The organism is Tropicibacter naphthalenivorans, from assembly GCF_900176475.1.
GTDB classification, from domain to species: Bacteria; Pseudomonadota; Alphaproteobacteria; order Rhodobacterales; family Rhodobacteraceae; genus Tropicibacter; species Tropicibacter naphthalenivorans.
On record NZ_FWXX01000001.1, the window covers coordinates 502551 to 727599 of the forward strand.

211 protein-coding genes, 2 tRNA genes, 1 other RNA gene and 2 pseudogenes (1 of these 216 running past the window's edge) are annotated in these 225049 nt (G+C 64.4%); 109 read left to right on the forward strand and 107 right to left on the reverse strand.

Annotated features, from left to right (window positions below; genetic code table 11):
• Positions 1-21 precede the first annotated feature (21 nt).
• From ureC to B9A11_RS02470, 6 genes are all read right to left on the reverse strand, one after another.
• Positions 22-1734 (reverse strand): urease subunit alpha, encoded by a 1713-nt coding sequence (ureC, locus tag B9A11_RS02445; protein ID WP_058245942.1) that lies wholly within the window; start codon positions 1732-1734, stop codon positions 22-24.
• 82 nt (positions 1735-1816) lie between these two features.
• Positions 1817-2140, reverse strand: coding sequence for a hypothetical protein (locus B9A11_RS02450; protein ID WP_058245941.1), 324 nt, complete (start codon positions 2138-2140; stop codon positions 1817-1819).
• The gene (locus B9A11_RS02455; protein ID WP_058245940.1) at positions 2140-2445 is read right to left on the reverse strand and encodes an urease subunit beta; all 306 of its coding nucleotides are present in this window, start codon (positions 2443-2445) and stop codon (positions 2140-2142) included. Before B9A11_RS02455 ends, B9A11_RS02450 begins: the two co-directional genes overlap by 1 nt.
• Positions 2442-2606, reverse strand: coding sequence for a hypothetical protein (locus B9A11_RS21555; protein WP_186009172.1), 165 nt, complete (start codon positions 2604-2606; stop codon positions 2442-2444). The genes B9A11_RS02455 and B9A11_RS21555 overlap by 4 nt, the downstream gene beginning before the upstream one ends.
• A gap of 60 nt (positions 2607-2666) precedes the next feature.
• Positions 2667-2969: an urease subunit gamma gene (locus B9A11_RS02465; protein ID WP_058245939.1), complete on the reverse strand. Its 303-nt coding sequence runs from the start codon at positions 2967-2969 to the stop codon at positions 2667-2669.
• A 4-nt stretch (positions 2970-2973) separates the two neighbouring features.
• On the reverse strand, positions 2974-3768 hold the full coding sequence (locus tag B9A11_RS02470; RefSeq protein WP_234988711.1) for an urease accessory protein UreD: 795 nt from the start codon (positions 3766-3768) through the stop codon (positions 2974-2976).
• Positions 3769-4190: 422 nt separating this feature from the next.
• Here B9A11_RS02470 and urtA point away from each other — a divergent pair, with 422 nt between their 5' ends.
• The 6 genes from urtA (at position 4191) to urtE (ending at position 10570) form a co-directional block, all read left to right on the forward strand.
• Entirely contained in the window at positions 4191-5474 is a 1284-nt protein-coding gene (urtA, locus tag B9A11_RS02475; protein ID WP_058245937.1) for an urea ABC transporter substrate-binding protein, read from the forward strand.
• 79 nt (positions 5475-5553) lie between these two features.
• Positions 5554-7497 carry an urea ABC transporter permease subunit UrtB gene (gene urtB, locus B9A11_RS02480; RefSeq protein ID WP_058245936.1) on the forward strand — a complete coding sequence of 648 codons (1944 nt, stop codon included), beginning with the start codon at positions 5554-5556 and terminating at the stop codon, positions 7495-7497.
• Positions 7498-7500: 3 nt separating this feature from the next.
• Positions 7501-7968 carry a GNAT family N-acetyltransferase gene (locus tag B9A11_RS02485; protein ID WP_058245935.1) on the forward strand — a complete coding sequence of 156 codons (468 nt, stop codon included), beginning with the start codon at positions 7501-7503 and terminating at the stop codon, positions 7966-7968.
• The gene (urtC, locus tag B9A11_RS02490) at positions 7965-9131 is read left to right on the forward strand and encodes an urea ABC transporter permease subunit UrtC (RefSeq protein WP_058245934.1); all 1167 of its coding nucleotides are present in this window, start codon (positions 7965-7967) and stop codon (positions 9129-9131) included. The genes B9A11_RS02485 and urtC overlap by 4 nt, the downstream gene beginning before the upstream one ends.
• The gene (gene urtD / locus B9A11_RS02495; protein ID WP_058245933.1) at positions 9128-9868 is read left to right on the forward strand and encodes an urea ABC transporter ATP-binding protein UrtD; all 741 of its coding nucleotides are present in this window, start codon (positions 9128-9130) and stop codon (positions 9866-9868) included. The genes urtC and urtD overlap by 4 nt, the downstream gene beginning before the upstream one ends.
• Positions 9869-9871: 3 nt before the next feature.
• Positions 9872-10570 carry an urea ABC transporter ATP-binding subunit UrtE gene (gene urtE, locus B9A11_RS02500; RefSeq protein WP_058245932.1) on the forward strand — a complete coding sequence of 233 codons (699 nt, stop codon included), beginning with the start codon at positions 9872-9874 and terminating at the stop codon, positions 10568-10570.
• Positions 10571-10582: 12 nt separating this feature from the next.
• Here urtE and B9A11_RS02505 read toward each other — a convergent pair whose 3' ends face one another.
• The 3 genes from B9A11_RS02505 to B9A11_RS02515 are packed head-to-tail and all read right to left on the reverse strand — an operon-like array spanning position 10583 to position 14864.
• Entirely contained in the window at positions 10583-11785 is a 1203-nt protein-coding gene (locus B9A11_RS02505) for an efflux RND transporter periplasmic adaptor subunit (protein WP_058246407.1), read from the reverse strand.
• A gap of 2 nt (positions 11786-11787) precedes the next feature.
• Entirely contained in the window at positions 11788-14145 is a 2358-nt protein-coding gene (locus B9A11_RS02510; RefSeq protein WP_058245931.1) for an ABC transporter permease, read from the reverse strand.
• A 2-nt stretch (positions 14146-14147) separates the two neighbouring features.
• Positions 14148-14864: an ABC transporter ATP-binding protein gene (locus B9A11_RS02515; RefSeq protein WP_058245930.1), complete on the reverse strand. Its 717-nt coding sequence runs from the start codon at positions 14862-14864 to the stop codon at positions 14148-14150.
• Between the two features lie 120 nt (positions 14865-14984).
• Between B9A11_RS02515 and B9A11_RS02520 the strand changes: the two genes are divergently transcribed.
• The 6 genes and pseudogenes from B9A11_RS02520 (at position 14985) to B9A11_RS02545 (ending at position 22406) form a co-directional block, all read left to right on the forward strand.
• Positions 14985-16601 (forward strand): ABC transporter ATP-binding protein/permease, encoded by a 1617-nt coding sequence (locus B9A11_RS02520; RefSeq protein WP_058246406.1) that lies wholly within the window; start codon positions 14985-14987, stop codon positions 16599-16601.
• 746 nt (positions 16602-17347) lie between these two features.
• A pseudogene (locus B9A11_RS22595) lies at positions 17348-18112 on the forward strand (ATP-binding cassette domain-containing protein); the annotation flags it as partial.
• Positions 18113-18395: 283 nt separating this feature from the next.
• Positions 18396-20006, forward strand: a complete 1611-nt coding sequence (locus tag B9A11_RS02530) for a cytochrome ubiquinol oxidase subunit I (RefSeq protein ID WP_058245928.1) — start codon at positions 18396-18398, stop codon at positions 20004-20006.
• A gap of 5 nt (positions 20007-20011) precedes the next feature.
• A complete protein-coding gene (gene cydB / locus B9A11_RS02535; RefSeq protein ID WP_058245927.1) occupies positions 20012-21175 on the forward strand; it encodes a cytochrome d ubiquinol oxidase subunit II in 1164 nt (387 codons plus the stop codon).
• Between the two features lie 12 nt (positions 21176-21187).
• Entirely contained in the window at positions 21188-21313 is a 126-nt protein-coding gene (gene cydX / locus B9A11_RS02540) for a cytochrome bd-I oxidase subunit CydX (protein ID WP_083499732.1), read from the forward strand.
• Between the two features lie 133 nt (positions 21314-21446).
• Positions 21447-22406, forward strand: coding sequence for a sugar phosphate isomerase/epimerase family protein (locus B9A11_RS02545; RefSeq protein ID WP_058245926.1), 960 nt, complete (start codon positions 21447-21449; stop codon positions 22404-22406).
• A gap of 106 nt (positions 22407-22512) precedes the next feature.
• Here the strand turns inward: B9A11_RS02545 and B9A11_RS02550 are convergent, their stop codons facing one another.
• From B9A11_RS02550 to B9A11_RS02570, 5 genes are all read right to left on the reverse strand, one after another.
• Positions 22513-24027 (reverse strand): aldehyde dehydrogenase (NADP(+)), encoded by a 1515-nt coding sequence (locus B9A11_RS02550; RefSeq protein ID WP_058245925.1) that lies wholly within the window; start codon positions 24025-24027, stop codon positions 22513-22515.
• An 11-nt stretch (positions 24028-24038) separates the two neighbouring features.
• Positions 24039-24953 (reverse strand): dihydrodipicolinate synthase family protein, encoded by a 915-nt coding sequence (locus B9A11_RS02555; protein ID WP_058245924.1) that lies wholly within the window; start codon positions 24951-24953, stop codon positions 24039-24041.
• A gap of 11 nt (positions 24954-24964) precedes the next feature.
• Positions 24965-25876: a Gfo/Idh/MocA family protein gene (locus B9A11_RS02560; RefSeq protein ID WP_058245923.1), complete on the reverse strand. Its 912-nt coding sequence runs from the start codon at positions 25874-25876 to the stop codon at positions 24965-24967.
• Positions 25876-27618, reverse strand: coding sequence for an L-arabinonate dehydratase (gene araD / locus B9A11_RS02565; RefSeq protein ID WP_058245922.1), 1743 nt, complete (start codon positions 27616-27618; stop codon positions 25876-25878). The genes B9A11_RS02560 and araD overlap by 1 nt, the downstream gene beginning before the upstream one ends.
• Before the next feature lie 120 nt (positions 27619-27738).
• Entirely contained in the window at positions 27739-28986 is a 1248-nt protein-coding gene (locus tag B9A11_RS02570; RefSeq protein WP_058245921.1) for an NAD(P)/FAD-dependent oxidoreductase, read from the reverse strand.
• 75 nt (positions 28987-29061) lie between these two features.
• On the opposite strand from B9A11_RS02570, the gene B9A11_RS02575 reads away from it, so the two are divergent.
• The 4 genes from B9A11_RS02575 (at position 29062) to B9A11_RS02590 (ending at position 34929) form a co-directional block, all read left to right on the forward strand.
• Positions 29062-29454, forward strand: a complete 393-nt coding sequence (locus B9A11_RS02575; RefSeq protein ID WP_058245920.1) for a rhodanese-like domain-containing protein — start codon at positions 29062-29064, stop codon at positions 29452-29454.
• 132 nt (positions 29455-29586) lie between these two features.
• Positions 29587-31776, forward strand: a complete 2190-nt coding sequence (locus B9A11_RS02580) for an SH3 domain-containing protein (RefSeq protein WP_058245919.1) — start codon at positions 29587-29589, stop codon at positions 31774-31776.
• 28 nt (positions 31777-31804) lie between these two features.
• On the forward strand, positions 31805-34189 hold the full coding sequence (locus tag B9A11_RS02585; protein ID WP_058245918.1) for a DUF4384 domain-containing protein: 2385 nt from the start codon (positions 31805-31807) through the stop codon (positions 34187-34189).
• A gap of 11 nt (positions 34190-34200) precedes the next feature.
• Positions 34201-34929, forward strand: coding sequence for an OmpA family protein (locus tag B9A11_RS02590; protein WP_058245917.1), 729 nt, complete (start codon positions 34201-34203; stop codon positions 34927-34929).
• A 183-nt stretch (positions 34930-35112) separates the two neighbouring features.
• Here B9A11_RS02590 and B9A11_RS02595 read toward each other — a convergent pair whose 3' ends face one another.
• The 4 genes from B9A11_RS02595 to nudC form a co-directional block, all read right to left on the reverse strand.
• Positions 35113-36510 (reverse strand): FAD-binding oxidoreductase, encoded by a 1398-nt coding sequence (locus B9A11_RS02595; RefSeq protein ID WP_058245916.1) that lies wholly within the window; start codon positions 36508-36510, stop codon positions 35113-35115.
• The gene (locus tag B9A11_RS02600) at positions 36507-37298 is read right to left on the reverse strand and encodes a DUF4198 domain-containing protein (protein WP_058245915.1); all 792 of its coding nucleotides are present in this window, start codon (positions 37296-37298) and stop codon (positions 36507-36509) included. The genes B9A11_RS02595 and B9A11_RS02600 overlap by 4 nt, the downstream gene beginning before the upstream one ends.
• A gap of 61 nt (positions 37299-37359) precedes the next feature.
• The gene (locus B9A11_RS02605) at positions 37360-37827 is read right to left on the reverse strand and encodes an SRPBCC family protein (protein WP_058245914.1); all 468 of its coding nucleotides are present in this window, start codon (positions 37825-37827) and stop codon (positions 37360-37362) included.
• Between the two features lie 74 nt (positions 37828-37901).
• Entirely contained in the window at positions 37902-38873 is a 972-nt protein-coding gene (gene nudC, locus B9A11_RS02610; RefSeq protein ID WP_058245913.1) for an NAD(+) diphosphatase, read from the reverse strand.
• A 215-nt stretch (positions 38874-39088) separates the two neighbouring features.
• Here nudC and B9A11_RS02615 point away from each other — a divergent pair, with 215 nt between their 5' ends.
• Genes B9A11_RS02615 through B9A11_RS02625 form a run of 3 tightly spaced genes read left to right on the forward strand, consistent with a single transcriptional unit; the run spans position 39089 to position 42260 of the window.
• A complete protein-coding gene (locus tag B9A11_RS02615) occupies positions 39089-41062 on the forward strand; it encodes a bifunctional 2',3'-cyclic-nucleotide 2'-phosphodiesterase/3'-nucleotidase (RefSeq protein ID WP_058245912.1) in 1974 nt (657 codons plus the stop codon).
• A 42-nt stretch (positions 41063-41104) separates the two neighbouring features.
• Positions 41105-41644, forward strand: a complete 540-nt coding sequence (locus B9A11_RS02620) for a VOC family protein (RefSeq protein ID WP_200807273.1) — start codon at positions 41105-41107, stop codon at positions 41642-41644.
• Positions 41619-42260: an HAD family hydrolase gene (locus tag B9A11_RS02625; protein WP_058245911.1), complete on the forward strand. Its 642-nt coding sequence runs from the start codon at positions 41619-41621 to the stop codon at positions 42258-42260. The genes B9A11_RS02620 and B9A11_RS02625 overlap by 26 nt, the downstream gene beginning before the upstream one ends.
• Positions 42261-42263: 3 nt before the next feature.
• Here B9A11_RS02625 and B9A11_RS02630 read toward each other — a convergent pair whose 3' ends face one another.
• The gene (locus B9A11_RS02630; protein WP_058245910.1) at positions 42264-43352 is read right to left on the reverse strand and encodes a THUMP domain-containing class I SAM-dependent RNA methyltransferase; all 1089 of its coding nucleotides are present in this window, start codon (positions 43350-43352) and stop codon (positions 42264-42266) included.
• A gap of 90 nt (positions 43353-43442) precedes the next feature.
• On the opposite strand from B9A11_RS02630, the gene ffs reads away from it, so the two are divergent.
• Positions 43443-43538, forward strand: an RNA gene (gene ffs, locus B9A11_RS02635) — signal recognition particle sRNA small type.
• 102 nt (positions 43539-43640) lie between these two features.
• On the opposite strand, the gene B9A11_RS02640 is transcribed toward ffs, so the two are convergent.
• Positions 43641-44186: a protein-tyrosine phosphatase family protein gene (locus B9A11_RS02640; RefSeq protein WP_058245909.1), complete on the reverse strand. Its 546-nt coding sequence runs from the start codon at positions 44184-44186 to the stop codon at positions 43641-43643.
• Entirely contained in the window at positions 44152-44976 is an 825-nt protein-coding gene (gene ypfJ / locus B9A11_RS02645; RefSeq protein WP_058245908.1) for a KPN_02809 family neutral zinc metallopeptidase, read from the reverse strand. Before ypfJ ends, B9A11_RS02640 begins: the two co-directional genes overlap by 35 nt.
• A gap of 158 nt (positions 44977-45134) precedes the next feature.
• Here ypfJ and B9A11_RS02650 point away from each other — a divergent pair.
• The 6 genes and pseudogenes from B9A11_RS02650 to B9A11_RS02675 all read left to right on the forward strand — a co-directional run.
• A pseudogene (locus B9A11_RS02650) lies at positions 45135-46904 on the forward strand (DNA polymerase III subunit gamma/tau); the annotation flags it as partial.
• Positions 46905-46981: 77 nt separating this feature from the next.
• Complete coding sequence (locus B9A11_RS02655) at positions 46982-47431, forward strand: hypothetical protein (protein ID WP_058245906.1); 450 nt, start codon at positions 46982-46984, stop codon at positions 47429-47431.
• Positions 47432-47556: 125 nt separating this feature from the next.
• On the forward strand, positions 47557-47901 hold the full coding sequence (locus B9A11_RS02660; protein WP_058245905.1) for a YbaB/EbfC family nucleoid-associated protein: 345 nt from the start codon (positions 47557-47559) through the stop codon (positions 47899-47901).
• A 54-nt stretch (positions 47902-47955) separates the two neighbouring features.
• The gene (gene recR, locus B9A11_RS02665; protein WP_058245904.1) at positions 47956-48549 is read left to right on the forward strand and encodes a recombination mediator RecR; all 594 of its coding nucleotides are present in this window, start codon (positions 47956-47958) and stop codon (positions 48547-48549) included.
• Between the two features lie 105 nt (positions 48550-48654).
• Positions 48655-49107 carry a hypothetical protein gene (locus B9A11_RS02670; protein ID WP_058245903.1) on the forward strand — a complete coding sequence of 151 codons (453 nt, stop codon included), beginning with the start codon at positions 48655-48657 and terminating at the stop codon, positions 49105-49107.
• A gap of 90 nt (positions 49108-49197) precedes the next feature.
• A complete protein-coding gene (locus B9A11_RS02675) occupies positions 49198-49824 on the forward strand; it encodes a DUF2306 domain-containing protein (protein WP_058245902.1) in 627 nt (208 codons plus the stop codon).
• 1 nt (position 49825) lies between these two features.
• Here B9A11_RS02675 and B9A11_RS02680 read toward each other — a convergent pair whose 3' ends face one another.
• Positions 49826-50179 carry a hypothetical protein gene (locus B9A11_RS02680; protein WP_084662765.1) on the reverse strand — a complete coding sequence of 118 codons (354 nt, stop codon included), beginning with the start codon at positions 50177-50179 and terminating at the stop codon, positions 49826-49828.
• A gap of 83 nt (positions 50180-50262) precedes the next feature.
• Complete coding sequence (locus tag B9A11_RS02685) at positions 50263-51006, reverse strand: DUF1013 domain-containing protein (protein ID WP_058245900.1); 744 nt, start codon at positions 51004-51006, stop codon at positions 50263-50265.
• Between the two features lie 275 nt (positions 51007-51281).
• Between B9A11_RS02685 and B9A11_RS02690 the strand changes: the two genes are divergently transcribed.
• The 3 genes from B9A11_RS02690 (at position 51282) to B9A11_RS02700 (ending at position 53165) form a co-directional block, all read left to right on the forward strand.
• Positions 51282-51908: a ribonuclease T2 family protein gene (locus B9A11_RS02690; protein WP_058245899.1), complete on the forward strand. Its 627-nt coding sequence runs from the start codon at positions 51282-51284 to the stop codon at positions 51906-51908.
• A gap of 90 nt (positions 51909-51998) precedes the next feature.
• A complete protein-coding gene (locus B9A11_RS02695; RefSeq protein ID WP_058245898.1) occupies positions 51999-52745 on the forward strand; it encodes a lysozyme family protein in 747 nt (248 codons plus the stop codon).
• Between the two features lie 78 nt (positions 52746-52823).
• On the forward strand, positions 52824-53165 hold the full coding sequence (locus tag B9A11_RS02700) for an SH3 domain-containing protein (protein ID WP_058245897.1): 342 nt from the start codon (positions 52824-52826) through the stop codon (positions 53163-53165).
• Between the two features lie 4 nt (positions 53166-53169).
• Here B9A11_RS02700 and B9A11_RS02705 read toward each other — a convergent pair whose 3' ends face one another.
• Positions 53170-53802, reverse strand: a complete 633-nt coding sequence (locus tag B9A11_RS02705) for a sulfotransferase family 2 domain-containing protein (RefSeq protein WP_058245896.1) — start codon at positions 53800-53802, stop codon at positions 53170-53172.
• 84 nt (positions 53803-53886) lie between these two features.
• On the opposite strand from B9A11_RS02705, the gene B9A11_RS02710 reads away from it, so the two are divergent.
• The gene (locus tag B9A11_RS02710) at positions 53887-55512 is read left to right on the forward strand and encodes an AMP-binding protein (protein ID WP_058245895.1); all 1626 of its coding nucleotides are present in this window, start codon (positions 53887-53889) and stop codon (positions 55510-55512) included.
• 105 nt (positions 55513-55617) lie between these two features.
• A complete protein-coding gene (locus B9A11_RS02715; RefSeq protein ID WP_058245894.1) occupies positions 55618-56637 on the forward strand; it encodes a hypothetical protein in 1020 nt (339 codons plus the stop codon).
• A 62-nt stretch (positions 56638-56699) separates the two neighbouring features.
• On the opposite strand, the gene B9A11_RS02720 is transcribed toward B9A11_RS02715, so the two are convergent.
• The 6 genes from B9A11_RS02720 to B9A11_RS02745 form a co-directional block, all read right to left on the reverse strand.
• On the reverse strand, positions 56700-57836 hold the full coding sequence (locus tag B9A11_RS02720; protein WP_234988712.1) for an SPOR domain-containing protein: 1137 nt from the start codon (positions 57834-57836) through the stop codon (positions 56700-56702).
• Positions 57837-58054: 218 nt separating this feature from the next.
• Complete coding sequence (upp, locus tag B9A11_RS02725) at positions 58055-58687, reverse strand: uracil phosphoribosyltransferase (RefSeq protein ID WP_058245892.1); 633 nt, start codon at positions 58685-58687, stop codon at positions 58055-58057.
• Complete coding sequence (locus B9A11_RS02730) at positions 58684-59691, reverse strand: adenosine deaminase (protein WP_058246405.1); 1008 nt, start codon at positions 59689-59691, stop codon at positions 58684-58686. The genes upp and B9A11_RS02730 overlap by 4 nt, the downstream gene beginning before the upstream one ends.
• A gap of 42 nt (positions 59692-59733) precedes the next feature.
• A complete protein-coding gene (locus B9A11_RS02735; protein ID WP_058245891.1) occupies positions 59734-60936 on the reverse strand; it encodes a phosphopentomutase in 1203 nt (400 codons plus the stop codon).
• Positions 60933-62225, reverse strand: a complete 1293-nt coding sequence (locus tag B9A11_RS02740; protein WP_083499726.1) for a thymidine phosphorylase — start codon at positions 62223-62225, stop codon at positions 60933-60935. Before B9A11_RS02740 ends, B9A11_RS02735 begins: the two co-directional genes overlap by 4 nt.
• The gene (locus B9A11_RS02745) at positions 62225-62617 is read right to left on the reverse strand and encodes a cytidine deaminase (protein ID WP_058245889.1); all 393 of its coding nucleotides are present in this window, start codon (positions 62615-62617) and stop codon (positions 62225-62227) included. The genes B9A11_RS02740 and B9A11_RS02745 overlap by 1 nt, the downstream gene beginning before the upstream one ends.
• A 103-nt stretch (positions 62618-62720) precedes the next feature.
• Here B9A11_RS02745 and B9A11_RS02750 point away from each other — a divergent pair, with 103 nt between their 5' ends.
• Both B9A11_RS02750 and B9A11_RS02755 read left to right on the forward strand, forming a co-directional pair.
• Entirely contained in the window at positions 62721-62903 is a 183-nt protein-coding gene (locus B9A11_RS02750) for a DUF3072 domain-containing protein (protein ID WP_058245888.1), read from the forward strand.
• 161 nt (positions 62904-63064) lie between these two features.
• Complete coding sequence (locus B9A11_RS02755) at positions 63065-65344, forward strand: NADP-dependent malic enzyme (protein ID WP_058245887.1); 2280 nt, start codon at positions 63065-63067, stop codon at positions 65342-65344.
• Between the two features lie 3 nt (positions 65345-65347).
• On the opposite strand, the gene B9A11_RS02760 is transcribed toward B9A11_RS02755, so the two are convergent.
• The gene (locus B9A11_RS02760; RefSeq protein WP_058245886.1) at positions 65348-66241 is read right to left on the reverse strand and encodes a hypothetical protein; all 894 of its coding nucleotides are present in this window, start codon (positions 66239-66241) and stop codon (positions 65348-65350) included.
• 299 nt (positions 66242-66540) lie between these two features.
• Between B9A11_RS02760 and prpE the strand changes: the two genes are divergently transcribed.
• Together prpE and B9A11_RS02770 are read left to right on the forward strand one after the other, a co-directional pair.
• Positions 66541-68433 carry a propionate-CoA ligase PrpE gene (prpE, locus tag B9A11_RS02765; protein ID WP_058245885.1) on the forward strand — a complete coding sequence of 631 codons (1893 nt, stop codon included), beginning with the start codon at positions 66541-66543 and terminating at the stop codon, positions 68431-68433.
• A gap of 472 nt (positions 68434-68905) precedes the next feature.
• Positions 68906-69607 carry a Crp/Fnr family transcriptional regulator gene (locus tag B9A11_RS02770; RefSeq protein ID WP_058245884.1) on the forward strand — a complete coding sequence of 234 codons (702 nt, stop codon included), beginning with the start codon at positions 68906-68908 and terminating at the stop codon, positions 69605-69607.
• A gap of 58 nt (positions 69608-69665) precedes the next feature.
• Here the strand turns inward: B9A11_RS02770 and B9A11_RS02775 are convergent, their stop codons facing one another.
• Positions 69666-70427, reverse strand: coding sequence for an NAD kinase (locus B9A11_RS02775; RefSeq protein ID WP_058245883.1), 762 nt, complete (start codon positions 70425-70427; stop codon positions 69666-69668).
• A 170-nt stretch (positions 70428-70597) separates the two neighbouring features.
• On the opposite strand from B9A11_RS02775, the gene glyA reads away from it, so the two are divergent.
• Together glyA and B9A11_RS02785 are read left to right on the forward strand one after the other, a co-directional pair.
• Positions 70598-71893, forward strand: a complete 1296-nt coding sequence (gene glyA, locus B9A11_RS02780) for a serine hydroxymethyltransferase (RefSeq protein ID WP_058245882.1) — start codon at positions 70598-70600, stop codon at positions 71891-71893.
• 121 nt (positions 71894-72014) lie between these two features.
• A complete protein-coding gene (locus B9A11_RS02785) occupies positions 72015-72923 on the forward strand; it encodes a DUF817 domain-containing protein (RefSeq protein ID WP_058245881.1) in 909 nt (302 codons plus the stop codon).
• On the opposite strand, the gene B9A11_RS02790 is transcribed toward B9A11_RS02785, so the two are convergent.
• The 3 genes from B9A11_RS02790 to B9A11_RS02800 form a co-directional block, all read right to left on the reverse strand.
• The gene (locus B9A11_RS02790) at positions 72841-73743 is read right to left on the reverse strand and encodes a DMT family transporter (RefSeq protein WP_058246404.1); all 903 of its coding nucleotides are present in this window, start codon (positions 73741-73743) and stop codon (positions 72841-72843) included. The two genes, B9A11_RS02785 and B9A11_RS02790, sit on opposite strands and share 83 nt — an antisense overlap.
• Before the next feature lie 99 nt (positions 73744-73842).
• Complete coding sequence (locus B9A11_RS02795; RefSeq protein ID WP_058245880.1) at positions 73843-74889, reverse strand: aldo/keto reductase; 1047 nt, start codon at positions 74887-74889, stop codon at positions 73843-73845.
• An 84-nt stretch (positions 74890-74973) separates the two neighbouring features.
• Positions 74974-75396: a DsrE family protein gene (locus B9A11_RS02800; RefSeq protein WP_058245879.1), complete on the reverse strand. Its 423-nt coding sequence runs from the start codon at positions 75394-75396 to the stop codon at positions 74974-74976.
• A 116-nt stretch (positions 75397-75512) separates the two neighbouring features.
• Between B9A11_RS02800 and B9A11_RS02805 the strand changes: the two genes are divergently transcribed.
• From B9A11_RS02805 to truB, 7 genes are all read left to right on the forward strand, one after another.
• Positions 75513-76109 carry an ImuA family protein gene (locus B9A11_RS02805; RefSeq protein ID WP_058245878.1) on the forward strand — a complete coding sequence of 199 codons (597 nt, stop codon included), beginning with the start codon at positions 75513-75515 and terminating at the stop codon, positions 76107-76109.
• A gap of 34 nt (positions 76110-76143) precedes the next feature.
• Positions 76144-77370, forward strand: a complete 1227-nt coding sequence (locus B9A11_RS02810) for an MFS transporter (protein WP_058245877.1) — start codon at positions 76144-76146, stop codon at positions 77368-77370.
• Between the two features lie 114 nt (positions 77371-77484).
• A complete protein-coding gene (locus B9A11_RS02815) occupies positions 77485-78234 on the forward strand; it encodes an SDR family NAD(P)-dependent oxidoreductase (RefSeq protein WP_268811221.1) in 750 nt (249 codons plus the stop codon).
• Positions 78235-78327: 93 nt separating this feature from the next.
• Entirely contained in the window at positions 78328-80040 is a 1713-nt protein-coding gene (gene metG / locus B9A11_RS02820; RefSeq protein WP_058245875.1) for a methionine--tRNA ligase, read from the forward strand.
• A 112-nt stretch (positions 80041-80152) separates the two neighbouring features.
• Entirely contained in the window at positions 80153-80476 is a 324-nt protein-coding gene (locus tag B9A11_RS02825; RefSeq protein ID WP_370736516.1) for a YnfA family protein, read from the forward strand.
• A 49-nt stretch (positions 80477-80525) separates the two neighbouring features.
• Complete coding sequence (locus tag B9A11_RS02830) at positions 80526-81896, forward strand: MATE family efflux transporter (protein ID WP_058245873.1); 1371 nt, start codon at positions 80526-80528, stop codon at positions 81894-81896.
• A 59-nt stretch (positions 81897-81955) separates the two neighbouring features.
• Positions 81956-82867 carry a tRNA pseudouridine(55) synthase TruB gene (truB, locus tag B9A11_RS02835; RefSeq protein ID WP_058245872.1) on the forward strand — a complete coding sequence of 304 codons (912 nt, stop codon included), beginning with the start codon at positions 81956-81958 and terminating at the stop codon, positions 82865-82867.
• 3 nt (positions 82868-82870) lie between these two features.
• Here the strand turns inward: truB and B9A11_RS02840 are convergent, their stop codons facing one another.
• Complete coding sequence (locus tag B9A11_RS02840) at positions 82871-83692, reverse strand: alpha/beta fold hydrolase (RefSeq protein ID WP_058245871.1); 822 nt, start codon at positions 83690-83692, stop codon at positions 82871-82873.
• On the reverse strand, positions 83692-84372 hold the full coding sequence (locus tag B9A11_RS02845) for a haloacid dehalogenase type II (RefSeq protein ID WP_058245870.1): 681 nt from the start codon (positions 84370-84372) through the stop codon (positions 83692-83694). Before B9A11_RS02845 ends, B9A11_RS02840 begins: the two co-directional genes overlap by 1 nt.
• 175 nt (positions 84373-84547) lie before the next feature.
• On the opposite strand from B9A11_RS02845, the gene B9A11_RS02850 reads away from it, so the two are divergent.
• The 9 genes from B9A11_RS02850 to B9A11_RS02890 all read left to right on the forward strand — a co-directional run bounded on the left by B9A11_RS02850 (position 84548) and on the right by B9A11_RS02890 (position 93337).
• Positions 84548-84976 (forward strand): FKBP-type peptidyl-prolyl cis-trans isomerase, encoded by a 429-nt coding sequence (locus B9A11_RS02850; protein ID WP_058245869.1) that lies wholly within the window; start codon positions 84548-84550, stop codon positions 84974-84976.
• A 120-nt stretch (positions 84977-85096) separates the two neighbouring features.
• Positions 85097-85888 (forward strand): 3-oxoadipate enol-lactonase, encoded by a 792-nt coding sequence (gene pcaD, locus B9A11_RS02855; RefSeq protein WP_058245868.1) that lies wholly within the window; start codon positions 85097-85099, stop codon positions 85886-85888.
• Positions 85889-85893: 5 nt separating this feature from the next.
• Complete coding sequence (locus B9A11_RS02860) at positions 85894-86598, forward strand: alpha/beta fold hydrolase (protein WP_058245867.1); 705 nt, start codon at positions 85894-85896, stop codon at positions 86596-86598.
• Positions 86598-87923 (forward strand): lyase family protein, encoded by a 1326-nt coding sequence (locus tag B9A11_RS02865; protein WP_058245866.1) that lies wholly within the window; start codon positions 86598-86600, stop codon positions 87921-87923. The genes B9A11_RS02860 and B9A11_RS02865 overlap by 1 nt, the downstream gene beginning before the upstream one ends.
• A gap of 1 nt (position 87924) precedes the next feature.
• Positions 87925-89127, forward strand: a complete 1203-nt coding sequence (locus tag B9A11_RS02870) for an MFS transporter (RefSeq protein ID WP_058245865.1) — start codon at positions 87925-87927, stop codon at positions 89125-89127.
• A gap of 63 nt (positions 89128-89190) precedes the next feature.
• The gene (locus B9A11_RS02875) at positions 89191-90276 is read left to right on the forward strand and encodes a zinc-binding dehydrogenase (protein WP_058245864.1); all 1086 of its coding nucleotides are present in this window, start codon (positions 89191-89193) and stop codon (positions 90274-90276) included.
• Between the two features lie 12 nt (positions 90277-90288).
• Positions 90289-91521, forward strand: coding sequence for a mandelate racemase/muconate lactonizing enzyme family protein (locus B9A11_RS02880; RefSeq protein ID WP_058245863.1), 1233 nt, complete (start codon positions 90289-90291; stop codon positions 91519-91521).
• A gap of 69 nt (positions 91522-91590) precedes the next feature.
• Positions 91591-91929 (forward strand): ArsR/SmtB family transcription factor, encoded by a 339-nt coding sequence (locus tag B9A11_RS02885; RefSeq protein ID WP_370736515.1) that lies wholly within the window; start codon positions 91591-91593, stop codon positions 91927-91929.
• A 28-nt stretch (positions 91930-91957) separates the two neighbouring features.
• The gene (locus tag B9A11_RS02890) at positions 91958-93337 is read left to right on the forward strand and encodes an amidase (RefSeq protein WP_234988713.1); all 1380 of its coding nucleotides are present in this window, start codon (positions 91958-91960) and stop codon (positions 93335-93337) included.
• A gap of 64 nt (positions 93338-93401) precedes the next feature.
• Here B9A11_RS02890 and B9A11_RS02895 read toward each other — a convergent pair whose 3' ends face one another.
• Positions 93402-95279 (reverse strand): acyl-CoA synthetase, encoded by a 1878-nt coding sequence (locus B9A11_RS02895; RefSeq protein WP_058245861.1) that lies wholly within the window; start codon positions 95277-95279, stop codon positions 93402-93404.
• Between the two features lie 148 nt (positions 95280-95427).
• Between B9A11_RS02895 and B9A11_RS02900 the strand changes: the two genes are divergently transcribed.
• The 3 genes from B9A11_RS02900 to B9A11_RS02910 are packed head-to-tail and all read left to right on the forward strand — an operon-like array spanning position 95428 to position 97645.
• Positions 95428-95727 (forward strand): DnaJ family domain-containing protein, encoded by a 300-nt coding sequence (locus tag B9A11_RS02900; protein ID WP_058245860.1) that lies wholly within the window; start codon positions 95428-95430, stop codon positions 95725-95727.
• A 58-nt stretch (positions 95728-95785) separates the two neighbouring features.
• Positions 95786-96979, forward strand: coding sequence for a class I SAM-dependent methyltransferase (locus B9A11_RS02905; RefSeq protein ID WP_058246402.1), 1194 nt, complete (start codon positions 95786-95788; stop codon positions 96977-96979).
• A 3-nt stretch (positions 96980-96982) separates the two neighbouring features.
• Complete coding sequence (locus tag B9A11_RS02910) at positions 96983-97645, forward strand: SOS response-associated peptidase (protein WP_058245859.1); 663 nt, start codon at positions 96983-96985, stop codon at positions 97643-97645.
• Between the two features lie 11 nt (positions 97646-97656).
• Here the strand turns inward: B9A11_RS02910 and B9A11_RS02915 are convergent, their stop codons facing one another.
• Positions 97657-98043, reverse strand: coding sequence for a cupredoxin domain-containing protein (locus B9A11_RS02915; protein WP_058245858.1), 387 nt, complete (start codon positions 98041-98043; stop codon positions 97657-97659).
• A 240-nt stretch (positions 98044-98283) separates the two neighbouring features.
• Here B9A11_RS02915 and B9A11_RS02920 point away from each other — a divergent pair.
• The 3 genes from B9A11_RS02920 (at position 98284) to B9A11_RS02930 (ending at position 100864) form a co-directional block, all read left to right on the forward strand.
• Positions 98284-98357 (forward strand) — tRNA-Gly (locus B9A11_RS02920).
• A gap of 107 nt (positions 98358-98464) precedes the next feature.
• Positions 98465-100261, forward strand: coding sequence for an ABC transporter transmembrane domain-containing protein (locus tag B9A11_RS02925; protein WP_058245857.1), 1797 nt, complete (start codon positions 98465-98467; stop codon positions 100259-100261).
• A 108-nt stretch (positions 100262-100369) separates the two neighbouring features.
• Entirely contained in the window at positions 100370-100864 is a 495-nt protein-coding gene (locus tag B9A11_RS02930) for a DUF4405 domain-containing protein (protein ID WP_058245856.1), read from the forward strand.
• Between the two features lie 66 nt (positions 100865-100930).
• On the opposite strand, the gene B9A11_RS02935 is transcribed toward B9A11_RS02930, so the two are convergent.
• Positions 100931-102490, reverse strand: a complete 1560-nt coding sequence (locus B9A11_RS02935; protein ID WP_058245855.1) for a bifunctional metallophosphatase/5'-nucleotidase — start codon at positions 102488-102490, stop codon at positions 100931-100933.
• Positions 102491-102656: 166 nt separating this feature from the next.
• Here B9A11_RS02935 and B9A11_RS02940 point away from each other — a divergent pair, with 166 nt between their 5' ends.
• From B9A11_RS02940 to arsC, 3 genes are read left to right on the forward strand one after another with little or no spacing between them, the layout of a single operon-like run.
• Entirely contained in the window at positions 102657-102995 is a 339-nt protein-coding gene (locus B9A11_RS02940) for a DUF952 domain-containing protein (RefSeq protein ID WP_058245854.1), read from the forward strand.
• Entirely contained in the window at positions 102992-104050 is a 1059-nt protein-coding gene (locus B9A11_RS02945; protein WP_058245853.1) for a quinone-dependent dihydroorotate dehydrogenase, read from the forward strand. The genes B9A11_RS02940 and B9A11_RS02945 overlap by 4 nt, the downstream gene beginning before the upstream one ends.
• Entirely contained in the window at positions 104047-104385 is a 339-nt protein-coding gene (gene arsC, locus B9A11_RS02950) for an arsenate reductase (glutaredoxin) (RefSeq protein ID WP_058245852.1), read from the forward strand. Before B9A11_RS02945 ends, arsC begins: the two co-directional genes overlap by 4 nt.
• 3 nt (positions 104386-104388) lie before the next feature.
• On the opposite strand, the gene B9A11_RS02955 is transcribed toward arsC, so the two are convergent.
• The 5 genes from B9A11_RS02955 to rpsA form a co-directional block, all read right to left on the reverse strand.
• Positions 104389-105051 carry a phosphoribosylanthranilate isomerase gene (locus B9A11_RS02955; RefSeq protein WP_058245851.1) on the reverse strand — a complete coding sequence of 221 codons (663 nt, stop codon included), beginning with the start codon at positions 105049-105051 and terminating at the stop codon, positions 104389-104391.
• A 128-nt stretch (positions 105052-105179) separates the two neighbouring features.
• Entirely contained in the window at positions 105180-105539 is a 360-nt protein-coding gene (locus B9A11_RS02960; RefSeq protein WP_058246401.1) for a lipopolysaccharide assembly protein LapA domain-containing protein, read from the reverse strand.
• Positions 105540-105544: 5 nt separating this feature from the next.
• Positions 105545-105826, reverse strand: coding sequence for an integration host factor subunit beta (gene ihfB, locus B9A11_RS02965; RefSeq protein WP_058245850.1), 282 nt, complete (start codon positions 105824-105826; stop codon positions 105545-105547).
• Positions 105827-106058: 232 nt separating this feature from the next.
• On the reverse strand, positions 106059-106373 hold the full coding sequence (locus tag B9A11_RS02970; RefSeq protein ID WP_143595779.1) for a hypothetical protein: 315 nt from the start codon (positions 106371-106373) through the stop codon (positions 106059-106061).
• Between the two features lie 116 nt (positions 106374-106489).
• On the reverse strand, positions 106490-108166 hold the full coding sequence (gene rpsA / locus B9A11_RS02975) for a 30S ribosomal protein S1 (protein WP_058245848.1): 1677 nt from the start codon (positions 108164-108166) through the stop codon (positions 106490-106492).
• Between the two features lie 342 nt (positions 108167-108508).
• Here rpsA and B9A11_RS02980 point away from each other — a divergent pair, with 342 nt between their 5' ends.
• Positions 108509-109201, forward strand: coding sequence for a DUF1045 domain-containing protein (locus tag B9A11_RS02980; RefSeq protein ID WP_058245847.1), 693 nt, complete (start codon positions 108509-108511; stop codon positions 109199-109201).
• 312 nt (positions 109202-109513) lie between these two features.
• Positions 109514-109729 carry a DUF1127 domain-containing protein gene (locus B9A11_RS02985; RefSeq protein ID WP_058245846.1) on the forward strand — a complete coding sequence of 72 codons (216 nt, stop codon included), beginning with the start codon at positions 109514-109516 and terminating at the stop codon, positions 109727-109729.
• Positions 109730-109873: 144 nt separating this feature from the next.
• Here the strand turns inward: B9A11_RS02985 and rpsD are convergent, their stop codons facing one another.
• Positions 109874-110494, reverse strand: a complete 621-nt coding sequence (gene rpsD, locus B9A11_RS02990) for a 30S ribosomal protein S4 (protein WP_058245845.1) — start codon at positions 110492-110494, stop codon at positions 109874-109876.
• 351 nt (positions 110495-110845) lie between these two features.
• Between rpsD and B9A11_RS02995 the strand changes: the two genes are divergently transcribed.
• The 4 genes from B9A11_RS02995 to B9A11_RS03010 all read left to right on the forward strand — a co-directional run bounded on the left by B9A11_RS02995 (position 110846) and on the right by B9A11_RS03010 (position 114957).
• Complete coding sequence (locus tag B9A11_RS02995) at positions 110846-111679, forward strand: EAL domain-containing protein (RefSeq protein ID WP_058245844.1); 834 nt, start codon at positions 110846-110848, stop codon at positions 111677-111679.
• A gap of 141 nt (positions 111680-111820) precedes the next feature.
• On the forward strand, positions 111821-112996 hold the full coding sequence (locus B9A11_RS03000; RefSeq protein WP_058245843.1) for an acetyl-CoA C-acetyltransferase: 1176 nt from the start codon (positions 111821-111823) through the stop codon (positions 112994-112996).
• 165 nt (positions 112997-113161) lie between these two features.
• Entirely contained in the window at positions 113162-113884 is a 723-nt protein-coding gene (gene phbB, locus B9A11_RS03005) for an acetoacetyl-CoA reductase (protein ID WP_058245842.1), read from the forward strand.
• A gap of 143 nt (positions 113885-114027) precedes the next feature.
• Positions 114028-114957: a VOC family protein gene (locus B9A11_RS03010; protein ID WP_058245841.1), complete on the forward strand. Its 930-nt coding sequence runs from the start codon at positions 114028-114030 to the stop codon at positions 114955-114957.
• A gap of 156 nt (positions 114958-115113) precedes the next feature.
• On the opposite strand, the gene B9A11_RS03015 is transcribed toward B9A11_RS03010, so the two are convergent.
• The 3 genes from B9A11_RS03015 to B9A11_RS03025 form a co-directional block, all read right to left on the reverse strand.
• On the reverse strand, positions 115114-115290 hold the full coding sequence (locus tag B9A11_RS03015) for a YdcH family protein (protein ID WP_083499725.1): 177 nt from the start codon (positions 115288-115290) through the stop codon (positions 115114-115116).
• Positions 115291-115406: 116 nt separating this feature from the next.
• Entirely contained in the window at positions 115407-116180 is a 774-nt protein-coding gene (locus B9A11_RS03020; RefSeq protein WP_234988715.1) for a tRNA1(Val) (adenine(37)-N6)-methyltransferase, read from the reverse strand.
• A complete protein-coding gene (locus B9A11_RS03025) occupies positions 116170-116385 on the reverse strand; it encodes a putative signal transducing protein (protein WP_058245840.1) in 216 nt (71 codons plus the stop codon). Before B9A11_RS03025 ends, B9A11_RS03020 begins: the two co-directional genes overlap by 11 nt.
• Before the next feature lie 51 nt (positions 116386-116436).
• Between B9A11_RS03025 and B9A11_RS03030 the strand changes: the two genes are divergently transcribed.
• Complete coding sequence (locus B9A11_RS03030) at positions 116437-117435, forward strand: polyprenyl synthetase family protein (RefSeq protein ID WP_058245839.1); 999 nt, start codon at positions 116437-116439, stop codon at positions 117433-117435.
• On the opposite strand, the gene B9A11_RS03035 is transcribed toward B9A11_RS03030, so the two are convergent.
• From B9A11_RS03035 to B9A11_RS03050, 4 genes are all read right to left on the reverse strand, one after another.
• Positions 117428-118336, reverse strand: a complete 909-nt coding sequence (locus B9A11_RS03035) for a 4-(cytidine 5'-diphospho)-2-C-methyl-D-erythritol kinase (RefSeq protein WP_058245838.1) — start codon at positions 118334-118336, stop codon at positions 117428-117430. The two genes, B9A11_RS03030 and B9A11_RS03035, sit on opposite strands and share 8 nt — an antisense overlap.
• Positions 118323-120041: a tetratricopeptide repeat protein gene (locus B9A11_RS03040; RefSeq protein WP_306345499.1), complete on the reverse strand. Its 1719-nt coding sequence runs from the start codon at positions 120039-120041 to the stop codon at positions 118323-118325. The genes B9A11_RS03035 and B9A11_RS03040 overlap by 14 nt, the downstream gene beginning before the upstream one ends.
• Before the next feature lie 111 nt (positions 120042-120152).
• Positions 120153-120443, reverse strand: coding sequence for a hypothetical protein (locus tag B9A11_RS03045; protein WP_143595780.1), 291 nt, complete (start codon positions 120441-120443; stop codon positions 120153-120155).
• Positions 120444-120552: 109 nt separating this feature from the next.
• On the reverse strand, positions 120553-122202 hold the full coding sequence (locus B9A11_RS03050; RefSeq protein ID WP_058245836.1) for an electron transfer flavoprotein-ubiquinone oxidoreductase: 1650 nt from the start codon (positions 122200-122202) through the stop codon (positions 120553-120555).
• 372 nt (positions 122203-122574) lie between these two features.
• Between B9A11_RS03050 and greA the strand changes: the two genes are divergently transcribed.
• Positions 122575-123045, forward strand: coding sequence for a transcription elongation factor GreA (gene greA / locus B9A11_RS03055; RefSeq protein WP_058245835.1), 471 nt, complete (start codon positions 122575-122577; stop codon positions 123043-123045).
• Positions 123046-123051: 6 nt separating this feature from the next.
• A complete protein-coding gene (locus B9A11_RS03060; RefSeq protein ID WP_058245834.1) occupies positions 123052-124044 on the forward strand; it encodes a hypothetical protein in 993 nt (330 codons plus the stop codon).
• 58 nt (positions 124045-124102) lie between these two features.
• On the opposite strand, the gene B9A11_RS03065 is transcribed toward B9A11_RS03060, so the two are convergent.
• From B9A11_RS03065 to B9A11_RS03085, 5 genes are read right to left on the reverse strand one after another with little or no spacing between them, the layout of a single operon-like run.
• Complete coding sequence (locus B9A11_RS03065) at positions 124103-125356, reverse strand: molybdopterin-binding protein (protein ID WP_058245833.1); 1254 nt, start codon at positions 125354-125356, stop codon at positions 124103-124105.
• Entirely contained in the window at positions 125347-126171 is an 825-nt protein-coding gene (locus B9A11_RS03070) for a hypothetical protein (RefSeq protein ID WP_058245832.1), read from the reverse strand. The genes B9A11_RS03065 and B9A11_RS03070 overlap by 10 nt, the downstream gene beginning before the upstream one ends.
• Entirely contained in the window at positions 126168-126665 is a 498-nt protein-coding gene (mobB, locus tag B9A11_RS03075; protein WP_058245831.1) for a molybdopterin-guanine dinucleotide biosynthesis protein B, read from the reverse strand. The genes B9A11_RS03070 and mobB overlap by 4 nt, the downstream gene beginning before the upstream one ends.
• Entirely contained in the window at positions 126662-127282 is a 621-nt protein-coding gene (mobA, locus tag B9A11_RS03080; protein WP_058245830.1) for a molybdenum cofactor guanylyltransferase MobA, read from the reverse strand. The genes mobB and mobA overlap by 4 nt, the downstream gene beginning before the upstream one ends.
• Positions 127279-128154 carry a formate dehydrogenase accessory sulfurtransferase FdhD gene (locus B9A11_RS03085; protein ID WP_058245829.1) on the reverse strand — a complete coding sequence of 292 codons (876 nt, stop codon included), beginning with the start codon at positions 128152-128154 and terminating at the stop codon, positions 127279-127281. The genes mobA and B9A11_RS03085 overlap by 4 nt, the downstream gene beginning before the upstream one ends.
• Positions 128155-128203: 49 nt before the next feature.
• Between B9A11_RS03085 and B9A11_RS03090 the strand changes: the two genes are divergently transcribed.
• Together B9A11_RS03090 and B9A11_RS03095 are read left to right on the forward strand one after the other, a co-directional pair.
• Entirely contained in the window at positions 128204-128905 is a 702-nt protein-coding gene (locus tag B9A11_RS03090; RefSeq protein ID WP_058246398.1) for an AzlC family ABC transporter permease, read from the forward strand.
• Positions 128902-129228: an AzlD domain-containing protein gene (locus tag B9A11_RS03095; protein WP_058245828.1), complete on the forward strand. Its 327-nt coding sequence runs from the start codon at positions 128902-128904 to the stop codon at positions 129226-129228. Before B9A11_RS03090 ends, B9A11_RS03095 begins: the two co-directional genes overlap by 4 nt.
• On the opposite strand, the gene B9A11_RS03100 is transcribed toward B9A11_RS03095, so the two are convergent.
• The 5 genes from B9A11_RS03100 to B9A11_RS03120 form a co-directional block, all read right to left on the reverse strand.
• A complete protein-coding gene (locus B9A11_RS03100; protein ID WP_186009171.1) occupies positions 129213-129851 on the reverse strand; it encodes a hypothetical protein in 639 nt (212 codons plus the stop codon). The genes B9A11_RS03095 and B9A11_RS03100 overlap by 16 nt on opposite strands.
• A gap of 37 nt (positions 129852-129888) precedes the next feature.
• Entirely contained in the window at positions 129889-130023 is a 135-nt protein-coding gene (locus tag B9A11_RS03105) for an aa3-type cytochrome c oxidase subunit IV (RefSeq protein WP_058245827.1), read from the reverse strand.
• Positions 130024-130128: 105 nt separating this feature from the next.
• A complete protein-coding gene (locus tag B9A11_RS03110) occupies positions 130129-130590 on the reverse strand; it encodes a DUF6173 family protein (RefSeq protein WP_058245826.1) in 462 nt (153 codons plus the stop codon).
• A 216-nt stretch (positions 130591-130806) separates the two neighbouring features.
• A complete protein-coding gene (locus B9A11_RS03115; protein WP_058245825.1) occupies positions 130807-131844 on the reverse strand; it encodes an MBL fold metallo-hydrolase in 1038 nt (345 codons plus the stop codon).
• The gene (locus tag B9A11_RS03120) at positions 131845-133542 is read right to left on the reverse strand and encodes an acyl-CoA dehydrogenase (protein WP_058245824.1); all 1698 of its coding nucleotides are present in this window, start codon (positions 133540-133542) and stop codon (positions 131845-131847) included. It abuts the gene before it with no gap.
• A 114-nt stretch (positions 133543-133656) separates the two neighbouring features.
• Here B9A11_RS03120 and B9A11_RS03125 point away from each other — a divergent pair, with 114 nt between their 5' ends.
• Positions 133657-134604: an L-threonylcarbamoyladenylate synthase gene (locus tag B9A11_RS03125; protein ID WP_058245823.1), complete on the forward strand. Its 948-nt coding sequence runs from the start codon at positions 133657-133659 to the stop codon at positions 134602-134604.
• 61 nt (positions 134605-134665) lie between these two features.
• Here the strand turns inward: B9A11_RS03125 and B9A11_RS03130 are convergent, their stop codons facing one another.
• Positions 134666-135241, reverse strand: a complete 576-nt coding sequence (locus tag B9A11_RS03130) for a YqgE/AlgH family protein (protein WP_058245822.1) — start codon at positions 135239-135241, stop codon at positions 134666-134668.
• 135 nt (positions 135242-135376) lie between these two features.
• On the opposite strand from B9A11_RS03130, the gene B9A11_RS03135 reads away from it, so the two are divergent.
• Positions 135377-136174 (forward strand): protein-disulfide reductase DsbD domain-containing protein, encoded by a 798-nt coding sequence (locus tag B9A11_RS03135; RefSeq protein ID WP_058245821.1) that lies wholly within the window; start codon positions 135377-135379, stop codon positions 136172-136174.
• 11 nt (positions 136175-136185) lie between these two features.
• Here B9A11_RS03135 and B9A11_RS03140 read toward each other — a convergent pair whose 3' ends face one another.
• From B9A11_RS03140 to B9A11_RS03160, 5 genes are all read right to left on the reverse strand, one after another.
• Complete coding sequence (locus B9A11_RS03140; protein WP_058245820.1) at positions 136186-139578, reverse strand: efflux RND transporter permease subunit; 3393 nt, start codon at positions 139576-139578, stop codon at positions 136186-136188.
• 95 nt (positions 139579-139673) lie between these two features.
• Positions 139674-141131: an efflux RND transporter periplasmic adaptor subunit gene (locus B9A11_RS03145; RefSeq protein WP_058245819.1), complete on the reverse strand. Its 1458-nt coding sequence runs from the start codon at positions 141129-141131 to the stop codon at positions 139674-139676.
• 85 nt (positions 141132-141216) lie between these two features.
• Positions 141217-141759, reverse strand: coding sequence for a molybdenum cofactor biosynthesis protein B (gene moaB, locus B9A11_RS03150; RefSeq protein ID WP_058245818.1), 543 nt, complete (start codon positions 141757-141759; stop codon positions 141217-141219).
• 21 nt (positions 141760-141780) lie between these two features.
• The gene (locus B9A11_RS03155; protein ID WP_058245817.1) at positions 141781-142389 is read right to left on the reverse strand and encodes a LysE family translocator; all 609 of its coding nucleotides are present in this window, start codon (positions 142387-142389) and stop codon (positions 141781-141783) included.
• A 2-nt stretch (positions 142390-142391) separates the two neighbouring features.
• Positions 142392-143171 carry a uracil-DNA glycosylase gene (locus B9A11_RS03160; RefSeq protein ID WP_058245816.1) on the reverse strand — a complete coding sequence of 260 codons (780 nt, stop codon included), beginning with the start codon at positions 143169-143171 and terminating at the stop codon, positions 142392-142394.
• A 164-nt stretch (positions 143172-143335) separates the two neighbouring features.
• Between B9A11_RS03160 and B9A11_RS03165 the strand changes: the two genes are divergently transcribed.
• From B9A11_RS03165 to plsY, 6 genes are all read left to right on the forward strand, one after another.
• Positions 143336-144286, forward strand: coding sequence for an aspartate carbamoyltransferase catalytic subunit (locus B9A11_RS03165; protein ID WP_058245815.1), 951 nt, complete (start codon positions 143336-143338; stop codon positions 144284-144286).
• Between the two features lie 97 nt (positions 144287-144383).
• Positions 144384-144923 carry a hypothetical protein gene (locus B9A11_RS03170; RefSeq protein ID WP_058245814.1) on the forward strand — a complete coding sequence of 180 codons (540 nt, stop codon included), beginning with the start codon at positions 144384-144386 and terminating at the stop codon, positions 144921-144923.
• Positions 144920-145495: a hypothetical protein gene (locus tag B9A11_RS03175; protein WP_058245813.1), complete on the forward strand. Its 576-nt coding sequence runs from the start codon at positions 144920-144922 to the stop codon at positions 145493-145495. Before B9A11_RS03170 ends, B9A11_RS03175 begins: the two co-directional genes overlap by 4 nt.
• Positions 145492-145884, forward strand: coding sequence for a hypothetical protein (locus tag B9A11_RS03180; protein WP_058245812.1), 393 nt, complete (start codon positions 145492-145494; stop codon positions 145882-145884). The genes B9A11_RS03175 and B9A11_RS03180 overlap by 4 nt, the downstream gene beginning before the upstream one ends.
• A complete protein-coding gene (gene pyrC, locus B9A11_RS03185; protein ID WP_058245811.1) occupies positions 145881-147161 on the forward strand; it encodes a dihydroorotase in 1281 nt (426 codons plus the stop codon). Before B9A11_RS03180 ends, pyrC begins: the two co-directional genes overlap by 4 nt.
• Before the next feature lie 9 nt (positions 147162-147170).
• Complete coding sequence (gene plsY, locus B9A11_RS03190) at positions 147171-147776, forward strand: glycerol-3-phosphate 1-O-acyltransferase PlsY (protein ID WP_058245810.1); 606 nt, start codon at positions 147171-147173, stop codon at positions 147774-147776.
• Positions 147777-147812: 36 nt separating this feature from the next.
• On the opposite strand, the gene B9A11_RS03195 is transcribed toward plsY, so the two are convergent.
• Positions 147813-148604, reverse strand: a complete 792-nt coding sequence (locus B9A11_RS03195) for an alpha/beta fold hydrolase (protein WP_058245809.1) — start codon at positions 148602-148604, stop codon at positions 147813-147815.
• A 17-nt stretch (positions 148605-148621) separates the two neighbouring features.
• Complete coding sequence (locus B9A11_RS03200; protein WP_058245808.1) at positions 148622-149221, reverse strand: 2-hydroxychromene-2-carboxylate isomerase; 600 nt, start codon at positions 149219-149221, stop codon at positions 148622-148624.
• A 148-nt stretch (positions 149222-149369) separates the two neighbouring features.
• Between B9A11_RS03200 and B9A11_RS03205 the strand changes: the two genes are divergently transcribed.
• A complete protein-coding gene (locus tag B9A11_RS03205; protein ID WP_058245807.1) occupies positions 149370-150377 on the forward strand; it encodes a ribose-phosphate pyrophosphokinase in 1008 nt (335 codons plus the stop codon).
• 108 nt (positions 150378-150485) lie between these two features.
• Here the strand turns inward: B9A11_RS03205 and B9A11_RS03210 are convergent, their stop codons facing one another.
• The 8 genes from B9A11_RS03210 to B9A11_RS03245 all read right to left on the reverse strand — a co-directional run bounded on the left by B9A11_RS03210 (position 150486) and on the right by B9A11_RS03245 (position 157761).
• Positions 150486-150836 (reverse strand): H-type lectin domain-containing protein, encoded by a 351-nt coding sequence (locus B9A11_RS03210; protein WP_058245806.1) that lies wholly within the window; start codon positions 150834-150836, stop codon positions 150486-150488.
• 94 nt (positions 150837-150930) lie between these two features.
• Entirely contained in the window at positions 150931-151578 is a 648-nt protein-coding gene (locus tag B9A11_RS03215; RefSeq protein WP_058245805.1) for a MarC family protein, read from the reverse strand.
• A gap of 117 nt (positions 151579-151695) precedes the next feature.
• Positions 151696-152130 carry a F0F1 ATP synthase subunit epsilon gene (locus tag B9A11_RS03220; protein ID WP_058245804.1) on the reverse strand — a complete coding sequence of 145 codons (435 nt, stop codon included), beginning with the start codon at positions 152128-152130 and terminating at the stop codon, positions 151696-151698.
• Positions 152131-152183: 53 nt separating this feature from the next.
• Positions 152184-153608 (reverse strand): F0F1 ATP synthase subunit beta, encoded by a 1425-nt coding sequence (gene atpD, locus B9A11_RS03225; protein WP_058245803.1) that lies wholly within the window; start codon positions 153606-153608, stop codon positions 152184-152186.
• Between the two features lie 18 nt (positions 153609-153626).
• Positions 153627-154505, reverse strand: a complete 879-nt coding sequence (locus B9A11_RS03230) for a F0F1 ATP synthase subunit gamma (RefSeq protein ID WP_058245802.1) — start codon at positions 154503-154505, stop codon at positions 153627-153629.
• 12 nt (positions 154506-154517) lie between these two features.
• Complete coding sequence (atpA, locus tag B9A11_RS03235; protein WP_058245801.1) at positions 154518-156056, reverse strand: F0F1 ATP synthase subunit alpha; 1539 nt, start codon at positions 156054-156056, stop codon at positions 154518-154520.
• A complete protein-coding gene (locus B9A11_RS03240) occupies positions 156057-156623 on the reverse strand; it encodes a F0F1 ATP synthase subunit delta (protein ID WP_058245800.1) in 567 nt (188 codons plus the stop codon). It lies immediately after the preceding gene.
• 373 nt (positions 156624-156996) lie between these two features.
• Positions 156997-157761 (reverse strand): methyltransferase domain-containing protein, encoded by a 765-nt coding sequence (locus B9A11_RS03245; protein ID WP_058245799.1) that lies wholly within the window; start codon positions 157759-157761, stop codon positions 156997-156999.
• A gap of 62 nt (positions 157762-157823) precedes the next feature.
• Between B9A11_RS03245 and gloB the strand changes: the two genes are divergently transcribed.
• The 3 genes from gloB to B9A11_RS03260 all read left to right on the forward strand — a co-directional run bounded on the left by gloB (position 157824) and on the right by B9A11_RS03260 (position 162018).
• A complete protein-coding gene (gloB, locus tag B9A11_RS03250) occupies positions 157824-158585 on the forward strand; it encodes a hydroxyacylglutathione hydrolase (RefSeq protein ID WP_058245798.1) in 762 nt (253 codons plus the stop codon).
• A gap of 146 nt (positions 158586-158731) precedes the next feature.
• The gene (clpA, locus tag B9A11_RS03255) at positions 158732-161065 is read left to right on the forward strand and encodes an ATP-dependent Clp protease ATP-binding subunit ClpA (protein ID WP_058245797.1); all 2334 of its coding nucleotides are present in this window, start codon (positions 158732-158734) and stop codon (positions 161063-161065) included.
• Positions 161065-162018: a M23 family metallopeptidase gene (locus B9A11_RS03260; RefSeq protein ID WP_058245796.1), complete on the forward strand. Its 954-nt coding sequence runs from the start codon at positions 161065-161067 to the stop codon at positions 162016-162018. Before clpA ends, B9A11_RS03260 begins: the two co-directional genes overlap by 1 nt.
• 56 nt (positions 162019-162074) lie before the next feature.
• Here the strand turns inward: B9A11_RS03260 and B9A11_RS03265 are convergent, their stop codons facing one another.
• The 3 genes from B9A11_RS03265 to B9A11_RS03275 form a co-directional block, all read right to left on the reverse strand.
• Positions 162075-164501, reverse strand: coding sequence for a peptidoglycan -binding protein (locus B9A11_RS03265; RefSeq protein WP_058245795.1), 2427 nt, complete (start codon positions 164499-164501; stop codon positions 162075-162077).
• The gene (locus tag B9A11_RS03270; protein ID WP_058245794.1) at positions 164502-165659 is read right to left on the reverse strand and encodes a hypothetical protein; all 1158 of its coding nucleotides are present in this window, start codon (positions 165657-165659) and stop codon (positions 164502-164504) included.
• Between the two features lie 90 nt (positions 165660-165749).
• Positions 165750-166283 (reverse strand): gamma-glutamylcyclotransferase, encoded by a 534-nt coding sequence (locus B9A11_RS03275; RefSeq protein ID WP_058245793.1) that lies wholly within the window; start codon positions 166281-166283, stop codon positions 165750-165752.
• A 66-nt stretch (positions 166284-166349) separates the two neighbouring features.
• Between B9A11_RS03275 and B9A11_RS03280 the strand changes: the two genes are divergently transcribed.
• Together B9A11_RS03280 and B9A11_RS03285 are read left to right on the forward strand one after the other, a co-directional pair.
• Positions 166350-167306 carry a DUF2125 domain-containing protein gene (locus tag B9A11_RS03280; RefSeq protein WP_058245792.1) on the forward strand — a complete coding sequence of 319 codons (957 nt, stop codon included), beginning with the start codon at positions 166350-166352 and terminating at the stop codon, positions 167304-167306.
• 42 nt (positions 167307-167348) lie between these two features.
• Positions 167349-168623: an acetylornithine deacetylase/succinyl-diaminopimelate desuccinylase family protein gene (locus tag B9A11_RS03285; RefSeq protein ID WP_058245791.1), complete on the forward strand. Its 1275-nt coding sequence runs from the start codon at positions 167349-167351 to the stop codon at positions 168621-168623.
• Positions 168624-168713: 90 nt separating this feature from the next.
• Here B9A11_RS03285 and B9A11_RS03290 read toward each other — a convergent pair whose 3' ends face one another.
• The 4 genes from B9A11_RS03290 to B9A11_RS03305 form a co-directional block, all read right to left on the reverse strand.
• Positions 168714-169130, reverse strand: a complete 417-nt coding sequence (locus B9A11_RS03290) for a hypothetical protein (protein ID WP_058245790.1) — start codon at positions 169128-169130, stop codon at positions 168714-168716.
• A gap of 91 nt (positions 169131-169221) precedes the next feature.
• Positions 169222-170064: a pantoate--beta-alanine ligase gene (panC, locus tag B9A11_RS03295; protein ID WP_058245789.1), complete on the reverse strand. Its 843-nt coding sequence runs from the start codon at positions 170062-170064 to the stop codon at positions 169222-169224.
• On the reverse strand, positions 170061-170885 hold the full coding sequence (gene panB, locus B9A11_RS03300) for a 3-methyl-2-oxobutanoate hydroxymethyltransferase (protein WP_058245788.1): 825 nt from the start codon (positions 170883-170885) through the stop codon (positions 170061-170063). The genes panC and panB overlap by 4 nt, the downstream gene beginning before the upstream one ends.
• 90 nt (positions 170886-170975) lie before the next feature.
• Positions 170976-172304: a DMP19 family protein gene (locus tag B9A11_RS03305; protein WP_058245787.1), complete on the reverse strand. Its 1329-nt coding sequence runs from the start codon at positions 172302-172304 to the stop codon at positions 170976-170978.
• A gap of 174 nt (positions 172305-172478) precedes the next feature.
• Between B9A11_RS03305 and B9A11_RS03310 the strand changes: the two genes are divergently transcribed.
• The 3 genes from B9A11_RS03310 to B9A11_RS03320 all read left to right on the forward strand — a co-directional run bounded on the left by B9A11_RS03310 (position 172479) and on the right by B9A11_RS03320 (position 176056).
• Positions 172479-173954, forward strand: a complete 1476-nt coding sequence (locus B9A11_RS03310) for an ABC transporter substrate-binding protein (RefSeq protein WP_058245786.1) — start codon at positions 172479-172481, stop codon at positions 173952-173954.
• A 58-nt stretch (positions 173955-174012) separates the two neighbouring features.
• Positions 174013-175419 (forward strand): SH3 domain-containing protein, encoded by a 1407-nt coding sequence (locus B9A11_RS03315; RefSeq protein ID WP_058245785.1) that lies wholly within the window; start codon positions 174013-174015, stop codon positions 175417-175419.
• A gap of 64 nt (positions 175420-175483) precedes the next feature.
• Positions 175484-176056 (forward strand): hypothetical protein, encoded by a 573-nt coding sequence (locus B9A11_RS03320; RefSeq protein WP_058245784.1) that lies wholly within the window; start codon positions 175484-175486, stop codon positions 176054-176056.
• A gap of 6 nt (positions 176057-176062) precedes the next feature.
• Here the strand turns inward: B9A11_RS03320 and B9A11_RS03325 are convergent, their stop codons facing one another.
• Positions 176063-177079, reverse strand: a complete 1017-nt coding sequence (locus tag B9A11_RS03325; protein ID WP_058245783.1) for a methyltransferase — start codon at positions 177077-177079, stop codon at positions 176063-176065.
• Positions 177080-177254: 175 nt separating this feature from the next.
• Between B9A11_RS03325 and B9A11_RS03330 the strand changes: the two genes are divergently transcribed.
• From B9A11_RS03330 to B9A11_RS03370, 9 genes are all read left to right on the forward strand, one after another.
• Positions 177255-178571: a hypothetical protein gene (locus tag B9A11_RS03330; protein ID WP_058245782.1), complete on the forward strand. Its 1317-nt coding sequence runs from the start codon at positions 177255-177257 to the stop codon at positions 178569-178571.
• A 92-nt stretch (positions 178572-178663) separates the two neighbouring features.
• A complete protein-coding gene (locus tag B9A11_RS03335; RefSeq protein WP_058245781.1) occupies positions 178664-179602 on the forward strand; it encodes an ABC transporter permease in 939 nt (312 codons plus the stop codon).
• On the forward strand, positions 179599-180411 hold the full coding sequence (locus B9A11_RS03340) for an ABC transporter permease (protein WP_058245780.1): 813 nt from the start codon (positions 179599-179601) through the stop codon (positions 180409-180411). The genes B9A11_RS03335 and B9A11_RS03340 overlap by 4 nt, the downstream gene beginning before the upstream one ends.
• A complete protein-coding gene (locus B9A11_RS03345; protein WP_058245779.1) occupies positions 180408-181964 on the forward strand; it encodes an ABC transporter ATP-binding protein in 1557 nt (518 codons plus the stop codon). Before B9A11_RS03340 ends, B9A11_RS03345 begins: the two co-directional genes overlap by 4 nt.
• A complete protein-coding gene (locus B9A11_RS03350) occupies positions 181954-183390 on the forward strand; it encodes an aldehyde dehydrogenase family protein (protein ID WP_058245778.1) in 1437 nt (478 codons plus the stop codon). Before B9A11_RS03345 ends, B9A11_RS03350 begins: the two co-directional genes overlap by 11 nt.
• Positions 183391-183528: 138 nt before the next feature.
• Positions 183529-184257: an SDR family NAD(P)-dependent oxidoreductase gene (locus B9A11_RS03355; RefSeq protein ID WP_058245777.1), complete on the forward strand. Its 729-nt coding sequence runs from the start codon at positions 183529-183531 to the stop codon at positions 184255-184257.
• Between the two features lie 13 nt (positions 184258-184270).
• Entirely contained in the window at positions 184271-185014 is a 744-nt protein-coding gene (locus B9A11_RS03360; protein WP_058245776.1) for an SDR family oxidoreductase, read from the forward strand.
• A gap of 24 nt (positions 185015-185038) precedes the next feature.
• Entirely contained in the window at positions 185039-186040 is a 1002-nt protein-coding gene (locus B9A11_RS03365) for a P1 family peptidase (protein WP_058245775.1), read from the forward strand.
• Between the two features lie 64 nt (positions 186041-186104).
• Entirely contained in the window at positions 186105-186692 is a 588-nt protein-coding gene (locus B9A11_RS03370; RefSeq protein WP_058245774.1) for a hypothetical protein, read from the forward strand.
• Between the two features lies 1 nt (position 186693).
• Here the strand turns inward: B9A11_RS03370 and B9A11_RS03375 are convergent, their stop codons facing one another.
• Positions 186694-187479: an SseB family protein gene (locus B9A11_RS03375; protein ID WP_058245773.1), complete on the reverse strand. Its 786-nt coding sequence runs from the start codon at positions 187477-187479 to the stop codon at positions 186694-186696.
• Positions 187476-188054, reverse strand: a complete 579-nt coding sequence (locus tag B9A11_RS03380) for a uracil-DNA glycosylase family protein (protein ID WP_058245772.1) — start codon at positions 188052-188054, stop codon at positions 187476-187478. The genes B9A11_RS03375 and B9A11_RS03380 overlap by 4 nt, the downstream gene beginning before the upstream one ends.
• A gap of 189 nt (positions 188055-188243) precedes the next feature.
• On the opposite strand from B9A11_RS03380, the gene B9A11_RS03385 reads away from it, so the two are divergent.
• The 3 genes from B9A11_RS03385 (at position 188244) to B9A11_RS03395 (ending at position 190906) form a co-directional block, all read left to right on the forward strand.
• Complete coding sequence (locus B9A11_RS03385; protein WP_058245771.1) at positions 188244-188903, forward strand: ABC transporter ATP-binding protein; 660 nt, start codon at positions 188244-188246, stop codon at positions 188901-188903.
• On the forward strand, positions 188881-190659 hold the full coding sequence (locus B9A11_RS03390; protein ID WP_058245770.1) for a KpsE/RkpR family capsule polysaccharide export protein: 1779 nt from the start codon (positions 188881-188883) through the stop codon (positions 190657-190659). The genes B9A11_RS03385 and B9A11_RS03390 overlap by 23 nt, the downstream gene beginning before the upstream one ends.
• A gap of 157 nt (positions 190660-190816) precedes the next feature.
• Positions 190817-190906, forward strand: a tRNA-Ser gene (locus tag B9A11_RS03395).
• 188 nt (positions 190907-191094) lie between these two features.
• On the opposite strand, the gene B9A11_RS21335 is transcribed toward B9A11_RS03395, so the two are convergent.
• From B9A11_RS21335 to B9A11_RS03450, 12 genes are all read right to left on the reverse strand, one after another.
• Positions 191095-191247, reverse strand: a complete 153-nt coding sequence (locus tag B9A11_RS21335) for a hypothetical protein (protein WP_159452467.1) — start codon at positions 191245-191247, stop codon at positions 191095-191097.
• A 753-nt stretch (positions 191248-192000) separates the two neighbouring features.
• Positions 192001-192498 carry a hypothetical protein gene (locus B9A11_RS03405; protein WP_058245768.1) on the reverse strand — a complete coding sequence of 166 codons (498 nt, stop codon included), beginning with the start codon at positions 192496-192498 and terminating at the stop codon, positions 192001-192003.
• Entirely contained in the window at positions 192491-192649 is a 159-nt protein-coding gene (locus B9A11_RS21340; RefSeq protein WP_159452468.1) for a hypothetical protein, read from the reverse strand. Before B9A11_RS21340 ends, B9A11_RS03405 begins: the two co-directional genes overlap by 8 nt.
• Positions 192650-192742: 93 nt before the next feature.
• A complete protein-coding gene (locus tag B9A11_RS03410) occupies positions 192743-193027 on the reverse strand; it encodes a hypothetical protein (protein ID WP_058246396.1) in 285 nt (94 codons plus the stop codon).
• 95 nt (positions 193028-193122) lie between these two features.
• Positions 193123-193302: a helix-turn-helix transcriptional regulator gene (locus B9A11_RS03415; protein ID WP_058246395.1), complete on the reverse strand. Its 180-nt coding sequence runs from the start codon at positions 193300-193302 to the stop codon at positions 193123-193125.
• Between the two features lie 105 nt (positions 193303-193407).
• Complete coding sequence (locus tag B9A11_RS03420) at positions 193408-194289, reverse strand: hypothetical protein (protein WP_143595781.1); 882 nt, start codon at positions 194287-194289, stop codon at positions 193408-193410.
• Complete coding sequence (locus tag B9A11_RS03425; protein WP_234988717.1) at positions 194282-195451, reverse strand: tyrosine-type recombinase/integrase; 1170 nt, start codon at positions 195449-195451, stop codon at positions 194282-194284. Before B9A11_RS03425 ends, B9A11_RS03420 begins: the two co-directional genes overlap by 8 nt.
• A gap of 348 nt (positions 195452-195799) precedes the next feature.
• Positions 195800-197764, reverse strand: coding sequence for a hypothetical protein (locus tag B9A11_RS03430; RefSeq protein WP_058245765.1), 1965 nt, complete (start codon positions 197762-197764; stop codon positions 195800-195802).
• The gene (locus B9A11_RS03435; RefSeq protein ID WP_058245764.1) at positions 197656-199401 is read right to left on the reverse strand and encodes an Ig-like domain-containing protein; all 1746 of its coding nucleotides are present in this window, start codon (positions 199399-199401) and stop codon (positions 197656-197658) included. The genes B9A11_RS03430 and B9A11_RS03435 overlap by 109 nt, the downstream gene beginning before the upstream one ends.
• Positions 199311-204467 (reverse strand): Ig-like domain-containing protein, encoded by a 5157-nt coding sequence (locus tag B9A11_RS03440; protein ID WP_058245763.1) that lies wholly within the window; start codon positions 204465-204467, stop codon positions 199311-199313. Before B9A11_RS03440 ends, B9A11_RS03435 begins: the two co-directional genes overlap by 91 nt.
• Positions 204413-206488: an Ig-like domain-containing protein gene (locus B9A11_RS03445; protein WP_058245762.1), complete on the reverse strand. Its 2076-nt coding sequence runs from the start codon at positions 206486-206488 to the stop codon at positions 204413-204415. The genes B9A11_RS03440 and B9A11_RS03445 overlap by 55 nt, the downstream gene beginning before the upstream one ends.
• A 648-nt stretch (positions 206489-207136) precedes the next feature.
• Complete coding sequence (locus tag B9A11_RS03450) at positions 207137-207871, reverse strand: hypothetical protein (protein WP_058245761.1); 735 nt, start codon at positions 207869-207871, stop codon at positions 207137-207139.
• 331 nt (positions 207872-208202) lie between these two features.
• Between B9A11_RS03450 and B9A11_RS03455 the strand changes: the two genes are divergently transcribed.
• Both B9A11_RS03455 and B9A11_RS03460 read left to right on the forward strand, forming a co-directional pair.
• Positions 208203-209993 (forward strand): autotransporter assembly complex protein TamA, encoded by a 1791-nt coding sequence (locus B9A11_RS03455; protein ID WP_058245760.1) that lies wholly within the window; start codon positions 208203-208205, stop codon positions 209991-209993.
• A gap of 23 nt (positions 209994-210016) precedes the next feature.
• Complete coding sequence (locus B9A11_RS03460) at positions 210017-214057, forward strand: translocation/assembly module TamB domain-containing protein (RefSeq protein ID WP_159452470.1); 4041 nt, start codon at positions 210017-210019, stop codon at positions 214055-214057.
• A gap of 51 nt (positions 214058-214108) precedes the next feature.
• Here B9A11_RS03460 and acuI read toward each other — a convergent pair whose 3' ends face one another.
• The gene (acuI, locus tag B9A11_RS03465; RefSeq protein ID WP_058245758.1) at positions 214109-215098 is read right to left on the reverse strand and encodes an acryloyl-CoA reductase; all 990 of its coding nucleotides are present in this window, start codon (positions 215096-215098) and stop codon (positions 214109-214111) included.
• Positions 215099-215183: 85 nt separating this feature from the next.
• Between acuI and B9A11_RS03470 the strand changes: the two genes are divergently transcribed.
• Positions 215184-215906 (forward strand): FadR/GntR family transcriptional regulator, encoded by a 723-nt coding sequence (locus tag B9A11_RS03470; protein ID WP_058245757.1) that lies wholly within the window; start codon positions 215184-215186, stop codon positions 215904-215906.
• Positions 215907-215938: 32 nt separating this feature from the next.
• Here B9A11_RS03470 and B9A11_RS03475 read toward each other — a convergent pair whose 3' ends face one another.
• Positions 215939-217123 carry a trypsin-like serine peptidase gene (locus B9A11_RS03475; protein ID WP_058245756.1) on the reverse strand — a complete coding sequence of 395 codons (1185 nt, stop codon included), beginning with the start codon at positions 217121-217123 and terminating at the stop codon, positions 215939-215941.
• Between the two features lie 117 nt (positions 217124-217240).
• On the opposite strand from B9A11_RS03475, the gene B9A11_RS21345 reads away from it, so the two are divergent.
• The 4 genes from B9A11_RS21345 (at position 217241) to B9A11_RS03495 (ending at position 221258) form a co-directional block, all read left to right on the forward strand.
• A complete protein-coding gene (locus B9A11_RS21345; protein ID WP_058245755.1) occupies positions 217241-217864 on the forward strand; it encodes an OmpA family protein in 624 nt (207 codons plus the stop codon).
• Positions 217865-218003: 139 nt separating this feature from the next.
• The gene (locus B9A11_RS03485; RefSeq protein ID WP_083499755.1) at positions 218004-219188 is read left to right on the forward strand and encodes a glycosyltransferase; all 1185 of its coding nucleotides are present in this window, start codon (positions 218004-218006) and stop codon (positions 219186-219188) included.
• On the forward strand, positions 219185-220330 hold the full coding sequence (locus tag B9A11_RS03490) for a glycosyltransferase family 2 protein (protein WP_058245753.1): 1146 nt from the start codon (positions 219185-219187) through the stop codon (positions 220328-220330). The genes B9A11_RS03485 and B9A11_RS03490 overlap by 4 nt, the downstream gene beginning before the upstream one ends.
• A gap of 7 nt (positions 220331-220337) precedes the next feature.
• The gene (locus B9A11_RS03495) at positions 220338-221258 is read left to right on the forward strand and encodes a sulfotransferase family protein (protein ID WP_186009170.1); all 921 of its coding nucleotides are present in this window, start codon (positions 220338-220340) and stop codon (positions 221256-221258) included.
• Here B9A11_RS03495 and B9A11_RS03500 read toward each other — a convergent pair.
• The 4 genes from B9A11_RS03500 to B9A11_RS03515 form a co-directional block, all read right to left on the reverse strand.
• Positions 221255-222349 (reverse strand): glycosyltransferase, encoded by a 1095-nt coding sequence (locus B9A11_RS03500; RefSeq protein WP_058245751.1) that lies wholly within the window; start codon positions 222347-222349, stop codon positions 221255-221257. The two genes, B9A11_RS03495 and B9A11_RS03500, sit on opposite strands and share 4 nt — an antisense overlap.
• Positions 222350-222367: 18 nt before the next feature.
• Positions 222368-223441 carry a sugar transferase gene (locus B9A11_RS03505; protein ID WP_083499721.1) on the reverse strand — a complete coding sequence of 358 codons (1074 nt, stop codon included), beginning with the start codon at positions 223439-223441 and terminating at the stop codon, positions 222368-222370.
• A gap of 184 nt (positions 223442-223625) precedes the next feature.
• Positions 223626-225038, reverse strand: coding sequence for an O-antigen ligase family protein (locus tag B9A11_RS03510; protein WP_058245749.1), 1413 nt, complete (start codon positions 225036-225038; stop codon positions 223626-223628).
• On the reverse strand, positions 225038-225049 hold the end of the coding sequence (locus B9A11_RS03515) for a polysaccharide deacetylase family protein (protein WP_186009169.1). 1125 nt of this gene lie beyond the right edge of the window; 12 of the gene's 1137 nt are visible here — the last part of the coding sequence; the start codon falls outside the window, past its right edge; it ends in the stop codon at positions 225038-225040. Before B9A11_RS03515 ends, B9A11_RS03510 begins: the two co-directional genes overlap by 1 nt.

A 225049-nucleotide genomic window follows, 5' to 3' on the forward strand; every position in this document is an offset into this window, starting at 1 on the left:
TCTGCGCGCGGGCCAAGCCCCTTAGAACAGGAAATAGCGCTGCGCCATGGGCAGCTCGGTGGCGGGCTGACAGGTAAGCAACTCGCCATCTGCGCGCACTTCGTAGGTTTCGGGGTTCACTTCGACATGCGGCAGGGCATCGTTCAGCTTGAGGTCTTTCTTGCCGATGCCGCGGGTGTTTTTCACCGCCAGCGTCTTTTTCGCGATCCCCAGCTTGTCGGCCAAGCCGTCCTGCTGCGCCGCCTCCGACACGAACACCACCGCCGAATTTTCCACCGAGCGCCCATAAGCGCCGAACATGGCGCGCGAATAGACCGGCTGCGGCGTCGGGATCGAAGCGTTCGGGTCGCCCATCTGCGCGCAGGCAATGGTGCCGCCGATCAAGACCATCTCGGGCTTGACGCCAAAGAACGCCGGGTTCCACAGCACCAGGTCGGCGCGCTTGCCCTCTTCGATACTGCCGATCTCGTGGCCGATGCCGTGGGCAATTGCCGGGTTGATCGTGTATTTCGCAATGTAGCGGCGCACGCGGAAGTTATCGTTGTCGCCCGTTTCCTCGGCCAGACGCCCGCGCTGCTTCTTCATCTTGTCGGCGGTCTGCCACGTGCGGATCAGCACCTCGCCCACACGGCCCATGGCCTGACTGTCCGACGCGATGATGCTGAAAGCGCCCATGTCGTGCAGGATATCCTCTGCGGCGATGGTCTCGCGGCGGATACGGCTCTCGGCAAAGGCCACATCCTCGGGGATCGACTTGTCCAGATGGTGGCAGACCATGAGCATATCGAGATGTTCCTCGATGGTGTTCACGGTGAAGGGCCGCGTCGGGTTGGTCGAGGACGGCAAGACATTGGCGTCACCGCAAATCTTGATGATGTCCGGCGCGTGACCTCCGCCTGCCCCTTCGGTGTGGAAGGCGTGGATCGTCCGGCCCTTCATCGCCGCGACGGTGTTTTCCACGAAACCGGACTCGTTCAGCGTGTCGGTGTGGATCATCACCTGCACGTCCCAGTCGTCCGCCACCCCAAGGCAACAGTCGATGGCGCCGGGGGTTGTCCCCCAGTCCTCGTGCAGTTTCAGCGCGCAGGCGCCACCCTTGATCTGCTCTTCCAAAGCGGCAGGCAAGGACGCGTTCCCCTTGCCCGCGAACGCAAGGTTCATGGGAAAGGCGTCCGCTGCCTGGATCATCCGCCCAATGTGCCACGGCCCCGGCGTACAGGTGGTCGCCAGCGTTCCATGCGCCGGGCCAGTGCCGCCGCCGAGCATGGTGGTCAGGCCGGAATGCAAAGCGTCATCAATCTGTTGCGGGCAGATAAAGTGAATGTGGCTGTCCATCCCGCCCGCGGTCAGAATGCGCCCCTCGCCGGCAATCGCCTCGGTCCCCGGACCGACAATGATGTTCACGCCGGGCTGCGTATCGGGGTTGCCCGCCTTGCCGATCTTGTGGATACGCCCGTTTTTCAGACCCACGTCGGCCTTATAGATCCCGGTCCAGTCGACAATCAAAGCGTTGGTGATCACGGTGTCCACCGCCCCATCGGCGCGCGTCACCTGAGACTGGCCCATGCCGTCGCGGATCACCTTGCCGCCGCCGAACTTGACCTCTTCGCCATACGGGCCGGTCAGGTCACGCTCGACCTCGATGATCAGATCGGTATCGGCCAGACGCAAACGGTCGCCGGTGGTGGGACCAAACATGGCGGCATAATCGGCGCGCTTGATGGTTGCGGGCATCTTGAGTGTCTCCTTCGGGCGGCCGCGCCTGCGACCGAAAATTCAAATCCGCCGGGCCAACGCCATGGGCCCGGTCCATACGTCACAGCTTGCGCGGACCCAGCTTGGTCAGACGCTTATGATTGGCCGAGGTTTTGCGGCGCAAAGGCCGCGCCGCCTCCATCAGAATCACATCCGCAGGCTTGCCCTTCATGGCCGCGACCATCGCCTTGTGCCCAGAGGCATAAAACGCGGTCTGCTTTTCCGACACCATCCGGGCGTTCTCGGTGCGCGGCACCATCCACATGCCGCCCATGCCCAGCATCCGCATCCAGATCACCGCCCCGGCCTCCATGGCCATCGCGCCGATATAGGCCTGCGCCTTGAACATGCGGAAAGGATCCGACCAATCATAAGAAGGGCCCATCACAGCGCTCCCATCACCTTTTGGTTAAAGCCGTAGACGACGCGCGCGCCGCCCACCGGGATCAACTGCACTTCGCGCCGCTGCCCCGGCTCGAACCGCACCGCTGTCCCGGCGGCGATGTCCAAGCGCATCCCGCGCGCCGCCTCACGGTCAAACTCCAGCGCCGGGTTCGCCTCAGCGAAATGGTAATGAGAGCCAACCTGCACCGGCCGATCCCCCGTATTCGCCACCATCAACGCAATCGCCGCTGCCCCCTCATTCAGGACAAGCTCGCCCTCTGCGGGAAACAGCTCACCGGGGATCATTTGCGCCCCCAAGCGACCAAAGCCGCCACGGACACCAACCCCAAGGCCACCACGACCGACACCCAGGACCCGGACCCATGCGGATGCAGATGCGCGCCCTCATGCGCCAACGCCGGCCCCGCCGCCACAACACCCGCAAGGATCAAACCAACCGTTTTCATGACCACAACCTCCTGCTTCTTCTCTTTAAAAATATCCAAATTCCGCACTCTCCACCCGCCTCAGCGGATCGGATCATGCACCGTCACCAGCTTGGTCCCATCGGGGAAGGTCGCCTCGACCTGCACCTCGTGGATCATCTCGGCGATGCCATCCATGCACTGCTCGCGGGTGATGACCTCGGCCCCGGCCTGCATCAAATCCGCAACCGAACGCCCGTCGCGCGCCCCTTCGACCACCGCATCGGTGATCAATGCAATCGCCTCTGGGTAGTTCAGCTTTACGCCGCGGGCCAATCGCTTGCGCGCCACCTCGGCGGCCATGGCCACCAGCAGCTTGTCTTTTTCGCGCGGGGTCAATTGCATCGGTTTATAGTCTCCATGAAGTCGGCAAAGTATCTTGGCTCAGCGCATCCAGCATCGGCACCAGATGGCGTCGCATCTCATATGAATCGGCGGCGACCAGACGCGCCAGCAGAATGTCAGGCCCCATCAGCGACGCGCCTCCGGTCTCGGGCATCAACGCGCGCAGCTTGGGCATGAACGCCTCGGCATCGGGCGCCACGTAAACCAAGCTTGCCATGGCCCCGGCCCCGCCCGCAATCGCCGCGCGCTGCAACCCAGCCATGACATCGCCGGTCAGACGCACCGCGTCGTGGTAAAGCGGCACGCCTTCGCGGCGCACAGCGATGTGGTCGTCGAACTGCACGTCCCGCAAGGTCTCGCCCATGGCGGCGCGGCCAAAGACCACCGGCTCGACCAGCAGCAAGCGCGCGTCCGCCGCCAGATCACAGGTCAACCGCCGCCGCAGCGCCGCGCCTTCGAACAGGATCAGCTCTTGCGGCAGCCAGAACAGCGACGCCCCCGCCTCGACGGTCAGGGTGCTTTCCATCCGGGCAAAGCCACTGGCCGACCGATAAGCGCGCTCGGCGGCCTGCGTGGTCAGGGACAAGCCCGCCCCCGCACCGGCGCGCGCATCCACCGTCAGGTGATCGCCCCCGGTCAAACCGCCGGACGTATTAATCATAATGGCCTGCACCATGTCGCGGCTGCGCGGGAACAGCGTCTTCATCGCGCCCTGGCTGCGCAGCCGGTCAATGGCACTGCGCGCGCCCCGTTGTTTGACCGCCAGATCCAGCGCCCCCTGGGCACGCGGCTGGGTCACTTTCGGAGTCGTTGGATGATCTCGCAGGTGCAGCACCACAAAGCGGCCTTTTGTTCTTGTTTCGCCTGTTCATTCATCATGTGCCCCGGCAGAGACAATGAGTCGGCCAAAAACGACATCCACGCCCCGCAATTTTGATTAAAAATTCACCATTGTGAACAATTTTAGATTAAAAATTAATCATCACCAATCAACCCCCAGCCTTTGCCCGACCCAAAGTTGACCATTTCGCTGCGGCACAGAATGACTCGTCTTGCCCGATCCAAGAGCCAAAAGGCCACCAAGGTTGAGGGTGTGTGACGACCCAGCGAATTGGACCTCACAAGGGCCGCCACACGGGATGCAACACGGAGTCGCGGGAGGAGTGCTACGCGCCTTAACTATAGCGCGCAAGGGCACCGACCACCCGCCAGGAGACAACAATGACCAAACTGACACAAATGCTGACCGGTGCAGCCACCATGGCGATGATCGCAGGCGCAGCCGCCGCCGCGGATTGCCCCGTCAAAGTGGGCGTACTGCACTCGCTGTCCGGCACCATGGCGATTTCCGAAACCACGCTGAAAGACACCATGGAAATGCTTGTCGCCAAGCAGAACGAAGCCGGTGGCATCCTCGGCTGCGAAGTCGAAGCGGTCGTCGTCGACCCCGCCTCTGACTGGCCGCTGTTCGCCGAAAAAGCGCGCGAGCTGCTGACCGTACACGACGTGGACGTGATCTTTGGCAACTGGACCTCGGTGTCCCGTAAATCCGTCCTGCCGGTCATCGAAGAGCTGAACGGCCTGCTGTTCTACCCCGTCCAGTACGAAGGCGAAGAATCCTCGAAGAACGTCTTCTACACCGGTGCGGCCCCCAACCAGCAGGCAATCCCCGCCACCGATTACTTCCTCGAAGAGCTGGGCGTCGAGAAATTCGCGCTGCTGGGCACCGACTATGTCTACCCGCGCACCACGAACAACATCCTCGAATCCTACCTGAAATCCAAAGGGATCGCCGAGGAAGACATCTTTGTGAACTACACCCCCTTTGGTCATTCCGACTGGGCGACCATCGTCGCGGACGTCGTGGCCCTGGGTGAAGACGGCAAGCAGGTCGGCGTGATCTCGACCATCAACGGCGACGCCAACATCGGTTTCTACAAGGAACTGGCAGCGGCTGGCATTTCCGCCGATGACATCCCCGTCGTGGCCTTCTCGGTTGGCGAAGAAGAGCTGTCCGGCCTCGACACCTCGAACCTCGTCGGTCACCTCGCCGCGTGGAACTACTTCATGTCCGCCGACACGCCGGAAAACGCCGAGTTCATCTCTGACTGGCACGCCTTTATCGGTGACGACGCGCGCGTGACCAACGACCCGATGGAAGCGCACTACATCGGCTTCAACATGTGGGTGAACGCGGTCGAAGCGGCTGAAACCACCGACGTCGACGCGGTCCGCACCGCGATGTACGGCCAGACCTTCCCGAACCTGACCGGCGGCACCGCAGAGATGCTGGTGAACCATCACCTCGCCAAGCCGGTTCTGATCGGTGAAATCCAGGCCGACGGCCAGTTCGACATCATTTCGCAGACCGACCCGGTGCCGGGCGACGCATGGACCGACTTCCTGCCGGAATCCGCTGTGCTCAAGTCCGACTGGAAAGACCTCGGCTGCGGCATGTACAACACCGAGACCGAAACCTGCGTCCAGATCAAATCCAACTACTGATCTTGACCTTGGGGCGCCCTGTTGCGGGGCGCCCCTTTCCCCCCTTTTTAAATTCCCTCCTTAAAAGACAGGCGACCTTATGATCCGTGCCCTTTTCACGGCCATGGCCTTGCTATTACTGCCCGTGCTTGCCGCCGCCCAGGACCTGCAATCCATCCTGCAAGAGCATCAGCCGCAGATCGCCAAACCCTCGCGCAGCAGCGTTGGGCCTGCGCTGGACGCGCTGACCGCCTCTGGCCTGCCTGAGGTGCCCGCGTTCCTGAACCACTGGCAGGACAAAGACGTCTACGTCCGCGAGGACGACGGCCTGTTTTTCCGCATCCAGGACACCGGCGACACCGTGACCCTGCTGGACATTGCCAGCGGTGATCCCGTAGCCGAAGGCGTCGACCCCGGCACGTTGAAACAGGTCAAGCCGAACGGCGGTGTGCGCCGGGCCATTGGCGAAGCGCTGGTCCAGTTCCAACTGTCCGACCCTGATTACAACCGCCGCGTCGAGGCGCTGGACGCGATTTCGCGCAACCTCGACCCGGCGCAGCTTGGCCCGCTGACGGCCTCTATTGCCGCCGAGCCGGACGCCGCGCTGAAACTGCGCAAGACCCGGCTGGCCAACTACCTGACCGCCCGCTTTGGCGAGACCGAACCGCAGCGCATCGCGGCGATTGCCGCGCTGGGGGACGATCTGTCGGTGGATGGCCGCGCGGTGCTGTCGCAGATCCTTGAGACCCGTCAGGAGATCGCGCAAGAGATCCCCGCCGGCGCAAATGTCGCCCGCCGCCTGACGCCGGGCACCGATCTGCCCCGGACAGAAGCCTATGCCCTGATCGCCGATCAAGCCGACCTGCCCCGCCTGATCGACCCGGATACCCTGCGCAGCACGCTGGAGCCGCATGTGCAAAACGGCAAGGTCGGCGGAATGGCCGTGGGCCAGCTGACCACCCAGTCCGCGCGCCTGCTGGCCTATGATTCACTCGCCAAGGCGGGCACCCTCCCGCCCCGCGCCACGCCCAAGACCATCGACGAAACGCTGGCCGCCTGGACGATCTATGACGCCTACGTGGAACCTAGCGCAGCCATCACCGACGCCGCAGAGGCTGCGCAAAAGTCGGTGCAGACCCGCGTCGCGCTAAGCCAAGGGGCGGACCTGACGCTGGATGCCATCTCGCTGGCTTCGATCTATTTCCTTGCGGCGATTGGCCTTGCCATCACCTTTGGCGTCATGGGCGTCATCAACATGGCGCATGGCGAGTTCATCATGATGGGCGCCTACACCGGCTACGTGGTGCAGCAGTTCATCACCAACTACACCTTGTCGCTGATCGTGGCGCTGCCGCTGGCGTTCATCATCACCTTTGCCGCTGGCGTCGCCATGGAGCGTCTGGTGATCCGCTGGCTGTATAACCGCCCGCTGGAAACCCTGCTGGCGACCTTTGGCGTGTCCATCGCGCTGCAACAGCTGGCCAAGAACATCTTTGGCACGCAGGCGCGGCCGCTGACCTCTCCGGGGTGGCTGGATGGCGCCTGGGTCATCAATGACGTGATCTCGATCAGCTATATCCGCATCGCGATTTTCGTGCTGGCGGCGCTGTTCCTCGGGCTGCTGCTGTTCATTCTGAAAAAGACCCGTCTGGGGCTGGAAGTGCGCGCCGTGACTCAGAACCCGCGCATGGCGGCCTCGATGGGGATCAACCCCGACAAGATCAAGATGATGACCTTTGGCCTCGGGTCGGGCATCGCCGGGATCGCGGGTGTGGCCATCGGCCTCTATGCGAAAGTGACCTCTGAGATGGGGGCCGACTACATCGTCCAAAGCTTTATGACCGTGGTGGTCGGCGGCGTTGGCAACGTCTGGGGCACGCTGGCGGGGGCTGCGATGATTGGCGGCCTGCAAAAGGGGATCGAATTCCTCAACCCGTCCAACACGCTGGCGGCGCAGACCTATATGATCCTCTTTATCATCCTGTTCATCCAGTTCCGTCCCAAGGGCATCGTCGCCCTCAAGGGCCGCGCGGCGGGGGATTGATCCATGCAAATCAACATCCTGCCCGCCCCGACCCCGGCGTTCGAAGCGCTCGTGGACACGCACACCACCTTTTGCGATGGCACCGCGCCCGCTGAAAGCTGTCACCGCCTGCCGGTCTCGCGCCTGTTTACCCCGGACATCACCGTCTGGGTGGTGCAGGAGGGCGAGACGGCCATCGGCATGGGCGCGTTGAAACAGCTGTCCGAGGACGATGGAGAGATCAAATCCATGCACACCCGCGCCAGCGCCCGCGGCCAGGGCATCGCCAAGGCCATGCTGGGCACGATCATCGCCGCCGCAAAGGCCAAGGGGCTCAAAACCCTGTGGCTGGAAACCGGCGTACACCCCGATTTCGCCGCTGCGCGTGCGCTATACAAGGCGCACGGCTTTACCGAATGCGCGCCGTTCGGGGACTATGTCCTTGATCCGCATTCCGTTTTCATGACCAAAGCGTTGGAGGCCGCGCAATGAACCGCTCTTTCCTCGCCCGGAACCCGTCGGTGATGTGGTTCATCGCCATTCTCGGCCTGTTCACTCTGCTTGTGACCGTCTTTTCCGAGGCGACCGGCACCGGGTTGATTTCCACCTCTTTCGTCAAGACTTTGGGCAAAACGCTGTGCCTGTGCCTGATCGCCATCGCCATGGACGTGGTCTGGGGCTATTGCGGGATCCTGTCGCTGGGCCATTTCGCGTTCTTCGGCATCGGCGGCTACGCCATCGGCATGTGGCTGATGTACGCGCGCACCGAAACCATCGTGGCGAACAGCCTTGCCGCCCAGGCGATCCCCCCCACCCCGGCAGAGCTGTCCGACGCGGTCGCCAGCCAGATCTTTGGCGTGGTGGGCGCATCCGAGTTCCCGGCGATCTGGATGTTTGCGCATTCGCTGCCGCTGCAACTGCTGATGGTGGTGCTGGTGCCGGGTCTCTTGGCGCTGGTCTTTGGCTGGCTCGCCTTCCGTTCGCGCGTCACCGGCGTGTACCTGTCGATCCTGACCCAAGCCATGACGCTGGCGCTGTCGCTGTACCTGTTCCAGAACGACAGCGGTCTGCGCGGCAACAACGGCCTGTCCGGCCTGCAAAACATCCCCGGCTTTGAAGAAACCCCGCAGGCGATGATCTCTATGGCGTTCTTCTGGGCCTCGGCGCTGGCGCTGGCACTGGGCTACGTGCTGTTCGCCTGGGTCGTGTCGGGCAAGATGGGCAGCGTGATCCGCGCCATCCGCGACGACGAGGCGCGCGTGCGCTTCCTTGGCTACCACGTCGAAAGCTACAAGCTGTTCGTCTTTACCCTGACCGCCATTGTCGCGGGCATCGCCGGCGCGCTGTACTACCCCCAAGCGGGCATCATCAACCCCGCCGAAATCGCCCCCATCGCGTCAATCTACCTCGCGGTTTGGGTGGCCATCGGCGGGCGCGGACGCCTGTATGGCGCGGTCCTTGGCACCGTCTTTGTCACCCTCGCGTCCAGCTGGTTCACCGGCGGCAGCGCGCCTGACATCAACCTTGGCGTCTACACCATCAAGTGGACCGACTGGTGGCTGGTGCTGCTGGGCCTGTCCTTTGTCGCGGTGACCTTGCTCGCCCCCCAAGGCCTTGGCGGTCTGGTCGACAAACTCAAAGGAAAGAAAGCATGAGCACGCTTCTTGAAATGTCCGGCGTCTCGGTGACCTTTGACGGGTTCAAGGCGATCAACAACCTGTCCTTCCAGATCGGCGAGCCGGAAATGCGCGCCATCATCGGGCCAAACGGCGCGGGCAAGACGACCTTTATGGACATCGTCACCGGCAAGACCAAACCCGACGAGGGGCGCGTCACCTGGGGCGACAACAACATCTCGCTGCTGGGCCTGTCCGAAAGCCAGATCGCCCGCGAAGGCGTGGGCCGCAAGTTCCAGAAACCCACGGTGTTCGAGGCGCAAACCGTGCGCGAGAACCTCGCCATGGCGCTGAAGAACCCGCGTGGGCCGTTTGACGTCTTGTTCTACAAGAAAACCAAGCGCGGGGCCGAGCGGATCGAAGCGCTCGCCGAACAGATCGGCCTATCTGATAGCCTGACTCGCCCGGCGGGAGAGCTGTCGCACGGCCAGAAACAGTGGCTGGAAATCGGGATGCTGCTGGCGCAGGAGCCGCGTCTGCTGTTGGTCGATGAACCCGCCGCTGGCATGACGCCCGCCGAGCGTGAAAAGACCACAGAGATGCTTGTTGAGGCCGCTAAAACCCGCGCCGTGGTGGTCGTGGAACACGATATGGAGTTCGTGCGCCGCCTGAACTGCAAGGTGACCGTGCTGAACGAAGGCTCGGTTCTGGCCGAAGGGTCCATCGACCACGTCACCAAAGACCCGCAAGTCATCGACGTCTATCTGGGGCGCTAAACCATGCTGAACATTGAAAATTTGACGCTGCACTACGGCCATAGCCAGATCCTGTACGACATCTCGATGCAGGCCAAACCCGGCGCGATCACCTGCCTGATGGGCACCAACGGCGTCGGCAAGACGTCCTTGCTCAAGGCGATTTCCGGCACCCACCCGCGCTCTGGCGGGGATATGACGCTGAACGGCCACGACATGCCCAAGGGGATGCCCGCCTACAATCGCGCGCAGCTGGGCGTCGGCTATGTGCCGCAGGGCCGCGATGTCTTTCCGCTGATGACGGTGCGCGAGAATTTGGAAACGGGCTTTGCCTGCCTGCCCAAGTCCGAGCATTTTGTCCCCGACGAGATCTTTGAGCTGTTCCCGATCCTCAAGGACTTCCTGCATCGCCGCGGCGGAGACCTGTCCGGCGGGCAGCAGCAACAGCTGGCGATTGCCCGCGCGCTGGTGGCGAAACCGACGCTTTTGCTGTTGGACGAGCCGACCGAAGGCATCCAGCCCAACATCATCAAGCAGATCGGCGAGGTCATCAAATACCTGCGCGACAAGGGCGATATGGCCATCGTTCTGGTGGAGCAGTTCTTTGATTTCGCCTTTGATCTGGGCGATCACTTCGTGGCGCTGGAACGCGGCGCGGTGATCCACGACGCGACCAAGGCCGACACCCCGCGCGACGTTCTGCTGAAAAAGGTCTCGGTTTGATCGCGGGCTAGGTTACTGCCGCAGGCGGGGCGCAACGGCGACCCCGTCCGCCACCGTGTCAGGCGGGTGCAGAACGATCTGCGCGCCTTCGCCGAGCCCTTGCAGCAGTTGCGCCATTTGCCCGTCGCGCCGCCCGATCTGGATCGACACCTCTTGGGCCACGCCATCCTCGACCGCATAGGTGAACCACGCTCCGTCTCGCCGGAAAATCGCCGAAAGCGGGATCAGCAGCGTGTCGTCGCTGCGCCATTCCTCTATCCTGACAAAGGCCGCGAACCCCTGCCCCAAGCCCTTCCACGCCTCGGGCGACGAGGTGAGATCAAGGATCGCATCCACCCGCTGTTCCTCGATCCCAAGGGCCGAGACGACGGTGCGCGCGGCGGGTTCGATCAAGGTTAACTCCGCCTCCAGCGGATCGCCGCCCCAGCGTTCGACACTGGCCCGCGCGCCGGGTTTCAGCCGGGTTGCTTCGGACGACAGCAGGTCGACCACGATCTCTAGATCAGACGGATCGCCGATGGACAAAAGCTGCGCCCCCGCCACCACGGGCCGCGCGTTTTCATCCGTGATATCAACGACAACGCCGTCCACAGGCGCGGTTAAGGCCATGCAGCACGCCGTCGCCCCGCTGACCTGTTCAGGCGTAACCAAGACCGCCCGCGCGCTTTCGACGGCCGCCAAAGACATCTCGAGCTGCGCCACCGCCGACTGCGCCCCGGCCTGCGCCAAGGTTAACCGCTGGCTGGCATCCTCCAGCGCGGTCAGCGACGCCGCGCCGCGATCCACCAAGGCCTGCGTGCGGGTGAATTGCGTCTGAGCATAGGCCTGCGCCGCTTCGGTCCGCGTCACTTCTGCCCGCGCATATTGGACCGAGGCCTCGGCCTCGTGCAAAGCCGCTTCGGCCTGCGCGCGCGACCGGGCATCCAGCAGCGTCGGCGTGGCCGGCTCCACCTGCGCCACCACGTCCCCCGCATTGACCCTGTCGCCCACATGCACCGGCAGGCGCAGGACGGTCCCGGCGATCGGGGCAGAGACTTCGTACAGGTCGCGGATGCGCGTTTTGCCATCGGCGTTCACCGTCACCGACAGCGCGCCGCGCGTCACCTGCCCCAGATCGACCGGCACAGGGTCGGTCCGCATCGCGGTAAATGCCAGCCCCCCAACGATGGCGAGGGCGGCGGCGCTAAGGCCAAGGGTACGCAAGGTCAGGGTCATGGTCATTCCCTCGTTTTCATGACGGCTATCAGGTCAAGATTGTTCAAGCGGCGCGCCACCAGCGCAACCGAAACGGTCGCAGCCCCCAGCACGATCAGGCTGGCGCGGGCAAAGGTTCCCGGCTCCAGCACCAGCGGAATGGCATAAAGGTCGGACGAAAACCCCGAAGTCATGAGGCTCGCGACCCCCGCCCCCAAAGCCCAACCGACGGGCTGCGCAATGAGCGCGAGCAACAGGACTTCGCCCGCCAAGATGTAGGCCACCTCGCCCTTGGAAAAGCCAAGGATACGCAGCGACGCCAGCTCTCGGGCGCGTTCGGACAGCTGCACGCGCGTGGCATTATAGGCCACGCCGACGGTGATGATCGTGCCCAAAATGCCGTAAATCGTGGTCACCACAAGGATGTTCTGCGACAGGGTATCCAGAAAGCTCTGGCGGTTTTCTGTCATGTTTATGGTGGCGACAAGGCGGGGGAAGTCCTTGATCTGGCTTTCAAATTCCTCTGCAGCACCTGGGTCTGCCAGCGTCAGGTTGACGTTGGTCAAACGCGGGCTTTGCCGGAACATCCGGTTCAACGCGGTCTCGTCCATATAGGCCCCAAGACCAAAGAACTGGGTGACCACGCCGGTGACCGGCACCTGATGCGTCTCACGCAGACCGCTTTCGAAACTTACGGTGATGCTGTCGCCCACCGTAACGTGCAGGGCGCTCGCCAGCCGGTCCGACAGCAACACGCCGCTGGGATCAGGGGCGATGGCTTGGCCCGTCCCGTCGACAACCCGCGCCAGATCAGCCGAGGCGCTGACCGAACTTATGGGGACCAGCTTTTCATACGGCCCGTTGATCAACCTGGCCGAGTAATACTGTTGCGGCTCGACCTGCATCACGCCGGGCAAGCGGCGCACGTCCTCGACCGCCGACACCGGCGCGCTGGGGTCAAACAGCAGCAACATGTCCTGCCGATTGGATTGGTAAAAAGCGCTGTCGATGATCTCTTCCATGGCGTCGGGGAAGAAGTTCGACGCGACCAAAACCGCCACCGCCAAGGCCATCCCCAGCAGGGTCATCCCCGCCCGCAGCGGCCAGCGCAGCAGCGCCCGCAGGATCATCCGGCTGGGTTGCGACAGGTGCAGCGCGGCCATGGCCCGGTCCCCAAGATTGGTCTGGAAACGGGGCGGCGCGGGCGGGGCCATCGCCACCGCAGGCGCAAGACGCGCCGCCGCAAAGGCTGCTCGCAAAGCGCCCAGTGAGGTCGTCGCCACGCCGATCCCCGCCGACCACGCGTAGACCGACAGCGGCACGCCAAACACGAGGAACGGAAAGTCGAAATACTGCGCATAAAGCCGCGCCATCGCCAGCGCCAGCCAAGACCCGGCGAGCCAGCCGATGCCCACCCCAAGCGCCGCGATAAGCCCCGCAAGCATCAGATAATGCAGCGCAATTTCAAGGTTGGTGTAGCCGATCGCCTTCATCAGACCAATCTCAGAGCGCTCCAGCTGAACAATCCGGCTCATCACCATGCTGACCAGAAACACCGTGATCAGCAGGAACACCGGCGGCAGGACGTAGGCGAGCACCCGCAATTGCGTGATCTCAGCGTCCAGAAAGGCGTTGGATTGTTGCCCCGACCGGTCCTGCGGCGTGGTCGCGCCGTAAGGGTCGAGCACCGCTTTGACCTGCGCCTTGACCGGCGCGACCGAAGTGCGCGGCAGCAGCGCCAGCCCGAGCGTATTGAACGCCCCGGACATGCCATAACTCGCGTCCATCACCTCGGCTGTTAACCACAAAATCCCAAAGGTTTCGTTCTGCGGCATCAGCGCGCCGGGGCCGATGGTATAGACAAACTCGGGCGACAACGCGGTGCCAGAGATGGTCAGGCTGCGTTTGCGCCCGTTCAGATTGACCGACAGCTCATCCCCAAGGGCAAAGCCATTGGCGTCGAAAAACGGCCTATTCACAACGACTTCGCTGTTGGTTTCCGGCCAGTGACCCGAGCGCAGCAGCGGGATGTTCAACACCGCCTCGCCCTCGGGCCGCGATATCAGCAAACCCGTCGCAGGCTTGGCCCGCCCCGGAATGTCGAGCACCGCATAGGCGCGGACCTGCGCCTCGATCTGGGCAACGCCTTCGATGGCGCGCAGGTCCGGCAGGATCGACAGGGGCGCGCGCCGCGCCGAGGCAAAAACATGCGCAAAGCGGTTGGTGTCATAGTAGGCGGCGCGGGTGTCATCCAGCGCGCGGGACATGCCGACGCTCATGAGGATCACCGCGATCCCGGCAGCAAGGACCAAGGCAATGGCCAGCCCCTGCACCCACAGCCGTTTGAAATCCCTCAAGAGTTTCCGGTCGAGCGCGTGCATGGCTACCACACGATGTCCGCAGGCGCGAGGCGCGTGTCGTTCACCCGAACGCTTTCGATCTGGCCATCGGCCAGCCGGATGACGCGGTGCGCCATGCCTTGGATCGCGGCGTTATGGGTGATGACGACGGTCGAAGTGCCAAAGGCTTCGTTCACGTGGCGCAGGGTGTCCAGAACCTGCGTGCCGGTTTTGCTGTCGAGCGCGCCGGTGGGCTCGTCGCACAGCAGCACCTCTGGCCGTTTCGCGATGGCGCGGGCGATGGCGACGCGCTGCTGCTCACCCCCGGACATCTGCGCCGGAAAGTGATCCATCCGGTGCGACAGCCCCACCAAGTCCAGCGCCTCGGCGGGGGTCATGGGGGCGCGCGCCACATCGGTCACCAGTTGCACATTCTCGCGCGCGGTCAGGCTGGGCACGAGGTTGTAGAATTGAAAAACAAAGCCCACGTGGTCACGCCGATAGCGCGTGAGCGCCCGGTCGCTGGCCTCTGTCAGCTCGCGGTCCTTGAACCAAAAGCGCCCCTTGCTGGGGTGATCCAGCCCCCCGAGGATATTGAGCAAGGTCGACTTACCCGACCCCGATTGCCCCAAAAGCACCGTCAATTCAGCGGCATAGAGCGTCAGATCCACCCCGGCCAGCGCGTGCACCTGCACGTCGCCCGTCTGGTAGGTCTTGGTCAGCCCTTCGGTGCGAAAGACGATTTCGGGGTCTTGGGACATCGGATTCTCCGGCTCGCAGGGGGCAGTTTGCCTTGGCCGAAGCGCCTTGACGTTGACCCCGATCAAACGCGGCAGTTTGGCCCACTGCACAGCGCGCGCCCAAACCTTTATCTCAGAGCCATGAAAACGACCGCTCCCTTGCCCTTAGACCCCGCCAGCGCCCGCCAGTTGCGGCGCGCGTCCCTGACTGCCGCGCTGGCCTCGGCCTTGTGGCCGGTGCAGGCGGGCTGTCTGGCGATGATGATTCACGCTTGGGTCACGGGGGGCAATGCGTCTGCGGCGCTGCTCGCGGCGGTTTTCGCGCTGACGGGACTGGCGCGCGCCGGCCTTGAGCGTTGGGCCAGCGGGCAGGCCTTTGCTGCCGCCGATCAGACCGTGCACGCCCTTCGCCAAACCTTGCTGGACCGAGAGCCACGGCTGCTGCGCGCCGATGTATCGTCGGCCGAGATCGCCGCGCTCTATGGGCAGAAACTGCCGCTGCTGGTGCCCTATCTGACGCGGTACAAACCGGCGATGATGCGCGTGCGCGTGGTGCCCCTGCTGCTGATCGCCTTGGTCGCGTGGCACAATTGGGCCGCCGCGCTGGCGCTGCTGATCGCGGTGCCGACGATCCCGCTGTTCATGGCGCTGGTGGGCATGGCGGCCAAGGATGCCTCGGCCAAGCAACTGGTCGAAATCGGCGACATGAACCGCCTGCTGGTGGACCATCTGGCGGTGATGCCTGACGCGCGGCTCTTGGGCGGGCTGGACCGTTCGCGCGCGGTGTTTGCGGCCAGCGCCGAAGCCCTCCGCGATCGCACCATGGCCGTTCTGCGCGTCGCCTTTTTGTCGTCGACGGTGCTAGAGCTGTTCTCGGCCATCGGGGTGGCTTTGGTCGCAATTCTGGTCGGCTTCACCCTGCTGGGCGAAGTCACCATCGGCACCTGGGGCGGGTCGCTAAGTGTCTATCAAGGCGTGTTTATCCTGCTTTTGGCCCCGGATGTCTTCTTACCGCTGCGCGATCTGGCCAGCGCGTGGCACGACAAAGCCTCTGCCGAGGCGGTTTTGGACGAGCTCGCCGATTTGGAGGCGCGCGACACCGCTGCGATCCTTGGCACCGGCGCGCGGGTGGCCGCTTTGCCCGGCGCGGGGTCGGTCACGATCCAAGACGCCGCGACCGAGCGCGGCCCCCTGCCCGATCTGGTGGTCCCTGCGGGCGGCAGTCTGGCTTTGGTCGGCCCGTCAGGCGCGGGCAAATCCACCACGATCGAAGCCATCGCCGGCCTGATCCCCCATTCGGGTCATCTGCGCGTTGCAGGCGCTCCCCTGACCGATGCCACCGCCGACGCATGGCGCGCGCGCCTCGCCCTTGTGCCGCAAAGGGTGCACCTGCCGGACATGCCTCTGGACCGCTACCTCGACCCGCACGGGCGCGGCGGCGTGGCCGAGGCGTTGCGGCTTGCCCATGCCGCGCACATCGTCGCCGCCCTGCCCGACGGCTTGGGCACAGTGCTGGGCGAAACCGGCGCGGGCGTCTCTGGCGGAGAGATGCGCCGCCTGCTGCTGGCGCGAGCGTTCCTGTCGGGTGCAGACGTGATCCTTGCCGATGAGCCGACCGCCGATCTGGACGCCCGGACCGCCGCGCAGATCACGCAGGCATTGATCGCGGCCAAGGCGCGCGGGGCAACGGTCATCGTGGCCACACATGATGCGACCCTGGCGGAAGCCATGGACCAAACCCTTGAGGTGAAAGCATGATCCTACTGCGTGCCATCCGATTGCTCTGGTCTGCTGCGCCAAGCGCAATGGTCCGTGGCGCCTTTGCCGGGGTGCTCGTCATGGCCATGGGCGCGGCGCTCTTGGGCCTGTCGGGCTGGTTCATCACGGCCACCGGCGCGGCGGGGCTGATGGGCGTCGGCATCGCCTTTGACGTCTTTCGCCCCTCGGCGGGCATCCGGTTTCTGGCGCTGGGGCGCGCAGCGGGGCGCTATGCCGAACGGCTGTGGACCCACGACGCCACGCTGCGCGCGCTCGCCCGCCTGCGCGTGGTCTTGATGGCCGATTTCGCGCGCAAACCCATGGCAGAGCTGCGACGCCTGCGCGGGTCGGCGCTGCTGGTGCGGATCACTGCGGATGTGGACGCGCTGGACGGCGTTCTGCTGCGCCTCGTGCTGCCGCTGCTGGCGGGGCTGGCGAGCCATGCGCTGGCCTTTGCCCTGCTGTGGTGGCTGGTCGCGCCGCAGATCGCGGGGGCGGTGGCCTTGGGCTATCTGCTTGGCGGCGCTGTGGTTTTCGCCCGGCTGATCCGGCGCAGCACGGCGCTGGCGGCGCAGGCCGAGACACAAGCGCAAACCCTGCGGCGGCAGATGCTGGGCCTGATCCGAGGGCAGCGCGGCGCGATTCTACAGGGCACCCTGCCCCAGCGTGCCGCCGAGATCACCCAGACCGAAACCACCCTGCGGGCCGCGCATGACACCCTTGATAGGGCCGAGCGCAACGCCGCCATGGGCCTGAGCGCCGTGGTCGCCGTTCTTGTCGCGCTGGTGCTGTGGCTGGCCGATGGGTTGGTGCAAAACGGCGCGCTGAGCCCCGCGCCCGCCGCGCTGGGGCTGTTCGCGGCGCTCGCTCTGGCCGAGACGCTGCTGCCCCTGCGCCGGGGCGTGGCCGAGATTGGCCGGATACAGGTGGCCGCCCGCCGCATCCTCGGCACCCCCATCCAAACTGTCGCAACTCCGCCCGCGCCCCACCCTACGGCCCGCGGCCTTGTGGTCCGCGACCTGACCGTGCCGCATCCCGCCCGCGACACCGCGTTGATTCACGGGCTTTCGCTGGATGTTGCGCCCGGAAAAACCGTCGCCCTGCGCAGTCCCAGCGGCAGCGGCAAGAGCACGCTGCTGGACGCACTGGCAGGTCTGCATCCAGCGACGGGCGACATCTGTCTGAACGGTTTGCAGCTAAACGCTTGGCCTGAAAGAGAAATGCGCGCCATTTTGACGCTGGTTCCCCAGCGTACCGCGCTGATCGGCGGTACAATTCGCGACAATTTGGCGCTCGCCACGGACGATTCGGACGACGATCAGGCGGCGTGGAACGCGCTAGAGGCGGTCGCTCTTGATGATGTGATCCGCACGCGGGGCGGTCTGGATGCACGGCTGGGCGAAGGCGGCGCGGGCCTGTCCGGCGGGGAAAGCCGCCGTCTTGCGCTGGCCCGCGCCATTCTGCGTAAGCCTATGATTTTGCTACTGGATGAGCCGACCGAGGGGCTGGACGCACCGCTGGCTCGCCGGGTGCTACACGGCATCCGCACCGCCCTGCCAGAGGCCGCGATCCTCACCGCCTCGCACCGCGAGGCAGAAACGCAGATGGCCGATCAGACCATCGACCTGCAAAGCTATATCTAAGTTTCAGCATATTTTGACCTGCGTCAATGTCGGCGAAACCCGCGTCAATTATGACCACTAACAAAGCCACATCGCCGAGATACGTTAAGCTTCGAGGCAAAACATTAATCTGAAAGCAACCTTTCAGAACCACCATATAAGGAGACGCGTCGTGGAACTTGATATCGTCGAGTTATCTCGCTTTCAGTTTGCGATGACCGCGCTGTACCACTTTCTCTTTGTGCCGCTGACCTTGGGCCTGTCGATCCTCGTCGCGATCATGGAGACGGTCTATGTGATGACCAACCGCCCGATCTGGCGGCAAATGACCAAGTTTTGGGGCTCGCTGTTCGGCATCAACTTTGTGCTGGGCGTGGCCACGGGCATCACCATGGAATTCCAGTTCGGCATGAACTGGTCCTACTACTCGCACTACGTGGGCGACGTATTTGGCGCGCCCTTGGCGATGGAAGGCATGATGGCCTTCTTCCTTGAGGCGACATTCGTGGGCCTGTTCTTTTTCGGCTGGGACAAGCTGTCCAAGCTGCAACACATGGTCGTCGCCTGGCTGGTCGCCATCGGGTCGAACTTTTCCGCGCTGTGGATCCTGATCGCCAATGGCTGGATGGTGAACCCCGTCGGGGCCGAGTTCAACCCGCAGACCATGCGGATGGAGATGACATCGTTCTTTGACGTGGTATTCAACGAGGTCGCGCAGGCGAAATTCGTGCACACCGTGTCGGCGGGCTATGTCACGGCGGCGATTTTCGTGCTGGGCGTGTCGTCGTGGTACATGCTCAAGGGCCGCCACCTGGAGCTGGCCCGGCGGTCCATCGCGGTTGCGGCTTCGTTCGGTTTGGCGGCGTCGCTGTCGGTGGTCGTGCTGGGCGACGAATCCGGCTATTCCGCCAGCCACACCCAGAAAATGAAGCTCGCCGCGATCGAAGCGATGTGGGAAACCCACCACGCGCCTGCGCCCTTTACGTTGGTGGGTATTCCCGACCAAGAGGCGCGCGAGACGCATTATGCCATTGAAATCCCGTGGGCGATGGGGCTGATCGGGACGCGCAGCCTGACCAAGGAAATCCCCGGCATCAACGATCTGGTGGCCGAAGCCGAGCAGCGCGTGCGCCGTGGCATCACCGCCTATGACGCCCTGATGGAGATCCGCGAAGACCCGGCCAACGCCTCTGCCGAGGCCCGTTTCGTGTTCGAGCAGAACTCTGACGATCTGGGCTATGCGCTGCTGCTGAAACGCTACGTGGATGACCCGCGCGAGGCGACCGAGGCGCAGATCGAGATGGCCGCGAACGACACCGTGCCGGGCGTTTTCCCGCTGTTCTGGTCGTTCCGCGCGATGGTGGGCTTGGGCTTTAGCTTTATCCTGCTGACCGGATATTTCTTTTGGATGTCGTCCTTTAAGGGCGCGCAATACCCACGTTGGGCGCTGCGTCTGGCGGTTCTGTGGATCCCCGCGCCGTGGATCGCCGCCGAGCTGGGCTGGTTCGTGGCCGAGTATGGCCGCCAGCCGTGGACCGTGGATGGGATGCTGCCCACCGCGCTGTCGGTGTCGCATCTGGGGGTGACCGATCTGCTGATCACCATCGCCGGTTTCGTCATGTTCTACACGGTGCTGTTCATCGTCGAGATGAGCCTGATGGTGAAATACATCCGCAAAGGCCCGGTGCAGGACGTTGCCGAGACCGACGAATGGATGGACCGCCACCAAGCGCGCCTGAGCGGTATGACCCGCGCGCCTTTTAGCCCCAACCCTGCGGAGTAAAGCACATGATCCTTAACGAACTGGTATCATACGAAGTCCTGCGCCTGCTGTGGTGGGCTTTGCTTGGGGTCTTGCTGATCGGTTTTGCTCTGACCGACGGGTTCGACATGGGCGTGGGCGCTTTGCTGCCTTTCGTCGCGAAAACCGACACCGAGCGGCGCCAGACGATCAACACCATCGGCCCCGTGTGGGAGGGCAACCAAGTCTGGTTCATCCTCGGTGGGGGCGCGATCTTTGCCGCTTGGCCGCCGCTCTATGCGGTGAGTTTCTCGGGGTTTTATCTGGCGATGTTCCTGATCCTCGCGGCGCTGATCCTGCGGCCCGTGGCTTTCAAATACCGCTCCAAGCGGCCTGACCCGCGCTGGCGCAGCACCTGGGACTGGGCGCTGTTCATCGGCGGTTTTGTCCCGGCGCTGCTGTTCGGCGTGGCGGTGGGCAACGTGCTGCTGGGCGTGCCGTTTCACCTGACGCCGGACCTGATGCCGATGTATGACGGCAGCGCCTTGGGCAAGCTGTTTGGCCTGCTGCGGCCCTTCGCCCTGCTGGCGGGGCTGGTGTCGGTGGCGATGCTGCTGATGCACGGCGCGGCGTGGCTATCGCTCAAGGCCGATGGCGCGGTACGCGATCGCGCGCGCCGGATCGGGACCATCGCCGGGATGGTCGCCGCCGTTGGCTATGCTCTGGCGGGCCTGTGGCTGGCGGTCGGGATCGATGGCTATGCGTTCACCCATGCGGTGGCGCATGACGGCCCGTCCAACCCGCTGATGAACAGCGTGGCGCGCGAAGGCTCTTGGCTGTCCGCCTACGTTGATCGCCCGTGGATCGTGGCAGCACCGCTGTTCGGCTTTGTCGGGATAGCCATGGCTGTGCGCGGCCTGCGTGCCGGGCGAGACGTCAGCACCCTGCTGTGGTCGAAACTCGGCATCTTTGGGATCGTGTCCAGCGTTGGCCTGACCATGTTCCCGTTTATCTTGCCCTCAACTGTGGACCCGAACAGCTCGCTGACCGTGTGGGATTCCTCGTCCTCGCACATGACACTGTTCGTCATGCTGGTGGGCGCGGCGTTCTTTATGCCGCTGATCCTCGCCTACACGGCGTGGGTTTACAAAGTCCTCTGGGGCAAAGTGACCCAAGACGACGTCACCGCCAATGGCGACACGCTTTACTAAAGGAGATACGCAATGTGGTATTTTGCTTGGATGCTCGGCCTCCCCCTTGCGGCGGCGTTCGCGGTGCTGAACGCCATGTGGTTGGAACTGCGACAGGACGCTAAGATCGCAGAAGACGCCGACAACCTTGATAAATGATGAATCGGGGGCCACATCGGCCCCCTTTTCGCTATCGATTTTAATCGAAACGCGGGCAAATCTTGCCCCGCAAGGAAACCAAGCCTTTACACATCGCCCCCTAAGGTCGTTGCGAACCTAGGGAAAGACAGCGATGAAACTCGGTTTCGTATCCGACAGCCTTGGCGGGATGTCACTTACTCAAATGCTCGATCATGCGGTGCGCATGGGCGTTAGCGGCGTCGAAATCAACACCGGCGGCTGGTCCAAGGCCCCGCATTTCGACCTGCCTGCCTTGCGCGACAGCGCAGAGGCCAGACGCGCCTTTGTCGCCGAATTCGACGCGCGTGGGCTCGAAATCATTGCTCTGAACGCCAACGGCAACCCGTTACACCCAACGGACCGCGCCCAGGGGGATTGCCTGATCGACACGATCCGCCTTGCCGGAGAGATGGGGGTCAAAAAGGTGTGTACCATGTCCGGCTTGCCCGCCGGCAGCCCGAACGACACCATCCCCAACTGGGTCATCACCTCTTGGCCGCCGGAAACCCAAGACATCCTTCAATATCAATGGAATGAGTGCCTCATCCCGTTTTGGACCGGCGTGACCCAAGTGGCCCGCGATAGTGGCGTGGATCAAATCGCGCTCGAACTGCATGGCAATCAATGCGTCTACAACGTGCCCACGCTCATGATGCTGCGTGACGAAATCGGCCCGGTGATCGGCGCGAACCTCGACCCGTCTCACCTGTTCTGGATGGGTGCGGATCCTCTCGTCGCAGCCGAAGCGCTAGGCGAGGCGATCTTTCACGTCCATGCAAAGGACACGATGCTCAACAGCCCCGTTCAGGCAACCACCTCGCTGCTCGACAACAGTTCTATGATGGATGTCCCCGCGCGGTCCTGGTCTTATGTCACCTTGGGCATCGGCCACGGCGAAGACTGGTGGAGCCAATTCTGTTACCGGCTCCGCATGGCCGGCTACGATGGTTGGCTCAGCATCGAACACGAAGATGTCCTGCTGAACTCGTTGGAAGGGCTCGAAAAATCAGTGCGGCTGCTGCAATCCGTCTTGCCGCTTCAAGGCTCGGATTATCGCCCGCAGGACATCTAAACCCAAACGCAAAAAAGCCGGGGCACACCCGGCTTTTCAACGCATCACCCAAGGGACGGTGGGCGGGGCGTGGTTCCGCAGGAACGAGCGTCCGCCCACCGGGCCCTTAGCTCCAGTCCCCTGGCAGCAAGGCGTCAGGGAAATTCTGATAGCACACGGGCCGCAGAAACCGGCGGATCGCCAATGTCCCGACACTGGTTGCACCAAAGTTCGTCGACGCCGGGTACGGGCCACCATGCACCATCGCATCAGCCACTTCGACGCCCGTCGGGAACCCGTTGACCAACAAACGGCCCGCTTTGCGCTCCAGCGCAGGCATCAGGCTTTGCGCGACGGGTAAATCGCCCTCGTCCATATGCAGCGTGGCCGTCAACTGACCTTCAAAACCACGCGCCAGCGCGTCCATCTCCTCCGGGCCAGACACCCGGACAACCAGCCCGAGAGGGCCAAAGACCTCCTCGCCAAGCGCATGATCTTGCAAGTAATTTTCAGCGTCAGTCTCATACAGGTTCGGCGCTGCAAAGCGGCCCTCGCTATCAGACACCAGCACCGGCTTCACCGCGTTGCGCCCGTCAAAGCGCGCCTTGCCATCCCGGTACGCATCAGCGATCCCATCGGTCAACATGCACTGTGTCTGAACACCCTTGAGCGCCTCAGCCGCCGCTTGCACCAGAGCATCGCCCGCAGCGCCTTTTTCAACGACGGCAATACCAGGGTTGGTGCAGAACTGGCCCGCGCCCATGGTCAACGACGCTGCCCAACCAGTGCCAATATCGGCTCCCCGGGCCTCTGCGGCCTTGGGCAGAACAAACATCGGGTTGACCGAGCCCAACTCGCCAAAGAACGGGATCGGCTCCGGACGTTGTGCACAAAGATCATACAAGGCGCGACCGCCGCCCAAAGATCCGGTAAAGCCCACCGCCTTGATCAACTCATGCTGCACCAAAGACGTCCCCACGTCGCGCTTGCCGCCTTGGATAAGGCTGAAAACGCCGGGATGTATACCACAAGTATTCACAGCAGCATGAATGGCTTCGGCAACGATTTCTCCGGTGCCGGGATGCGCAGAGTGTCCCTTGACGACAACTGGGCACCCCGCTGCCAGCGCGCTCGCGGTATCACCGCCTGCCGTCGAAAATGCCAAAGGAAAGTTCGACGCGCCAAAGACGGCAACCGGACCAATCGGGCGCTGAACCATCTTGAGATCGGGACGCGGCAAGGGCTGACGATCCGGCAGCGCCTCATCATGACGGCGATCCAAATAGGCGCCCTTCAGAATATGTTCCGCAAAAAGACGCAGTTGGCCGGTGGTGCGCCCCCGTTCCCCTTGCAGGCGCGCTTCGGGAAGGCCCGTTTCCTGCACGCCAATTTCGGTGATCGCCTCGGCGCGTGCTTCGATCTCATCGGCAATGGCGTTCAGAAATTTGGCGCGCTCCTCGCGGCTGGAATAGCCATAGGACCAAAAGGCATCCTCTGCGGCCCGCGCCGCTTGATCCACAAGCTCAGGCGTACCCACACTGTATGCAAAAGATGTACCAGTTGAGGGCTCGGACATGAACGTGGTCTCAGATGCAACCCATTCCCCGGCGATCAGATGTTTTCCATGCGGTTTGAATACCATGTGTATACTCCTCACTTGCCCCATTTCAGGGCGATCAGGTCCAGCTCTTGCGAAAGGCTGATAAGGCGCTCTTTCGTCCGTGCGGACAGAGGTTTCAAGGGATGACGCACAAAGTCAGAGCCGATCACCCCGCCTTCCATCATCACGGTTTTTGCGGCGCGCAAGCCGCATTGGCGGTTTTCGTGATTGATCAGCGGCAAACACAGCTTCCACTGGTCGAGCGCCGCATCGTGATTTCCCGCCAGATACTCGGTCACGATCGGGCGAATTTTCTCGGGCTGCAAGGCCGAGGTCATCGTTCCGGTGCAGCCCGCGTCCAGATCGGCCAGCAGAGTTACCGCCTCTTCACCGTCGAACGGACCCACAATGTGATCTCCGCCGGCTTCGATCAAAGCGGCCAATTTATCGGCGGCGAACGGCGTCTCGATCTTGAAATAAGACACATTTTCAATATCTTGCGCCATCTTGACCAGCACGAGCACTGGCAAGGACACCCCCGACAAAGGCGCGTCCTGCACCATGATCGGGATGTTGACCGCATCGCTGACCGCTTGGAAATGCTCGAAAATGCCGTCGGGCGCGGGCACCAGACCGACACCATGATAGGGCGGCATCATCATGAGCATCGACGCGCCCATCGCCTCTGCGGCCTTGGCGCGCGCGACAACCACGTCGGTCGAGAAATGCGACACGGTCACGATGACCGGCACGCGGCCCGCGACCTGCTCCAGCGAATGACGCATGACCAGTGCGCGCTCTTCGTCGGACAGCAGGAACTGTTCCGAGTAGTTTGCAAGTATACAAATTGCATCCACGCCTTGATCGATCATGCAATCCATCACGCGGCGGGTGCCTTCTTCGTCGACACGCCCGTCCGCATGGAACGGCGTCGGCGCGACCGGCAGGATGCCCGTCAGTTTTTCCATGTCTCTCTCCCTTACCAGTCGAAGGGCGGCACGGTCACGCGCTCGCCCAGCATAAATGCGTCTGCCACATGGCGCAGCGGCGACAGGTCCATGTCGATCCCGCCCGTCGCCACCAACTCGGCCATCTCGTTGTAAAGCCTTGGGTATTCCCCTTGCAGGCCTGCGGCTGCGCCCTGCTCTGCGCCGTTAATCACCATGCGCGCGCCGCCCTCGTGCAGGGTCAGCGTGCCGGCATCTGTCTGCACCTCGATGTCCCAGAACTCGGGGCCTTGGTGATCCCAATTGAAATAGGCCGAAACGCCGTCCGTGAACGTCAACTCCGCCGCGATCGGGGTTTGGCGATTTTCTGGGAAGGACAGCTTTGCACACACTAAGTGTACCGGCGCGGGCAGGATTTTTGTCATGATCGACAGAGCGTTAATGCCAGGATCAAAGACCCCCATGCCGCCGGGTTCAAAGCACCAATCCTGCCCCGGATGCCACTTGCGGACATCTTCGCGCCAATTGATATGCAATTTGTGTACAGTCTTGTCGGCGAGCCAGGCGCGCGCTGCATCGACCATGGCCGCCTCGCGCGAGTGCCACGTGGCGAACAGCGAAACGCCCGCCGCGCGAGCCAGATCGGCCAGAGCGTGGCATTCCGACAGGGTCGCGCCGGGCGGTTTTTCCAACATGACGTGCCGCCCCGCCGCAATCGCCGCACGGGCATAGGCAAACCGAGGCACCGGCGGCAGGCACAGGGACACAACCCTAATGTCGGGCCGCGCCGTTAACATTTCGGTCATGTCCGTAAACGCTTCGACACCCGAAACGCGGCCTTGGCGCGACACCGTCGCCGCCAACTCCCAGTCCGGGCTGGCCGCGAGGGAGGGAACGTGCTGGTCCAGCGCGATCTTTCCGACCCCAACTAACGCAATCTTCATCAATGTGAATCCTTCCCGACCGGCGCGCCGCGACAGCCCTTGAGAAAGTCCAGATCCGCCCCGGTGTCGGCGCCTTCGACGTGGTTCTGGTGCAGCCAGGCATAGCCACCCACGGGTTGCTCATGCGACGGCGCCCACGCGGCCAGACGCTGGGCCAGTTCACAGGCGGAGATGTCCAGATGCAGGCGACGGTTCGGCACGTCCACTTCGATCATGTCGCCGTTCTGCACAACGGCCAAAGGCCCACCGGCAGCCGCTTCGGGGGAGGTGTGCAGGATCACCGTGCCATAGGCGGTGCCAGACATACGCGCGTCGGAAATGCGGATCATATCCTTGATTCCCTTACGCAAAACCTTGGGCGGCAGGCCCATGTTGCCAACCTCGGACATGCCAGGATAGCCCTTGGGTCCGCAGTTTTTCAGCACCATGATGCAGGTCTCGTCGATGTCGAGATCCTCGTCCCCGATGCGCGCCTTGTAGTCGTCGATGTTCTCGAACACCACGGCGCGGCCGCGATGTGTCATCAGCTCGGGCGTCGCGGCAGACGGCTTCAGCACCGCGCCTTTGGGGGCAAGATTGCCACGCAGAACCGCGATCCCGCCCTGCTGGGTCAGCGCCTTTTCCACCGGCAGAATGACGTCTTCGTTCCAGTTCTTGGCGTCCTTGACCTCGGACCAGATTGTCTCTCCGGACACGGTCAGGGCGTCCTTGTGCAGCTTGTCGCCCTCGCCAAGGCGTTTCAGCACCACCGGCAGACCGCCTGCGTAAAAGAATTCTTCCATCAGGTATGTGCCCGACGGCTGGAGGTTAACGATTGTCGCCACGTCGCGCCCGCAGCGGTCCCAATCGTCCAGTGTAATGTCCACACCGACCCGCCCGGCAATCGCCAGCAGGTGCACCACGGTGTTGGTCGACCCGCCCACCGCGCCATTGGTGCGGATCGCGTTTTCGAACGCTTCGCGGGTCAGGATGTCAGAGGGTTTCAGGTCGTCCTTGACCATCTGCACGATCCGCCGCCCCGACAGTTGCGCCATCACGCGGCGGCGCGCATCCACCGCCGGGATCGCCGCGTTTCCGGACAGCGCCATGCCCAGGGCTTCGGCCATGGACGCCATCGAGGACGCCGTCCCCATGGTGTTGCACGTCCCCGAAGAGCGGGTCACCGCCGCTTCGGCGTCGAGGAACTCGTCCTGCGTCATCTCGCCTGCCTTGACCGCTTCGGAGAACTTCCACAGGTGGGTGCCCGCGCCGACGCGCTCGCCCTGGAACCAGCCGTTCAGCATCGGCCCGCCGGTCACCACGATGGACGGCAAATCGCAAGACGCCGCAGCCATCAACAGCGACGGCGTGGTCTTGTCGCAGCCGACCATCAGCACGCAGCCGTCGATGGGCTGGCCGCGGATTTGCTCTTCGATCGACATGGCGGCGAGGTTGCGGAACATCATCGCCGTGGGACGGAAGGTGTTTTCCGAAGCGCTGAACACAGGCACTTCGACCGGGAAGCCGCCAGCCTCCCAGATGCCGGCTTTGACCTTTTCGCACAGCTCGCGCAGGTGGCCGTTGCAGGGCGTCAGGTCGGACCACGTGTTGAGGATGCCGATCACCGGGCGCCCGTCGAACAGATCGTCCGGGTAGCCTTGGTTTTTCAGCCAGCCACGGTGGTAGATCACGTCGCGGCTGGTGCCGCCGTACCATTCCTGACTGCGCAGTTTGCGCGGCCACTCAGCCGGTTTGAAAGTCATCGCCGATCCTCCCATCGCGTGTGGGGGCACGCTAGAGAAGCTAGGTATACCGTTCAAATGCCATTATTGGCGGGGGGTATTTCAAAAATGGTATACCAATAGGCGCGCGGTCAGGCGGGGTTAAAACGGCATCACCTGCTTGGCGGCAAAGGCCAGATCATAGGCGCGCTGCTGCACGGCTTTGAAAGGCACCTTTTGCGGTTGGGTCAGGGGCAAGGGCAGCGCGGAGGAGTCACCTCCGGCCAAGTGCTGGGCCAGCGCGCGACCGAACAGCGTGCCGGTGGTGATGCCGCGCCCGTTGTAACCGATGGGCGCGTAAAGACCGCTGTCCAGATGCAGAAGGCGCGGCAGGTGATCCGGCGTCATGGCGATGCGCCCGTGCCAGCCGTGTTCCAGCGTCAGCGGCCCGAGTTCGGGGAACCACTGGCGCAAGGTCCGCTGCGCCCACGCCCGGCTAAGCCCGCCCAGATTGCGCCCCATGGTCCCCAGCACCAGCCGCCCCTCGGCATCGCGCCGCAGGGATCGCATCACAAGGCCGGTGTCCCACAGCCCCTGCCCTTGCGGCAGGATATGCGCCGCCTCTGCCCCCAAGGGCGTTGTGGAAATCTGGAAAAAGTGGATATCGCTCCAGCAGTTAGACAGCCCCGGCCACAGCGCATCGCTATAGGCATTGGCGGCCAGAACCACGTTTTGGGCGCGCAGATCGCCGCCTGCCGTGGTCACGATCCAAGCAGTCCCGTCACGGCGCAGCCCGGTGACGCGCACCCCGGTGCTGACCTTGGCCCCCTGCGCCTTCGCCGCCCGCGCCAGCCCGCGCGCATAGCCCATGGGGTTCACCGTCCCGGCCCGCGCGTCCAGCAAACCGCCGTGAAAGGCGCGCGTGCCGGTGCGCTCAAAGGCCTGATCCGCGGTCAGCAGCTGCACCGGCGCGCCCAACCGCTGCCAATCGTCATAGCGCGCCCGCAGATCGCGCATCCCGCTGGGGGCGTGGGCGGCGTGGATGGTGCCCGCACGCGTGGCTTCGCAGCGGATCTGGTGCCGTTCGATCAGGTCAAAGACCTGACGCGGCGCGTCCCCGAACTGTTCCAGAAAGGCGGGGCCATGTGCCCCCATCGCGGCCAACAGCTTGGACGGCGGCAGCCACAGCCCTGCGTTCACCAGGCCGACATTGCGCCCCGATCCGCCGTGGCCGACTTGCTCGGCCTCCAGCACATGCGCGCGCAGGCCCGCCTCGGCGCAGTGTAGCGCGCAGGACAAACCGGTGTAGCCGCCGCCAACGATGGCCACGTCACAATCGCCCGCGTCAAAGCCCGCCTCGACAGGCGCTTCAACTGCCGTATCCCACCAGAATGTTTCGGAAACTGTCATGCGTCACCTCTTGGCGCACAGCCTTGCACCCGTCGCCAAGGGCGGTCAATCTGCCCCGCAACCAAAGGGGACAAAATGCGCAAACTCACCACCACCTCTGCCGAACTGGTCGCCAAAGCCCGCGCCCGCATCGAGGAAATCGAAACGCCCGACCTGATCGCCTTAGTCGATGACCCGGACGTGGTGATCGTCGACATTCGAGACCCGCGCGAACGCCAGCGCATGGGGTTCATCCCCGGCGCGGTCCACGCCCCGCGCGGAATGCTGGAATTCTGGGTCGATCCCGAAAGCCCCTATTTCAAGCCGGTTTTCGGCGAGGATAAACGCTTTGTCCTGCACTGCGCCTCGGGGTGGCGGTCTGCCCTGTCGGCGGCGGCGCTGAACGACATGGGCTTTGCCTGCGCCCACCTGCGCGAAGGCTTTTCCACGTGGAAAGACCACGGCGGCCCGGTGGAATTTCCCGCTTAGCGCGAGCGATCCCAAGCACTTACAGCCACCAGTGACCACGGGTCAGGTTTTCCGTCGTTGACTCAAGGGCAATGGGTAACGGACAGTAAACACGTAATTTTGATCGTCCATTGCCCCTGTAGGAGCCTTCCGTTGCGGTTTTCAGCCCTGTTCCCCGTCTTTTGCGCCGCGATGATCCAGCCCGCGGGCCCCGCGCAGGCCCAAGACGCGCTGGTCGGTTTCGACAGCAGCAGCTTTGGCCGCGCGGTGCTGAGCCGCAACCAATCGGCAGGCGCGGGCGACATCGAGCTGGAGCTGTCGGTTGGGGATTACAACAACGAGGCGATCACCAATTATTCGCCCGACAGCGTCTTTGCCAAGATGGGGCTGTCCGTGGGGCGGCTGGACATTCTGACCGATGCGGGGGTCTTTCCCTGCACCGCCTTTATCGTCGACAATAAGCACATCCTGACCAATTATCACTGTGTTCCCGGTATCTTGGACAATGAGCGCGCGCAGGCGACGCGGATTGAATCGGTGATGTTCGTGGCGGGCTACACCCAGCAGGGCATCGAAGAAGGCACCACCAAGTTCCCGGTGAAATCGCACCCCGTCGAGGCGCATCAAGACCTTGATTACGCGCTGCTCGAAGTGATGGGCAACCCGTCCGCGCAATACGGCACGCTCAAGCTGGCGGCGAACACGCCCCATGACGGCGACCCCTATTGGGTGATCGGCCATCCCATGGGCGAGGCCCAGCGCATCAGCCGTGAAAAGTGCCGCGCCAACCGCCCCGCCCTGTCCGGGTCCAAGCTGCTGCACACCTGCGATACGCTGCCGGGGAACTCTGGTTCGCCGGTGATCGACGCGTCGTTGCAGGCGGTGGTGGGGCTGCACCACGCGGGCTCGCGCAAGGATGCGGTGAACTTTGCCATTCCGATGGCGGCGATTATCGAACGGTCGAACGTGCTGGTGGCGTCGCTGGGGACGGACACGCCGGTGCCCGCGCCGCAGCCCGACACGCAGCCGGATCCGCAACCCCAGCCACAACCCGAAGCGCCCAAGCAGCCCGAGACTCAGCCCGATCCGGTGGCCGTGGCGGACCCGATTTGCGATGCGCTTTATGCCGAGGCAAAGAGCTATAACCAGTGTTTCGCCTACGAGGTTTATTTGGAACAATGCGACAGCCACCCGCTGTCGATCCTCGCCAAAGGCTTTGTGGCCGCCGAATGCTCGGACCTGGCCGAACAGCCCGCAGACCCGATCACGCCGCAGCCGCAGCCGCCGGTGCAGGCCAACCTGCGCCCGTGGTGCGGCAATGGCGGGCTGAACGCCGCCGAAAGCGCCATCTGCGCCGATCCCTATCTGGCCGGTCTGGATGAGGAAATCGAGCTGGCCTATGGCCGCCAAAGCCATGTGTCCGCCCGCGAGCAAAGCCAGTGGCGCATGGGCACCCGCGACGCCTGCGGCGGCGACACCGGCTGTCTGGGGCGTGTGATGATCCAGCAAGTCACCTATCTGCAAACGGCCCCCGCGCCCACTACCGGCACCCGCCGGATCGCCGGGAATTACACGCTGGGCAGCAGCCAATGCTACGTGGTCACCGCCTCGCGGCCCACATTGTCCGAGGCGGCGGCCTTTGCCCGCGAGTGGTTCCCCAGCCGGGGCGATGTGCGCATCTTTGAATCCAACAACGGCTATTTCGCCGTGGTCCTCGCCACCATTTCCAAGGGCAACGCCGACGCGATGCTGGCGGACTACAAAGCCCGCCGCAGCATCCCGTCTGACAGCTATTGTTCCACCGGCGGGCGCTTTGTCGCGGAAATCATCCGCAGCGGCGCCACCGCCCCGGCGCAGAAAACCATGTATGTGGGCGACCGGGTGCGCACCGGCCTGAACCTGCGCCAATCCCCCAGCACCAACGGCGCGATCATCACCGAAGTGCCGCGCGGCGATGCTGTCACCGTGCTGAGCAATTCAAACGGCTGGGCGCAGATCCGCACCGGCGCGGGGCTGACGGGCTGGGTTTCGGCCAGCTACCTGTCGAACACGCGTCCCCCCGCAGCGGCGGCGTCTTGCACCGCCCGCGTCATCAACCTGAACCCCTATAGCAACGCGACACGGGCCAACGGCTCTGGGTTCCTGAACCTGCGGTCCAAAGCCTCGACCAAGGGGACAATCCTGTCCGAAGCCTACCTTGGCGACAGCCTGCAAGTCGTCTCGCAGACCAATTCCTGGGCGCAGGTTCGCTGCATTTCCGGCCAGTGCAACAGCCCCTACCGAGGCACAGGCGGCGTGACCGGCTGGGCCAGCAAACGCTATCTTTCCATTCGGTGCCAGTAAGCCCCAACCCATTTCAAGGAGACGCATTATGACACCACGCAATTGGATCAAGGCCGCCGCGGTCGGGGCGCTGGGGCTGACCGCCCTGCCCGCCTTTGCCAACGACGCCATGCCGCTGCCCGCCGGGGCCAGCGATCTCGACAAGGCTGCTTATGACGTGCTGGACAAGCACTGCGCGCGCTGCCACCAGGATGGCGCGCTGAAAGACGGCATGACCCAGCCCAAGTCGGGTTTTGGCCACGTGCTGGACCTCAAGCGCCTTGCGCAGGACACCAAGTTCGTCATCCACGGCAAGCCCATCGGGTCCAAGCTCTATGACGTGATCGGCGAGTATTCCTTTCCGGCGATGCCCGACGATTGCACCGACAGCGCTTGCTTTCCCACCGATGCGGAAATGAAGATCGTCGCCGACTGGATCACCGAACTGGGCAACCAGGCCCCGCCAGAGCGCACCTTTGTCTCGCTCGAAGAGCTGCACAAGCTGGCCCATGACGACCTGCAACAGCAGCCCACCAACCGCCGCGACCGCATCCGCTACCTGTCGATGCGCTCGATCTGGAACAACAAGGACGTCTCCGAGGAAAACTACGAAGGCTACAAGAACGCCACCGTCAAGCTGGTGAACGCCCTGTCGTGGAACCCTACGCCGTATAAGTTCGAAAAGGTCGACCCGCACGGCGTGCTGCTGCGCGTCTACCTGCCCGAGATCAACTGGGACGCGGACAAATGGCACCTGCTGGAAATGCAGTACCCCTACGCCATGCAAAGCGACACCGATCCCTACCTCAGCCCGCTTCAGCATATGTCGGGCACGCAGGTGCCGATCATCCGCGCCGATTGGTTCGCCTCGACCGCGCCTGTCTCGCCGCTGTATTACGACCTGCTCGGCCTGCCCGACACGGTCGCCGGGCTTGAGGCTCTGCTGAACCTCGACATCAACGCCAACATCCAGAACGAACTGGTGGTCCGCGCCGGTTTCCAGAACTCGGGTGTGTCCACCAACAACCGCCTGATCGAACGGCACCCGCTGCAAACCGGGTTCTTCTGGACGTCCTACGACTTTGCGGGTTCCAAAGGGCGGCAGAGCTTTTTCGAATACCCGCTGGGCCCGGTCGAAGCCTATGGGCCTGAGCTGGCCTTTAACCATGACGGCGGCGAGAGCATCTTTACCCTGCCCAACGGGTTCCACGCCTATTATCTGAACACCGCCGAAGGGGCGCGTCTGGACGTTGGCCCCACCTCGATCGTGCGCGACGACGACTATGGCGACGGCACCGGCGAAGTGGTCAACGGCATTTCGTGCATGTCCTGCCACAACAAGGGCATCCGCCTGAACGAGGACAAGGTCCGCGAAGTCGCCATGAACGACTTTTCGCTCTCGCCAGAGGCGCGCCAGACCATCGACGCGACCTTCCCCGGCGCCGAGGTCGTGGCCGAATGGTTCCAGAAAGACACCGACCAATTCTTTGCCGCCCTCGAAAGCGCTGGCATCCCGGCAGAGACCACCGCAGGCGGGCTGGAGCCGATCCGCGGGCTGTTCGTCTACCACGTAGACCGCTTTATCAACTTTGCGCAGGCCGCCAATGAACTGGGCCTGACAGAGGAAGAGCTGCGTGGCCGCGCGGGCTTTGTCGGCGTTGACATGGCGAGCCTGATCAACCGTCTGCAAGTGTCCCCGATTGCGCGCGACGAATGGGCCGTGGCCTATCCCGCCATGCTGGAAAAGGTGACCGAGTATCGCCCGATCAAGGCAGAAAAAGTTGCCGCCGCCGATCTGTCCTATTCGGTGAACAAGGTTGTGCAGGGCACGGATTATGCCCCGCCCGCCGCGAAAACCCCGCCCCCGGCCAAGACCGTCGCCCCCGCGACCAGCTACGCCGATGCGCAAAAGGCACCGGACTATGTGCCCACGCAGCACTCGGTTCAGGCGCAGTCGCACCTGACGGTCTACACCGACAAGCCCACCTACAAGGTCGGCGAAGGGCTGCGCGTGTTTATCGAACCGCGTCAGGATTGCCGCCTGACCCTGATCTCGATCGACGACCGCAAGCGGTCCTGCGTGCTGTACCCCTTCCCCGGTCTCGAAGACATCGTGATCCCCGGCGGCACGCAATACGTCTTTCCGCCGCGCGGGTCGCTGAAGACCACCGAAGCCGGGCTGGAAACGATCCTCGCGATCTGCAACGGCTCGAACGCGGCGATCTCGGCGGAACGTCAGGGCTATGACGCAGTGTCCTGCGCGGCTGCGGACCACGAAAGCACCTATAAGGCCGTGGTCAACGAAGTCCTCGCGCTGGACCTGAACGACACGCCGGACAAGGTGACCAACGCCGGGGCCAGCTACAAGGCTGTGTCCGACCACAACCCGAACGTGACCAAGGCGCAAATCTCGGTCGTGGTGTCGGATTACTGATGGGGAATGCAATGAAACAGGCCTTTGTTGCCGCCATCTTGAGTGTTGGGCTGCCTCTGGCGGCCCACGCCCAAAGCGGCGAAATCTTTATCCCCGGCGCGGATAACGGCGCCGAGGTGCAGGTCAAACCCAAACCGCAAAGCGCGCTGGCCCGCTGTCTGGCCAACCCCAACGCGGCCAATTGCGCCGACGTGGGCGGCGATGACGGCGGCCTCGCGTTCGAGAGCGCCGGGGCGATCGAGTATGAGACGCTGGTGCTGGACCTCGATGAGAAAAAGGTGACGGTGTCCAAGGCGCCGCCCCCCGCGCCGCCCAGCTATGACGCACCGCAAACACCGGCGCATGGCACGGTCGCCTATCCGTCCGTCGCGATCACCATCGAGTTCGACTACGACAGCGACCAAATCCGCGGCGACCAGATCACCAAGATCATGAACCTCGTGAACGCGCTGAACGATCCGGCCCTCCAAGGCACCACCTATGCCGTCATCGGCCACACGGATTCGGTCGGCAGCTTTGGCTACAACTGCGATCTGTCGCTGCGCCGCGCCGCCTCGGTGACGCGCACGCTTGAGGGGGCGAATGTCTACGTGCCGCTCTACCCGGTGGGCTTTGGCGAGCACGTGCTGAAGGACACGCACAACCCGCGCTCGGCGGTGAACCGCCGCGTCACCTTTATGCGCTTGCCGGACAACCCCGGCGCGGTGCTGCAAACCGCCAACGCGGTGTGTCGCTCCTAGGGCGGGATGCCTCCGGCGGGGATATTTGGAAAGAGAAGAAGCACAGGCGTTCCACGATAGATTGGCGTGGGACGCCTGTTTTTTCTGTGAGGGTGCGGCGAGCGCCCGCCTGAGACGGACGGCCGGAGGCCGGTCGGCGAGGTGTCTGTGCGCGCTTTGCGCGCTCCTTTTGGGACCGCCCGCTTAGGACGGAATAACCTTGCCGGGGTTGAGGATGCCCTTGGGGTCCAGCGCCTGCTTGATGGCGCGCATCATGTCCAGCGCGACCGGGTCCTTGCGGCGGCGCATGGACGCCAGCTTGGACGTGCCCACGCCATGTTCCGCCGAGAACGACCCGCCAAGCTCCAGCACCACATCTTCGACCGTTTCGGTGACTTCGTCCAGGTCGATGCCCTCGGACGGCCAGACCGTGTAGTGGATGTTGCCGTCCCCGAGGTGCGAGACGATCATCGTGTCGAAGTCCGGGTCGATCTGCGCCATGCGCGCGCCCGCCTTGTCCAGAAAGGTTTCCACCCGGTCCAGCGCCACCGCCACATCGGCAATCAGCAGCGGCTTGTGCGCCAGCGACAGTTCCGCAGCGGCCTCGCGCCGGGCCCACATCTCGCTGCGCTGCGCCTCGTTGCTGGCGACGACGGCGTCCAGAACCGCCCCCTCTTCCAGCAAGCCGCCCAGCACCTCTTCGAGGTAGGCGGTCAGCGGCACTTGGCCATCCTCGCCGATTTGCACGTCGCGGGGGGCGGTTGCGCCCAGTTCGACCAGCACGTTCACGCCGTAGAGTTCATCAAAGGGCATCCGCGCCTCGGGGAAGGTTTCGGCGTGCGCACGCATGTAGCGTCCCGGCATGAACTCGAACGCTTCGACCGCGCCGCCGGTCACGTCTTGCAGACGGTTCAGCAGGGTCAGCGCCTCGGACACCGTATCCAGCGCCACCATCGCCGTGGCAAAGGCCTTGGGCGCAGGGACCAGCTTGACCACCGCGGCGGTGATGATGCCGAGCGTGCCTTCGGAGCCGATCAGCAGGTGGCGCAGATCGTAGCCGGTGTTGTTCTTGTGCAGCTCGGACAGCAGGTCAACGACGCGGCCATCGGCCAGCACCGCCTCGACGCCCAGCACCAGATCGCGCGTATTGCCGTAGCGCAGCACGTTCGACCCACCCGCGTTGGTCGCCAGCAGACCGCCCATGCGGGCAGAGCCCTTGGCCCCAAAGGTCATGGGAAAGCTCAGCCCCTGCGCGGCCACCGCGTCGTGCAGATCGGACAGGATCACGCCAGCCTCGACCACGGCCAAGCGCGCCTCGGGGCGGATGTCACGCACGGCGTTCATCCGGTCGAGCGACAGCATGACCGCCCCGTCGGCACGGGTGCCTCCCGCCAGCCCGGTGTTGCCTGACACCGGGACGACCGCCACACCCGCCGCATGGGCGAGCTGCATCACCGCGCTGACCTCTTGGGTCGACGCAGGCCGCACCACGCACAAGGGCGTCCAGTCATACTGCCCCGTCCAGTCATGCGACCACGGCGCGCAATCGGCCCCCGTCAACACGGCTTTGTCCCCAAGCGCGGCGCGCAAGTCTTCGATCATTTCGGTACCTCAAAGGTCAACGACGCCCAGAGGCTTTCCCAAGCCGGGCTGTTTTCATCGCCCTCTAGTTCCCGCAACACCACGTGATCCACAAGGTAGAAATGCCCCTTTTCAACGGGCAACACCGCGCGGCCATCCGCATCAGTGCGGTATTGCGTGACCTTAACCGTGCCATCTGGCGCGCGGCCCAGCAGTTCGACCTGCCAATCGGCCTGCGGCTGACCCATGTACAACACCTGCACCGGGAACCCCGCGCTCAGGTCATCGGTGTAGGGGTTCGCTTGCGCCACGATCTCGACCTCAAGGCCAAAGGCGCGGTCCGCCCCCTGCCCGTCCCCCACGGCGATCAGGCTTTTGCCATAGCGGATGTAGCGCTCCATCACGCGATCCTTGGACAGGCCGCGATCCAAATGCCCTTGCTGTGCCCAGGCAAAATCCTTGTGGTTGGTGAAATTCTCGAACTTTTCCCAGTCGGTGTAGGTCAGCTCGTAATCGCGGGTGACGTGAATGACGGTTGCCAGCCCTTCGCCCGATACCGCCATGTTCAAGGCGGGCTTGTCGCCCAGACGCCCCTCAACCGGGGTGATTTGATCGCCCATCGCGATCTCGAACCGGCGAAAGTTGCGCGGGATATAGGCGTAGCGCGCGCCCTCAAGGTCTTCGCCCACGCGGATATCGGCCATCAAGGGCGAATCCGCCGCCACTTGCCCGGCCAAAGGTTCGATCCAGAACTCATGCGCCGCCAGCGGCCCCGCCGCCAGCACCAGCGCTGCGATTATGGCTTTCATCCCGCCTCTCCCCCTTGTGCGTTGGCCCTTAACCTAAGGCCAGGCACGCGGGGTGCAAGGGTCAGGCAGAGCGCTGAAGACGGTCTTCGAGGTCCTTGGCCAGCACCGCCATACGGGTGCGAAAGCGCTTGTCCATGCCGCCCTTGGCCAGCTTGAGCGATTGCACAAGCAGACGCGCCGACAGGGTCTTGGGCTTGAACTCGGTCATCAGGTTGATGCGGGTGCGGGTGCGCGACAGGGCCACCAGATCGACCACCATCTGCACGTCCAAACCCCCGGACACGCTGTCGAAAACCATCTGTTCCGGCGGGCTGAAGGTGTTCAGCGTGATGTCGGCGGTGCGCTTTTTCCCGCGAAAGGTAAAGCCCGCCTGCCATTGCATCCCCGCGCCCTTGCCCGCGACGCCGTCCAAACGCACCACGTCGATGCCCCGGCGCAGCGCCTGACGTTCCACCGTCTCGAAATCCGAAAGTTCTGCGAAAACCCGGTCGAGGGGGGCTTCGATATCTTCTCGTGCCGTCAGCTGCATCCGTCCGCCTGTCTGCTTTTTGTTCTTGAGGTTTTGTTCACTCTCTTAGGGGGCAGTCTAGCCGATTTCCAGCCTCAATCCAATCTATCCGCCAGCCAATTGCGCAACAGAAAATGCGCGATGGCGCCTTTGCGGGCAGGCAGCAGGCCGGGGCGGTTTCCGGCGTAGGCGTCGGCCACCTCTTCGCGGGTGACCCAGATGGCGTCTTCCAGCTCGTTGGGGTCGATCTGGATGGCGTCCGACAGCGCTTCGCCGTGGCATCCGAACATCAAGGACGACGGGAAAACCCAAGGCTGGCTGGCCAGATAGCGCACCGCACCGACCTTGATCCCGGCCTCTTCGAACACCTCGCGGCGCACGGCGGCCTCGATGGTTTCGCCCGGTTCGACAAAGCCCGCGAGGCAAGAGTACATGCCCTCGGGCCAGCCCGGCGACCGCCCGATCAGGCAGCGATTTCCGTGGGTGATCAACATGATGACCACCGGGTCAGTGCGCGGAAAATGATGCGCGCCGCAGTCGGGGCAGATGCGTTCCCACCCCGCTTGATGCACCTCAGACGCCGCGCCGCATTTGGCGCAGAACCCGTGGGTGGCGTGCCAGCCAAAGATGCCCTTGGCCACGGCGGCAAGTTCGGCGTCGCGCGCGGTCAGCCGGGTCATGATCATCCGCAGCTCTGCGAAATGCGCGTCCGGCACGGCGGGGTGGACCTGCTCGGACCCGTCAAGGAACTGGCTCAGCGCCTCGGCATCAAGGTCTTCGGGCGTCCACTGGGAAATGTCGTGGGCAAAGATTGCCGCCTCTTCGCGCCCCAGCAGGATCGGCGCGCCGCGCGCCTCGCGCAAGACCGGGTGATCCAGCGGCAGACGGCGCAACGCAAGGTCTTCGCCAGACGCATCTGCGGACACAAGGCACTTGCCCCGCCAGATCAGGATCGTCCGTGCGCGCGGATCCTGCATCGCCGCCGCAAGCGCAGGCACATCACCGCGCAGCTCTGCCGCCCGGTCCAGCCCCGATCCGCCAAAGGTCACTTGTTCCGCGTGTTTCATGCCGCTGCCTCTTTTGTCATCGGCGGCACCATGACGTTCCGTCCGCATAAGCGCAACAACCCTTGGACGAATCGCGCGCTGTGCTACCGTGTTTGGACCAAAAGGTTCAATTTGCACAATCAAGGGTTGCATCGTGCGCAAATCTGCGGTTCTGTCACGGAACTGTCGAGCGTGCCGCGTATCCCTGATCTCAATCATTAACGACAGGTGAGACCATGACGAAGTCATCCACATTTTTGAACCGCCGCCAGTTTCTGGCGGGCACCACCGCCGGAGCCGCCTTGATCCACCTGCACCCATACTCTGCCTTTGCGGCCGGCAATCAGGCCCACCTGCGGATCATGGAAACCACCGATCTGCACGTGCATGTCTATCCTTACGACTATTACGCCGACCGCCCCGTGGACACCGTCGGCCTTGCCCGCACCGCCTCGATCATCGACGAAATCCGCGCCGAAGCGACCAACGCGCTGCTGGTGGACAACGGCGATTTCCTGCAAGGCAACCCCATGGGCGATTACATCGCCTACGAGCGTGGCATGGCCGAAGGCGACATGCACCCGGTCATCACAGCGATGAACACGCTGGGCTATGACGCGGCCACCATCGGCAACCATGAGTTCAACTACGGGCTTGATTTCCTGATGAAATCCACCGCAGGCGCGCAGTTCCCCGTGGTGCTGGCGAACCTGTCCAAAACGCTGGGCGCGACCCCGCGCGAGGATGAGACGCTCTTCAAGCCCTATGCGATCCTTGACCGCACCGTGGTGGATGGCGCGGGCAACAGCCACCCGATCCGCGTCGGCGTCATCGGCTTTACCCCGCCGCAGGTGATGAACTGGGACCGCAAGCACCTAGAGGGCAACGTGGAGGCGCGCGACATCGTCGACACCGCCCGCGCTTACATTCCGCAGATGCGCGAAGAAGGCGCCGAGATCATCGTCGCCCTGTCGCATTCCGGCATCGGCGCGGCGGACCATTCCGACGGGATGGAGAACGCCTCGGTCCCGCTTGCGGCGCTCGACGGGATCGACGCGCTGGTGACCGGGCACTCGCATCTGGTCTTCCCCTCGCCCACCTATGCCGACAACCCTGGCGTGAACGTGGACGCCGGGACGATCCACGGCAAACCCGCCGTCATGGGTGGTTTCTGGGGCTCTCACCTTGGGTTGATCGACCTTTTGCTGGAACGCGACGGCAACACGTGGCGCGTGGTATCGGCGACCTCCGAGGCGCGACCCATCGCCCAGCGCAACCAAGACCGCTCGGTCACCGCCCTTGTCCCCGACTACGCCCCGGTGCTGGACGCGGTGCAGCAAGACCACGAGGAAACGCTGGCCTATGTGCGCCGCGCGGTGGGCGAAACCTCGGCCCCGCTGCACAGCTACTTTGCCTTGGTGGCCGATGATCCGTCGGTACAGATCGTGTCTCAGGCGCAAAAGTGGTATATCGAACAGATGCTTGCCGGGTCGGACTACGCCGGCCTGCCGGTCCTGTCCGCGGCGGCCCCCTTCAAGGCGGGCGGGCGCGGCGGGCCAGATTATTACACCGACGTCGCCCCCGGCGCGGTGGCGATCAAGAACGTCGCGGACTTGTATCTGTATCCCAACACCGTCCGCGCGGTGAAGGTCACGGGCGCGCAGCTCAAGGACTGGCTCGAACGCTCGGCGGGGATGTTCAACCAGATCGAACCGGGGTCGAGCGACGCGACCCTGCTGAACCCGGCCTTCCCCAGCTACAACTTTGACGTGATCGATGGGGTGAGCTACCAGATCGACTTGTCGCAGCCGTCGAAATATGGCCCCAAGGGCGAGCTGGAGAACGCGCAGGCCAACCGCATCGTCAACCTGACCTATCAGGGCGCGCCGGTGGACGCGGCGGCAGAATTCGTGATCGCCACCAACAACTACCGCGCCTCGGGCGGTGGCAACTTCCCCGGCACCGGCGACACCATCATCTTTGAAGGCCCGGACACCAACCGCGACGTGATCGTGCGCTACATCGTCGAGCAGGGCACCATCAACCCCAGCGCCGATGACAACTGGTCGTTCAAAGCGATGGAGGGCACCTCTGTGCTGTTCGAAACCGGCCCCAAGGCGCGCGATTACGTCGATCAGGTCAAGGGCATGGACATCACCGAAGCGGGCGACGGCGCAGACGGCTTTACCGCCTTCCGCATCAAGCTGTAACCTCAAGAGGGCGGCACGGACCGCCCCCATAAAGGCCCTGACATGATCCCGAAACTGCGCATCGCCCGCCCCTCTGACGATCTGGACGCGCTCTTGCCGTTCTACGTAGACGGGCTGGGGTTCGAGGTGCTGACCCGGTTCGAGGACCACAACGGCTTTGACGGGATCATGCTGGGCCACGCGCAGGCCCCGTGGCATCTGGAATTCACCCGCGCCCACGGCCATCACGCAGGCCGCGCGCCGACCCAAGACAACCTTCTGGTGCTTTACCTGCCGGACGCGGACGACTTTGCCAGAGCCATAAAACGCATGACGGGCGCAGGCTTCGCCCCTGCCCCGCCTTCAACCCCTACTGGGACCGCACTGGCAAAACCTACGAGGATCCAGACGGTTACCGCGTGGTGCTGCAAAACAGCGACTGGACGCTCTAGCCCTACGCCCCCCAATGCCCTATCTCTAGGCGCCACGGCCCAAGGGACGGCGGGTGGGGCGCCTTTGGCGCAGCCAAACAGCGTCCGGGTCGCAGACCCGGCCCACGCGCCACAAAGGACCGCCCATGACCTACGCCGCTGTCGTCTTTGACCTCGATGGCACCTTGCTCGACACCGAACGGCTTGCGATTCAGGCAGGCCGCGCGGCGCTCGCGCGTATGGGTCACACCCTGACCGAGGCCCTCTTCTACCAGCTCATCGGCTGCGACCGCGACACGGGGCGCGCCATCCTGACACAGGCCCTCGGCCCGCTCGACTTTCCCGCGCTGGAAGCCGCGTGGAAAGAGGAAAGCACCCGCCTGCACCGCCAAGGTGTCCCGCTCAAACCCGGCGCGCTCGACCTCATCTCCCGCATCGACGCCCTTGGCCTGCCCAAGGCCATCGCCACCTCGTCGCAACGCGACGGCGCGCTGGCCAAGCTGGACATCAGTGGCCTTGCCCCACATTTCGACGTGGTCGTCACCCGCGATTGCGTGCGCACGCCCAAACCCGCGCCCGAAGCCTTTCTCTTGGCCGCCCAGCGCCTGAACGTCGACCCGGGCCAAGCGCTCGCATTCGAGGACAGCGCCCCCGGAGCCAAATCCGCCTATGCCGCCGGGATGCGCGTGGTGCTGGTGCCCGACATCGTCACGCCAAAGGACGCCCCCGCGCATCACGTCGCCAACTCCTTGATAGAAGGCGCAAAATGGGCGGGCCTGCTGGACTGAGCTTCAGCCGATCCGCGCCTGATACAGCTTGACCGCAAGCCCGCCAAAGGCCACCGGCGGCCCGGCCTGCAATTTCAGACCAGTCGCCTTGGCCAGCCCGCCATCGCTGGTGACCATGCCCAAACGCCAGCCTTGGAACCGCTCTTGCAGCACATGCCCGAGCGAGCCGTACAGCGCGAACAGCAGCTTGCGATTGCCGATCCGCGCGCCATAAGGCGGGTTCACCATGACAAGGCCCGGCGCGCCTTCGGGGCGCTGCAAATCGCTGACCGGGGCGCGGGTGAACTGGCACAGCGCGCCCACCCCGGCCCGCTCGGCATTCGCCGTACTGGACCGGATCGCCCCATCGTCGCGGTCCGAACCGTAGAAGCGCTGCGCGACGGCGCGCGCCTCGGGCATGTCAGGGCGCGGCACCTCCACCGCCAGATCGTCAAAGGCGAACTTTCGCGACCGCCCCGGCAGCAAACCCGCAGCGATTTCAGCGGCTTCGATAACAAACGTGCCCGACCCGCACATCGGGTCCACAACGGTTTCCGACCCGGTATAGCCACACTGGCGCAGGAACATCGCCGCCAAGGTCTCGCGCATCGGCGCTTTGCCCACCGCCTCCTTGTGGCCGCGCCGGTGCAGCGGCTCGCCCGAGGTGTCGACGCTGATCGTCACCAGATCGTCCTCGATCCGAACCATCACGCGCATCTCGGCCTCGGCGGAAACCTCCGCCCCCAGCACCTCGCGCAGCGCGCCTTCGACCCGCTGTTTTGCCGCCCGATCGTGGTAAATCTTGGAGTTCTTGCAAGTCACATCGACCCGCAGCGGCACATCCGGGCGGAACACTTCGGCCCAAGGGAACTTGCGACACCGCTTGTCCAACTGCGCCAGATGGAACGCCCGAAAGCTGCCGATCCGCGCCAAGACCCGCCCCGCCCCGCGCAAGGCCACGTTGGCGCGCGCCACCTCGGGCCAGCCGCCCGAAAAGGTCACGCCCCCCGGCACCGCCACAGCACCGGCGAATCCCTGCTCGGCCACTTCGTCCAGCAACACCTGTTCCAGCCCCGGCGGGGCGCTTGCGAAAATCTCAAAGTCCTGATCCATCCCGCCCCCTTAGCCCAAGCCGCCGGACACGCAAACAAACTTCTGCATCGCCCCATTGCAAAACCGATCCAGACCCACTAAATGACGCCTTGAGAGATTGTGCGGGCAAGCGCCTCGCCAACCTGGTCAGGTCCGGAAGGAAGCAGCCACAACGAGTACCGTTTGGGTCGTTGCAATCTCTCACCTCACCGCTGCGGCGTCTGGGGTTCACCCCAAGGTCGCTGCGAGTTCGGCCCAAACAGAGCTTGGGTTTTTCCGAACATCGACGGTCTGGCAAAAATAATCGGCTTACCGATGGCGGATAAAGGTCGCCGCCTCGCGCGGAGCTTTCATCGCCCATGCGGTCTGCGCCTCGGTCCCAATCGCGGGCAGATGCACGCCGGACAGCCGTTCCAAGGCCTCATCAGCCGCCTCGCCCGCTTCGATCATCAACCGCAGGACAATCATCCCGGCGCGCCCGCCTCCGGCCGGCGAATTCACCACCACGCGCCCCCCGCCCAACAGGGCCTTGCGCGCGCGGGCGCTGACCTCGGGCCAGGCGGTTTCCAAGGCCACATCGGGCACAGCGCCCTGCGGCACCGGCAAATGCACCCAGCGCGCGCCCTTGTCCTGCACGCGCGGGCCCAAGGCTTCGGCCCCCATGGCGGTCAGCTCTGCCGCCTCGACCACTGAAAACACCATCGCCGGGGTCCAGCTGGCGATATGTTCCATGTCGCCTTTAAAATCCCCCGCCGCGCCGGGCAAAGCCGACATCACCACGATCCCGCCGCCCACCGGCAGGACGTGGAAGACAACGGGCTCAGAGCCGCTCGGCCCCGAAGGTATCGCAGTCATTCACGTCTCCTGTTTCAAAGCCGCGCGCGAACCAGCGCGACCGCTGCTCGGACGTGCCGTGGGTAAAGGTGTGCGGCTGCGGCACTCGCCCGGCCCGTGATTGCAGATAGTCGTCGCCGATCCGCCGCGCGGCGTTCAGCGCCTCGTCAATGTCGCCGGGTTCCAGCAGGCCTTCGACGTTGCGCGCGTAGACACCGGACAGGCAATCGGCCTGAAGCTCCAGCCGAACGGTCAGCGCGTTGCTTTCCACCTGCGAGGCGCTCTGGCGTAACCTATTGACCTGCGGCAGAATTCCGATCTCGTTCTGGACGTGATGGGCGACCTCATGGGCGATCACATAGGCGGCGGCAAAGTCGCCCTTGGCCCCCAGTTGCTGCTGCAAGGTCGCGAAAAACGCGGTGTCCAGATAGGCCTTTTCGTCCGCCGGACAGTAGAACGGCCCGGTCGCGCCGCTGGCCCCGCCGCAGGGCGACGCCGTCGCGCCAGAGAACAGCACCAGCTTGGGCGGCACGTAGGCCTCGCCCAGTTGGTCGCGGAAAATCCCGGTCCAGACGGTTTCGGTTGTCCCCAGAACGGCAGCCGAGAAGTCGGCGGATTTTTCCTCGGCCGGGGTCAGCTCGCCCTCATAGGTCGTCCCGCCCCCATCCAACAGCGCCGTCACATCCACCCCGGTGAAATAGCTGATCGCCAAGACTGCCAGCAGGCCAAGCCCGCTGATTTTCAAGCCCCCACCACCAGAGCGGCGGCGGTCCTCGATATTCCGGCTGCGCCGTACACCGCGCAATTTCATAAGCTTACTCCCTGAACCCAAAGGGACTTTGGCACAGGCACCGCGCGCTGAGCAATCTTTTCCCTATCCCGGTCAACCTGCGGCGCGCCCGGGCGGTTCCCGCGCCTTTACGCCCCGCGCCCAAGCGCTTAGGTTAGCGCCAAGCCAAGCCGCAGGATTCCATGACCGACAGCCCGCAATATCAGGTGCTCGCCCGCAAGTACCGCCCCGAAACCTTTGCCGACCTCGTTGGCCAGGACGCCATGGTGCGCACGCTGCGCAATGCCTTCAAGGCCGATCGCATCGCCCAGGCCTTTATCATGACGGGGATTCGCGGGACGGGTAAGACGACCACGGCGCGGATCATCGCAAAGGGCATGAACTGCGTCGGGCCGGACGGCAACGGCACGCCGACCACCGACCCTTGCGGCGTGTGTGAGCATTGCGTCGCCATTATGGAAGGCCGCCATGTCGATGTCATGGAAATGGACGCCGCGTCGCGCACCGGCGTCAATGACATCCGCGAGATCATCGATTCGGTGCATTATCGGGCCGCCTCGGCGCGCTACAAGATCTACATCATCGACGAAGTGCACATGCTGTCGAAGAGCGCCTTTAATGCGCTGCTCAAAACGCTCGAAGAGCCGCCCGCGCACGTCAAATTCATCTTCGCAACGACAGAGATTCGCCAAGTTCCGGTGACGGTTCTGTCGCGCTGCCAGCGCTTTGACCTGCGCCGGATCGAGCCCGAGGTGATGATCGCCCTTCTGCGCAAGATCGCCACGTCTGAGGGGGCCGAGATCACCGACGAGGCGCTCGCGCTTATCACCCGCTCTGCCGAAGGGTCCGCCCGCGACGCCACGTCCCTGTTGGATCAGGCGATTTCCCACGGCGCGGGTGAGACGACCGCCGATCAGGTGCGCGCCATGCTGGGCCTCGCCGATCGGGGCCGCGTCATGGACCTGTTCGAACGGATCATGCGCGGGGATGCGGCGGGCGCGCTAGAGGAGCTGTCTTCGCAGTACGCCGACGGGGCCGACCCCTTGGCCGTGCTGCGCGATCTGGCCGAGCTGACGCACTGGATTTCCGTGGTCAAGATCACACCCGACGCCGCCGAAGACCCCACCATCGGCCCGGATGAGCGCGCCCGCGGGCTGGCCTTTGCCGACGGTCTGGGGATGCGCCCGCTTAGCCGCGCGTGGCAGATGCTGCTGAAAGCCATCGAAGAGGTCTCGAACGCGCCCGCCGCGATGATGGCCGCCGAGATGGCGATCATCCGCCTGACCCACGTGGCCGAGCTGCCCTCGCCCGAAGAGCTGATCCGCAAGCTGCAAGACACACCGCCCCCGACCACGCCCGGCCCCGCTGGCGGTGGTGGCGGCTACCAGCACGGCGGTACGACGAATGCCCAAGGGATGCCCGCGCCCACGCACCCCGGCCCTTCCGGGCCTGTCGCGTACTCCGGCGCGCCGCATGGCGGTGCCCAGCCCGCCGTGGCGCAGGACGCCGCCCTCGCCCGTTACCCGACGTTCGAACATGTGCTTGAACTGATCCGCCAGAACCGCGACGTCAAACTGCTCGTCGAGGTCGAAGGCTGCCTGCGCCTCGCCGCCTACCAGCCCGGCCGGATCGAGTTTACGCCCACCGACAACGCCCCCGCCGACCTCGCGGCCAAGCTTGGCACCGCCCTGCAACGCTGGACCGGCAATCGCTGGGTGGTGACCATCACCTCTGGCAGCACCGCTGAAACCATCGTGGAAAAGCGCGACGCGGCACGGCTGGCAATCGAGGCGCAGGCCGAGGCGCACCCCTTGGTGCAGGCCGCCCTCGCCGCTTTCCCCAAGGCGAAAATCAAGGCGGTCAAAACGCCCGAAGAACAGCAATCCCAAGCGCTTGAGGACGCCCTGCCAGAGGTCGAAGACGAATGGGACCCGTTCGAGGACAGCTAAGGCGGGAATTCCTGACCTTTCGGTCAAAGCCGCGCGCGGGCTAAATCCGACCCATCAACAGGACAGGACCCCTTTCAATGATCCGCACCACCCTCGCTGCGCTCTGCCTCGCCACTCCGGCGCTGGCGGGCGAATACTGCCTGATCGACGGCACGGAACGCTTTAGCTGCACCTTCAACAACGGCGGCAAGGCCGTCGAGGTCTGCGACGCCATCTGGGACGACGACGACATCGCCACCTACGGCTTTTTCATCCCCGGCCAGGACCCCGAGCTGGAATTGCGCAATGAAATGACCGGGATGCTTTACACGAAATGGAACGGCATGGGCGAACCCTTTGGTTCGGTCAGCTTCAACAACGCCGACTGGAGCTATACCTACGAGGTCTGGTACGCGGGCGAAGACGGCGGCATCAACGTGCTGAAACAAGGCGAACAAATCGCCTCGCTGACCTGCGACACAGGCTCGGTGACCCACGACCTCGACACCCTGATCGAGCGCGTGGAAACCGCGCAACTCTCTCCGTAAAACGTGCTGCCGGGGACGGTGGGCGGGGCGATGTGCCTCTGGCACAAGCGCCGTCCCCTCCCCGGCCTTGTTCCCCCGCCCCCAGCCGCTTATCTAGGACCCAAGCACAGATCAGGAGAAATCATATGCTCAAGGGACTAGGCGGCCTCGGCGACATGGCCAAGATGATGAAGCAGGCGCAAGCCATGCAGGAAAAGGTCACCAAGATGCAGGAAGACCTGCACAACATGACCGTCATCGGCGAATCCGGCGCAGGTCTGGTCAAGGCGACCGCCTCGGCCAAGGGTGAACTCAAGGCGCTCGACATCGACCCCACCATTTTCGATCCCAACGAAAAAGAAGTGGTCGAAGACCTCATCCTCGCCGCCATCAAGGACGCGCAGGCCAAGGCACAGGACCGCGCCCAGTCGGAAATGGCCAAAATCACCGAAGAGCTCGGCCTGCCCGCCGACATGAAGCTGCCCTTCTAAGGCACGACGCCGCGCGGCCCGACCGGGGTGGCGCGGCTCCACAAGGACGATGCCATGAGCGGCAACACCGACATCGAAGGCTTGATCGACCTCATGGCCCGCCTGCCCGGCCTTGGGCCTCGGTCTGCGCGCCGTGCGGTGCTGCACCTGATCCGCAAACGCGGGCAGTTGCTCTCGCCCCTCGCGCAGGCCATGCTGACCGTGTCGGAAACCGCCCGCGAATGTCTGAACTGCGGCAACGTCGGCACCACCGACATCTGCGACATCTGCGAAAACAATGGCCGCGCCAATGGCCAGCTTTGCGTGGTCGAGGACGTCTCTGACCTTTGGGCGATGGAGCGCTCGGGCGTGTTTCGCGGGCGCTATCACGTGCTCGGCGGCACGCTTTCGGCGCTCAATGGCGTTGGCCCCGACGATCTGCGCATCCCGCAGCTGCGCGACCGCATCGACGCCGAAGCGGTTACCGAAGTCATCCTCGCGCTCAACGCCACCATCGACGGGCAAACCACGGCGCATTATATCGCCGACCAGCTAGAGGGGCGCGCCCTGCTGACCTCTTTGGCCCAAGGCGTGCCCATCGGCGGCGAGCTGGACTACCTCGACGACGGCACGATCACCGCGGCGCTGAACGCCCGCAAGCCGATCTAAACCGCGCTCTGGCCGGAAAAATTTCCCTTTGCGCCGAAAACGGTAAGGCTTTGGCAACACTGTTGGCCGTAGTCTGAACGGGCCTTCGTCAACCCACGTTCCGCCATGCTCCGTCTCACAGCCTTTGCGCTGCCCATACTGCTGCCGCTATGCGCCCTTGCGCAGGACGCGCCCGATGCCCTGCCCGGCACCGGATTTTTCCTAGCGGGCACCACCGGCCCGGATCACGCGCTTGGCCTGCGGCTCGCCCAGCGGGATCGCGTTGCGGATGTGGCCTTTGATTTGTCGCTGACGCACCTGCCCGACCCACAGCACCCGCGCCCCTTGCGGGTGGAACTTGGCGCGACCTACACCCTGCCCTCCGCCGATCTGCGGCCCTTCATCGCCCTGTCCGACTGGGCGCAGACCCCGCCCGAGGGCCAAACCGCCAGCCGTGCGCTGACCGTGGGGCTGGATTTCTCTCCGGCACAATTCTCGGCCCTGGACGGACAGATCGAGGCGGCAACCAGCACCTCCGGCGAGACGAACCTTGGACTGTCGCTGCGGCTGGCGTTTTAACCCATACGAATTCGCATGGAATGAATGCCGATTCGGGCAATCCCTGCAGAGAACAGCATAAGCTACACCCATGGCGAAAGGAGATTCGCCATGCTCAAGACCCCTGCCCTGCTTGCCCTGTTCGCCGCCGCCCCCGTTGGCGGGGCCGTCTATCGCGCGATCTGGTTCCAGACCCCACCCGAGGCGCTGACCGCCTTCGAAGCGGCAATCCTCAGCCGCCCCACGGCGCTTTGGGTTCACATTGTCGCCGCCTGCGCCCTCAGCCTGCTGGGCGCATTGCAAGTCGCCCCGGCCCTGCGCCGCGCGCACCCAACCCTCCACAAACGCTTGGGCTATGTCGCGTGGACCTCTGGCGTCATCATGGGGGCCAGCGGCATCTGGATCGTGCTGGCCTTTCCCACCACCGAAGGCTCGGAACCCGCGACCCAAGCGGTGCGTCTGATCTTTGGCGCGCTGACCCTGTGGTGGTGCGCCGACGGGCTCTGCGCCGCGATCCAGCGCGACATCCCCCGCCACCGCGCGCAAATGCTGCGATTGTTCGTCTTTAGCGCCTCGGCGACCACAAACGCCCTGCTGATCGGCGCCTATAGCGCCACCGGGGCCGAGCTGACGCCGCGCGCCTTTACCATCCTGCTGACCGCCGGCTGGACCCTGGCCCTGATCGCCGCCGAAGCACTGATCCACCGCCGCCCCACTTTGCGTAACGCGCGAATTTAACTTACTTATCAACTTCTACCGAGCTAGCGATTTCGAGAGCATCTTGCCGCAACTGTTCTTTGGCACGACTGACTATCTCGTTGAACGGTTCATCATCTGAGAAGATTGGAATTCGAACAGCCATCGTGCAATTCAACGGTTCGTCCGTTTGGTCCATAGCATCATGCTTGACGTAAATCGGAAATTTGACGACGTAGTAGTCAGCGAGCGCAACTTTTTTGCTCGTCGGATTTTGCCCGTCCCAACCGTCCATCTCTTCTCTAACCATCCCGGCCACTTTGTGCACTTGCGCAAATCCGAAGCTTGTCCGCATAACTTCAATCTCCTTTAAGGTGATCGAAAGTTGCTTAGCCATCCATAATTGTCAAACACCTTTCCGAAAAAGAAAAACCCCCAGCCGCAAAGGCCGGGGGTTCTATCCTAAACGATTTCAGCGGCTTAGCGCGGCTGATCGTCTTCGTCGTCGCTGCTGCCGGGCAGGTTAAAGAAGCTGTCAGCGTCCGAGTAATCCTCGTCCTTCTTATCGTCCTCGTCGCGCGGATCGGACAGCGAGAAGGTCTCCAGCCCTTCCATGTTGGACGGCAGGCGCGGCTCGGTGTCCATGTCGAGGCTCTGCTCGGTGCTCACCAGCTTGCGGCGCTCGTCGTCGGTCATTGCGTTGGCGGATTTCGCGGCCTTGGCGACAGCGGCGTCCAGCTCGGACTGCTTACACAGACCCAGCGCAACCGGGTCGATCGGCTGCATGTTCTGGATGTTCCAGTGGGTGCGCTCGCGGATCGACTGGATCGTCGGCTTGGTGGTGCCCACCAGCTTCGAGATCTGGCCGTCGGACAGTTCGGGGTGGAACTTGACCAGCCACAGGATCGCGTTCGGACGGTCCTGACGTTTCGACAGCGGGGTGTAGCGCGGGCCACGGCGCTTGTCCTCGTCGCGGGCGGCCGGGTTGTGCTTGAGCTTCATCTTATACAGCGGATCGTTTTCCGCGCGGTCGATTTCGGCCTGCACCAGCTGGTTGTTGGCAATCGGGTCAAAGCCCTTGACGCCCACGGCCACGTCGCCATCCGCGATGCCCTGGATTTCCAGCTCGTGGAAGCCGGTGAAATCACCGATCTGCTTGAAGGTCAGCGTCGTGTTGTCCACCAGCCAAACGGCGGTCGCTTTGGGGTGAAGAAGCTTGCTCATGGGTTATAACTCCTTGGCTCGAATGGCCCCGCTCGGGTTGCCCCCGGCCATATCTTTCGCCGCGCCCGAGGTTCTGACCAAGGGCTGCTTCGGGGGCCGAAGCGGGTGTCCGTTGTAGGGAAACTTGCCGCCCTTATAGTCGCGACACGGGTAAAGGGGAAGTAAATTCCGCGTCTCCCCCGCGCACAATGGGCACAAATCAGCGTAGTTTCTGGCAAACCGGGGCGAATCCTTGTACCCGATCCGTTAACCAAACCTTGCTGCCGAGTGTCCCTATGCGTCTGTCTCTTGCCCTGTCTGCCCTGATCGCCACCTCTGCCACCGCGCAGGATATCTCGGGCGAGTTTGACTATTACGTGATGGCGCTGTCGTGGTCGCCGAACTGGTGCGCTTTGGAGGGCGATGGCCGCCAGTCGCCTCAGTGTGACGAGGATTTCGGCTGGGTTCTGCACGGGCTGTGGCCGCAATACCATCGCGGCTACCCCAAGTTCTGCAACACCGTGGAACGCCAGCCTTCGCGCCAGATGACCCAAGAGATGGCCGACATCATGGGCACCTCGGGCCTTGCGTGGCACCAGTGGAAAAAGCACGGCGTCTGCACCGGCCTGTCCGCCAGCGCCTATTACCAGCTCTCGCGCGACGCCTATGCGACGGTCAACCGCCCCGAGGTGTTCCGCAAGCTCGACAAGACGGTCAAGGTGCCCGCCTCCGTGGTCGAAGAGGCTTTTCTCAAGGCAAATCCGCAGCTTGAGCCGGATATGATCACCATCACCTGCAATCAGGGCTACATTCAGGAGGCCCGCGTTTGCCTGTCCAAGGATCTTGAACCGGTGCCCTGCGGGCGCGACGTGGTGCGCGATTGCCGGATGACCGACGCGCTGTTCGATCCGGTGCGCGACTAAGGTTTTCGGCGCGAATTGCGCGCGGCTCAAACCTTTCTCAACATATTTGCTTCAAAACCACCTCAAAGAAGAAACTGATTTGAGGTGACCATGTCCTTTGTGCTTCGCGCCGCGCTGTTCTGCGCGCTGATGCCGATGACCGCCACCGCCCAACAGGGCAGTTTGTTTGTGCACGCGCCCGCCAGCGCGCCGCTGATCGCCGCCAAACCGGCAGCCTTTATCGCGACAGAGGCCGCGCCGCTGGTCGGTGGCGCAGGCCGTGCCAGCCTGTTTGCCGGGCAATCCGGGACCAGCTTTTTCGCGCCGCTGCCCGACCGTCCGCGCAGCATCCGTTTGCCGGTTGCGCCCGGCCCCTATGCCTCGGACGCGGATCGCATCCGGCACGTGATCGCCAGCGCCGAGGCCAGCAAACACGGGTACGATTCCGTCCAGCACGGCGCGCGCCGCAAACCTGCACGCGCGCCCACACAGATGACCCTGGGCGAGATTTATGACTGGATCGCCGCCACCCCCGGCCAGCCCCACGCCATTGGCCGCTACCAGTTCATCCCCAAGACGCTGAAACGGCTGGCGAAACGCGCCGGGATGGGCCGCAACACGCCGTTTTCGCCGCAAACGCAGGACCAGCTGGCCGATATCTTATTGGAAGAGGCGGGCCTGTCCGCCATCCGCGCAGGCAAGATGAGCCGCCGTGATTTCATGAACAACCTTGCGAAAATCTGGGCCGGGCTGCCGAACTCTTCGGGCCGTTCACATTATCACGGATATGCAGGCAACAAGGCCAGCATCTCTTGGGCCAAGTTCGAAACCGAGATGAAAAAAATCTTTCCATCTTAGTGGCGGACCTCTGACATACGTCAAGGTGCAGATATAATTTTTGGTTTATCCTGAATGAAAGCAGACAGGAGGAAAGCCATGTTCCGCACCATCACATTCGCCCTGATCGCAGCCCTCGGGCTAAGCGCCGCAGCGCAAGCAGGTGATTGCACCGGCAATGTCGTCGGCGTCCGCCCGATCAGCCAGTATAACCACGCGGCAGGCAACGGCTTTTTGGCGATGCGCACGGGACCAGGGTCAAGGTATCAGCAGATCTCCGAACTCTATCTCGGCGATGAGATTTCCGTCTGGGGCCGCAACGGCAATTGGTACCAAGTTTCGTGTATGTCAGGCCGCTGCACCAACCCCCTGTGGGGCCAACCCAGCGCCAACGGCTGGGTCTATGGCAAGTACATCTCAATCGGCGGAGTCTGCCCGTAACCCCTTAGAACGCATAACCAAATCGGGCGATGTCGCGGGCGCAGACCTCGCCCACCCATTCGGCCAGCGCGTCGTCGTAGTACCCGCGATAGTCGCCCCGCTCTGATCGGTTCTCGTGCCCCATTTCGGGTTCGAACCCGAGGCGATCCACCAAAGGCCCCCAATCCTCGTGCAGCCTTTCGAGCCGGAGGAACAGATCGCAGCGTTCCTCCCCCGCTGCGTCAGTGACATACCGGGCGTAATCCCACCGGCGCAGGGTGCCTTCGTTAAAGGGATGGCGCAGGAAATCGGCAAAGCCCAGCCGCTGCGCCAACCCAACCGCCGGGTGGTCAAAGCTCTGCCCTTGCAGCCAGTGATAATAGCTGACCAACCGGTCCCACGGATTGCGCACAAGGCAAAACACGAACATGTCGTCAAAGGGCACGACACCCTGAATATCCGCCAGCGTCGAGTGTTTCCAAAGCCGCCCCGGCGCCTTTAGCAGCTCGACCCGCGCGCGGCGTTTGCGCGCCTTGGGGGTGTCGCCGATCAGGATGTCGTCCTTGTGCGCGCGCGCCTCCAGCGCCGCCGCCATCGAGGTGCCGCCGGTCTTGGGGATGTGCACAAAGATGAACCGCCGCCCAGGAGAGATAATCATGCGCGCATTCTAGCGCTAACCGCCCTTTCCACCAGCAAAATCCTGTCGCATATTCGCGCCAAGGCATATTTGGAGGAGGACCCGATGGGCTGGCTGAGAGACGAAACCGGACTGGACAAGAACAAGGCGAATCACGTCGCGCTGACCCCGCTGAGCTTTCTGCGGCGTGCCGTCGCGATCTGGCCGGATCACCTCGCGGTTGTCTACGGGCCGCACCGCAAGACCTACGCCGAATACACCGACCGCGTGACGCGGCTGGCCTCTGGCCTCAGCGCCATGGGCGTGCAGCCCGGTGACGTGGTGGCGACCATCCTGCCGAACATCCCCGCGCAGGCCGAGGCGCATTTCGCCGTCCCAGCCGCTGGCGCGATCCTGAACGCCATCAACACCCGTCTGGATGTGGACACCGTGGCCTATATCCTCGATCACGGCGAGGCCAAGGTGGTGCTGTGTGATCCGCAGTTCCTGCCCGTTCTGGCCGAGGCCATGGACCGCATGGAAGGCCCCGCCCCCAAGGTGATCGAAGTCCCCGACGACCACGCCGGTGTGCACAAACATTCCGACTATCCGCAGTACGAAGACGTGCTGGCGCAGGCCGATCCGAACTTTGACTGGATCATGCCCGAGGATGAGTGGGAGAGCATCGCGCTCAACTACACCTCTGGCACCACGGGCCGCCCCAAAGGCGTCGTCTACCACCATCGCGGCGCGTATCTGAACGCCATGGGGCAGGTCATCAGCTGGCGCATGACGCTGCACCCCAAGTATCTGACCATCGTGCCGCTGTTCCACTGCAACGGCTGGTGCCACACGTGGATGATGCCTGCGCTTGGCGGCACCGTCGTGTGCTGCCGCGACATCACCGCGCCTGCGATCTTTGACGCCATCGCCGACGAAGGCGTGACCCATTTCGGCGGCGCGCCCATCGTGCTGAACATGCTGGTGCACGCCCCGGCCGAGCAAAAGCGCGACTTTGACCACATCGTCGAGGTCTTTACCGCAGGCGCGCCGCCCGCCCCCGCGACGCTGGCGAAGATCGAGCCCATGGGCTTTAGCGTCACGCAGGTCTACGGCCTGACCGAGGTCTACGGCCCCGCCACCGAATGCACCTGGAAAGCCGAGTGGGAGCCGCTGCAAGGCGACGACCGCGCCGCGATCAAGGCCCGTCAGGGCGTGCCCATGCCCTTTATGGAAGAGGTCATCGTCGTCGACGAACAGATGACGCCAATCGCCCGCGATGCCGAGGCCAAGGGCGAGATCATGTTCCGTGGCAACGGCGTGATGAAGGGCTACCTCAAGAACCCCAAGGCCACCGCCGAGGCGTTCGAGGGCGGCTATTTCCACTCTGGCGACATCGCGATCCAGCACCCGGACAGCTACATCCAGATCGCCGACCGCGCCAAGGACATCATCATCTCGGGCGGCGAGAACATCTCTTCGGTCGAGGTCGAGGGCACCTTGATGGCCCATGACGCGGTGCTGCTGTGCGCCGTGGTCGCCAAGCCGGACGAGAAATGGGGCGAGGTGCCTTGCGCCTTTGTGGAACTCAAGGACGGGCATGACGTGTCCGAGGCCGACCTGATCGCCTTTTCGCGCGAACGTCTGGCGGGCTTCAAATGCCCGAAAAAGGTGGTGTTCCAAGAGCTGCCCAAGACCTCGACCGGCAAGATCCAAAAGTTCGAACTGCGGACCTTGGCCAAGAGCCTCTGACCCCTTGGGGCGCGTGTCCTGCGCGCCCCTTTCACGCGGCGTGGACGTGCCCGCCTTGGCGTGGTAAATAGATCCGCAAAGCAGCGGCAGGGCACCCCTAACCCAATGACAGCACTCAAGGAATTCGAGCGGCTCGAGGCGACGGGCCTGTGGCGCGCCTCGCCAGAGGATCAGCGCCGCGAGGTGATCGTCTCTCTTGGGGATGCCACGCTGACCATGTCGGACATGAACAACACCGCGCTGGCGCATTGGTCGCTGGGCGCGGTGATGCGCGCCAATGGCACGCAAACGCCCGCGATTTACCACCCCGACGGCGACCCCGACGAGACGCTGGAAATCGCCGCGAACGAAACCGAGATGATCGAGGGCATCGACCGCCTGCTGCGCGCGATCGACAAGAAACGCCCCAAGCCGGGCAAGCTGCGGCTGATCCTTGGGTTGGGCGCGGCCTGTGCGATTGCCGCCGGGGCGATCTTTTGGCTGCCCGACGCTTTGGAGCGTTACACCGTGACCGTCGTCCCCGACGTCAAACGGGCCGAGATCGGCGAGGCGCTGTTGGCGAACATCACCCGCGTCACCGGCCAGCCTTGCATGACGCCCGAGGCGGGCGGCCCTCTGGCCGCTTTGCGCACGCGCATCTTACAGGATGGCCAGCGTCTCGTGATCGTCCCCGGCGGCACCCGCATGACGGCCCATCTGCCCGGCGGCATTTACCTGATGAACCGCGCCCTCGTCGAAGACTTCGAAGACCCCGACGTGCCTGCGGGCTACCTCGTGGTGGAACAGTTGCGCGCAGCGCAGGCCGACGCTCTGGCCGAGGTGGTGGATCACGCCGGGCTCATGGCCAGCCTGCGCCTGCTGACCACCGGCAAGCTGCCGGACAGCGCGCTGGACAGCTATGCCGAAACGCTGATGAGTGCTCCGCAGGACATGCCCCCGGCGGACCAGACCCTGACCGCGTTTGCCCAGACCGAGCTGCGCAGCGCGCCCTATGCCTACGCCCAGGACATCACCGGCGAAACCACCCTGCCTTTGATCGAAGGCGACCCTCTGGCAGGCCGCACCAGCCGTCAGGTTCTGAGCGACGGGGACTGGGTCCGCCTGCAAGGCATCTGCGGCGGCTGACGCCCAACGGAAAACCCCGCGCGCCGATTGGCCCACGGGGGTTCGCTTAACTGTTTGAAAACTCAGTTGATATAGGCCTGCACGTAGCCCGTGCCGTGGGTCGCGTTCAGCGCCGCATACAGCGCCTCGGACGACTTGTACGGCCCGACGCGCAGCAACTGGCCGCGGCCTGTCGTGCTGAGCTTGACCGGCAGGCCCGCAGCGGACAGGCGCGACACGGCAGCCTGCGCCTTGGCATCGGTGGTAAACACCCCGATCTGCACGTAGCGGCTGCTGCCCTTGGTCGACACGACGGGCGAGCGGTAGGTGCCGCTCGAGGCGACGACCGGCGCCTCATAATGCAGCGGCGCTTTGTAGTAGCTGCCCGGCTGCGCGGTGCCGACGACGATCGGGTCATGACCATGCACGTCCTTCGCCTTGGCGGACAGAACAGAGGTGCGCGGCACCGTGTGGGTCCAGACCTGCTGGCTTTGGCGATAGCCGTCCACGGTTTGCAGCGCGCGATACGGGTTCAGGCGGTCATCCTCCCACGCGGGGCGATAGCCTTCGGGGATGTAAAGCGCGGCGGTGTCGCGCTGCTCGTACACATGGCGCGGAATGATGCGCGTCTCGCCCGGCAGGTTGAGGCTGCTGTCATTCCACGACTTGTTGTAATAGACGTTTTTACCCGGCGCAGGCGCTTCGCCGCGGCGGATTTCGGTCACATGCGGCGTGGTCTGCGGACCGCAGCGCACTTGCAGCGTCTGACCATTAAAGGTGCGGGTCCGCACGCCGTTGGCGCAGTTGCCGTAGACCGGAACCGCCAGCGGCTTGACCGATTTGGTCGCAACCTTGGGCGCGGCGGGCGCAGGCACCACCGGCACGCGGCGCACGACGCGCGGCGGCTGGGCAGCCACAGGCTTGGACGCGGGCGCGCGCACCACCGGCTTGCTGATCACGGTCGGCGCGGGCGCAGGCGACGGAGCCGCAACACGCGCGGTCGCCGTCGGACGCGGCGCCGGTTTCGGCGTGGGCTTTGGCGCAGGCGCGGTCACGGCGATCTGCGGCGCGCTGGTCGCCGGAGCGGCAGGCGCAGCGGCCACGGTGCCGAACGTCGGCTTTTGTCCGCACACTTGTTCGCGCGAACGACTCACCCGCGGCACCCAAGTGACGTTGCCATCAAACCCGGCGCGCACATAGACGCAGCCGTTATTGTCCACGAATTGAGAACCCGAATAGGACGCGGGCGGAAAATTTACCGGTATCTCGCTAATTTTGGTTTGGGCTGTTGCCGGTTGAGAAACAATTCCGAATCCGGAAACCAAAAGCGCGAAAATCGTCAACGTTTTCATAGTCATGTCTGCCCCCACAGATGCGAGGGACAGCATGGCATGACTCACAAGGCTCTGTAAAGCCTTCAAATTTTCACATTTCGGCCTTATTTCGTCCCAAACATCCGGTCGCCTGCGTCGCCAAGGCCCGGCACGATGTAGCCTTGCTCGTTCAGGCGTTCGTCCAGCGACGCGGTGATGATCGGCACATCAGGGTGCGCCTCTTTCATCCGCGCGACCCCTTCGGGAGAGGCCAAGAGGCACAGGAAGCGGATGTCGGTCGCGCCGCTTTTCTTGACCATATCAATCGCCGCCACCGAGGAATTGCCCGTCGCCAGCATCGGGTCCACAACGATGGTCAGGCGGTCCTCCATGTTCTGGGGCAGCTTGTTGTAATACTCGACCGGTTGCAGGGTTTCCTCGTCGCGGTAGAGCCCGATAAAGCCCACGCGCGCCGCCGGGATCAGCTCGAGTATCCCGTCCATAAGGCCGTTGCCCGCCCGCAGGATCGACACCAGCGCCATCTTTTTCCCGGCGATCACCGGCGCGTCCATCTCGCACAGCGGGGTCTGGATCGTCTTGGTGGTCATCTCCATCTCGCGCGTGACCTCATAGGCCAGCAGCAGCGAAATCTCACGCAAAAGCCTGCGGAAGGAGTTGGTCGAGGTGTCTGCCTCGCGCATCAAGGTCAGCTTATGCTGCACAAGCGGGTGGTCGACGACGGTCAGATGCTGGGTCATGAGGAGGGTTCCAATTTCTTGAGGATGGCGTCGCGGGTGGTCTGGTCACAGAACGCAGCCCCCGCAGCGGTTTTGTTGATGTCAGTCAGGATGGCTTCGTCCCAGCCAAAGGTCTTGGCGAGGTTGACGTATTCGTCGCGCATGGTGGTGTGAAAGAACGGCGGATCGTCCGTGGACACGGTCACCTTGACGCCGCGCCGCCGCAACTGATCAATCGGGTGCTGGTCGAGGCTGGGAAAGACGCCAAGAAAGACGTTCGATCCGGGGCAAACCTCTAGCGTGATTTCGCGTTCGGCCAGCATGTCGACGGTGGCGAGGTCATAGATCGCGCGCACGCCGTGGCCAATGCGTTCGACCCGCAGGTCGTTCACCGCGTCGCGCACCTCTTCGGGGCCGCGCCATTCCCCGGCGTGGGTGGTCAGGCGCAGGCCCGCTTCTCGGGCCATATCAAAGGCATAGGCAAAGTCGCGCTGCTTGCCCTTGTTTTCGTCGCCGCCCATGCCAAGGCCGACGATCCAGTCCCCCGCCGTCTCGGCGGCACACAAAGCTGTGCGTTTCGCCTTATCGGGGCCAAAGTGGCGGATCGGCGTGACGATGCCGCGCAGCACGATGCCATGGGCGCGCTCGGCGACGCTGGCGGCCTCTTGGATCGCGTGCAGGTATTCGCGCCACGCGGCCACATCGCCGCCGCCACAGAAATCCGGCGAGAGGAACGTCTCTTGGTAAATGACGCCATTCTCGGCGCTTTGCTCCAGCACGGCGGTGCAGAGCCGCGCAAAATCCTCGGGCGTTTTGAGGACAGAGGTCGCCGCCTCGTACACCTCTAGGAAGTGCACAAAATCGCGGTAGGCGTAAGAGCCGTCCGCCTTAAAGGCCTTTGAAATGTCGATCTTTTTCTCGGCGGCCAGCCCGCGGATAAAGACCGGCGGCGCGCAGCCCTCAAAGTGGGTGTGCAGCTCGACCTTGGGCAGGTTTGCGATGCGGTGCAGCTGCTCTTCGTCCATGTCGGCGATGCGCTGGCGGGTTTCTTCGTCCATGGTCTGTCCTTAGAGAAAACTGGTGCCCGGCCCCTGCGCCGGAACGCCCAAATGGGCGGCAATGCTGGCGGCGACATCGGCAAAGGCGATATGGCCAATGCTCCCCGCTCCGGCCCCGGCGACGATCACAGGCACACGTTCGCGGGTATGGTCGGTGCCGATCCACGTGGGATCGTTGCCGTGATCGGCGGTGATGATCAGCAGATCGCCCTCGCGCAGGCGCGGCAGCAGCTTGCCCAGCTCGGCGTCGAACCATTCCAGATGCCGCGCATAGCCAGAGACGTCGCGGCGGTGGCCATAGGCGCTGTCGAACTCGACGAAATTGGCGAAGGTCAGGCTGCCGTCTTCGGCGGTGTCGACCAGATCCGAGAGGTGGCCCATCAAGTCAGCGTCCGGCCCGCGCCGCACCTCGTCGATCCCGCTCATCGAGAAGATATCGCCAATCTTCCCAATGGCATAGACGTGCCGCCCGGCGTCCTGCACCCAATTGGTCAGCACCGGCGCAGGCGGCAGGATCGCGTAGTCGTGGCGGTTGGCGGTGCGTTTGAAACTGCCCGGCTGCCCGACAAAAGGCCGCGCGATCACTCGCCCCACCTTCATCTCGTGCAGCATCGGCGCGAGCCGCTCACACAGATCATAGAGCCGGTCCAGCCCAAAGGTTTCCTCATGCGCCGCGATCTGAAAGACGCTGTCGATCGAGGTGTAACAGATCGGCTGGCCGGTGCGCATATGCGCGGCCCCGTGCTCTTCGATGATCGCGGTGCCAGAGGCGTGGCAATTGCCAAGGATGCCGTCCACCCCGGCAATTTCGCAGACGCGCGCGGTGACGTCGGGCGGGAAACTGGGCACGGTTTTCGGGAAGTAATGCCAGTCCCACGGCACCGGCAGGCCCGCCAGCTCCCAATGGCCGGACGGGGTGTCTTTGCCCTTGGAAAGCTCGGTTGCCGCGCCCCAAAGGCCGCTTGGCGCAGGTGCGTTGATCTGCGCGCCTTGCGCCAAGCCCAAAGCGTTGAACAGCCCGAGGCCCGCCATATGGGGCAAAACCAACGGCCCGCTGCGCCCCTCTTCGGCCTCGCCCGCCGCGCAAGCCGCCGCGATGTTGCCCAGCGTGTTCGCGCCCACGTCCGGCACGTCGTTGTTGAAATACTGGTCCGCATCCGGCGCGCCGCCGATGCCAACCGAATCCATCACCACAAGAAACGCGCGCATCAGGCGACCCTTTCCTTGACCAAGGGCTGCGCCTTTGGGGCCTCATTACCCAACGTGATGGCCTTTTGAACCGCTTGGATCGCCTGCTCTGCCGCCCCCTCGCGCGCGGCATGAACGCGGGCGAGCGGCTGGCCCTTGGCGATTTTATCGCCCAGCCGCACGACCTCGGTCAGGCCCACGGCGGGGTCGACCGCATCGGTTTCGACGCGCCGCCCGCCGCCCAGATCCACCACCGCAAGGCCTAGCGCCTCGCCGTCGATGGCGGTCACGACGCCGCTCTCGGGCGCGGGGACTTCGCGGATCACGGTCGCTTCGGGCAGAAACCTCCGCCAGTCCTCGACAAAGTGGCGCGGCCCGCCCAGCTCGTAGATCATCTTGCCAAACCGCTCCGCCGCATAGCCGCGCGCAATCGCCTTGCGCAGCTTGGCCTCGCCGTCGTCAATATTCGCCGTCTTCAGCAGCTCTGCGCCCAAGGCGATGCTCAGTTCCAGCAGCGGACCCTCGGCGCCACCGGTCAAGACCTGCATCACCGCGTCTACCTCTAGTGCGTTGCCCAAGGCGGGACACAAGGGCTGGGACATATCGGTGATCAGCGCCGTCGTCGGGCAACCCGCCGCGTTGGCCGTGCCGACCAAGGCCTGCGCCAGCGCGCGCGCCTCTTCATCCGTTTTCATGAACGCGCCAGAGCCGACCTTGACGTCCAGCACAAGGCTTTGCAGCCCCGCCGCCAGCTTTTTCGACAGGATCGAAGCGGTGATCAGATCAAGGCTCTCGACCGTCGCGGTCACGTCGCGGATCGCGTACAGCCGCTTGTCCGCAGGCGCGATATCCGCCGAAGCGCTGACGATCGCGCAGCCGACGTCCCCGATGATCCGGCGAAAGCGCGCCTCGTCGGGCGATACATTATAGCCGGGGATCGCTTCGAGTTTATCAAGCGTCCCGCCGGTGTGCCCGAGGCCCCGCCCCGAGATCATCGGAACGTAGACGCCGCACGCGGCCAAGGCCGGGGCCAGCACCAGCGACACGCAGTCGCCGACGCCGCCGGTCGAGTGCTTGTCGATCACCGGCGCGTCCATGTCCCAGTCGAGCACCCGCCCCGAGTCGCGCATCGCCAGCGTCAGCGCCACGCGCCCCGCCTCGGACAGCCCGCGCAGGCAGACACCCATGGCAAAAGCCCCGCCCTGCGCGCCGCTGACCACCCCTTCGGCCAGGCCCTGCGCGAACCACGCCAACGCCTTGGGGGACGGCTCTTCGCCCCGCCGCAGGCAGGCAATCACCGACCGTGCGTCCATCAAGTGTTGTCCATATGCTCGGCGTTAAAGGCCCCCGGCAGCAGGTCCGCCACCGTGGTCACGAATTCCGCGCCGCCCACCGTGGCCAGCGTCACCTTGACCCCGCCTTTGGCGAATTCCGCCAGCTTTTGGCGGCAGCCCCCGCAGGGCGGCACCGGGTGCGGGCTGTCGGCGATCACATAGGCTTCGGCGATCTCGGCCTCGCCGCTGGCGACCATCGCCGCGATGGCCCCGGCCTCGGCGCAGGTGCCTTCGGGGTAGGCGACGTTTTCCACGTTGCACCCCACGTGGACGTTGCCATCGGGGGTCAGCAGCGCCGCGCCGACCTTGAATTTCGAATAGGGGGCGTAGGCGTTTTCCCGGACATGGCGGGCGGCGTCACTCAAAGACATGGAACCTCCGATATTTGAGCGCCCATGTTGCGAACCCCTTTGGCTGAATGCAAGCGGAACCCCACGGCGGGCAAGGCGTTATTTGACCAAATGGAGAAAAATTATGACAGATAAAATCGACCCCGCCGCCGACCTGCCGCCCGATCCGCGCGACCCCATGACGCCCGAACAAGCCGAGCGGCTGCGCGCGCTGTCCGAACCGCTGGATGAGCCGGTCCCCGAGGATCTGACCGTGCGCGAAGCCGACCGGCGGATTGAGTGTCTCGAAGATTTCGCAACCTGTTAACGACTGCTTAACAATTGGTCCCCCACATCACAGTAGGTTTGCGCTAAACCAGTGGAAGCCGGATTTACAAAACAGGGTTGAAGCTGTTACGCGGCTACCAGCCGTTCCCAGCCGGAACGAAAATGGTTTAACCTTGAACTACATGTGTCACAGGGGCCGCGATGACCGATACCAGCAACGAAACCCTGCGCCAGGCGGCGCTGTTTTACCACGAGAACCCCAAGCCGGGTAAGCTGGAGGTCCGCGCGACGAAACCGCTGGCCAACGGCCGCGATCTGTCGCGGGCCTACTCGCCCGGCGTGGCCGAAGCTTGCCTTGAAATCAAGGCCGATCCGACAGCGGCAGCGCGCTATACCACGCGCGGAAATCTCGTTGCGGTTGTGTCCAACGGCACTGCCGTTCTGGGCCTTGGGAACATCGGCGCGCTGGCCTCCAAGCCGGTGATGGAGGGCAAGGCGGTCCTCTTCAAGAAGTTCGCCAACATCGACTGCTTCGATCTTGAGGTGGATGAACCCGACCCCGAAAAGCTGGCTGACATCGTCTGTGCGCTGGGCCCGACCTTTGGCGCGATCAACCTTGAAGACATCAAAGCGCCAGATTGTTTTATCGTTGAACGAATTTGCCGCGAGCGGATGAACATCCCGGTATTCCACGACGATCAGCACGGCACGGCCATCGTTGTGGGGGCCGCCGCGACCAACGCTTTGCACGTCGCGGGCAAGGACTGGGCCGACATCAAGGTCGTCTCGACCGGCGGCGGCGCGGCAGGGATTGCCTGCCTGAACATGCTGCTGAAACTGGGGGTCAAACGCGAAAACGTCTGGCTGTGCGACATCCACGGGCTGGTCTACGAAGGCCGAACCGAGGATATGAACCCGCACAAGGCGGCCTTTGCCCAAGCCTCTGACCTGCGCAACTTGGATGATGTGATCGACGGCGCGGACCTGTTCCTTGGGCTGTCTGGCCCGAACGTTCTGCGCCCTGAACATGTGGCAAAAATGGCCAAGCGTCCGATCATTTTTGCGCTCGCCAACCCGACGCCGGAAATCATGCCGGACCTCGCCCGCGCCACCTCGCCGGATGCGATCATCGCCACTGGCCGCAGCGATTTCCCCAACCAAGTCAACAACGTACTCTGCTTCCCCTTTATCTTCCGAGGGGCGCTGGATGTAGGCGCGACAGAGATCAACGACGCCATGCAGGTGGCCTGCGTCGAAGGCATCGCCGCCCTCGCCCGCGCCACCACCAGCGCCGAAGCGGCCGCCGCCTATAGCGGCGAACAGCTGACCTTTGGCGCCGATTACCTGATCCCGAAACCGTTTGATCCGCGCCTGTCCGGGGTCGTGTCCAGCGCTGTGGCCAAGGCCGCGATGGAGTCCGGCGTTGCGACCCGGCCCGTGGACGACCTCAAGGCCTACAAGGCCAAGCTGGACGCCGCCGTCTACAAGTCCGCGCTGCTCATGCGCCCGGTGTTCGAGGCCGCCGCGACCGCCTCGCGCCGGATCGTCTTTGCCGAGGGCGAAGATGAGCGCGTCTTGCGCGCCGCGCAGGCCATTCTGGAGGAAACTACCGAGACACCAATCCTGATTGGCCGCCCGGAAGTGATCGCCACCCGCTGCGAACGTTTGGGGCTAAACATTCGCCCCGAGCGGGATTTTAACATCGTGAACCCGGAAAATGACGCAAGATATCGCGACTACTGGGAAACGTACCACCAGATCATGGCTCGGCGCGGCGTCACGCCCGACCTTGCCCGGGCGATCATGCGCACCAACACCACCGCCATTGGCGCGGTCATGGTGCATCGCGATGAGGCCGACAGCCTGATCTGCGGCACCTTTGGCGAATATCGTTGGCATCTAAACTATATCCGCCAGGTGCTTGGGTCCAAGAAGCATCACCCGCATGGCGCGCTGTCCTTGATGATTCTCGAAGACGGGCCGCTGTTCATCGCCGACACCCATTGTCGCGTGGAACCCACCCCCGAAGAGATCGCCGAAAGCGCGATCGGGGCGGCGCGCCACGTGCAACGCTTTGGTTTGGAACCGAATATCGCGTTCTGCTCGCAGTCGCAGTTCGGCAACCAGAACGAAGGCTCGGGCCCGCGCCTGCGTGAGGCGCTGCAAATCCTTGACGCGCAGGGGCATGATTTCTGCTACGAAGGCGAGATGAACGTCGACGCCGCGCTGGACGAAGAGTTGCGCAACCGCCTCTTCCCCGGCAATCGCATGACCGGCAGCGCGAACGTGTTGATCTTTGGGCACGCGGATGCGGCCTCTGCCACGCGTAACATCCTGAAAATGAAGGGGGACGGGCTGGAAGTCGGGCCGATCCTCATGGGTATGGGCAACCGCGCGCACATCGTGACGCCGTCCATCACCGCGCGCGGCCTGCTGAACATGGCGGCCATCGCGGGCACGCCTGTGGATCACTATAGCTGAACCCTAGGGGGCGAGCAGCTCTAGCCGGTCGCCCACCAACGCATACCGACGCTTGCACTTGGCCCCCGCGGCCAAGTCGCAGGCCTCGCCCACAAGCTCCATCTCGACGATGCCGGGCATGACCATGCGCAGATCCTGCACATTGCCCTCGTAGGCTTGGCGATAGTCGCCGCCCTCAAGACCTAGCCACAGCGACGTCAGACACCCAGACGGCCCGCACACCATGTTCGACACGGCGCTGCATTCCGCGCGGGCGTGGTTGACGCGCAGGTCGATGGGATCTTGCCCATCAATATCAATGGCTTCGGCCAATCCTTCGCGCGGGCGCAGCTCCCCGCCCAGGGCATCGCACGCCTCTTTCATGTCGCCGAGGATCTCGACCAGCGGGTTTTGCGACGTGCGGCGCGCCACCTCGCGCGCCTCGAAATCGGGCTTGGTGCAGGCCGTTTCCACCGCGGTCAAAGCATCCCGCGAGCCCCGCAGGCCTAGCCGATGGATTTGCGGCGGCTGTTCGCCGTCGAACCACAGGCGCAGCTCGGCGGAGGCGCCTTCTTTCAGGCGTTTAAGCCCCTCTTCGTGCCATTTTTCCAAGGGTGCCTCGTATTCGCCGGGCATGGTTTGCTGAAACTCCAGCTCGCCCGCCAGACGCGCCCCGACAAAGATCAGCACCCGCACCGACGGCGCCACCACCATGTCGATCACATCCTCAGAGGCCATGCGCCACGTCAGCGGCGCGCCCCCTTGGCAGGACAGTTCAAAGCAGACCTTTTCCTTGCCGGTGCTGCACACCTGCGCCGCATGACGGTCGGCGACCGGATCATCAATCGTCGCCCATTGCGCCTGCGCAGCCGAAGCCCACAGCAGCACGCCGAACATCGCCAAAACGCTCCGCAGCATGAAACCCCCTTATTCGTTTCACCTGATCTCGCCAATTCCGCGCGGAATGGTCAAGCGCCCAACCGATCACAAATTCGCTTTTAACGCGATTTGCAGGTGAGTCGGGCAAAAGTTTGCAAACCCTTAACTTCTTCGCAGGATACGGCATGAATTCTGAAAACTTTGCAAAAATTCGCAGGTCGGATCACGCCATTTTCGCAAATAATCTGCGATAACTTGTCCTGTCATGCGCCAACAGGGTTGCCCCGTTATACGACCAAAGCCTAAGCCCATGGTTAAGGGATTAAAGGAGGAGTCGCATGGGCTACCAAGACGTTTACGACAGCTGGAAATCCAACCCCGAAGGGTTCTGGATGGAAGCGGCAGAGGCCATTTCCTGGGACAAGAAACCCTCCAAGGCGCTGAGCGACCTTGGCGATCACATGTACGAATGGTTCGCCGACGGCATGGTGAACACCTGCTACAACGCCGTGGACCGCCACGTCGAAGCAGGCCGCGGCGAGCAGACCGCGATCATCTACGACAGCCCCATCACCCACACCAAGCGCGAAATCAGCTATGTTGAGCTGCGCAACCGTGTGGCGAACCTTGCGGGCGCGCTGCGCGCCAAGGGCATCGAAAAGGGCGACCGCGTCATCATCTACATGCCGATGATCCCCGAAGCGCTCGAGGCCATGCTGGCCTGCGCCCGTCTTGGGGCCGTGCACTCGGTTGTCTTCGGCGGGTTCGCCGCCAACGAGCTGGCCGTGCGCATCGACGACGCCAAGCCCAAGGCGATCATTGCGGCAAGCTGCGGGATGGAACCGGGCCGCGTCGTCCACTACAAGCCGCTGCTGGACGGAGCCATTGATCTGGCCGAGCACAAGCCGGACTTTTGCGTGATCTTCCAGCGCGAACAAGAGGTTGCGCAGCTGGTAGAGGGCCGCGACTTTAACTGGCATGGATTCCAGTACGGCGTTGAGCCGGCGGACTGTGTCCCGGTCGAAGGCAACCATCCCGCCTATATCCTCTATACTTCCGGCACCACCGGCCAGCCCAAGGGCGTCGTGCGCCCCACCGGCGGGCATCTGGTCGCGCTGAACTGGACCATGAAGAACGTCTACAACGTCGACCCCGGCGATGTGTTCTGGGCCGCCTCGGACGTGGGCTGGGTCGTGGGCCACAGCTATATCTGCTACGGCCCGCTGATCCACGGCAACACCACCATCGTCTTCGAAGGCAAGCCGGTCGGCACCCCCGACGCGGGCACCTTTTGGCGGGTGATCTCCGAGCACAAGGTCAAGACCTTCTTTACTGCCCCCACCGCCTTCCGCGCCGTGAAACGCGAGGACCCCAAGGGCGAATACGTCAAGAAATACGACCTGTCCTGCCTTGACCAAGTGTTCCTTGCGGGCGAGCGCGCCGATCCCGACACCATCGTCTGGGCGCAGGAGCAGCTGCAAAAGCCGATCATCGACCACTGGTGGCAGACCGAAATCGGCTATCCGGCGGTCTGCAACCCGGTTGGCATCGAACTGTTGCCGGTCAAGCTGGGCAGCCCCTCGGTGCCGCTGCCGGGCTTTGACATGCAGGTGCTGGACGAGGGCGGCAACCCGCTGCCTGCGGGCGAGCTGGGCGCGATTGCCGCCAAGCTGCCGCTGCCGCCGGGCACGCTGCCGACGCTGTGGAACGCCGACGACCGCTTCCGCAAGAGCTATCTGACCACCTTCCCCGGTTACTATGAAACCGGCGATGCGGGCATGATCGACGAAGACGGCTATGTCTACATCATGGCGCGCACCGATGACGTCATCAACGTGGCGGGCCACCGTCTGTCCACCGGCGGCATGGAAGAGGTGCTGTCCGGCCATCCCGACGTCGCCGAATGCGCGGTGATCGGCGTGACCGACCAGCTCAAGGGCCAGCTGCCGCTGGGCTTTTTGTGCCTGAACGCCGGCTGCAACCGCGAGCACGCCGAAATCGTCGCTGAATGCGTCAAACTGGTGCGCGAAAAGATCGGCCCCGTGGCGGCGTTCAAATTGGCCTGCGTGGTGGACCGCCTGCCCAAGACCCGCTCGGGCAAGATCCTGCGCGCCACCATGGTCAAGATCGCCGACAACGAAGAGTTCAAGATGCCCGCGACCATCGACGACCCGGCGATCCTCGACGAGATCCGCGAGGCGCTGCAAACGCTGGGCTACGCCAAAGGGTGACCCCTGCTGCACCTTGGATCAAAGGCCGCCCTCGGGTGGCCTTTTTTCATGCGTTCTCCCCTGCGCAGCCAAGGGCGCGGGCGCACAAAAAAAGGGCGCCCGTTGCCGGGACGCCCTTGGTAATAGTTACCAAAACAGGCGATATCGGCGCGGCAGACCCAGGCTTGGGGATAAGAGCCTGCCGCGCTCGACATCATAATGGGTATGGCAGGGTCGCTGTGATCGACTCAAAATACATGTCTCGCACAATCGCCACACTCACGCGAAGCGACCCTGACGTGCTGCGGGCGCGAAAATTTCGCCCGAACACCGCCTCCATACCACAGGTCCACGAAACCAGCGCAAAGGTTGAAGAGAGCGAGCACTCACTCGCTCGTACTGACATTGCGAACCTGTGTTAAAGAATGCTTAACTGAGTCGAGATTGCCTGTGATCCAGATCACACCCCAAGTCATTTTTGACGGAGCCGTCGATGAGTATTGCAGAAAATGCGGCCCCCCGGCCCAAGGGAATCATCTTTGGCGCGCTCTCGCGCGAAGACTTGCACGCTTTGCGCGAACGCGCTACCCCGATTCACTATCCCGCCAACCGGCAGATCTTTGCCATGGGAGAATCGGACCAGACCATGCTGCTGGTGGAAACGGGCCGCGTGCAGATCAGCGTCACCTCTGCCGAAGGCCGCCGTTCGATCATCGCCCAGCTGGGCCCCGGTGACGTGGTGGGCGAGATGGCGGCGCTGGATGGCGGGCCGCGCAGCGCCTTTGCCACCGCCGCAGGCCATGTGACGGGGCGGCTGCTGACCCGGCCTGCGCTGCTCGACTTTCTCAAGACCCGCCCCGAAGTGGCGATCTCCATCATCGAAACCCTGTGCCAGCGGCTGCGCAGCACCAACGACCAACTCGCCGGTCTCGCCCTGAAAAACGGCCCGACCCGGCTTGCGCGCGTGCTGGCGCAACTCTTCGACACATGGGGCACGCAGGCCGAGGACGGCGTTCTGCTGGCGGGCAGCTTTACCCAGACGGAACTCGGCGACATGGCGGGCCTGACCCGCGAGACGGTCAACCGCCTGATCCGAAGCTGGGACGACGCAGGCATCCTGCGCCGCGAAAAGGACAAGCTGGTGCTGCTCGACGCGGACGCGCTCGACGACATCGCCACCGCCGAGGCGGAGTGACGTCTGCGGGACGGTGGGCGGGGCGTCTTTCGCAGAAAGAGCGCCGTCCAGCGCCCCGCTAGACGAATTGCTCGCGAATCAACCGCTCTTCCAGCCCGTGACCCGGATCGAACAAAACCCGATGGGCAATCGACGGCTCTGACCGGATATGCACCTGCACCACGTCGCGCACCGCGTTGCTGTCCGCCTCGGCCATGACCGGGCGCTTGTCCGCCTCTAATACGTCAAAGCGGACCTCCGCCGCCTTGGGCAACAGCGCCCCGCGCCAGCGCCGGGGCCGGAACGCCGCCACCGCCGTCAGCGCCAGCACATCGGCGCCAATCGGCAGGATCGGCCCGTGCGCTGAATAGTTGTACGCCGTGGACCCCGCAGGCGTCGCCAGCAGCGCACCGTCGCAGATCAGCTCGGGCATCCGCACCTTGCTATCCACCGAGATCTGCAACTTCGCCGCCTGCGGGCCTTGCCGCAGCAAGGACACCTCGTTGATCGCCAGCGCCCGATGCTCTGACCCATCGGCGCAAATGGCCCGCATTCCCAAGGGGTTGATCACCGCCTCTTCGGCGCTTTGCAGCCGCTCGACCAGCCCGTGCTCGGAATACTCGTTCATCAAGAAACCGACCGTGCCCCGGTTCATCCCGTAGACGGGGGCTGCGTTTTCCTGCGTGCGGTGCAGCGTCTGCAACATGAACCCGTCACCGCCAAGGGCCACGATCACATCGGCCCCCTGCTCGGCGTGATCGCCATAGCGCCGCGTCAGCCCGGCCAGCGCCGCCTGCGCAATCGGCGCGCGTGACGCACAAAAGGCAATCCGTAAAGACATGGGCGCGGGTTTCCTGTTCACTCCAATTGCCCCCGAAACAACCACAAAGCCACCGGAACCGCCAGATATGCCGTAAGATTAATGTCCTGCGTCGGTTTACAACCTTTGCCCTCGCGCCGCTTTCCGTTACATGAACGGCGAAATTCCCGGATTCTCTATGGAGTAGGACGATGAACGCATCCATCCGTGACGACGGTTTCTTTACCGAAACCCTTTCTTCCCGTGACCCCGAGCTGTTTGCCTCGATCACCGGCGAGCTGGGCCGCCAGCGCGACGAGATCGAGCTGATCGCCTCGGAAAACATCGTCAGCCGCGCCGTCATGGAGGCGCAAGGCTCTGTCATGACGAACAAATACGCCGAAGGTTATCCGGGCCGTCGCTACTACGGTGGCTGTGATTTCGTCGACGTGGCGGAAAACCTCGCGATTGAGCGCGCCAAGCAGCTGTTCGGCTGTGAATTCGCCAACGTCCAGCCCAACTCTGGCTCTCAGGCCAACCAGGGCGTGTTCACCGCGCTGATCAAGCCCGGCGACACCATCCTTGGCATGTCGCTGGATGCCGGCGGCCACCTGACCCACGGCGCCGCGCCGAACCAGTCGGGCAAGTGGTTCAAGGCCGTTCAGTACGGTGTGCGCCAGCAGGACAACATGCTCGACTACGATCAGGTCGAAGCGCTCGCCAAGGAACACCAGCCCAAGCTGATCATCGCCGGCGGCTCTGCCATCCCGCGCCAGATCGACTTTGCCCGGATGCGCGAGATCGCCGATATGGTCGGTGCCTACCTGCACGTGGACATGGCCCACTTTGCCGGTCTGGTCGCCGCAGGCGAGCACCCCAGCCCCTTCCCGCACGCCCACGTGGCCACCACCACCACGCACAAGACCCTGCGCGGTCCGCGCGGCGGCATGATCCTGACCAACGACGAAGCGCTGGCCAAGAAAATCAACTCGGCGATCTTCCCCGGCATTCAGGGCGGCCCCCTGATGCACGTGATCGCGGCCAAGGCCGTGGCCTTTGGCGAGGCGCTGCGCCCCGAGTTCAAGACCTACCAGCAGCAGGTCATCAAGAACGCGCAGGCTCTGTCCGATCAGCTGATCAAGGGCGGCCTCGACACCGTGACCCACGGCACTGACACCCACGTGGTGCTGGTCGACCTGCGCCCCAAGGGCGTCAAAGGCAACGCCACCGAAAAGGCTCTGGGCCGCGCGCACATCACCTGCAACAAGAACGGCGTGCCGTTTGACCCCGAAAAGCCGACCATCACCTCGGGCATCCGTCTGGGCTCTCCGGCTGGCACGACCCGAGGCTTTGGTGAGGCAGAGTTCCGCCAGATCGCCGATTGGATCATCGAAGTGGTCGACGGTCTGGCCGCCAACGGCGAAGACGGCAACGCCGAGGTCGAAGCCAAGGTCAAGGCCGAGGTCGAAGCCCTTTGCAAGCAGTTCCCGATCTACCCCGAGCTGTAATCGCTTGATCCCTTAGGGATTTCTCAGCGGGCCGTTCCTTTTCGGGGCGGCCCGTTTGCTTTGGCCCATGGGTCAGGCAAACCCCACTCGCCGGGCGCCCCGCCCCATGCGATCAAGGTGCATGACCTCGACCCGCAGCATCGAACGCCGCCTTGGCGACTGGACCCGCGCCCACCTGCCCGCAGGCCTGCGCGAATTCACCATGTTCCTGCTCAAACAGGCGTGGGCCTGCCTCTTTGGCTTTCTCATGCTGGGCGGGCTTCTGGTCAGCGACCGGATCTGGCAAGACGGCTGGGCCTTGGCGCGCTACGACGCCTTGCTGATCTACGCGGTGGCGATCCAGGCCAGCTTTCTGGCGTTGCGTCTGGAAACCCTGCAAGAGGCGCGCGTCATCCTGCTGTTCCACCTCACCGGCACCGCGATGGAGCTGTTCAAGGTCAACGCGGGCAGCTGGGCCTACCCGGAACCCGCTGTCATGAAGTTCTACGGCGTGCCGCTGTTCTCGGGCTTTATGTACGCCGCCGTGGGCAGCTACATGGCGCGGGTGATCCGCATCTTTGACATGCGGTTCGCGCCCTACCCGCCGTTCTGGGTCTCGGTCCTGCTGGCCGGGGCGATCTACGTCAACTTCTTTGCGCATCACTATCTGCCTGACGTGCGCTGGGTCTTGATCGCCGCGACGCTGATGATCTTTGCCCGCACCCGCGTGTGGTTCACCATCGGGCAGACCCCGCGCTGGATGCCCCTGCCGCTGGCCGCTTTCCTGACCTCGATTTTCCTATGGATCGCCGAGAATATCGGAACGAACACAGGCACTTGGCTCTACGCCGGACAGACCGAGTTCGATCTCGTGCACCTGTCCAAGATGGGCTCTTGGTACATGCTGCTGTACGTCAGTTTCACCACCGTCACGCTGGTGGTCCGCGATGTGCTGTCCCGCGCGCCGCTCAGGCCACAAGGATCAGCGCCACGATCGACACCGTCAGAACCGCGATCCCCATCAGCTCCAGACGCGACACCTTCTCTTTGAAGAACAGCACCGAGGCCGCCAGCGACAGGATCAGCTCGACCTGCCCCACCGCATAGACATAGGCGGCGGTCTGCAAGGTGAAGGCGGTGAACCACCCCAGCGTCCCCGCCATGGAGGTCGCGCCCATCCAGACGGCGGTCTTGCGTGCCGCCCAAACGGCCCGCAGTTGGCCGGGCTCACGCCACGCCAGCCACGCCGCCAGCGACAACGCCTGAAGCACCGTCACGCCCACGACAGAGATGGCGGCGCGCAGCAGCGGGTCTTCGCTGGGCACCTGCAAGGTCGCGGCGCGATAGCCAACCCCCGCCACAGCAAAGAAAAACCCCGACCCGACGCCCAAGACCACCGCGCGGCTGCGCAGCCCCGCGAACAGCGCGTTTATGTCCCCCGGCGTGCGCGACAGCATCAATACGCCGATCAGGCCTAGCCCGATGGCCGCCCAACCGCTCAGGCTGATCGCCTCGCCCAGGACGACAAAGGCCAACAAGGCGGTCTGGATGACTTCGGTTTTCTTGAGGGTGATCCCCACGGCGAAATTGCGCGTGGCAAAGGTCATGACGACCAGAACCGTGGCAAGGATCTGCCCCGCGCCGCCCACAACGGTCCAGCCCCAGAACCCCGCGTTTAGCCGGGGCAAGGACGCGCCGCTGACCCACAGATACCCCGCCAAGGTCACCCAAGCGAAGGGCATCGCATAGGCGAACCGCGCAAAGGTACTGCCCGTGGCGGTCAAGGCCCCGCTGGCCAAGACCTTTTGCAGCATGAACCGCACGGTTTGAAAGCTCGCGGCGGCAAGGGTGGCAATGATCCATAACTCCATGCCGCCAGCTATACGCAGCGCGCCGCAAAAGGCCAGCACGCGTTGCGGGACGGTGGGCGGGGCGACTTTCGCAGAAAGAGCGCCGTCCCGCCGTCCGCCTTAATAGGGCATCGGATGCGCCTTGTGCGTGGCGTCCAGCGCCGCAAGCAGCTCGTCGCTCAGCGTCACATCCGCCGCGCCAAGCGCGTGTTCCAACTGCGCAATGGTCGTCGCGCCAAAGATCGACGAGGCCACGAAAGGCCGCCGCGCCGACCACGCCAGCGCCATATGCACCGGGTCGATCCCGAACTTCTGCGCCACGTCCAGATAGGCCTGCGCCGCGGGCAAGACCCGATCCGTCGCGCGCCCGCCCATCTGCTCGTTGATCGACATGCGAGAGCCCTCGGGCACCGCGCCGCCTTGGTACTTGCCGGTGAGGTACCCCGCCGCCAAGGGCGAGAACGGCAACAGCCCGACCTCTTCGTGCACCATCAATTCGGCCAGGTCGGTATCCGCCAGACGGCACAGCAAGCTGTATTCGTTCTGGATCGAGGCGACCCGCGGCCCGCCCATGCGCTCGGCCACCGCCAGCCACTGCGCCGTCCCCCAGGCACTTTCATTCGACAGGCCAAAGGCGCGAATTGTCCCACGCTCGACCTCGGCTTGCAGCGCGCCGATGCAGTCTTCCATGTCGGCGATGATCTCGGCGCGGCTCATGGCGCATTGTGACGGGTCATAGGTCCAGTTCTTGCGGAACATGTAGCTGCCCCGGTTCGGCCAGTGGAACTGGTAAAGGTCGATGTAATCGGTTCGCAGGCGGCGCAGGTTGCCCTCCAGCGTCTCGCGGATCGTCTTGGACGAAATCGGCGCGCCATCCCGCACCGCCGACCCCTCGCCCGAGTGTTTCGTCGCAAGGATGTAATCGCCCCGCCGCCCGGTCTTGGCGAACCAGTCTCCGATGATCTCTTCGGTCTTGCCGGTGGTCTCGGCGCGCACCGGGTTCACCGGGTACATCTCGGCGGTGTCCATAAAGTTGATGCCCCCGTCAAAGGCGCGCTCGATCTGCGCGTGCGCCTCGTCAAGGCTGGTCTGCGTGCCAAAGGTCATCGTCCCGAGGCACAGCTCGGACACCATCAGGCCGCTGCGGCCCAGAGGGTTCATTTTCATATCCTGCCCTTTTCGCATGGAAATTTCGCGTCACGTCGCAGGATGCCCGCCCTCCTGCCCGATGACAAGAGAGCGGGCCAGGCCTTAGGGCCGGATATACAGGTAACCCTGCGATTGCAGATCCGCGATGCGCACCACGCCGCCCTCGTCGCGGCGGGCAAAGCCGGGCAGCAGGTCGTCGAGACCCACGCTTTGCGCGTTCATCGTGTTGCCGCAGGCCTCGAACGTGACGCCATCGCCTTGCAGGCTGCTCACGCGGTTCATGATCTTGTCATTCGCGCCCATCTCGTGAAACGCCTTCAGCGCGGGCCCATGCGCGACAAGCACAATCTCGACGTTTTCAGGCCCGCCCACACCCTTGATGTGGTTGGCCATATTGCCCAGCGCAAAGCCGACCTTTTCAACCTCGGACACGTGATAGACAACGCGCAGCTTATCGGCGGCATAAGCCCCGGTCGCCATGGTCAGCGCCAGTAAGAGCGCGGAAATCAGTTTAAACGGGTTCATTTTGGGTCTCCTCCTCCCTGTTCGAAGCTTTACGCTAGCGCAGCCAGCCCCATCTGTCGCCAGATTTTGCCAAACAAAAATTGAGAACAAATAAAGAACATGATAAACTGCGAGGCATGAACGCCGATGCCCTGCTGAGTCGCAAACCCCATGCCCCGCCCCCGATGCTGACGCTTTGGGACGAGATCGGCCTGCCCTTGTCGCGGGTGCATGAGATTTGCGGACGCGCGCGGCGCAGCTTTGCCCTGCGGATCGCGGCAAAGACGGGCGCGCCGGTGATCTGGATCGCGCCAGCCTGGGACGTGAACAAGCTGAACGCGCCGGGGATGGCCCCTTGGGTCGACCCGGGCGGGTTCCTGTTTGTCAGCCCAAGGCATCTGGACGACATCCTGTGGTGCATGGAGGAATCCCTGCGCAGCGGCGCTGTGCCCTTGGTGGTGGCCGAGCTGCCAGAGCCGCCCGGCATGACCCCCGTCCGCCGCCTGCATCTAGCCGCCGAAACCGGCACCACCCACGGCCAGCACCGCCCCCTTGGCCTGATCCTGACGCCCACGGGCGGCGCGCCGGGGGTCGAAACGCGTTGGCGTATGGACCCGGCCCATACGCCGGACAGCACCGGCTGGCGGCTGGAACGCCAGCGCGCCCGGATGCAGCCACCCAAGGTCTGGCATCTGGACGAACAAGGGGTTTCGCGCGGCGCGCCCCCGGCCTAGGCTGACGCGAACGCCCCAAGCCGGACCCCGCCCCATGCGTCTGATCGTCTCTTTTGCTGCCCTGTTCCTGTCGGTCATCCTGCTGCAACTGTCCTCGGGCGGCATCGGGCCTCTGGACGCACTGTCGGGCGTGGCACTGGGGTTCACCGCCACACAGGTCGGCTTGCTCGGCTCGGCGCATTTCCTAGGCTTCTTTGTCGGCTGCTGGTGGGCGCCGCGGCTGATGGGCTCGGTCGGGCATTCGCGCGCCTTTGCGGCCTTTACCGCCTTGGGGACCATCGGCATCCTCGGGCATGTGCTGTCGGACGAGGCCCTCGTCTGGACCATCCTGCGCATCGGCCAAGGCGTCTGCGTCGCGGGCTGCTACACGGTGATTGAGGCGTGGCTCCAGGCGAAAGTCACCAACGAGACGCGCGGCCGCGCCATGGGCGCTTATCGCCTTGCCGACATGACCGCGAACCTCGGCGCGCAGCTGATCATCTCGGTCCTGCCACCGGCGCATTACGTCAGCTACACGCTGCTGGCGCTGATCTGCTGCGCGGCGCTGTTGCCCATGACGGTGACCAAGCTGACGCAGCCCGAAACCCCCGGCGCGCCGCGCCTTGCGCCAGCCCTCGCGTGGACCCGTTCACCGCTTGCCGTCGCGGGGGTCTTGGTGGCGGCGCTGTCGGGCGCGTCGTTCCGCATGGTCGGCCCGCTCTATGGCACAGAGGTCGGCCTGCAAACCAACCAGATCGCGCTGTTCCTTGCGGCCTTTGTGGCGGGGGGCGCGCTGTCGCAGTATCCCATCGGCTGGCTGGCGGACCGTTTTGACCGGCGGCACGTGCTGATCTGGCTGTCGGTGGCGGCCATCGCGTCTTGTACCTTTACGGCGCTGGTGACGGGGCTGAGCACCGCCGGGATCATGCTGACCGCCACGGTCTTTGGCCTGACGACCTTTCCGATCTACTCGGTCGCCGCCGCCCATGCCCACGATTTCGCCGAAAGCCACGAGCGGGTCGAGCTCTCGGCCGCGCTGATGTTCTGGTATGCAGTGGGCGCAATCGCCGCGCCCTATGTCGCCTCGGCGCTGATCCAAACCTACGGCCCCCCGGCGCTGTTCGCCATGATCGCCGTCGGGCACGCGGTGCTGGTGGTCTTTGGCCTGATCCGGATGCGCGCCCGCCCTGCCGCCGAGACGCGCACCCGCTATATCTATGCGCCGCGCACCTCGTTTACCGTGGGCCGTTTGCTGCGTGGTTTGCGCGCGCCCAAAAACTAAGGGCCGGATTGCAATACACGCTGTGCAGCCATGCACCAAACCAGCTCGACCCGGCGGCGAAAGGACGCTTATCTCCTTGATTAGAAATGAAATGACAGGAGAAAAACCATCGACATCACATTCGAAGGCAAGACCGCCATCGTCACCGGCGCAGCCTCTGGCATCGGGGCCGCCATCGCCGAGGAACTGGCCGCATCCGGCGCAACCGTCATCATCGCTGACCTGAAGCTGGACGCCGCGCAAGCCGAGGTCGACAAGATCACCGCAGCGGGCGGCAAGGCCCTGCCCTTCGAGGTCAACGTCGGGGACGCCGAAGCGGTCGAAGCGCTGGTCACCTTCGCCAAGACCGAAACCGGCGGGCTGCACCTGCTGGTGAACAACGCGGGCATCGGCGGCGCGGCGGCCCCGGTGGGTGAATACCCCATCGACAGCTGGAAAAGCGTCATCGACGTGAACCTCAACGGCGTCTTTTACGGGATGCGCTTTGCCATTCCCGCGATGAAAGAGGCCGGCGGCGGGGCCATCGTCAACATTGCCTCGGTGCTGGGGTCCGTGGGGATCGCGAACTCTTCGGCCTATGTGACCACCAAGCACGGCCTTCTGGGCCTGACCAAGAACGCCGCGCTGGAGCATTCCGCCGACAAAATCCGCGTCACCGCCGTGGGTCCGGGCTTTATCCATACACCGCTGGTGGATGCGAACCTAGACAAGGACGCGCAGGACTATCTGGCCGGGCAGCACGCCATGGGCCGTCTGGGAACGCCTGAAGAGGTCGCCAGCCTCGTGGCCTACCTGCTGTCGGACAAGGCCAGCTTTATCACCGGGTCGTACCATCTGGTGGATGGCGGGTTTGCGGCGCATTAAGGCTTAAGGCTGGGGGGCGCTCCCCCCTAGCCCTTTGCGCAACCATCCGCTATGGGAAGGCCAAGTTTCGCCCCAACATCCGAGAGGCCTCCCATGGCGCGCCATCTTATCACCTCCGCCATTCCGTACATCAACGGCATCAAGCACCTTGGCAACCTCGTGGGCAGCCAGCTTCCGGCTGACCTTTATGCCCGTTACCTGCGGGCGCGTGGCCACGAGGTGCTGTTCCTGTGTTCGACCGACGAACACGGCACACCCGCCGAGCTGGCGGCGAAAAAGGCGGGCAAGCCGGTCGCAGACTACTGCGCCGAGATGCACGACGTGCAGGCCGAGATCGCCAACGGCTTTCGCCTGAGCTTTGACCACTTTGGCCGCTCGTCCAGCAGCCAGAACCACAAGCTGACCCAGCACTTTGCCGGTGCGCTGAACGCCCAAGGGTTGATCCGCGAAGTGTGTGAAACCCAGATGTATTCGCACGCCGACGGGCGGTTCCTGCCCGACCGCTACATCGAAGGCACCTGCCCGAACTGCGGGTTCGACAGCGCGCGCGGCGACCAGTGCGACAACTGCACCAAGCAGCTGGACCCGGTGGACCTGATCAACCCGCATTCGACCATCTCCGGCTCGACCGATCTGGAAATGCGCGAGACCAAGCACCTTTACCTGCGCCAGTCGCAGATGAAGGACCAGATCGAAGCGTGGATCGACTCCAAGGCCGACTGGCCGATCCTGACCACCTCGATTGCCAAGAAATGGCTGAACGACGGCGACGGCCTGCAAGACCGCGGCATCACCCGCGATCTGGACTGGGGCATCCCGGTGATGGACGGCGACACCCCGTGGCCGGGCATGGAAGGCAAGGTGTTCTACGTCTGGTTCGACGCGCCCATCGAATACATCGCCTGCGCGCAGGAATGGGTCGAAGCGGGCAAAGGCGACGACTGGGCGCGCTGGTGGCGCACCGACAAGGGCGCGGACGACGTGCGCTACACCCAGTTCATGGGCAAGGACAACGTCCCCTTCCACACGCTGAGCTTCCCTTGCACAATCCTTGGCTCCGGCGAGCCGTGGAAGCTGGTGGATTACATCAAGTCCTTCAACTACCTGAACTACGACGGCGGCCAGTTCAGCACCTCGCGCGGGCGCGGCGTGTTCATGGATCAGGCCTTGGAAATCCTGCCGGCGGACTACTGGCGCTGGTGGCTGCTGAGCCACGTGCCCGAAACGTCCGATTCTGAATTCACGTGGGAGTCGTTCCAAACCGGCGTGAACAAGGACTTGGCGGACGTGCTGGGCAACTTTGCGTCCCGCGTGACCAAGTTCTGCCGCTCCAAATTCTCCGAGGCAGTGCCAGAGGGGGGCGTGCGCGGCGAGCGCGAAGCGCAGCTGGTGGCCGATCTGACCGCGAAAATCCGCGAGTACGAAGGCCACATGGAAGCCATCGAGATCCGCAAGGCCGCCACTGCGCTGCGCGCTGCCTGGGTCATGGGCAACGAGTACCTGCAAGAGGTTGCGCCCTGGTCGACGTTCAAGACCGACCCCGAGCAGGCGGCGATGCAGATCCGTCTGGCGTTGAACATGATCCGCCTCTACGCGGTGATTTCCGCGCCGTTCATCCCCGATGCCGCCGCCGAGCTGCTGGAAGCGATGCACGCCGAAGGGGCCGAGTGGCCCGAAGACGTGGCTGCCGCGCTGGAAATCTTGCCCGAGGGTCATGCGTTCACCGTGCCCGAGGTGACCTTCCGCAAGATCACCGACGCCGAGCGCGAAGAGTGGGCCGAGCGGTTCGCCGGGACGCGCGATTAACGCCAGCGTTTGCGCCTGATGAGGGGGCAGATTTTGGATATTTTTAAAGAGAAGAAGCAGGGGCGCGGTCTGGAGGGATCGCGCCCCTGTTTGCTGTAGCGGGGGCCGAATGGTGAGTATCGCGATTTTCATGCTGGCCGCGCTGGCCGAGATTGCCGGTTGCTTTGCCGTTTGGGCGTGGTGGCGGCTGGGCCAGTCGGCGCTGTGGCTGGTGCCGGGGTTTGGGCTCTTGGTGCTGTTTGCCTGGCTGTTGGCGCTGAGCCCGGCGGACGCGGCGGGGCGGACCTTTGCGGTGTATGGCGGCATTTACATTGCCACCTCGCTGGGGTGGCTGTGGGCCGTCGAGGGCCAGCGGCCCGATGTCTGGGACGGCGCCGGGGCGGCGCTGTGTCTGATCGGGGCGGCGGTGATCTTGTGGGCTCCGAGAGGGGGCTAGGGCTGCGGGGCGGACTTGCCTTTGTCGGGCCGTGCGCCATTTGCCTGTCATGGCTGATCGAAATCTGAACAAAGGGTCGGTGGCCCGTGCGCTGTGGCGGGTGTCGGCGCCCATGAGCCTTGGCATCCTTGGCACCCTGTCCGTTGGTTTGGCGGATGCGGCGTTTCTGGCGCGCGCCGGGGCGCAGGATTTGACCGCCGTGGGGTTTATCTATCCTGTGACCGTGGCGCTGACGTCTTTGGCGATCGGCATGGGGGCGGGCACGTCCGCCGTGGTGTCACAGGCGCTTGGCCGCGCGGGGGACGACGACGCGATGGCGGCGCGTTTGGCCCTGCATTCGCTGATCTTTGCCACCCTTTTGGGGCTGGCCGTGGCGGGAGCGTTTTGGCTGCTCGCGCCGGTGATCTACGGCTGGATGGGGGCCGAGGGCGCGGTCTTGGACAAGGTGCTGGCCTATGTGCCGTGGTGGTGCGCGTCCTTCCCCTTTATGGTGGCGGGGATGGGGCTGAACGCGGTGTTCCGCGCGGGGGGAGAGTCGCATATCTCGGCCACCGTCATGCTGGCGCAATCGGCGATCAACATTGCGGTGACGCCGGTGTTCATCTTTGGCTGGGCAATGATCCCCGCGCTGAACACCGAAGGCGCGGCGATCGGCACATTCGTCGCGCGCGTGTTGGGCTTTGCCGGGCTGGCAGTGTTTTCGCTGCGCAGCGGGCGGCTGGCGCTGACGGCGGGGTGTCTGGACGGGCTGCTGGCGAGCCTGCGCAAAATCGCCCGGATCGGCGGCCCCGCAGCGGCATCCAACGCCATCAATCCCTTGGGGCTGTCGCTGGTGACCTCGGCGGCGGCAAGCCTTGGGGACGCGCAAGTGGCGGGCTTTGGCGCGGCGAGCCGGGTACAATCGCTGCTGTTCGTGCCGATGCTGGCGCTGTCTGCGGGGATCGGGCCGGTGGTGGGCCAAGCCTGGGGGGCGTCCAAGGCGGGCCGCGCCCAAGACGCCGTGCGGCTGACGTTCCTGACCTGCCTTGGCTATGGCGCGCTGTTGGCGCTGACGCTGGCCTTTGCCGCCCCTTGGCTGGCGCGCCTGATGACCGACGGCGGGGATGCGGCGCGTTATGCCACGCTGTACCTGCGCTGGGGCGCGCTGGGGTTCTTTGGCTATGGCATCCTCGTGACCGCCAACGCCGCCATGAACGCCCGCGACAAGGCGCTGTGGTCCATGGGCTTGTCCGCCTCGCGCATCGCCTTGGTCTATGTGCCGCTGGCCTGGGCCGGGGCGCTGACCTTGGGCTTTGGCGGGATCGTCGCCGCCTTTGTCGCCGCGAACCTTTGGGCGGTGCTCTGGGCCTTGGTCCTGACCACCCGCGCCGGGCTGCTGGATGTGCCCCTGCCCGGCCTGCGCCGCCTTGCGCCCGATTGACACGCGGGGCCACGCTTGTTACCCGGCGCGCCTGTTTGGAACGCCTCGGGAGGCATGGCATGGCACGCAAGCGCAAGGGACGCGACATTTCCGGTTGGTTGGTGGTGGACAAGCCTGCGGGGCTGACCTCGACCGCCGTGGTCAACAAGGTCCGCTGGGCGATGGACGCGAAAAAGGCCGGCCATGCGGGCACGCTGGACCCGGAGGCGACGGGCGTTTTGGCGGTGGCCTTGGGGGAGGCGACCAAGACGGTCCCCTATATCACGGATGCCTTGAAGGCCTATGTCTTCACCGTGACGCTTGGGGCGGCGACCAACACCGATGACGCCGAGGGCGAGGTCATCAAGACCTCTGACGCGCGCCCCGGCGACGCCGAGATCAAAGAGGCGTTGCACCAGTTCGTGGGCGACATCATGCAGGTTCCGCCGCAGTTCTCGGCGGTCAAGATCGACGGCGAGCGGGCGTATAAGCGCGCGCGCGACGGCGAAGAGATGGAGCTTGCGGCGCGGCCCTTGTTTGTCGAGTCGCTGGTGATGCTAGACCGCCCCGACGTCGATCACGTGACGCTGGAAATGGTCTGCGGCAAGGGCGGCTATGTGCGCTCGATCGCGCGCGATCTGGGCGAGGCTTTGGGCTGTTTCGGCCATGTGCGCGAGCTGCGCCGGGTATGGTCCGGGCCGTTCGAGGCGGAAAAGGGCCTGAGCCTCGAGCAGATCGACGAAATGGCCAAAACGCCGGATCTGGACGCCTATTTGCTGCCTCTCGAGGTGGGTCTGGACGATCTGCCAGAGCTGCGCTGCACCCCCGAGGGCGCGGTGCGTCTGGGAAATGGCAACCCCGGCATGGTCTTTGCCTCGGACGTGGAATACGGCGACGAAGCCTGGGCCTCGTTCGAAGGCCGCCCCGTCGCCGTTGGCATCTACAAATCGGGCGAGCTGCACCCGAGCCGGGTGTTCAACCTGCCCGACTGACCTTTAGCGCAGCATCGCCAGCCAGCGGTGCAGCGCGTCCAGCGACTCTGGCTCGTCCAAGAACGGGATATGCGCGCGGTCCGGCACCACGGCGGCGATCATATCCGGACGGCGGTTTTGCATCTCGGCCAGCGTCTCGGCGCTGAGCAGATCGGAATTCGCACCGCGGATCGTGCACAGGGGCAGCCCCGCCAAAGCGTCGAACAGCGGCCAGAGGTCCGGCGCGGGCTGCGCGCCGCTGTCAAGCACCGCATCGCGCAGTTTCGGATCGTAGGGGATTTCCAGCCCGTTTTCGCCCATGCGATAGAGCTTGTGCGCCTCGGTCTCCCAGCGGCCTTCGGGCAGATTCTGGAAGCCCGTCATGGCGGCGCGGCGCTTTTCTACCGCTTCCTCAAAGGTCCTCCACGGCGGGGTCTTGCCCAGATAATTCTTGATGACCTCAAGGCCCACCGGTTCGATCACCGGGCCGATGTCGTTCAGCGCCACGCCCAGCAGGCGCTCCTTGACCGTGGCGGCCAGCACCATGGCGATCAAGCCACCGCGCGAGGTGCCCAAGACCGCTGCCTTGTCGATCCCCAGATGGTCCAGCAATTCCACCGCGTCACGGCCTTCGACCGGGATTTGGTAGGTCTCATGCGGCGCCCAGTCGCTTTGCCCGCGCCCGCGATAATCCATGCGGATCAGGCGCACGCCGTCCAGATGCGGCGCGACATAGTCGAAATCCGTGCCGTCCCGGGTCAGGCCCGCAAGGCAGAGCAGCGGCAGGCCGGTGCCTTCGTCGGTGTAGTGCAGGGACACTCCGTCAGAGGTTTGAAAACGCGGCATCACACAAGCTCCGGTATGGTTGAAAGGTCAGGTAACACATGGGCGGGTTCGGCCATCAGGCGGTCCATCGGCGCGCCCGCGCGGTTCACCCAGACGGTCTGGAACCCATAGGCCGAGGCCCCGGCCACGTCCCAGCCGTTGGAAGAGACGAACAGCACCTCTTCGGGCGCGCAGGAGAACTCCACGCCGACCATGTCGTAGACCGCCTTGGCGGGTTTGAAGACGCCCACCTTGTCCACCGACAGCACCGCATCGAGATATGTCCGCAGGCCCGAGTGATCCACCGCCCCGTCCAGCATATCCTTGCTGCCGTTGGACAAAATCGCCGTTGCCATGCCGCGCGCCTTGAGATGCGCCAGCATAAACGGCACCTCGCGGTAGGCCGCCAGCTCCCAGTACAGCGCAAGCAGGCGTTCGCGCAGCTCGAGGTCTTCGCTCAGGCCGTGGCGCTCCATCGCCCAGTCCAGCCCGTCCTTGGTCACCTGCCAGAAGGGCACGAAATCCCCGGTCACGGCGCGCAGCCAGCTGTATTCCAACTGTTTGCGCCGCCAGTCCTCGGACAGCGCCTCCCAGACGGCGGCCAAAGCGCCCCGCCCCGGCTCTTCTGCGGCCACACGCGCGGCGGCGGCCACGTCGAACAATGTCCCATAGGCGTCAAAGACGCAGACCCGGATTGCCATCCAACCCTCTCCTCCTGCTTTGCCGCCACCGTGGCACAGCCCGCCCCCGCCGAAAACCCGGCTTTTGCCCAGCGTTTGCAAATCCGCGCGTGAACCCTTAGGTTCTTTGGCGAGCAAGAGCACCCGGGACGCGCCCGGCCTCATTCAATCACCCCCCGATATTCAGGATACCCCCATGACGCAGGTTAAATCCGGCGACACCGTTCGCATTCACTACACTGGCACGCTGGCTGACGGCACCACCTTTGACAGCTCGGCAGGCCGCGACCCGCTGGAATTCACCGTTGGCTCTGGCCAGATCATCCCCGGCCTCGACAAGGCGATCCCCGGCATGACCGTGGGCGACAAGAAAAAGGTCGAGATCCCGGCTGATGAGGCCTATGGCCAGCCCCACCCCGAAGCGATGCAGGCCGTGCCGCGCGCTGAAATCCCGGCGGAAATCCCGCTGGATCTGGGCACGCAGTTGCAGGTGCAGACCCCCACGGGTCAGGTCATGCCCGTGACCATCGTCAAGGTCACCGACGAAGAAGTCACGCTGGACGCCAACCACCCGCTGGCGGGCAAAGACCTGACGTTTGACTTTGAACTGGTCGCGATCGCCTAAGCGATCCTGCGGGACGGTGGGCGGGGCGACGTTCCAACGGAACAAGCGCCGACTTCCGTCCCCCTCTTTCCTGCGCCGCGCTCTCGGGCTACACCGTTGACCAAACGGAGGAGAGCCCACATGCAAACGGCCCAGATCGGCGACATTCGCCTGCACTATGCCCTGACCGGCCCAAAGGACGGCACCCCCGTCGTTTTCGCCAACTCGCTTGGCACCGATTTCCGCCTCTGGGACAAGATCCTGCCGCTGCTGCCCGAAGGCTTGCGCATCCTGCGCTTTGACAAGCGTGGCCACGGCCTGTCCGATGCGCCTGCCGCCCCCTACTCCATGGGCGCGCTGATCTCTGACACCGAAAAGCTGATGGACCACGTCGGGATGAAGGACGCGATCTTTGTCGGCCTGTCCATCGGCGGCATGATCGCCCAAGGCCTCGCGGCCAAGCGGCTGGACCTCGTGCGCGCCGTTGTCCTGTCCAACACCGCCGCCAAGATCGGCACCCGCGACATGTGGAACGACCGCATCGCCGCCGTGAACGCGGGCGGTCTGGGCAGCATCGTCGACCCCACCATGGACCGCTGGTTCTCCAAGCCGTTCCACGCGACGGACGAATTCCACGCCTGGCGCAACATGTTCCTGTGCACCCCGCCGCAGGGCTGGACAGGCTGCGCGGCGGCGATCTCTGGCACCGATTTTATCAGTTCGACCAGCGGTTTGCGCCTGCCCGCGCTGGCCATCGCCGGGTCCGAAGACGGCTCGACCCCGCCCGATCTGGTGTTCGAAACAGCCGGCTTGATCCCCGGCGCGCAGACCAAGCTGATCCGGAACGCCGGTCACCTGCCGTGCGTCGAACAGCCCAAGGAATACGCCGCGACCCTGACGGAGTTCCTGAAATCTCAAGGCCACGGGGCCTGACGCCCATGGCGCGCATCCTTCTGGTGCATGGGGCCGCCCACGGCGCGTGGTGCTGGCGCGACACGATCCCGGCGCTGGCCGCGCTGGGGCATGAGGTGCGCGCCATCGACTTGCCCTCGCACGGGCAGGACCAAACCCCGGTAGAGGACGTGACGCTCGACCTCTACGCCCAAGCGATCCTTGATGCGCTGGACGCCCCAACGGTGCTGGTGGGCCACTCGATGGGGGGCTACCCGATCACCCGCGCCGCCGAGATCGACAACAGCAACATCACCCACCTCGCCTACCTGTGCGCCTATACGCCTTGGCCCGACCTGACCCTGTCGCAGATGCGCCACCAAGCGCCTAGCCAGCCGCTACTGCCCGCCATTCGCCGCGACGGGCCGGTCTTTACCTTTGACCCGGACATGGCGCCCGATCTGTTCTACCACGATTGCACGCCCGAACAGGTGGCCTTTGCCCTTGCCAATGTCTGCCCGCAGGCCGTTGCGCCTTCGGAAACCACCGTCGCGCTGACCGCCGCGTCCCAAGACCTGCCGCGCGGCTACATCGTCTGCGCGCAGGACGGGGCCATCCCGCCAAACTTCCAGCGCACCATGGCTGAACGGTTCGACCCCGATCACGTCTACGAGCTGCAAACCTCGCACTCCCCCTTTTTCTCTGCGCCGCAGGAGCTGGCGCAGATCATCGACAGGATAAGCAAAACCTAATGCCCGCAACGCCCTTTGATTCCGCCCATCTGACCCAGCTTTTCGCCACCGGCGACACCGCGCGGCTGTTCTCGGACACCGCCGAAATCCGCGCGATGATGATGATCGAAGGCGCGCTGGCGCAGGTGCAGGCCGCCCATGGCGTGATCCCCGAGACCGCCGCCAAGGCGATCCACCGCGCCGGGTTGGAAATCCAGATCGACCCCAGCGGGCTGGCCGAGGCGACGGGGCAGAACGGCGTCAGCACGCCCGCGCTGGTCGCCGCCTTTCGCAAGGAAATGCAGGCGCCCGAGCACGCGCAATACCTGCATTGGGGCGCCACCAGCCAGGACATTCAGGACACCGCGCTGATGCTGCGCCTGCGTCAGGTCATCGCCCAGCAGGAAACCCGGCTTAAGGCGATCCTCGGCGGTCTGGCATCGCTCGCCGAAGAGCACGCCGACACGCCCATGGCCGCGCGCACCTATGGCCAGCACGCGACCCCGTCCAGCTTTGGCGCGCAGGTCGCGCAATGGGGTCATCCCCTGCTGCGGGCGCTGAACGACGCAGCCAGCGTGCGCGAAAACCTCTGGGTGTCGCTGTCCGGCGCTGCGGGCACCGGGTCCGCGCTTGGGCCCGATCCGGCGGCGATCCGCGCTGGCTTGGCCGAAAAACTGGCGCTGAGCGATCCCGGCCGCAGCTGGCACACCGACCGCGCGCCGGTCTTGGCGATCCTTGGCTGGCTGGTGCAGATGACGCTGGCGACCGGCAAAATGGGCGAAGACCTGATCCTCGCCACCCAGTCGGGCATCGGCGAAGTCATCCTTGGCGGCACAGGCGCGTCCTCGACCATGCCGCAAAAGCAAAACCCGGTGGGGCCGTCGGCCTTGGTCGCGCTTGGCCACCACGTCCAAGGGCTGTTCGCCACGCTCCAAGGCGCGGCCCTGCACCGCCAGCAGCGCGACGGCGCGGCGTGGTTCACCGAGTGGCTGACCCTGCCGCAACTGGTCCTGTCCTCTGCCGCCGCCCTGACCCACGCCGAGACCCTCGCCACCAGCCTGCGCCCCAACCCCGCCGCCATGCAGACGACGCTGGACAGCACCGGCGGGCTGCTCATGGCCGAGGCGCTGACCTTTGAGCTCGCCAAGACCATTCCGCGCCCCGACGCGCAGGCTTCGGTCAAGACGCTCTGCGCGCAGGCCCGCGACACCGGCACCCCCTTGGCGGACATCGCCCGCGCGGCGCACCCGGACCTGCCCGGCGATTTCTTTGACACCGCCCGCAGCATGGGGGCCGCCCCGTCCGAGGCGCGCACCTTTGCCGCCGCCGTGCGTGCCGTGATCTGACATGCGCTTGCCGGTGATCTTCCTGATGATGACCGTGGCCATCGACGCCATGGGCATCGGGTTGATCATCCCCGTCATGCCCGACCTGATCCAAGAGGTCTCGGGCGGGGGGCTGTCCACCGCGGCGCTTTGGGGCGGCGTTCTGGCGACCATCTTTGCGGTGATGCAGTTCCTCTGCGCGCCCTTTCTGGGCCATCTCAGCGACATCTACGGACGCCGCCCGGTGCTGCTGATCACGCTGGCGGTGGTGGTCGTGGACTACATGGTGATGGGCTTGGCGGGAACGCTGGCCTTGCTGGTGATCGCAAGGGCTTTGGGGGGCGCGGCCACGGCGACGCAATCCACTGCCTCGGCGGCCATGGCGGACCTGCACCCGCCCGACCAGCGCGCGCATGGGTTCGGGCTGATCGGCGCGGCCTTTGGCCTTGGGTTCGTGATCGGGCCTCTGTTCGGTGGCCTTCTGGCCGAGCTTGGCACCCGCGCGCCGTTCTGGGCCGCTGCGGGCCTGTGCGCGCTGAACTGGTTGCTGGGCCTGCTGGTGTTCCCCGAAACGGTCACCGAAAAGACGCGCGCTTTCAGCCTTTCGCGCGCCAATCCGTTCGGGGCCTTCTACGCTCTGTCCAAGCTGCCCGGCCTGACGCAAAGCCTGCTGACCATCTTTCTCTACCACCTGTCCTTCGCGGTCTACCCGCTGGTCTGGGCCTACTTTGGCACCGCGCGGTTCGGCTGGACCCCCGGCCTGATCGGGGTGTCGCTGGGCGTTTTCGGCGTGTCCATGGCGGTGGTGCAGGCGGGCCTGATCCGCCTGTTGATCCGCCGCATGGGAGAAGCAGGCACCGCGCTGTTCGGCCTGATCTTTCTGGCCATCGCCTTCACCGCCACGGCCTTTGTCCCCACCGGAGCCATTGCGCTGGCCTTGATCCCGCTGGCGGCCTTGGGCGGCACCTTTGGCCCGGCCGTTTCGGCCATGCTCAGCCAGCGCATCGGGGCGAAGCGCCAAGGCGAACTCCAAGGCGTGCTCTCGGCCACCGCCGCCGTCGCCATGATCGTCGCACCGCTGCTGATGACCACCACTTTCGCGTGGTTCACCGCCCCCGAGCGCGCCGCGCCCTTTGCCGGCGCGCCTTTTGTGCTGGCGCTGGGGCTGACGCTGATCGCGCTGGCGCTGTTCCTGACGCGCCCCGACCGCGCCGCCACGTCATAGCGCATTAACGCTTGCGCCAACGCCGCCCCCTGTCGCAGGCTTTCCCCAAAGAGGGAGAGGCTTATGACGAAAATCCGCGCCGCGGTCTGCACCGCCTTTAACGCACCGCTGACCATCGAGCCCCTCAATTTGCGCGATCCCATCGGCGGCGAGGTCGAAGTCACGCTCGAAGCGGTCGCGATCTGCCATTCCGACATCTCTTACGCCGAAGGCGCGTGGGGCGGCGATCTGCCCGCCGTTTACGGCCACGAAGCCGCGGGCCGCATCACCAAGCTTGGCCCCTCGGTCACTGGGTTCCAACAGGGCCAGCGCGTGGTCGTCACCCTCATCAAGGCCTGCGGCACCTGCGGCAACTGCTGCACCGGCAAGCCGACGATCTGCGAAAATCAGGCGGGCGGGGCATCTCCCCTGACCCGCGAAGACGGCACCCCGGTTATCAAATCCATGAACTGCGCCGCGTTTGCCGAAAAGGTCGTGGTCGACCAGACCCAGATCGTCGCCATGCCGGACGACATGCCGCCCGAAAGCATCTGCCTGCTCGCCTGCGGCGTCATCACCGGCATCGGCGCGGTCATCAACGCGGGCAAGCTGCGCCCGGGCGAGGACGTGGTGGTCATCGGCGCGGGCGGCGTAGGTCTCAACGCGATCCAAGGCGCGCGGATCGCCGGGGCGCGCCGGGTGGTCGCCGTGGACATGACCGAGGAAAAGCTGCAAATCGCCAAGGCGTTTGGCGCGACGGACGGCATCCTTGCCACCGGCAAAGCGCCTTGGGCCGAGACGTTCAAGACCCTCGGGCGCGGGGCCGATCTGGTGGCGGTGACGGTCGGAGCGATCCCCGCCTACGAGCAATCCCTTCGCTACATGGGCTGGGGCGGGCGCATGGTCATGGTCGGGATGCCTCACAGCGGTGCCATGGCGCAATACGAACCGGTTGTCCCCGCCTTCATGGGCCAGGCCATGATCGGCTCAAAGATGGGCGACGTGGTGATCCAGCGCGACATTCCGTGGATGGCCGACCTGTATCGCCAAGGCCGTCTCAAGCTGGATGAGCTGGTCTCCGGCCGCTGGCGCCTCGACCAGATCAACGAAGCCATTGCCGATACCAAGACCGGCGGGGCCAAGCGCAACGTCATCCTGTTCGACAGCTAAGCCGGGCGCGCCATGAAACTGCAAGACCTCGACATCATCGTCACCGCGCCCCCGGCTCCGGGCTGGGGCGGGCGCTATTGGATCCTGGTCAAACTCACCACCGCCTGCGGGATCACCGGTTGGGGCGAATGTTACGCCTCGACCATCGGGCCGGACGCGATGCAGGCCGTGATCCGCGACGTCTTTGCCCGCTACTTTGAGGGCGAGAGCCCCGAGAACATCGAACGCCTCTTTCGCCGGACCTATTCCTCGGGGTTCACCCAGCGCCCGGACTTGACGGTGATGGGGGCGTTTTCCGGCCTCGAAATCGCCTGTTGGGACATCTTGGGCAAGGCGCGGGACCGCCCGGTCTGGGCCTTGCTGGGCGGGATGATGAACGAGCGCGTGCGCGCCTATACCTACCTTTACCCGATGCCGCAGCACCCCTTGCCCGACTTTTGGGTGTCGCCCGAGATGGCCGCCGAAGCGGCGCTGGATTGCGTGGGCCAAGGCTATACGGCGGTGAAATTCGATCCCGCCGGCCCTTATACCATGCGAGGCGGGCATCAACCCGCCATGTCCGACATCACCCTGTCCGCTGCCTTTTGCCAAGCCATCCGCGAGGCTGTCGGCCCCCGCGCCGACCTGCTCTTTGGCACGCATGGCCAGTTCACCCCCGGCGGCGCAATCCGGCTGGCGCAGGCCATTGCGCCCTACAACCCCCTGTGGTTCGAAGAGCCGATCCCGCCCGACAACCCGCTGGATTTTGCGCAGGTGGCCGCGGCCTGTCCGATCCCCATCGCCACCGGCGAGCGCCTGACCACCCGCGCCGAGTTTGCCACGCTCTTGCGCACTGGCGGCGCGTCGATCCTGCAACCGGCCTTGGGGCGCGCGGGCGGCCTGTGGGAGGCCCGCAAGATCGCCGCCTTGGCCGAAAGCTTTGGCGCGCAGATCGCACCGCACCTGTACGCCGGTCCCATCGAATGGGCCGCCAATATCCAGCTGGCAGTGACGATCCCCAACCTGCTCATGGCCGAAACCATCGAAACGCCCTACCACGACGCGCTGATCAAGGGCAGCATCCGCGTGGAAAACGGCTTTGTCCCCGCGCCCAGCGCCCCCGGTCTGGGGATCGAGGTCGATGAGGCGCTCGCCCGCGCGCATCCCTACACCGGTGAAGGGCTGCACCTGCAAATGCAGGACGCCCCCTGCGATTATCAAAATGGCAACGTCTTTGCCGGGGGTGCGCCGGTTTTGCAGAGTTAAGCTCGCATTTCCCTAGCGGCACCGCTATATAACCTGTCAAACAGCCGAAATTTCGCTAGATGGTATGTCATGGACACGACGACGCAGCAGCCCCCCGCCCCGCCTGATGAAATGGCCACCAACGCGCAGAACGCTGCGGCGTTCCTCAAGACGCTCGCGCATGAAGGCCGTCTGATGATCCTGTGCCACCTTGGCGGCGGGGAAAAGTCGGTGGGCGAGCTTGAGGCACTGCTGAACATTCGTCAGGCCGCCGTCAGCCAGATGCTGGCCCGCCTGCGCGAAGAAGGCTTGGTCGTGACCCGCCGCGAAGGCAAGACGATTTACTACTCGCTGGCCAACGAGAACACGAGCCGGGTGATCGGCCTGCTGTACGAGATGTTCTGCGCTGGCCCCGACGGTGCGTGCTAAGGGCTTTTCCGGCCCAGACCTGTGCGGATTGTCCGCCCGCGAGGCTGTGCGCCTGCTGCAAAAGGGCGAGGTGACGTCGAGCGACCTGGTAGAGGCCAGTCTGACCCGGATCGAACAGACCTCTGGCGCGATCAACGCCATGGTCACCATTTGCCCCGAGCGCGCTATGACATCGGCGCGAGAGGCGGATGCGCAGAGCCTCTTGGCTGGATTGCCCATCGGCATCAAGGACTTGACCCCGGTTGCAGGGGTGCGCAGCACCTTTGGCACACCCGGTCTGTCCGAACACATCCCGACGGCCTCCGATCCTTTGGTCTTGCGATTAGAGGCGCGCGGCGCGGTCGTCATGGGCAAGACCAACACGCCGGAAATGGGCGCAGGGGCGAACACCTTCAACCCGATCTTTGGCGCGACCCGCAACCCGTGGGACACGCGCCTGAACGCGGGCGGCTCTTCGGGCGGCGCGGCAGCAGGCTTGGCAGCGGGCGAGGTCTGGCTGAGCCAAGGCTCGGACTTGGGCGGCTCCCTACGCACCCCGGCCAGCTTTTGCGGCATCGTCGGCTTGCGCCCCTCACCGGGGGTGGCGGGCGGTGGGCACCCGGTCTTGAACATGGGCACCATGCCGGTGGACGGGCCAATGGCGCGCGACGTGGCCGACTGCGCGCTGTTCCTGGACGCGATGGCAGGGTTCGACCCGATCTGGCCGGTGTCCACCCCCGCGCCTGCGGACAGCTATCTGGCGCAGACTTTGCGCGACCCCGGACGGGTGCGCATCGCCTATTCCCCGGACCTGAACGGGCTGGCCCCGGTGACGGGTGAGATGGCGCAGGTGCTGGAAGCGGCTCTGGCGCGGGTCCAGGGCGGCGCCGTGAGCGTCGACGAGGTCCAGCCCAAACTGCCCGATATCGAGGCGGCCTTTCGCGTGCACCGCGCCATGGATATGTGGACCATGTACCGCCACACGCCCGAGCGCATCCGCAGCCAGTACAAACCGACCCTGCGCCAGAACATCGAAGAGGGCCGCGAGTTGACCGTGGACCAGATCGGCGACGCACAGATTGCCCGCGGACGGGCCTATGACGTGATGCGCGCGCTGCTGAGCGATTTTGACGTGCTGGCCTGCCCGGTGACGGGGATTGCGCCTTTGCCGGTCGAGGTCGAATACCCGACCGAAGTCGCTGGCGAGCCATGCAAAGACTACCTCGACTGGCTGCGCTTTGCCTTTCTGGCGACGCTCTGCGGTCTGCCTGCGCTGTCGCTGCCGGTGGGTTTCACGCCGGCTGGCCTGCCTGTGGGGATGCAACTGATCGGCCGCCCGCGCGGTGAAGGCCGCCTGCTGCAAGTGGCCCGCGTGCTGGAAGAGCGGCTGGGCGTTGGGGCGCGCCCCATCGACCCGGTGATCCGCTAAACCCGCGCGCGGCCCAAATCTTTTTCAAAAGATTTGCAAATTCCTTCAAAGGAATTTGGCCGCGTCAGGCGACGTCCCAAGGCCGCACGAACGCCCCGAGGATGTGTCCGACCGCTTCGGCATCCGCGCCGTTCAACTCGACCTGCGCCACCAGCCCTCGCTTCTTGTCGTCGACCACAGACACCACCCGCGCGGCGCTCTCGGCCTTCTCAAGCGCGCCGTTATAGACCCGCGTGATCGCGTGTTTGCGCAGATCGGGTTTGAACACCTTGCCCACCGCCGTCTTGGGCAATTCCGGCAGGATGGTCATATGCTTGGGGTGCGCCGCGCGTTCGTGGACGTGGATCTTGGCGTGCTCCAGCAGCTCTGCCTCGGTCACCTGACCCCCATCCACCAGCTCCACAAAGGCGCAAGGCAGCTCGCCCGAATGCGCATCGGGTTGGCCGATCGCACCGGCAAAGGCCACCGCCGGATGCGCCAGCAGCGCCTCTTCGATCTCGGCGGGGTCGATGTTGTGCCCGCCCCGGATGATCAGATCCTTGGCGCGCCCGGTGATCCACAGGTAGCCATCGCCGTCCACGCGGCCCAGATCCCCCGTCCGCAGATGCGTGCCAAAGTGGAACAGATCGGCGTTTTTCTCCGCCTCGGTGTAGGTGTTGCCCGCAAACACGCCGGGGCTGGACACGCAGATCTCGCCGATCTCGTCGACGCCGCATTCCACCGCTTCGCCATGCGCCAGCTTCATGATCTTGACGTCGGTATAGGGGAAGGGAATGCCGATCGAGCCGACCTTTTTCTCGCCGTCCACCGGGTTCACCGACACAAGGCAGGTCGCCTCTGTCAGGCCGTAGCCTTCGCAGATGGTCACGCCGCAGGCCTCTTCAAAGCGTTTGAACAGCTCCATCGGCATGGGCGCGGACCCCGAGAACGCCGTCTTGACGGTGGAGATATCCGCGTCGACCTTGCGCTGCATCAGCGCCGAAACCGCCGTGGGCACCGTGATCACAAAGCTGATCTTCCAGCGTTCGCACAGCTTCCAGAAGTTGTCGAACACCCCATCGCCGCGATAGCCCGCTGGCGTCGGGAACACCACATGCGCCCCCGAGCAGATCGCCGCCATCAAGATGACGTGGCAGGCAAACACATGAAACAGCGGCAGCGGGCACATGATATTGTCGGTCTCATCGAACAGCAGAGTGGCCCCCAGCCAGCCGTTGTAGATCATCCCCGAATACTTGTGCTGCGCCACCTTGGGCATCCCGGTGGTGCCGCCCGTGTGGAAATAGGCCGCGACGCGGTCACCGGTGCTGTCCTCGAACTGCAACTCGGTGGGCTGCTTGCGCATCTCTTTGTTAAAGCACAGGTAATCGGCGTGACGCTTGCCTTCGATCTTGGGGCGCAGGAAGGGCACGATCCACGACTTCGGCGGCGTCAGGTAGCGGTTGAGGTCAATCTCGAGCACCGTGTGACAGTGGGGCGCGTGGCGCACGGCCTCGGCGACCTTTTGCGCGATGTCGGTCTTGGGGAAGGGCTTGAGCGTCACCACAACCTTGGCATTCGTCTCGCGCAGGATTGCGCCGATCTGTTCGGGCTCTAGCAGCGGGTTGACCGGGTTGACGATCCCGGCAACGGCCCCGCCCAGCAGCGTGGCAATCGTCTCGTTCGTGTTGGGCAGGACGTAGGCGATCACGTCATTTTCGCCCACGCCAAGCGACCGGAACAGGTTCGCCGCCTGCGCCGTGCGGTCGCGCAGTTCGGACCAGGTCAGGGTCTCGGCCTTGTCGGTAGGGCCAGAGGTCAACTGATAGCTGACGGCGGGGCGCATGGGAAAGGCCCCTGCGGTCTTGGTCAATTGGCCCCAAAGCGTTGCGGGCACATCCCGGTCCGCCCACGGCATCTGCGCCTCTAGCGCGTTACGATCGGCCAAGCCTGCAAAGGTCATTGGTCGTCTCCTCCCCTCGAAATCCTCTCGCATACTGTGCGGGGTATTCGACCTTGGTGCAAGGGCTGCGGACGCTGCGGCAAAGCGGCTCTGACGTGACGTTCCGGGCATGATTGCCTGATGCGCACGGGCGCGATAGATTGCCGCCATGGACCACCCCTTGATTGACCTCATCAACGCACGCATCGAACGCGCCGAAAAGGACGGCGCTTTTGACAACCTGCCCGGCGCGGGTCAGCCTTTGCCGCCCTGCGATGATCCCGAAAACGCCGTGATGACCCGAATTCTCAAGGACAACGGCGCGGTGCCCGAGTTTGTCACGCTCTCGCGGACCCTAGCGGACCTGCGCGCCGAACTGCTGGACACCGCCGACCGGACCGAGCGCAAGCGCCTACTGACGGAAATGTCCCTGCTGGAGGCCCGGATAGAGATCGCCCGCAAGGGCTAGACCCGTGGACCTCGCCGCGCGCCCGTGGCAAAGTCGCGGCAAAATCAAAGGTCTGCGCATGGTCACCGTTCACGAACAATACGAAGCCTACCCCTACCCCGAACGCGACCCCGCCGACGAGGCCAAGCGGCTGATCACCGGCTCGCCTTCGCATCCGCTGGAGATGGATCATTTCCTCTGGGGCGGCTGCCGCGACTGGTCGCAGCCCCTGCGCCTGTTGGTGGCAGGGGGCGGCACCGGCGACGGGCTGATCCAGCTGGCGCAGGTGATGAAAAGCGCGGGCAAGCCGTGCGAGATCACCTATGTCGACCTGTCCACCGCCTCGCGCGCGGTGGCCGAGGCGCGGGCCAAGGCGCGTGGGTTAGACACCATCACCTTTCACAGCGGCTCTCTGCTGGACGCCGCCAATTACGGCCAGTTCGACTATATCGACTGCTGCGGCGTGCTGCATCATCTGCCCGAGCCCGCCGAGGGCTTTGCCGCCCTTCGTGCCGCGCTGGCGCCCGGTGGGGGACTGGGGTTTATGGTCTATGCGCCCTACGGCCGGTCCGGGGTCTATCCGCTGCAAGAGGCCTTTGGCGCGCTGTTCGACGGCCTCCCCCCGCAGGAGCGGCTGACCAAAGCGCGCGAGATCGTCGCCAGCCTGCCCGCGGGCCACCCCTTTGCCGCCAACACCAACCTCACCGATCACCAGCAAAGCGACGCGGGGTTCTACGATCTGCTGCTGCACGGCCAGGACCGCGCCTATGACGTGCCGGACCTGCTGGAGGTCATGGCGCAGACCGGCTGGCGGCTGCAAAGCTTTGCCACGCCCGCGCTCTATGACCTGTCGCGGATCACCACCCGCCCCGAGGGGATGGACGACGCGCAGGCCATGGCCACGGCGGAAAAGCTGCGCGGCACCATCAAGATGCACGTGGTCTACGCCGTCCCGTCCGAGGATGACCGCAAGATCGCCAAAGGCTCGAACCGCGCGCTGATCCCGCATCTGCGCGGCGTCGCGGCGGGCCCGCTGGCGCAGGCGGTGGCCAAGGGCAAACCCCTGCCGCTGACCCTCAGCGGGACAAAAACCACGCTGACGCTCCCCAAGGACTGCGCGCCTTTGATCGCCGCCATCGACGGCCGCCGCAGCCTAGGCCAGATCGCAACCGCCACCGGCCTTGACCCGCTGAGTTTTGGCACCCGCTGGGCCAAGATCGAACGCGAGCTCGCCGATTGGGGGATGCTGCTGTTCTCGACCTTGGGGCGCTAGGCCATGTGCGGGCGCTTTGCGGTCACCCTGCCGAACGACGCCATGGCGCAGCTGTTCGGCGCGCAGCCCGCCAATGACCTGCCCGAGGTGCCGAACTTCAACGTTTGCCCCACCATGCAAATCCACGTGGTCCAAGGCGGCGACCAGCGGCGGCTGGTGCCCATGCGCTGGGGCCTGATCCCGCATTGGTACAAAGCGCCAAACGGCGGGCCCCTGCTGATCAACGCCCGCGCCGAAACCATCGCCGAAAAGCCGGCTTTCCGCGAGGCCTGCCGCGAACGGCGCTGCCTGATCCCCTGCACAGGCTTTTACGAATGGACCAAGGACGAGCAAGGCAACCGCCTGCCATGGTACATCCACCGCGCGGACGGCGCGCCCTTGGTCTTTGCCGGGGTCTGGCAGGACTGGACCCAAGGCGGCGAGACGCAGCGCACCTGCGCCATCGTCACCACCGGGGCCAACACGCAAATCAGCCAGATCCACCACCGGATGCCGGTGATCCTGTCACCCGAAACCTGGGGCAAATGGCTGGGCGAAGAAGGCCACGGCGCCGCAAAACTGATGACGCCAGCACCCGAAGGGGCACTGGCGTTTTACCGAGTGGGGACTGCGGTAAATTCAAACCGAGCAAGCGGTCACGAATTGATTGAACCCTTTGAGCCTTGACGGCGATGGGGCTATTGCCCGTTGACCTCGCCGGTCAGATCGTTGGTCAGCAGATCGGGCGGATTAACGTAGTCGATAATGCCGGTACCGGGGTTTTTCTGGCCGGTCACCTCGTCGACAAAGGTGTTCTCGAACGCTTGCTGCATCCCGTCGGTCACCTCGATGATGACGCCGTTCAGCGGGGTCAGCACGCCCGTTGTCCAGGTGCCATCCACCGCCGTTGCGGACATGGGCAGCGCCGAGGTGTTCACGAACTTGATGGTATCGCCCACCACCGGGTGGATCTTGTCGGGGAAATAGCCGTTCCCCATCATCAGGACATAGTGTTCCTCGGCAACAGCCGGCGCGGCAACAACGCCAAAAGCAAGAGCAGCGGTCAGACCAATTTTGCGCAGCATGGCAGCAATCCTTAACATCACGAAGCCCCCACCTCGCATGTGTCAGAGGTTGAATAGGCGCAGACTTAGGCAAAATTGCGGCGAATTTGACGGAAAGGCGCGGAAAATGCGCCACGAATTGCGGATTAAGGCGAAACGCCTTGTTTCCGAAACCGCGGGGTAAGGGATGGTAAACGCGGCATTTACCGTGAATCCGAAGTGCTTGACGCGCCCGCGCCGCTGGCATAGGTCAAGGGCAGCGCGGGCGTTGTGTAATGGTAAGACCCTTGCCTTCCAAGCAAGAGATACGGGTTCGATTCCCGTCGCCCGCTCCAAAATCCCCCGGCAGACATATGCAAAACTTGGGTAACAGCGCGTTTAGGTGCTTGACCCGCACGGCTGGCATGGCAAAACCCCACGACGCAAGCAGGAGAGACACGATATGGCCCGCCGCAGCACCAATACCCCCGACGAAGAGCGCGCCAAGTCGCGCAAGCTGGGGTCTTTGGGGGCGCTCTGGCCGTTCCTGATGCCCTACCGCTGGCTGATGCTGGCGGCGATGGTTGCGTTGATTGCCACCGCCAGCGTGTCGCTGACCCTGCCTTTGGCGGTGCGCCGCGTGGTCGACAACTTCAACAACGAAGACGTGCTGCTGCTGGACCAGTACTTTGGCGCGGCCTTGGGCCTTGTTGCCCTGCTCGCCGTCGGCACCGCTGCGCGCTACGCGCTGGTGACCCGTCTGGGCGAACGCGTGGTGGCCGACATCCGCAAGGCGGTGTTTGACAAGGTGATCGGCCTGTCGCCTGCGTTCTACGAAAAGATCATGACCGGCGAAGTCCTCAGCCGCATCACCACCGACACCACGGTGATCCAGTCGGTCATCGGCTCGTCGATTTCCATCGCTTTGCGCAACGTGCTGTTGTTCTCGGGCGGCTTGATCCTGATGCTGTTCACCTCGCCCAAGCTGACCGGCCTTGCGCTGTTGATCGTGCCCATCGTGATCGTGCCGATCCTGACCCTGGGCCGCCGTTTGCGCGTGCTCAGCCGCGAGAACCAGGACTGGATCGCTGCGTCGTCCGGCAACGCGTCCGAGGCGCTGATGTCCGTGCAGACGGTGCAGGCCTACACCCACGAGGCGCTGTCGCGCGAAGCCTTCTCCGACGTCACCGAGAAAAGCTATGACGCGGCGCGCCGCCGGGTCCGCACCCGCGCCGCCATGACCATGTTCGTGATTTTCCTCGTGTTTACCGGCATCGTCGGCGTGCTGTGGATCGGCGCGCGCGACGTCCGGGCCGAGGTCATGTCAGCAGGCTCGCTCGTACAATTCGTGGTGCTGTCGGTGATGGTCGCAGGCGCGGTGGGCGCCCTGTCCGAGGTCTTTGGCGAGTTGCAACGCGCCGCCGGGGCGACCGAGCGTCTGATCGAGCTGCTTCAGGCCGAGGACAGCGTCAAAGACCCCGCCCAGCCGCTGCCCGTGCCGCTGCCGGTGCGCGGCGAGATCGCCTTTGACAACGTGCATTTCGCATATCCGACCCGCCCCGAGGTCTCGGCGCTGGAAGGCGTCGATCTGACCATCGCACCGGGCGAGACCGTGGCGCTGGTCGGCCCGTCCGGCGCGGGCAAAACGACGATCATCCAGCTGATCCAGCGCTTTTATGACCCCGCCTCGGGCGAGATCCGCCTTGATGGCGTGGCGCTGGACCAGATGGCCCGGCATGAGTTCCGCAAGTCCATCGCGCTTGTCCCGCAAGACCCGGTGATCTTTGCCGCCAGCGCCGTGGACAACATCCGTTTTGGCCGCCCTGATGCCAGCCGCGAAGAGGTCGAGGCCGCCGCCCGCGCCGCCGCCGCGCATGAGTTCATCACCGCCCTGCCCGACGGCTACGACAGCTGGCTGGGCGAGCGCGGTGTGATGCTGTCGGGCGGTCAGAAACAGCGCATCGCCATCGCCCGCGCCATCCTGCGCGATTCGCCGGTGCTGCTGCTGGACGAGGCCACCAGTGCGCTGGATGCCGAAAGCGAACGGGCCGTGCAATCCGCCGTCGACACGCTGTCGCAGGGGCGCACGACCATCATCGTGGCCCACCGCCTTGCGACGGTGAAAAAGGCCGACCGCATCATCGTGATGGAACATGGCCGCATCGTCGCCACCGGCACCCATGACGCGCTTGTGGCCGAGGGGGGCCTCTATGCGCGCCTCGCCCGACTGCAATTCACCGAAGGTCTGGCGGCAGAGTAACGCCCCCATCGCATAGCCGCTCTGCACCAAGCGAAGCTGCGACAAGGCGGCGACGGACTTCGCCGTGTGGCGCGTGGTAAGCTTAACAAAAGCTTACGGAGTCCGATCATGTCCCTGTCTTTACGCAAATGGGCCACGCCCCTGATCACCGGCGCTTTCCTCTTGATGGCGGTCACCGGGACGCTGATGTTCTTTCACCTCGAGGTCGGCCTGACCAAGCCCGTGCACGAATGGGCGGGCTGGCTGCTGGTCGGCGCGGCGGCGTTTCACATCGCCATGAACTGGCGCGCCTTTACCTGCTACTTCAAGCGCCCTCTGGCGCTGGCCGTGATGGGGATTGGCGCTGTGACCCTTGCGGTGACGCTGCTGATGCCCGCCGAAGACCCTGCCGCCAGCGGTGGCCCCGGCGGCGCGATCCAAGCGCTGGCGACCGCGCCGTTGGACCGTCTCGCGGCCTTTACCGGCAAGACGATGGACGCGCTCAGCGCCGATCTGGCCGCTGCCGGGGTGGCGGGGGCCGGTCCCTCGGATACCATCGCGCGGCTGACGGGCGGCAACCGCGGCGCGCAAATGGCGCTGATCAACGTGGCGCTGGCCAAGTAACCCACCCCTCAACGCAAAAAGGGCAGAGGTTTCCCCCTGCCCTTCGTCGTTCATATCAAAGGCGGCTTATTCGCCCATGATCTTGATGCGGCCATCGGTGTAGGGCGTGTACGGCGCGTTGGCAGCGATGAATTCCGCCGTCACATCCGCCAGATCGGGGCCAAAGTCATAGGCGTTTTCCGCGTCGCGGAACATCTTGTAGCCGTCACCGCCGTTGCGCACGTAGTTGTTGGACACAACGCCGTACATCTTGGCCGGATCGATCGGCGCGCCGCCCACCATCACGTCAGAGATGCGGCTGCCCGCCTCTGCCGAGGGATCAACGGTAAAGGACATGCCCGCCACCTGCGGGAAGCGCCCTGCGCCCTCTTCCATCTGGCTCACGCCGTTTTCCAGCGCCGCGATCAGCGTCTCGCCCGACACCTGGAAGGTCGACAGCGTGTTCTGGAACGGCAGCACGGTCAGCACTTCGCCCATGGTCACTTCGCCCGCGTCGATGGACGCGCGGATGCCGCCAGAGTTCTGGATGGCGATGTCGATGCCCTGATCCTTGACGCGCTCCAGCATGGCGTCGGCGATCAGGTTGCCCATGCCGCATTCCATCGCGCGGCAAACGCTGCGGTCGCCTTCGATGGCCATGCCGCTTTCGGCGACAACCTTGTTGCGGATTTCCTCCAGCGGGCCTGCGGCTTCGGCGATGCGCGCCTTGGTGGCGTCATCCTCGGCCACGGCGGCGTCCATGATGATCGGCGCGCCGGTGGCCTCGGTCACGACGCCCGCGTCGTCAAAGGTCACGTTCAGCTCGCCCAGGAACTTGCCGTAGGCATAGGCCTGCACGATCTGCACGCCGTTAACCACGGTCGGATAGGCACCCGCCGCCCCGTCCATGTCCCCCAGCAGCGTGTTGCTGTGGCCGCCGACGATCACGTCCACGCCGGTGGTGTTCGCCGCCACGGTCTGGTCAACGCCATAGCCCGAGTGCGACAGCACGATGATCTTGTTCACACCCTCGGCGGTCAGCTTGTCGACTTCGCCCTGAACCGCTTCGGACGGATCGGTAAAGATGATGTTGTCACCGGGCGAGGCGAGCTCGTCGGTGTCCTGCGGCGTCAGACCGATCAGGCCGATCTTTTCGCCGCCCTTCTCGATCACGGTGGATTTCAACAGCGTGTCGGCCAGCAGCTCTTCGCCCGAGAAATCGGCGTTCGACATCAGGATCGGAAAGTTCACCGCGTCGATAAAGCCGCGCAGCACCTCGGGGCCGTCGTCGAATTCGTGGTTGCCCACGGTCATCGCGTCATAGCCCATCTGGTTCATCATCTCGGCGGCCAGCTTGCCCTTGTAATAGGTGTAGAACAGCGTGCCCTGGAACTGGTCGCCCCCGTCCACGAGAATGTGGTTGTTGGTGCGGGCCTTTGCCTCGGTGATGGCGGTTTGCAGACGGGCCGAGCCGCCAAAGCACTTCCCTTCGGTGTTGTCCTCTGCCGAGCAGCCCGAATCGTACTTGCTGATCGGCTCAAAGCGCGCGTGGAAATCGTTGGTGTGCAGAATGGTCAGCGAATAGTCAGCCTGCGCGGCCCCTGCCAACATGGCAAGCGCGGCGGCGCTGGTCATCAAACGATACATGGTTGAAAACCTCTCTGTCAGAGTTGTTATGCGTGTAGCAGACCCCGGTTGGACCAAAGAGTCAAAGGGTGTTGCCCGGTGTCGCAGCGTTACGTGACAGCCCCATGACGCCCTTGCGCGAAAAAGCGCCGTTGACCGGCGCGGCCCAGCGGGGCAAACCGCTGTCATGCTGATTTACAAGATCCTCCGCGCCGACGAGTGGTCGGACCTGCGTGCCAAAGGCGAAACCCAAGGCGCGCCCATCGACGTCTCTGACGGCTACATCCATTTCTCGACCTCGGAACAGGCGCGCGAAACCGCCGCCAAGCATTTCGCCGGTGTCGATGGCCTGATGCTGGCCGAGCTTGACACTGACCGCATGGGCGAGCGCCTGAGATGGGAGGTCTCGCGCGGCGGGGCCGAGTTCCCGCACTTCTACGGCCCGCTGACGCTGGCGCATGTGACGTGGTGCCAGCCGCTGCCTTTGGGCGAGGATGGCCACATCTTCCCGGAGAATTTCGCATGAACCTGATGGAAAAAGCGGGCCTCACCCTGCTGCACCGCATGGACCCAGAGGCGGCCCACGGTCTGGCGTTGAAGGCGCTGCAAATGGGCCTCGCGCCAAGCCCCGGCACCGTGACCTCGGATCGCCTGCGCTGCACCGTGGCGGGTCTGAACCTGCCCAACCCGGTCGGCCTCGCCGCCGGGTTTGACAAGAACGCCGAGGCGCTGGCGGGCCTGTCCCGCGCGGGCTTTGGCTTTGTCGAGGTCGGCGCCGCCACGCCCCGCCCCCAGCCCGGCAACCCCAAACCGCGCCTCTTTCGCCTGACCGAAGACCAGGGCGTCATCAACCGGTTTGGCTTTAACAACGACGGGATGGACGCCATCGCGGGCCGCCTGATGCGCCGCCCCGCCGATATGGTCCTTGGCCTGAACCTTGGCGCAAACAAGGACAGCGGCGACCGCGCCGCCGACTTTGCCAAGGTGCTGACCCGCTGCGCCGACTCGCTGGATTTCGCCACGGTCAACGTGTCGTCGCCCAACACCGAGAAACTGCGCGACCTGCAAGGCAAAGACGCCCTCTCGGCGCTGCTGGCAGGCGTGATGCAGGCCAACGCCGCGCTTGATCGCCCCATCCCGGTGTTCCTGAAAATCGCCCCCGATCTGGACGAACAGGGGCTGCAAGACGTGGCCGATGTGGCGCTGTCCTCGGGCGTGTCCGGCGTGATCGCTACCAACACCACCCTCTCGCGCGACGGGTTGCACTCGGCCCACAAGGGCGAAATGGGCGGCCTGTCCGGGCAGCCTTTGTTCGAAAAATCCACCCGCGTGCTGGCGCAGTTGTCTGCCTTGACGGACGGCAAACTGCCGCTGATCGGCGTGGGCGGCATCGGCTCGGCCGACCAAGCGTATGCCAAAATCCGCGCCGGGGCCTCTGCCGTGCAGCTCTACTCGGCGCTGGTCTACGGCGGGCTCACCCTTGCCGCCGACATCGCCCGCGGCCTCGACGCCCTGCTGGCCCGCGACGGGTTCGCCAATGTCAGCGACGCCGTCGGCACCGGGCGGGAGGCATGGCTATGATCCTCTGGCACAACCCGCGCTGCTCGAAATCGCGCGCCGCCCTCGCCCTGCTTGAAGAGCGCGGCGTACAGGTCACCGTGCGTAAATACCTCGAAGACGCGCCCACGGTTGAGGAACTGCAAGCGGCCCAAACCGCCCTCGGCCTGCCGGTGACCCAGATGATGCGTACAAAGGAAGCGGCCTTCAAGGACATGGGCCTGACCAAGGACACGCCCAAAGACGCCCTGCTCGCCGCCATGGCGCAAGAGCCGAAACTGATCGAACGCCCGGTGCTGTTCAAGGCGGACAAAGCCGTCATCGGCCGCCCGCCCGAGCGCGTGCTCGAGCTGCTGTAAACCTTACAGGCGGGGCGGCACCTTCGCCCCGCGCGCCGCCTCGACAAAGGCGCGGATCGTCCCCGCATCTTTGACCCCCGGCGCGCTTTCAACCCCGGACGACACGTCCACCTGCCGCACCCCGGTCATCGCCACCGCCGTGCCAACATTCTCAGGGGTCAAGCCCCCGGCCAGCATCCACGGCTTGCCAAACCGCCGCCCCGCGACCAAGCGCCAGTCAAAGGCCAAGCCGTTCCCGCCGGGCAAATCAGCCTCCTTCGGCGGCTTGGCGTCGATCAAGATCTGATCCGCAACCCCCTGATAAGACGCGACCTTCGCCAGATCGGCCTCCTCGGCCACGCCCACCGCCTTCATCACCGGCAAACCATAGCGCGCCCGCACCTCAGCCACCCGCTCCGGGCTTTCGGCCCCATGCAGCTGGATGATGTCCAACGGCACCTCAGCCAAAATCTCATCCAACAACGCATCCGTCGGGTTCACCACCAACCCAACCTTGGCCAGCCCAACCGGCGCCAAAACCGCCAGCTCCCGCGCCTGCGCCACGCTCACATTCCGCGGGCTCTTGGGAAAAAACACAAAGCCCGCGTAAGACGCCCCAGCCTCGGCCACAGCCTCCACATCCGCAGCCCGCGTCAGACCGCAAATCTTGACCCTGACGTCCTGCATCCCGGCCCCTGTCTTCTTCTCTTTGAAAATATCCCGGGGGAGTCTCCGCAGGAGACGGGGGCAGCGCCCCCTCCACCCTCAAGTGCCTCGCCTCCGGCGAGAGGGCAGCGCCCCCTCCCCCAACTGGATCAGCTCGCGTTATCCAGAATGGCAAGAACCTCGTCCTTGTCCTTGTCCCGCTCGACCTGAGTTTTCTTCAACTCACGCTCCAGCTTCTTGACTTCGCCCTGCTTGCGCGCGGCCTCGGCGCGGAACTTATGCTCGCGCAGCCATTCCCAGACAAAGCCGATCAGCAGCCCCGCCAGAATCCCCGCGAAAATCACAAGGAACAGCGGCAGCTCAACCGAAAACGCAAACATCCCCATGCCGGGGAACCCCGCCAGCCCATCGGGCAAGGTGTTCAAGGTCACAACCTGACGATTGGCCAAAGCCACTGTCACAAGGACAATGGCCAGCGCAGCAAGGAAGGCATAGCGAATGTAGCGCATCAATCTTATTTTCCGTTCAGGCGGTCCCGAAGCAGCTTACCAGTCTTGAAGAAGGGAACATGCTTTTCCTCGACCTCAACGGATTCCCCGGTCCGAGGGTTCCGTCCGACGCGCGCATCCCGCTTCTTGACCGAAAAGGCCCCAAAGCCCCGCAGCTCGACCCGATCACCCCGGGCCATGGCGTTGGTGATTTCTTCGAAGATCGTGTTCACGATCCTCTCCACGTCACGCTGATACAGGTGCGGGTTCTCATCCGCAATCTTCTGGATCAGTTCCGATCTGATCATGCTGTCCACCCCCCGTGGTACTTGGTTTTTATCTGGTCTCGCCTGACTATACGCACAGATATCTAAAACGGAAACTGTAAGTGCTGGGGAAAACCCATATTTTGCAGCGCTTTGCACGTCAAATCGTCGCGAATTCGGGCGATTTCCAAGCGCTTTGGCAAATGCCCGCCTCGCCGCGCCGCAGAAACCCCGCGCGCGATTCGCCGCGCCCCGCGCGCAAATGCCGCCCCGTTTACTGGCAAACGGCAGCGAATTCCGTGCGCCCCTTGGCGTCGGCCCCTTCCGGTTTGAAATAAATCAGCCGCATTCCGTTCTGCTGACAGGTGATCGCGGCCTTTTCCTTGACCTCGTCGGCGGTCCAGGCGGCGCCAAAACGCCCGCGCAGCTGGTTTTGGTCGCGCACCGTGTAGGGCTTCATGATCAGCTCTGTGCCGCCCACCACCGGCGGCCCCTGGACCAAGCCATCGTCGTCGCCCGGCACAACGATATCCTGCGCCTGCGCGGCACTGCCCAGCAGCAGCGCGCACATAATAATGACGTTCCTCATAACCCCTCCACCAATCGACTCGGGGGTAGGATAGGAAATCGTCGAACCCGCGCAAACGAAAAAGGCCCCCGCACGCGGCGGGGGCCCCTTAATCTCGATCCTAAAGGCAGGTGCCCTTAGTTGTCGCCCTTCAGCGCTGCGCCGAGGATATCGCCCAGCGATGCGCCCGAGTCGGAGGAACCGTACTGTTCGACGGCTTCTTTCTCTTCTGCGATCTCGCGTGCCTTGATCGACAGACCCAGACGGCGGGTTTTCGAATCGATGTTGGTGACGCGCACGTCGACCTTGTCGCCGGTGTTGAAGCGCTCGGGGCGCTGCTCGGCACGGTCACGCGACAGGTCGGAGCGGCGGATGAAGGACTTCATGCCTTCGTATTCCACTTCGATGCCACCGTCTTCGATTGCGGTCACTTCGACAGTCACGATCGAGCCGCGCTTCACGCCGCCAACCGCATCTGCGAACTTGTCGCCGCCCAGAGCCTTGATCGAGAGCGAGATACGCTCTTTCTCGATGTCGACTTCGGACACAACGGCCTGAACCACGTCGCCTTTGCGGTAGTTCTGGATCGCATCTTCGCCGCGCTCGTCCCAGGACAGGTCGGACAGGTGAACCATGCCGTCGATGTCGCCTTCGAGGCCAATGAACAGACCGAATTCGGTGATGTTCTTGACTTCGCCTTCGACCTCGGTGCCCTCGGGGTGGGTTTCGGCAAAGACTTCCCACGGGTTGCGCTGGGTCTGCTTGAGGCCCAGGGACACGCGGCGCTTGGCACCGTCGATTTCCAGAACCATGACGTCGACTTCCTGCGAGGTCGAAACGATCTTGCCGGGGTGCACGTTCTTCTTGGTCCAGGACATCTCGGAGACGTGAACCAGACCTTCGACACCGGGCTCGAGCTCAACAAATGCACCGTAATCGGTGATGTTGGTGACGCGACCCTTGTGGACGGAGCCCAGCGGGTACTTGACGCCAACCAGATCCCACGGATCTTCCTGCAGCTGCTTCATGCCGAGGCTGATGCGGTGGGTGTCTTTGTTGATCTTGATGACCTGAACCTTGACCGTCTCGCCGATCGACAGGATCTCGGACGGGTGGTTCACACGGCGCCATGCCATGTCGGTCACGTGCAGCAGGCCGTCAACGCCGCCGAGGTCGACGAATGCGCCGTACTCGGTGATGTTCTTGACCACACCGTCAACCGAATCGCCTTCTTGCAGCTTACCGATGACCTCGGCGCGCTGTTCGGCGCGGGACTCTTCGAGGATCGCGCGGCGCGACACAACGATGTTGCCACGGCGACGGTCCATCTTGAGGATCTGGAACGGCTGCTTGAGACCCATGAGCGGGCCGGCGTCGCGCACGGGGCGCACGTCAACCTGAGAGCCGGGCAGGAACGCAACTGCGCCGCCGAGGTCGACGGTGAAGCCACCCTTGACGCGGCCAAAGATCGCGCCTTCGACGCGGGCGTCGTCTGCGTATGCTTTTTCCAGGCGGTCCCATGCTTCTTCACGGCGGGCCATCTCGCGCGAGATAACCGCTTCGCCGCGGGCGTTTTCAGCCGCGCGCAGGTACACTTCCACTTCGTCGCCAACTGCGACAGAGGGAGCTTCGCCGGGTTCTGCGAATTCTTTGAGTTCAACGCGGCCTTCCATTTTGTAGCCGACGTCGATGATGGCTTGGCCCGCTTCGATCGCGATGACCTTACCTTTGACAACCGAACCTTCGTCCGGGGTATCCATTTCGAGCGACTCGTTCAGGAGTGCTTCGAATTCTTCCATAGTTGCGTTTGCCATGTGGCGTTTCATTCCTTTTCATCGGTTATACTGGCCGGGTGGTTGTCTCCACCGGTCTTTAGCGATGCCCCGCAGGCGGGACGGATTGGTCATGTGGGGCGGCCCACGAAAGCCCGCATTCGCGTAAAACAAAGAGGGCCGGATGGTCCCGACCCTGCTCGATTCTGCGCGCATGTGGCGTTGATCGCCTTCTCGACAGGCGCGCTATAGCCCCAACTGCCGCGCCTGACAAGCCCCGAGGGGCGGTTATAGCCATATAAACAAGGCAATCGGCGCAGGTTGCCCCCTTGTGAGCGCGCGCGGCTTGGGGTCATGTAGCACAGCCTTAGACGAAAGCGGCCCATGACCTACACACGTTACGCCATCTATCACACCCCTGCGCCGGGGGCGTTTGCCGCGTTTGGCGCGGCGTGGCTCGGCTGGGATGCGGCGCGCGGGGTTGCGGTGGCCGCGCCTGACGTTGGCCCCCTGCCCCGCCCCGTGCATGAGATCACCGAACGTCCGCGCAAATACGGTCTGCACGCCACGATCAAGGCCCCCTTTCGGCTGGCCGAGGGGTGCAGCGAGGCCGATCTTGATGCTGCACTTGCACGGTTCGCCGCAACGCAGCGTGCCGTGTCGATGGAGTTAGAGCTGGCGCGCCTGGGCGGTTTTCTCGCGCTTGTGCCGTCCGAGCCTTGCCCCGCGCTGCGCGATTTGGCCGCCGCAGTGGTGCGCGATCTGGACGGCTTTCGCGCCCCCCTGACCAAGGCAGAGCTTGCCCGGCGACGTCAAAAGCGCCTGTCGCCCGAGCAGGAACAGAACCTCTTGGACTGGGGGTATCCCGGCGTGATGGACCAGTTTCGCTTTCACATCACCCTGACCGGCAACCTGCGGCGGGCAGAGATCGCGCCGGTCCAAGAGACGCTGGAAACGACCCTGATGCCCTTGGTCCCAAACCCCTATCCGCTTGATTCCCTTACCCTTTGTGGCGAATCCCCAGACGGAAGGTTCCACGAAATCCGCCGTCATAGGCTTGGATTAACGGTTTATTAACGCGCGGGCCTCGCGCTTTCATGCGATGTTTCACGCAGCTGTCATAGACAGCGCGTATCTTGGCGATATGCAATGTGAGCGTGCCCGGCGGACGCATTTCCGGACCGGGCTGTATTCCAAGTGTGTTTGCGAGTGATTTTCAGAACCAAGTGGGGCGGTCCTGACGGGCCGCCCTTTTCCGTTAACGCTTGGGTAAGCAGCTATGCGTTAGCGCTATTGCGGCTATGAGAAACCTATTGTGGTGCTTTGCTGCGATGCAGCGTAAAAAAGGGTCAGGGAGGGTAACCTATTTTACCCCACGGAGACACGACAATGGCAAACGTCCACACTGCAATCGCCCCCATCGGCAACCCGATCGCACATTTCTTTGAATGGGTTTTCCAAGGCCTCGTCCGCATCGGCGAAGCGAACTCCCGGATGCAAAAGGTCGAGCGTCTGCAAGCGCTGTCCGACGATCAGCTGGCCAAAATGGGCCTCAAGCGTGAAAACATCGTCCAGCACGTGTTCGGCGACATCATGTACGTCTGATCCCAACCGGATCACCCAAATCAAAAACCGCGCCCCCATCGCATTGGGGACGCGGTTTTTTTGTGCCTGATGCTCAGACCAGCAAAGCAAACGAAAAAGGCCGCCCCGGATCGGAGCGGCCTTTCGATTCGTATACAGAGAACCTTAGTTCTGTGCGTAGTATTCGATCACCAGGTTCGGTTCCATGACGACCGGGTACGGCACGTCGGACAGGCCCGGGGTGCGCACAAAGGTGGCGGTCATCTTGGAGTGGTCGGCTTCGATGTAGTCCGGAACGTCACGCTCGGCCAGCTGGGTGGCTTCGATCAGAGCGGTCATCTGCTTGGACTTCTCGCGGACCTCGATCACGTCGCCTTCTTTGACGCGGTACGAGGGGATGTTCACGCGGCGGCCGTTGACCAGAACGTGACCGTGGTTCACGAACTGACGCGCAGCGAACACGGTTGCCACGAACTTGGCGCGGTAGACGACGGCGTCCAGGCGGCGCTCGAGCAGGCCGATCAGCTGTTCACCGGTGTCGCCACGCAGACGCTCTGCTTCGGCGAAGATGCGGCGGAACTGCTTTTCGGTCAGGTCGCCGTAGTAGCCCTTCAGCTTCTGCTTGGCGCGCAGCTGCAGACCGAAGTCGGACATCTTGCCCTTGCGGCGCTGACCGTGCTGGCCGGGGCCATATTCACGACGGTTGACCGGGGACTTGGCGCGGCCCCAGATGTTTTCGCCCATGCGGCGGTCGATTTTGTACTTGGCAGACGTGCGTTTGGTCACGGCTGATCTCCTTTATAAATGGCATTTCGGCTGATTCCGAAAACCGGTTCCCACTTTTCGGGCCGCAATCGCGTCCCATCCAGAGGGGCCGGAGACCGAAGGCCTCGTGCCGTGGTAAAGGGCGTTGTCCTCTTTGCGGACCGGGCGCACCCGGCGACCCACAATGACAGGCATTCCCTTGCGGGGGCCACCAACACCAATGAAGCGGCGCTTATACGGGGGATCGGCACAGAGTCAAGCGCCCCTTTGCCCGCCGCGGCAAAACCCGCACAATTCTAGTCAAACCCACCCTTTAACCGGCATTTAAACGCTGGGGCCGACAAACACAGAACCCGGTGCAGGAGAAGCAATATGGCCCGCGTCAAAGGCAAATTCAGCGAAGGGGCGCGCAACGCTCTGGAACATGCGGTCAGCGCGCGTGATCGCAACACCATGGACATGGTGCAACGCGCCATTCAGCACCGGCAGGTCATGCTGGCGTTTCAGCCCGTTGTCCAGACCACCGCCCCCGATCACGTCGCATTTTACGAGGGGCTGATCCGCGTGCTGGATGAAACCGGGCGGGTGATTCCCGCCGCAGAGTTCATAAACGCCGTGGAAGACACGGAATTTGGCCGCATGTTGGACTGTATCGCGCTGGAAAAGGGCTTGGCAGAATTGGAACGCGTGCCTGCCCTGCGGCTGTCCATCAATATGTCGGCGCGCTCTGTCGGCTATAAAAAGTGGATGCGCACGCTGACCCGTGGCCTGCAAAACGATCCCACCGTGGCCGAGCGTCTGATCCTTGAGATCACCGAAACCTCGGCCATGACCGTCCCCGAACTGGTCACCACTTTCATGAAGGATCTCCAGAGCAAGGGAATCACCTTTGCCATGGACGATTTTGGCTCTGGCTACACGGCGCTGCGACACTTCAAGGACTTCAGTTTCGATATCCTTAAAATTGACGGGGAATTTTCTTCGGGCATTGCGCAGGATCCCGACAATCAGGTGTTGGTCGGCGCCATCGTCAAGATCGCCGAACAGTTCGACCTGTTCACCGTCGCCGAGCGGGTGGAAACCCAAGCCGACGCCGATGTGCTGCGCGCGCTGGGGGTCGATTGTCTTCAGGGGTACCTGTTTGCCGCGCCCACCGTGAACCCGCCGTGGCGCGACGAACAAAAGTTGCGCAAATCGGCCCGTTAGCGCAAGCCTGAGACTTTCTGTCCCTTTCGCTGCAACGCAGAACAGAGTATTCCCCATTTTCGACAGGCGAAGATGGAATGGTTTCGCATCCGGCGGAATCACGGTATGCCTTGGCGTACACGCTTGGCTGGAGGACAACTTATGACCAACGTCGTTATCGCAAGTGCCGCACGGACTGCCGTGGGCAGCTTTAGCGGTTCTTTTGCAACCACCCCTGCACATGATCTTGGCGCGGCCGTGCTCGAAGCACTGGTGGCCCGCGCGGGCATCGAAAAGGGTGAAGTCTCTGAGACTATTCTTGGTCAGGTTCTGACCGCCGCGCAGGGCCAGAACCCCGCACGTCAGGCGCATATCAACGCCGGTCTGCCGATCGAATCCGCCGCTTGGGGCATCAACCAGGTCTGTGGTTCGGGTCTGCGCGCCGTCGCACTGGCCGCTCAGCACATCCAACTGGGCGATGCGTCCATCGTCTGCGCCGGTGGTCAGGAGAACATGTCGCTGTCGACCCACGCCGCGCACCTGCGCGCCGGTCACAAGATGGGCGACGTCAAGTACATCGACACCATGATCCGCGACGGTCTGTGGGATGCGTTCAACGGCTACCACATGGGCCAGACCGCTGAAAACGTTGCCGAGCAGTGGCAGATTTCCCGCGACATGCAGGACGCCTTTGCCGTGGCTTCGCAGAACAAGGCCGAAGCCGCGCAAAAGGCGGGCAAGTTCGCCGACGAGATCGTCCCCTTCACCGTGAAAACCCGCAAGGGCGAGATCGTCGTCGATCAGGACGAGTACATCCGTCACGGCGCGACGATCGAAGCGATGGCGAAACTGCGCCCCGCCTTCACCAAGGATGGCACCGTGACCGCCGCAAACGCCTCGGGCATCAACGACGGCGCGGCTGGCGCCCTGCTGATGTCCGCCGAGGAAGCAGAGCGTCGCGGGATTGAGCCGCTGGCGCGCATTGCGTCCTACGCGACCGCCGGTCTCGACCCGTCGATCATGGGCGTCGGCCCGATCCACGCCTCCCGCAAGGCGCTGGAAAAAGCCGGTTGGAAGGCCGAAGACCTCGATCTGGTCGAAGCCAACGAAGCCTTCGCCGCGCAGGCCTGCGCCGTGAACAAGGACATGGGCTGGAACCCCGAGGTCGTGAACGTGAACGGCGGCGCGATTGCCATCGGCCACCCGATCGGCGCGTCGGGCGCACGGATCCTGAACACCCTGCTGTTCGAAATGAAACGCCGCGACGCGAAAAAGGGTCTGGCGACCCTGTGCATCGGCGGCGGCATGGGCGTGGCCATGTGCCTCGAACGCCCCTAAGGCATTGAAAAGGGGCGCTTCGGCGCCCTTTTTTACGCCCACCCGGCGCGGGGGCGCCAAAACGCCGCGCCAATTATTTCGAAAATGTATGCGCAATATTGTTGCGCCCGCAAAAACCAAAAGGTAACGAAGTTACCAAGGGACATGTCATTATCGGAGGACAACATGGCACGTGTAGCACTGGTCACCGGCGGCAGCCGCGGCATCGGCGAAGCCATTTCCAAAGCACTCAAAGCGCAAGGCTATGAGGTTGCAGCAACCTACGCCGGCAACGACGAAAAGGCCGCTGCCTTTACCGAAGCCACCGGCATCAAGACCTACAAGTGGAACGTGGCCGACTACGAAGCCTCGGCCGCAGGCATCGCGCAGGTCGAAGCGGACCTCGGCCCCATCGACGTGGTTGTCGCCAACGCGGGCATCACCCGTGACGCGCCCTTCCACAAGATGACCCCGGACCAGTGGAAAGAGGTCATCGACACCAACCTGACCGGCGTGTTCAACACCATTCACCCGATCTGGCCGGGGATGCGCGAGCGCAAGTTTGGCCGCATCATCGTGATCTCGTCGATCAACGGTCAGAAAGGCCAGTTCGCGCAGGTGAACTATGCCGCGACCAAGGCGGGCGATCTGGGCATCGTCAAGTCTCTGGCCCAGGAAGGCGCGCGCGCAGGCATCACCGCCAACGCAATCTGCCCCGGCTACATCGCGACCGAAATGGTCATGGCCGTGCCGGAGAAGGTCCGCGAAAGCATCATCGGCCAGATCCCGACGGGCCGTCTGGGCGAGCCCGAAGAAATCGCGCGCTGCGTGACCTTCCTCGCGTCGGACGATGCGGGCTTTATCAACGGCTCGACCATCTCGGCGAACGGCGGTCAGTTCTTCGTCTGATCCCGTTTGACGTGCAAAAACAGGGCTCCGAGCACCCACTCGGGGCCTTTTTTTGTGCGCTGGCGCACCAACGCACCGCGCGCGGCGGCGTTTCTTTCATTCAAACAGGGCTATATTTAGGACCAAAGAATAGGAGACGCGCCATGCTCAACCAGATCAACGGCTTGCACCATGTGACTTCGCTCGCCAGCGGAGCGCAGGAGAACAACGACTTTTTCACCAAGGTGCTGGGTCTGCGCCGGGTCAAGAAGACGGTGAACTTTGACGCGCCCGACGTGTACCACCTGTATTATGGCGACGAGCAGGGCACCCCCGGCACGGTCATGACCTACTTTCCCTTCCCGAATGCGCGGCGCGGTCGCCCCGGCGCGGGTGAGGTCGGCACCACCGCCTTTTCCGTGCCCACCGGCGCCCTGCCCTATTGGTCCGAACGGCTCGCGCGGTTCGGCGTGCAGGGGCTGACCCCTGCGGAACGGTTCGGCGAGCGGCGGCTGGAGTTCAAAGGCCCCGATGGCGACGGGTTTGCCCTGATCGAAAGCGACGATGACCGCGCGCCTTGGGTGGCGGACGCCCCCGCCGAGGTCGCCCTGCGTGGGTTCCATTCCGCCGACATGCGCCTGTCGCCGCGCGGGGCAGCGTCCAGCGCCGAGCTGCTGCGCTTCATGGGCTATGAGAAGGACGACAGCGCAAACGGCGTCACCCGCTTTCGCGTCCCCGGCGGCAATGAGGCGCAGGTCATCGACCTGACCGAAACATCCGGCCCCATGGCGGACCAAGGCGCGGGCAGCGTGCATCACATCGCCTTTTCCGTCGACAACCGCGAAAAGCAGCTGGAGGTGCGCAAGGCGCTGATGGACACCGGCTATCAGGTGACGCCGGTGATCGACCGCGACTACTTTTGGGCGATCTATTTCCGCACCCCCGGCGGGGTGCTGTTCGAGATCGCGACCAACGAGCCGGGCTTTGACCGCGACGAGGATACCGCGCATCTGGGTGAGGCGCTGAAGCTGCCGACGCAGCACGAACACCTGCGCAGCCGCCTAGAAGAGCGCTTGGCACCGATCACCGATTAACCTTTGCCACGATCCGGTAAAAGCAAAAGCCCCCGCACGAAGGCGGGGGCCGGATCGGATTGCGGAACACACGGTGTTGCCCATCCTGGGCAAGACGCTGGCTTCCGCCTATGGAACGACCTGCCCGAAACCTCGGACAGGCCGCGCGCGGGACGCTTAGCCCATGGCCTGAGACGACAGGCGCTGAATTTCTTCTTTGATACGAAGTTTCTGCTTTTTCATGTCTGCGATATGCAACGCATCGGTGCCAGGAGCGCGCTGCGCCCGTTCCACGGCGTCCGAGAGGGTACTGTGCTTATTTTTCAGTTCTTGCAGGTGCGAACTCAAGCTCATTAGATCCTCCTTCGATCTGTTTGGACCTTCAGTGCAGCACATTGTCATCGTTCTGTCACGCGGCACCTGCGAAAAAGGCTGATGATTCCCTAGGAAATTACGAAGAACAGGCGGGTTTATTCCGAAAACGGTAACCCAGCACCGTGTTTCATAACCTTCGTAAACGCCTCGGAGTAGTTGTTTACCCCATCTTCATGCTCTCCCGGCGCGTGAATCACCTGTGGTGGATGGAACCGGAACGCCGCTTTGCCGTCTTTTCGCCCCCGGACCAGCACCAAACGCGGCGCGCGGCCGGGGCGCGGCAGCAGCGGCAACAGCTCTAACGCGCCCACATGTGCCTGCATCGCCGCCAACAGTTCGGGCAAGCGCTCGGCCCGCTGGATGAAGGTCATGTAGCCGCGCGGGCGCAACCGTTTCGCCGCCACCGCCACCCAGGTCGCCAAGGGCGTCTCGCCCGCGCGGCCCAACCCTCGGCCCGCGTCCTGCGCCGCGATCCCGCGCCCCGCTTCGAAATAGGGCGGGTTGGCCATGACGTGATGAAAGCTAAGCGCGCGCATTTCGGGGGGCGGTGCGCTCAGGTCGCCCTCCCACACTGTGCCGCCCAGACCATTTTCCGACAGGTTGCGCCGTGCCAAAGCCGCATAGGCGGGCTGAAGCTCGATCCCGTAGAGCTGCACCCCCGGCACCCGCGCGCCCAGACAGCACAGCCCCGGCCCCGCGCCGCAACCCAGTTCCAGCACGCTCTGCCCCGGCTTGGCCTCGATGGTGGCGGCCAGCAACACCGGGTCCGTCCCGGCGCGATAGCCGACGCGCGGCTGCCGGATCATCGCCTTGCCGCCCAGCATCGCGTCGTGGGTCAGATCGGCCTCTGCAAAGGGCTCAACCCTCAAAACGCACCCCGTTTTCGCGCAAAATCCGCCGCGCGCGCGGCAGGTCATCGGACCGCACCATCAGGCGGCGCGGCAATATGCCGATGGACCCTTCGAGCACGCTCATATTTACGTCCAACTCAAAGCTGTCTATACCCGCCCCGTCCAGAAGAGTCCGGGCGAGCGGTATAAGTGTGATGTCATTGGTGCGCAAAAGCTCTTCCATAGGACGCGTGTAAGGCTACAACCAAAACAAGTCGAGAGCATGGAGAGCACAATGAGCTTGGACGAGACGCGCGTGAAGCCGCATGAACGCCTGGCCGAAGTGCTGGCCGATGACCTGAGTGCGGTGAACGCGCTGATCCGCGAGCGGATGGCCTCCAAGCACGCGCCGCGCATCCCCGAGGTGACCGCGCATCTGGTCGAGGCGGGCGGCAAGCGTCTGCGCCCGATCCTGACGCTGGCGGCGGCGCGGCTGTGTGGCTACGAGGGCGCCGACCATGTGAAGCTGGCCGCAACGGTCGAGTTCATCCACACCGCGACGCTGCTGCATGACGACGTGGTGGACGAAAGCGCCAAGCGCCGCGGTCGCCCCACCGCCAACCTTTTATGGGACAACAAGTCCAGCGTTCTGGTGGGCGACTACCTCTTTGCGCGCGCCTTTCAATTGATGACAGAGCCGGGGAACCTGCGGGTTCTGCACATCCTGTCCAATGCCGCCGCCACCATCGCCGAGGGTGAGGTGCTGCAACTGACCGCCGCGCAGGATCTGTCCACAACTGAAGAGATTTACCTGCAAGTGGTGCGCGGCAAGACCGCCGCGCTGTTCTCGGCGGCGACCGAGGTGGGCGGCGTGATCGCGGGCCGCAGCGCCGAAGAGGTGCAGGCGCTGTTCGATTACGGTGACGCCTTGGGCATCGCCTTCCAGATCGTGGACGATTTGCTGGATTACTGGGGCTCTGACGCCACCGGCAAGAACATCGGTGACGACTTCCGCGAGCGCAAGCTGACCCTGCCGCTGATCAAGGCCTATGCCGCCGCCGATGACACCGAAAAGGCGTTCTGGAAGCGGGTCATCGAAAAGGGCGACCAGCAGGACGGCGATCTGGAGCACGCGCTGGAGCTGCTGAACAAGCACGGCGCCCTGGAGGCCACCCGCCAAGAGGCGCTGGCCTGGGCCGCCAAGGCCAAGGCCGCGATGGAGACGCTGCCCAAAGGCGAGCTGCGCGATCTGCTGATTGGCGTGAACGACTACGTGGTCGAGCGGGTCAACTGACCTCTGGCAAACCGAGGTTGAACTGAGACCCCAGCACACCCCCGGCGATCCACCAGTCGGGGTGCGCCTTGTGCAAGGCCTCTGCGGCGGCCTGCGCTTTGGTCTCGTCTGCAAACAGGCCAAAGCACGTCGCCCCCGACCCTGACATCCGCGCAAGGCCGCAGCCGGGCTGCGCGCCGATGGCCTCTAGCACCTCTGCGATGGCGGGTTCGAGCGCGATGGCCGCCTCCTGCATATCGTTGCGCGTGCCGTGCAGGTAGTCGATCAGCGCCGCCGCATCCGGCAGTTTGGGCAAGTCCGGCAGGCCGGGGTTGTCGCGCTTGGTCATGGCCTTGAACACCTTGGGCGTCGACACCGGCACGCGCGGGTTCACCAGCACCGCAGGCACCGGCGGCAGGCCCACCACCTCGGAGTCCTCGCCAATGCCGCGCACCCGTTGCGGCACGTTCGGCAGGCACATGGGCACATCCGCGCCGAGCGCTTCCAGCCCCTTGGCCTGAGCCAGACGGGCCATCATGGCGGTCTCGCGGGCGCGCGGCTCTAGGCCGTCAAACGCCGGATCGCACAGCATCAACGCCCGGATCACCGCAGCCGCGTCCGCAGAGCCGCCGCCGACCCCCGCCGCACTGGGCAGGTTCTTTTCCAAGGAAACAGCGACCGCATCCGTCAACCCTTGGGCGGCGCGCAACGCAAGGTTGGACATATCGGCAGGCACGCCTGCGGCCTCTGGCCCTTCGACGGTCAAGGACAGGCCATTGGCGGGGGTCACCAGATACAAGACATCATGCACCGGGGCGAACACCACCAGCGAATCCAGCAAGTGGTATCCGTCGTCCCTTTGCCCCGTCACATGCAGCGCCAAGTTGATCTTGGCGGGCGCGCGGACCTTAATCCGCGGCATTCGCGCTTTCCAACGGAGGCAAGCCTTCTTCGATGCGAACCTGATCCAAGCCGACCTCGATCTTGCGCTTGATCAGCTCGGGGTCCGCCTCTTCGGCGGCATCTTCCCAATCGACAAAGGACAGGGCGCGTTTCCACATGAATTCCGCCTCACGCGCGCGCCCGACCGACCAATAGACATCGCCCAGGTGGTCGTTGACGATGGGGTCGATCGGCATCAGTTCGGCGGCGCGCTCCATATGCGGGACGGCCTCTTCGTAGCGGCCCAGCTTGTACAGCACCCAGCCGAGGCTATCGACGATATACCCCGAATTGGGCCGCGCGGCGACGGCGCGTTCGATCAACTCCAGCGCCTCGTCCAGTTTCAGCTGCTTTTCCACAAGGCTGTAGCCCAGATAGTTCAGCACCTGCGGCTGCTCTGGGTTCAGCTCCAGGGCGCGGCGAAAGTCTGCCTCGGCCTCGGGCCAGTTGCCTTCGCGCTCTTGGCAGATGCCGCGGGCGTAGAACAGGAACCACTGGCGCTCGGTGATCTCGTCGAACAGACCCATGGCGGTGGTATAGGCCTCGACGCCTTCGGCAAAGCGTTCGTCGGCGCGGTAGACATCCGCCAGCGTCGTCCAGACGATGGGCAGATCGCCGTGGCTTTGGGTCAGGCCGCGCAGAACGGTGATCGCGTCCTCTTCTAGGCCGGACTTGCGCAGCGCTTCGGCGCGGCCCAGTTCGGCGGCGTGAAAGGACGGGTGATCCGACGGCACGCGCGCATAGGCGGCCAGCGCCAGATCGTGCTGCTGCATCTGGTCAAGGAGTTCGGCGGACAGCAGGATCGCGTCCACATGGGTGGGGCGCAGATGTTCGGCCAAGCGGGTGTACAGCAAGGTCAGATCGTTGTTGCCTTCGCTGCTGAGCGCGCCCGCGAGGGTAAAGAACACCTCGGCCATGCCATCCTTGGCGTTTGTCACATGGGTAAAGGGCAAGGTCTCGCCCGCCTCTAGCGCGCTGCGCATCTGCGCCAAGGCCGGGTCGACATCCTGCCCAAAGGCGCGGGCGAACAGCGTAACCGCCTCGTCGTTGCGGCCCAGCTGGGACAGCACTTCGGCGCGGGCCATCACGCCCCGGCGGGTGTTGACCATGCCGCCAGCGGTGTCGTCCGCCAGCAGCGCGTCGGCCTGTTGGAACTGGCCGGTCGCGGCCAGCGCCAGCGCGCGGTGGTAGGCGGCAAAGGGGCCAAGCCCCTGGATCTGCGCGACCGCGTCAAAGCTGTCCATCGCGCCATCCATATCGCCCAGCCCGACCAAGGCCCACGCCTTGACCAAGCCATCGCCCAGCGGGCCAACGCCTTGCTGCGCGTCGATCATCTCGACCACGGTGGCAAAGTTGCCCGACGCCGCTTCTTGCGCGATGATCGCCATCTGCGCCAGCTCGGAGGCATAGCCATTGGCGGTCATCTGGCGCGCCAGCGCGGCGGCGTCGTCCATCTCGCCCAGCGAGATATTGGCAAGGATCGCGCGTTCCAGCAGTTCGGGCTTGGTCGGCGCAAAGGCCAGCGCGCGGCCATAGTAATGCGCCGCCGCCTCGTAATCGCCCAGAAAGCTGGCCTGCCGCGCCGCGAGATACGATCCGGAAATGCCGGTCGCCCCGGCCCCCATCGGCAGCGCCAGTCCGATCGCCACCAATCCCGCACACAGTCGATTTGCCCAAGCTGTCACTTTGCTCGCCTCCTCAGGTCGTTTCATCAAAGCCTAGAGCGCCAGCCCCGGCAGTGCAATCACGATAGGCGGAGCAACGCGTGCCCAAGCGGTCAGTAGCCCGCCTGGCGGTCAGTAGCCCGCCGGGATCGCCCTATGCTGACGCAATGTGCTGAGTTGAACCGGGCTAAGCTGACGCTCGAACGCCAAAGCGCCGCCGCCGTCCTCTAGCCGGGCGATGCGCGCGGTGATTTGGAACCCCAGCACCGTAAAACGCACCATGTCCCCGACATCCGCGGGCAAATGCCCCAGATATTTCAGCCCTGACACCGACACATTGGCGACCTTGACCGGACATTCTTGTCCCGCGCAGGTCACCTGCATGGCCCATCCGCTGGGCCATCTGTCTGCTCGCCACTTCATTACCTTTACTCCCGTACAAAAACAAAAACCCCCGGGCGTGAGCATTCACACCCGGAGGTTAAAACACAGTTAACGCAAGGTAAATCCCCGAGTGGGGGCCGTTAGCGCCTTACATGTTGGGATAGTTCGGGCCGTCGCCGCCCTGCGGAACCGTCCACTGGATGTTCTGGCTGGGGTCCTTGATGTCGCAGGTCTTGCAGTGCACGCAGTTCTGGAAGTTGATGACGAACTGCTGCTCGCCGTCCTTTTCCACGAACTCATACACCCCCGCCGGGCAGTACCGCTGCGCCGGGCCTGCGTAGTTGCGCAGGTTGTAGACCACCGGCTCGATCGGGTCCTTGAGCTGAAGGTGCGACGGCTGGCTTTCCTCGTGGTTGGTGAACGAGAAGGCCACGTTGGTCAGGCGGTCGAACGACAGCTTGCCATCGGGCTTGGGGTAGTCGATGGGCTCGAACCGCGCCGCCTTGCCGGTGGCTTCGGCGTCGGATTTGCCGTGCGACAGGGTGCCGAACAGCGACAGGCCGAACAGCTCGTTGGTCCACATGTCCAGACCGCCAAAGGCCAAGGACGCGGTCATGCCCCACTTGGACCACATCGGCTTGACGTTGCGCACCTGCTTGAGATCCTTGCCGATGGGGCCGCTGCGCACTTCGGTCTCGTACGAGGTCAGCTCATCCGCCGAACGGCCCGCCTTGATCGCGTCCACCGCCGCCTCTGCTGCGGCTTTGCCCGACAGCATGGCGTTGTGGTTGCCCTTGATGCGCGGCACGTTGACCATGCCGACCGAGCAGCCCAGCAGCGCCACGCCGGGCGCGACCATCTTGGGCATGGACTGGTAGCCGCCCTCGGAAATCGCGCGCGCGCCATAGGCCACGCGCTTGCCGCCTTCGAGCAGCTCGGCAACCATCGGGTGATGCTTGAAGCGCTGGAATTCCATGTAGGGGAACAGGTAGGGGTTTTCGTAGTTCAGGTGGACCACGAAACCGACATAAACCTGATTGTTCTCAAGGTGATAGATAAAGGAGCCGCCGCCCGCGTTGCCCCCCAGAGGCCAGCCCATGGTGTGGGTCACGGTGCCCTCTTTGTGCTTGGCCGGGTCGATTTCCCAGATCTCTTTCATGCCGATGCCGAACTTCTGCGGGTCTTTACCCTCGGACAGGTCGTACTTGGCCATGACCTCTTTGGCGAGCGAGCCGCGCACGCCCTCGGAGAGGAAGACATACTTGCCCAGCAGCTCCATCCCCGGCTCGTAGCCCGGCCCCTGCGAGCCATCGGCCTCTTTGCCGAACTCACCGGCGACCACGCCGCGCACTTCGCCGTTCTCGCCGTAGACCAGCTCGGAGCAGGCCATGCCCGGGAAAATCTCGACGCCCAACTCTTCGGCCTGCTCGGCCATCCAGCGGCAGACGTTGCCCATGGACACGATGTAGTTGCCGTGGTTGTTCATCAGCTTGGGCATCGGCCAGTTGGGGATGCGGATCTGACCGGCCTCACCCAGCATGTAAAAGTTGTCTTCTTTCACCGGGGTGTTCAGCGGCGCGCCCTTTTCCTTCCAGTCGGGGATCAGCGCATCCAGACCGCAGGGGTCCAGAACCGCGCCGGACAGGATGTGCGCGCCAATCTCAGAGCCCTTTTCCAGCAGCACGACCTGCAAATCAGCGTCCAGCTGCTTGAGACGGATCGCGGCGGACAGGCCAGCCGGGCCGCCCCCAACGATCACAACATCATATTCCATCGACTCGCGCGTCACGTCGCTCATGGCGGCTCCTTCCCGGGGGGTGCGAAATTTTCTTTCGCCGCGAGTGGTAGCGCGGCGGCGCAGCATCGGTCAATCCAGACGGGGCGTTAAATCGCCGCATTTCCCTTATATCTTTGGCATAGGCGGGGTCTATTTCTGCGCCGTAGCACGAAACCGCCACATGCGAGCGCTACCACGACACCGCCGCGATCCCCCTTGTGCCACGCCTTTATCTCGTTTTAACTCCGCTAGATGAAAAAACGGGCAGATAAGACCCGATAGAGACGCGGCAAAGTTGCGTTTGACCCTTTTAACAGGGCGACGCAGGCTTTACATCGCGTGTTCAAACAACAACGATCCAGAAACACACGTTTCCAGGGAAAGACGATCCGCATGGAAAAGATCCTGATGACCCGCGGTGGGTTCACCGCGCTTGAAACCGAATTGAAGCAGCTCAAGAGCGTCGAGCGCCCCGCCATCATTCAGGCGATCGCCGAAGCGCGCGAGCTGGGCGACCTCAAGGAAAACGCCGAGTATCATTCGGCGCGCGAAAAGCAGGGCTTTATCGAAGGCCGCATCAAAGAGCTGGAAGGCGTGATCGGTCTGACCGAGGTCATCGATCCCGCGTCGCTTTCCGGCCCGATCAAGTTCGGCGCGACCGTCACGCTGGTCGACGAGGACACCGACGAGGAAAAGACCTGGCAGATCGTGGGCGAACACGAGGCCAGCATCGAAAAAGGTCTGCTGAACATCAAATCGCCCATCGCCCGCGCCCTAATCGGCAAGGAAGAAGGCGACAGCGTCGAGGTCCGCACCCCCGGCGGGGAAAAGTCCTACGAAGTTCTGACCATCGAATACAAGTAAGCGACCATGGCCGATCCCAAGCCTTCGCGCCCCGCGGCACCGGGGCTGTACGACCGTAGCGGCCAAGGCGGCGCGACGGGGATCGAACTGGCTGCGGCCGGGGCGTCCGTGGTGTGGCTGTTGTTGTCCGGCGGGTACTTTGTGACCGGCGGGGCCGAGGGCACCGGGGTTGGCTTTTTGCTGGTGCTGATGGTGGTTTTTCTGCCGGTCGCCCTGATTTGGGTGGCGGCGCTGACCGTGCGGTCCTCGCGGATCATGCGCGAGGAAAGCGCGCGCTTGCAGGCGGCGATTGACGCGATCCGCCAAGCCTATGTGGCGCAAGCGCAAAACGGCAAGGGAGAGCCGCCCCACCCCGCGATCATGAAGCGCCTCGACGACATCGCCGGTGCGCAAAAGGGGCTGGAGGCGACGCTGGCCATGCTGGGCGGCGTCCGTCAGGCCGAGCCCATGGCGCAGGCGTCCTCCGAGGTGGCCGCCGACGACCAGCCGACGCTGTCGCTGGGCACCCCCGCAGAGGCGTTGCAACCGCCGCTGGCGAACGAAGACTTCATCCGCGCGCTGCACTTCCCCGAAACCGCCGAAGACGAGGCGGGTTTTGCCGCGCTGCGCCGCGCGCTCAAGGATCGTCAGGCCGCCAAGCTGATCCAGGCCGCGCAGGACATCCTGACGCTGATGTCGCAGGACGGCATCTACATGGACGACCTACGCCCCGACATGGCCCGCCCCGAGGTCTGGCGCGCCTTTGCCAAGGGCGCGCGCGGGCGCGAGATCGCGGGGCTGGGCGGCGTGCACGATCGGTCGTCGCTGGCGCTGGCCCTCGGCCGGATGAAGCAAGACCCGATCTTTCGCGATGCCGCGCACCATTTCTTGCGGCGGTTCGACCAGATGTTCGCGCAGTTCGAGCAGACCGCCTCGGATGAGGAAATCACCGCCTTTGCGGGAACGCGCACCGCCCGCGCCTTTATGCTGCTGGGCCGCGTCGCCGGAACCTTTGACTGACCTCTCGACCCGCGGTGGCAAAATTTTTACTTAAAAATTTTGGCGCCCAGCCGCGCGGTTACAGGCCAAAACTGCCGTAGGGGATAAATCGGACGGTGTCGCCGGGCGCAATTTCTTGGGCGCCATCGCCAATTTCGACCAGCCCTTCGGCCCAACTCAGCCCCGAGATGCGTCCCGAGCCTTCGGACTTGAACACCTCGGCCCGTCCGTCCCGCATCCGCGCCCGCAGGTATTCGCGCCGCCCCGGTTTCTTGCGCTTGGAAAACGCCGCGGGCACGTCGAACCCCTGAGGCTCAACCCAGCCAGCCCCGGCCATCAGGCTCAGCGCCGGGCGCGCGAAAATCAGGGTGCAGACCAGCGCCGCCACCGGGTTTCCCGGAAGGCCAAACACCGGCATCCCGTCCCACATCCCTAACGCGAGCGGTCGCCCCGGTTTCAACGCGATCCGCCATTCGGCCATCGCCCCCGCCTCGCGGAGCAAGGCCGAGACGTGGTCTTCGTCCCCTGCCGACGCCCCGCCGGAGGTCAGCACCACATCCGTTCCGGCCCCGTCCAGACAGGCGCGCAGGGCGGCGCGGTCGTCGGCCACCTGCCCCAGATCGACGGCTTCGAACCCCATCCGCTCCAGCACGCCCAGCAACATGGGACGGTTGGCGTCGAAAATCTGCCCCGCTCCGGCCTCGCCCCCCGGCGCGACGATCTCATCGCCGGTGGACAAGACGCCTACCCGCAGCCGCCGATACACCGGCAAAGCCCCATGCCCCACCGCCGAGGCCAAGGCCAAATCCGCCGGCGTCAGCACCCGGCCCTTTGCCAAGGCCACCTCGCCCGCCGCCACGTCCTCGCCCGCGCGGCGGGTATTGGCCCCCGGCTTAACGCCGCCGCGAAAGGCCACGTGGGTCGCGTTCACTGCGCAGTCTTCGTCCAGCACCACGGTGTCGACGCCCTCGGGCAGGGCCGCGCCGGTTAGAACGCGCACGGCGTACCCCTCTGGCACCACGCCATCGAAAGGCACCCCCGCCGCCGCGCGCCCTTGGACCAAAGGCAAGACCGCGTCGCCCTCGGGCAAGGCGCTAGCGGCAAACCCATAGCCATCCACCGCCGTGTTGGGCTGCGGCGGGTTCGACCGCAAGGCCATCACATCGCGCGCCAAAACGCGGCCCGCACCTTGCATCAACGGCACCTCTTCGGAGGAGACCACCGGGCGCAAGCGGCCCCGCAACATGGCCAAGGCCTCATCCACCGGGGTCCAATCGACGCCGGGCGGCAGGGCAAAGCAATCGTCCTTTAACGGTGGCGGTTTCAAAGACATGCCATCAACTCCTGTTCGTGCCCCAGCCCCAAAATCCAGCCCTCGACCGGGGCGTCCACGGCCAGCATTTCAGCCAAACGGTCCGGGGCCAACCCCGCCAAGGCCTTGGCGACCAGCCGCACCTGCACCGCGTCGCGGATGTCGTCCGGCCCGCAGGCGGCGCGCACCGCTTTATTTACCAATCCCGGCCAGATTTCCACGAAAGCCACCGGGGCGTCCAGCGGTTGGAACGGCCAGACGGCGACCTGTCCGGCGAACCTGTTCCGCAAGCGTTCAAGCACCGGCAGCCCCATCAAGACCTGCGATCCGACCGAGCCTGCGCCCGCCAACTGCCAGCAGGTGAAGCTGCCCTTGGCGCGGGCCTCGCAGGCGCGTTTCTCGGGGAACGGGTTGCTGTAACCCGCTTTGGTGCGCGGCAAGCCGGGGATGTCGCGGGCCAAACCGTTGCCCCAGAACGGGCCGTTGCCGGTGTTCAGCTCGGCCGCCACGTCAAAACGGTTGTTGGCCTTGGGGGCGTCCTCGATCCGCGCGGCGAGCCATGCCCAGACCCCCAGAGGATCGTTCGAGCCGGTCAGAGCCGCCGCAAAGCCCGCCGGATAGGCAAAGGGAAAATCAAAGCCGATCAGCAGACGCTGGCCCGCGATCAAGGCGCTGTCGATCTCCTCGGCCAAGGCCGCTTCGGCCTGCACCCGGTTCCGCAAGTACCGAGGCGCGCCGTCAGACGCACAGATCCAGATCGCATCCTTGCGCGGGCGCGGGCCGGTGTCGTTGCCGCCGGACCAATCCACCATCACAAAGCGATCAAACGGGCTCACAGCCCCAGCTCGGCCAGGATAAAGTCGGCAATCGCCTTTGTGTCGTTCAGATCGAACACCGGACGACCGTCCTCTATTTCCAAGGCCACATCGGCGGCGACCGCGCGGATCGTCTCATCGTCTTGCGCGATCAAGGGGTTGCCGGTCTCTTGGCGAAAGGCTTCGACCTTGGGGTGGCGGTCGCGCTTGTAGCCCTCGACCAGCACCAGATCGACCGGAGACAGCCGCGCCAAGAGGTCGGCTAAGGCCGGCTCCTCATCGCCGCGCAGCTCTGTCATCTGGGCGACGCGCTTGCGCGAGGCAAGGATCACCTCGGAGGCGCCCGCCTGCCGGTGGCGGTAGGAATCCTTGCCCGGATGGTCCACGTCAAAGCTGTGGTGCGCGTGTTTGATCGTGCTGACGGTCAGGCCGCGCCCGGTGATCTCGGTGACCAAACGCTCCATCAGGCCGGTTTTGCCTGCGTTCTTCCAGCCGGTGACCCCATAGACGTTCATGCGCGCTCCTCGGCCCGGATCAGGTCTTCGGGCGTATTGATGTTGAAAAACGGATCCTGCGCGGCGGGGAAAATCGCCTCGCGTCCGCCGTGCTTTTCGGTCCAGAGCACCACCTTGCGCAACCCCTGATCTAGGGCCGCGCGCAAATCGTCGCGCAGCGCCACGGGCCAAAGGCCAAAGGTCGGGTGGCGGATCAGCCCGGATTTGGACTTTGATCGGGTCTGCGCGTCGCCCTTTTGCGCCGCGAGCACCAAGGGGTGCGTCTGCCCGGCGGAGGCGGCGACCAGAGTGGCCACCAGATCGCGCGGAAAGAACGGCGTGTCGGCGGCGACGGTGACGATGGCCTCTGCGCCTTGGGTTGCGGCCCAGTCCATGCCCGCAAGGACGCCTGCCAGCGGGCCGGGATAGTCGGCGATGCTGTCAGGCACCACCGGCAGGCCCAGATCGAACCGCGCCGGATCGCCGTTTGCGTTCAGGCACATAGCACCAACCTGCGGGCGCAACCGGTCCAGAACGTGGTCAATCACCCGCGCGCCGCCCAAGGGCAACAGCCCCTTGTCGCCGCCGCCCATCCGCGTCGCCTGCCCGCCCGCGAGGATCACACCCAGCGGCATCATTTGCCGCCCTTCCGGCCCGACTTGCGCGCCTCATCCGGCACGCTGTCCGGGTCGATGTCGCGCACGAGGCGATCCTCTCCGCTCAGGCAGACAAAGCGTTTGCCGCGCATCCGCCCGACGCAGGTCAAGCCCACTTGCCGCGCGATCTCCACGCCCCACGCGGTGAACCCGGACCGCGACGCCAGCACCGGGATGCCCATCAGCGCGCATTTGATCACCATCTCAGAGGTCAGCCGCCCGGTGGTATAAAGGATCTTGTCATGGGCCGGGATGCCTTCGCGGAACATCCACCCGGCGATCTTGTCGACAGCGTTGTGGCGGCCCACGTCCTCCATGTAGACCAGCGGGCGGTCGCCCTGGCACAGCACCGTGCCGTGGATCGCCCCGGCTTCGAGGTACAGCGACGGGGTCGTGTTGATCTTATGCGCGAGCGCATACAGCCACGAGGTCCGCAGCTCGGCCTGCGGCAGGACCACCTGATCGAGCCCCTCCATCATGTCGCCAAAGACCGTGCCCACGGCGCAGCCACTGGTGCGCGTCTTTTTCTGCACCTTTTCCTCAAAGGTCGTCTGCGAGGCGGTGCGCACCACCACGACCTCCAGCTCTTCGTCGTAGTCAACGGCGGTGATGACCTCGTCGTCGGCCAGCATCCCCTGATTGCGCAGGAACCCGATCGCCAAGTATTCGGGATAGTCGCCAATGGTCATGGCGGTCACGATTTCCTGACGGTTCAGGTAGATCGTCAGCGGGCGCTCCTCGACCACCGAAATCTCGACAGCCGCGCCGGTGTGGTCAAAACCCTGAACCGGGCGCGTCAAACGCCGCAACGTCGGGTCCGGCGCGATGATGTAGTTTGTGTCGGGCAATTGCATCTGCCTTGTGTTGCGGCTAGGCCGAAGGGGAATGAATGAGGTCCAAGTCATGGCGCGTGCGCAAGTGATGTCAAGCTTTTGGCGCGGGGTCCGCGACGGCATCCCGTTTTTGATGGTCATCGCGCCCTTTGGCACGCTGTTCGGGGTGATCGCCACCGAAGCGGGTCTTAACGTGTTTGAAACGCTGGGGTTTTCGGTGGTGGTGATCGCCGGAGCGGCGCAGTTCACCGCGATCCAGCTGATGTCCGAGAACACCCCGGTGGTCGTGGTGCTGGTGTCAGCCTTGGCGGTGAATCTACGGATGGCGATGTACTCGGCCTCGATCACGCCGCACCTTGGGCCGCTGCCGCTGTGGAAGCGCGCCTTTGTCGCCTATTTCCTCGTGGATCAGACCTATGCCGGGGCGGCCTTGGAATATGAAAAGCGCCCCGATATGGGCCTTGCGGAAAAGTTCAGCTATTTCATGGGGATCGCTATGCCGATCTGCCCGCCTTGGTATGTGTTCACGCTGCTGGGCGCCTATGTGGGCGAGGCGATCCCGGCAGAGCTGGGATTGGATTTTGCGCTGCCCATCGCATTTATCGCGATGATCGCGCCTGCTTTGCGGACAGGCGCGCATCGGGCGGCAGCCCTGACCGCGACGCTGGCGGCCTTGGGCTGCGCGTGGTTGCCGTGGAACCTTGGGCTGATCGTGGCGGCGTTGGCCGGGATGGTTGTCGGCGCGGAAGTGGAACGGAGGACGCAGCGATGATGGGCGATTACCCGATCTGGCTGATCATCTTTGGCCTCGGCGCGGGGTCCTTTGGCCTACGCTTCCTGTTCCTTGGTCTGGTGGGGGACCGGGCGATGCCCGAATGGGTGCTGCGGCACCTGCGCTATACGGCGGTGGCCGTCCTGCCCGCGCTGGTCGCACCGCTGGTGCTGTGGCCCTCCGCCACGGGCGGGCAACCGGACCCAACGCGACTGATCGCGGCGGCGGCGGCCTTCATCGTAGGTTACGTGACCAAGAGCATCTACGGCGCAATGGGAACCGGCGCCGCAGTCATGATCGGGGCCGCTTACTGGCCGTTCTGAGCGCGAATCGCGCCTTCCATCTGCATAATGGCGAGGTCTTTGTCGTCGCTGTCATTCTCGCGCAGGACGCGGGTTTGCACGCCGGGGATCTGGGCAAAGGCCTTGGACAGCTGGTTCGGATACCAAACCGTCTTGATGCTTTCGAAACCGGGAAGCTGGCCCAGCACGGTCGACGTCGACTGCGTGCACTGGGTCGGCGGCACCTGGCCATAAGACCGCACGAGGTTCAACGCCTGCTCGGCGACCTCGGCAGAGACCTTCACCTCTTGGATACGCACCCGGTACGTTTCGCGCGCGTGCGCGGATTCGTACATCTGCTTGACCTGCGGGGTGATGCCGTAAAGCACGTCATTCACTTCGGGCACGCTGGAAAAGCGCACCGACCCCGCCGGATCAAAGACAACCCGCTGCGACGGCGCGTTCACCATCAAAGAGGTGTGCGCGCCATTGTCGGTGCGGTTGTTCACCATGGTGTAGAGCGTCAGCGTATAAGGCGCCCCGGCCCGATAGGCGGCCGCAGCAGCTTCCTCGGGCGTGGCGTTGGGGCCAGAGCCCGACCCGCCCGCGCAGCCCGCCAAAGACAAGGCCGCACACGCAGCCATAACATAGGACCGAAAGCCCATCACTCTACCCCCACCGATATGAGTGCGACTGGTCCGATCAGGAGTTGAACACAGCCAGGAAAACCGCGATCGCGATGCAGGCGATTGCAACGCGGGTCGAGAACTTGATGAAACCTTCGAAGGTCTTTTCCTGAACGGTGATGTCCATGGAGCCGTGCTTGTGTTCAGCCATTGATCTGGTCCTGTGAAATTATGCGCGTTTCGAGTTGGAAATATCGCATTTGATCGCCCCTGTCACGGGGCCATTGCGGCGTAAATGTCGCGGGTTGTAGCGGGTTCAGGCCGGATCGACCTGCAATTTGCTGGCCAGACGAAAGCCGATGCGGCGCGGAGCCTCCTCGGCCCGTTGGATCGGGACGGCCTTGAGAATCACATTCAGCTGGCTGACGTGTTGGATCAGCTGGGTCCGCTGGCTGTCATCGCCACTGCCATAAAAGGTCACCATATCCGGGTCAAAAAAGCCCAAGCCCTCAATCCGCAGCACGCCCGCGTCACTGCCCGCAAAGGCCATGGCAAGCTCGTGTTCCTCATCCAAGGTTTCCTCGAAATTCTGGATATAAAGGATCAGCCGCTCATAGGCCCACTCGGCAGGGCTTTTGTCCTTGAGCGGTTTTTGCGTGACCGCCTGCGGGAGCGTGTCGTTAGGCCGCGGCTCGGCGGCCTCGGTGTGCACGTCGACCCTACGCGGGAGAGCGTCGGATTCATGGGCTTCGGCGGTGGTGGCGATGGTTGTGTCCATGCTTGCAAGCTAGCGCGAAGGGGGCGGTTCGGCCAGTCAGGTTTCGCCCTTTGGGCGACCGGGTTGGGGGCGCTGCCCCCGGCCTTCGGCCTCCCCCGGGATATTTTAAAAGAGAAGAAGACGGGGCGCGGGGCTTTGTGTTTCTTCTCTTTGGCAAATATCCTGGGGTGAATGGCCGAAGGCCAGAGGGGCAAGGCCCCTACCCGGCGAAGTGGTCTAGGCGCAATGCCAAAGCCAGGCACCGTCCGAGCGCAGGGTGCGGGTGGCGCGGCCTTCGTGCCACAGGTGCAGGCAGTGGGCCATGGCTTCGACCAGCGCGAGACCGTATTCCGCCTCACCGATGCGGCGTTTGAACAGCGTTGCAAAACAGTCGGCGGCGGTTTGCGGGGTTTTCAGATGCTCCGCCAGGCGGTCCAGCGCGTGGTGGTGGTTGTCGGTAAACTGGCGCATCCGGGCGGGCAGCCCGGTGAACGGCAGCTTGTGTCCGCCCAGAACGAGGTGATCCGCGCGGGCGAGGGTTTGCAGGCGGGTGCAGGCTTCGAACCATTCACCGACGGGATCGGCCTGCGGCTCGGTCGGGTAGACGCCCAAGTTCGAGCTGATCGAGGGCAGGATTTGATCGCCCGACAGCACGAGATTGTCGTCGCGGCTCCAGAAGGTCGCGTGTTCGGGGGCGTGGCCGTTGCCGATGTGGATGTCCCACGTGCGGCCCGCGGCGGTAAGCGTGTCGCCTTGCTGGATGCGGGTAAAGCCCAGCGGCAGCGGCGCGACGGTGTCGGCAAAGTTGAAGGGCCGCTCGGTCAGGCGCTTTTCCAGCACTTCGGGGGCCATGCCGCAGCTTTTCCAATAGGCGATGGTTTCGGGCTTGGGCGTCGCCTCGACATCCAAGGTCAGCATCCGCGCCAGCAACCACGCGGTGCGAGTGGTGACCAGCTCGGCGCCCTGCTCCTGGAACCAGCCGGCAAGACCGATGTGGTCGGGGTGGTGGTGAGTGACGATGACCCGCCCCACGGGTTTGCCGCTGAGGGGGCCTGCCAGCCAAGCCTGCCACAGCTCGCGCGCGCGGCGGGTGTCAAAGCCGGTGTCGACCACGGTCCAGCTGTCGCCTTCATCAAGGACGTAAATGTTCACGTGGTCGAGCTTGAGCGGCAGCGGCTGACGCAGCCAGAGCACCCCTTCGGCCACTTCGATGGCCTCGACGCCGCTGGGCGCGTCGGGAAAGGGATACCGGATGACCTCGCCGCTGCCGTCCATTCAGACCGCCAGATCGTCGGGCGTCAGCGCCATGAGATCCGCCGCGCCTTCGCGGGCGTGGGCCAGTTGGCCGGCGTGGTCGGGCAGCAGACGCGCGATGTAGAACCGCGCCAGCTTGGCGGCCTTTTCGTCGGCCAGCGCCGCGCGCAGGTGGTAGTACCCGCCCAGCACCAAGGCGAAGCCGCGCAGGAACGGCACCGCCCCGGCGAAACGATCCTGCATGTCGGTCATAGCCACCAACGCTTCGGTGGTCTCGCGCAGGGTTTCCGTTGCCTGCCACAGCGGCTCGGCCAGATCGGGCAGGTCGCCCTTGGCGGTTTCGGCAAAGGCTTCGATTTCGTCCAGCAGGCGATAGGCCGCCTCGCCGCCGTCCATCAGCTTGCGCCCCACGAGGTCCATGGCCTGAATGCCGTTGGTGCCTTCGTAGATGGTGGTCACGCGCACGTCGCGGGCGTATTGCGCCGCGCCGGTTTCCTCGACAAAGCCCATGCCGCCGTGGACCTGAATGCCCATGTTGGCCACTTCGACGCCGGTATCGGTGCCGAACGCCTTGGTGATCGGGGTCAAAAAGGCCGCGCGGGCTTTCCATTCCGCATCCCCGGTGGCGTTGCCCATGTCGATCGCCACGGCTTGGGCCAAGGCAATGGCGCGGGCGGCAAAGGTCTGGGCCTTCATGGTGGCCAGCATCCGGCGCACGTCGGCGTGGCCGATGATGGTGCCTTCGGGGGTTTTGCCCTGCTTGCGCTCGTTGGCATAGGCCAGCGCGTGCTGATACGCGCCCTCGGCGATGCCGATCCCTTGGACGCCGACGCCAAGGCGGGCGTTGTTCATCATGGTGAACATGGCGCGCATCCCGTCATGTTCCTTGCCGATCAGCCAGCCCTTTGCGCCGTCGTACTGCATCACCGCGGTGGGCGAGCCGTGCAGGCCCAGCTTATGTTCGAGGCTCACAACCTTGAGGCTGTTGGCCACGCCGGGGTTGCCGTCAGCATCGGGGATGTTGCGCGGCACAAGGAAGAGGCTGATCCCCTTGGTCCCCGGCACGCCATCGGGCAGGCGCGCCAGAACGAGGTGACAGACGTTTTCGGTAAAGTCGTTATCGCCCCAAGTGATGTAGATCTTCTGCCCGGTGATCGCATAGGTGCCATCATCGTTGCGCTCTGCCTTGGACGACAGGGCGCCCACGTCCGACCCGGCCTGCGGTTCGGTCAGGTTCATGGTCCCGGCCCATTCGCCGGTGGTCAGCTTGGGCAGGTAGAGCGCTTTCAGCTCATCGCTTGCGTGATGCTCCAGCGCCTCGATCTGGCCTTGGGTCATCAGCGGGTTCAGTTGCAGCGCAAGGTTGGACGCCGCGAGCATGTCGTTCACCGTCGTCGTCACCGTCATCGGCAGGCCCATGCCGCCGTATTCCGGGTCCGCCGCCATGGAAATCCAGCCGCCGTCGGCAATGGCCTGATAGCCCTCGGCAAAGCCCTTGGACGTGCGCACCTTGCCATTCTCCAGCACCGCCGGGTCCAGATCGCCGTTGCGGTTGAGCGGTGCGATCACCTCTTCGCACATCTTGCCGGCCTCGGTCAGGACGGCCTCGACCGTGTCCATGGTGGCCTCGGCAAAGCGGTCGGTGCCGCAGACCTGACCGTAGTCGACAACGTGGTTAAGCAGCAGACGATACTCGTCCAAGGGTGCGCGAAATGGCATCAAATTTCCTCCCGTCTTGGCAAAGCGGAACCACTGTACTAGCTACAGCGTTTGTAACGCTAGGGTATCGGGCAACCGCCCGCCTTCAACTGAAACGCCGCGTCACGGGGGCATATCTGCGTGGTCGAGACCAAAACACTGCCCAACACCGATGACGGCCTGCGCCGCGCTGCCGAAACCCTGCGCGACGGGGGGCTTGTCGCCTTTCCCACCGAAACTGTCTACGGGCTGGGCGCAGATGCGACCAACGACCGCGCCGTTGCCCGGATTTACGAGGCCAAGGGGCGGCCGTCCTTCAACCCGCTGATCGTGCATTGCGCCGATCTGGAGGACGTCAAGGCACTGGTCAAATGGAACCATCTGGCGCAAGCCGCCGCCGAAGCCTTTTGGCCCGGTCCCTTGACCATGGTGCTGCCGCTGCGGGTCGATACGATGATCTCGCGGCTGGTAACGGCGGGGCTGGACACGCTGGCGGTGCGCATCCCGGCGGGGGACACGGCGCAGCGCTTGCTACGGGCCTTTGGCGGGCCGGTGGCCGCGCCTTCGGCGAACACCTCGGGGCAGATCAGCCCGACGCGGGCGGGCCATGTCGTGGACGACCTGTCGGGCCGGATCGAAGCGGTGGTCGACGGGGGCCCCTGCACCGTGGGTGTCGAATCGACGATCCTTGGGCTGGCGGGGACGCCGACCTTGCTGCGCCCCGGCGGGATCACTTTGGAACAGTTGAACGAAACCTTGGGCACGCGCGTGTCGGAACGCCGCGCCACCGACAAGATTTCCGCCCCCGGTCAGATCCGCTCGCACTATGCGCCGCGCGCGCGGGTGCGGCTGAACGCCGCCGAGTTTGAGGACGGCGAAGCGCGTCTGGGCTTTGGCGACATCGACTGTGATCTGAACCTGTCGAAGGCCGAAGACTTGGTCGAAGCCGCCGCGAACCTCTTTGAGTTCCTGCACCGGCTGGATGCCACGGGCGCGCCGGTGATTGCCATCTCGCCGATCCCGCATATCGGGCTGGGGGTGGCGATCAACGACCGCCTGAGCCGCGCCGCCGCCGACCGCTAAACGCCTTTAGGCTGTGCCGCCCATCGCCGTCAGTTAAGCCGTGCCGCCCATGGCGGACATTTTAGGCTGTGCCGCCCATGGCGGACAACGCCAACGCCGAAACCCCCAGTGTTTCCAGCGCCGCCTGCCACTTGTCCGTGTCCTTGACGTCGAACACCAACTCGGGCGCGCCGTCGCAGACCAGCCAGCCGTTCTGGGTGATCTCTTGTTCCAGCTGGCCCGCGCCCCACCCAGCATAGCCCAGCATCATCAGCCACTTGTCCGGCCCGGTCCCGGCCCCGAGGTCCTCTAGCACGTCCAAAGTCGCAGTCATGTGCAGCTCGTCCGTGACCTCCAGCGTCGTCACCGCGCTGGCATAATCGGGCGAGTGCAAGACAAAGCCCCGCCCCATTTCCACCGGCCCGCCAAAATGCGCCTGATGGCCGGACAGGTCCGCGACCATGTCAATCGACAGCTGAGAAAGCAGCGTCGGCATGTCGATCTCTTCGGAGGGTTTGTTGATGATCAGGCCCATCGCGCCTTCGTCCGAGTGGTCACACATGAACACCACCGAATGCTCGAACCGCGGATCGCCCATGCCCGGCATGGCAATCAACATATGGCCGGTCAGATTGGTGGTGCCTGTGGGCTGGGTCATCGCTCTTCCTCGGTTCTTTCCCCCCAACATGGCCTTGCCAGCGGGGTGACGCAAGGGCGGCATCACACGCCCAAGGCGTTTCCATCGCCGGAACGTGACTTTTCATTTCAACGGAATCGCGGCAATTGATGGGGTATGATACGCCTCATTGCCCTACTCTTTGCTCTTTTGCTGCCCGTTGCCTCGACCGCCGGGTCCTATGACAACATCGTCCGCGCCGAGCTGCGCCCCGGTTGGCGTCTGCCCAATGGCGACCACATGGCCGCGCTGCACCTGACCCTCGCGCCGGGGTGGAAGACCTACTGGCGCGCCCCCGGCGATGCGGGCATCCCGCCGACGTTTGACTGGCGCGGGGCGCGCAATGTGCAGGCGATCCAGGTGGAATGGCCCGCGCCGCAGGTGTTCTGGAAAAGCGGGATGCGCTCTGTCGGCTATGAGGGCGAGATGGTCCTGCCGCTGCGGATTTCCCTGCGAAATGACGCCAAGGACAACCGGCTGAAAGGCGTGATCGACATCGGCATCTGCAAGGACGTCTGCCTGCCGCACCGCGTGCGGGTCGAGACTGTGCTTGATGCGGGCACGCGCAAGCCCGACCCGGTGATCGCCGCCGCGCTGGCCAGCCTGCCCTTTGGCCCCGAGGACGCCGAGGTGACCAAGGTCGCTTGCAAGATCTCCGCCGCGCCCAGCGGCATGGGGTTGCGCGTGGAAATCTCTATGCCGCAGGGGACGGGCCGCGAAGAGACGGTGATCGAATCCAAGGACCCCGAGATCTGGATCACCGAGCCCAAGACCTCTTGGCAAGGCGGCACCCTGATCGCCGAGGCGCGGGTGTCGCACATGTCCTCGCAGGTGTTTGCGCTGGACCGCTCGGGCCTGCGGATCACCGTTCTGGGGGGCGAAATACCGCTGGATATTCACGGCTGCACGGGCTGAGGTATTCGGCCCTATGCCGCCCGCGCGCCCCTGCGCGCTACCGCGAACACCACCCCCGCCAGCACGTACACCGCCAGCGACAGCGCCGCCGCCCCCGCAATGAACAGCGCAAAGGCGACGCTCAGCGGGTTTGCCCCGGCCCAGGCCAGCGGTTGCAGCGCCTGCGGCAGCGCGCCGGTCACGGCCACATGCCCCATGGTCGCGCCGAGCCACCCCAGCACCACCAGCAGCGCCCCGCCCAAGGCCACACGCACCGCGCCCAGCCGGAAGGTGACGCCCCGTTTCAGCGCCGCGACCTGCACATGCACGTCGTGCTGGATCGCCACGAGGGCAGGCACCACCAGCAGCACCAGCAGCATCCCAAAGCCAAGGCCGTAGACCAGCGTGATCACCGTCGGCTTCAGGAACTGCGCATCCGCAGAGCGTTCATACAGCAGCGGCGCAAGGCCCAAAACGGTGGTCGCCGTGGTCAGGAACACCGCGCGCAGACGGTCCGCCGCGCCATCGACGATCGAGGGGACCAAACCCCGGTCCGCGGCGAACTCGTCGATCTGCGTCACCAAGACGATGGAATCGTTGATGATAATCCCCGTCATCCCCAGCAGGCCCACCACGGTGAACATGCTCATGGGCACGTCCCACTGCGCGTGGCCATAGATCGTCCCGACCAGCCCAAAGGGAATGATCGCCATCACCACCAGGGGCCGCGTCCAGCTGGCAAAGACCCACGCCAGCACAAGGTAAATCCCCAGCAGGACAAGGATCAGCCCGTTGCGCGCATCGTTGAGGAAATCGTTTTCCTGCTCGGAAAGGCCGGACATGCGGTAATCCACCTGCCGCTCCGAGGCGATGTCGGGCAGGATCTCTTGTTCCAAGGCCTGCATGATCTCGGTGGCGCGGGCCGGATCGTCTTCGGAGATGTCGCCGGTGACGGAAATCAAACGGATGCCATTCTCGCGCCGGACGGTGCTGAACCCGGTGCGGCGTTCCACGCTGACGATGTCGGCCAGCTGGACGTAGGCGCCATTCGGGGTGCGCATCTGGGTGCGCTCTAGGAAATCAGCGGTCAGCTCGCCTTCGGGCAGTTCCACCCGGATCGCCGCCGAGCGTGGGCCGACAGGATAGGTCGCCGCCTCGACCCCGCCCAGACGCGCGCGCAGGACGCTGCCCAGCCCGTCAATGTCAAAGCCCAAAGCCTGCCCCTGCGGCGTCAGCTCCAGGATCAACTCTTCCTTGTCGTAGGCGAGGTTATCCTCGACGGCGGACACCTCGGGGAAACGCGCCATGGCGGTCTTGAGATCCTCGGAGGCCCGTTTGAGCACGGCGGCGCTGGCCCCGTAGAACTGCACGTCCAAGGCATCGCCCCCCGGCCCCGACCGCCAAGAGCGGAAGGAAATGGTTTCCACCATCGGGTGCTGCGGCACGCGGTCCTGAAGCTCTCCGACAAAGGCATAAGAGGAATAGGGCCGGTCGTCCGCCGCGATCAACTCGATGGAAATCCCCCCAAGCTGGTCGGCGTCCTTTGTGTCGGTCCCGGCCAAACCGCGCCCCGCGTTGCCGCCAATCTCGGCCATGACATAGGCCAAGGGGTTGGTGCCATAGCGTTCCTCGTATTCGCGGCCCATCTCTTCGGTCGCCTGTTGGAACATGCGCATCTGTTCCAGCGTCTCGGCGCGCGTCGCGCCGGGAGCCATGGCAAAGTTGCCGGTGACAGAGGTCTGCTCGGGCGAGTTGAAGAACCGCCATTGCACGTCGCCCTTGATCAGCAACGCCACTTGGCTCGCCAACAAGACCACCGCCCCCGCCAGAACCGCGTAGCGCAGGGTCACCACCAGACGCATCAGCGGGCGGAACAGCGTGTCACGCCCCCAGCGGAACCCCCGGTTCACAAGGCGCGAGGGCAGATCGTACCAATGCGTCCGGTCCGCATGTTTCAGCGCCTGCGCCATGTGGTGCGGCAGAATAAAGAAACACTCCACAAGGCTCGCCAGCAAAACGACGATCACGGTAAAGGGGATGTCCGCGATCAGATCGCCAAACCGCCCCGAGATCACCGTCAGCCCGAAAAAGGCGATCACGGTGGTGAGCGTGGCAGAGAATACCGGCAGGGCCATACGCTTGGCGGCGGTCTCGGCGGCGCTGTAGGGGCGACGGCCTTGGCGGGCCAGGTGGTCGGAATGCTCACCGATGACGATGGCATCGTCCACCACGATCCCCAGCGTGATGATCAGCGCGAACAGCGAGATCATGTTGATGGTCAGGCCAAAGACATACATCAACGCAATCGCCGACAGCATGGCGGTGGGAATGCCCATGGCCACCCAGAACGCGGTGCGGGTGTTCAGGAACAGGAACAACAGCACGATCACCAGCGCAAGGCCGCTGGCGGCGTTGTCCAGCAGGATGTTGAGACGGCCCGTGATGGCCTCGGCGCGGGTGCGGATCAGATCGACGCTGACCCCGTCCGGCAGAGAGGCGGCAAAGCTGCGTGCGACCTCTTCGACGGTGTGCTGGATGCCGATGGCGTCGCCTTGATCGGTGCGGTCGATGCGGATCGAGATCGCCGGGTTGGGGCCGACGAAATAGGTGCGCTCGCGGTCGATCCCTTCGACGCGGATGGTGGCCACGTCGCCCACGGTCAGGTTTGACCCATCGGCGTTGGACCGCAGCACGATGCCCGCGATCTGATCGGCCGAGCGCTTTTCGACCCCGGTGCGCACCCGCGCGCCAGAGCCGCCCACGTCCCCGGCGGGATCCGCATTGACCTCGGCAGCGATGGCGGCGGCGATCTCGCGCATGGTGACATCATAGGCGATCAGGTTCTGCGAGGGCACCTCGACCACGGTTTCCGGCGCGGCAAGACCGCGGATGGTGGTGCGGGTGACGCCTTCGGCAAAGAGGCGCACGATCAGCTCGTCGGCAAAGCGCCCCAGCTGGTCGACACCCACGGGGCCGGTGACAACGACATCGGTGACGCGGTCGCGCCAGGCGCCACGGGTGACTTCAGGGTCCTCGGCCTCTTCGGGCAGGGTGGTGACGGCATCGACGGCGGTCTGCACGTCATCGGCGGCGCGCGACATGTCCCAGCCCGGCTCGAAATCGAGCGAGATGGAGGCCCGCCCCTCGCGCGAGGTCGCCTCGGAGCTTTCGACGCCCTCGACCGCCAGCAAAGCCGGTTCGAGCACCTGCACGATGGCGGCGTCCACGTCTTCGGCCCCCGCGCCGTCCCAAGCGACGCTGACACTGACGCTGTCGATGATCACATCGGGAAAGAACTGCGCCCGCATGTTCGGCGCCGCCATCAGGCCAGAGGCCAAAAGGATCACCAGCAGCAGGTTGGCCAAAGTGGGGTGGCGGGTGAAATAGGAAAAGATCCCGCCCGCGCCCTTGGGAATTTCACGCATCTGTCAGCCCTTCCCTTGCCACACGCGCGGACCAAATCTTTTTCAAAAGATTTGCAAATTCCTTGCAAGGAATTTGGCCGCGTGCCGAGGTCATGTCATCCACCCATACGGGATTCGATCCGCTCGACGGTCTGAGCGGGCACTTGCGGTTGCGCCAGTTGCGCCAGCAGCCGGGTCTTGGCCTCTTGCGGCATCCGGGTGTTCCCCTCGACAAACGCCACCAGCTTGGCCCGGCGTTCCTCGGTCAGCTCGACCATGGCGGGGGCTTCGGGGGCGGCGGCCCCTCCGGCGCGCAAGGGTTTCACCTTGATCCCCGCGCCCAGCAGCGGGGTACGTTCGGCCACCACTTCGCGGCCATTCAGCCCCTCGGCACGGATCAGCACGTCATCGCCCTGGCGGCGCAGCACCGTCACCGGGACCACTTCAAGCCGGTCTTCCTCGCCCACCAACAGCACGCTGCCAGAGGCGTCCACCGCCGTGGCGGGCAGGCGTGCGACCCCCTCCAGCGCTGCTTCGCGCAACGTCACCGTGACGAAATCCCCCGGCTTGAACCCGCGCGGACGGTCCAGCGAGGCAAAGAGCAAACGGCCCGTCTGCCCTTCGCCCACGGCCGCCCCTTCGCGGGACAACGCGCCCTGAGCCGTAATGTTGGTGCCAAAGACATCCAGCGTCACCGACACCTGCGCGGGGCGCAGTCCGCCCGTCTCATCCAGCAGGCGCACATATTGTTGCGTCGAGACGCGAAACGCGACCTCAAGGTCTTGCAGGTCCACCAGGGACGCCAGCTTTTCATTGGCGGACACCAGCCGCCCGGCCACCACGGTCACCTCGGACAGCGTGCCGGTGAACTGCGCGCGGATTTCGGTGTCGGCCAGACGGCGCCCGGCTTCATCCAGCGCGATTTCCATACGTTTGAGCTGCGTCGCGGCCTGATCAATGCGCGCCTCTGCGGTGGCGACCGCCTGCCTGCGGGTCAAAACCGCCTGCCGCGCCGAGGACAGCGCCAGCTCGGCGTCTTCGACCGCCGCCGCCGTGCCCACATTGCGCGCCACCAGATCGTTCTGCCGTTTCAAGGCGTTCTCGCGCAGCGCCACCTGGTCCTGCGCCGCCGTCAATTCATCACGGGCAAGGCCAATCGCGCGCTCTGCCTCGCGCTGTTCGGCCTGCGCATCCAGCAAATCGCTTTCGGCGCGCGCCAGCGCCGCCTCGGCATCCGCCGGGTCCACGCGCGCCAGCAACTGCCCCGCTTCGACCCGGCCACCTTCGACGAACTCCGGCGCGAGATCCAAGAGCGCCCCGCCCACCGCCGCGCGCAACTCCAGCGTCCGGCGGCTCTGGACTTCGCCAAAGGCGCTCAGCTCCGGCACCACGGTTTCAAAGGCCACCGGCACCACATTGACTGCAAAGACCCGCTCACGCGCGGTAGGCACGCGCGGTTCCTGATCCATCCGCGCCTGAACCGCGTCGCGCACCAGCACCCCGGCATAGGCCAGCAGCCCCAAGGTCAACGACAGTAAAAAGAGCCCAAGCAGGCTCTTGCGTAGAAATCGCATGGATCGTCTCTCCGGCTGCACCCTTTATAGATGTAGAAAGGCGCGTGTCTTTTCCAAGCATACCAAGCTTAAACGGCCCGGCGGATCACTTCCGTCGCTTATGTTCGTCCAATCTGGGGAAAATTTCGACGAAATTGCAGGGACGGTGGCGGTAATCCAGCTGCCAGCGCAGGATTTCGTCCCAGGCGTCCTTGCACGCGCCGGTGCTGCCGGGCAGCGCGAACATGTAGGTGCCGCCCGCAACGCCGCCCGTAGCGCGGCTTTGGACCGCCGAGGTGCCGATCTTTTGAAAGGACACCATGGTAAACACTGTGCCAAAGGCGTCGATTTCCTTTTCATAGACGTCGCGGTGCGCCTCGACGGTGACATCGCGCCCAGTCAGGCCGGTGCCGCCGGTCGAGATCACCACGTCCACCTCGGGGTTGGCGATCCACCCGCGCAGCTGGTCTGCGATCTCGGCGCGTTCATCGCGAATGATCTGACGGTCCGCCAAGATATGCCCCGCGTCGGTCAGCCGCTGCACCAGCGTATCGCCCGAGCGATCCTCGGCCAGACCGCGCGTATCGCTGACGGTCAGAACGGCGATGCGGACGGGGATGAACTCTTTGCTCTCGTCGATACGGGACATTTGGTCTTTCCTAATAGGGGCTTAGACGGCCAGCCGCAGGGCCAGCCCACCGAACAGCGACGCGGTCAGCCAGCGCATCACGCGCTCTGTCCCGCCGCCGTGGGTCAGTTTCGATTTCAGACGGCCCGCGAATTGCCCGACAAGTCCGTTGATGAGAAAGCCGCCGATGCCGATCACCACCCCGAGCAGCAGGAACTGCGGCAACACCGGGCGCGATACGTCGACGAACTGCGGCAAAAAGGCGAGGATAAACAGGATGAACTTGGGGTTGGTCAGGTTGACGATAAAGCCGTCGCGCATGGCGCGTTTGACACTGACCGGCGGCGCGTCCTGCCCGCCAAAGGGCGTGCGCAGCGTTTTATAAGCGATGTACAGCAGGTAGCATACGCCGAGGTAGCGGATGACCTCGAAGGCTCCGGGCATGGCGGTGATCAAGGCGCTGAGGCCCAGCCCCGCGATCAAAGCGTGCACCATCCCGCCCGCCGTGATGCCAAAGGACGCCGCCCAGCCGGACCGGGGGCCACCGCGCAACCCCTGCGCCAGACAAAACAGCATGTCCGGCCCCGGCGTGACGTTCAGCGCGAGGGCCGCGGGGATAAAGGTCGCCAGAACGATGGGATCGACGATCATGTCTAGGTCTCCAGACGCGCACGGAGGGACAGAAGATCGGCCCAAGCCTCGCGCTTGGCCGCCGGGTTTCGCAAAAGGTAGGCGGGGTGGAACATCGGCAAGGCGGGCTTGCCCTTGGCCTCAAGCCACTGGCCGCGCAGTCGGGTGATGCCGCGTTTCGCAAGCAAGGCCTGACAGGAGACATTGCCCACGATCACAAGAACTTCGGGTTTCGCAAGGGCGATGTGCTTTTCAAGGAAGGGCAGCATCATGGCGATTTCATCCGGTTTCGGATCGCGGTTCTGCGGCGGCCGCCATGGCAGCACGTTGGTGATATAGACGTTGTCCTCGCGCGACAGGTCGATCGCCGCGAGCATCCGGTCGAGCAGCTGACCCGCCCGGCCCACGAAGGGCTTGCCTTGCAGGTCCTCGTCGCGGCCGGGGGCTTCGCCCACCATCATCACGCGGGCACCGGGTTTGCCGTCGCTGAACACCAGATTGCGCGCCCCACGTTTGAGCGCACAATGGGGAAAGGCTTCGAGCGCGGCGCGCAACCCGTCAAGATCCTGCGCCCCTGCGGCGGCCTTTTGCGCCTCGGCCACCGGGTCGATTTCGACGATCTTGGGGCGGGTCGGCGCCTTGGCGGTGGCGGTCTGGGCGCGCTTGGCCTCGGCGGCCTCTTTGGCGGCTTGTTCCACCGCATAGCGGTCCACCGGGCGGTCCGAGATCGCCTCGTCCACCCCCATTTCCATCTGCCATTCCAGCAGGGCGCGCGCCGTGTGCCAATCCAATGCCGATTCCATAGGCGCACCATACGCCGCCCGACGGGGTAAAGAAAATCCGTACAATGCAGCGCGCGGCGATCAGCGGCAAAAAGCGCGCCCCCGGCTCGGCAGGACGCGCCCGCAACTCTTGCCCAAAAGCACGCCCTTGCCTAAGAAGGCAGCACGGCAGCCAAGAGGATCAGATGCGTTTCGACCACCGCCACCTACTGGGGATCGAACCCCTGCGCCCCGACGAGATCACCACGATCCTTGATTTGTCCGACGATTACGTCGCGCTGGGACGCCGCCGGGAAAAGCACGCCAACGCGCTGGCGGGGCTGACGCAGATCAACATGTTCTTTGAGAACTCGACCCGCACGCAGGCGTCCTTTGAGCTGGCGGGCAAACGGCTGGGCGCGGATGTGATGAACATGGCGATGCAGGCGTCCAGCATCAAAAAGGGCGAGACGCTGATCGACACGGCGATGACGCTGAACGCCATGCACCCCGACCTGCTGGTGGTGCGCCACCCGCATTCCGGCGCGGTGGACCTGCTGGCGCAAAAGGTCAACTGCGCGGTGCTGAACGCCGGAGACGGGCGGCACGAACACCCGACCCAAGCGCTGCTGGACGCACTGACGATCCGCCGCGCCAAGGGCCGGTTGCATCGCCTGAACATCGCGATTTGCGGGGATATTGCGCATAGCCGCGTGGCGCGCAGCAACATCCTGCTGCTGCACAAGATGGAAAACCGCATCCGTCTGGTGGGGCCGTCGACGCTGATGCCGTCGCAGATCGACGCCTTTGGGGTCGAGGTCTATGACAACATGGAAGAAGGCCTGAAAGACGTGGACGTCGTGATGATGCTGCGCCTGCAAAAGGAACGGATGGACGGCGGGTTCATCCCCTCCGAGCGCGAGTATTACCACCGCTACGGCCTGGACGCGCAAAAGCTGTCCTACGCCAAGGACGACGCCATCGTCATGCACCCCGGCCCAATGAACCGCGGCGTCGAAATCGACGGCACCATCGCCGACGACATCAACCGCAGCGTCATCCAGGACCAGGTGGAAATGGGCGTGGCGGTGCGTATGGCCGCGATGGACCTGCTGGCCCGCAACCTGCGCGCACGTCCGCAAGAGATCATGGCATGACCCCTCCCCCCGCGCGCCCCAAGAATTTTCGAAAATTCTTGCAAATTTCTTCAAAGAAATTTGGTTCCGCCCGGCATCCCTTGCAGGAGCTTTTCCGATGACTCAGATCCAGATCAACGGGTCGGACACGACCACGCTGCGCCTGTTCCACATCGACCTGCCCCCGCAGGCGATTGAACGCTTCACCGTGCAGGCGGGCACCGGCGAGTGGCCTTTGAAATACGGTCTCGGCGCGACCAAGCTGCGCAATGCCTTTGTGGACGTGATCGACATCGACGATCTGGGCGGGATGACGCTGTCGTCCTACCTGCAACAAGCGCACGGCGTCACCGCCGCCGCCCTCAAGGACGACAAGCCCCGCATCGACAGCCTGCGCGGCCATGTGATCGCCCTGCCTGCCCAAGCCTTTGACGGCACTTCGCAGACGCTGACCATCCAGACGCCGATCACCCACATCGGCACCTACGCCGAGGTCAAGCCCGCCGCAAAAGGCGCGCCGCTGAAATCCGCTTCGGCCAAAGGGATGCTCTCGGGCGGCAGCGCGCCTGCGGGCCGCGGCAGTTCCGCCATGCTCAAGCTGATCGCCCTCGGCGTTGGCATCGTTGTCCTGCTCGCGCTGGCGGCCATGCTGCGATGAGCGACGCGGACGGCGCATATTACGGCGAGGCCATCGGCTGGGACGACCTGCTCGATCCCGGTGAGCGCATCCTGTGGCAAGGCCGCCCCGAGCGTGGCTTTTCCCTGCGCCCCTTTCGCCCCATACAGATGCTGTTCGGCGCGGGGATGATGGGGTTTGCGCTGCTGTGGATGGCCATGGCGTCCTGGATCACCGCTGGCATTGACCAGAACGGGCCGTTTGCGCTGTTCCCCTACTTTGGCCTGATCTTCCTGTTTGCTGGGGCTTGGAACGCCGGTCTTTCGCTGATCTGGGCGCATGTACTGCGGCAACGCTCTGTCTATTCGCTGTCCACCCAACGCGCCTTTATCGCCACCTCTGTGCCGCTCATGGGCCGCCGCCTGAAAAGCTGGCCTATCGACCAGGGGTCCGTGCTTGAACTCGACGACAGCCAGCCCGGCCACGTCTGGTTCGCCAAGTCCTACGTGGACACCAAGCACGGCAGCCAGACCCGCCGCGTCGGCTTTGAACGGCTGGCCGAGCCGCGCAAGGTCTATGGCCTCATGCGCCAGATCAAGCGGGGCGCGGCATGACCTTTACCGCCGACAAGGCCACCTACCTGCGCACCCACGCCACCATGGCCGCCCTCGCCATGGCCGCCGGGATGCTGATCCTGTGGATCGCGGGCAACCCGCATATCTGGACCGGGGCCATTGGCGGTTTGGCCGCCGTTGTGGTCCGGGGCTGGTACCTGATGGACGAGGAACTCGCCCACACATGGACCCGCGAAGGGGACGCGCTACACGGGCCTGCCGGGCGCGTCGTCCCCTTGGACCAGATCGAAAAAGCCCGCGCCATCGGCTCTGCCGTGCAGCTCATCACCCGCGCCGGTGACAAGCATCTCATCAAGTTTCAACCCGACCCGCAGGCCGTGATCGCCCAGATCGACGCGGCCCGCGCCTCTGCTGGATCCGCCCCATGACCGATACGCTTCTTGCCAACGCCCGCCTGATCGACCCCGCAGCAGGCACCGACGCGCCCGGGGCGCTGCTGATCTCTGGCGGGACCATCAAGGCCGTCTACGCCGAGGGCGACGCCCTGCCCGACGGCACTGAGGTCATCGACTGCGGCGGGCGCTGCCTTGCGCCGGGGATCGTCGACATCGGCGTCAAGGTCGGTGAGCCGGGCGAGCGTCACAAGGAAAGCTACGCCACCGCGGGCCGCGCCGCCGCTGCCGGGGGCGTCACGACGATGGTGACCCGCCCCGACACGCAGCAGTGCATCGACACGCCCGAGGGGCTGGACTTTATCCGCCGCCGCGCCGCCGAGGACGCCCCCGTCAAGGTGCTGCACATGGCCGCCCTGACCAAGGGCCGCGCGGGCCGCGAGATGACCGAGATCGGCTTTTTGATGGATGCCGGGGCCGTCGCCTTTACCGATTGCGACCATGTCTGCACCGACAACAAGGTCCTGTCCCGCGCCATGACCTACGCCCGCAGCCTTGGCGCGCTGGTCATTGGCCACCCCCAAGACTCCGGTCTGTCCAAGGGTGCAGCCGCCACCAGTGGCAAGTTCGCGTCCTTGCGCGGTCTGCCCGCCGTCTCGCCCATGGCCGAGCGTATGGGGCTGGACCGCGACATCGCGCTGATCGAAATGACGGGCGTGCGCTATCACGCCGACCAGATCACCGCCGCCCGCGCCCTGCCCGCGCTGGAACGCGCCAAGAAGAACGGCTTTGACGTGACCGCAGGCACCTCGATGCACCACCTGACGCTGAACGAGCTGGACGTGGCGGACTATCGCACCTTCTTCAAGGTCAAGCCCCCGCTGCGGTCCGAGGAAGACCGTCAGGAAATCGTCAACGCCGTGCGCACGGGCCTGATCGACATCATTGGCAGCTTTCACACCCCGCAGGATGAGGAATCCAAACGTCTGCCGTTTGAAGAGGCCGCAAGCGGCGCGGTCGGTCTGGAAACCATGTTGCCGGTCTTGCTGCGGCTCTACCATTCCGGCGAGCTGGACCTGCCCACCTTGTTCCGCGCCCTGTCGCTGAACCCGGCCAAGCGTCTGGGTCTGGACTGCGGCCGCCTGACCGCCGGTGCGCCCGCCGATCTGGTGCTGTTCGACGCGGACAAGCCCATCGTCCTTGACCGCTTTAAACTGCGCTCGAAATCCAAGAACACGCCCTTTGACGGCGCACGTCTGCAAGGCAAGGTGCTGGGCACCTGGGTCGCGGGCACGCGCGTCTTTGAGGCGTAAGGAGAGACCATGCTCGACACCGCCCCCACCCTTGCGATCCTCTGGGCCGTTATTGGCTATCTCTTGGGGTCGATCCCCTTTGGCATCCTGATCACGCGGATGATGAACCTTGGCGATTTGCGCCAGATCGGGTCCGGCAACATCGGCGCGACCAACGTGCTGCGCACCGGGAACAAGGGCGCTGCGGCCGCGACCCTGCTGCTGGACGGGGTCAAAGGCGCGGTGGCCGTGCTGCTGGCGCAGGCCATGTCCGGCGATGGCGGCGCGATGCAGATCGCTGGCCTCGCGGCCTTTATCGGGCATTGCTACCCGGTGTGGCTGAAATTCCAAGGCGGCAAGGGGGTTGCGACCTTCCTTGGCGTGATCCTTGCGCTGAGCTGGCCGGTGGGCTTGCTGTGCTGCGCCACGTGGCTATTTGCGGCGCTCGTCTCGCGGATTTCGTCCGTGGGGGCGCTGACGGCGGCGATGGCGTCCACCGTGTGGATGTTCTTTATGGCGCGCACCGATCTGATCATCGTCGGCACCATCCTGACGCTGCTGATCTACTGGCGGCACCGGGCGAACCTTGCGCGGCTCAAGGCCGGAACAGAGCCCAAGATCGGGGCCAAGAAATAAAACCAAGGCGCGCCCACCCGGACGCGCCTTTTTGTTTTACGCCGGGATGCTGTCCGCCAAGGCCACCGTCTCGGCAATCGCCTGCGCCAGCTGATCGGCGTGGGTCAGGGTCACCATGTGACCGGCCTTGTCCACGACCACTTCGCGCGCATTCGGCAAGCGCGCCATCAGGCCGCGATGCACGTCGGTGATGATCGGAACGCTCCGCGCGCCGCGCAGCAGGGTCACGGGGCAGCTCAGCGCCTCTAGCCCGCCCGCGCGCAGCATGTCGTGGCTATCCTCCCAAAGGCTGGGTTCCGTGGCGGCGACAAAGGGCATTCCGCCGGCCATGGCCTGTTGCGCGGCAGGCTCGAACCCGTCCCACGGCATCCCGCCACCCCAGAGCGCGTTGAACGCCTCGGCGGCGGCCATCATATCGCCGGTTTGATACACCTCGAAAAAGGCTTCTTCGGCGGCGCGGTGCGGGGCGTATTCGTCGGCCCCCTTGGCGGCGGCAAAGAACACCGGCTCGACCAAGGTCATGGACAAGACCCGGCTTGGCGCGGCCAGGGCCAGACGCAGGGCAACCGTCGCGCCAAAGCTGTGGCCGATCAGGTGCATGGGGCGATCAAACAGGGGCCGGACGGCATCGGTGGCCGCGTCATGCACGTCAACACCCGCAGGGAACGGCGCGCTGCGACCATGGCCGGGCAGATCGGGCGCGGTCAGCGTCAGGCCCGGCAGATGCTTGGCCACACCCTTCCACATGCCCGCGCGGCCCAAACCACAGTGCAACGCCAGCGCGGGCGCGTCCCCCTCGCCCAGCGTGATAACATTCAAATCGGCCATAACATCCCCCTCCGGTATCAGAGAGTGCCTGCCAGATGCGCGTCCAAGTCGTCAAGGCGGTCCTGGCCCCAGAATGTCGCACCATCGTCCACCACGTAGGTCGGCGCACCAAATGCGCCCTTGTCGATCGCTTCCTCCAGGTTGGCCGGATAGGTCTCTGCCCCGACCAGCAACCCGGTAAAGGACAAGCCGCGGTCAAAGCCCGCTTCTTCGAGGCAATCGCCGATCACTGCATCGTCTGCGACATCCTTTTCATCCGCCCAGCAGGACCGCAGAATCGCATGAACCAGCTTGCCCAGATCGCCGCCCCCCTCTTTTTGCGCAGCGATCACGGCATAGGCAGAAGGCGCCATATTGGTCGGCCAATGGGCGGGTTTGAGGTTGAACGGCAGGCCGGTCTTTTTCGCGATCCGCTGCAATTCCTGCGCGCGATAGGCGATGCGGTTGGGATGGCGTTCCCCCGGCGGGGTGCCCCCGGTGCGGGCAAAAAGCGCGAGGATGTCCAAGGGCTTGTACGCGATTGTCGCGCCATGTTTGGCGGCGATTTCCTCTAGCCGGGTGCCCGCGAAATAGGTGTAGGGGGACAGCGTCGCAAAGAAATAGTCGATATGGGCCATGGGCGTTCCTTCCTCGGGCGGACCTGCGCCCGATAAAGGACGGTTGGCCGCGATTTGTCGCGTTTGGGTGGCAAAGCTTGGACGGACGTTAAGGCCATGCTAAGCGAGCCGCAATGTCACGAATCCGTCACCTCCCGGAGCTGCCCTGATGCCCACTCTCGTCGAACCCAAACTGATCGCCGGCAATGCCAACAAACCGCTGGCCGAAGCCATCGGCCGCCGTATGTCGCTGTACCGCGGCAAAAGCGTTGGCCTTGTGGATGCGCGCGTCGAGCGCTTTAACGATAGCGAAATCTTTGTCGAAGTCTTCGAGAACGTGCGCGGCGAGGACATGTTCGTCATTCAGCCGACCTCGAACCCGGCGAACGACAACCTGATGGAGCTGCTGATCATCGCCGACGCGCTGCGCCGGTCGTCCGCTGCCCGCATCACCGCCGTGATCCCCTATTTCGGCTATGCCCGTCAGGACCGCCGCACCAAGGCCCGCACCCCCATCAGCGCCAAGCTGGTCGCCAACATGATGGTCACCGCCGGGATCGAGCGCATCCTGACCATGGACCTGCACGCCGCGCAGATTCAGGGCTTTTTCGACATTCCGGTGGACAACCTTTACGCCTCGCCGATCTTTGCGCTGGATATCAAGAACCAGTTCGACGATCTGTCCGACGTCATGGTGATCTCGCCCGACGTGGGCGGCGTGGCCCGTGCGCGCGAGCTGGCCAAGCGGATCAACGCCCCGCTCGCCATCGTCGACAAGCGCCGCGAAAAGCCCGGTGAAGTGGCCGAGATGACCGTGATCGGGGACGTGACCGGCAAGCGCTGCATCATCGTCGACGACATGTGCGACACCGCGGGCACGCTCTGCAAGGCCGCCGAAGTGCTGCTGGACCACGGCGCAACCGAAGCGCACGCCTATATCTCGCACGGCGTCATGTCCGGGCCGGCGGTGGGCCGCGTGACCAACTCGGTGCTCAAAACGCTGGTGCTGACCGATTCGATCCAGCCGACCGAAGCGGTCAAAGGCGCGCCGAACATCCGCATCCTGCCGACCGCGCCGATGTTTGCCCAATCCATCCTGAACATCTGGAACGGCACCTCGGTGTCGTCCTTGTTCGAGACCGACTCGCTGGGTCCGATCTACGAAGGCATCCTGTAAAGGCCCCTGCCCCTGCGGCAAGCAAAAGAAAGGCCCTTGTCCCATGTGCGCATCGGGTGCGCATCGGGGAAAGGGCCTTTTTCGTGGGCTGAGCCAAGGCTCTGAAGGTCAGTAAAGATCCCAGTCGTCTTCGGACGCGACCTCGCCAATCGCCATCCAGTTCATCCGAACGCGGGCGACGCGGGTGTCTGACCATGTGCGAAACACCAGCTCAAAGCCGGTCAGGGTGATCTTGTCGGCGGTAATGTCGGCGCGGACGTTCGCGCCTTGGTCCATGTCCCACAGCGACAGCGCCACCTGCACAGAGGGGATAGAGCGAAAGGGCTCCGAGAACTTGATCTTCTTGCGGCGCTCGCGCGAGCCGTGGCCCGTCCACATATCGCCCCCCGACGCGAAGTCGGAAAACACCTCGTCATTGCCCTGATCAATCCCGATCAGCGAACCCACGTATTTCTTCATGCTCGGCCTCTGTGCTCTGCGCGCCTGCATAATCCCGCATTGCGGCGGGAATTTGAAGCGAAAGACGGCTTTGTCCGCATTTTCGCGGGCAAATCTACTGCGTGGCAGACAGGCTAAGCGCCCCAACCGCGTCCAGCCCGCCCAGCACAGCGTCGACGGCGACGGTGGCCAGAATGATCCCCATGACACGACTGATGACCCCTGCCCCGGTGCTGCCCAACACCCGTTTCAGCTTGCCCGCCAGCAGCAGCAAAACCAGCGTCACCAGCAAAACCACCGTCAGCAGCCCCGCAGTGACCACCTGTTCCGGGATCGAGTGGCGGTGGTTGTCGGTCAGCACCACAATCGCCAGCATCGCCCCGGGCGAGGCAATCGACGGCATCGCCAAGGGAAAGACCGCACCGGACAGGTGATCGCGCTCGGCGCTCTCGATTTCCTGCTCGGGCTTGCTGTCGCCAAAGATCATCGTCAGCGCGAAGAGGAACAGGATCACCCCGCCCGCAATCTGGAACGAGCCGAACCGCAGGCCCAGCCCTTCGAGCAGCAGCTGCCCCGCCACGAGGAAGAACATCAAGACCACCCAGGCCACCAGCACCGCCCGCAGGGCAAAGCGCCAGTGCAGCGCGGCGGGCACGGCGGCGGTGGCAAAGTAGAACACCGGCAGCGAGCCAATCGGGTCGATGACCACGGTCAGCGTGATCAGCTCGCGCAGAATGCTCGCCCAGTTCAGCGTAAAGTCCATGAGTTTCTCCTGTTCGCGAGTGCCATGTAGGGCATCGCGCGCCACAAGACACGTAAAAGAAAAGCCCCGCGCCGGAAAACCGGGCGGGGCCAATTTCGGTTGGTCAGGAAACAGGCGTCAGAGCGACGGCTGCATCGGGTCCAGACCGATATGGGTGCCAACGGCGACCATGTCTTGCAGCAGCTTGGCTGCGTCGTCGACAAGGCCGGGATCGTTCGTGGCGGTCTCTTTGGTCTGGTGGTAGAAGTCCTGAGCCTCTTTCACCAGCGCCTCGTAGGTCGCCTGATCCACATCCGCGCTCGGCAGAGCCTTTTCCGCCAGCACGGACACGCCTTCGCCGATTTCAGCGAAACCGCCGGTCACGATGAACTTTTCGGTGCCTGCGTCGGTTTCGACGGTCAGGACGCCGGGGCGCAGCGTGGTGATGGTCGGCGCGTGGTTCGGCATGGCGGTCATGTCACCAAGCGTCGCGGGAATCTGGACCGATTTGACCTGCGCCGAGAGCAGCTTGCGCTCGGGCGAGACCAGATCGAATTGCATCATGTCTGCCATGTGAAACTCCTTTCAGATCAGGGGGCCGGAACTGGCCCCCCGACAGGGTTGGATTAGGCAGCCTCTGCGGCCATCTTCTCGGCCTTTGCGAGCACCTCGTCGATGCCGCCAACCATGTAGAAGGCGCCTTCGGGCAGGTGGTCGTATTCGCCAGCCACAACGGCCTTGAACGACTTGATGGTGTCTTCCAGCGGAACCTGAACACCGTCAGAACCGGTAAAGACCTTTGCCACGTCGAACGGCTGCGACAGGAAGCGCTGGATCTTACGGGCACGTGCCACGGTCAGCTTGTCCTCTTCGGACAGTTCGTCCATCCCGAGGATGGCGATGATGTCCTGAAGCGACTTGTAGCGCTGCAGGATACCCTGAACGTCACGTGCCACCTGGTAGTGCTCTTCACCGACGATCTGCGGGTCCATCAGACGCGAGTTCGAGTCGAGCGGGTCCACAGCCGGGTAGATGCCCAGTTCGGAGATCGCGCGGTTCAGAACCGTGGTTGCGTCAAGGTGCGCAAAGGTCGTTGCCGGTGCGGGGTCGGTAAGGTCGTCCGCGGGAACGTACACAGCCTGGATCGAGGTGATCGAGCCGTTCTTGGTCGAGGTGATGCGTTCCTGCATCGCGCCCATGTCGGTGGCCAGCGTCGGCTGGTAACCCACGGCCGACGGGATACGACCCAGAAGTGCGGACACCTCGGACCCTGCCTGCGTAAAGCGGAAGATGTTGTCCACGAAGAACAGAACGTCGGTACCGGACTGGTCACGGAACTGTTCTGCCAGCGTCAGGCCGGTCAGAGCAACACGTGCACGCGCACCCGGAGGCTCGTTCATCTGGCCGTAAACCAGGGCCACCTGCGACTCTTCGAGGTTATCGGGCTTGATAACGTTGGATTCGATCATCTCGTGGTACAGGTCGTTGCCTTCACGGGTCCGTTCACCAACACCTGCGAACACCGAGAAACCCGAGTGCACTTTTGCGATGTTGTTGATCAGTTCCATGATCAGAACGGTCTTGCCCACGCCGGCGCCGCCGAACAGACCAATCTTACCCCCCTTGGAGTACGGTGCCAGCAGGTCGATGACCTTGATGCCCGTCACGAGGATTTCGGATTCGGTGGACTGTTCCTGGAACGCCGGTGCTTCGGCGTGGATCGGGCGGTATTCGTCAGCGTTGAGCGGCGCACCTTCATCCACCGGCTCGCCGATGACGTTCAGGATGCGGCCCAGCGTTGCGTTGCCGACCGGAACCGAGATCGGTGCGCCGGTGTCTTCGACCTTTTGGCCGCGAACCAGACCTTCGGTCGCGTCCATTGCGATGGTACGGACGGTGTTTTCGCCGAGGTGCTGAGCCACTTCGAGAACCAGCTTCTTGCCGTTGTTCTCGGTGTTCAGCGCGTTGAGGATTTCAGGCAGGTGGTCTTCGAACTGCACGTCGACCACGGCGCCAATCACCTGGGTGATCTTGCCTTGTGCGTTTGCCATGTTTCGTCTCCGGGTTTCTTAGAGCGCCTCGGCGCCCGAAATAATTTCGATCAGTTCGTTCGTGATGACGGCCTGACGCGAGCGGTTGAACTCGATGGTGAGCTGATCAATCATATCACCTGCGTTCCGCGTTGCGTTATCCATGGCCGACATACGGGCGCCCTGTTCGGATGCACCGTTCTCGAGCAGCGCCGAGAAGATCTGCGTGGCCACGCCGCGCGGCAGAAGGTCGGCAAGGATGGCTTCTTCATCGGGCTCATAGTCATAGAGCGTCGATGCACCGTCCTGCTCTTCCGCGGCCTCATAAGATGCCGGGATGATCTGCGTTGCGGTGGGTACCTGGCTGATGACCGAGTTGAACTTGGCAAAGAAGATCGTCGCCACGTCGAACTCATCGTTATCGAACCGACCCAGGATATCGCGTGCGATGTCCTGCGCGTTGGCATAGCCCAAACGCTTGACCTCGCTCAGGTCCACGTGACCGACGAACAGGTCGGCAAAGTCACGCTTCAGCTGCTCACGGCCTTTCTTGCCGACGGTCAGGATCTTGACCGTCTTGCCAGCCGCGCGCAGCTCGGCAACCCGAGCTTTGGCCAGCTTCACGATGTTCGTGTTGAAGCCGCCGCACAGACCGCGTTCTGCGGTCATCACGACCAGCAGATGCACGTCATCCTTGCCCGTCCCGGCCAAAAGCCGGGGCGCGCTTTCACTGTCACCGACCGAAGCCGCCAGCGACGCCATCACACCGTTGAAGCGTTCCGCGTAGGGGCGGGACGCCTCGGCCGCTTCCTGGGCGCGGCGCAGTTTTGCTGCCGCGACCATCTGCATGGCCTTGGTGATCTTGCGGGTCGACTTGACCGACTCGATCCTTGTTTTAAGGTCCTTCAAGCTGGGCATCAGATGATCCCCTTACGAGAAGTCGGCGGCGTATTCGTCGAGAACCGCTTTCATCTTGTCCACGGGCTCGCCCTTCTTGAACTTGGGATCTTCAGCTTCGATCCAAGCCAGGAAGTCGGCTTTCTTGCCGCGCAGGAAGTTGAGCAGACCCTGCTCCCAGCGACCAACGTCGGAGACCGCGACCTTGTCGAGGTAGCCGTTGGTGCCGGCGAAGATGACGCAGACGATTTCTGCGTTGGTCAGCGGCGAGTACTGCGGCTGCTTCATCAGCTCGGTCAGACGCGCACCACGGTTCAGCAGCTGCTGGGTCGCGGCGTCGAGGTCGGAGCCGAACTGGGCAAAGGCCGCCATTTCGCGGTACTGAGCCAGCGACAGCTTAACCGGGCCAGCAACAGACGACATGGCGTCGGTCTGAGCCGAGGAGCCAACGCGCGAAACCGACAGACCGGTGTTCACGGCGGGGCGGATGCCCTGGTAGAACAGTTCGGTTTCGAGGAAGATCTGGCCGTCGGTGATCGAGATCACGTTGGTCGGAATAAACGCCGAAACGTCGCCGCCCTGGGTTTCGATGATCGGCAGAGCGGTCAGCGAGCCCGAGCCGTTGTCTTCGTTCAGCTTTGCCGAACGTTCCAGCAGGCGCGAGTGGAGGTAGAAAACGTCACCCGGGTACGCTTCACGGCCCGGCGGGCGGCGCAGCAGCAGGGACATCTGACGGTAGGACACGGCCTGCTTGGACAGGTCATCATAGATGATCAGCGCGTGCTTGCCGTTGTCGCGGAAGTACTCGGCCATTGCGGTCGCGGCGTAGGGGGCCAGGAACTGCATCGGTGCCGGGTCGGACGCGGTTGCGGCCACGACGATCGAGTATTCGATCGCGCCGGTTTCTTCGAGCTTTTTCACCAGCTGAGCAACGGTCGAACGCTTTTGGCCAACTGCAACGTAGATGCAGTACAGCTTTTCGTTGTCCGAAGCGGCGGCGTCGTTGTAGGACTTCTGGTTCAGGATCGCGTCCAGAGCCACAGCGGTCTTACCGGTCTGACGGTCGCCAATGATAAGTTCACGCTGGCCACGGCCAATCGGGATCATCGCGTCAACAGCCTTGAGGCCGGTTGCCATCGGCTCGTGCACCGATTTACGCGGGATGATGCCCGGTGCCTTGACGTCTGCCACGCGGCGCTCGGATGCCTCGATGGCGCCCTTGCCGTCCAGCGGGTTGCCCAGACCGTCCACAACGCGGCCCAGCAGGGCGTCGCCGGCGGGAACGTCCACGATCGAGTTGGTGCGCTTGACGGTGTCACCTTCTTTGATGTCACGGTCAGAGCCGAAGATCACGATACCGACGTTGTCGGTTTCGAGGTTCAGCGCCATGCCCATGATCCCACCCGGGAACTCGACCATTTCACCAGCCTGAATGTTGTCGAGGCCGTGCACACGGGCGATACCGTCACCGACGGAAAGCACGCGACCGACCTCGGCAACTTCGGCTTCCTGCCCGAAGTTTTTGATCTGGTCCTTCAGGATTGCAGAAATCTCTGCAGCTTGGATACCCATTTATCCGACCTCTTTCATTGCATTCTGGAGGGAGTTGAGCTTGGAGCGGACCGAGGTATCGATCATCTTCGAGCCAACTTTGACGACAAGACCACCGATGAGCGTTTCATCAACGGTCGCATTGATCTTAACATCCTGGCCAATCTTGGCCTTGAGGGTGTCGGCCAGCGATTTCTGCTGGGCGTCGGTCAGCGCGGTGGCGGACACGACGTCGGCGGTGACTTCGCCTTTTTCTGCGGCGATCATCTCGCGCAGGCGGGTCACCATGTGCGGCACCACGAACAGGCGACGCTTGGACGCCATCAGCGCCAGAACGTTCGCAACTGCGGGGATGACACCCATCTTGTTGGCGATGGCCGTGATCGCGGCGCCCTGCTGGTCACGCGTGTAGACCGGGTTGGTCAACAGATCGCGCAGGTCTGCGCTGTCTTTCAGCGCAGCAGACAGGTCGTCGAGATTCGCTTCGAGCTTGGAGAGGTCATTGCCCTCCTTTGCGATCTCGAAGACGGCGGTGGCATAGCGCTCGGCGATGCCGGAGGAAACAGATGCTGATTCAGACACGTCCACCCTTCCGATAGTATGCCCCCGTATCGCGCATCCGAAGTGGATGGCAATCGAGGGCGTTGCCGGCCTTGATTTGCCTCAAGGCACATAAATCGCGGCGGATGTAGCAGAGCCCTGCCTTTGCCGCAACATGCTAAGGAAAGTTTAACGTTTGCGCCAAACCTAAGGAAAACAAGTGCTTAGGGGATTACTGCCTGAACCTGCGTCACTAAAGCCCCTTTTGACGTCGCTTTTTTCGACCATTTTGCCGCGATTCCGGCAAATGCTGCGGCGGATCGGCCACGCCAACGCGCGAGACAGGACGTGATTAACCGATGCTTCAAGCGCTTTGCCTGTGATCACAAGGCCGACCAGCCGGTCACGATTCGACCCAGCCTCACGCCTCGCGCGTCAGGTTCGCCCCGGCCACCTTGCCCGGCTTGGGCGCCAGCACATCGAGCGGGTTCAGCACCCGCGCCGCCTCGCCCAGGCCGCGTCTCTGCGGCGGGTGGCGTTTGGACGCCAGCACCATCATCACGCCCCCGGCAGCGACAGCGGGAATGGCGCGCCCGATACGCTCCCAGATGGGGCCGGTTTTCATCCAGAACCGCCGCGAGGACGGCGGCTGATACAGCACCGAGACATAATCCTCGACGACGAAGTCATGCCGCTTCAGCTGATCTTCGAGCTGGCTGAGGGAATAGGGCCGCCCAAAGCCGAACGGCGTGCGATCCGACCGCGCCCACAGCCCCGAGCGGTTGGGCAGGATGAACATCACCTGCCCCCCCGGCCCCAGCACGCGGTACGCCTCATCCAGCACATCCGAAGGCCGCTCTGTCGTCTCCAGCCCGTGCATCAAGACCAGGCGGTCCACATGCCCCGTTTCCAAAGGCCACAGCGCCTCTTCGCACAGGACCGAGACATTTGGCATCGACGCGGGCCAGGGCATCACCCCCTGCGGCGCGGGCATCATCCCGATCACCCGCCGCGCGTCGGGCAGATAAGGCCGCAGCAGCGGCACCGCAAAGCCGTAGCCCGCCACCGTCAGCCCCTGCGCCTCTGGCCAGAACGCCAACATCTGGGCGCGAATGATCTTTTGCGCGGCGCGGCCTAACGCGCTGCGATAATAGAAATCTCTCAGATCCTTGACGTCTAGGTGCATTGCAGCCCCCTGCGATATGCGTCACGCTGGTGCTAACTTGGCAAACCGCGCGAGGAAAGACCATGCCTTTGGATATCGTCACCATCCCCTGCCTGTCCGACAACTACGCCTATCTGGTGAACGGCCCCGACGGCGTGGCCCTGATCGACGCCCCCGAAGCGGCCCCGATCATCGCCGCATTGGACGCGCGCGGCTGGGGGCTGGACGTGATCATGATCACCCACCACCACCACGACCACGTGGGCGGCGTCGCCGAGCTGCGCGAAAAATACGGCTGTAAGGTCATGGGCCCCAAGGCCGAAGAGGCCAAGCTGCCCCCGCTGGATTTCGCCCTGCCCGATGGCATGACCGGCGGCAGCGGCGACGGCGAGATGCAGGTCATCAGCGTTCCCGGCCACACGCTGGGCCACGTGGCCTATTACTACCCCAAGGCGGGCGCGCTCTTTACCGCTGACAGCCTCATGGCCTGCGGCTGTGGCCGCCTGTTCGAAGGCACCCCAGCGATGATGTGGGACAGCCTGTCGAAACTCGCCGCCCTGCCCCCGGAAACAATGGTCTATTCCGGCCACGAATATACCACGTCGAACGCAAAGTTTGCGCTCACTATTGAACCGGGCAATGATGCGCTTAAATCTCGTGTTACCGACATCGAAACCGCCCGCGCGAGCGATGAGCCAACGGCACAGGTGCCGCTCTCTCTCGAACTGGCCACCAACCCTTTCCTGCGTGCCAGTGAGCCCAGCGTCAAAGCGTCCCTCGGGATGGCGGACGCGGCCGATGCAGACGTGTTTGCAGAAATCCGGGCGCGCAAGGATCGGTTCTGACCAAACCCATAGCAAAACCCGGGTTTGCCCCGATCGTGAACAGAAAGGCCGCAGAAAAAACTTGAAGGTTGGAATTAATCGACCAAACTTTAACACTAAGAGGCAATGCTGGGGGCAACCCCGGCGCAGACAAGAGGAGCACGCCCGTGCCTTCATTCTCGAACACACTTGAACAGGCCATCCACGCAGCGCTGGCGCTTGCCAATTCGCGCAGCCACGAATTTGCAACGCTTGAACATCTGCTTTTGGCGTTGATCGACGAACCGGACGCCACCCGTGTGATGAAGGCATGTTCGGTCGACACCGAGGAACTGCGCACCACTCTGGTCGAGTTCATCGACGAAGACCTGTCCAACCTCGTCACCGACATCGAAGGGTCCGAAGCGGTCCCCACGGCGGCCTTCCAACGCGTGATCCAGCGCGCGGCGATCCATGTGCAGTCCTCTGGCCGCACCGAAGTGACCGGCGCGAACGTGCTGGTGGCGATCTTTGCCGAACGCGAGTCGAACGCGGCCTATTTCCTGCAAGAGCAGGACATGACGCGCTATGACGCGGTGAACTTTATCGCGCATGGCGTGGCCAAAAACCCCGCCTATGGCGAGCCGCGCCCGGTTCAGGGCGCAACCGACGCCGAAGAAGAGGCGAGCGCGTCTGACACCGCCGCCCCCGCTGGTCCCGATAAGGAATCCGCGCTGGCCAAGTATTGCGTTGACCTGAACGTCAAGGCGAACGAGGGCGACATTGACCCGCTGATTGGCCGCGATCACGAGGTCGAGCGCTGCATTCAGGTGCTGTGCCGCCGCCGCAAGAACAACCCGCTGTTGGTGGGCGATCCCGGCGTGGGCAAGACCGCCATCGCCGAGGGTCTCGCTCGCAAGATCGTCGCGGGCGAAGTCCCCGAAGTGCTGTCCGAGACCACGATTTACTCGCTCGACATGGGCGCGTTGCTGGCGGGCACCCGCTATCGCGGCGACTTCGAAGAGCGCCTCAAGGCGGTTGTCACCGAACTTGAAGAGCACCCCGATGCTGTTCTTTTCATTGACGAAATCCACACCGTGATCGGCGCCGGTGCGACCTCTGGCGGCGCGATGGATGCGTCCAACCTGCTGAAACCTGCCTTGCAGGGCGGCAAGCTGCGCACCATGGGCTCGACCACCTACAAAGAGTTCCGCCAGCACTTTGAAAAGGACCGCGCCCTGTCTCGCCGGTTCCAGAAAATCGACGTCAATGAGCCGTCGGTCGAGGATACCGTCAAGATCCTCAAGGGTCTCAAGCCCTACTTCGAAGAGCATCACAGCGTCAAATACACCGGCGATGCGATCAAGACCGCCGTGGAGCTGTCCGCGCGCTACATCAACGATCGCAAGCTGCCCGACAAAGCCATCGACGTCATCGACGAGGCTGGCGCGGCGCAGCATCTTGTGGCCGCTTCCAAGCGTCGCAAGTCCATCGGCACCAAGGAGATCGAGGCCGTCGTAGCGAAAATCGCCCGCATCCCGCCGAAAAACGTCTCTAAGGACGATGCCGAAGTGCTCAAGGATCTGGAAAAGACTCTCAAGCGCGTGGTCTTTGGTCAGGACAATGCGATCACCGCGCTGTCCTCGGCGATCAAGCTGGCCCGGGCCGGTCTGCGCGAGCCTGAAAAGCCCATCGGCAACTACCTCTTCGCCGGTCCGACCGGTGTGGGTAAAACCGAAGTGGCCAAGCAGCTTGCCAGCACGCTGGGCGTCGAACTGCTGCGCTTTGACATGTCCGAGTACATGGAAAAGCATGCGGTCTCGCGCCTGATCGGTGCGCCTCCGGGCTATGTGGGCTTTGACCAGGGCGGTCAGCTGACCGACGGCGTGGACCAGCACCCGCACTGCGTGCTGCTGCTCGACGAGATCGAAAAAGCCCACCCGGACGTCTACAACATCCTGTTGCAGGTGATGGACCACGGCACACTGACCGATCATAACGGCCGCACGGTGGATTTCCGCAACGTGATCCTGATCATGACCTCCAACGCGGGCGCCGCCGAACAGGCCAAATCGGCCATCGGCTTTGGCCGCGACCGCCGCGAGGGCGAGGATACCGCCGCGATCGAACGCACGTTCACGCCGGAATTCCGCAACCGCCTGGATGCTGTGATCTCCTTCGCGCCGCTGCCCAAAGAGGTCATTCTCTCGGTCGTCGAAAAGTTCGTGTTGCAGCTTGAGGCCCAGTTGATGGACCGCAACGTGACCATCGAACTGACCCGCGCCGCTGCCGAATGGCTCGCGGACAAGGGCTATGACGATAAGATGGGCGCGCGCCCCCTGGGCCGCGTGATCCAAGAGCACATCAAGAAGCCGCTGGCAGAGGAACTTCTGTTCGGCAAGCTGACCAAAGGCGGCGTCGCCAAGGTCTCGGTCAAGGATGGCGAACTGGTGCTGAAGCTCGAAGGCCCGGAAAGCCCGCGCATCGGCACGAAAAAGCCGCCGCTACTGACCGCCGATTGATGATCTTACGCGCAATAGCGCTGATCCTGTCCTCTGCCGTGCCCTGCATGGCAGAGGATTTTCGTATGGGCCTGCCGGTGGACTGCACCATCGGAAAGACCTGCTTTATCGAGGACTACGTCGACCAAGACCCAACCCAAGGCCGCCAACGCGACTTTGCCTGCGGGATCAACGCCCGCGATGGCCACAAGGGCACCGATATCGCCCTGCTAAGCTTTGACACAATCAAAAGCGGCGTCGACGTGCTGTCTGTCGCCCCGGGAACGGTCCTACGCACCCGCGACGGAATGCCCGACGACCGCCTGATGCGTGGCGTAACGCCCGATACCGCCTGTGGCAACGCGGCGTTGATCGACCATGGGAATGGCTGGCAAGTGCTCTACTGCCACATGAAAAAAGGCTCGCTGACCGTGCTGTCCGGCGACACCGTCCAGCGCGGCGACCCGCTGGGCCTCGTCGGCCTGTCCGGCCAGACCAACCACCCCCATGCCCATATCACCGTATACCATGACGGCGCACTCGTTGATCCCTTCCAACCCAGCGCCCAAGACCAATGCGGCACGGGCGGCGAAACGCTGTGGCTTGATCCGCCGGCCTACACGGCGACCGGCATCATCACCGCTGGCTTTTCCGAACATGTCCCCAGTATGGCCGAACGACGCGCGGGCAAGGCCCGCATCGACACCAGCACGGCCAACCAGCCGCTCGTGGCTTGGGCCCACTTGGGCTACGCAGAGCATGGCGACGTGCTGACCTTTACTGCCCATGGGCCAGAGGGAACGATTTTCCACAACACATCGGTGCTAAAATCACCTCAGGTCAGCCTCTTGCGCGCTTTCGGGAAAAAGGCCCCGCCCGACGGCTGGCCCAAAGGCGAGTATCTTGGCGAAGCGCTGTTGACACGTGCCGGGCAAGTCATCGCTCATCGTTTTGCGCATGTCACCATACGGTGACCAAATCTCTTAAATAAGAGATTTGCAAATTCCTTCACCAAGGAATTTGCCCCCGCTTACCGTTCGGTCAGCTTCAGTTCGATCCGACGGTTTTGGGCGCGGGCTTCGGCGGTCTGGGCCGGGTTCACCGGTTGGAATTCGCCAAAACCATTCGCCGACAAGCGCTGCGGCGGGATACCGTAGCTTTCGATCATATCGCGCACCACCGACAGCGCGCGCGCTTGCGAAAGCTCCCAGTTGTCTGCAAAATCCGCGCCGGAGCGCAGCGGCACATCGTCCGTGTGCCCATCCACGCGGATGATCCAATCCACAACCTCGGGGATGTCCCGAGAGATGTCCCGCAGGATATTCGACACCTTCGCGATCTCGCGTTTGCCCAGCGGCGACAGATCCGCAGACCCCGCATCGAACAGCACTTCGGACGAGAACACGAAACGGTCACCTTCGATCCGCAGCCCTTCACGCTCTCCGACGATCTCGCGCAGGCGGCCAAAGAACTCGGACCGATAGCGTTCCAAGTCCAGCTTTTCCGCCTCCAGCCGGGCTTTTTCTTCGGCCAGACGCTCGGCTTTCTCTTGCTCCAGTTGGGCGCGTTTACGCTCTTCCTGCGCCACGCGCGCGATGGCGGCATTCAGCTCGGATCCAAGGTTCTGCAACTGGACCTGAGCCGCCGCATCGCGCGCCTTTGCATCGTCCAAAAGCGCCTGTAACTCGCCCAATTGACCGCGCAACTGTGCCACTTGCTGGTTCAACAGCTCCGCTTGCTTTTCCGCTTTGCTCGTCCGCTCTTGCGACACCGCCAGCCGGTTGCGCGCCTCGGACAGCAAAATTTGCCGCTCTTCAGCCTCGCTGAGCCGCGCATCAAGAGCCGTTTCCGCCGCGCGCTGCGCCGCCAGAGCCGCAGTCAGCCGATCCCGCGTTTCCTGCGCGGTGGCCTCCACGGCCATGCGTTCGGCCAAAGCGGCGGCCAAGCGTTCCTCCAGCGATTGCGTCTCATCCCGGTCTGGCGCCGCCTCAAGACGCGCGGCCAAACCGGCGGCCTCTGTCCGCGCGGCATCCAGCGCCGTTTGCAGGCGATCCGCCTCGGCGCGTGCCGCCCCTAGGTCAGCGGCCAGCCGCGCCCGCTCGTTTTCCAACAAGGCCACCGACGCGCCTTCATCCGCCGCAGCCCCTTGCAAGGCAGACACCTGCGCGACCAGCGCGGCGTTGCGCTGGCGGACAGCCTCTAGCTCGGTGCGCAGCGCTTCGGCCTCGGTCAGGTCCGCCAAAGCCGAAGCCAATTTCGCAGACAAGTCAGACAGTTGCGTCGACTGCGCATCAACCCCAGCCTGCACCTGCGCCAGTGCGCGTTCCGCCCCGGCCTGCGCCGCCTCGGCCTCGGCTCGGGCGGTCTGCGCCGCGACACGGGCCTCACGCTCGGCGGCCAGCTCGTCGCGCAAAGCGGACAGCCGGTCATCGGCCACCGCTCCTTGCGCGCGCGTATCGGCCAAGGTGCCTTCGAGCCGCGCGACCTGCGCCTCTAGCGTATCGATCCGGCCCTGCAACTGCTGCGCTTCGGCCTCGCCAGTCTGCAAAGCCTGCGCGACCCGTTCGTTCGCCTGCGCCTCGGCCAAGAGAGCGGCGGCGAGTTGCGCGTTCAGGTCGTCCTCGGCGGCGCGCGCGGCGGCCAAAAGGGTCAAGGTTTCCTCGGCCTTGGCGCGCTCTGCTTCGAGGGCCATGGTCATCGCCGTCAGTTCGGCGTCGGCATCCTCAAGGCGGGCGCGCAGGGCAGCGGCGGCCTCTGCCTCGGCCAAACGCTGCGCCTCTTCGTCGGTCAGGGCGGCCTGCGTGTCGGCCAATTCGGCACTCAGCGCACCAATCCGCGCCGCGCGGTCGGCGTTCTGCGCGCGCAGGTCGGCGACCAAAGCGTCCAGAGCCTCACGCCGCGACGCTGCCAATCGCGCCGCCTCTGCCGCTGCGTCCATTTCCGACCGAGCCGAGGCCAGCGCGACGTTCAAAGCATCCCGTTCGGACGTCAGCTCATCGCGCACGCCTTCCAACGCAGTCACCTGCCCCAAGGCATCGTCACGCTCGGCCAATAGGCTCGCCACGCGGTCCTCGAACCTGGCGATCCGCTCAGATGCTTCAGCCAGTTGCGCGGCCTGACTGTCACTCAAAGCGGTCAGCGAGGCGATCAACCCGTCCTGCTGCGCAAGGCGCGCGTCGCGGTCGGTCAGCGTGCTTTCCAGCTCGCCCAACTGCCCGGACAGATCGGCGTTGCGCCGTTCCTGCACGCCCAAAGCCTCGGCCAAGGCGGCGATTTCGCCAGACAGCGTGTCCAGCTCTGTTTCCTGACCGGTGATCGTCTCGTTCAGGACAAACTGGATCACCATAAAGATCGACAGGACAAAGGTCAGCACCAGCAAGAGGCCGGTCATCGCATCCACGAACCCCGGCCAGATATTCGCCTGAAAACGCGCGCCGGTGCGCCGCGACAAGGGCATCTAGCCCTGCCCCCGCTTGGCAGCCATGGCCCGACCCAAAGCGGCAATATCGGTGCGCAGCTCGGCCATGCTTTCCTGCCGCCCGGCGCTGATTTCCTCAAGAATCCGCAGCATTTGCACGTCGATCGACCGCAGGCGCATCCGGCTTTCGGCGTCCAGACCTTCGTTGCTTTCCTTCTCGCGGATGGCTTCGGCGAGCAGCTCTTGCCCCTCGGCCACACGCGCCAACGCCTGCGCGGACGGCGCGGTTGCCTCCATCCGTTCGGTCATGCGCTCGATGCTGTCGGCCAGCTGCGCAAGACGCATATCCACCTCGGACCGGCCCTGTTCCGCCTCGGCAAAGAGGAATTGCAGGCGTTCCATCTGCTCGGCCATGCGGTCAAGGACCAAGCCCGCCGCGCCCAGATCCGGCCCATCGGTGTCGGACGAAAAGCCGATGCGGGTGATCGACGACAGCCATTCCTCAAGCTCGCGGTAAAAGCGGTTTTGCCCGTGGCCCGCGAACAGCTCCAGCAGGCCAACGATCAGCGAGCACGCCAGACCCAAGAGAGACGACGCAAAGGCCACGCCCATCCCGCCAAGCTGGCTTTCCAGCCCCGTCATCAGGCGGCCAAAGACCTGCACGCCGCTTTCGCCCTCGGACGGGGCGAGGCTGCGGATGGTGTCGACCAGCGCAGGGACGGTGGTCGCGAGGCCGTAGAACGTCCCCAAAAGGCCGAGGAAAATCAAAAGGCTGACGATGTAGCGCGTGATTTCGCGCGCTTCGTCGATGCGGGTCGCCACGGAATCCAAAATCGACCGCGTAGACGCGGTGTTGATCTGCATCCGCCGGTCGTGCCGTTTCAGCAGCGTCGCCAGCGGGGCCAGCAGTTGCGGCGCATCGGCGCGCACGCCTTGGTCGCCCTTGGCGGTAAAGCGCTCGATCCAGCGGACCGACGTCATCAGCTGCGCCACCTGCCAGAAACAGGCCAGCACGCCGATGATGAACACCACGCCGATAAAGCCGTTCAAATAGGGATTGCTTTCAAACACCGGCAGCACGCTGGGCGCGGCCAGAACCGCCCCGAATGCGGACAGCCCGATGACCGCCAGCATCAATATGACCTGACGGATGGGTTGGCTAAAGTGCGGCTCTGCCTCGAAGTCGGTCTGGCTCATGTGCCCCTGACGCCTTGGTTTTGTTTTCCGAACCCTACGCGGTTAACCACAAATCGCCAAGAATTTATCAACAAGTCCCGACGAATAGCCCTAACCTGCGGCCTGTAGCGCCTTGACCTGCGCGGTCAGCCATTCCAGATCCGGGTCGGGGATGCCAATCTCGGCCAGGTGCTGGGCGGTGTTATAGAGGTATTCGGTGTTCGGTCCGCGCCCGCCATGGGCCCGCGCGATCAGGCGGGCTTGCTCTTCGAGCGGCAGGTGGCAGTACTGCACGTGGGTCGGGTCGATGATATAGGCGATGGCCTGAACGCGGCGCTCATCGGCCAGATGCAGCTCGACCGTGTCCTCGTAATAGGCCGAGGAAATCAGCTCGCGCTCACGCAGATAGGCCAGGGTCTGCTCTTCGGTCCCCGGCTCGGCGCGCAGGGCAACCCCTTGGCAGGACGCGCCTTCCTGGGCGTCCAGGGCCAGCACGAGGCCCGGCTGCTCTTCGGTGCCGCGATGGTGGATCGAGTACATGCAAAATGACCGCGCATAGCCCGTCAGCTGCGCGTGTTGGCGTTCCACCACCGGAAAACCGGGGTTCCACAGCAAAGAAGCGTATCCGAATACCCAAAGCGTCATGGTTCTGGTCCTTGTCTCTTGGGGCTTGTAAACACCAATGCAAAGCCGAACGAAAGGGGCGCGGGAATGAAACGCTGGATTGTGCTGATCGTGGCTGCGGCCTTGGGCTATGCGGTGTTCTGGTTCTATGAGGCGAATGCCTTGCGTGGTCAGGTGAGCGACTGGATGGACGCGCGGCGCGCCGACGGCTGGCAGGTCGAGGCAGAGGTCAAGGTGCGCGGGTTCCCGTCGCGGCTGGACCTGACGCTGAGCGATCTTGATGTGATCACAGCTGAGGGAACGCGGGTTGAGGCGCCGATTTTCCAGAGCCTCGGTCTGACGTACAAGCCCGGTCACCACATTCTGGTGCTGCCGCAGGGCGCTGTGATCACAAAGGGCGGCGCGACGACGACGGTCGACGGCCAAGGGCTGCGCGCCAGTGTGATCACCGACGCCGACGGGCAGCTGCTGCGCCTGAACGCCGAGGCCGAGACATTGAACATCGCCAACGACGATCGCAGCCTTGCCGCCGCCGGGGTCTTGCTGGGGTTCCAGATGGCGAGCGCGCGGACCTATCGCTTGGGGCTGAGCGCCGATGCCTTGGCGGGGCCGTCTGGCACGATGGCTCCCGATAGCGCCGATGCGCTGTCCGTGCAGGCGGAAATCGCCTTTGACCGCGACTGGCGGCTAGGCGATCTGCCGCAAGAGCGCCCCCAGCCCACCAACCTCGACCTGCGGCTGGCGCAGTACCAAGTCGGCGCGCTGAATGTGCATCTTGCCGGGAAAATGAGCATCAGCGCCAGCGGCACCCCCGACGGGGCGCTGACCCTGCGCGCCACCAACTGGCAAGAGGCCCTGACCGGTTTGCGCGACACGGGCCACCTGCCCGACACCCTCGCCGATGCGCTGATGTCCGGCCTGTCGCTGGCCGCGACCCTCAGCGGCAAGCCGAACACGCTGGACCTGCCGCTGACCTTCAAGGGGGGCAAGACCAACCTCGGGCCGATCCCCCTTGGGCCTGCGCCGCGCCTGCGTCTGCCCTGAGAGGCCTTGCATAGCCCTGAAAACCGATGAACAGTCGGGGGCATGAGCGACGCCCTTTTCACCCGCATTAACGCCAAGCGTGACGATCTGATCGCGCTGACCCAAGACCTGATCCGCATTCCCACCCTCAACCCTCCGGGCGAGAATTACCGCGAGATTTGCGAGTATCTGGACGCGCGCCTGTCGGCCAAGGGGTTTGAAACGCAGCTGGTGCGCGCCCATGGTGCCCCCGGCGACAGCGACCGCTACCCGCGTTGGAACATCGTCGCCCGCCGCGAAGGCCCGCGCGCCGGGGATTGCGTGCATTTTAACTCTCACACCGACGTGGTCGAGGTCGGCGCAGGCTGGACCCGCGATCCCTTTGGCGCGGAACTGGACGGCGACCGGATCTATGGCCGGGGCACCTGTGATATGAAAGGCGGGCTGGCCGCCTCGATCATCGCCGCAGAGGCGTTTCTGGAGGAATACCCCGACTTTGCCGGCGCGATCGAGATTTCCGGCACGGCGGATGAAGAGTCCGGCGGCTATGGCGGCGTCGCCTATCTGGCCGAGCGCGGGTTCTTTGACCCGGCCCGCGTGCAGCATGTGATCATCCCCGAACCCTTGGGCAAGGACCGCATCTGTCTGGGGCACCGCGGCGCGTGGTGGGCCGAGATCGAAACCAAGGGCGAGATTGCCCATGGCTCGATGCCGTTCCTCGGAGATTGCGCGATCCGGCACATGGGCGCGGTGATCGACGCCTTCGAGGATCGGCTTTACCCGGCCATGGCCGCGCGCCACACCGAGATGCCGGTGGTCCCGGTCGAGGCGCGGCAGTCGACGCTCAACATCAACTCGATCCACGGCGGCGAGGAAGAGGCCCCCGAGGATTACTCGGGCCTGCCTGCGCCCTGCGTGCCCGACAGTTGCCGCATGATCATCGACCGGCGGTATCTGGTCGAAGAGCGCTACGACGAGGTGCGCGGCGAGGTGGTCGCGATCCTCGAAGACCTCAAGGCCAACCGGCCCCGGTTCGATTACGCGATCCGCGACATCAACCGGATCAACCCGTCGATGACGGACAAGGGCGCGCCGGTGGTGACAACGGTGCACGCCGCGATCCGCGATGTCTTGGGGGCCGAGGCGGCCTATATCGCCTCACCCGGCAGCTACGATCAAAAGCATATCGACCGGATCGGAACGCTGAAGAATTGCATCGCCTATGGGCCGGGGGTGCTGGAGCTGGCGCATAAGCCTGACGAGTGGATCGGCGTGACCGATATGCTCGACAGCGCGCGGGTGATGGGGCGGACGCTGGAGCGGTTGTTGCTGGGGTAGCTTTGGGGGTCTAGGGGCCTGCGCGGGCTGCGGGGGCGGGAGCCTTCGGCGAGGATATTTTTAAAGAGAAGAAGACCGGAGGGTGGTGGGTCAGTCCGGCGTGGGTTTCCCGACCTCGCGCAGCCACCGGGTGATGGCGATGATGCGCAAGGCGGCGACGGTGAAGATCAGGACATAGAGGACGAAGCCGAGGATCGGGGTGACGAGTGGCGGATAGGTCATGGGGGTGGAGGACATGACCTCGGCGATGGCGTGGAAATCGTTGAATTTGTAGAGGAAGGACTCGGCGACGTAGAGCAGTGTGATGGTCAGGCTGTCGCGCCATGTGCCCATGAGCAGGATCCAGCGGGCGTCTTGCGGCGTTTGCGCCTGCGGGGCGCGGCCTCGGGAGTAGAAGGTCAGCGCAACGGCGACGACGCCAAACCCGAGGGCGAGGCTGACCATCGCGAGATTATACATCGCGCCCTTGAAGGCGGGCGAGGAGAGTAGGGCAAACAGGTCTTGCATAGGGGCCTCTCAGGATCGCGGGCTGGCGGGACGGTGGGCGGGGCGATGTTCCGCAGGGACGAGCGCCGGACAGCGTCCGCCCCGGAATGTTTCAGACCGCGATGTTATCGATCAGGCGCACGCCCGCAAGCCATGCGGCCACCAAGAGGCGCGCCTCGCGGCTGGGCGTGTCCAGCAGGGACAGGTCATCGCAGGCGCGCAGGTCGAGGTATTCCACCTCGGTGAAACCTGCGGCGAGGATTTTTGCCTCGGCCTTTTGGCGCAGATCGGTGGCTGTGCCGCCCGCCCGGAGGCCCGCCGCCATTTCGGACAGCGCCTCGTGCAACGCCGGGGCCTTGATCCGCGCCCGGTCCGAGATCAGCAGGTTGCGCGAAGACATGGCGAGCCCGTCCTCTTCGCGGATCGTCGGGCAGCCGATGACCTCGACCGGGATGTCCAGATCCGCCGCCAGCCGTTTGACCACCTGCAACTGCTGAAAGTCCTTTTCGCCGAAAAATGCCTGATCCGCGCCGGTTTGGGTGAACAGCTTGGTCACCACCGTCGCCACCCCGTCAAAGTGCCCCGGACGGTGCGCGCCGCAGAGCACGTCGGTCAGGCCCGAAACGCTGACCGTGGTGGCAAAGCCCTCGGGGTAGACCTGATCCACACCCGGCACATAGACCACGTCCACGTCAAAGCGCGCCAGCTTGCGGGCGTCGTCCTCTTCGGTGCGGGGGTAGCTGTCGAGGTCGCTGGGATTGTTGAACTGTTTGGGGTTCACAAAGATCGTCACGATCACCCGGTCGCAGGCGTCCTGCGCCGCTTGCACCAACGAGAGGTGGCCTTCGTGCAGCGCGCCCATGGTGGGGACCACGCCGACACGCTCGCCCGCGCGTTTCCAGCCGTTCACCAGCGCGCGCAGTTCGGCCTTGGTGCGGATAATCTGAGGGGTCATTTCGGGGCCTCATCGGCAAAGACATGTTCGGCGGCGGGAAATTCGCGGGCGCGCACGGCGCGGGCGTAGTCGGCAATGGCCGCTTCGCCTTGTTCGCCGAGGTTCGCAAACCGCTTGACGAACTTCGCCTTGAAGGCGGTGAACAGCCCCAACATGTCATCCACCACGAGGATCTGCCCGTCGCAGCCGGCGCTGGCGCCGATGCCGATCGTGGGGATCGCGATGTCGGCGGTGATCCGGTCCGCGAGGCCCTGCGGCACCTTTTCCAGCACCACGGCAAAGGCCCCTGCCTCGGCCACGGCCCGTGCGTCAGCCATCAAAGCCTCGCCCGCAGCGCCGCGCCCTTGCACCTTGTAGCCGCCAAGCGTGTTGATCGACTGCGGCGTCAGGCCGATATGCGCCATCACCGGGATGCCGCGCTGCACCAGAAAGGCGATGGTCTCGGCCATGCCAACCCCGCCTTCCAGCTTGACCGCGCCTGCGCCGGTTTCGCGCATCAGCCGGGCAGCGTTTTCGAAGGCCACCTCGCGCGACGCCTCATAGGACCCAAAGGGCATGTCGACGACCATCATGGCCTGGGTCAGACCGCGCGCCACCGCCTGCCCGTGCAGGATCATCATCTCCATCGTGACGCCAAGGGTGCTGGGCAAGCCGTGCAGGACCATCCCGACCGAATCCCCAACGAGGACAAAGTCGCAATGCGCGTCCATCATCTGGGCCATGGGGGTGGTGTAAGCGGTCAGGCTGACCAGCGGCTCACCTCCCTTGCGGGCGCGGATATCATCCGGCAGCGGGGCCCGTTTCTTTGCCGTTGCACTCATCGCGTGCCTCCTTCGCGCAATAAAGTTGCGCGGGGATAGCAGATGCCGCAGCGCAGAACCAGCCCCCTCTTTGCGTCACGCTGTCATGGGTCAGTCGTCCACGACCTCAACCCCGTGGGCGCGCGCGTGTGCGTGGACGTCCGCCTTGAGCACCATAGCCAGCGGTTTATCCCCGCCCAGCGTGGTCAGAACCGCGCCCGCTTCGCTGATATGCGCCGTGAACAGCCCCTGACCGTCGGTAAAGGTCAGCTGCATGGACAGGTGCCCCTGCGAGTCCTCGCCCATATAGCTGATCATCGGCGGGAAAAGCGCCTGCAATTCTCCATGCCTGCGCAGCAGCAAGTCCAACGCCGGACCAGCGGTCAACAAGCGCAGCAAGTTGCGCGCCGCGCCCAGCAGGTCATCCGGCACTTCGGCCAGCAATTCACCGATCTCGGGGCCGCGAAAGCGGGAAATATCGTCCCAAGTCGCAGTCTCAAGGTCCATATTCACGCCACTGTTGTCATGCTCGATCCCGGTATACATCCGCGTCGACTCCGGCATCCCAACGAGGAACCGCAGCCCTTTGCTGGTGCGCAGTTTAAAGGCCATGACCTGCTGGCCGTCGATCTCGACGTAGCGCCCGGTCCCAAAGGATTCGAGAAACTCGGACTGTTTGCACGCCCCCGCCGCCAAGGCAGCGGACAGGCGCAACTGGTCCGAAAGCTCGGCCGTGATGCGGCGCACGGTGGCCGTTTCCACCCGGCGCATCCGGTCGGGGTTGGCCAGCACGGCCTTGGTGACTTCGTCCTGCCAATCGGCATCCTCGATGATCCGCAGATCGGGCAGCGACGCGATCCACGCGGCGATCATCCCCTGCAAAGGCGTTTTCTTGTTCAGCATGAAGAACGGCGAATCGAGCCGTTTCATCTCGGGCGCGATGCCGCCCTCAAAGCCGGTTTGCTTGTCCGCCTCTTCGGGGTTTTCCTGCACCCATTTCCAAGCCGAGCGCGCCAAGAGCAGCATGTCCTGAGCGCCCATCGCGCCAAGACCCGCGATCACATCGCGAAAGACCGCCTTGCGCGCGGCCCCCGCGTTATGGACAAACTGCGAATGGCCGCCGTTGCTGACCTGCGCAAGGTAGTAATCGCAGTGGTAGGCTTGGATCAGCGCCGGGTTGATCTCGTCGCGGGTGTAGTGCCCGTCCCCCATCAGCGCGTTGGCGTAGTCCACGATGTCCTGCATCATGCCGCTGGGGTCGCTTTCCCGCGCCTCGAACGAAGAGCGCCGCACCAGCAGATCGGTGACCATGGGCACCTCGACCGGCAAAGCCTGCGGCGGGATTGGCGGGGTCTTGGCCGCTTTTGCAAAGGTCGGCCCCTTTGGTGCGCTCTTTTTCAACACCCGCTTGCCGATCTGCCCAAGTACGAATCCCAGCATTCCGCCCTCTTTCCTGTGACTGCTCCGCAAGCTGACGCCGGAATGCGTCACAACTTGGGCGAGAGTCGCGCCATTCCCGGGCCAACACCCCGTCCCCAAAGGGGGCTTGATCCCCGGCCTGCCTGTGCCAAACTACCCTCGCGGGCAAAACGTCCGTACCGCAGGGAGAGACCTATGACCCGCTTCACCCTTTTCGCGTCCGTATGCGCGCTGGCCCTTGGCACCGCAGCGCAGGCACAGCAGACCGATCTGACCATTGCCTTGCAGCTGGAACCGCCGCATCTGGACCCCACCAGCGCCGCCGCCGGGGCCATCGACAGCGTGCTGTACACCAACGTCTTCGAAGGCCTGACCAAGTTCACCGAGACGGGGGCCGTCGTCCCCGGCCTTGGCACCTCGTGGGAGATTTCCGAGGACGGGCTGACCTATACCTTCCATCTGGCCGAGGGGGTGACCTTTCACGATGGCACCGCCTTTGACGCGGCGGATGTGAAATTCTCGCTCGACCGCGCCCGCGCCGAGGACAGCCAGAACGCGCAGAAAGCTTTGTTCGCGTCCATCGAGACCGTCGAGGCCACCGATCCCCAGACCGTCACCGTGACCCTGTCGAAACCCGACGGCGCGTTCCTGTTCAACATGGCGTGGGGCGATGCGGTGATCGTGGCCCCCGAAAGCATCGAAGGCATCAAGCAGACCCCCATCGGCACCGGCCCCTTCAAGTTCGACACCTGGACGCAAGGCGACAGCATCCATCTGGTGGCGAATGACGCCTATTGGGGCGACAAACCCGCGCTGAGTGAGGCGACGTTCAAGTTCATCAGTGACCCGACCGCCGCCTTTGCCGCCATGATGGCGCAGGACATTGACGCCTTTGCTGGCTTCCCCGCGCCGGAGAACCTGCCGATGTTCGACGCCGACCCGCGCTTTCAGGTGCTGCGCGGCTCGACCGAGGGCGAGACGATCCTTGCCATGAACAACAAGCAAGCGCCCTTTGACAACGTCAAGGTCCGGCAGGCCGTCGCCCATGCGATCAACCGCCAAGACATCATCGACGGCGCGATGTTTGGCCTCGGCACGCCCATCGGCACGCATTTCGCGCCGCACAACCCCGATTACGTCGACCTGACCGGTCTGTCCGGCTTTGACCCCGAGGCGGCCAAGGCTCTGCTGGCCGAGGCGGGCTTCCCCGATGGCTTTACCACCACTCTGAAACTGCCGCCCCCGTCCTATGCGCGCCGCGGCGGAGAGATCATCGCCGCCCAGCTGCGCGCCATCGGGATCGAGACCGAGATCACCAATCTTGAATGGGCGCAATGGCTGGAGGAAGTCTTTCGCGGCAAGGATTACGGGTTGACCATCGTCAGCCACACCGAGCCCGCCGACATCAATATCTACGCGCGGCCCGATTACTATTTCCAGTATGACAACCCCGCGTTCCAGACCTTGATGGACGAGCTGACCGTGACGGCGAATGCCGAACAACGCTCGGCCCTGCTGCGGCAGGCGCAAGCGATGATCGCCAAGGATTACGTGAACGGCTACCTGTTCCAGCTGGCCTTTCCGACCGTGGCGGACGCGCGCGTGCAGGGCCTGTGGGTGAACGCGCCGACGCAGGCGACGGACCTGACCGGGGTAAGCTGGTCTGAGTAACTGCTTGGGGGGCTGCCCACTGCGGGTGGCCCCTTTTCCCATTTAGAACTTTGGTTTCATGACTTTTTTCCACACTCTTCTGACCGCCGTGGCGCTATTGACCGCGCCCTTCGCCCATGCCGCCACCGTCACCTTGGGCGGCGATGCAACCATGAACTGCGGCCTGACCCTAGAGGGGGTGATCACCCAAGGTGACGCCGACAAGATCGCCGGGCTGGCGCGCGAATTGCCAGATGGCATCGCCGGGATGTACCGCAAGGAACGCCTGTGCCTGAACAGCCCCGGCGGCAGCTATCCCGAAGGTGTCGCCATCGCCAAACGCCTGCGCCAGATCGGCATCGGCACCGCCGTGGCAGAGGGCGCGCGCTGCGAAAGCGCCTGCGCCATCGCCTTTATGGGTGGCACCATGCACGGTGAAGAGGGGCAAAACAGCGTCCACCGCGTCCTGCACCCGCGCGGCAAACTAGGCTTTCACGCCCCGAGCGTTGACGTCCCCGAACGCGAGTACACAAAGCAGGCCGTGGACCGATCTTTTCAGATCGCCCTGGACGCCATCGCCTCGCTCATGCAGGCCCGCGCCGAGGGCTTGGACTTTGCGCAATCGCTGATGATCGCGATGATCGGCACCCCGCCGGACCAGATGCGTTATGTGGAAACCACCGGAGAGGCCTCTCGTTGGGAAATCGCCATCTTCCCCATCGCCCTGCCCGATCTGCCCCCCGAAAAGCTGGCGGCAACGGCGTGCGGCACGGGCAGCGTGACAATCTATGACGGCGCGCCCAGTCCAAATATGTACACCGACGTGTCCCGCAGCTTCCTGACCCGCACCGCGCTGAGCGACTATGCCATCACCCTACTGACCAGCCGCCAATATATGATCGAGGCCACGGCGCGCTGCGAATTGACGCTGCCTTACAATCCGGTCTTTGCCTCCGGACGCGTCGGGTACTTCCGCTTTACCGGCGACCGCGACGAGAGCCTGCACAACCTCTATCGCCACATGTTCTACCCCGCCGATACCCGCCTGACCGCCCTGACGCCAGACCCCAGCGGCCCGCAAACCGACCTCGCGCTGCTGCGGCAAAAGATCGAAACCGCGCCGCCCGTCCCCCCGACCGAGCTGTTCCGGTCCTGCACGCTCCAAGGCCAGCGCGCCGCCATCGCCAACGTCCAGAACTTTGTGAACCTGCGGGCCAGCGCGTCGCTCAAGGCGCCCATCGTGCGCGAGCTGCCCTTTGGCACCGAAGTCACCCTCACCGGCGACCCGGTAGTGGGCCGCGAATGGGCCGGTCAGGCGCAACGCTGCATCGACCTGTGCAACCGCTGGTCCGCCAACCGGCGCGATGCGGCCCACGTCCGGTCGGCGGCGCAATGCGTGGCCGACAACGTGGTCTGGTACCCGATCCGCGACGCGGCGGGCAACGCGGGCTACGTCAGCCGCAAATACCTGGAGGAAAGCTGGTAAGCAGCGGGCGTTAACCCTGACAAGCCCAATCTGTTCGGTCACAGACCCCAACTAGGAGAAAACCATGGGACTAGACTGGAAATGGCTGATCGGTTTAGCCATCGGCGTCGGTGGCATCGCGGCACCAATCCTTTATGACCGCTACGAGAAAAAGCAAGAACGCCAAGCCGCTCTACAAAACATCATCCAAGAAGCCGCAGCGGTGCAACAGCGTATTGTCCGTCTCAAAAGCCTCGCGCGGGGAACTGGGTTCCCCAGTCAGGTCGAACCGGCACACGTTATGCGCAAAGATGCACTCGCACTTGCGGATATGTCCCTCGACGCGCTCAAACCATTCGAACCAATGCAAGACACGCGCGAGCTTATCGACGCGTATGAGGACAATATCAACTTTCTTTTCAACGACATGTCATACTGCGCCTTCTTGGATGAAACGGCGCTTCTACCTTTGACGTATGCGATCGAAGAAGTGCATCTTTTGCGGAACACCCTACGTTTTGAGTTGTTTTACGACCAAGGCAAATTGTCCGAAAGTGAACGACAGGACGCTTTGGACAAAATGCTCGAAAAGTCCGTACGCGGGGATGAAACCGCCTTTTATACATCAATCAACGGATGCCGCGCCGCCAGCGATTGACCTTTCTCAGGCCGGTTTCACCCCCACCGCCAGCTTGGTCATGCCGGGTATCAGCGGTGCGACCTCAACCGCGTCGAACCCCGCGCGACCCAGCGCCTGGGCCAGCCACGCATCGTCCAGCGACCGTGCCTCTGGGGTAAAGGCCGTGTGCTGCAACTGCCACAGCGCGGTGTTCTTGGGCCCGCTCAGATCGGCGTCGACAATAAAGTCGTGGATCAACACCTTGCCGCCGGGGTGCAGGCGGTCAAACGCCTTTGTCAGCAAGCCCTCGTGCGTGTGATCGGGAACCCCGCTGAACAGGTAGCTCATCAGGATCGCATCCACACCGCTGGGCCAATCGGCCTCTAGCGCGTTGCCGTGCTGATAGGTGATCCGGTCCGACAGGCCCGCATCGGCCACATACGTCTCGCCCAGGGCCGCCACGTTGGGAAAGTCGATCACCGTCGCCTTGAGCTGCGGGAACGCTTTGCACAGGGTAATGGCAAACGCCCCCGTACCGCCGCCCACATCCAGCAAGTGCCGCGCCTGAGACAGATCAACCCGCCGCGCCAACCCGCGCGCGGGCCCCAGCGAGCCTGCGTGCTGGCTCTGGGAATACAGCCGCGCCTCTTCGGGGTCGGAAAACCACTGGGCATAGCTGGCGGTTTCATCGGCGCCCAGATCGCCGGGCAAGGCCTTTTCGATCTGATCCATCAAGGGGTACATCTGCTGGCCGACTTGCAGCCGCAGGTAATCGCCAAAGTCATACTTGGCCCCCTTGACCAAAAACGCCTCGGCGGCGGGCGAATTGGCAAAGCGCCCCGCGGCGTCGCGCGTGGTCAGCCCCAGACTGGTGAGCGCGCTCATCAAGGTGCGGCAGCGCTCGCGCGGCAGGCCGGTCTGCGCCGACAGCTCGTCCAAGCTGACCGCGCCCCCGGACAAAGCGCTAAAGACCCCGAATTCCAGCGCCGCGAACAGCGCCTTGGACCCCATGTAGGCGAATGCGATGTCTGAAATATCCTCGGCCTCGGTCAGAACCGGCATGTCCTTCTCCCCTTTGTTTGCTGCCGCTTCAGGGTAACGACAGGGTCGCAAAGGGCAACCCAAGGGGGAAGAAACGCTGGGTCACGGCGGCGCTTTGCCATTAAAATCGGCACCCGTGACGGCCCCGGCAAAGCGTGGCATGGTGCGCGCGACGTGACCGACTTGGACCCTGACGATGCGCTATGTGATTGCTTTGATTATGCTGTTGGCCGCCCCCGTACAGGCCGCGACCTTGGCCCTTGGGGGCGATGCCACCATGGGCTGCACCCTGTCGCTGAACGGAGAGATCGCGCGGGGCGACGCCCAGGAGGTTGGCTTTTTCCTAGAGGATTACGGCCTGCTGGGCGGTGGCCAAAGGCTGTGCCTGAACAGCGCCGGAGGCAGTTTTGCAGACGCAGTGCAAATCGCGCAAAGGCTGGTCGCGCAGGGCATCGGCACCGCGGTGGCCGAGGGCGCGGTTTGTAACGGGGCCTGCGCGCTGGCCTTTATCGGCGGCACCTCTGCGGGCGCGCCGGACCGCAGGCTGCACCCCGGCGGGCGCTTGGGCTTTCACGCGCCGCAGATCACCGACGCTGAGCGCGCCTATACCCGCGCCGAGGTCGACACCGCCTATGGCGTCGCGCTGATCGCCCTGTCCGAGGTGATCACCCTGCAAAGCCAAAGCGATTTCGACTTTCCCGCCAGCCTCTTGGCCGAGCTGGTCGCCACGCCGCCGCAGTCCGTCCGCCGGGTGGACACGGTGGCGGACGCGGCGCTGTGGCGGGTCACCGTCACGCCTGTTTTGGCACCCGATCTTCCCGCCAAAACTTTGACCGAACACGCCTGTCACAACGCGGCGCTGGCGCTGTGGGACGTGCCGGGGAGCGCGGTCCAATCGCTGCCAGAGGCCTTTGTGAACGCCCAAAGCGTGACCTCCGAAGGGCTGGAATTGACCACCGTCTACGCTTTTGCCGACAATCGCGCGCGCTGCCGGTTGACCCTGACCCAAGGTGCGCCGCAGATCGGCAGCGCGGGCTACCCCGAGATCGGCGCGCGCACCGCGCCTTTGACGGCGGCGATGTTGCACGACCCGGACAGGCTGCTTGCCGATCTGACGGCGGGGCAGACGCCCCTTGCCCAGATCGTCGCGCGCTACACCGACGGGGCCGTCCCGCCCGTCGCGCTCGCGCAAACAACCGTGCAGACCTGCGCGCCGGAGGCGCCGCAGATGCGGGTCACAAACGTCACGGAATTCGTCAATATGCGCGTCGCGCCCAGCTTTGGTGCCCGAATCCTGCGCCAAGCCCCCAAGGGCGAAGTGCTGGACCTGATCACCGCCGAGCCGCGCTTCGTCGGCCCCAGCGCCCGGCGCGCGGCGTGTCAAAGCGCCTGCTCCCAGCCCGATCAAACCGCCGAGCGCGCGGCCTGTATCACCGACAATGTCCTGTGGCACCACGTGCGCGCGGGCGGACAAACCGGCTGGATCTCGCGCAAGTATCTCGGCGCGCCGTGAGCCGCCAGGGCGGAATGTGACAACGCATTAACCCCGTGTGACAGTGCATTAACCCTCTGGACCCCGCCCAAGCGCGCCCCTAACGTGGCCTCATGCTGGCCTATCTCTTCCGCCGCTTGATGTCGCTGATCCTCAGCTTGGCCGTCGCCTCGCTGGTGATTTTCCTCGTGGTCGAAGTGGCCCCCGGCGATCCGGCCAGCTACATGCTGGGGATCAATGCGCAGCCCGACACGCTGGCCGCCTTGCGCGCCGAGCTTGGCCTCGACCTGCCGCCTGTGCAGCGGTATGTCGCGTGGGTCACGGGGATGCTGTCGGGGGATTTTGGCACGTCCTACACCTACCGCACAGAGGTCGCGGGCATGATTGCCCAGCGCCTTTGGGTGTCGCTGCCGCTGGCGCTGTACGCCTTGGTGCTGTCGACGCTGATCGCCTTTCCCGCCGGTATCCTTGCCGCCGCCCGCCGGGGCCGCGCCGCCGATGTCACCGTCATGGCGGGCACCCAGCTGGGCGTTGCGATCCCCAATTTCTGGTTCGCCATGCTGCTGGTCCTGCTGTTCGCGATCAAGCTGCGCTGGATGCCCTCGGGCGGCTTTCCCGGCTGGGACGACCCAGCCAAAGCCTTGATCTCGCTCACGCTTCCCGCCGTGGCGCTGGCCCTGCCCCAAGCGGCCATTCTCGCCCGTATCCTACGCTCGTCCCTGATCGACGCATTGGGCGAGGACTACATCCGCACCGCCCGCGCCAAGGGGCTGACCCGCTGGCAAGCGCTCCGCCGCCATGGCCTGCGCAACGCGCTGATCCCGGTGCTGACGATCCTTGGGCTGCAATTCTCGTTCCTGCTGGCGGGGGCGATCATCATCGAGCAGGTCTTTTACCTGCCGGGGCTGGGCCGCCTGATCTTTCAGTCGATTTCCCAGCGTGACCTGATCGTGGTGGAAAGCGTCGTCATGCTGCTGGTTTTCGCGGTGATCGTGGTGAATTTCCTCACCGATCTGGCCTATGTGGCCGTCGACCCGAGGCTGCGCCGATGAAAAGCCTGACCCTTGGCGCGCTGCTGACCGCGCTGTTCGTGATCGCCGCCGCGCTGTCCTTTCTGTGGACGCCGGGCGACGTCGAGGCCATGAACATCGCCGCAAGGCTGAAACCACCCAGCGCCGAGTACTTGCTCGGCACCGACCACTTTGGCCGCGATATCCTGAGCCTGATCATGGTGGGCGCGCGCACCTCGATCGCCGTGGCCCTTGTCGCGGTGGGGATCGGCATGGGCGTCGGTGTGCCGCTTGGCCTCGCGGCGGCGGCGACGCGTGGCTCACTGCTGGACGAAACCCTGTCCCGCGCCAACGACCTGATCTTTGCCTTCCCCAGCCTTGTCATCGCGATCCTCATCACCGCGATCCTCGGCCCCGGCGCGGTCAACGCGATCCTCGCCATCGGCATCTTCAACATCCCCGTCTTTGCCCGCCTGTCGCGCGCCGCCGCCCTGAGCCTATGGAAGCGCGACTTCATCCTCGCCGCGCGCACTTGCGGCAAATCCCGCGCCCGCATCAGCGCCGAGCATATCCTGCCCAATATCGCCAACCTCTTGATCGTGCAGGGCACCATCCAGTTCAGCCTTGGCATCCTCGCCGAAGCGGGTCTGTCCTATGTCGGTCTTGGCGCGCAGCCGCCGGTGCCGTCCTGGGGGCGGATGCTGGCCGATGCGCAGACCATGGTGGCGCTCGCCCCGCATGTGGCGATCATCCCCGGCGCGGCGATTGTGCTGATGGTGCTGGGGCTGAACCTGCTGGGCGACGGGCTGCGCGATCACCTTGACCCGCGTTTGCAAAAGGTGCGGGCATGAGCGTGGTGTCGATCACAGACCTGCGGGTCGAAATCCACGGCAAGCCGATCCTGAACGGCGTATCGCTGGACATCGCGCCGGGGGAAATCCTCGCGCTGACCGGCGAGAGCGGCTCTGGCAAGTCGATGACCGCCCTTGCGGTGATGGGGTTGCTGCCCCACGCGGCCAAGGCCTCGGGGCGGATCGACCTTGGCGGGCGGGACCTGCTGACCACGCCTGAGGGTGATCTTTGCGCCATCCGGGGCCGCGACATCGGCATGATCTTTCAGGAACCGATGACCGCGCTGAACCCCTTGCAGACCATCGGCGCGCAGGTCTCCGAAGTCATCCGCCTGCATGATCCGCGCGCCGACGCCACCAAACGCGCCCGCGAGGCGCTGGACAAGGTCGGGCTGGACCTGCCGCTATCGCGCCACCCGCATGAGTTGTCGGGGGGACAAAGACAGCGCGTGGTGATCGCCATGGCCATCGCCTGCCGCCCCAAGCTGCTGATCGCCGATGAGCCGACCACCGCGCTGGACGTGACGACGCAGGCGCAGATTATCGAGCTGCTCCGCGATCTGGTGCGCAGCGAAGGCATGGCCCTCATGATGATCACCCACGATCTGGCGGTGGTGGCCGATATGGCCGACCGCATCGCGGTGATGCGCGCCGGGGACGTGGTCGAAAGCGCCCCCACCGCGCAGCTCTTTGCCCGGATGCAACACCCTTATACCCGCCAGCTGTTCGAAGCCTCGCGCCACCGCGCCGACCTGCCGCCCTATACCCCCGCGCCGCCTCTGCTACAGGTGCGCGATGTGCGCCGCAGCTATCCTTTGCCGCGCGCCCATCCCTTTGCCCGGCGGGGGCAGTTTACCGCCGTCGATGGCGTCAGCTTTGACATCGGCACGGGTGAACGGCTGGGTCTGGTGGGCGAGAGCGGGTGTGGCAAGTCCACCCTGACGCGGGCGATCCTTGGGCTCGATCCCGTGCAGGGCGGGCAGATCACGCTCGACGGCGTGCCAGTCACCGACCCCGCCGCGCGCCGCAATATGCAGGTGGTGTTCCAGGATCCCTACAGCAGCTTCAACCCCCGCCACCGCGTCGCGCGCCTGATCACCGAGCCGTTTCACCTGACCGGCGCGCCCACCGATCCGCAAAAGGCCATCGCCGAAGCGCTGACCGCCGTGGGCCTGCACCCGGACGACCAGCACAAGCACATCCACGCCTTTTCCGGCGGGCAGCGTCAGCGTCTGGCCATTGCCCGCGCGCTGATCATCCGCCCCAAGCTGATCGTCTTTGACGAGGCGGTCAGCGCGCTGGACGTGCGGGTGCGCGCGCAGATCCTTGACCTGATGGCGGACCTCAGCCGGGCCTATGGGCTGACGTATCTCTTTATCAGCCACGATCTGTCGGTCGTGCGCTCGATCACCGACCGCGTGTTGGTCATGCAAAGCGGCAAGATCGTCGAGGATGGCCCCACGGAGCAGGTCTTTGACGCGCCGAGCCACCCTTATACCCAGCGGCTGCTTGCCGCCGCGCCCCATCTGCCGGAGGCCCCCGATGCTGCCTGATTTGCCCTTTGACCCGTCCTGTGTCCTGATCGGAGGCGAATGGCGCGCAACCCCCGAGGTTTTGTCCTTGGGCAACCCCTCCACCGGCGGGCCGCTGGCGCAGATCGCCCGCGGCACGGCGAGGGACGTGGACGCGGCAGTCACGGCGGCGCGCGGCGCTTTGGACGGCGACTGGGGGCGCGTGCCTGCCGCCGAGCGCGGGCGTATCCTGACGCGCCTCGGGCAGTTGGTGCTGGAGCATCAAGAGGTCTTGACCACGCTAGAGGCCTTGGACGTGGGCAAACCGCTGGCCCAGGCGCGGGCGGACGTGCTGGCCTTGGCGCGCTATGCCGAGTTCTACGGTGGCGCGGCGGACAAGGTGCACGGCCAGACGATCCCCTATCTGGACGGCTACACGGTTTATACTATGCGCGAGCCGCATGGGGTGACGGGCCATATCGTGCCGTGGAACTACCCGATGCAGATCATTGGCCGCTCGGTCGGGGCGGCGCTGACCATGGGCAACGCCTGCGTGCTGAAACCCGCCGAGGATGCCTGTTTGACCGCGCTCTATTTCGCATGGCTCGCTGGTGAGGCGGGCCTGCCTGCGGGCGCGCTGAACGTGGTGCCGGGGCTGGGGTCCGAGGCTGGCGCAGCGCTCTCTGCCCATCCCGGCATCCAACACCTGAGCTTTACCGGATCGGTCGCTACGGGCGCGGCTGTGCAGATCGCCGCCGGGGCCAACGTGGTGCCAGTGACGCTGGAGCTGGGCGGGAAATCCCCGCAGGTGGTCTTTGACGACGCCGATCTGGACGCCGCGCTGCCCTTCCTCGTGAACGCGGGCCTGCAAAACGCTGGACAGACCTGTTCGGCCTCCTCGCGCATCCTCGTACAGCGCGGGGTCTATGACACGGTCGCCCGCCGCATGGCCGAGGCTTACCGCGCCAAGACCATCGGCCCGGCGCTGGACAACCCCGACATCGGCCCGCTGATCAATGCGACGCAAAAGGCGCGGGTCGAGGGGTTCCTCGCCAAGGGCCACGACCTGGAGATGCTGGCGCAGGCGACACCCCCGCTCTCCCAAGGCCACTACGTCCCCGCCACGCTGTTCGGCAATGTGCCGCCGCAGCACCCGCTGGCGCAGGACGAGATCTTTGGCCCGGTGCAATGCCTGATCCCCTTCGAAACCGAGGAAGAGGCGGTGCAGATCGCCAACGGGACAGACTATGGCCTCGTCGCCTCGGTCTGGACCCGCGACGGCGCGCGGCAGATGCGGCTGGCGAAACGGCTGCGCGCGGGACAGGTGTTCGTGAACAATTACGGCGCGGGGGGCGGGGTCGAATTGCCGTTCGGCGGGCACGGGAAATCGGGACATGGCCGGGAAAAGGGCTTTGAGGCGCTCTATGGATTTTCCACGCTCAAAACCGTCGCGGCCTTCCATGGGTAACCGGGGCCAAATTCCTTTGAAGGAATTTGCAAATTTCTTACCAAGAAATTTGACCCGCCCAGACGCGCCGTTTGGTATACCAAATCCGCTTGCTCTTGCCGCGCGCCCGGCGCACCATCGCGGCGGGAGGAGACAACCATGAGATTTGAAAACCGCAAGGCCATCGTCACCGGCGGCGCATCCGGCATCGGAGCGGCCATCGCCCAGCGCCTCGCCAGCGAGGGCGCGCAGGTCACCGTCTGGGACATCAACCCCGCCGCCCTGGAGGCCATGCAAGGCCCGTTCATCACCGGCCAACAGGTGGATGTCACCGACGCGGCGCAGGTTGGGGCCGCCATGGACGCCGCCGCCGAGGCCATGGGCGGGCTCGACACCCTTGTCTGTTCCGCTGGCATCACCGGCCCCAACACCACCGTGATCGACTATCCGGTGGACGACTGGCACCGCGTGTTGAACCTCAACATCAACGGCGTGTTTTACTGCAACAAGCACGCGGCGCGGATCATGCGCCCGCACGGCTTTGGGCGGATCGTCAACTTCGCCTCGATCGCAGGCAAAGAGGGCAACCCCAACGCCAGCGCCTATTCCACCTCCAAGGCCGCCGTCATCGGTCTGACCAAGTCACTGGGCAAGGAGCTGTGCGACACCCAGATCACCGTCAACGCCGTCGCTCCCGCCGTGGTCGAAAGCCCGATCCTTGCGCAGATGACGCCCGAGTTCATCGACTACATGAAATCCAAGATCCCCATGGGCCGCTTCGGCACCGTGGAGGAAATCGCCTCAATGGTCTGCTGGCTGGCCAGCGCCGAGGCCAGTTTCACCACCGCTGCGGTCTTTGACCAGTCCGGCGGGCGCGCGACATACTAGAGGGGAGAGTGACATGAGACTGAAAGGCAAGCGGGCCATCGTGACGGGTGCAGGGTCGGGCTTTGGCGCAGGGATAGCGCGGCGGTTTCTGGCCGAGGGGGCGCAGGTCTTGCTGGCCGATCTCAACCATGACGCCGCTTTGTCGGTCGTGGAGGAAGCCGGCGGCGGCGTGGCTTTCCGCGCCGACGTCTCGAACGCGCAGGACACCGACCGGATGATCGCCGAGGCCCAAGAGCAGTTCGGCGGCGTCGATATCCTCGTGAACAACGCCGGTTGCACCCATCTGCCCGCCTTTATGGAGGACGTCAACGAAGAGGACTTCGACCGCGTCTGGGCCGTCAACTGCAAGTCGATCTACCTTGGGGCGCGCACCTTGGTGCCGATCTTCAAGGATCAGGGCGCTGGGACGATCCTCAACATCTCGTCCACGGCGGGGCTGTCGCCGCGCCCCAAGCTGAACTGGTACAACGCCTCCAAGGGCTGGGTGAACACCGCGACCAAGGCGATGGCGGTCGAACTCGCCCCCTTTGGCATCCGCGTCAATGCGCTGAACCCCGTGGCCGGGGACACGCCCCTGCTCGCCAGTTTCATGGGCGAAGACACGCCGGAGATGCGCGCCAAGTTCCTCTCGACCATCCCCTTGGGCCGCTTTTCCACCCCCGAGGACATGGCCAACGCCGCCTTGTACCTGTGCTCGGACGAGGCCAGCATGGTGACCGGCGTCTGCATGGAAGTGGACGGCGGGCGCTGCATCTAAACCGCCAGTCAAAGGAGCATCGCGATGAAGCCCGGACCCCAGAACCTGATTACCGACGTGGCGGGCCTGCACGTGGGCAACGCGCAGGATGACAGGATCAAGAGCGGGGTGACCGTGCTGACCGCCGATGCGCCTTTTACGGCGTCGGTGGCGGTGCACGGCGGCGCGCCCGGCACGCGCGAGACCGACCTGCTCTCCCCCGACAAAAGCGCCCCCGGCGTCGATGCGCTGGTGCTGTCGGGGGGCAGCGCCTTTGGGCTCGCGGCGGCGCAGGGCGTGATGGACGCTTTGCACGCGCAGGGGCGCGGCTTTCCGGTGTTCTCGGCGCGGGTGCCGATTGTGCCTGCGGCGATCATCTTTGACCTGCTGAACGGCGGCGACAAGGCGTGGGGCGACAACCCCTACCCGGCGCTTGGGGCACGGGCTTTGACGGATGCCTCTGGCGATTTCGCGCTTGGCAGCGTTGGCGCAGGCACCGGTGCGCAGACGGCGCAGCATAAGGGCGGGCTTGGGTCCGCCTCCTTGGTCTTGGACGATGGCACCACCGTGGGCGCCTTGGTCGCTGTGAACCCCATGGGCAGCGTCACGACGCCCTCGGGGCGGCACTTCTGGGCCGCGCCCTTTGAGCTGGACGCAGAGTACGGTGCCTTGGGTCCGGACCCCGCCCCCTCGATCCACCTTCCGCACAGCCGCAAGGTGCCCGCCATGGCGCAGCAGGGCAACACAACCATCGCCATCGTCGCCACGGACGCCTGCCTCGACAAGGCGCAGTGTCACCGTATGGCGGTCGCCGCACATGACGGCCTCGCCCGCGCGATCCTGCCCGCGCATAGCCCGATGGACGGAGACCTCGTCTTTGCCGCCGCCACGGGTGCGCGCGAATTGATCGACCCGCACACCCAGCTGGCGATGATCGGCCATGCCGCGAGCCTGTGCCTGTCGCGCGCCATCGCCCGCGCCGTGTGGGAGGCAACGCCTGCACCGGGGGACACCCTGCCAACGCTGCGGAGCGAGCTGGGATTGTAGCGCAGGAAACTTTTCTCCGCCGGGCGACGTTAACCCTTTGACGTTTCCAACGACCGGAGTTCCCATGAAACCGCTGATCCTTGCCCTGTGCCTGACCGCCCCGTTTGCCGTAGATGCCCAAGAACTGCGCAGCCCCGACGCCTTTGCCGACATCGCAGAGGACGACGCCCGCGCCGCCGCGCTGTTTGACGAAATGGCCAAGGTGCTGACCCACCCGCGCTGTCTGAACTGTCACCCGGTGGGGGATCGGCCCACGCAGGGCGACGACATGCACCCGCATATGCCGCCCATCGTCCGAGGCGAAAACGGCTTTGGCCCGGCGGGGGTCAGTTGCTCGACCTGCCATGGCACGGAAAACCGCGATTTCCTGATCTCTCCCGGTGGCATTCCGGGTCATGAGCCCTGGCACCTCGCGCCGGTCAGCATGGGCTGGCAGGGTCTGAGCAACGCCGAAATCTGCGCCCAAATCAAGGATCCGGCTCGCAATGGCGACCGCACCCTAGAGGACATCTACACCCATAACGCCACCGACGGGCTGGTCGGTTGGGGCTGGACCCCCGGCGCGGGCCGCACCCCTGCCCCCGGCTCTCAGGAACAGTTCGGCGCGCTCACCCGTGCGTGGATCGACAGCGGCGCGGCCTGCCCGACGTAAGCTAGCGCAGCTTGGGCGGCTGATCCGGGTCGGACCCCGGCGCGATCTGCTCGTATTTGCGGGGGGCTTCGGGTTCTGGCAGGTCAAAGCGCAAGGCCACCCCCGCCAATTGCGCCGCCAGCGGGTCGCTGTCCGCGAGGAACGTCACGTCCAAAGCGCCCGCGTCGAGGCCAGAGAACACCAAGGCTTCGTTGACCGCCTTGGCCAGCGCGCCTTCGGCCCCCGGCACCGCGCCGGTGATGCCAAGCAGATGCCCGCGCGCGCCGCCCTCATAGGTGACTTCGGCGAGGTAGGCCTTGCGCGCCAAGCCCGCAGCCAATGCGAGTTTGCTGTCCAAGGCGGTGATCAGCACCTCAGGCACACGCGGCGCGCCAAAGGTTTCGGGGCGCGCCTCGGCCTGCTCAGGCGCTTGGCCCAAAGTCTCGACCAGCCAACCCATCGCCTCGGGCGGCAGCAATTGCGCCGAGGGGGCGACCTCGATGTTCAGCGCCAGACCGATGCCCTGCGCCGCCAGCATCCCCGCCAAGGCCCGCCCCGACAGAGCCACATAAGGCACGGGACGCCCGGCAAAGGCGGCCAGACGCTCTTCGAGATCGAAGGCAAGGACAAACGACGCATCCTCGACCTCGAACACCTCGGGCGAGATGTTCTGGCCATCGGCCTCTTCGGTCAGCATCAGGAACAGCTCGGCGCTGGCCAGCCGGTCGTAAAACCGCAGACGCGCGGTGTCGTCCTGCGGGGCGTCGTCCATCGCCGCAAAGGCGGTATCCAGCGGGGTTTGCGTCATGTCAGTACCTCGGCGACACGGGCGCGCAGGACAGGCAAGAGCGCCTCCTCGAACCACGGATTGCGTTTGAGCCAAGCCGTATTGCGCCAAGACGGATGCGGCAAGGGGATCAGGCGCGGAAAATGCGTGCGCCAGCCGGCAACCGTGTCCGTGACGCCGGTTTTCACGCCCAAATGCCACTTTTGCGCGTAGCCGCCGATCATCAGCGTCAAAGCGATGTTGGGAAAAGCGGCCAAAGCCTGCGCCCGCCACGTGCGCGCACAAATCGGCGGCGGCGGCAGGTCCGCGCCTTTGCGATAGCCGGGAAAGCAAAAGGCCATGGGCACAATCGCCACCTTATCCGCGTCGTAAAAGGCCACCTCGTCCAGCCCCAGCCAGTCGCGCAACCGATCCCCCGAGGGGTCAAGGAACGGCGTGCTGGACTGATGCGCGCGCATCCCCGGCGCCTGAGAGGCGATCAACAGCCGCGCGGACGGGGTGCCCTGAAGGATCGGATTGGGCCGGTGACGCGTTTCCGTTGCGGCAAAGCGATCGGCGCACAGGCGGCAGGCCTTGATCTGGGATACGATCTCCATGCCGCCTAGATTGGTTAACTGCCGTTAACATGCAAGGCATCTCGGCGCTCACTGTTTCGTCACCTCACGCCCTGTCGCGCTCGCGTTGTTTTTGTTTCCAGAACGGGCCATAATATAGACAAAATCTGCACCTAGATAGGATATGCCCCCAGAAACCGGGGGCAGTGGGCAGAACCGGGGCGAACCCAGATGTTGGAATTTGACATGGTCAGCAAGTCCTTTTGGACGGGCACGCAGCGCAAGATCATCCTTGATCGTGCGTCCTTTCGTGTCGACCTTGGCGAAAGTCTGGGCATCCTCGCCCCCAACGGCACCGGCAAGACCACGATGATCCGCATGATGGCGGGCCTTGAGAAACCCGACGAGGGCGAGATTCGCCGCGGGTGTCGGATTTCCTTTCCGCTGGGGTTCATGGGCGGTGTGGTGTCGAAAATCTCTGCCCGCGAAAACGCGCGTTTCATCGCGCGCATGTACGGGCTGGACCCCGATTATGTCGAAAGCTTTTGCCGATGGCTGTGTGGGCTGGAGGAATACTTTGACCAACCCCTTGGCACCTATTCGTCGGGGATGAAGTCGCGGTTTACCTTCTCGCTGATGCTGGCCTTGGATTTCGACATGTATCTGATCGACGAGGGGATGCCCAACTCGACCGATGTTGAATTCAACAAACGCGCGGGCGATATCCTTGCCGAACGCCTGCGCACCACGACGATCATCATCGTCTCGCACCAGCCTAAGATTTTAGAAAAGTTTGCGCGCAAAGCTGCTGTCCTGATGGATGGCCGTTTGCACATGTTTGACTCCTTGGAAGAAGCGAAACAGCTGTATGACTACGAAACCCAAGGCTAAAAAGTTCCGTATCCGCCGTAGCCCCGAGGCAGAAGAGCAGGCCAGCCTGTCGCCCCGGACCGATGCCGCGCGCGCCGAACAGGCCGCCGCTGCCTCCGCGCAGCGCCCCGCCCGCGTGACCCCAAAGCCGGGGGCAACGCCGCCGACGCCGCCCAAACGCCCCGAAGGCGTAGCCGCCCCTAGGACCGAAGGCGCAGCCGCTCCAAGGACCGAAGGCGCAGCGCCCCCGCGTCCCGCGCCGCAACCGCAGGCCCAGCCTCAGCAACCGCAGGCCCGCACCGGAGAGGTCTCCTCTGCCGCGCAGGTCGCGGGCGAAACCGACATGGACGCCATCCGCCAAGAGGGGCTGACCGGCCGCCAGCTGCGCATGGCCCGCCGCGTTGCGCAAAAACATGGCCTCGCGCCGACCTCTGACTTTGACGCCGTGCGCCTGTTGCGCGCCCGTGGGATCGACCCGTTCCAGCGCACCAACATGCTCGAACTCGTCACCCCCGAGGAAAAGCAAGCCGCCCCCGGCGCGGCCCCGGAACCCAAGGTCCAGCTGCCGCAGACCGTCGAGGTCAAGAAACAGACCCTGCCCTCGACCGAAACCGCCTCTCCGGCGGATCGCCGCGCCGCCGAGATCATGAAGATCCAGGCCGAGCTGACCGCGCGCCGCCGCAAAAAGATGCTGCTGCTGATGACGCGGCTGGCGTTCTTTGTGCTGCTGCCGACGATCGTTGCGGGCTTTTACTATTTCGCCATGGCGACGCCGATGTACTCGACCAAGTCCGAGTTCCTGATCCTCAAGGCCGAGACAGGCGGCGCGGCGGGCATGGGCTCGCTGTTTTCCGGCACCCAGTTCGCCACGAACCAGGACGCCATCGCGGTGCAGTCTTACCTGACCTCCAAGGATGCGATGCTGCGGCTTGACCGCGACGTCGGCTTCAAGGCGCATTACCGCCAGGAGTGGATCGACCCGATCCAGCGCCTGTCGCCCGACGCGTCCAACGAAGAGGCCTACAAGACCTACAAGCGCAACATCGAAATCGGCTATGACCCCACCGAGGGCGTCATCAAGATGGAAATCATGGCCGCCGACCCCGAAACCGCCGCCGTCTTTAGCCGCGCGCTGATTGGCTACGCCGAAGAGCGGGTCGACAACCTGTCCTCGCGCAAGCGCAGCAACGCCGTGGCCGATGCCGAAGAGGATCTGGCCAAGGCCACCGCCGACCGCTACGCCGCCCAGGAAAAGCTGGTGCGGATGCAGCAAGAGGGCAATATCCTTGACCCCGAAGGCCGCATTGCCGCCCTGCGCGCGCAGATCAACACCTATGAATTGCAGCTTCAGGAAAAGCGGTTGCAGTTGCAGGCGCTGCTCGACAACTCGCGCCCCAACCAGGCCAAGGTCGACGGCACCCAAGGTGACATCCGCCGCCTCGAAGCGCTGCTGGCCACGCTGAACGGCGACATGACCCAAGCCACCGAAGGCGGCGAGTCGCTGGCCGAAAAGGCGGTGCAGATCAAGCTGGCCGAGGCCGACCTGGCCACCCGCGACCTGATGCTGCAAACCGCGCTGGAGCGTCTGGAGCAGGCCCGCCGCGACGCCGACAGCCAGGCGCGCTATCTGACCACTTCGGTAGAGCCGGTCGCCTCGCAGGATGCCTCTTACCCGCGCAGCTTCGAGAACACGATCCTCGCGTTCCTGATCTTTGGCGGCATCTACCTGATGATCTCGCTGACGGCGTCGATCCTGCGCGAACAGGTCGCCACCTAAAGGCGCTGCCATCGCCCCAATCGCCCCGGCCCCGCGCCGGGGCTTTTGCGTTTTTGGGGCCTGCTGCTGGCGCGCGGACAAAATGATTTAACCAACTGCATATTTATGACGTTTTGGCTCTTGCATCCCCCCTACGCCCTTTGCTAAACGCGCCCTTGGAGAGGTGGCCGAGTGGTCGAAGGCGCACGCCTGGAAAGTGTGTAGGCGGGGAACCGTCTCGAGGGTTCGAATCCCTTCCTCTCCGCCATTACCCCACGCTAAGTATATGAAATAACTTAGAACTTTGTGCGCTGGGCATATACGTTCCCCCACTCATCCCCCCACCTGCGCCGTGTAGGCACTGAAATCCCCATTTCATGAATGCGAAATTCCGGCAATCCTCGCCGGTCCCGCTCGCGGATCGCACCAAGATTCGAGATACCCCCGTCCAACACCTTAACGTCTCTGCAATCTCGTCAGGAACCGGATCGTCTCTGCATCCATCGCGGCCTCTGCATCTTCGACAATCCTTGCCAGCCGCTCGAAGGTCTTGGCGTGCATCCCCTTGGGTCTGTCGCCCCATTCGCCGGTATCCCAGCCAAGCCGCACTCTTGCCGCCTCTGCCCGCCTTAGCGCCCGTGAATGCCGGTCTTCATTTTGCGAAGAATAGGCCAGCCCATGACACGACCGGCACGCATAGACCGCGCCGCCGTATAGCTTGGCAACCCTGCGACCACACCCCCGAGCCGGACAGAGAAACCAGAGGCGTTCCCCGCCAAGATGGCAAGGCGTACGGTCCAAATGGACAAGGTAATCCATGTCTTGCCAATCCTCGCCCCATGCCCGCGTCCTATAGAACAGCCTCAAGGCATTGTGGCGGGCCTCCATCTTGATTGACGAAATCGTTTCGCCTGCCCGTGACCATTGCCAGCCCATGACCAAGCCCGGATAGGCAAACGCCCCCGCGCGCCTCAATCTCCGGACGTCCAAACCCCTGAAATCTTCGACAGTCGCCCGCCCGCCAAAGCCATATCGCCCGCTACCCAAGCCGCCCATGCGCGCCTCCTTTTTCGCGAAATCATTTGGGAAATTGCGCCTTCAATCGGTCTTTCCAGAGAACCAGATCGCCAAGGCAACATCTCCGAGGACGCCAGCGACGAAACAGAACCAGACCGGGAATAGCCCGGTCAGCAAAAGCAATGTGACCATGTCGCCTCCGTAGGGGGTGTGTGAAACTTGCGGGACTGCGCACGGGAAACCCGGCCAGAAGGTGCGTGCGAAATATCACCTCCGAAAAACCGGGGTGTCCCCCTCACCCCATGGTTAGATGTAGATATGTCAGGAAAACTGTGACGGCGGATTTCACCCATCAGCGCCTCCCGTCACAATTTTCAGGACGGGCCGGACGTCCTCGGGTTCTTCCATGTCACCGCTATTGTTACGGCGGGTCACAGTTTCGGTGTCAGGCTTTTTCTTTGGCGACCAAGACGCGAACCCTTTGGTCGCGGGTTTGCCGTCTGGCGTCGGCAATTCTTCAAGCGCCCACTTCGCCGCCTGCCCGATCCCGGACGGGCCAAGATGCGGCCCTACCGTCATGCGGATAAACCCGTGTTCTTCGAGCGCCGCGAAGTATCCGCCAACCGTGTTGAAATGGACGTTCAACGCCTTGGCCGCATCTCGGTGGCTCAGGTAGATTTCGCCGTTGTTCGATCCGGTGAACCGCCGCTTCAATTCGATGTAGAGCGCGCGCGGGCCGGGTTTCAGATCGCGCCATGCTGCCGTGGCCTGCATGTATTCGGTAAGCTGGACGAAACGCCCAGCCCCCTTTTTTCCGCGCTTGTATGGCTTGCGCTTACTCATTGGCGCGCCCGCCGATCAGAGACAACCACAGCCGCACGGCAACCCGGACGTCGCTAGCCCCTCCGAGGGAGAACCACGCCGCATCAACGGCGGTGCGAGTCAAGACGTGGAACCGTTTGTCGCGGTGTTCGATCCGAAACCGCTCAGTCATCCCCCGCCCCCCGATAAACAAGGGGCGCGTAGAGGCGCGCTTGGGCTTCGGTCATGCCGTAGAGGCGGCGAAGGCGGGCTATCTGAAGGCGCATCATGCGGCGTCCTCCGACAATGCCCGCGCCGATGGCGGGAACCGCAGCTTGGATCGGTCACAGTCCGGCGACAGTCGGTAATAGGCGACGTTTTCCGGCCCCCGGTATTCGGTCAGGATCGGCCACCCGTAGGACGATTTCAGGCGATGAACGATAGCCCCAAGACGCCAGCCGCGTACCTCGCGGATTTCGGTCTTGTGCGAGATGGTACGGCCTTCGAGCAAGGCTTTGCAGCACCAGAACACTTGCGTCGGGCTGGAATAGAACTTTTCATGCTGAGACATTGTCATGTCCTCGTGTCTTGCCACAGAGGACGGGCGGGGATATGTGTTGTTTGCGAATAAGACCCCTGACCCCGTCCCGTGTGGCGGGGTTTTCTTTATTCGGCGGTGCGGGATTCAAGCCATTTGGCGATGGCGCTTTCGGGCCACGCAACGGCTTTGGCGGTCAGCTTGACCGGGCGGGGAAAGTCCCCCCGCGCCATCAAGTCATAGATCGCACTACGGCTCAGTCCTGTGATTTCTTGGACGGCGGGACGGCGAAGATGTTTCTCCGCCAGCAGACGCTGCATCGTTTCTGCCATGTCGGTTCCTTTCGGTAGAACAAGTGACATGACGGATATTGTGCAGTTACCAACAGCCTCTCTAGTGCCGACAAATACCCATTAAAAGGCACCTTTCTCGTTGGCACAAAACTCAATGTAGTCGGCAAAGTTCTCGTAATCCTGGCAGCGATTCATATGCAGCAAGCTGAGTTCGTCAGGTGCCGGAAATATTATCCCACTCGATAACTGACTTGGCATATCTGAGTACCCGGAAATAACGTTGGAAGCCTCTTTCAGACTTGCCATCCAATACCCCTTTGGAAGGTATTTTCCTTCATCGACCTCGCTTCCCAGCGCTGTCAATGTTTCGGCGCGGTACGTAAACCAAGGTAGCCATCCGCCTCGATCTTTGGCGAAATAAGCCTTCCTGATTGTCTCTTCACTAGCTTGAGAAAAACTGCCTCTCAAAGAGACCGACGCATGTTGGATGGCCTCTGGCAAGGTCTTACCTAAGTCTGGCAATTCTTTCCCGTCGTAAAGGCGTTTAAGCCCTACCGGCAGCTGCAAAAACGAGAATAAACAGGCGCCAAGTATTTGGTAGTACCTAACCCGCGTAACGGCGTCATAGCGAACATATCGCCTGTAGTCGTCCTTTAGCCTAGCGTTCTCTGACCCACCCCGGCCTTTCCCGGAAGCTATCACCTTTTCGCCGCGCACGACTTTGATGATTATATCTTGCAACGCTTCTTTAGCCCAAATCGGCAACACGATTTGCTCTTCGTCGCAAATGGAAAGCGTCTGATGAAGGGCTAGGAAATCTTCAGCTTCCCACTCATCGCCCATATCAAACAGTTCTTGGACCACGCTTTCGGACAGACCATCTTGGGAAGTTTGATCGTGAAAATACTCCACATCCGAACGCCTGAAGGGCTTGCACTTCAAATCACCAGCAAAAGCTATCCAGATTTTTTCGTCGTCTTTTGCATCGACTCTGTCAGTCAAGGTACTCGCTCCATGAACGCATTAATTGCCGCCGCCGTTCAAACAGGTCCGACCGCGCATAAGCCGCTTCCGCCTGATTCCGTATCGTATGCGCCAAAGCCGCCTCTGCAACCTCTCGCGGCGCGTCGGTCTGTTCTTGCGCCCACATGCGGAAGGACGTTCTGAACCCGTGAACATCCACGTCAAAGCCCAACTCACGGGTCAGCTTCGATAGGGTCATGTCCGACAGCGGACGCCCGCGCTTGGCTCCCGGAAACACCAGATCGGACCCGTCCGACAGATCGCGCGCCGCGCTCAGGATTGCAACCGCGCGTGGGGATAGTGGCACGCGGTGTTCGCGCTTCGCCTTCATCCGGCTTGCGGGAACCGTCCAGATCGCTGCGTCCATATCCATTTCAGACCATGTCGCACCACGCACCTCGCCAGACCGTGCGGCGGTCAAAATCAGGAACTCCATCGCCAACTTAGTGAGCGCGCCAGCCTTCGATGCCTTCACCGTTTCGATGAACCCGGACACTTCCGGATAGGGCAATGCCTTGCGATGTGCTTTGGTGCGTTCATGCTTGGGAAGGGCCTGCGAAATCGCTTCTGCCGGGTTATCCTGTCGCCAACCCTTTGCTACGGCCCATTTCATGACCATGCCGATCCTCTGCCGGACGCGGCGCGCGGTTTCCGGCTTTGTGGTCCAGATCGGTGTCAGGACGCGCAAAACGTCATTTGTATTCACGTCCCCAACCTTGACCGCACCGATCTTGGGGAAGGCGTAGGTTTGGAGTGTGTTGATAAATTGCGAGGCGTGCTTGGCGTTGCGCCATGTCGGCAGGTGCATCTCATAGACCTTGCGCGCCGCTTCCTCAAACGTCAGGACGGCCAAAGCCTCTTGCCGCTTTTGGATCGGATCGCCACCCGCCCGCGCGACCTTGCGGTTCTGTAGCGCCGCCTCGCGGGCCTCTGCCAATGTCACCAGCGATGCGGACCCAAGCCCCATCTCTCGCCGCTTGCCGCGTATGACGATACGCTGAACCCAGGATCGGGAACCGTTGGGCTTTACCAAGAGATACAGCCCGTTCCCGTCGAAATACTTGCCCGGTTCGGTGGCGTTCTTGACCCGTTGGGCGGTCAGGGCCTTTTCAGGCTTGCGAGGCGTGACGTTGCGGACCATCTGTCCCCCCATTTATCCCCCCATAATTGACAGGAATAGGCTGGACTATAGCGGAACAGACTGGACGTGAATAGGCTTTATGTGTTTGATTCGATGCGCCTTAACGGAATGCTCTGGACGTCTAGGGTATGGCGGAATACGGACTTCCTCTCCGCCATTACCCCCCCTGAAAAACCCCGCACCAAACGTCGCTATATGACCAGCTGCGTCGGTCATTGTCGTTTCGGCTGCGCGCCATACAGGCACCAACGCGCGACGTGACCTGCGGCGCGCACATGCGGCCTTCCGCCGTTTAAAACGCAAAAGGCCCAGCCAAATGGCCGGGCCTTTCGTTTGTCTTTGCCAAGGTCAGATGATGTTCACGTCGAACTCATGCAGCATTTGCTGGAACATCGCCTCGGTGATCTCCACGTCTTCGACCCGGAACAGCGTGATCTCGCCATCGACCACATCCCCGCTGAGCGGCAAGTCGTGGTCAGCCAGCGCGCCGCCGATGGCGTTCAGCACCGCGTCCTGCATCTGCTCGAACGGGATCTCCAGCAGCGCCTCGTCGGTGTAGGACGACGCGTCGCCCGGCGTGAAGCTGCCGTTGCCGACCAGCGCAAAGTCGAACTCGAACTCATCCGCCAGCGGGTCCGTCGTACCGACCTGGAACGCCCCCTTGAGCGTCATGTCAAACAGCGACACGATCGGCAGCAGGTTCACGCCCAGGCGGTACTCGTAATCCGCCGTCCCCGAGAAATCATAGGCCGCCTGCCCCACAAGGGTCTGCCCCGCCGCATCCTCGGGCGCGAAAAAGCCCACGGCGGTGCCCATGCCCGTCTCGACGCTATAGTTGTCAAAGCTGTAGGTCGCCGAGATCGCATTGGGATCAAAGGACATGATCTGCGTCAGCTCCATCGACGCCTCGACCGCCGCCTGGAATGGGGTCACCCCCAGCGAGACCACAAACTCGGCCCCTTCGGCGAGCGCCATGGCGCCATCGTGGAACGCTTCCATTGCCGGATCGAACAGGCCGCTAAAGTCGGTGGTCAGCAGCGTGTTCACCGTCTCGTTCAGGTCGGCGATCAGACCGTTCAGCGACTGGATCGCGTCGATCCCACCCTCCAGCGCCGAGCGCACCGCGTGCAGACCCGAGATGGCGGGATTAAGCACACCGGCCAAGGGCTTGTAAGAGTAGCTCTTGCCAAAGGGCAGCCACACCGTGACCCCAAAGTTGGCCGCCTGATCCAGAATGCCCAGCCCCCAGTTGATCTGGTCGATGATCGGCTGCGACACCAGATTGTAGCCATTGGCGGACAGGTTCACGAGGCCGGACAGCGCGCCGCTGACCGCATCGTTCACCGTTTGCAACACGCCAAGCGGCACGTCGATCATCGGCTCCAGCGCATCAAAGGCCGCCGAGACACCGTTTTCGGCGGTGGTCAGCGCCGCATCGAGGCTGTCCAGCGTGTCCTGCTGGTCGATCTGCGCGATGGGCGTGTAGACGCTTTCGCCCGGCACCAGACCGTCGAGCGCCCCGCCAAACAGGTTCACCGCGTCGAACAGGCTGTTGGCCATCTCGGTCACCAGCGCGGCGGGCTGCAAGGTCATCTCGGCGGTGACCCCTTCGGCGGCGGTGGCTTGCAGTTCGGCCTGATACAGGATCATGCCTTTGGCCGCTTCGAGCATCGGGATGTACTGCGGCGAGGTTACCGCCAGCGCCGGTTTTGCCAGGTCGATGAGGGAGATCATCAGGGCGCTGCTGAGCTTGGCAAAGTCGAGCTGCACGTCGAGCAGCTCGGTCGTCTGCTGGATCTCGATCCGCTGCGTGCCATCCGCGTTCAGCGTCAGGCTGTTGCCGCTGCCGTCCGAGAAATCAGCGATCTCCTCGACGTTGCCCACCGGCACATCCAGCGTCACGTCCATGCCATCGACCGGCGACAGACCGGCGCTTTGGATGACCGTGCGCAGCATGTTGACCTTGGCCTCGACGTCGAGGATTTCCGCCAACGTGTCCACGTGCTCGCGGTAGGCATAGACGTCGTTGCCGTCCGCGTCTTGCAGAATGAAATACCCCTCCCCGGCCGCGTCAAAGGCGTCGTATTCGTTGAATTTGGCATTCATCGCAAGGTCATAGACATCGCGCACCGATACCGCAGCGCCCAGCAGGTTGGCCGTCTTGGACACATCCGCGCCTTGGGCCGACAGGTCTTGGATCATCGTCAGGATGGTCGACAGAATCTCCTGCGGATCGCCGCCTTCGGTGAACAGGTCCAGCAGCGGCTGGAAGTCGAAATCCGAGGTGAACAGCCCCTCGATGATGATGCCCACGTCGATGCTGAGTAGCGTGTTGCCAGCTCGCGCGCCGCCTCCAGCGTCTCTTCGAGCGTGAACTCGTGGTCCAGGGTCAGCGTGGCCGAGGCCATGTCGCCCAGCTTGAACGGGCCGTAATCGCGGGTGCGGATGTCATAGCCAATGTCGCGCACCGCCGTCGCCGGCGTGCCCAGCCCCGCCTGCACGCTGAACGCCCCGACACCCACGGTTTCCAGCGCCGCCGTGGGCGTGTCGCTGACCAGCATGTCGGATTTCACAAGGAACAGATCGCCCGCGGCCACCTGATCGGGCAGCGCGAAGTCAAAGGACACCGGTTGGAAAATCGACGTCCGCCCCAGAGAGCCAAGGTCAATGTCCCAGCCGAACTCCATATCCAGACCCACGTCCAGATCGAAAAGCCCGGTCGCCGCAAAGGGATAGGGGCTGAAGAAACTCTGGATCGCCTGCCCCAGATCGACCACGCTTTCATAGCCTTCGACCGCGCCGCCGATCAGATCGGTGAACAGCGCATCCAGCAGGCCATCCTTGTCGTCCGCGCCTTCCATGTTCTCAAGCGCCATGCTGAATGCGCCGCGATCGCTGTTGATGCTGATCTGCTTTTGAATGTCGATCAGGGTGAAATCGAGCAGCGCGTTCAGATCGAACCCGTGGTTTTCCTCTAGCCGAGAGATCAGCTCTGTCAGCACGTCGACGCTTTGGGTCTGGTTAAAGGCGTGCAACAGCGTTTGCGTCGTCAGCGCGGCCCAGTCGCCGTCGCTCACGTTGCCCACAAAGCGCGTGGTGCCTTCGACCACCGGAGCCGTGTCGCGGCCCGTCACCTCGACCGACAGGGTGGCCTGACCGACCGCGCCGTGGGTATCCACGATCTGGTAGCTGAGCGTGGTGTCCGCCGTCTCGCCAAAGTCGAGCATGTCGAAATCGCGGCCCGCATCAAAGCTGTAAGACCCGTCCGCAAACAGGGTAAAGACCCCGCCGTTCGAGCCCGCAACCTGCATCCCGTCGGTGATCTCATGCAGCGCGATTTGCGTGTCGGGATCGTCGATGTCGGTGGCCCCGGCCAGCAGCGCGCCCGCCTCGGCGGTGACCGTATCGCGAGCGATCACGGTATTGCTGCCGGTCCCGGTGGGTGCGTCGTTGACGCCGGTGATGGTCACCTGCGCGGTGGCCTCGCTGGTGGCGCCATGCTCATCCGCGATGGTGTAGCTCAGCGTTTCCACACGGGTTTCACCCGCTTGCAAGGCCTCGGCGGTGCCGTTCACATCGACCGTCAGCTGCCCGTCCAGCCCAAGGCTGACCAACGCGCCAGAGGCCAGCGTCAGGGCAAAGGCGTCGCCCACGCGGGTGCCCCCCGCAAGCCCCGTGACCTGCAAACGCGCACCGGTGTCCACGTCGCTGTCATTGGCGAGGAGATTGCCGCTGAGGATCGAGTCTTCGTCCACGTTCAGCGCATCGTCCAGCGCGACGGGCGCGTCGTTGGTGCCGGTCACCTCGACCGACACTTGCGCCGTGGCCGTGTCCCCCGAGGCGGTTGCGACGGTGTAGGTCAGCGTCTCGATGCGGCTTTCGCCCAGCGCCAGCGCGTCCAGCCCCGGCCCAGAGGTATCGACCTCGACCGCGCCGTTCGCCAGCTGCACCGCCAGCCCCCGTCCGCCGTCACGCCGCTCAGCGCAAAGTCGCGGTTCTGCGGGTCGCTGTCGTTGGCCAGCAAATCGGCGGCGTCGATCACCAGCGTCTCGCCCTCGGCCACCGCGCTTGCGGCGACATCGTCGGCGGTCATCGGCCCGTTGTTCACACCGTCCAGCGACCACGTGTAATCGTCAAAGGCCAGCTTTTCGACGTTGCGCAGGCTGTAGACCGCGCCATTCGGCCCGGTGACGGTGGCGCGATTGTCATTGCCAGAGATCACGTAGTCGCGCACCGACCCGGCCAGAACAAGCGTATCGGTGCCGTTTCGGCCATCAAACGCCGTCCCGTCTTGACCCAAAGGCAGCGTGTCATCGCCCGCCCCACCCACAAAGGCCGCGTCGCGCAGCTCTTGGAACTGGCCCGCGTCAAAGCTGCCGTTGAACAGCAGCGTGCCGCCCTGCCCGTCCAGCACCTCGACGCCGTCAAAGCTGGCCCCGGTCACATCGGTGCGCCCCCCGGGCCGGCCCAGCTGAACCGTGTCCAGCCCGTCGCCGCCGATGATCTGCGTGCCCGCCATGGTCTGACCGCCAAGGACAAAGACGTCGTCCCCGCCCTGACCGTCCAGCACATCCGCACCGCCCAGGCCGCTCGCGTTGGCGATGCTCTCGACGCCGGACATGTCCAGCAGGCCGCTGGCATCCGTGGTCAGCTTGGCCCCGCCCGCGTCCAACAGCTCGATGTTGCGCAGGCTCGCGCCCCTGACATCCGCCGAGGCCCGCACCACGTCATAGCCCGCGCCGCCGTCGATCACGTCGCCCGCGGCCTCGCCCCGACCCAGCACAAAGGTATCGTCGCCGTCGCCGCCAATCAGGGTATCGGCCCCCCGGCCACCGTCAAAAACGTCGTCACCGGCGTGGCCGATCAGCACTTCGTCGCCGCCAGAGCCAAAGATCCGCGAGGCGTTGATCACCGCGCCGACCGAAGACAGATCGAGGCTGCCATCGCGGTCCACGTGGATCGTGCCGCCTTTGACGTCCAGCGTTTCGATGCCGATGAACTGCGCGTCGGTCAGGTCGACCTCTGCGCGGCGCCCGTCCACGACCACGCTGTCATCGCCCAAGCCGCCGTCAAAGGTGACCGCGCGGCCATCCCTGGACGCATCCTTGAGGGTGAACACGTCATCCCCGTCAGACCCCAATAGGGTAGAGGGCTCGATCTGCCAGACCGGACGGTTGCCGAAGAAACTGGGGAAGTTGCTGCCCTCGACCGTGACGGTCACGGTTTCCTGCTGCGGCGTGCCGGTCCCATCGGTGACGGTCACGACAAAGCTGACCTCGGCGGTCTGGCCCCGCCGCAGCGCGTCGAAATCGCCGTTCGGGTCAAAGGACAGGCGGCCATCGTCCAGCAAGCTCACCAAGCCCCGCGCGGGTTGCTCGACCGACAGGACGCTGATCGCCTCGCCATCGACCTCGGTGTCGTTGGCACGCACGTCGATGGTGACGGCGCGGTCTTCGCGCGTGGTGGCGGTGTCATCCGCCGGGCGCACGTCGTCGGGGGCGGGCGCAACGGTGACCGTCAGCTGCCCCGTGGCCTGCGCGCCGTGTTCATCCGCGACGACATAGTCGACCTGCGCCGCACCAAAGAAGTCCGCCGCCGGGGTAAAGGCCAGCAGCCCATCCACCACCGCAACCGTGCCCGCCGTGCTCTGCCCGCCGACCAGAGACAGCACCGCGCCATCGTCCACATCGGTGTCGTTGGCCAAAACGTCGATCAGCACCGCGCCACTGTCCTCGGTGGTCTGGGCGCTGTCGGCCAGCGCAACGGGGGCGTCGTTCGTCCCCTCGACCGTCACGGTAAAGGCGTGCAGCTGCGGCGTGCCATCCGGCCCGTCCACGGTAAACCGCACCACCTGAGAGACGCTATCGCCCACGGCCAGATGCTCGTTCTCCGTGCCATCGGCAAAGGCCACCTGCCCGTCGCGGTCCACCAGCAGCTGGCCGCCCAGCACGTCAAGATACTGACCGATGTTCAGCACCGCGCCACCCACCGTGGCCAGCGTGCCGTCGATCCCGTCCATGATCCCCAAGGGCGACACAGCCAGCGCGCCGCTTTCGTCAAAGCGCACATGGGCCACGGGCGTGGGCTCTGCCCCGCCGACCGCGATCTGGAACTCTTGGGTGATCTCGGTGAACTGGTCCTTGGTGATCTCGACGTCGTTCACCTTGAACAGGCGCAGCTCGTTCCAATCCAGATCGGTGGTCTGCCCGGTGTCCTCGGCCAGCGACCCAAGGCTGGTGCGCAGCTGATCGGCGATCACCTCCATGACGTTCTCGAACAGGCCCAGGGGCAGCTCGACCAGCGCATCATCGAACAGATCGCGCGGATCAAGGTTCGCAATATCGTCCAGCGTAAAGTCCGTGGTGGTCTTGAGCGCGCCATAGTCAAAGGCCACGTCAAAGCTGTTGTCGTCGCCGATGGTCACCTTGCCTTCGACGTCATAGCCCAGCATCGACAGCATCGGGGCGATGTCCAGCTTGATGCGGTATTCGTAATCCACATCCCCCGAGAAGCTATAGCTGGCCTGCCCGTCCAGCAGATCGCCCGGCTCGCCGCTGGCAAAGAACTCTGCCGGGTCGCCGATCTTTTGCTCCGAGGTAAAGCCATCCACGGAATAGCTGACCTCGACTTCATCAGGGTCAAAGCGCGCGATCTGCACCAGGTCGATGCCCGCATCCAGCACCATCTCGAAGAAGTCGAAATCGGTGGTGTATTCCAGCTCGACGCCCTTGGCGATGTCCTTGACGAACTGGCCAAAGCCCTCCAGCGTGTCGCCCAGTTGCGACGCCAGACCGGCGGCGGCAGAGGCCAGCGACACCATCGCCTGATCCAGCTGCGCCGCGCCGTTGGCCCCCGCGTTCACAAGGCTTGCGGCGGCGTTCAGCACGTTGATCACCGGCGACAGGCCCACGTGCAGGTACTGGTCGATCTTGCCGGCCCAACCCGCCAAAGTGCCAAGCGCGCTGCCCAGATACAGCGACGCCGCCTGCCCAAGGCCCGCAGCCGCCGCCTGCGCGATGTCATTGTCCGCCATGCCGGTCAGGATGTCGCCCGCCACCGTGGTCAGCGCGACCAACTGGTCCTGAATGCCCGCGACCATCGTGTCGATGGCCCCGTCCAGATCGCTTTCCATCTGCTCCGGCGTCAGCAGGTCCAGCGTCGCAATCCGCACCGACGGATCAAGCGACGGCAGCACCGACAGAACCGAATTCACAAGGCGCGCGGTGGCGTTCAGCCCTTCGACAAAGGGGTTGATCGCGGCGGCGACCATCTCCGTCGGCTGAGCCTGCATGTTCAGCGTATAGCCGGACTCGGCGGCGTACATCGCATCCACCTGCGCCTCCAGCGCGGCCCGCGCGGCGATCTGCGCGCCGATCACCACCGGGATCAGGTAGGGCTGCGACTTGGCCGCCTCGACCCCCGCTTCGGCGGCGATGTCGATGGCGATCTTCATCAACTCGGGCGCCATCGCCTCAAAGTCGACGGACATGCCCGCAAGGCGCGTGGTCTGCACCACTTCGATCTGCTGCTCGCCTTCCTGAGGCCCGCTGACGCCGGTGCCAAAGCCTTCGACGGTTTCGATGTTGCCAATCGGCATGGCCCCGGAAATCTTGAAGCCGGTGATCGGCTCGAAGCCCTCTTCGAGCAACGCGGTGATGTCCTCCATCGCGCCGCTGATCTCGTTGTTCTCATAGGCGATCCGGATTTGGCTGGCGGACAGGCGCACCTCGGCCCCGTCCCCGTTCGTGGCAAGGAAATAGCCCTCGCCCGTCACCTCATCCCAGCCGTCGAATTCGTTGAACGGCACCCGGTCGACCAGCTCTAGCAGCTGCGACGGTTTAAGCTCGACGCCAGAGCCGACCACCAGACGCTTGCCCGCGTTTGCGATCACCAGCTGGATGCCATCCATGATATAGGTGCCCAGCGCCTTGGCCGTATCGGTGCCCGGCTCGTTGATCAGGGCCGTCACCAGCCGGAAGAATTCGGGCAGATCCTGCGCATAGACCGCGTCGATGATGTCCTTCATGCTGAGCGAGAAATCGAGGCTCATGGCGCCTTCGATCGCCTCGGCGCCCAGCATTTCCACCAGGTTGAATTCGCGGTTCAGCATGACGCTGCCTTCGAGCAGGCCATCGGCGTTCAACCCAAGGAAATCGCCGGTGCCAAAGGTCAGGCCAACGTCGGAAATCACCGCCGACGTCATGCCAAAGCCCGCGTCCACCTGAATATCCCGCAGACCCACGGTCTGCACCGCGACGGTGGGGTCATAGCTGACCATGTCCTCGGTCGAGATCACAAAGGCTTGCCCCGGCGCGATGGCCTCGTCCGGCAGCATCAGGCCGAAATCGACCGGCTGAAAGATCGCCGTCTTGCCAAGGCTCGGCAGGTCGATGTCCCAGCCAAGGTTGGCCGAAATCCCAAAGGCCACGTCAAAGGTCGGGCCAAAGTAAAACGGCTGGATCGGCAGCGCAAAGCCAAGGTTGACCACATCGGTCACCGCCTCGGCGGCAGGGCTGAGGATCGCACCCAGATCGCCGATCAGCGCGTCGCTGCCGGGGTTCAGATCCTCAAAGGTCACGGACACGCCATTCTCGGGGACAAAGCTGGCCTGCATCAGCATGTCCACGTCCAGCACCTGGAAATCGAGCAGGCTGTCGAGGTCAAAGTCGGTGCTGTCGTCCAGCCGCTTGAACATCTCGCTGAGGACATCGACGCCTTGGGTCTGGTCAAAGCTGCCCGACACGGTGGTCCGCGTCATCTCTGGCACGTCCAGCGCGGGCACCGCCGTTTCGATCGACGGCGCAAGGTCAGAGGCCCGGACCACAACCGAGGCGCTGCCTTCGGTGGTGCGGCCCCGCCCGGTGCCAATGGTAAAGCTCAGGTCGGTGACGGTGGTTTCGAACCCGCTGAGCGCGTCGAAATCGCGGCCCGGCTGGAACAGGAAACTGCCATCGGCTTCGATCAGGAACTGGCCGCCCTGGCTGCCATCCACCAAGAACGCCGTGCGGGTGACCACTTCGCCATCGACGATGTCCTGAACGGTGGTGGCCGCGCCCCCTTGACCGCGGTAATCTCGGACCCGCGCTGGATGTCGCGGGCGGTCAGCAACCCGCCCTCGGACCCGATGACAAAGCCGCGGCGGGCGTAATCGGCGTAGTCGTTCGGCCCCGGCACAGGCGCGTCGGCCCCGGTAACGGTCAGCGTCAGGGTCTCGGTGGCGCTGGCGCCGTGCTCGTCGGTGACTGTGTAGGACAGCGCGTCCACCGCCGTTTCCCCCGCCGCCAGACTGTCAAAACCGCCGCGCGGATCGTAGGTTACTTGCGCGTCGCGGGTCACGCTGACGGTTGCGCCATGGGCGGTGGTCGCCACAAAGGCCCCACGCAGCCACGTCCCGCCCTCAATGCCGGTCACGCTCAGCACCGCGCCTGCGTCCACGTCGCTGTCGTTGGCCAAAAGTTCCGCAAGGACCGCCGTGTCCGACGTCGTCTGCGCCGCATCGGCCGCCGCCACGGGGGCGTCGTTGATGCCCGTCACGGTGACGGTGACAGGCGCGGTGACGCTTGCCCCGCCGCTGGTGACGGTCGCGGTGACGGTGACGTCGGCGCTCTGCCCCTCGGCCAACCCGTCCAGCGCCGCGCCCGCCTGCAAGGTCAGCGTCTCGCCGGACAGCGCGGCGTCGATGCCGTTCTCAGAGGCCACGGCGCCAAGGCTGACTGCCGCGCCATCGGGGTCAAAGCTGTCCCCCAGCAGCGCCGCCGCGTCGATCTGCGCCGGGGTGCCTGCGGTCACGGCCAGCTGCGCCAGCCCCGCGTAGGGCGCGTTGTCTTGGCCATCAAGGCGCATCTCGTAGTCGTCAAAGACCAAGCGATCGACGTTGCTGACCTCATCGGTGACGCCGCGCGCATCGATGATCTGCGCCGCGCCCACGCCAGTCCACACCACGGTATAGTCCGCATACCCGTCAAAGCGCAGCTGCATGTCCGAGCCCGCGCCATCGCTGTCGGTGAACTGGTACGTCCCAAGGTACAGCGTCACGGTTTCGCCCGCGCGCAGGGCGAACTGCCCATCGCTGACCGCGCCGCTGATCAGGCTGGGCGCGTCGTTGACCGGCGTGATGTCCAGCGTCACCATCCCCGCCGACACGCCGCCCTGCGGATCGGTCGCGGTAAAGCTGAACGTGTCGGCCCCAACGGCGTCGGCCAAAGGCGTGTAGGTAAAGGCGCCGCTGTCCGGGTCGATCTCGACCGTGCACTTGGCGGGCGCGCCCTGCAGCGCGAAATGCAGCGCGTCGCCGTCCACATCGGTGGCGAGAAGCTGGCCGCTAAAGGGCGTGTCCTCGTCCAGCAAGGCGCTGCCTTCGCTGGCCTCGGGCGCGTCGTTCTGGGCGGTGATCTGCACCGCCACCGGCAGGCTGGCCAACTCGGTCGCCCCGTCGGTCAGGACAAGGTCAAACCCCACGGCCAAGTCCGCCCCCTGCGGCAGCGCGGCCAAGGCGGCCTTGTCGACGGTGACCGCCCACTCCAGCGTGTAGCCTTGGACGAACAGCGACACCGCGCCCTCGAACGCCGCTGCGTCCAGACCATAGTCGTTGGCCGCCACGGTCAGGGTCAGCGCCTCGATCGCCTGCCCAACGCTCAGCGCCGCATCCAGCGTCACGCTGCCAAAGGCCACCGCCTGCGGGTCGCGCGCATCGGGCGAGCTGACGTCATCGACGCGCAGCACCACCGGCGTCACCGCGTCCGGCGCGGTTTCGTTGAGGATCCGCAGTTGGACAGGCGCATCCGCGTCCAAGGTGCTGCGGTCCAGATCGGTCAAGTTGATCGTCGCCGACCACGCATCCGCCGCGCCCGCCGTGTCCCGCGCAAACGCGCCCTCGCCCAGCACCTGCCCGCCCGACAGCAGCTCGACCCGGACAACCACCGGGGAAAGCCCGTCAACCGCGTCCTCGGTCTGTTCCACGAACCGCCGGTCGATCTGCACCAGATCCGCGCCCGCGAGCAGGCCAAAGTCGGTCACCAGCGCGTCGCCGCTGGCCAAATCGACCGCCGCCCGCGCGCAGATCGCTGCCTGCGGTGCCTTCGATCCGCCAAAACCTCAGCCCATGGGCAAAACTCCGTTCCGCGGCAAGAGATCCTCTGCCAGCGACAGGGAAAACGTGGGAAGGGCGGTGAGGAAAGCAGTGGCTATGGTGTGTCTCGATCAATTTAAAGCAGCTGACAAAACGCCAACCACCGGTAAAGGTTGTGCAGGGCTAAAAACCCCAAAAGAGTGAACAGAAGGTTTCGAACGCCAATGCGCATCTTCTCCGCACGGCGCGCGCAAAGTCACGCCGCCCGCGCCGGGGAAAGCGCGCAGGCTGCCGTTGGTCAAACCCTCGAGCGGGCGTGACACGCCAAGGCGTCACGCGTGTATTGGCGGGGGAAACTGCCCTGTTCCTCGATCTATGTCACACGACAGCGATCTGACGCCGCTTGTGTCGCGAAAGGCTGTGCCCGCGCCCCGCAGGGCGACCACACGTCTTGCAAAGCACAGCTGTCCGAGCGCTGCCCTAACCGCTAGGCGATCAGACACCGACTGAGACTTATATAGCGCTCGGACAGACTGTACCGTTTAGGTCCTCGCCTTGCGGCGACAGGGTGCCCGTCCGTGGGGGGCGCACCCTGCGTAAACCTGCGTCCTTGATGGTTAATTTACCGGGCCATCGCAATATTCTTGGTGGGGGAACTTAGCGAAATACACGGTTTTCGCCATATCTTTCAATGTCTTGGCATTGGCGACCGACACCCCCTTGAGAACGATCTGCGTGGCGTGCAACTGGCCTTTGACTGTCAATGCTGTCAGCCGCCCGCGCATTCGGACATGCCCCGCCTTGCGCAGTTTCGCCAACTCGGCGCGCACCGCCTGATCGGAAAAGGTGGTCGCCGCGATGATGTCCTTGGGGGCCGCGCCGCCGTCCTGATGCGCCAGCCAGATCGCGATAAAGGTGGACAGATAGGCCTTGGAATAGCCCGTTTTGATGGACATGGTGTCCCAGCTTAGCCCCAGCTCGCAAATCGCCATCTGAGGGTCCGCCGCGCCCTGAAACGCGCGATGCAGCGCGGTGCCAAAGGGCTCTGCCACATTGTCGATAAAGACCGCCACGTCGGTCTCAAAGTCGCGCCGCCCCTGCGCGGTAAAGCTATACCCCTCGGCGCTGCGGATGATGCTGTCTGACGGGGCGACATCCAGATAGGCGCGCAGGGTCTTGCGGTCGTGCAAGAGCACATCCGACAGCGACGACAAGGACACCGGGGTCTCGCCGCTCTGGTGCAGGATAAAGCGCAGTTTCTGCTCTGCGATCGGGCGTCCAACCGCCCGCGCGGCGTTTAGGAACGCCAGGGAAATTCCGAAAAGTTCTTTTGTATATACAAGAAGATCCACGCGCCCCGCCCGGTCTTTTGGTAGTATGTGGGGGTCTTGCTTAGGGACCGCCCCCCAGCCGCGCAACAGCGCGCCCCGCGCCCTATACGAATGCGTCGCGAAATGGTTAATTTTGTCAGGCCGCTGCCCCGCACCGCGCCCCAAACCGCCGTTGGAAAAATCCACGCAGCAGAATGCCCGGCCCGGCGCGGGAACCTTTTGCGCCCTGTGCGCGTTTGTCGGCAACGCCGTCAGATCACGAAAGGTTCAGCGGATTGACGCTCTACCCCCTACTTCCCCATGGAAGCGCCGCCCGTCCTGTCATACCCTGCGAAAAACGAGCAGGGACACCATGACCACCGTCCGCACCACCCTTTGCGCAAGTATGCTTGCACTGATCTCCACGTCGGCCACCGCGCTGGACGACTTTGCGCTGGATCTGTCGATCGGCAATGACGACCCGCTGCAAGATACGCTTGTCGCCGCTACGACCCTGTCGAGCTTGCCCGACGCCGAGGACACCACCCCGCGCGACGTGATCGCCGCGGCCAGGGCCGACTACACCCGCATCGTCGAAGCGCTTTATGCCAACGGCTATTACTCGGGCACCGTCAGCATCCTGCTGGACGGGCGCGAGGCGGCGGGGATCGACCCGTTCTCTGTCCCGGCCCGGATCCAGAGCGCGCGTATCCTTGTGGACCCCGGCCCGCTGTTCACCTTTGGCCGCACCCGCCTTGCGCCCACCGTGCGCGAGAACGAGGCGCTGCAACCGGGTCAGCCCGCGCTGGCCACCGTGGTGCGCGACGCCACCTCTGGCGCGGTCGAGGACTGGCGCGACGCCGGTCACGCCAAGGCCACCGTTGCCAGCCAAGCCATCACCGCGCGCCACACCGACGCGCAGCTGGACGTGGACGTGACGCTGGCCCCCGGCCCGCGTGTCAGCTTTGGCGAGATCACCGTTTCGGGCACCAGCACCGTCAAACCGGGGCGCGTGCGCCAGATCGCGGGCCTGCCGCGCGGCGAAGCCTTCAGCCCCGCCGAGGTTGAACAAGCCGCCGAACGCCTGCGTCGCACCGGCACGTTTTCCTCGGTGCAGATCACCGAAAGCGACCTTGTGGCCGCCGATGGGTCGATGGACATGGACATCACCGTGGTCGACCGCAAACCCCGCCGCATCGGCGCAGGCGTCGAATTTTCCAGCCTCGACGGGCTGACCCTGTCGGGCTTCTGGCTGCACCGGAACTTCTTTGGCGGGGCAGAGCGCTTTCGCGTCGACGGAGAGATCAGCCAGATCGGTCAGGACGTGACGGGCATCGACTACGCCCTGACCTTCCGTCTGGAAAAGCCCGCCGTCTACGGCGCCGAAACCCTTGGCTACGCCGAGCTGGGGTTCGAGCGTCTGGACGAAGACGACTACCTGACCGAAACCGCCTACCTCAGCTTGGGCGTCTCGCGTGAGTTTACCCCGACGCTGACTGGAGACCTTGGGATTTCAGTGACTTACAGCGAGGTCACCGACTTTTACACCAACCCGCACACCCGGCGCGAGCTGCTGACCTACAGCCTGCCCACCGCGCTGACATGGGACCGCCGCGACAACCCGCTGGATGCCGCCAACGGGTTCTACCTGCGCGCCGAGGCGGAACCGTTCTACGAGGCCAAGGCCCAGACGAGCGGCGCGCGGCTGACCTTTGACGGGCGCGCCTACCGCAGCTTTGGCAGCGAGGATCGCACCGTTCTGGCGGGCCGTGTCCAACTGGGCAGCCTGATCGGCCCCGACGCCCCCGAGGCGCAGCCCGACGCGCTGTTCTACTCCGGCGGCGGAGGGACAGTGCGCGGCCAGCCGTACCAGTCGCTGGACGCGGACTATGGCACATTTTCGCTGGGCGGGCGCAGCTTTGCCGGAGCCTCGGCCGAGGTGCGCTATGCCGTGACCGACACCATCGGCGTCGTCGCCTTTGCTGACGCGGGCTATATCGGCACCGACAGCTTTGGCGGGGACGGCGACTGGCACGCGGGCGCGGGTCTGGGCGTGCGCTACAAGACCCCCGTCGGCCCGATCCGCGTCGACGTGGCCGGGCCGCTGACCGACAACACCGCCAGCGGTGTGCAGCTTTATATCGGAATTGGACAGGCCTTTTAATGCGCTGGATTTCCCTTTGCCTCATGCTCCTGCTGCCCCTGACCGCCTGGGCGCAGGACAGCGAAACCGACCGTGGCTATATCCAAGGCCTGCTAGAAGACGCCCTCTCTGCCGAGGGGCGCAGCGTCCAGATGCAGGGCTTTGCCGGGGCGCTCAGCTCGCGCGCGACCATCGACAAGATCACCGTGACCGACCCCGATGGGGCGTGGCTGACCATGTCGGACATTGCCCTTGTGTGGAACCGCAGCGCCCTGCTGCGCGGGGCCATCGACATCGAGGAAATCACCGTCGGCACCATCGACCTGCCGCGCGCGCCCCTGCCCGCACCCGGCGAGGTGCCCGCGCCCGAGGCGTCCGGGTCGTTTGCCCTGCCCGATCTGCCGGTGTCGCTGAACATCGCGAAAATGCGCATTGGGCGGGCGACGCTCGGCCAGCCGCTGTTTGGCCAGGCGGCCACGATTGCCTTTGACGGCTCGGCGCAACTGGCGAATGGCGCGGGCGCGGTCAAGCTGGCGATCACCCGTCAGGACCAAGCGGGTTCGGTCACGCTGGACGCCGCCTTTGACAACGCGACGCGGAACTTGCGGCTGGACCTGAACCTGACCGAGCCGGAAAACGGCATCGCCGCCAACCTGTTGAACTTGCCCGGAAAACCTTCGGTGTCGCTGACCGCCAAGGGGGATGACCCGCTGAGCGATTTCACCGCCACCGTGGCGCTCGCGACCGCGGGCCAGCCGCGTCTGGACGGGACCGTGACGCTGTTGACAGATCAGGCCGGGACGTCGCGGTTTGCGCTGGACGTGGGCGGCGACATCGCGCCGGTCTTTGCGCCCGAGTTCGCGGATTTCCTTGGGGATGACGTGGCCCTCGTCACCCGCGGGGCGCGGGATGCCTCGGGGGCGTTGACGCTGGACACGCTGGATGTGCGCGCCGCGGCCTTGTCCCTGACGGGCAGCGCGCAGATCGGCGCGGACGGCTGGCCGCAGACCCTGCGCTTGGATGGCGCGATCACCCCGCCGGACGGCGAGCGCGTCTTGCTGCCGCTGTCGGGCGAGCCGACCTATGTGCGCGCCGTCACCCTCTCGGGGCAGTTCGACGCCGCAGAGGGCGACACGTGGCTGCTGGCGGGCCGTGCGACGGGCCTTGAACGCGGGCCTTTGCAGGCCGAACGTCTGGGCTTTGACGGCAGTGGTCAGATCGACCGCACCGGCCAGCGTGTCACCGGCGAGATTGACCTTGATGCCGTGGGGCTGAACCCCGGCGAGGCGGCGCTGGCCACCGCGATTGGTGAGCAACTTCAAGGCCTTATCCGCTTTGACTGGACCAACGGCCAGCCTTTGGAAATCAGCCAGATGGACCTGACCGGCTTTGATTACGGCCTGACGGGCGCGGTCACCATCAGCGGTCTGGACGACCCCGAGGCGCTGACCGTCGCCCCCGACCTGCAACTGGCCGCCCGCGATCTGTCGCGCTTTGCCGCGCTGGCGGGGCAGGATCTGGGCGGGCAAGCGCGCCTGAACGTCACCGGCACCGCCGCGCCTCTGACGGGTCTGGTGGACCTGCGCCTTGACGGCCAGACCACCGACCTCAGCACCGGGATCGCCCAGCTGGACCCGCTGCTGGCGGGGATTGGCACGCTGACCTTGGACCTGATCCGTGACGAATCTGGCCTGCGCGCCGATCCGCTGCTGCTGCGCACCGACGCCGCGCGGATCGACGCCACCGCGCTGATCCGCACCGGCCGCACCACCGCTGAGCTGCGCGCCGAAGTGACCGATCTGGCCTTGGTGCAGCCGGGGCTCGACGGGGCCGCCGTGCTGACCGCCGATCTGACCCAAGACGACGACGCGTGGAAAATCACTGCAGATGGCACCCTGCCCGGTGACACGCGCTTTGGCGTGACGGGGACCGTGACGGGGGATGGCACCACCGCGCTGACCGTGGACGGGGGGCTGACCGCCGAAGTCGCGCGCCTCTCGGTGTTTTCTCAACTGACGAACCGCCGCCTGTCGGGCAGCGCGACGCTGACCGCGCGTGGGCAAGGCGACCTGCTGGCGGGGGTCTTTGACGCCTCGGCCAGCGGCAAGGCCACGGACCTCGGCATTGACGCCCCCTCGGTCGCGCCCCTGCTGCGCGGCACGGCGCGCTTTGACGTGACCGCCAATCGCAACGCCGCCGGGGTCATGACCATCGACGCGACAACCGCCCTGCCCGGCCAGACCACCGCCAGCTTTAACGGCACGGTCACCGGCGACGGCAAGACCGACCTCAAGGCCCAGGGCACGCTAACTGCCCGCACCGCAAGCCTAAATGCCTTTTCCGCCCTCACCGGACAGCGCCTGTCGGGCAGCGCCGAGATCACCGCCAACGCGACCGCCGACCTGCTGGCGGGTGACTTTGACGTGCAGGCGAACGGGCAGACGGTGAACCTTGGGATCGGCAACACGAGCGTTGACCCGCTGCTGCGCGGCACCCTGCGCCTGACCGCCGAAGTGAGCCGCCAAAACGGCGTGCTGAACATTGCCGCGCTGAACGCCACCGCGCCGGGGATCAGCGCCGATATCAGCGGGCAGTATGGCGAGCAATCGGGCGACCTGCGCTATGCGCTGAGCGTCACCAACCTCGGCCAGATTGTCCCCGATCTGCCGGGCCGCGCCAGCGTCACCGGCACCGCCACCCTCTCCGGCAACCGTTGGCAAATCGACGCCAGCGGCAACGGCCCCGGCGGGATTTTCCTGAACGTGCGCGGCGGGGTGCAACCGGATGGCCCGCGTCTGGACCTGAACGTTTCCGGCAACGCGCCGCTTGCGCTGGCCAACGGCAGGCTCAGCGGCCAAGCGGTGTCGGGCCTTGTGCGCTTTGACCTTGCGGTGAATGGCCCGCCTGCGCTTACTTCGGTGTCTGGCCGCGTCAGCCTGTCGGATGCGCGCCTCTCTATCCCCGGCCAAAGCATTGCCATCAATGGGATTTCCGGGCAGATCGACCTGGCCTCTGGCCGCGCGAACATCGCGATTGGCGGCGACGTGGCCAGCGGCGGCGGGATCGAGATCACCGGCCCCGTGACCCTGTCAGCGCCCTTTGACGCCGACCTCACCGCGCGCCTGTTCAACGTGACCTTGCGGTCAGCGAACCTCTACGAGGCCAAGCTGGGTGGCACCGTGACCATGGCCGGCGCGCTGGCGGGCGGCGCGCGGATCGGCGGCAGCATCAACGTCGAAACGGTCGAGCTGGAAATCCCCAACCTCGGGCCAAGCTACGCGGCGCTCGACGGGCTGCGGCATCTGAACCCCTCGGCGGACGTGCAGCGGACCTTGCGCTTTGCGGGCCTGTCGCAGACACCCGAGGCCTCTGGCGGCGGCACATCGCGCCCCTATCCCATTGATCTGACAGTGAATGCGCCGAACCGGCTGTTCGTGCGCGGGCGCGGGTTGGACGCGGAACTGGGGGGCAACCTGCGCCTGACCGGGACCACCGCCGACATCGTGCCGGTGGGGCAGTTCGACCTGATCCGGGGGCGGCTTGACCTGCTGACCCGTCGCCTGACCCTGACCGAAGGCGCTGTCCGCCTGCGTGGCAGCTTTGACCCCTACATCGACTTCGCCGCCGCCACCGAGGTCGAGGACGTCAGCATCACTTTGCGCATCGCGGGCTTTGCCTCGGCGCCCGAGTTGACCATCACCTCCAGCCCCGCCTTGCCTCAGGAAGAGGCGCTGTCCTTCTTCCTGTTCGGCAAGGATGTGACCAGCATTTCGGCGCTGCAAGCGGTGCAACTGGCCGCCGCGATCCGCACCCTTTCGGGGTCTGGCGGCGCTGGCATCACCGAGAAAATCCGCCGCAACCTGGGCGTTGACGATCTGGACATTGGCACCGATGGCGACGGCAACGCGCAAGCCAAGGTGGGTAAGTACCTGACGGACAACATTTATACCGATGTGACGGTGAACAGCGGCGGCGACACGCAGATCAACCTCAACCTTGATCTGAGCGACAATGTCACCGTGCGCGGGCGGCTGAACAACGATGGCGATACCGGCATCGGGGTGTTCTTTGAAAAGGACTACTAACGGTCAAGCGGCGAGGCACCCCCTCGCCGCTTTGCTTTGTATCGCAGGGGCTTAGGCGTTGACGTCCACCACGACGCGGCCCTTGACCTGACCTTTCAGGATGTCCTTGCCCAGCTGCGGCAGGTCAGACAGGGTCGCGGGCTGCACCATCGCGTCGAGCTTGTCCATCGGCAGATCTTGCGCGATCCGCTGCCACGCGCGCAGGCGGTTGTCGTAGGGCTGCATGACGCTGTCGATCCCCAGCAGGTTCACGCCGCGCAGCAGGAAGGGGATCACCGTCGCAGGCAGGCCCGCGCCCCCCGCAAGGCCGACCGCCGCAACCGACGCTCCGTACTTCATCTGGCCCAACACGCGCGCCAGCATATCGCCGCCCACCGCATCGACACAGCCCGCCCAAGTCTCTGATTCCAAGGGACGTTTCACCGTCTCGTTGATCTCTTCGCGGGCGACGATCTGTGTCGCGCCGAGCGATTTGAGGTAGTCCGCCGTCTCGGGCCGCCCGGTGACGCCCGCCACCTCATGCCCGAGGTTCGCAAGGATCGCCGTCGCCACAGAGCCAACGCCGCCCGCAGCCCCAGTGACCAGCACAGGCCCGTTCCCCGGCTTTAGCCCGTGGTCCTCCAGCGCCATCACCGCCAGCATCGCGGTAAAGCCCGCCGTCCCCACGGCCATCGCTTGGCGGGTCGTCAACCCTTGAGGCAGCGGCACCAGCCAGTCGGCCTTGACCCGCGCCTTTTGCGCGTAGCCGCCCCAATGCGCTTCGCCCACGCGCCAGCCGGTCAGCACCACCTTGTCGCCGGGGGCATAGCGCGCGTCGTCCGACGCCTCGACCGTCCCGGCAAAGTCGATGCCCGGCACGTGAGGATAAGTGCGCACCAGACCGCCGCCCGGCCCGATGCACAGCCCGTCCTTGTAGTTCACGGTGGAATAGTCGACCGCGACGGTGACCTCGCCCGCGGGCAGCTGGTCTTGGGTCAGGTCGGTGACGGCGGCGTGGGTCTTGCCCTCGTCGTCCTTGGTGACGAGCAATGCTTTGAACATGTCGGCTCCTTTCGGTTTGGCGTGCTTGCGCCGGAAGTGTTGCGCGTTTACAATTGTCAGACATTTAAATGTCAGACAATTAGAAATGTCCAACACAGAACTCAGCGCGACCATCGCAAAATCCATCCGTGACGCCATCGTCGAAGGGCGTCTGGCCGTCGATGACCGCCTGCCGTCCGAATCCGAGCTGGCCGAGCAGTTCGAGGTGGGCCGGTCCACCGTGCGCGAGGCGCTCAAACGGCTGGCGGCGCAGTCGCTGATCCGCACCGAACGGGGTGCCTTTGGCGGGGCCTTTGTGCAGCGGCTGTCCTATGCCGATGCGCAGGCGCAGCACGTCACCACCTCGACCCTGCTGCTGTCGATGAACGAAGTGTCTTTTGTCACCGCCTGCCAGGCGCGATTCGCGCTGGAACGGGCCTGCGTCGATCTGGCCTGCGCCCACCGGCAAGCTGCTGATCTGGCCGACATGCGCGCCGAGATCACGCGCCAGTCGCAACCGGACCTGAGCGACGAGGGCTTTTGCGCCTCGGACGTGCGGCTGCACCGGGCCTTGGTCGACAGCGCGCAGAACCCCGTGCTGTCCTACCAGCTGGCCGGCGCGGTGGAGGCGATGCAGCCCTTGATGAACATGATTACCTTTAGCGATCGCTCGCGGTCTGAAATCACCCGCTACCACACGATGATGGTGGACGCAGTCGAGGCGCGCCAGCCGCCAAAGGTCGTGCGCGCGCTGGAATGTCTGGAAATCTACACGCTGGAGCTGGGGCGCGGCAAAATCCTTGCCCGCAAGCAAACCCCAGCACGCTAACCGAGACCGGACACCGTCACCTTTTTGCTCGATTAATCAATTGTGTAGGTGCCAAAGCGGTACTGCACGCCGCCCGCCTCGCCGCTCAACCCACCGGGCAGCGCGGCCAAGACATCGCGCAGAGCGGCCTTGAGCGCCTCTTGATCGGCAAACGGCTGCGGCGGACAGATAAAGCCGATCTGATGGGTGCCCTTGGGGTCTTCGGGCAGGACTTGCAGCCCGTAGCGCCCGCCGGGCGAGACCTGATAGCGGGTCTGGCTTGTCGAGACCTCTATTTTCTCGAAGAATTGCAAGGGGATGGGGGTCACCTTGCCCGTGGGCGAGACGTTTACAAAGGTCGGCGCACAGCCCGCCACCACATCGGCCACCACGGACAACTCTTCGCCCACGGCCAAGGTTTTGGGGAAGCTGCTGAAGGTGTAGACCTGCGCGCCATCGTCGTCCGGCACAGCGGCGCGCAGCACCGTGGACTTGGCGAGGATCATCGACATGGGGATGCCAAAGTTGACCCCGATCCGCTTGTTGCCCGAGTTGTGCAACCCGATGACCTGCCGCGCACTGCTGTCGATGATCGGCGAGCCGGAATTGCCGCCCAGCGTGTCGCAGGTGTGGCGCAGGCGCAGGTCAACGATGGTCTGGGTGGTCGCCGCGCGGCAGCCCTCGCGGCTGATGTGTTGCGACTTGCCCAGAGGGTGACCGATGATCCAGAACGGCATCCCCGGCGCGATCTCTTCGCCGCTAATCGGCAAGGTGCCATAGCGCGCGGACGGGTTGCCCATCACCTCTAACACCGTAAAATCAAGGTCTTTATCGGTCTCGACCGGGATCGGGTTGACCTCGAACCGCTCCGCCTCTTCGATCTGGCCGGGGGTGGTGAAACCCGCCAGAAACTCGACCGACACGATGCGCGTGGCGTTCATCTGCGGATGCTCCAACACGCCGGGAACGCAGTGGTTGTTGGTCACGATGTGACGCTCGTCGGCGATCCAGGCGGTGCAGGGCGCGGCCCCCACATCGGTGACGATATTGAGCATCCCGACCGCCCGCCCCATACGCCGGAAATCCGCCGTCTCGGCGTAGGTGTTGATCGGCTCATTGGCGTAAGCGTCGACAGAGACTTCGTTTTCCGTGTCGGGCCACAGGTTGCCCTGGGCATGAGCGCCCCCGGCAAGCAGCGCAGCGATCAGGCTGGCGATCTGGGCGATGGCGGTACTCATCAAGAAGCCCCCTTTGGAACAGGCATTTCCCGCAGGATGCCCGCTTTGGCCCGCGCTGAAAAGTGGATTGCCGCGCCAAGCTGCGCTAAACTGGGCCAAACCGCACAGGAGCGCCCGATGATCCGCACCGTTTTGACCGCCTTGATCACAGTTTGCGCCGCTGGCGCGCAGGCCCAATCCATCATCACGTTGGACGATCTGGACCTTGGCGCGCCCGCCCCCGCCCCGCAGGCCAGTGCGGCGGACGAGATGAAGGACTGCATTCTCAACCCCTCGGCCTGCGACAATGCCGAATACGGCGGCGGGGCGGCGTTCAGCCTTGAGGATGTGGTGAACCTTGGGGTGATCGACCACGCAGAGGCCAAGGCACAACCGCAGGTGGCCAAGGCCGCACCGCTGCCCTCGATCGATATCGAGATCCTTTTTGCCTATGATTCCGACGACTTGACCCCGCAGGCACAAGGCAAGCTGGCGGAACTGGTGCAGGTGCTGCGCGACCCTCGGTTTGACGACCAGATGCTGCTGTTCGTGGGGCATACCGACGGCGTCGGCTCTGCCAGTTATAACACCGCGCTGTCGCAGCGGCGGGCGCAGGCGGTGGCGCGCTATGTGCAGGACGTGATGGACCTGCCGCCCAGCCGGATCGACGCGCGCGGGGTGGGGTTCAGCCGTCTTAAAAATGTGCGAAACCCCGACGCGGCAGAGAACCGGCGCGTGCAGTTGGTGCTGGTACAGCGTTAAACGTTTCCGCTTGGGCGACAAAATAGCGGCCTGCGCGGGATTGCCTGCAGGCGCGCGACAACCCGCTGGGTTTGCCTAAAAAGAGTCGCAATTGCCTTGTTTTACAGGCAAAATCGCGACCAGTGGCGGGGCTGTTTTTATGCGCATTGTTATCATCGTCAGCGATTTTCCAAAGGTGACCGAGACCTTCGTGCTCGCCAATGCGCTGCATTATCTGGACGCAGGGCATGACGCGCGGATTTTCCACCTCAAGCCGTTTCGCACCGGCGAAGTGATCCATGGTCACGCACAGCGCGCGATTGAGCGCGGGTTCACCTTTGGCTGGCTGTCTTTCGGCGGTTTGATGTGGGCGCTGGGGCGGCCGCGGCGTTTGGGGCGGGTGGTGGCGCAGATCGTGCGAGGGTTTGCGAAGGAGCCGAAGCGGCTGGCGGCGAGCCTTGCGATTGTGCCGAAATCCTGCGCCTTGGCGCGGGCCTGCGCGCGGGACGGCACCGGGCATATCCACGCGGAATTCGCGGGCTACCCGGCCACCTCGGCGTGGATCGCTGCAACTTTGTCCGGGGTGCCGTTCAGCTTTTCCGCCCATGCGCATGATATTTTCCTGACGCAAAGCCTGCTGGCGGAAAAGGCGCAGGATGCGCGCTTTGTCCGGGTGATTTCCCGCTTTAACCGCGATTTTCTAGCCGCCCTGCCCAGCTTTCCGGCGGACCGGCTAGAGGTGCTGCGCTGCGGGGTGAGCTTGCCGGAGCCGACGCCCACGCCAAGCCCCGCGACGCCTTGGCGGCTGCTGTTCGTGGGCGCACTCTTGCCGCGCAAAGGCGTCGAAGACTTGCTGGAGGCGCTGTCGCGGCTCGCCGATCTGCCGATCCATCTGGACGTGGTCGGCGGCGGGCGCTTGCGCGAAGGCCTTGAGGCGATGGCGCAGCAGATGGGGCTGGATGTGACATTCCACGGGGCGCAGCCCAGCGACGCGGTGCGCGCCCGGATGCGCGACGCCCATCTGGTGGTGGTGCCGTCGAAACAGGGCGACGGAGGGCGATCCGAGGGCATCCCGGTGGTGCTGATGGAGGCCATGTCCGAGGCCCGCCCCGTGGTCGCGAGCCGCTTGTCGGGCATCCCCGAACTGGTCGAGGACGGCGTGACGGGCCGCTTGTCGGGCCCTGGCGACCCCGCCGCGCTGGCGGGCGCGATCCGCGCAGCCTTGACCGATTGGCAGGGGACTTTGGAGATGGCGCAAAGGGGCCGCGCCCGTGTGGCCGAGCACTACGACATCCAGAAAAACGCCGCAGCATTGTTGGCCCGGATCGAGGAGGAGGCGGCATGATGTTGGCTTTGCTGGTCTTTTCGCTGGGGATGGTGGTTTATGTGGTGGCCGGGTACCCGCTGCTGCTGCTGGCGCTGTGGCGCTTGAAAGGGCCGCGCGCGGTGCCCGAAGAGGTCGCGCCGCTGCGCATCGACTTTCTGATCCCGGCCCATAACGAGGGCGCAATCATCCGCGACAAGATCGAGAACACCTTTAACTTACGCAACCGGTTCGGGCATGAGTTGCGCGTGCTGGTCGTCTCGGACGGGTCCACCGACGATACCGTGGCGCAGGCACGCGCCGTTGATGACCCGCGCCTGACGGTGGTGGAAACTCCGGGGCGGCTGGGCAAGCTGGGCGGGCTGAACATGGCGCTTGAGATGCTGGACGGCGACATCGTGGTGTTTTCCGACGCCAATGCGCTGCTGTCCAAGGGGACTTTGGACGCCCTGTCGCGCCATTTCGCCGACCCTGAGGTGGGCGGCGTCTGCGGGCAGATCACCATTGATGAGGACGACGACGGCGAGATCGCCAAGGCCGATGGCGCCTATTGGCGCTACGACCAGGCGATGAAGCGCGCCGAGAGCGATCTGGGCGGCACCGTTTCGGCCCAAGGGTCGATCTACGCCATTCGCCGCGCGCTGACCGGGCCGATCCCGCCGGGGGTGGCGGATGATTTCCTGATGTCGGTGCGGGTTGTGGAGCAAGGGTTCCGGCTGGCGTTCGAGCCGCGCGCCACCACCCGCGAAGCGGTGACCGAGCACGCCGGGAATGAAATGGCGCGGCGCATCCGCTCGACCGAGATGGGCTGGCGGGGCCTCATGATGATGCGCGGGCTGATGAACCCGGCCAAGCATGGCCTGTACGGTTGGCAGTTGCTGTCGCACAAAGGGCTGCGGCGCATGACGCCGTTCTTTTTGCTGCTGGCTTTCGTGGCGAATCTGGTCCTGATCGGGCAAGGTTTGATCCTGACCGCGCTGGGGCTGGGGCAGATCGCGTTCTACGGCATCGCGGTGCTGGCATGGCTGCTGCCACCGCTGCGCCGCCTGCCGGGCGTGGGCAAAGTGCTGTTCTTTGTGCTGGGCAATCTGGGCATGGCGCTTGGCCTGTTTGCCTATCTGCGCGGCAAGAAATCTTCGATCTGGACACCTGTGAGGGCATGACATGGCAATGAAACGCATCTTTATTCTTGGCCTGCAACGCTCTGGCACCACCTGGACCGCCAATATGCTGGCCGCGCTGCCGAGCGTCGCCGCCATTCAGGCGGGGGACCACGAGGGCGTGCACGAGAGCATCTTTTTCTCGCATTTCGCCAAGGCCTTTGGCGATTGGGATGACCTGCCCGCGCGGCGGCGATTCATCGAGGCGTTCAAACAGTCGGACTATTTCCAGCTTAGCGGGCTGGAGCCCGAGTTGCTGGACGAATTCGCCGAGACCAAGTCCAGCCCCGCCGAGGTTTTCCTGTCGATGATGGACCTGTATGCCGAGGTGAACGGGGCGGATGCGTGGATCGAAAAGTCGCCGCATCACACGTTCTGCGCCGAAGAGATCGCCGAGGCCGCGCCGGATGCGCAGTTCCTGATCGTGCAGCGGCGGGTGCCGGATCTGGTGCGCTCGCGTCTGTTCAGCTTTGGCCGTCAGCTGCGCTGGCCGCCGATGCGCTGGCTGGACGTGGCGCGCGGGGCGATTGCCGCCAAACACGCCGAACGCGAGATGTTGGAGTTTGCCGCCGATAACCCCCAAGCCATGGTGGTCCGCTACGAAGACCTGCTGCACGACGATGACATGGTGTTGCGCGAGGCGATCATCGACTTTCTCGGGCTCGACGCCTATCCCGACGACATGATCAGCCAGTACGAGGCCAACAGCAGCTTTGCCGGGGGTCCGCGCAAGTCGCTGGGGCCGGTGTCCAAGCTGGTGCTGGCGGTGGCGGCTTTTGTGGGGGGGCTGCTGCCCATGAGCCTGCTGCGCCGCATCCGGGACGCGCGAAATGAAAAGCGCGGGATCGACTGGCCGGATTGGGCGTGGAAGCGGTCGAAGTTCGACCCGCATCATATCGAGGCCGACAGCCCGCAGATCATTCTTGACTAGGCGTTTGCCAGCTTTCTGAACAGCGCAGCATGGGCGTCCGCCGAGGCGTCGATGCTGTAACCCTTGGCGAATTCACGGGCATTGAGGGCGGCGGTGTGCCGCGCCTTGGGGTCGGCAGCGAACTGGGTCAGGGCCGCGCCGAGCACCTCTGGATCGCGGCTTTCGACCAGACAGCCGGATTTACCGTCCTCGAGCAGGATGCGCGGGCCGATGGGGCAATCGACCGAGACCACGGGCATCCCTGCCGCCTGCGCTTCGAGCACCGCGTTGCCAAAGCCTTCGGCGTAGGAGGAGCACAGGTAAAGGTCCGCTTCGGCCAGCGCCTTGGGGACATCGCGGGTGACGCCGGGCATCGAGACGTTGGCCTCAATCCCCAATTCGCGCGTCAGGGCGATCAGGTTGTCGCGCTCGGCCCCCTGCCCGTAGATGGTGAACTGCGCCTCTGGGTCAGAGCGCAGCAGCACGGCAAAGGCCCGCAGCGCCAAGGCGAAATCCTTGTCCGGTGACAGACGCCCCAGCGACACGATCCGGCGGGCACGATCGGGCTGGGTGCGGGCGGGCAGCACCTCTTGGATCACGGGGTTGGGCAACACGTAGGTCGGCGGGCAGCGGCGGCCAAGGATCTGCTGATGCTCATCCAGGATCGGCTGCGACGGCGCGACAAAGCCCACGGCGCCGGGATAGAACATCCGCATCACCGCCAGCCGCAGCGCAGCGGATTTGCGCGTCGCCAGAAACGAGCCAAGCGGGAAATGCTCGCCCACAAGGATCTGCGGAGGGCGCGCCATCATCCGGGCCGCCAGCAGCGCAGAGATGTTCAGCGCGTTGGTGGCGGTATACAGCAGATCGACGGGATGGTCCCTCAGCGCCCGCGCCAAGGCCCGCGCGGTGCCCAGCATCCGTTTGCCGCCCAGATCGACGACCTCTTGCCCCTCTGGCAAGGCGGACAGCAGCTCGCCATGGGCCGCCTGAAGGAAAAGGACAGTGCGGATACCCCGATCGCGCAAAGGCCCGAGCAACTGAACGGTGTTGCGTTCGATCCCCCCGGTTTCCAGATGGGTGACGCAGAATCCGATTGTCAGGTCAGGCATTTGGGTCTCTGGTCCCGATCATTCCGCCGAGCGGCGCACACCAAAGGGCACATGCAGCGACGCATCCTGCTCCGAGGCGGCGCGGCGACGTGCAGGGCGCGGCGGAACCACCGGATCGCCCAGCAGGTAGCGGGTGATGTAATGGCGCGCCACGTCATTGGCGGGGCTCAGGGTGTGAGCCTTGCCCTCGGTGCCGGTCAGCGTGACCTGCGCGCGACGTACCCCGCCCGAGCGGGTCTTGATCAGCAGGGTCGCGGGGCCGTTCACATAGCCTTGGGCCAGTTGCAGGCGATCCCCGTCAAAGGACACCACATCGTGACGACGCCCGGCATCGGCGACAATCTCCAGCGCCCAATCCTGCGCAAGGGCAGCGTTGTGCCGACGTTCCAGCGCCGGGAACACCCGCCAAAGGATCAGCCGCGCCGATTTCGCCAGCACTTCATAGCCGACGCGGGCAACAATCCCCAGCTCGGCGGCATAGCTCACGTGGCTGCGGCACAGCATGTAGTTGAGTTTCGACCGCAAACGCTTGGCCGAGCCGTGGCACATATAGGCCTGCGTGTGGCCGATCAGACCGGGGCGCACCGCAAAGCGCACGTCGTAATGCGGGTTCTCGGCCTCTTGCAGCGCGGCCAGCGCGGGGCGCGTGGGGCGCGGGCCGATCACGTTCATATCGCCCTTGATGATGTTGAAAATCTGCGGCAGCTCATCCAGCCGCGAGGCGCGCAGATACTTGCCCAAGGGCGTTTCGATATTGTCGTCGGCGCGCAGCACCCGGTCGCGGGTCAGGCGCGCGGCCTTGGCCGTGTCCAGCGTGCGGAACTTGTAGATGTTAAAGGGCTTGCGCCCCCGCCCCAGCCGTTCCCCGGCATAAAAGATGCGCGGCCCCTGGGTCAGAAGCAAGGCCAGCCCGATCACCACAAAGAATTGCAGCGTCAGCGCCAAGAGGATCAGGCCAAGGATCAGGTTATAGGCGCGATGAATGCTCTCATTTCGGGGGACAAACCCGCTGGAACAGCGCAGCATCTGTGGCGGCGCCTGTCCCGCCAAAGGCAGGGGATGCGCACTCGTATCTTGAACATCGTGTTTCATAAGAATCGCTTTTCGCCCCGAAATCCCCACTAAAGTGCCACATTTTCGCCTTATTGCGCAAGATTGGCCCGCCTTATTAGCCTGCAAGCTGGAAAAAATTTCCCTAATAAATTCAATCTGTTTGCCAAAATTGCCCTACTGTTTCGAATTGTGAAACAAAGCGTCTTGGTCAAATAATTGGCACCTATGTATTAACAGTTACCACCCGAGCGCGGTTTACGATGAAAAGCGCGCCGGACAGGGCGGGCAGCAACCAAGTATATTTGTTATATTCGTTCGGCAGAAACAGGCAGGTCAGGAAATAGGCCGCCATCCCGAATCGCAACGCCACGGCAAGTGCTTGCAAATCGGCGCTGGCGGGGGCTTGGATCACCTGTTTGGTCAAACGGAACGCGGTGATGATCAGCGCGGCAAAGATGCCAAAGCCCAGTAGCCCATATTCCACAGCCACGGACAGGTACATATTGTGCAGCTGCCGCCCCGCCAGCGTGCGCCCGGGCAGGTAGCGGTACGCGGGGTCGGTGAAGGCCTCAAAGAAGTTGCCCGGCCCGATGCCGAGGATCGGGTTCTGCCACAGCAGTTCAAGGCCGATCACGTTGTAGGTCAGACGCCGCCCCAGCGTCCAATCCGCGCCGCCTCCGCCAAAGATGGTGCCAAGGCGGTTCCAGTATTGCTCTGGGACAAAGGGCAGCATGGCGATGGCAAAGATCACCGCCAGCACAGCCGCCGGCCCGAAGTAGCGCGAGCGGCCATAGCGCGCGGCGATGGCGATCATGACGATGGCATAAACCAACGCCGCCGAGCGGGCAAAGCTGAGCACCACGGCCAGCGTGCCAATGGCGGCAGCGGCGGTGAAAAACCCACGCAGGCGGGGGCTTTCGATGGCGTGGACCAGCGCGATGATGGTCCCGGTCAGCAGCATCGTTGCGGCGGTGGTCGGGTTGGCCTGCGACGCCCCCGAAGAGCGGTCAAAGCCGCCAGAGGTGCGCGCGGTCGTGGCCGCTTCGGTCGTGGACACAAGGGTGGTGTGCAAGAGCGTGTCGAGGATCAAGACCACGCCGGAAATCAGCGTGCTGAGTGCAAGGCAGCCGATGGCCAGCGCGACAATCCGCTCTGTCCGGATGGTCAGCAGCAGGACAAAGACCAAGAGCGCGATGGTGAACAGACGCCCGCCCCAGGCGATGGCTTGGGACCGGCTGTCGGCAAACAGGATCGCCAAGGCCCAGACCATCAGAAACGCCAGCGTCAGCTGCGCGATGGGCGAGCGGGCGGCGGCACGCAGGTGGGGCCGCATCCGGTGGGCGTTCAGCACGATCGACAGCAGCGTGAGCGCGGTGAAAATCTTGAACCCCGACACCGGGCTGGCGCGGAACACCATGTCCGACAGCCCGTCGAGATAAGAGATAAAGACCAGCACCAGCATCCCCGCTTCGGGGCGCACCACGATGGCGGCGGCAAGGGCCAGCGCGATGGGCAGCCCCACGGCCAGCACCGGCGCACCCGCCATGGCCGCGCCCATGGTCACCAGCGCGGCAAACAGCCCCAAGGTCAGGGTCAAGGTCAGGCCAATGCCCGTATCCGCGCGCGCCGTGGCCATCAAAGTGTCCT

What these genes read in the sequence shown, in the direction of transcription:
- ureC (WP_058245942.1), bottom strand. Translation starts at nt 1,734, where the DNA reads ATGCCCGCAACCATCAAGCGCGCCGATTATGCCGCCATGTTTGGTCCC.
- B9A11_RS02450 (WP_058245941.1), bottom strand. Translation starts at nt 2,140, where the DNA reads ATGGGCCCTTCTTATGATTGGTCGGATCCTTTCCGCATGTTCAAGGCG.
- B9A11_RS02455 (WP_058245940.1), bottom strand. Translation starts at nt 2,445, where the DNA reads ATGATCCCCGGTGAGCTGTTTCCCGCAGAGGGCGAGCTTGTCCTGAAT.
- B9A11_RS21555 (WP_186009172.1), bottom strand. Translation starts at nt 2,606, where the DNA reads ATGAAAACGGTTGGTTTGATCCTTGCGGGTGTTGTGGCGGCGGGGCCG.
- B9A11_RS02465 (WP_058245939.1), bottom strand. Translation starts at nt 2,969, where the DNA reads ATGCAATTGACCCCGCGCGAAAAAGACAAGCTGCTGGTGGCCATGGCC.
- urtA (WP_058245937.1), top strand. Translation starts at nt 4,191, where the DNA reads ATGACCAAACTGACACAAATGCTGACCGGTGCAGCCACCATGGCGATG.
- urtB (WP_058245936.1), top strand. Translation starts at nt 5,554, where the DNA reads ATGATCCGTGCCCTTTTCACGGCCATGGCCTTGCTATTACTGCCCGTG.
- B9A11_RS02485 (WP_058245935.1), top strand. Translation starts at nt 7,501, where the DNA reads ATGCAAATCAACATCCTGCCCGCCCCGACCCCGGCGTTCGAAGCGCTC.
- urtC (WP_058245934.1), top strand. Translation starts at nt 7,965, where the DNA reads ATGAACCGCTCTTTCCTCGCCCGGAACCCGTCGGTGATGTGGTTCATC.
- urtD (WP_058245933.1), top strand. Translation starts at nt 9,128, where the DNA reads ATGAGCACGCTTCTTGAAATGTCCGGCGTCTCGGTGACCTTTGACGGG.
- urtE (WP_058245932.1), top strand. Translation starts at nt 9,872, where the DNA reads ATGCTGAACATTGAAAATTTGACGCTGCACTACGGCCATAGCCAGATC.
- B9A11_RS02505 (WP_058246407.1), bottom strand. Translation starts at nt 11,785, where the DNA reads ATGACCCTGACCTTGCGTACCCTTGGCCTTAGCGCCGCCGCCCTCGCC.
- B9A11_RS02510 (WP_058245931.1), bottom strand. Translation starts at nt 14,145, where the DNA reads ATGCACGCGCTCGACCGGAAACTCTTGAGGGATTTCAAACGGCTGTGG.
- B9A11_RS02515 (WP_058245930.1), bottom strand. Translation starts at nt 14,864, where the DNA reads ATGTCCCAAGACCCCGAAATCGTCTTTCGCACCGAAGGGCTGACCAAG.
- B9A11_RS02520 (WP_058246406.1), top strand. Translation starts at nt 14,985, where the DNA reads ATGAAAACGACCGCTCCCTTGCCCTTAGACCCCGCCAGCGCCCGCCAG.
- cydB (WP_058245927.1), top strand. Translation starts at nt 20,012, where the DNA reads ATGATCCTTAACGAACTGGTATCATACGAAGTCCTGCGCCTGCTGTGG.
- cydX (WP_083499732.1), top strand. Translation starts at nt 21,188, where the DNA reads ATGTGGTATTTTGCTTGGATGCTCGGCCTCCCCCTTGCGGCGGCGTTC.
- B9A11_RS02545 (WP_058245926.1), top strand. Translation starts at nt 21,447, where the DNA reads ATGAAACTCGGTTTCGTATCCGACAGCCTTGGCGGGATGTCACTTACT.
- B9A11_RS02550 (WP_058245925.1), bottom strand. Translation starts at nt 24,027, where the DNA reads ATGGTATTCAAACCGCATGGAAAACATCTGATCGCCGGGGAATGGGTT.
- B9A11_RS02555 (WP_058245924.1), bottom strand. Translation starts at nt 24,953, where the DNA reads ATGGAAAAACTGACGGGCATCCTGCCGGTCGCGCCGACGCCGTTCCAT.
- B9A11_RS02560 (WP_058245923.1), bottom strand. Translation starts at nt 25,876, where the DNA reads ATGAAGATTGCGTTAGTTGGGGTCGGAAAGATCGCGCTGGACCAGCAC.
- araD (WP_058245922.1), bottom strand. Translation starts at nt 27,618, where the DNA reads ATGACTTTCAAACCGGCTGAGTGGCCGCGCAAACTGCGCAGTCAGGAA.
- B9A11_RS02570 (WP_058245921.1), bottom strand. Translation starts at nt 28,986, where the DNA reads ATGACAGTTTCCGAAACATTCTGGTGGGATACGGCAGTTGAAGCGCCT.
- B9A11_RS02575 (WP_058245920.1), top strand. Translation starts at nt 29,062, where the DNA reads ATGCGCAAACTCACCACCACCTCTGCCGAACTGGTCGCCAAAGCCCGC.
- B9A11_RS02585 (WP_058245918.1), top strand. Translation starts at nt 31,805, where the DNA reads ATGACACCACGCAATTGGATCAAGGCCGCCGCGGTCGGGGCGCTGGGG.
- B9A11_RS02590 (WP_058245917.1), top strand. Translation starts at nt 34,201, where the DNA reads ATGAAACAGGCCTTTGTTGCCGCCATCTTGAGTGTTGGGCTGCCTCTG.
- B9A11_RS02595 (WP_058245916.1), bottom strand. Translation starts at nt 36,510, where the DNA reads ATGATCGAAGACTTGCGCGCCGCGCTTGGGGACAAAGCCGTGTTGACG.
- B9A11_RS02600 (WP_058245915.1), bottom strand. Translation starts at nt 37,298, where the DNA reads ATGAAAGCCATAATCGCAGCGCTGGTGCTGGCGGCGGGGCCGCTGGCG.
- B9A11_RS02605 (WP_058245914.1), bottom strand. Translation starts at nt 37,827, where the DNA reads ATGCAGCTGACGGCACGAGAAGATATCGAAGCCCCCCTCGACCGGGTT.
- nudC (WP_058245913.1), bottom strand. Translation starts at nt 38,873, where the DNA reads ATGAAACACGCGGAACAAGTGACCTTTGGCGGATCGGGGCTGGACCGG.
- B9A11_RS02615 (WP_058245912.1), top strand. Translation starts at nt 39,089, where the DNA reads ATGACGAAGTCATCCACATTTTTGAACCGCCGCCAGTTTCTGGCGGGC.
- B9A11_RS02620 (WP_200807273.1), top strand. Translation starts at nt 41,105, where the DNA reads ATGATCCCGAAACTGCGCATCGCCCGCCCCTCTGACGATCTGGACGCG.
- B9A11_RS02625 (WP_058245911.1), top strand. Translation starts at nt 41,619, where the DNA reads ATGACCTACGCCGCTGTCGTCTTTGACCTCGATGGCACCTTGCTCGAC.
- B9A11_RS02630 (WP_058245910.1), bottom strand. Translation starts at nt 43,352, where the DNA reads ATGGATCAGGACTTTGAGATTTTCGCAAGCGCCCCGCCGGGGCTGGAA.
- B9A11_RS02640 (WP_058245909.1), bottom strand. Translation starts at nt 44,186, where the DNA reads ATGACTGCGATACCTTCGGGGCCGAGCGGCTCTGAGCCCGTTGTCTTC.
- ypfJ (WP_058245908.1), bottom strand. Translation starts at nt 44,976, where the DNA reads ATGAAATTGCGCGGTGTACGGCGCAGCCGGAATATCGAGGACCGCCGC.
- B9A11_RS02655 (WP_058245906.1), top strand. Translation starts at nt 46,982, where the DNA reads ATGATCCGCACCACCCTCGCTGCGCTCTGCCTCGCCACTCCGGCGCTG.
- B9A11_RS02660 (WP_058245905.1), top strand. Translation starts at nt 47,557, where the DNA reads ATGCTCAAGGGACTAGGCGGCCTCGGCGACATGGCCAAGATGATGAAG.
- recR (WP_058245904.1), top strand. Translation starts at nt 47,956, where the DNA reads ATGAGCGGCAACACCGACATCGAAGGCTTGATCGACCTCATGGCCCGC.
- B9A11_RS02670 (WP_058245903.1), top strand. Translation starts at nt 48,655, where the DNA reads ATGCTCCGTCTCACAGCCTTTGCGCTGCCCATACTGCTGCCGCTATGC.
- B9A11_RS02675 (WP_058245902.1), top strand. Translation starts at nt 49,198, where the DNA reads ATGCTCAAGACCCCTGCCCTGCTTGCCCTGTTCGCCGCCGCCCCCGTT.
- B9A11_RS02680 (WP_084662765.1), bottom strand. Translation starts at nt 50,179, where the DNA reads ATGGCTAAGCAACTTTCGATCACCTTAAAGGAGATTGAAGTTATGCGG.
- B9A11_RS02685 (WP_058245900.1), bottom strand. Translation starts at nt 51,006, where the DNA reads ATGAGCAAGCTTCTTCACCCCAAAGCGACCGCCGTTTGGCTGGTGGAC.
- B9A11_RS02690 (WP_058245899.1), top strand. Translation starts at nt 51,282, where the DNA reads ATGCGTCTGTCTCTTGCCCTGTCTGCCCTGATCGCCACCTCTGCCACC.
- B9A11_RS02695 (WP_058245898.1), top strand. Translation starts at nt 51,999, where the DNA reads ATGTCCTTTGTGCTTCGCGCCGCGCTGTTCTGCGCGCTGATGCCGATG.
- B9A11_RS02700 (WP_058245897.1), top strand. Translation starts at nt 52,824, where the DNA reads ATGTTCCGCACCATCACATTCGCCCTGATCGCAGCCCTCGGGCTAAGC.
- B9A11_RS02705 (WP_058245896.1), bottom strand. Translation starts at nt 53,802, where the DNA reads ATGATTATCTCTCCTGGGCGGCGGTTCATCTTTGTGCACATCCCCAAG.
- B9A11_RS02710 (WP_058245895.1), top strand. Translation starts at nt 53,887, where the DNA reads ATGGGCTGGCTGAGAGACGAAACCGGACTGGACAAGAACAAGGCGAAT.
- B9A11_RS02715 (WP_058245894.1), top strand. Translation starts at nt 55,618, where the DNA reads ATGACAGCACTCAAGGAATTCGAGCGGCTCGAGGCGACGGGCCTGTGG.
- upp (WP_058245892.1), bottom strand. Translation starts at nt 58,687, where the DNA reads ATGACCCAGCATCTGACCGTCGTCGACCACCCGCTTGTGCAGCATAAG.
- B9A11_RS02730 (WP_058246405.1), bottom strand. Translation starts at nt 59,691, where the DNA reads ATGGACGAAGAGCAGCTGCACCGCATCGCAAACCTGCCCAAGGTCGAG.
- B9A11_RS02740 (WP_083499726.1), bottom strand. Translation starts at nt 62,225, where the DNA reads ATGGACGCACGGTCGGTGATTGCCTGCCTGCGGCGGGGCGAAGAGCCG.
- B9A11_RS02745 (WP_058245889.1), bottom strand. Translation starts at nt 62,617, where the DNA reads ATGTCTTTGAGTGACGCCGCCCGCCATGTCCGGGAAAACGCCTACGCC.
- B9A11_RS02750 (WP_058245888.1), top strand. Translation starts at nt 62,721, where the DNA reads ATGACAGATAAAATCGACCCCGCCGCCGACCTGCCGCCCGATCCGCGC.
- B9A11_RS02755 (WP_058245887.1), top strand. Translation starts at nt 63,065, where the DNA reads ATGACCGATACCAGCAACGAAACCCTGCGCCAGGCGGCGCTGTTTTAC.
- B9A11_RS02760 (WP_058245886.1), bottom strand. Translation starts at nt 66,241, where the DNA reads ATGCTGCGGAGCGTTTTGGCGATGTTCGGCGTGCTGCTGTGGGCTTCG.
- prpE (WP_058245885.1), top strand. Translation starts at nt 66,541, where the DNA reads ATGGGCTACCAAGACGTTTACGACAGCTGGAAATCCAACCCCGAAGGG.
- B9A11_RS02770 (WP_058245884.1), top strand. Translation starts at nt 68,906, where the DNA reads ATGAGTATTGCAGAAAATGCGGCCCCCCGGCCCAAGGGAATCATCTTT.
- B9A11_RS02775 (WP_058245883.1), bottom strand. Translation starts at nt 70,427, where the DNA reads ATGTCTTTACGGATTGCCTTTTGTGCGTCACGCGCGCCGATTGCGCAG.
- glyA (WP_058245882.1), top strand. Translation starts at nt 70,598, where the DNA reads ATGAACGCATCCATCCGTGACGACGGTTTCTTTACCGAAACCCTTTCT.
- B9A11_RS02785 (WP_058245881.1), top strand. Translation starts at nt 72,015, where the DNA reads ATGACCTCGACCCGCAGCATCGAACGCCGCCTTGGCGACTGGACCCGC.
- B9A11_RS02790 (WP_058246404.1), bottom strand. Translation starts at nt 73,743, where the DNA reads ATGGAGTTATGGATCATTGCCACCCTTGCCGCCGCGAGCTTTCAAACC.
- B9A11_RS02795 (WP_058245880.1), bottom strand. Translation starts at nt 74,889, where the DNA reads ATGAAAATGAACCCTCTGGGCCGCAGCGGCCTGATGGTGTCCGAGCTG.
- B9A11_RS02800 (WP_058245879.1), bottom strand. Translation starts at nt 75,396, where the DNA reads ATGAACCCGTTTAAACTGATTTCCGCGCTCTTACTGGCGCTGACCATG.
- B9A11_RS02805 (WP_058245878.1), top strand. Translation starts at nt 75,513, where the DNA reads ATGAACGCCGATGCCCTGCTGAGTCGCAAACCCCATGCCCCGCCCCCG.
- B9A11_RS02810 (WP_058245877.1), top strand. Translation starts at nt 76,144, where the DNA reads ATGCGTCTGATCGTCTCTTTTGCTGCCCTGTTCCTGTCGGTCATCCTG.
- metG (WP_058245875.1), top strand. Translation starts at nt 78,328, where the DNA reads ATGGCGCGCCATCTTATCACCTCCGCCATTCCGTACATCAACGGCATC.
- B9A11_RS02830 (WP_058245873.1), top strand. Translation starts at nt 80,526, where the DNA reads ATGGCTGATCGAAATCTGAACAAAGGGTCGGTGGCCCGTGCGCTGTGG.
- truB (WP_058245872.1), top strand. Translation starts at nt 81,956, where the DNA reads ATGGCACGCAAGCGCAAGGGACGCGACATTTCCGGTTGGTTGGTGGTG.
- B9A11_RS02840 (WP_058245871.1), bottom strand. Translation starts at nt 83,692, where the DNA reads ATGCCGCGTTTTCAAACCTCTGACGGAGTGTCCCTGCACTACACCGAC.
- B9A11_RS02845 (WP_058245870.1), bottom strand. Translation starts at nt 84,372, where the DNA reads ATGGCAATCCGGGTCTGCGTCTTTGACGCCTATGGGACATTGTTCGAC.
- B9A11_RS02850 (WP_058245869.1), top strand. Translation starts at nt 84,548, where the DNA reads ATGACGCAGGTTAAATCCGGCGACACCGTTCGCATTCACTACACTGGC.
- pcaD (WP_058245868.1), top strand. Translation starts at nt 85,097, where the DNA reads ATGCAAACGGCCCAGATCGGCGACATTCGCCTGCACTATGCCCTGACC.
- B9A11_RS02860 (WP_058245867.1), top strand. Translation starts at nt 85,894, where the DNA reads ATGGCGCGCATCCTTCTGGTGCATGGGGCCGCCCACGGCGCGTGGTGC.
- B9A11_RS02865 (WP_058245866.1), top strand. Translation starts at nt 86,598, where the DNA reads ATGCCCGCAACGCCCTTTGATTCCGCCCATCTGACCCAGCTTTTCGCC.
- B9A11_RS02870 (WP_058245865.1), top strand. Translation starts at nt 87,925, where the DNA reads ATGCGCTTGCCGGTGATCTTCCTGATGATGACCGTGGCCATCGACGCC.
- B9A11_RS02875 (WP_058245864.1), top strand. Translation starts at nt 89,191, where the DNA reads ATGACGAAAATCCGCGCCGCGGTCTGCACCGCCTTTAACGCACCGCTG.
- B9A11_RS02880 (WP_058245863.1), top strand. Translation starts at nt 90,289, where the DNA reads ATGAAACTGCAAGACCTCGACATCATCGTCACCGCGCCCCCGGCTCCG.
- B9A11_RS02885 (WP_370736515.1), top strand. Translation starts at nt 91,591, where the DNA reads ATGGACACGACGACGCAGCAGCCCCCCGCCCCGCCTGATGAAATGGCC.
- B9A11_RS02895 (WP_058245861.1), bottom strand. Translation starts at nt 95,279, where the DNA reads ATGACCTTTGCAGGCTTGGCCGATCGTAACGCGCTAGAGGCGCAGATG.
- B9A11_RS02900 (WP_058245860.1), top strand. Translation starts at nt 95,428, where the DNA reads ATGGACCACCCCTTGATTGACCTCATCAACGCACGCATCGAACGCGCC.
- B9A11_RS02905 (WP_058246402.1), top strand. Translation starts at nt 95,786, where the DNA reads ATGGTCACCGTTCACGAACAATACGAAGCCTACCCCTACCCCGAACGC.
- B9A11_RS02910 (WP_058245859.1), top strand. Translation starts at nt 96,983, where the DNA reads ATGTGCGGGCGCTTTGCGGTCACCCTGCCGAACGACGCCATGGCGCAG.
- B9A11_RS02915 (WP_058245858.1), bottom strand. Translation starts at nt 98,043, where the DNA reads ATGCTGCGCAAAATTGGTCTGACCGCTGCTCTTGCTTTTGGCGTTGTT.
- B9A11_RS02925 (WP_058245857.1), top strand. Translation starts at nt 98,465, where the DNA reads ATGGCCCGCCGCAGCACCAATACCCCCGACGAAGAGCGCGCCAAGTCG.
- B9A11_RS02930 (WP_058245856.1), top strand. Translation starts at nt 100,370, where the DNA reads ATGTCCCTGTCTTTACGCAAATGGGCCACGCCCCTGATCACCGGCGCT.
- B9A11_RS02935 (WP_058245855.1), bottom strand. Translation starts at nt 102,490, where the DNA reads ATGTATCGTTTGATGACCAGCGCCGCCGCGCTTGCCATGTTGGCAGGG.
- B9A11_RS02940 (WP_058245854.1), top strand. Translation starts at nt 102,657, where the DNA reads ATGCTGATTTACAAGATCCTCCGCGCCGACGAGTGGTCGGACCTGCGT.
- B9A11_RS02945 (WP_058245853.1), top strand. Translation starts at nt 102,992, where the DNA reads ATGAACCTGATGGAAAAAGCGGGCCTCACCCTGCTGCACCGCATGGAC.
- arsC (WP_058245852.1), top strand. Translation starts at nt 104,047, where the DNA reads ATGATCCTCTGGCACAACCCGCGCTGCTCGAAATCGCGCGCCGCCCTC.
- B9A11_RS02955 (WP_058245851.1), bottom strand. Translation starts at nt 105,051, where the DNA reads ATGCAGGACGTCAGGGTCAAGATTTGCGGTCTGACGCGGGCTGCGGAT.
- B9A11_RS02960 (WP_058246401.1), bottom strand. Translation starts at nt 105,539, where the DNA reads ATGCGCTACATTCGCTATGCCTTCCTTGCTGCGCTGGCCATTGTCCTT.
- ihfB (WP_058245850.1), bottom strand. Translation starts at nt 105,826, where the DNA reads ATGATCAGATCGGAACTGATCCAGAAGATTGCGGATGAGAACCCGCAC.
- B9A11_RS02970 (WP_143595779.1), bottom strand. Translation starts at nt 106,373, where the DNA reads ATGAGGAACGTCATTATTATGTGCGCGCTGCTGCTGGGCAGTGCCGCG.
- rpsA (WP_058245848.1), bottom strand. Translation starts at nt 108,166, where the DNA reads ATGGCAAACGCAACTATGGAAGAATTCGAAGCACTCCTGAACGAGTCG.
- B9A11_RS02980 (WP_058245847.1), top strand. Translation starts at nt 108,509, where the DNA reads ATGACCTACACACGTTACGCCATCTATCACACCCCTGCGCCGGGGGCG.
- B9A11_RS02985 (WP_058245846.1), top strand. Translation starts at nt 109,514, where the DNA reads ATGGCAAACGTCCACACTGCAATCGCCCCCATCGGCAACCCGATCGCA.
- B9A11_RS02995 (WP_058245844.1), top strand. Translation starts at nt 110,846, where the DNA reads ATGGCCCGCGTCAAAGGCAAATTCAGCGAAGGGGCGCGCAACGCTCTG.
- B9A11_RS03000 (WP_058245843.1), top strand. Translation starts at nt 111,821, where the DNA reads ATGACCAACGTCGTTATCGCAAGTGCCGCACGGACTGCCGTGGGCAGC.
- phbB (WP_058245842.1), top strand. Translation starts at nt 113,162, where the DNA reads ATGGCACGTGTAGCACTGGTCACCGGCGGCAGCCGCGGCATCGGCGAA.
- B9A11_RS03010 (WP_058245841.1), top strand. Translation starts at nt 114,028, where the DNA reads ATGCTCAACCAGATCAACGGCTTGCACCATGTGACTTCGCTCGCCAGC.
- B9A11_RS03015 (WP_083499725.1), bottom strand. Translation starts at nt 115,290, where the DNA reads ATGAGCTTGAGTTCGCACCTGCAAGAACTGAAAAATAAGCACAGTACC.
- B9A11_RS03025 (WP_058245840.1), bottom strand. Translation starts at nt 116,385, where the DNA reads ATGGAAGAGCTTTTGCGCACCAATGACATCACACTTATACCGCTCGCC.
- B9A11_RS03030 (WP_058245839.1), top strand. Translation starts at nt 116,437, where the DNA reads ATGAGCTTGGACGAGACGCGCGTGAAGCCGCATGAACGCCTGGCCGAA.
- B9A11_RS03035 (WP_058245838.1), bottom strand. Translation starts at nt 118,336, where the DNA reads ATGCCGCGGATTAAGGTCCGCGCGCCCGCCAAGATCAACTTGGCGCTG.
- B9A11_RS03045 (WP_143595780.1), bottom strand. Translation starts at nt 120,443, where the DNA reads ATGAAGTGGCGAGCAGACAGATGGCCCAGCGGATGGGCCATGCAGGTG.
- B9A11_RS03050 (WP_058245836.1), bottom strand. Translation starts at nt 122,202, where the DNA reads ATGAGCGACGTGACGCGCGAGTCGATGGAATATGATGTTGTGATCGTT.
- greA (WP_058245835.1), top strand. Translation starts at nt 122,575, where the DNA reads ATGGAAAAGATCCTGATGACCCGCGGTGGGTTCACCGCGCTTGAAACC.
- B9A11_RS03060 (WP_058245834.1), top strand. Translation starts at nt 123,052, where the DNA reads ATGGCCGATCCCAAGCCTTCGCGCCCCGCGGCACCGGGGCTGTACGAC.
- B9A11_RS03065 (WP_058245833.1), bottom strand. Translation starts at nt 125,356, where the DNA reads ATGTCTTTGAAACCGCCACCGTTAAAGGACGATTGCTTTGCCCTGCCG.
- mobB (WP_058245831.1), bottom strand. Translation starts at nt 126,665, where the DNA reads ATGAACGTCTATGGGGTCACCGGCTGGAAGAACGCAGGCAAAACCGGC.
- mobA (WP_058245830.1), bottom strand. Translation starts at nt 127,282, where the DNA reads ATGATGCCGCTGGGTGTGATCCTCGCGGGCGGGCAGGCGACGCGGATG.
- B9A11_RS03085 (WP_058245829.1), bottom strand. Translation starts at nt 128,154, where the DNA reads ATGCAATTGCCCGACACAAACTACATCATCGCGCCGGACCCGACGTTG.
- B9A11_RS03090 (WP_058246398.1), top strand. Translation starts at nt 128,204, where the DNA reads ATGGCGCGTGCGCAAGTGATGTCAAGCTTTTGGCGCGGGGTCCGCGAC.
- B9A11_RS03095 (WP_058245828.1), top strand. Translation starts at nt 128,902, where the DNA reads ATGATGGGCGATTACCCGATCTGGCTGATCATCTTTGGCCTCGGCGCG.
- B9A11_RS03100 (WP_186009171.1), bottom strand. Translation starts at nt 129,851, where the DNA reads ATGGGCTTTCGGTCCTATGTTATGGCTGCGTGTGCGGCCTTGTCTTTG.
- B9A11_RS03105 (WP_058245827.1), bottom strand. Translation starts at nt 130,023, where the DNA reads ATGGCTGAACACAAGCACGGCTCCATGGACATCACCGTTCAGGAAAAG.
- B9A11_RS03110 (WP_058245826.1), bottom strand. Translation starts at nt 130,590, where the DNA reads ATGGACACAACCATCGCCACCACCGCCGAAGCCCATGAATCCGACGCT.
- B9A11_RS03115 (WP_058245825.1), bottom strand. Translation starts at nt 131,844, where the DNA reads ATGGACGGCAGCGGCGAGGTCATCCGGTATCCCTTTCCCGACGCGCCC.
- B9A11_RS03120 (WP_058245824.1), bottom strand. Translation starts at nt 133,542, where the DNA reads ATGCCATTTCGCGCACCCTTGGACGAGTATCGTCTGCTGCTTAACCAC.
- B9A11_RS03130 (WP_058245822.1), bottom strand. Translation starts at nt 135,241, where the DNA reads ATGACCCAGCCCACAGGCACCACCAATCTGACCGGCCATATGTTGATT.
- B9A11_RS03135 (WP_058245821.1), top strand. Translation starts at nt 135,377, where the DNA reads ATGATACGCCTCATTGCCCTACTCTTTGCTCTTTTGCTGCCCGTTGCC.
- B9A11_RS03140 (WP_058245820.1), bottom strand. Translation starts at nt 139,578, where the DNA reads ATGCGTGAAATTCCCAAGGGCGCGGGCGGGATCTTTTCCTATTTCACC.
- B9A11_RS03145 (WP_058245819.1), bottom strand. Translation starts at nt 141,131, where the DNA reads ATGCGATTTCTACGCAAGAGCCTGCTTGGGCTCTTTTTACTGTCGTTG.
- moaB (WP_058245818.1), bottom strand. Translation starts at nt 141,759, where the DNA reads ATGTCCCGTATCGACGAGAGCAAAGAGTTCATCCCCGTCCGCATCGCC.
- B9A11_RS03155 (WP_058245817.1), bottom strand. Translation starts at nt 142,389, where the DNA reads ATGATCGTCGATCCCATCGTTCTGGCGACCTTTATCCCCGCGGCCCTC.
- B9A11_RS03160 (WP_058245816.1), bottom strand. Translation starts at nt 143,171, where the DNA reads ATGGAATCGGCATTGGATTGGCACACGGCGCGCGCCCTGCTGGAATGG.
- B9A11_RS03165 (WP_058245815.1), top strand. Translation starts at nt 143,336, where the DNA reads ATGCGTTTCGACCACCGCCACCTACTGGGGATCGAACCCCTGCGCCCC.
- B9A11_RS03170 (WP_058245814.1), top strand. Translation starts at nt 144,384, where the DNA reads ATGACTCAGATCCAGATCAACGGGTCGGACACGACCACGCTGCGCCTG.
- B9A11_RS03175 (WP_058245813.1), top strand. Translation starts at nt 144,920, where the DNA reads ATGAGCGACGCGGACGGCGCATATTACGGCGAGGCCATCGGCTGGGAC.
- B9A11_RS03180 (WP_058245812.1), top strand. Translation starts at nt 145,492, where the DNA reads ATGACCTTTACCGCCGACAAGGCCACCTACCTGCGCACCCACGCCACC.
- pyrC (WP_058245811.1), top strand. Translation starts at nt 145,881, where the DNA reads ATGACCGATACGCTTCTTGCCAACGCCCGCCTGATCGACCCCGCAGCA.
- plsY (WP_058245810.1), top strand. Translation starts at nt 147,171, where the DNA reads ATGCTCGACACCGCCCCCACCCTTGCGATCCTCTGGGCCGTTATTGGC.
- B9A11_RS03195 (WP_058245809.1), bottom strand. Translation starts at nt 148,604, where the DNA reads ATGGCCGATTTGAATGTTATCACGCTGGGCGAGGGGGACGCGCCCGCG.
- B9A11_RS03200 (WP_058245808.1), bottom strand. Translation starts at nt 149,221, where the DNA reads ATGGCCCATATCGACTATTTCTTTGCGACGCTGTCCCCCTACACCTAT.
- B9A11_RS03205 (WP_058245807.1), top strand. Translation starts at nt 149,370, where the DNA reads ATGCCCACTCTCGTCGAACCCAAACTGATCGCCGGCAATGCCAACAAA.
- B9A11_RS03210 (WP_058245806.1), bottom strand. Translation starts at nt 150,836, where the DNA reads ATGAAGAAATACGTGGGTTCGCTGATCGGGATTGATCAGGGCAATGAC.
- B9A11_RS03215 (WP_058245805.1), bottom strand. Translation starts at nt 151,578, where the DNA reads ATGGACTTTACGCTGAACTGGGCGAGCATTCTGCGCGAGCTGATCACG.
- B9A11_RS03220 (WP_058245804.1), bottom strand. Translation starts at nt 152,130, where the DNA reads ATGGCAGACATGATGCAATTCGATCTGGTCTCGCCCGAGCGCAAGCTG.
- atpD (WP_058245803.1), bottom strand. Translation starts at nt 153,608, where the DNA reads ATGGCAAACGCACAAGGCAAGATCACCCAGGTGATTGGCGCCGTGGTC.
- B9A11_RS03230 (WP_058245802.1), bottom strand. Translation starts at nt 154,505, where the DNA reads ATGCCCAGCTTGAAGGACCTTAAAACAAGGATCGAGTCGGTCAAGTCG.
- atpA (WP_058245801.1), bottom strand. Translation starts at nt 156,056, where the DNA reads ATGGGTATCCAAGCTGCAGAGATTTCTGCAATCCTGAAGGACCAGATC.
- B9A11_RS03245 (WP_058245799.1), bottom strand. Translation starts at nt 157,761, where the DNA reads ATGCACCTAGACGTCAAGGATCTGAGAGATTTCTATTATCGCAGCGCG.
- gloB (WP_058245798.1), top strand. Translation starts at nt 157,824, where the DNA reads ATGCCTTTGGATATCGTCACCATCCCCTGCCTGTCCGACAACTACGCC.
- B9A11_RS03260 (WP_058245796.1), top strand. Translation starts at nt 161,065, where the DNA reads ATGATCTTACGCGCAATAGCGCTGATCCTGTCCTCTGCCGTGCCCTGC.
- B9A11_RS03265 (WP_058245795.1), bottom strand. Translation starts at nt 164,501, where the DNA reads ATGCCCTTGTCGCGGCGCACCGGCGCGCGTTTTCAGGCGAATATCTGG.
- B9A11_RS03270 (WP_058245794.1), bottom strand. Translation starts at nt 165,659, where the DNA reads ATGAGCCAGACCGACTTCGAGGCAGAGCCGCACTTTAGCCAACCCATC.
- B9A11_RS03275 (WP_058245793.1), bottom strand. Translation starts at nt 166,283, where the DNA reads ATGACGCTTTGGGTATTCGGATACGCTTCTTTGCTGTGGAACCCCGGT.
- B9A11_RS03280 (WP_058245792.1), top strand. Translation starts at nt 166,350, where the DNA reads ATGAAACGCTGGATTGTGCTGATCGTGGCTGCGGCCTTGGGCTATGCG.
- B9A11_RS03285 (WP_058245791.1), top strand. Translation starts at nt 167,349, where the DNA reads ATGAGCGACGCCCTTTTCACCCGCATTAACGCCAAGCGTGACGATCTG.
- B9A11_RS03290 (WP_058245790.1), bottom strand. Translation starts at nt 169,130, where the DNA reads ATGCAAGACCTGTTTGCCCTACTCTCCTCGCCCGCCTTCAAGGGCGCG.
- panC (WP_058245789.1), bottom strand. Translation starts at nt 170,064, where the DNA reads ATGACCCCTCAGATTATCCGCACCAAGGCCGAACTGCGCGCGCTGGTG.
- panB (WP_058245788.1), bottom strand. Translation starts at nt 170,885, where the DNA reads ATGAGTGCAACGGCAAAGAAACGGGCCCCGCTGCCGGATGATATCCGC.
- B9A11_RS03305 (WP_058245787.1), bottom strand. Translation starts at nt 172,304, where the DNA reads ATGCTGGGATTCGTACTTGGGCAGATCGGCAAGCGGGTGTTGAAAAAG.
- B9A11_RS03310 (WP_058245786.1), top strand. Translation starts at nt 172,479, where the DNA reads ATGACCCGCTTCACCCTTTTCGCGTCCGTATGCGCGCTGGCCCTTGGC.
- B9A11_RS03315 (WP_058245785.1), top strand. Translation starts at nt 174,013, where the DNA reads ATGACTTTTTTCCACACTCTTCTGACCGCCGTGGCGCTATTGACCGCG.
- B9A11_RS03320 (WP_058245784.1), top strand. Translation starts at nt 175,484, where the DNA reads ATGGGACTAGACTGGAAATGGCTGATCGGTTTAGCCATCGGCGTCGGT.
- B9A11_RS03325 (WP_058245783.1), bottom strand. Translation starts at nt 177,079, where the DNA reads ATGCCGGTTCTGACCGAGGCCGAGGATATTTCAGACATCGCATTCGCC.
- B9A11_RS03330 (WP_058245782.1), top strand. Translation starts at nt 177,255, where the DNA reads ATGCGCTATGTGATTGCTTTGATTATGCTGTTGGCCGCCCCCGTACAG.
- B9A11_RS03335 (WP_058245781.1), top strand. Translation starts at nt 178,664, where the DNA reads ATGCTGGCCTATCTCTTCCGCCGCTTGATGTCGCTGATCCTCAGCTTG.
- B9A11_RS03340 (WP_058245780.1), top strand. Translation starts at nt 179,599, where the DNA reads ATGAAAAGCCTGACCCTTGGCGCGCTGCTGACCGCGCTGTTCGTGATC.
- B9A11_RS03345 (WP_058245779.1), top strand. Translation starts at nt 180,408, where the DNA reads ATGAGCGTGGTGTCGATCACAGACCTGCGGGTCGAAATCCACGGCAAG.
- B9A11_RS03350 (WP_058245778.1), top strand. Translation starts at nt 181,954, where the DNA reads ATGCTGCCTGATTTGCCCTTTGACCCGTCCTGTGTCCTGATCGGAGGC.
- B9A11_RS03355 (WP_058245777.1), top strand. Translation starts at nt 183,529, where the DNA reads ATGAGATTTGAAAACCGCAAGGCCATCGTCACCGGCGGCGCATCCGGC.
- B9A11_RS03360 (WP_058245776.1), top strand. Translation starts at nt 184,271, where the DNA reads ATGAGACTGAAAGGCAAGCGGGCCATCGTGACGGGTGCAGGGTCGGGC.
- B9A11_RS03365 (WP_058245775.1), top strand. Translation starts at nt 185,039, where the DNA reads ATGAAGCCCGGACCCCAGAACCTGATTACCGACGTGGCGGGCCTGCAC.
- B9A11_RS03370 (WP_058245774.1), top strand. Translation starts at nt 186,105, where the DNA reads ATGAAACCGCTGATCCTTGCCCTGTGCCTGACCGCCCCGTTTGCCGTA.
- B9A11_RS03375 (WP_058245773.1), bottom strand. Translation starts at nt 187,479, where the DNA reads ATGACGCAAACCCCGCTGGATACCGCCTTTGCGGCGATGGACGACGCC.
- B9A11_RS03380 (WP_058245772.1), bottom strand. Translation starts at nt 188,054, where the DNA reads ATGGAGATCGTATCCCAGATCAAGGCCTGCCGCCTGTGCGCCGATCGC.
- B9A11_RS03385 (WP_058245771.1), top strand. Translation starts at nt 188,244, where the DNA reads ATGTTGGAATTTGACATGGTCAGCAAGTCCTTTTGGACGGGCACGCAG.
- B9A11_RS03390 (WP_058245770.1), top strand. Translation starts at nt 188,881, where the DNA reads ATGACTACGAAACCCAAGGCTAAAAAGTTCCGTATCCGCCGTAGCCCC.
- B9A11_RS03405 (WP_058245768.1), bottom strand. Translation starts at nt 192,498, where the DNA reads ATGAGTAAGCGCAAGCCATACAAGCGCGGAAAAAAGGGGGCTGGGCGT.
- B9A11_RS21340 (WP_159452468.1), bottom strand. Translation starts at nt 192,649, where the DNA reads ATGACTGAGCGGTTTCGGATCGAACACCGCGACAAACGGTTCCACGTC.
- B9A11_RS03410 (WP_058246396.1), bottom strand. Translation starts at nt 193,027, where the DNA reads ATGTCTCAGCATGAAAAGTTCTATTCCAGCCCGACGCAAGTGTTCTGG.
- B9A11_RS03425 (WP_234988717.1), bottom strand. Translation starts at nt 195,451, where the DNA reads ATGGTCCGCAACGTCACGCCTCGCAAGCCTGAAAAGGCCCTGACCGCC.
- B9A11_RS03455 (WP_058245760.1), top strand. Translation starts at nt 208,203, where the DNA reads ATGACCACCGTCCGCACCACCCTTTGCGCAAGTATGCTTGCACTGATC.
- B9A11_RS03460 (WP_159452470.1), top strand. Translation starts at nt 210,017, where the DNA reads ATGCTCCTGCTGCCCCTGACCGCCTGGGCGCAGGACAGCGAAACCGAC.
- acuI (WP_058245758.1), bottom strand. Translation starts at nt 215,098, where the DNA reads ATGTTCAAAGCATTGCTCGTCACCAAGGACGACGAGGGCAAGACCCAC.
- B9A11_RS03470 (WP_058245757.1), top strand. Translation starts at nt 215,184, where the DNA reads ATGTCCAACACAGAACTCAGCGCGACCATCGCAAAATCCATCCGTGAC.
- B9A11_RS03475 (WP_058245756.1), bottom strand. Translation starts at nt 217,123, where the DNA reads ATGAGTACCGCCATCGCCCAGATCGCCAGCCTGATCGCTGCGCTGCTT.
- B9A11_RS21345 (WP_058245755.1), top strand. Translation starts at nt 217,241, where the DNA reads ATGATCCGCACCGTTTTGACCGCCTTGATCACAGTTTGCGCCGCTGGC.
- B9A11_RS03485 (WP_083499755.1), top strand. Translation starts at nt 218,004, where the DNA reads ATGCGCATTGTTATCATCGTCAGCGATTTTCCAAAGGTGACCGAGACC.
- B9A11_RS03490 (WP_058245753.1), top strand. Translation starts at nt 219,185, where the DNA reads ATGATGTTGGCTTTGCTGGTCTTTTCGCTGGGGATGGTGGTTTATGTG.
- B9A11_RS03495 (WP_186009170.1), top strand. Translation starts at nt 220,338, where the DNA reads ATGAAACGCATCTTTATTCTTGGCCTGCAACGCTCTGGCACCACCTGG.
- B9A11_RS03500 (WP_058245751.1), bottom strand. Translation starts at nt 222,349, where the DNA reads ATGCCTGACCTGACAATCGGATTCTGCGTCACCCATCTGGAAACCGGG.
- B9A11_RS03505 (WP_083499721.1), bottom strand. Translation starts at nt 223,441, where the DNA reads ATGAAACACGATGTTCAAGATACGAGTGCGCATCCCCTGCCTTTGGCG.
- B9A11_RS03510 (WP_058245749.1), bottom strand. Translation starts at nt 225,038, where the DNA reads ATGGCCACGGCGCGCGCGGATACGGGCATTGGCCTGACCTTGACCCTG.